Here is a 230,686-nt window from a genome sequence, read left to right on the forward strand (position 1 = left end):
CTATTTGGATATAAGCCTGTACTTCTGTATTGAAATATTCTTCATCCCACATCGACATTTCATAAATATGCCAGGTTCCACTAAATTTCATAATTGTTTATGACCTAATTGAACAGTCAGGACTTTATTTTTGTATCCTATATATTACCGTATTTTACATTTAAAATATTCAATCTTAATAGATAGATTATTTTTATAACTAGAATAATATCATCAAACTGATCATTATATTTAGTCTAAATTTTCTCAAAATGTTCAACAGTGGGAAATGGTTCATAAAAATGATGGAGAAGTCTCTTCCATTCTTGATACTCAACAGAACCTCTAAATCCCACAGTATGAGCTTCTAAAGTTTCCCATTTAACAAGTAATAAATATTTGCCCTTGACTTCTATACACTTATGAAGTTCATGGGATAAATATCCATTCATTGATGAAATAATAGCGGCAGCTTTTTTAAAAGTAGATTCAAAATCAGATTCCATTCCCGATTTAACATTAAGCATCACAGCTTCAAGAATCATAAAATTATCAGTTAATAATTAAATATATTGTTTAAGGATATATACTATTGCAGCACAAAACTCTTCATTTTGACCATTTCCATCAGATTGACTAAAGCGTTGAAGTAGGATTTCTCTCTCATCATCTGTCAAATCTTCTAAACCTTCTAAAATTGCTTCTATTGCGCCAGCACGCATTTTTTTAAGCTTATCAATATTGAGGTCAAGTTTATTAATAGTTGTTTGAGCAGCAAGTGCTTTATCTGGGTTTTCTGTTGATAAAATTTGTCCATCTTCTGTATATCTAAAAAACTCACCACAGTTAATATCTAATGGTGAAACCATTAACTTTTTATCATACCATTTATCTTTTTTCTTACCACAATGTAAAGGTTTTTTGGGTACAGTATCTTTTTGGCATGATGCAAGTAAATTTGTGTAATCTAGAGATAATTGACCATAATCTCTTCTGGGCTGTAAATGTTCAATATGACTATTATCAATATTAATTAGCCTTCCACAATAACAGCAAATACAACCTTGTTCTTGTAACAAGGAATTATGAACATCCGTTTTTTGAGGTTTACTAAAATTATTCCAGCTTGGTTTCCACTCATCATTTTCCAACTCTTTCCAAGAAGTAAAGCTTTCTGGTTCCTCACTTTTATTGATATATTTCACCGTTTCAAAATCTCTTTTCTTTTAATAGATACACGCGCTTTTACTAGTTCTGGCTCACTTTCTCCCATCATATCAGCAATCTGTTGAGATAATTGTTTAGCACCATCTAAATTTCCTTCTTCAATTAATTGAAATAAATGATGTAGACTATCTTGAAATTCTTGTGGACGTTTAGGAACACCCATCAAATCTTCTAAAATTTGATTACTATCTCTACCATAAGAACTTTCAGGACGCACAGCAATAACACCATTATCTGTTTTTTTTAAAATGTAGATTCCTTCAGGTTTTACTTCACTAATTACCTGGGGTGAATGGGTAGTAACAATAAATTGACAATTTGGAAATGTTCTTGTTAAAGCCGGAATAATTTCTCTTTGCCATTTTGGGTGTAAATGCAATTCAATTTCATCAATTAAAACGACACCAAAACCTTGAAGTGGATCTTCTAAACTTGGATTAGCAATTGCTAAACGTCTGGCTAAATCTCCCACCATTGCTAATAAGCATTTTTCACCATCAGATAGTTGATTAATAATTAGTTCTTCATCATTTTTTTGTAAAGTCATTCTTAGAGTTGGAGAACGACGCACACGCAAGTTAGAAAAACTCGGTATTAATGAAGATATAGCTTGTCTTACTGCCTCTAATTGTTGATCTCGGTAAGCAGTATTATCTTCTAGCCGTAATTCATTCTCTAAATCCTCTTGTTTTCTAAACCATTCAAAGAAAATTCTAAAGTCACTTCCTTCTCCCATAAGTGCATTTTCATATGCATCTATTTGTTCAAATGAATGCTTTGTGCGAATCTTTAAAGGAATATCCAGTACTGCACGATTAGTAGAATAATAAACTACAATAGGTAGATTATATTCATCAGATGACGATAATTTATTTTTTATATTTTCACTAATCTTGATTAATGCAGATAGATTGCTACTTGTATCTTTAATACGTCCTTTTTTTACTTTTGTTAAAGACCACGTAACTTCTTCAGACTCAAAAGCAATGATTATTTGATTATGAGTTTCATTTTTTCCATTTTGAACTTCTTCTTCTTTAAATAACCTTCCAGAAGATGTAGAATGTTGAATCGCACTGGTAAAACGCGATAAAAGAATTGCAGTACAATCAAGAATACTCGATTTACCTACACCATTGACACCAATAAATACAGTTGTTTTTTTTTCATCAAAATCCAAAGTCAAATCGCCAATACCGCGAAAAGATTGCATTTTAAGCTGCTTAACTCTCATAATTTCAACCCAATTAATTTACTAAACACTTCTCAATCATTCCCCTTTCCAAACTCCTCTTACTCTCTGAGTCTCTGCGCCTCTGCGTGAAAAAAATAACTTCTCATAGCGCAGTAAACACACAGAAAAACCCTCTGTGTCCCTCTGTCTTGAAAAGTTTCCTACGCCGGGAAACCCGGCTTCGAGGAACTTTTCGCTGCGCTAACCTCCGCGTACCTCTGCGTTTAAACACTCCTCAACTTAATCACACCCTGATCAAAAATACGATTATCAGTACCAATACCACTCACCTCAATTCTATCTGCATACACATCATGAGTTGCAAAACTCAAATTACTAGTCGAATATTCAGTCCACTCAGAACGACCAACAGGACGATTACCCGCACCAGCACCACAAGTTAAATAACTCGTCCCATGAATAGAACGAGTACGTTCATAATTGTGTTCATGACCATTGATATAAAGTTGAACATTGTATTTTTGAAATAAAGGAGTAAAAGTTTTAATAAACTTTGAATTACTCCCATACTGACCAGATGAATAAATCGGATGATGACCAAAAACAACTTTCCAGTCAGCTTTACTTAAACTTAATTCTTTCTCTAACCAAACTAGCTGATTTTTCCAATCAGCATTACCATTAGTATCTAAAGCAAAAAACTGAATTTTATCTTGACCAAATGTATAATAACGTCCCTTCATATTAAAGCCAGCATATTTGACTTGAGGAACACCATTATCAGTACGGATATCGTGATTACCTAAACAAGCATGAAACTTCACACCTTTTTGAAGCAAAGGTTGATAAGGACGCTCAAAAACTGCGGTTATTTTCTCAATTTCGCCGTTGTTATAAATGTTATCACCAGCTAAAACTACTACATTATATGGATTTTTCTGGTGATAAAAATTCATTGCTTTCGCTACAGAATACTGACCTTTAGCACCAGTTCCTGTATCAGCTACAGATACAAAACGCAATAACAAGTCTTTTTTAGCTGGGTTAGCGGCTATTACTGGTTCTAAAAGTGAATTTTCAGCATTTTGACCAAATAATTTCCAACCTAGAAATCCTGTACTAATAGCACTAAGACTACCTAAAAATAAAAATTGACGACGTTTGAGTTGCATAAATCACTAAATTCAATAAATGGCACAATAGACACAAATAGTCAGAATCCATTTTCTGTATCTTTGATTCTTTAATCTGGGTGAAAGTTCCATGTCACAAGATAACCAACCAAAACCAAGAGGTGAGCGAGAAATTCAACCTTCTCAAAAACCTTATCAGAAAAACCAGCCAATTTGGAAGGTGACAATTATCCAATTTCTGAGGGGAACAATTGGGATTTTAGAAAACACATTAGTGAAACTGGAGACAGAACAGCCTTCTCGTACTGAGATAAAGCCTAATATCTTACAACGGGTTTTGTCGAGTTGGGATGGATTTTTAAGAACATTCCGCTTGTTTTTACCATCAAATGTTTCTAACAATGTATCAGATACAGTTCTGACGGGAATTTTTGCGGTAATAACTGTGGTGATAGTTTTGACAACTTCTGTAACTATTTTTAGTTCTAAACCTGCTGAAATAGCAACACTTCCTCCGGTTGAGGAAGTTCCCACACCCACGTCAACTGTAATTGAACCAGAACCGTCACCAACTCCAACACAGAAACCTGAAATAATTCCAGAACCAATACAAGAAGCTGAACCGAAACCGACACCAGTTATAGAACCTGAACCGCAACCAACTAAAGAACCTGAACCGACACCAACACCAGTTATAGAATTAACACCTGAACAAGCTTTAATTGTGGCTATTGAAAATCAATTAGCAGAAATTAGTATTCCTATAAAAAGTACTCAATCTGAACTAGTTTCTTCTAAACTGATAAAGTCTATTCAAGCTAATTTCCGTACGAGTGATTTGACTATCAAAATTAGTGATGATTGGTATACATTAGAAGCATCTCAACAGAATCAATTAGCAGCGGATATCTTCCAACGCTCTCAAGAACTAGATTTCAGTCATTTAGAAATTATTGATTCGCAAGATAGGCTAGTAGCGCGTAGTCCAGTTGTTGGTAATGAAATGGTGATTTTTAAACGCCAAAATTTGATATCTTCGGAATCAAAATTATCGGATAAACTTTAAACTTTGTTGGGTTTTACTATGTTACTTTGCGGAATTTGGGATATAAACCTAATAAGTTTGAGTTAAGCAACAGCGCAACCTAACAAGCTCTACAAAATGTTGGGTTTCCTTGCGTCAACCCAACCTACAAGATGTTTACTATAATGCTGATTTGTAGGCTTTCACTAATAAATCAATTCCAGTAATTGCACCACCAACTACCACAGCATTAGCACCTAAATCTAATGCTTTTTTTGCCATTTCTGGTGAAGAAATACCACCTTCACAAATTATAAAAGTATCTAGATTTTCTACTATCTGTGTGAGTAATTCCCAACCAGGAGGTGCAAAAGTTTTTGTTTCCGCAGTGTAACCAAAAAGAGTAGTTCCTACTATATCAGCACCAGCATCAACAGCTAATTTGGCTGCTGCAAATGTATCTACATCTGCCATAACTGGTTTACCTAATTCTTGATGAATACGTTTAATAATATCAATTAATTTTTCATCATCGGGACGATTTCTAGTAGTTGCATCTATCGCAATAATATCTGCACCTGCTTCCGCGACAGCAACAGCATGATGAAACTGTGGTGTGATGTAAACATCTGAACCAGTTATTATTTGTTTCCAAAGTCCAATAATTGGTACTTGTACTTTTTCTCTCACAGATTTGATATGATTTGGCGTATCAATTCTCACGCCAATAGCACCATTATTAACTGCGGCTTGCGCCATTGCGGCTATGATATAGGCATCATGTAATGGTGAATCTGTAGGTGCTTGACAGGAAACAATTAAGCTTTTATTGAGGGTTGCAATTAAATTATTCATTAGTTATTTGATATTAAGTTTGGATAATTTTACTCATTACCAATTACCAAGCCAAATAGTAGAAGAACCCCACCCCCAACCCCCTCCCCGCAAGCGAGGAGGGGGCTATGATTATGATATACCTCACTCAATGTTATTGGTAAACAATTTGATAAGTATACAAATGTATATGGTATTAATTGGCATTTGTATGGGCTGGTATCCAGACAGTGAAAATTGAACCCATACCTACAGTAGATTCTACTTCAATTCGACCACGATGGAGTTCTACAATTTGTTTAGTTAGAGCTAAACCAACGCCAGTACCTTCGTAGTGACGACGATAGGGTGTATCAAGTTGTTGAAATTTCTCAAATAGTAGTGGTAATTTTTCTTCTGGGATGCCGATACCAGTATCTTCTACTTGAAAGACGGCTGTATTTTCTTCTACCCACAGACGCAAGGTGACGCTACCGCCTTCTGGGGTGAATTTGATGGCATTAGTTAATAGATTCCAGAGAATTTGTTCTATTCTACTAGAATCGGCTGTAAAGCGATCGCACGCAGGGTTTATTTGCAAGTCTAATTTCAGATTAATTTTTTCGCTATTAGCCTTTTCCTGAAGGGATTCTAGGGTATTTTGCGCTGTCTTCACTAAAGAAAATTCAGCAATATTTAATACTGTTTTACCCGCCTCAATTTGTGATAAATCGAGGATGTCTTTAATCATTTCTAATAAATGTTCACCACTATCATGGATGGTTTGTAAATAATTCCGTTGTCGTTGGCTCAATTCACCCAAAGGCCAGCGCAACAGTGTAGAAGACATCCCAATCACATAGGTTAAAGGCGTAAGTAGTTCATGGCTGATTGTAGCCAGGAATTCGCTTCTGAGGCGACTTGCAGCTTCAGCGGCTAGTAATGCCTCCCGTAGTGCCATTGTGCGTTCAATCACACGTTGTTCCAGTGTTTGCTTTTCTTTGGTGAGACATCGCATTAACTCTGTTTGATGAATTGCGATCGCTAATTGTTCTGCAATTGATGTTAGCAATTTTTTTTCGCTTTGAGTCCACTCATGGGGACTATGACATTGATGAGCAATCAACAGTCCCCAAAGTTTATCTTCAAACATAATCGGAGCTACAAATTTCGCCCTGATTTGACTTTTCTTTAAAAATTTCAACAAACACTCTTCTAGAACGTAAGTCTTTTCTACATCATCAACGGCTAAGGTAAATCCTTGGCGATACTTTTCCCAACATTGAGAATTTGGCTTTATACAACTTTCTTCCTGATAATTCAATAATGAAGAAATAGTATTTTCTCCCAGGGCTTCATGAACAACAGAACCCTGATAATATTGACTACTTTCTTGTAAAGATTGAGAGCCAAGTGAATCTTGAACATTGAATAATGTTTGTTGATTCTTAACTTTAGTAGGTTCAAATTTATAAATTACTAATCTATCTAATTCCAGAAATTCGCGTACTTGTTTAATTACCGTTGTCATAATTACTTGTAAATCCAGGCTTTTACGAATTTGCGTTGTTACCTGATTTAACAGCCGTTCCTGGGCAATTTGTTTTGTGAGAGCATCTTCCACCGCCTGACAAATATAATGTTGAGTAGCATTTGCTGGTGCTGTTACTTCTACTTTTTGCTGCTCAACAAGATAGTCTAATAACAATAGCGTGAATTTACTTTGAAGCGTAGCATTATTAGGGACAATTATTTGCTGATAAACTTCGAGTTTTTGATATGTATAAGAATCACACTCCAGCAAATTTCTTAATTTCGAGACAAATGAGGCGATGACTTCGGAATTAAATGTCAAACTAGCATTTAGTATTAAGTTAACTCTTGGTTTTTCTGCTCCTATACTTCCCAGATCCCTATCCTCTATGTTCCCCACCAACAGCGCACTAAATCCCTCAGAAACCAGCAGCGTAAACCGTTGTTCTTGCCATTCCACTGGTATGCAAATTCGTACCAGCACAGCTTCTGTTAGTATCAAAGCAGTGCTTTCTACAGATTGAACCATCTGCTGCAATAATTCCCCAAGCCGATTAAATAAACTCAAAGGCAAGGTGCGAGAAAAGCTCAAATCGGGAGAACTAAGCATTTTCAAAAATCTAGTGAGATGGGCTAATGGGTAATGGGCAAGGGTAATTTAAAATCCTGTTCCCTAGTTTTTCTGATTATTTACTAACCAACATTTTAAAGCGGTAAAACAGGATTATGCATCGTATAAGTGCCACATCAGGTGGATGGAATCAGTCAGAAGGTTTAATTTTTCTAGAACAAACTCCGGCTCCTTTAGTGTTGATTACTGCGGCTGATACCGACATTCAAACCCTAGCCGCAGCAGTGACAAAATTACCTGCACAATTTCCAGCCTTTAGAGTCGCCAGCCTCTTGCAATTACAGCAACAAATAAGTATAGATACTTATGGTGAACAAGTATTAGAACTTGCTCAAGTAATTGTTTTGCGTCTATTAGGAGGGCGTTCCTATTGGGCTTATGGCTTAGAAGTGGTGCAGGAAATTGCACAACGTCAAGGTACAACTTTAATTGTAATGCCAGGAGACGACGCTCTTGATCCCGATTTACTTTCTCACTCTACCGTTTCCTTGGATATTGTTAACCAAATATGGCAGTATTTTAAAGAAGGTGGTGTAGAAAACTTCGTTAATGCCCTCCAATTTATCGCTGATACGTCTCTTTCTACAGCGTTTAATCCCCCACCACCGCAGTCTGTTCCTCGTGTGGGAGTGTATGAGTGGGGAGGTAGGGGAGCAGGGGAGCAGGCTTGCCCTGAGCGTAGTCGAAGGGGAGCAGGGGAGAATAATTACCAATTACCCGTTACGAATTACGAATTACGAATTACGTTAGCGCAGCGGGGCGTAGCCCATTACGAATTACCCAAAGTTGGTATTTTGTTCTATCGCGCTCATTATTTGGCGGGAAATACTCAGGTTATTGATGCTTTATGTGCGGCTTTGGTAAAGAAAAATTTACAACCTGTACCAGTTTTTGTTTCTTCTTTACGTGAACCTGGTGTTAGTGAACAGTTGAGTGAGTTCTTTCAGCCAAAAGATTCTGAACATATTGACCTGTTACTGAATACTACCAGTTTTTCTCTAGCGCGATTGGAAACAGAAACGCCGCAAATTGAACTTTGGGAAAAATTAGATGTACCAGTTTTACAGGTAATTCTTTGTGCTAGTTCAGTTGAACAGTGGGAGTCACAGTTACAAGGTTTGACTCCTCGTGATATGGCTATGAATGTGGCGTTACCAGAGGTTGACGGAAGAATTATTAGTCGGGCTGTTTCTTTTAAAACTCTGCAAACTCGCAATAATGATTTAGAAACAGATGTGGTAGTTTATGAACCAAAGAGCGATCGCATTGATTTTGTCGCTCAACTAGCTGCAAATTGGGTCAAACTCCGCACTAAAACGCTCCAAGAACGCCGTATAGCTTTAATTTTGGCAAATTACCCCAACACAAATGGTCGCCTTGCTAATGGCGTAGGACTGGACACTCCCGCCAGTTGTGTGGAAATTCTCAAAGCTTTACAGTTAGCTGGTTATAAAGTTGAAAATATTCCCGATACTGGAGATGAATTAATTCAACTTCTGACATCTGGCGTTACTAATGATCCAGAAGGAAAAGACTGGAAACCAGTACAGCAAAGTCTTTCAGCAAAAGAATATCAAGAGTATTTTGCAACTTTACCCGAATCTGTACAACAAGAAATGATTGAGCGTTGGGGAGAACCAATTCTCGATTCAATCCAAAATCCAAAATCCAAAATCCAAAATTGGGCAATTCCCGGTATTCAATTTGGTAACGTTTTCGTAGGTATTCAACCTTCACGGGGTTATGATATTGACCCTAGTTTAAATTATCATGCACCGGATTTAGAACCAACTCACGCTTATTTAGCATTTTATTATTGGGTGCGGGAAAAAAATTCCAGTTGTTTTGGGGCTGATGCGATCGCTCATGTGGGAAAACATGGCAACTTAGAATGGCTACCTGGTAAAAGTATCGCCTTATCTAATACTTGTTATCCTGAAGTTGCTTTTGGGGCTATGCCTCACCTGTACCCCTTTATTGTCAATGATCCTGGTGAAGGTTCACAAGCCAAACGACGCGCCCAAGCGGTAATTATTGATCACCTCACACCGCCGATGACTCGTGCTGAACTATATGGCCCCTTGCAACAGGTAGAAAATTTAATAGATGAATATTACGAAGCCGAAAGTTTAGATCCTACCCGTTTACCAACAATACGCGATCGCATTCAAGAACTAGTCATCAAAGAAAATCTCTACAAAGACTTAGGAATTACCGACGAAAAAGACATCATCAACTTTGAAACCCTAATCTTAAATTCCCTAGATGGCTACTTGTGTGAACTCAAAGAAGCTCAAATCCGCGACGGACTCCACATTTTCGGTCAATGTCCCCAAGGTACACAACTACGAGACTTAATTATAGCGATCGCCCGTCTCCCCAACCGCCATTCCATCGGCATCACCCGCGCCATAGCCCAAGAATGGGGCTTAGACATAGACCCCCTCACCGACCACTTCAGCACGCCCTTTACCCCACCCACAACCCACTTTGCGCCTTTGCGCCTTTGCGTGAGACTTAATTCTTCCCATATCATCGGCGATGTAGTAGAACTCCTAGAAGAAGAAGCCGCCTTTCTAGTTGAAGAAATTATTGCAGTTGAGGAGTCAGGAGAAGGAAGAAAGAATAAAATTACCAATTACCAATTACCAATTACCCAAACCCTTGACTGGATAAAATTCAAACTCCTCCCCGCACTGCAAAAAACCAACGAAGAAATCACCAACTTCTTACGCGGACTAGATGGAAAATACATTCCCAGTGCAGCTTCCGGCGCACCCACACGCGGCCGCCCAGAAGTTCTCCCCACAGGTAAAAACTTTTACGCCGTTGACATTCGTGCCATACCCACAGAAACCGCTTGGGATATCGGCAGAAAAGCCGCTGAAACCCTAATTGAAACCTACACCCAAGAACATGGTGAATATCCTAAAACCCTTGGTCTATCATTATGGGGAACTGCCACCATGCGGACTGGAGGTGATGATATGGCTGAAGCGTTAGCTTTACTCGGTGTTCAACCTGTTTGGGATGGTGCAGCTAGGAGAGTAGTAGATTTTGAAATCTTACCCTTATCAATTTTGGGTCGCCCTCGTGTTGATGTCACCTTAAGGATTTCGGGATTTTTCCGCGATGCTTTCCCTAATTTAATAGATTTATTTTCCCAAGCAGTTGCCGCAGTCGCTAAATTAGATGAACCAGGAGCAGAAAACCCCCTAGCCGTTGCAGTTCGTGAAGATACTGACTTATGGACTACAGAAGGTTTAAGTTTAGAAGCAGCACAAGAGCGATCGCTCTACCGTGTCTTTGGATCTAAACCAGGTGCTTACGGTGCAGGACTTCAAGGCTTAATCGCATCCCAAAACTGGCAAGATGATCAAGATTTAGCCCGCGCTTACATGAATTGGAGTTCTTACGCTTATTCTTCTAGTCAGTTTACAGAAGACAATTCTTCTCCCTTGCTCCCTGCACCCTGCTCCCCTGCCTCTTCTCCCGCAGCTTTTGAGCAACGCTTGAAACAAATGCAAATTGTGCTGCACAATCAAGATAACCGTGAACACGATTTACTCGATTCCGATGATTATTATCAATTTCAGGGTGGTTTAACAGCAGCGGTGCGTTCTCTTCAGGGTAAAAATCCCGAAACCTATTTTGGTGATAATTCTATTCCCAGCCAGCCAAAAGTCCGCCAACTCAAAACAGAAATTGCGCGAGTCTATCGTTCTCGTGTCGTTAATCCCAAATGGATTGCAGGAGTAATGCGTCACGGTTACAAAGGTGCATTTGAAATGGCCGCGACAGTAGACTTTTTATTCGCCTACGATGCGACAGCCCAATGTGTCGAAGATTATATGTATCAGGGTATTGTGCAGGCATACTTAGAAGATCCTATTGTCTGTGAATTCATTCAAGACAAGAACCCGTGGGCGTTGCGTGATATTTCTGAAAGATTACTAGAAGCCCATCAGCGCGGTTTATGGCAGGATGCAAATATACAGACTTTAGATAATTTACGAAATTTAGTACATCAAGCGGAAGCAGCTATCGAAGAAAAATAACTGGTGTAGGAAACATATATTATGGAAAATCTTGCGTATTTACACTTGGCTTTTGCCTACGAAAATAGCGAATCTATTGAACTAGTTCCTTTTGTATTCAACAAAGCCGCCGCACCAGACTGGAAAAGGCTTTCTGGTAAGGCTTGGAAGTATATGCTTCCCCTAATGTTAATGCTGTCTATCCTCAGTTCTGTCAGTAGCGTCTTCGCATTACAAAAAGGTGATCAAGATGCTTCTGTGAGGAATCTCAAACAACAGTTGACAACAGCAGATTTTCATCAAACTAAAATCACACAAATATATGCAGTTCCCACAGAAAATACTGACTGGCAGTTTCAAAATGCTGCTAATGTCACAGTCGATGACATCATTGAAATTGACACTTCACAAAACATAGAAAGTAGTAAAAAATCACCTGCAAGTAACTCTGTCACTACTGCAACGGCAACAACTACCAAAATCCCTATCATTTATTCGGTAACTCATAAACGCCAAAATCCTCATTTACTCACCAAGGGAGATGAAGGTGAAGATGTCAGAATTTTGCAAGAACGCTTGCGAATCGCTGGCTTTTATTATGGGAATGCTACTGGCATATTTGGGCCAATTACCGAAGAAGGTGTAAAAAGATTTCAACAGGCTTATAAATTAAAGGTTGACGGTGTTGTTGGTGCAGCCACACTTGCCAAATTACCACCCACTGATACAGCTAGTGAAGCAACTTCCAAGAAAACAGTTGATCATCAACTCAGTTTAGGCGATCGCGGTGAAGCTGTCAGAATTCTCCAAGAACATCTAATCAAAGCTGGATATTTGCAGGGTCCCCCCAATGGCTACTATGGTTCATATACAGCAGATGCTATCAATCGCTTTCAGAAAGCTCATCGTCTCGATATGAACAGCATTGCTGACACCACTACCCGAATGAAGTTACATAGCTTGGCAAAAACTTCACCCAAGAGTGATTTTAGTATCTTAGAAATCCAAATGCGACTCCAGGAAAAAGGTTTCTATAAAGGTCAACTCAACGGCATGATGGCAGATGACACCAAAAAAGCAATCAAACGAGCGCAGGAATTTTACGGTATTAGTTTTCGGGATATCAAAAGCGGAGGCTTTTAAACCATCCGCTGAGATTTTGTAGCCAGATTCCCTCACCAATTGATACCATTCGCTCACAGTAAATTATTGTAGGGTGAATTTGAGTATCTTACCTTGTATCCTACCCAGGTGTTAAAGCGGCATGAGCGCCCTTTGGCACTTGGGACAGACAGCATGAATTGTCAGTTGACAGTCAAGGAGGTGAAAACCTTCTTTTTGGGCTGTTTTAGCGCCAATTTTCAAAATTGATTCGTTTTTGAACTCAATCGTGGTGTTGCACTTCACACAAATAAGGTGATGGTGGTGATGGGGATAAGGTTGGTTAAGTTCATAATGTTTATGTCCTTCACCCAATTCTAGTTCCCGCAAAATGCCCATTCTCGCCATCAACTTCAAAGTCCGATAGATAGTTGATAGACTGATGCCTTCACCGTCGGTTTCTAACCGATGATAAAGATCCTCAGCGCTTAAATGTTCACCTTGCGGAAGTTCTTGAAAAATGTGTAGAATTATTTCGCGCTGGGGAGTTAAACGCCAGCCTCGGTCGTTTAGTTCTGCCTTGAGTGAACCAGTTGTGTAGACAGTCATACTAAATTTTCTCAACAAAGCCCGTTAATTGAGAATATAACAAATTTTTGCCCTGATTTGCAACAACCATATCTTATTGAGAATCATTAGTAATTGGGTATTGGGCATTGGTAATTGGTAATTGGGAAAAATCATCTTCCCCTGCTCCCTGCTCCCGTTCGGCTACGCTCACGGCAAGCCTGCTCCCTGCTCCCTGTTCCCTTTACTAAGTTAAAGACTCCAAATAGTCCCGGATCAGATTACGGCGCTTGGGTTGACGTAGTTTTTGCAAAGCTTTAGATTCAATTTGTCGTACTCGTTCCCGTGATAAGTCAAGAGCGCGGCCAATTTCGGCTAATGAGTAAGCATGACCATCTGATAAACCAAACCGCATTAGAATCACATCACGCTCACGGCTAGTTAAATCGTCGAGAAGGTTATGCAAATCTTTTTGTAAAGATTCTCGCATTAACATTTCTTCTGGGGTGACGCTATCAGTTTCTAGCAATTCCCCTAATTCTGTATCTTTATCCTTACCTACCTTGGTTTCCAAAGAAACAGAACGAGGTACTCTTAACAACACTTCCCTGACTTGGGTAGGTGTCATATCTAATTCAATTGCTAGGTCTTCTAGGGTGGGAGTGCGACCTTTTTCTTGGGCAATTTTACGTTGTGCCTTTTTAATTTTGTTGAGTTTTTCTGTAATATGAACAGGGAGGCGAATTGTGCGACTCGAAGTTGCGATCGCTCTGGTAATTCCCTGACGAATCCACCAATACGCATAAGTACTAAAACGATAACCCTTAGTGGGGTCAAATTTCTCCACGGCTCGCTCTAAGCCGAGAGTTCCTTCTTGGACTAAATCTAACAATTCCAAACCACGATTTTGATACTTTTTAGCCACAGAAACCACTAAGCGAAGATTCGCTTTAATCATGTGTTCTTTAGCTTGTAGTCCTTGTGACTGAATTTTCTCCAGTTCTACCACTGTCAATTCGGCAATTTCCGCCCAGCGACGTTTACCTTCTGACAAAGTAGGCTTGAGATTCGATAATTCAATACCCGCAGTAGTAGCCCATCTTTCCAACGACGGACGATGTCCTAATTCAGAGGATAAACGCTCTTGAACTTCGATTAATCGCTGATAGGGTACAATCACCTCGTCACCTTGCTTGGCGGCGTTAGCCAGTACTATTCGCAACCGCAAATATCGCTGTACTTTTTGAGCTTCGGAAACTTCTTCATCTCTTCCTAACAACCGCACCCGACCAATTTCTTGCAGGTATAGACGTACCAAGTCTGTACTGCGTCGGTTGTTGTTAGCAGCTAAATTATGAGGATCAACCGCAGCTATTTCCAAATCTTGCAAATCGTCTAGGGACAAATCGCTGTCATTAACGTTTAGATCAGAGTCTAACTTTGGGCTAGATTTTTGGGAATCGTAGGCTGCATCTGTATAAAAAGATGTTGCTGGCATAAAGTCTTAATTACTCCAGGTAAAAATAAATTACGGTCAGCTAAAATTACGGTCAGCTAATCAACTGTTGCTATTGTTCCCGTAATTCACGATGAACTAACAAAATTGAGATTTATAGTACAATTCTTTGCAAAAGGTTGTACTAGTGCAAAAAAGCAGAAGGCGGAAGGCAGAAGATAGTAAGGAATAAAGCCAGTTTTATCAGCTTTTTAACCTTTTTTAACTGGATAGTTATTTTCGCCAGGCCGCACTAGTTAATATGGCAGTTTTTAGGAACATTAACCGTTATTTTTATAACAGGGTATAAAGATATTCCTAGTAATTTTGCTGTTTATAAACTACATAGTTATATTTACATGACTATGGTGGTAATTTCCTGACGATTTAATAATTTTTTTAGTGATTATTTGGTAATTAGTTGCTGTGAATTACGAAATAATGCTGATAGCACCGTGTGGCCTAAGCCATAACTTATTGGTTATACTCTGGCTTGATGTCCCTTAACATTAGTTCATCTAGTGCCTGTTGAGGTGTAACCTCAGTTTCCAGTAACCGATAAACTTGCTCAGTAATAGGGATAGTAATATGTTGTTGCTGGGATATTTGCATCAAAACTCGACAAGTGTTCACTCCTTCAGCCGTTCCTGGTAAATTGGTAAGAATTTCTGTCAGCGTTTTACCATTAGCCAACTGATAACCCACTTGGTAATTGCGACTTAAGGGGCTGTTGCAGGTTGCTAACAAATCCCCTAGACCTGCTAAACCGTAAAATGTTTCCGTCTTTGCACCCAAGACTTTACCAATGCGAACCATTTCTGTCAAGCCACGAGTGACTAAAGCAGCTTTGGCATTAGTTCCTAGATGTAAACCATCACAGACACCGGCAGCGATCGCTATTACGTTTTTGAGTGTACCACCCAATTCCACGCCCACTGGGTCAGGGTTAGTATAAACACGAAAACGACTAGAAGAAAATACCAGCTGCACCATTTCAGCAGCAGCAGTATTTTTGCTGGCTACTACCGTTGCAGCTGGTAATTCTTGTTCAATTTCTTTTGATAAATTAGGCCCCGATAAAACAACTACTGCATGATCAGGAAATTCTGATTGCCAAATTTGCGACGGTGTAAGAGTGGTTTGCGGGTCTAAACCTTTTGTCGCTGTGACAAAAATTGTCTGTGGAGATAAAGGGCAAGACTTTACTACAGAGGCTACATCTCTCACCCCTTTCATGGAAATAGCAGACAGGACTATATCAGCACCTTGTAAAACCGCTGCCAATGTTTGCGAACCCTGACGCGACCACAAACGCACCTGATGACCGTTTACCCGCACCAAATTTGCTAAGGCTGTACCCCAAGCACCAGCACCCAGAATAACAACAGATTTTGAATTTTCGATTTTGAAATTAGTCATTGGAAAGAAGAAGGAGTTCAGGAGTAAGGGTGTATTGTAATACACCCTTACAGGAGTATGGCTTCCCCATCACCCTATCGTGGATAGAGTTTCATTAACTCCCTAACTTGCTCCGCATGATATGAACTTCTTGTCAATGGTGAAGAAACAATTTGTAAAAAACCTATTTTTTCTCCATAAGCTTTCCAAGCTGCAAATTGTTCTGGAGGGATAAAATCAGCTACTTGCAAGTGTTTTTGACTGGGTTGGAGGTATTGCCCAATTGTCAAAATATCACAATCCACGGCTCGTAAATCTTGCATAACGTGGCGAACTTCAGCATCAGTTTCACCTAAGCCCACCATAATCCCCGATTTGGTGTATGTGCTGGGAGAAATTTGGCGAGAGCGTTGTAATAATTCCATAGTCCGCTCATAATTACCCTGGGGACGTACTCGACGATACAAGCGTGATATCGTTTCTGTATTATGGTTTAGAACCTCTGGCGCAGCTTGAAGAATGATTTCCAGAGCATTCCAATTACCACATAAATCAGGAATCAGCACCTCAATTGTCGTGTTAGGCGATACGGCACGAACTGCGTTAATACACTGAATAAACTGAGATGCACCACCATCTGGTAAATCATCTCGATTCACAGAAGTGATCACAACATGATTAAGTTGCATTCGTCGGACAGCTTCTGCTAGTCGCGTAGGTTCGGTCGGATCTAGAGGTTGAGGTTTTTTTTCAAAATCAATATCACAATAAGGACAAGCCCTAGTACAAGCTGGACCCATAATTAAAAATGTGGCAGTACCAGCATTGAAACACTCGCCAATATTGGGACAGGACGCTTCTTCACAAACAGTATTGAGCGATAAATCCCGCAAAATTTCTTTAACGTTACCGACGCGCTCCCACTGAGGCGCTTTTACCCGCAACCAGTCTGGTTTTACAGTCACAATCCACTTTTACCACTGAAGTTATACAAATATAATGGTAGCAAGCAAAGTCCAGGGTTGGAAAGGAACTGGAGATGAGGTAATCAGTGGAAAAATTCGGGAATTTGCTCTAACCCTTCGCACTATGTCTAATTGTTATGGGTTAATTTCTGCTTAAGTAATAAAGCAATGTTAAAGTTCAGTTTATTTGCTCCGGAAAGATGAATTATCTCTCTGTCAACTGGATTGCCAAGAACTTCGGCAAGGTGCCACTAAAAACTTTGTTGATTGTGCCATTTATGCTGCAAATCGTGGGAGTTGTTGGACTGGTAGGTTATTTGTCCTACCGCAGCGGAAAGGTGGCAGTAGAAAACTTGGCAGATAAGTTGATGGATCAAACAGCGAACCGGATTAGCGATCGCCTCGATACCTCCCTGCACACTCAACAACAAGCAGTGGCAGTCAATCACCGCAATACCCAGTTTTTTGCCTCTGCTACTACGTTGTCAGATATCAGTAAGTTTTTGAGCCAACTGAAATTCTCACATTCGGGACAAACTTTTATCCTGGAGCGTTCTGGCAATTTGGTTGCCACATCCACCCTAGAAATCCCCTTTATCAAGCACGACAAAAAACAACCGATACAGTTACCTGCTACCCAGAGTCAGGATGCCCGGACAAAGGCAGTTGCGGCACAACTACAGCAGCAATATGGTGATCTAAAGCAAATTCGAGCTAGTCAACATCTTAAAGTAGCGTTTAGAGGAGAGACGCTGTTTGCTCATATTGATCCTTACGGAGATGAATACGGTCTCGATTGGTTGGTGGTGACAGTCATTCCTGCGTCTGACTTTATGGGAGAAATTCAGGCAAATACCAATTCCACGATTCTGTTATGTGGGTTGACATTATTTATCGTCACCGGCATGGGAATACTTACAGCAGGTTGGATTACTCGACCAATTATTCAGCTAAGTCGAGCTAGTCAAGCTTTAGCAGACGGAAAATGGCAGGAACCTTTACCGGAAAATGAAGTAATAGCAGAGTTGCAGATTTTGGCAAAATCCTTTAATCGCATGGGTGAGCAACTCCAAAAAGCTATTCAAAAATCAGAAGAAAAATTTGCAAAAGTACTTTGTGCTAGCCCTGACCCCATTACTATTATCAATCTTAGAGATGGAAGTTATCTGGCTGTAAATGACCAATTTCTTACCCTCACAGGCTATACCAATGAGGAAGTAATCGGTCATACAATAGATGAATTAAATTTGATAGTTCATTCCCAACAAGCACAAGAAATTTACCATCAGTTACAAACTCAGCAGACAATTCACAATTATGAAATGGAGTGGCGCAGCAAATCAGGAGAAATCAAAACTGGATTGCTCTCTTCAGAGTTGATCGAGCTAGAGGATGATATATTTGTGCTTTCAGTTTTTAAAGACATTAGCAATGTCTACAATGAGCTTCGTTTACGCCAAAAAGCTGAAGCAGAGTTACGCGAAAGCAATCACTTTATCCAACAAGTTACGGATTATTCACCGCAAATTCTCTATATTTTGAACCCAATCTCTTGGGCTAATCTATATGTCAATCGTCAGTCCATAGAGATTTTAGGATACACACCTGAAGAGTTTTTGCAAGGGGGTTCTCAGTTTTTCTTAGACATCTTGCATCCTGAAGATTTGCCTTTGCTGTCTCGAAATATGGCTCACTGGAAAATTGCTCGCGATGGTGAAATTTTAACTACTGAATATCGGATGCGGCATAAAAATGGTTCTTGGTGTTGGTTGCGATCGCGCGATGTGGTTTTTGCTAGAGATGAAAATAATCAAGTGATCAAAATCCTAGGTACTGCCCAAGATATCAGCGAAAGAAAACAAGTCGAAGCTGCCCTAGAACAAGCCCACAATCAGATTACCTTTCATATTGAAAATACTCCCTTAGCAACTATTATCTGGAATGATCAATTTCAAGTTAAAGAGTGGTCAAAACAAGCTGAAGAAATTTTTGGCTGGAGTGCAGCAGAAGTATTGAATAAAAATATGCTCGATTGGCAGTTTATTTTTGAGGAAGATTTAGATCAAGTAAAATCTGAAGCAGAAAGATTAGTAAGTAAAGAAAGTAGTATTTGTAATAATCGCAATTATCGAAAAGACGGTTCTGTAATTCACTGTCAATGGTTTAACTCAACTCTTCTAGACGAATTTGGTAATCTGATTTCTATTCTATCTTTCGTCCAAGATGTGAGCGATCGCGTTCAAGCTGAATTAGAACTCCAACAAGCAAAAGAAGCCGCAGAAGCTGCGAACCATGCTAAAAGCGCTTTTCTGGCAAATATGAGCCACGAACTCCGCACTCCCCTCAACGCTATTCTGGGATTCGCTCAACTCATGAATTGGGACTCTACCCTACTCCCAGAACATCAAGAACAGGTAAAACTCATTTATAGCAGTGGAGAGCATTTACTTAGGCTGATCAATGAAGTTCTTGAACTATCCAAAATTGAAGCTGGAATCATGACTTTGGATAAACAAGAGATTGATTTATTTGAACTGCTTAACTCATTAAACAGTATGTTTAGTCAGCAAGTAAGAAATAAGAAATTGCAGTTGCACCAGGAAATTTTACCAGAAGTTCCTCAATACATCATTGTTGATCCTCAAAAGTTGCAACAGATATTGATTAATTTGATTGGTAACGCCATTAAGTTTACTCAAAAAGGCAGCATTTATCTATCTGTTTCCTTAGCAAATCAGCCAACAAAATTCAGTCATGAATTTAATAACCTCTCCTACATACAATTCCAGGTTATTGATACCGGAGTCGGTATCGCTCCCCAAGATTTAGATATAATTTTTGATGCCTTTACCCAAGCACCAGCAGGTCAACAGAGCCTTCAGGAAGGAACAGGACTCGGACTCACCATTAGTCGTCGGTTAGTGCAGTTAATGGGTGGGGAAATTATGCTCAACAGTACGTTAGGAAAGGGCAGCACATTTCAGTTCACAATTCCAGTTGTGGTAATTACGGGAACCCATATAAAACCTAAAAAACCGACTCAAAGAGTTACAGGACTAGCAACCAACCAACCTAATTATCGGATTTTAGTCGTGGATGACCAGGCTTTAAATCGGCTATTTCTGGTAAAACTGCTCGGTAAACTGAAATTGGAGGTGCGAGAAGCCGTAAATGGAGAAGAAGCTATTTCCCTATGGCAACAATGGCAACCCCACCTCATCTACATGGATATTCGGATGCCAGGATTGGATGGGTATGAAGTGACGAAACAAATTCGAGCTATTGAGCAACCAGATCAATCTACTATCATTATTGCCCTTACGGCTCAAGCCTCTAACGATGATAGCGAAGAGCGAAGCCATCGCCATCTTGCCCTGGAGGCAGGCTGTAATGACTATATCAGTAAACCCTTTCGAGCCGAAACCTTGTTTAGTAAAATGGCTGAACATCTGGATATATGCTACACCTACGAAAATCCAGAGCCACCCCCATTAGTCCTCAAGCAAGCGTTAACGGCTGAAGATTTAGCGGTTATGCCTCAAGCTTGGGTAGTTGAACTCCGTCAAGCTTCGGTATCTTGTGAACAAACAGCAGTGGAGCAGTTGATTCAGCAAATTCCCCCTGAATACTCATCTCTGGCTCTCAGTTTAGAGCAACTCACCCAAAACTTTGCCTTTGAGCAGATTATGAAACTAGCACAAACCTATCTTTGTGGACAGAACCCATAAGCAGAGATAGGTTTTGTATTAGACAAGAGCGTGAAAATGATTGTAGAGACATTCCAGTGGAACTTCTTTACAAGGGTTTCAAGCCACGCACATTTAATTACCGTAGATGTCTATTGTAGGGAGTAAGACATTTTTATTATTTAAGGGTTTTTGTGATATGATGGCATGATAATTGGAATTTTTATGACGGGATGTGGCGCAGCTTGGTAGCGCACTTCGTTCGGGACGAAGGGGCCGCTGGTTCGAATCCAGTCATCCCGATTTGTACATTCGCACAATATATGTCGCAGTTCGCAAATTAGTGTCGTTCTTCGCAGATTAATGTCGCGGGTGCTGTTTTTTGGAGTCAATTTAATGATGCTGGGTTTTCGCAAATTAATGTCGTTATTTTGATGAAATGGAGTTGATTCCACTGCACTTCTAAGTATACTAAAAAATCTTAGAATAATCCCGAACGAAGTGCGCCTTTCAACCCTCCCATTGAAAAATATATCTTTAAATATCAACAAAAAAAGCTGCTCTTTAGCTTTAAACTACCCCTAGTCGGGATGGTAGTTGAAACTCAATTGTTCATTCGTTGGACAATTGATTTCACCTGTCGCTTTCAACCCACCCCTAGTCGGGATGGTAGTTGAAACCCCTGATAAAATAAATCATCAATAGCCGCGACTGTAATCTTTCAACCCACCCCTAGTCGGGATGGTAGTTGAAACAGCAGCTCATATCTTGCACCTGGTTAAGGGAGACAGTATTAACCGAAAATGAGAGAATAAAAATAACATCCAGACTTGGATAAATAAATTAAAATACTGAGACAATAAATAACATATAGTCTACATAAAATAACTGCTAACATACACAAAACTAGCAGTAATTAAATCTGCACAAAGATAATTTAAATTGATTAGTAAAAATGCGAAAAAGGGTGTATTAAACAACATAAATAGCAAGAACTATGGAAGCAACTCTTGCCCGTGTCCATTCCTTAATGTGCACAATCCTAGCATTCATGCCTACCCACTATCAACGAGATAGCTTAGAAGCAATGCTAGGATTATTTCTAGAAGCTCAAGGAAAACCTTTACCACATTACAGTAAAACTAAATCAGAAAGTGCTTTAAGCCGATTTCTAAATCACTATAACTGGTCTACTCGTCAAATAATTCGTCATCTGCGTCGAACAGTAATTGAACTAATTTTGAGTGAATGCAGACGGGGACGTAAACCATTCTTACAAGTAATCATTGATCTAACTACCTTAGAAAAAACAGGTAAATTTAAGGCTTTTAACCACTTAATTACTATTTACAATCATAAACGAGGCTTACATCTAGTTGTCTTGTATTTAGTTGTTGGACAATGGCGTATTCCTTGGAATTTCCGGGTGTGGAGAGGTTCATGTTCAACAACTCCAGCTCAATTAGCTTTAAAAATGGTATGTCGTTTACCGAAACAACTTACCAGGCAATTTCATCTGAAAATCCTGGCTGACTCGGCTTTTGGTACTAAGGAGTTTATTCATGGTATTCGTCAACTTAAATATCACGCTATTCTCGGAATTGCTTGTAATCGTAAATTGGTTGATGGTCGCTCAGTTAAGGATTTATGTCATCGTGGACAACAGTTAAAACTTGTTGGTTTAGATTTTCCTGTTACTATTTCTTGGTATTATTTCAAAACTGATAAAGGTGTGTTTATCAAGAGATATGTTATTTCTACAATACCACTCAAGGCTGCAACTATCTCTTGGTGGGGTAAGCGAAGATGGCAAATAGAAGGATGGTTTAAAACTGCTAAACATCGCTTTGGTTTAGACAAATTTGGACAATGTACTCTCTTGGGTATTTATCGTTGGTTAATCTTATCTGTGACTGCCTATTTATTAGCACATTGGACTTATTTAGCTGAATATTATCCTCATACTCTTGATTGGGGTCAAGCTGCTTTTCTTGCTCTGTCCACTTTTTTTCCTATTTTATTATTGTCTTTATTATTACTTGATATTGAACGCCTTCGTCCTCTAGCATTTAGTCACGGAATTGACATTACTATTTCCAGGTGCAAGATATGAGTTACCAAGTGTTTTGAGTAATTCAGCAGGTATTCTACCTTTTTCTAGCCAAGTTTCAAATTCTGGGTGTTTTCCTATCTGTAGCAATATTTCATTGATGAATGGTGTATTTTTTTCAGTCATCAATTCCCATAGTTGACAGAGGCTGTCTTCTTCAGCAACCAAGCGACATTGAATTGTGATAACGCTCATGGTGTCTTTGATTTTGTGGATTTGAGAAACGTGACATGATTGTTGATTATTTTTTTACTTGTCCTAATTATAGCGCAATAGCGCAAATGTTTTTTTTCTCAAAGACTGTGCAAAAATAAAAGCCGCAAGCTTGGGCTTCAAATTAGGATGGCAGAAGAAACTAGAGAGGTTAGGGGAAGAGTCCCTAAAGATATAAAAATCTCCTTTGAAATTGCCTGTGCGCGTCTGGAAGTGACGCAAACTGCGGCTTTGGAGGAGGCGATTAGAGATTGGTTGCAAAAAAAAGATTCGCCTGGTGGTAAGTCACAGGGGAGTTAAAGGGCTATAGCCCAAATAGCTCGGTTACTTGAAAAATATGAAGTTTTGAAGTTTTTGATCCCTGTTTTCTCGGTTAATATTTTGTACTCTGATTTATGAGACTCATGGTCTCATGAATAACAAGACCATAAATTTCCTCACGTACTTGCGAAATTCAACTTTCAGCAAATATGCCTTCAAATAAGTAACCGCAGCAATGGAAAAATCAGAATCTAAAATCGAGCAGCAAAAAAACTTTCATTATTCTGTAGCTCAAACAGATACTCATACATATATTGAAGGGATTCCTGCACCTGATGAGTTAGTAAAAATACTTGACCGTATCCTGGACGGTAGCGGAAATGAAAACGATATTAATTTACTACGGCAATGTTTAAAGACAGTTAATTGTCAAAATCAGGTGCAGTTAGCAAATTACATTGTTAACCTTGCAGAAGGAAATGGAGTTCATATTGGCGATCGCATAACCTACCAAGGTATAGACGAAGAAACAAAGATAATTCTCCGCCAGTTACAACAATTTCTCCAGAAAAGCCAAGTTTCGATTTCATCTAATTTTTCTCCTAAAACCCCAACAGAAAAGTTTTTAGTCAACACTAATTCACATAAGCAAGTTAGCCGACTACCCCCAGAGCTTAATATTTTCGAGTTTGAAGTGGTAACTGTAGATTTTCAAGGAAGAGAAACAAAGCGTGACCGCAAACAGGCTGAGTATTTTCTAGAAGATTTAGGAAATGGTGTTGTACTGGAAATGGTTTCTATTCAAGGTGGGAATTTTCCAATGGGTGCATCACGAGAGGAAGAAGGATCACAAGAAGATGAACGTCCTCAACATTTAGTTAATATAAAATCCTTCTTTATGGGTAGATATCCCATTACTCAAGCGCAGTGGAAGGCTATTGCAAACCTACCAAAAATAAATCGCCACCTCAACCCTGACCCATCCTATTTTCAGGGAGATAATTTACCTGTAGATTGCATTTCTTGGTACGAAGCACAAGAATTTTGCGCTCGAATATCAAAACAAACAGGAAGAATTTACCGTTTACCTAGTGAAGCCGTATGGGAATATGCTTGTCGTGGTAATATGACATATCCATTTTATTTTGGTTCAAAAATTACGAGAAGTTTAGCAAATTTCAGTGAAGAACAAAAAACTAATGTAGTTCATCGGAGTCAAACTACTGAAGTTGCTACTTTCCCTCCTAATAGCTTTGGATTATACGATATGCACGGCAATATTTGGGAATGGTGTGCTGATTATCAACATGGGGACTATCAAGATGCACCATCAGATGGCAGTGTATGGGAAATAGATGGGAATCCAGAATATAGAATGCTTCGAGGTGGTTCTTGGGATTATAATTGTAGTTATTGCCGTTCAGCCTCTCGCTATTTTGAAAATCCCAGCACCCGCAATAGATCATTTGGTTTTCGAGTAGTCTGTTGTAACTGAAATCACTTAGCTAAACTTGTAAATATTGTTTTACGTTTAATTTGAGTTCGGAAATTAAAACCGATTCTAAAATTTTTACGCTAGTTTCTTGGCGAATCTGAGCTTTTGTCTTACCACGATTATTGATACAGTAATCTCTATAAGGGTGAGAGAGCCAATTCCAACTACCAATAACAGCGAATTGAGAGTCACAAATTAGAATTCTCTGATTTGTACCTTTACTCTCTCTGAATTCTTCTTTTCCTAAAGGATATAGTTTTAAACCTGGATATTGAGGAATTAATTTTCTCAAATGATTTTCAGCTTTAATGTCAATATCATCACTTCCATCAGCACTCATATAACCATAAATGATTTCTATTTTCACCCCTTTTTGTAAAGCCGAAACTATATACTTAGCAAACTGTTCTGGTTCTGAGTTCTTATTTGACCCACGAATCCAAGGTGTAACAATTATTATTTCTTCTTGAACTTCATCAATAGCTGTTTTTAAAATCTCTAAATGTTCACAATCAAGAATGAGGGTAGCTCCAGGCTGCTGTTTAGGGATTTCACTTGTGGATTTGTACTCATAAATTTCACCATTTTCCCGAATATGTTCAACAAGTTGACGGGTATAACCTTGGGCTTTTTCTAACCTATAAAGATTGCCAACTAAAATAAACAGTTCTTCTGCTCTAGATACAGCAACATTGAGAAGATTGGGTTTAGAGTTAAGCCAATCACAGCTTGAATTATCTTGTAGTCTGCATACTTTTGTAGATAGAATTATTACTCGCTTTTGAGAACCCTGAAATTTGTGAATTGTCCCAATTGCATTTGCTTTTAAGCCAGAAAATTCGGGTTGTTTTAGCAGCCTCTTGCTTAATTCTTGAGCATGAATGCTGAATGGTGAAATAACACCTATATCTTCTAATGAATAACCTTGACCAATTAGATGTTTGATTACTTCCGTAACTACAGCTACCTCTTCTGTATTGAAATTTCCCTGTATACTTCCTTCGACATGGTATGCAATTAGATTGGTTTCTAATAAAGGTGATACAGGTGCTGTCTTTACTTCTAACCCATATCCTACGATACGATCGCAAAATTGAATAATATTAGGCTGACAACGGTAATGCTCAACTAGCCGAATTCCTTGACCTACTTCGCCATCTTCTCCACTTGCTCCCGCTGCTCGATGATAGGTAGTAGCTCGGTCTGTTTCTTCAGGACTGTAAAGATGATAATCAAGTTCAGATAACCTTTTTTCAGTAAAAGCTGCCTGACGGTATTGTTCGCGTCTTTGATTAGTTAAATTGATAATAGGTTCAATCTGAAGTGGATCTCCCACAATAATAGCTTTGCGACACCTGAACAACAAAGGAAATGTTTGATGCTGTGGGATCATTCCAGCTTCATCTACAATAATTCTATCAACGCAGTCAATAACGCACGGTAGCATATTTCTTACTGACAGCAACGTGGTAGTAATAACTGGAAATATTAAACTTACAGCTTTTATAGTTTTTTCTAATTTCTCTAAATTCTGGGAAAAGTTTCGGCGGATTCTATAATCGCCAGTTATAAAATTTGAATAGGCAATTAAAGCCTTTTTCACATTTTCTTTATTTCGTAATGCCTCCTGCTTGAGCAACTGCCGTGACAATTCAAATAATCGCTTATGTTCTTCATGATTATCAATATGAAAGTAATCATAAAAATCTTGTAATGGATTGTTCAATCTGCTCTCCAATACTGTTACTTCTGCGGTCATCGCATTATACTCATTAGTATAAGTGTGAATCTTATCAGTAACTTCTATTAATATATTTTGTACGTTTTGCAATTCCTTAACTTTTTCAAGTCTGGTCTTAATAAAATTTAATTCTTGAATCAAGATACTCCTATTATTGGGGTTTTTAATAGAAAAGGGAGTATCAATGGTTTGTAAAATGTATTCTTCACATCTAGCAGTAATTTTTAACAAAATTTGTTTTTCTGTACTGCGAGTTAGCCAAAGTATTAATTTTTTCCACCAAGGTAAACTACTTTCAGGCAGCTTTGATTTGGCATTCTCAAAAATTAGCTGAATTTTTCTATAGACTTCTGTTGGAAGTTGTTCATACAAGTCTAAGTCCTTAGCCTTTCTCTCAGACTGAATTTTCGTAATTTTCAAACTTTCTATTTCTAATTCAAGCTGTTGAATCTTCTTCTTTAACTGGGGTTGTCGTTCCTCGTCCACATCACGTTGATGACGTAAGTTTAAATAGTTATTTTCTTGAACTTTTAAACTTGATGCTATTATGTTAATTTCTTCAGCCAGGAAATTATAGATATTTTCGTCGAAGCTTTGTTTATCTAGTAATTCGGTAATAGCAATTTGGAGAGTGTTTTTAGCTGCTCCTGGAGCTTTAATATTGGTTGTACTTCCTCCTTTTAGATAAAAAAACTGTTCTTCTAAAGGGTTTTCTTTCAAATACTCATCTAGTTTTTCAATAACATTTTCAACAGCTTTATTTACAGTGCTGCTAACAACTGTCAGGTTATTTATGTCTTCCCCAGTTTCCACCAATTTGAGCGCACGTTTAACAACTTGCTGGGCTATAACATGAAGAATGAGAGTAGTTTTCCCAGAACCAGGAGGACCTTGGACTGCTGTTATTAATTCAGTTTGGGCGTGTTTTATTGCTTTTAATTGCGAATTAGTTGGTGGATAAATTGGGAAAGCTCCCATGTATGTTATCTTGTGGGCTGGAAGTTGGGGCTTTCCAAATAAATATTCATAGGCTGGATGCTTTGATTTCAACCAATTTTTACGACTAGACTGAATGTTTTTTAAATCAGGTTTGAGATTGCGATGAAAGGTACTTACCTTAAACTTGAATAAATAAGACTTGCGTTCAATTTTATATGGAGACGACTGTAGTTTATTCATCCAGTCTTCATAGGTGTCAAATTCAACTCCAAAGGTACTTCTGAGAAACTGTGCGAACCCATCTTGAGTATTTAACTGCTGTCTCTGTTCATCATCAAGGTTTAGAAATCTCGCTAAGTTTTCTCCAGCCTCTACTAATTCCAATTCTTCAAGATTCCATCCTTGCTCTTGATATTCTCCTTTCAGGATAGATGTCACATCTAAGCTAAACAAAGGATAATATTCAGATGCCCCTTGGTTGACTTTCGAGAGTTGAGGAAAAGATAAAACCCAAATAGTTTCTTCTTGACCAGTTTCTTCACTGACCTTCCGTTTTATGTCAGAAAAAGTAGCTTTGTTAATTTTTACATAATTACCATCTAGCTCTACACCACTCAACACTGCCTCTTTACCTGGAACTGTGGCATTGTTAAAATCTACTAAAGCAATGAACTCTAACCATGCGTCAAGAATAGCATCTATCTTACTAGCTTCCTTCAAAACTACCTCCAAGTCAGTTTACTGGATTTAATTGTTATGTGTTTCATCACTCGACATTAAAACCAAGGTAATTTACTAACAAAGAGGTAGTCATTATTCATCCTTAGTTTCACCAAAAAAATTAACTGTTGTGAATTACATCACCAATATGAATACCTTCCGCTTTTACAATGTTAGTAATATATTTACCGTGTTGATGTATCACATCGGCAATTTTGTAAATAGTCTGTGTCGCTTCAGGCTTCACTTCTTCCCATCCTTTATCAGGTAAACCCTTACCACCTCGAAGCTTGGCAATCACAAAATCTCCTCCTGTCATATCATTTTGAGGAACTTGTTCCACTTTATACAAATCACGCACAGTTTCAGGTACTGCTTGTCCAAGATAATTCATGATATTAGAAACCCGCACTTCTGTATCACCTGGTTTGTTACCAGCACCTTGTAAAGCTTCAAGAAAGTGATAAGTGTATATGCTATTTCTTTGATCTTGTTTTATCCAAGATTTTTGCTCGCCTTCAGAAGAAGTGAAAACCAATCTGCCTTTTCCTTGTTTCAACTCATTAATAAAGCCTTTAGATGGAGCAACTCGGATAAAATCTTCAAATTCTTCATCAAATTTTTTGTCTAGTATCAAGTCAGCATCTTTAGAAGTTGCCATTCCTGCTGCATGACAACTATCAATAACAACTAACAAACGTTCAGATTGAATTTGGCGTAATGCTTCTGTAAAATCCGCTGCTGATAATGCTGAACCTGAAATTTTAGTAGGTTTAATGTCATGCTGCAATAAATAATATCGTTTTGTATTTTTGTCTACCCAGCCATGTCCTGAATAATAAACGAATATAGTAGCATCAGGGTCAGATTCTGCTTTTTCTTTTAACCAATTTAATCCATCCAAAATACCAGCTTTGGTTGCATCCTTGTTATTGAGTATCCGAATATGATCCTTGTCATCAGGATAAGCACACAATTCAGGATCAATTAATGCAGCGTAAATTGCCTGGGTATCTTTGACAGTTACAGGCAACGATAATTTACTATAAGCAGATTCTCCAACGCCAATTAGTAAGGCGTAACCGTGAATAAATTTCTCTGTCATGTCAATTTCTTCCTATGAAATAAAAAAATTAATTGCAAAGTAAATTGGTTATTCCTCATACCGACTGATGCGGAAGATTACATAGTTATAAGGTAGTTTAGAACTGTCTGCCTTATGTACGATCGCACCTATTTCCGGTTTGTAAATCCATTTGTTCCAGTCAATTACTGTTTCATCTGCAACTTGCACAGCAATATAATTACCCTCAGCTAAACGACAACCCATTGCTGAATCTTCAAAATCTAGTCCCAGGTAAAATTTCTGTACAGCAACGTTTTCATGACGTTGAGCTAGTAATTTGACAACTCCCAAGGTTATTTCTGTAAAAGGTGCGATCGCAGGTTGGGTAGTAGTTAAAAGTTTGATTTTCAAAACTATTTGACAGGAATGTATTCATTTGTTGATCGCTCAACTAAAAATTTAAAAGCCATCAGTAATTCTATGGGAGAATTTCTTGTTGAAGAAAAAATAAGTTTATCAGGGTTACAATTATTAATAATTTTGATTGTGTTTCTAGGGCTGCTAATATTACTCATTATTAATTTAAAGTAAGTTGTAAATCTCTAAATTTAGCTGTTCTGCTCAACCTGAAAAAACGAGAGTCTGACAAAATTGTACCTATTTACAATCTTCATTAATATTTACGATTCCAAAATATTAAAACTATGATAGATGACGAATTAAAACTGATTATTAACAAAATCACGGAAGGGACACACTCTGAAGAAGATTTATCAAAATTACTTCAGATATTGAAAAATACTGATAATCGCCACATTGCATTGCAGCTAGGCAAGAATGGAGTTTAAATTAATAACATGAATGATTGGAAAATTTTTCAAGGTAATAGTGAACCACACGATAATATTAATCAACTTCCATATCCTCCAGAATGGCGTAAATTCATCGGTGCAGATGATTCGGTATTACAAGAAATTGAGCAACGCTGGCAGAAATTCTGTGAGGAGTCAGAGCCAAATATTAGAGATGAGGAACGGGGTAAAAGTTTCCGTATCCACACTGATAAAAATAATGACAGAAATACTGTTATTAATATGGTCAATGCAGCCCTGTATTTAAGACGACCTTTGTTAGTAACAGGAAAACCGGGAACAGGTAAAACATCTTTGGCTTATGCTGTGGCTTATGAACTAAAACTGGGTGCTGTATTACCTTGGTATATTACTGCTCGTTCAACCTTACAGGAAGGATTATATCGTTATGATGCGATCGCTCGTCTCCAAGATGTGCAGATGGGTTATAAAAGTAAAGATATTGGTCGCTACATTCAACTAGGTCCACTAGGTACAGCCCTTCTTCCTTCCCGTCGTCCTCGTGTTTTGCTGATTGACGAAATAGACAAAAGCGATATTAATTTACCCAATGATTTACTCAATTTATTTGAAGAGGGAGAATTTGAAATCCCAGAATTAGCGCGAATTTCCAAAGAAGTGAATCAGGTAGAAATTCGTACCTATGATGGGATAGATGTTCCTATAAAAGCAGGTCGATTGCGCTGTCAAAATTTCCCTTTTATTTTATTAACTAACAATGGTGAGCGAGATTTTCCCCCAGCATTTTTGAGGCGTTGTCTCAGATTAAATATGCCTTATGAACCTGATGCAACTGCCTTGAAAGAAATTGTGAAGGCACATTTAGGCAGCGATATAATCACAAAAGACGAGGAAAAAATTAATGAATTAATTGCCAAATTTAGAACATTGCGAGAAGGTGGAGATATAGCAACAGATCAATTGCTGAATGCCATTTATATAGTCACTCGTGAATTTAAACCAGAAGCAGCAGAAGAGAAAGACTTAATTGATATTTTGCTGAAATACTTAACCAGTGCGGAGGACAGATGATTGACCAGTTAATTACTGCATTGAGTAAAGAAGTAGAAATGTCAGCCGCAGAAATTGCTGATACGATTTGGCTGGCACTTCAAATGCAGGAATTTCCATCTGAGTCAGTCTCCTCTAGTTTTCCCCTGCAAACGGAAGACGAGAGAGAAAATAAAAAGCCGGAAAATCAGCTAAATCAGCAAACATTGCCAAAAACTTCAGACTTGGAAGAAACACCAAATAAATCACCAGAAGAACCAAAAGCGGGCATTTATCCCCGAAATGAGCAACAAAGTTTGAAATCATCAAATTTATCCTTTAAAGTCCCTGATGCTCCTTCCTTGCGTGAGCCTTTAACCTTAGCACGAGCGTTAAAGCCCTTAATGCGTCGTATTCCCTCTGGAAGAGAATTGGTATTAGATGAAGCCGCTACTATCCAACGAATTGCGGTTGAAAGACTGTGGATACCCGTACTCAAACCCACGGTAGAACCTTGGTTAGATTTGGAATTAGTCGTTGATGAAGCCATCTCCATGCAAATCTGGAGACATACCATTAAGGAATTAGAACGACTGCTGAAAAACTATGGAATTTTCCGAGATGTACGGGTCTGGGGACTAATTACGGATGACAATGAACAGGTACAGATTCGTCGGGGTATCGGTGCAGCAGCTAAAAATCAAACTCCCCGTAGTCCCAAGGAATTAATTGACCCTACTGGTCGGCGTTTGGTGTTGGTAGTCAGTGATTGTGTGTCATCTCTGTGGCGCAATGGAGAACTTACGCCTGTATTAGAACTCTGGGCAAAACAAGGGTCAATGGCCATTGTCCAGATGCTTCCTAAGTGGTTGTGGAAAAGAACTGCTTTAGGTAGAGCCTCAGAAGTGCGGTTGCGGGGGTTGACTCCTGGGATGTTTAACCAGAAATTAATTGCTAAAGAAGTGTCATTGTGGGATGAACTGGAGGAAGAAACGGGGGTTAAAGTCCCTGTATTTACCTTAGAACCGGATAAAGTTGCTACTTGGGCGCAAATGTTATCAGGTAAGGGCAATATTTGGACCTTGGGATATGTGTTTAAGTTAGATCCTCCTGTTAAAAAGGAAAGAGAGTTATTTAATCTTAATCATAGTGAATTGAATGCAGAACAGCGTGTCCAGGCATTTCGAGTAACGGCTTCACCGATGGCACGAAAATTAGCAGGATTATTAGCTTCTGCACCTGTAATTAGTCTGCCAATTGTGCGATTAATTCGAGAATCACTATTAAAAGATTCTCAACAAGTTCATGTGGCTGAGGTGTTTTTAGGGGGATTATTAAAGCCATTATCTGAGATAAATGCAGATACTAATCCTGATTATGTTCAGTATGAATTTATGGACGGGGTGCGGGAGTTATTAGTTGATTCTGTTCCTTCTGAGTATGTTTTGAATGTGGTGGATGAGGTATCGAAATATGTGGCTAAGAAAGTAGGGTTATCGCTTGAAGATTTTGCTGCTGTCTTGAGGAATCCGCAAGAAGTTAGAGATAGTGGGATTGTTGAGGAAGTTGGATGTTTTGCAACGGTTACTGCTCAGGTTTTGAGGGGTTTGGGTGGTGAATATGTAAAGCTTGCTAAGGAATTGGAGTTAGATTATTTTGAAATTAATAAAAATTCGTATCCAACAATTCCATTAATCAGTGATACTTTTAATCATGGTTATGCGTTACTAATTGGTATTGGTGAATCTGCTTATAGTAAATTGTCTTTGCCTGTAACTGTCAAAGATACCCAGGCAATTTACGCTGCACTAATTGACCCTGAACTGTGTGCCTATCCTGATGACCAAGAGCATATTCGGGTACTAAATAACAAAGATGCAACTAAAGCAGGTATTTTAGATGGATTAAATTGGTTAAAAGAAAAAGCCGAATCTGACCCTAGTGCTACTGTATTTATTTATTATTCAGGACATGGCTGGGTAGATAAAAACACAAACAGATATTATTTATTGCAGCATGACATTAAACCCACTAAAATTGCAAATTCGGCATTATCAGCAGAAGATTTTACCGAAGCAATACGGCAAATTCAATCAGAACGTTTATTAGTTGTAATTGATAGTTGTCACGCAGCAGGAATGGCAACTTATAAAGATGCTGATTTGGAACTTGATAAAGAACTGGATGAAGAGTTTGATGATTTTCTCCGAGTTGCACCATCCAAAGATTTGATTGATGAATTGAAAAAGGGGGGTGTTGCTGATTTTGGGTATGATTTGTATTTAGTTGCGATCGCTAAACTATTAAATGAACAGTATTTCAGATTATTAGATTTTTATTTTCATACCTTGATTTAGCAAGGCCAAAAGGGGAAAAGTAGAGTAGTTTTTACTTCCTCTGAAGGTGAGCAAAAATCTTGGGTAAAAGATGAAAGAATTAGTATGTACACTTATCATTTTCTTGAAGCTTTACAAGGTGCAGGAAACAAACCAGGTGATACAGAAGTTAGAGTTTCTAATATCATGAATCACCTTGGTAAAGCAGTATCTGAAACTGCGCGTGAGTTATATAAAGTGGAGCAAGTTCCTCAAAACGATATGACTGGAGGAGATTTTGTGATCGCCAAACTTCGAGGTGGTAAAGGTTTACCCGATACAGGATGGGAAGAAGTGAAGCCTGAAGCGACACAGACTATTTACAAAATTCGTCAAATAATAGAGTACGGGACGGAAAATATTGTCAATGTCCAAAAAATTGATAACGTTCATATTGGTGATGTAATTCACAAAAGTTAAATTCTGATTTGAAACTAAGGATGAATTAATACTACCTCTTTGTTAGTAAATTACCTTAGCTTTAATTTTAACGGGACTTACGCAAAATATCTCTCAAACCCTCTTTCCTTCGTGTTCTTTGTGTCCTTCGTGGTTTGTTCTTTCGTAACTTGTGCGTAAGTCCTAGAAGCTAATTAATTGCGATCGCCATCTCAACCTAAATACAAATTTACTGCTTGAATCATCATCAAAATGACAATTAAGAAAAATCTAGGAGTTTATAGAAATTTTTGTCTAAAATAGAACTAAAAAATTTTGAAATCAATGACAGACCCCAGCAACATTAATGATCTTATTCAACGCATTCTCAACGGAAATCAAACTGATGAGGACGTTAAAGCTTTGCGTCAGTGGTTAAATAGGGGTGGAATTCAAAATCTACAAGTAGGTAAGAACATTGTTAATATTGGACAGGGACAAGCTATTCATATTGGCGATCGCACTTACCAAGGACTTGATGCACAAGCGATTCGAGAAGTTACTCGTGCTGTAATTCAGGGTTCTAACACCACAGAGATCCGAGAAATCGTTCGCTCTATCCTCAAAGAAGAGTTTCAGAACTTGGCACAAAGGGAAAATCCTCAAAGTAGTTCGCGCAAAACCATTTTAGTGGTAGCCTCCAGCCCCACCAATGAAGCGAGATTGCGCTTAGATAAAGAGGTGCGAGAAATTGAAGAGGGTTTGCGAAGGTCGCAGCATAGAGAAAAATTTATTTTGCAGCAACGTGGGGCGGTTCGTCCTGATGATTTACGTCGTGCCATGTTGGATTTTAATCCCCAGATTGTTCACTTTTCTGGACATGGTTCTGGTGAAGATGGATTAGTTTTAGAAAATGATTTAGGAGAAGCACAACTTGTTTCAACTGAGGCTTTAGCAAATTTATTCAAACGATTTGCCAAGCGAGGACTTGAATGTGTTGTTCTCAATGCTTGCTACTCGGAAATTCAAGCAGATGAGATAGTTAAACATATTGATTATGTGGTTGGTATGAATAGTAATATAGGAGACGATGCCGCGATTAAGTTTGCAGTTGGTTTTTATGATGAACTAGCGGCTGGTTATTCTTATGAAGATGCTTATCACGGTGGTTGTGATGCGATCGCTCTGCAAGGAATCCCAGAGGAAAATACCCCAGTATTCAAAAATCTAAAAAAAAAGTCCAATTAACGGCAACAAATCCAGTTGATGAACTGGTACAACAAGTGCGATCGCTTATTCATGATCATATCCAGCGACTACATAGCACCATGCCATTATGGGGAGTAGATCACTGGGTTCCTTTAGGTGATTTGTTTGTGGATGTGAACATCCTAGAGGAACTCAGCAGTAATCGGAAGTCAGAACTCGATGACCTGTGGCAAGACTTCAGTAAGAATCCAAGTTATCGCAGTTTAGATCGCATTGGCTTGGGTGGAGAACGGGAAAGGATTTCAGGACTAGAAGTGCTGGAAAAAAATACGAATTTAATGGTAGTGGGTAAACCAGGTTCAGGGAAGACCACTTATTTGCAGCGAGTAGTTACGGAATGCAACGCTGGCAATTTACAAACGCACCGAATTCCAGCTTTGATTAAACTGCGAGAATTTGTAGATGATGGACGTAAATTTGCCTATTCACTGGAGGCATATTTTGAGCAGTGCTGGCAGTTATCAAATGCAGAAATTAATTTGATTTTCAATCAAGGTCGGGTATTGCTGTTGCTAGACGGGTTAGATGAAGTCACAGGAGAAGACGGTAAGAACATCACCAAGCAAATTAAGCAGTTTGCTCGTTCTTATTCACAGGTACAGGTAATTGTCACCTGTCGGACGCAAAGCCAAGAATCACGGTTTGATCGGTTTGACTATGTAGAAATAGCAGATTTTAATGAAGCCCAGCTGCGATCGTTTGCCGAGCATTGGTTTAAGGCTGTCATGAAGGATGAGTCAGCAGGATTAAAACGGTCAAATGAGTTTCTGAGTCAGCTTTTTCTTGATGCGAATAAGCCAATTCGGGATTTAGCAATTACACCGATTTTGCTGAGTTTGACCTGTGCTGTATTTCACCAAACAGGCAAGTTTTACTCAAAGCGTTCCAAACTTTATGAGGAAGGATTAGAGCTACTGTTAGAGCGGTGGGACAAGTCACGGGAGATTGAGAGAGATGAGATTTATCGAGATTTATCACTGGAACGAAAGCTAGAATTACTTAGTTATCTAGCAGTGAAAAAGTTTGAGCAGCCACAGTATGTATTGTTTGAGCAGACGGAAATTGAGGGTTCCATTGCAGAGTTTTTGGGAGTTGGGCTGCGGGATAGTCGAACAGTGTTGAGAGCGATCGCATCTCAGCATGGGTTGTTGATTGAGAGGGCTGATAAAGTTTGGTCATTTTCACATCTCACCTTCCATGAATATTTTGTTGCAATGAAGATTATCACTGTTCAGAAGTTTTTAGTTAAGGAACTGCAAGCCCTGATTAACCACATCACTAAAAAACATTGGCGTGAAGTCTTTTTAATGGCTACCGAAATGTCACCCAATGCTGATGACTTGTTATTAGGGATGAAACAAGCAATAGATTCTTTATTGGCAAGAGATACCAATTTTCAAATATTTTTGCACTGGCTAAAAGAAAAATCTAACACTGTGAAAACCCAATACAAGCCTTATGCTGTTAGAGCATTTTATATATATTTAATCGGACGAACCAGCAACATTATTCCCCTGACTGGTAATGAACTCTATTGTAAGCTAGATCCTAATCTTCATGGTGATCTCTCCCTTTTTCGTGAGATTGCTATTTTCCTTGCTAAAACTCACAACAGCCCTCTATTTAAATTTTTATCTAATGCTTTTGTCTGGGCAAGAATTTATGATTTATTTGAGGCACTTCATCTCTCTCTCTTTTCTGCTTACGAAATGGCTCTTGATCTAGCTTTATCTCTTATGCTTTCTATCACCCTAGATAAGAATAATGATAATGATATTAAACTTCTTGGCGACTTGTCTTTATCCGTCACCCTTGCTCTACTCTTAACACAAGAGCTAGGAAATGAACAATTATACCAAAAATTACAAATTCTTAGGACTAAACTACCTGATCCTCAAAATGACTGTTATGCTTTTCAATCTTGGCAACAAATGGATCGAGGTATTTGGCGACAAGAGTTAATAGATAATGTCATTAAAAATGATGACTTAGCTTATAATTGGCAATTTTCACAAAATGAAATAGATTTATTATCCCAATATGTTTTTTGCAATCAAGTTCTGGTAGACTGTTTAAATAATGATGTTATGACAGATGAACTAAGTATTGAAATTAAGGATACATTATTACTACCCATCGCCGAAATCGAAAAACGCAAACGTGAAACGGCATAATAGAGAGATCATCTCATAATTTGTATTGAATTTTAGGCTACATCATCAGAGAGAAATTTAGGAATTTGATTGTAAACTTCTGAATTTTCTGCAAATGCCTGACGTAAATCATATTGTGTTTGTAAATTTAACCAAAACTGGGCAGTGTTGCCAAAATAGTAAGATAGACGCAAAGCTGTATCTGCTGTAATACTGCGCTTTCCAGATAAAATTTCGCTAATTCGTGTCTGAGATACACCTATATCTTTGCTTAATCTATAAGGTGTGATATTCAACGGTTCTAAGAATTCTAGTTGCAGGATTTCGCCTGGATGAATGTTTGGCAAATGGTTGTTATTCATCATGATTTTTATACTTAGTGGTAATCGACTATTTCAACTTCTGAAGCATTGTTTTCATCTGTTCAAACAAAGCAAATCTACCATCGCTTACAATTTAACCATGAGCATATTATCCTAAATTTTTTATAACCTTTAACATGACAGAACTCAACCCAGATATAACCGGAATTATCACAATCACATTGCAACCCCAAAGCAATGGACAGTATATTTGTCAGTTATCACCATCCCTGAGTGATTCTCCTAGAGAAAATATACAATGCTATGGTCAAACAAAAGAACACGCGATCGCGATCGCCTTAGAACAACTAGCCGATGAGTATCGTCGAATAGCGGAAGAACAACAAAATATAGATTGGCTGACAGTGGAGCGATCGGACTCTGGAGAACCAATTACCAAACATTATCATGTAATTCTGCACTACGAACGTATTGCTGAGGAAGAGTCGAAATTTGAAACAATACACAATACAATTATGGGCAATACGGTGGTGGAGAATGCTAAAATCACCGTGATTGAGATTGATCCAGAGATACCAATTGATCCATTAACGCGAGCTTGGGATTGATTATCTTAAACCCTATCATTGAGAGATGTAGTTTTCAGATGTCTTTACCCGAATTTCTCACAAGACTGGAAAAATAAGGGTCATAAACTGCCAAAATGTATATTGTCAAAGGATTCTAGCAGTTTGAAGCATGACCCCCAATAAAAACGATTGTATACCGGAACAGTTCATATTTGAACAAGAGAATTCATGTCCAGTTGTAGTAAATTTCAAGGGTGAGCCTGTAACATCTGATGCCGGGTTAACATTAATTGCTGAACTGGACAGAAAAAGAGAAATAACATCGCGGCTGGCAAGATGTTTCAAAGATTACCGACAGCCAAATAAAATTTTACATCCAGTTCATAGCTTAATTGCACAAAGAATATATGGCTTAATCATGGGCTATGAAGATATAAATGACCATGAAAATCTACGTCACGATCCGATATTTGCGCTCTGTGTGGGAAAAGTGGTGAATTCGTCACAAGAATCAATGACATTGGCGGGAAAAAGTACTTTAAATCGTCTGGAACATTGCCCAGAAAATGTATCTACAAGGTGGGATAGTCAATATCATCGTATTGAACATGATGCGTCAGCCATAGAAACACTCTTGGTTGAGCTATTTCTAGAATCTTATCAAAAACCACCAAGACAGATAATTTTGGATTTAGATGTTACTGATGATTTGGTACATGGTAATCAAGAAGAAACATTCTTCAATCCTTATTATAGAGGATATTGTTATGCTCCACTTTACATTTTCTGTGGTAAACATTTACTCGCAGCAAAACTTCGTGCATCTAATGTAGAACCAGCAGAAGGGGGAATAGAAGAATTACAACGAGTTATAAAAATAATCCGCTCACGATGGCAGAACGTAAAAATTATTATTCGAGGAGATAGCGCTTATTCCAGAGAAGAGATTATGGCATGGTGTGAATCTCAAACTGGAATTGACTATGTATTTGGACTCGCACCGAATAATCGTCTAATCCAGCTATCTCAATCAATAAAGTATCGTGCATCCCAAGAATTCGCGGCAAAGATTCAACCCATAGTCAAGTTTTTTGAAACCTTGTTTCCCTCATCACCAGATTTAAAAACCGACGCAGCAGCATTGGTTGATAACTCAATTTGGTATTGTTCTCTTGACTATCAAACTCTAGATAGTTGGAGTCGTAATCGTCGTGTTGTTGCCAAAGTTGAGTATAGCTATGAAGAAGTCGATACTCGCTTTGTAGTGACTTCACTCCCGATTAATAAAATTCCTCCTGGACGACTTTATACTCAAAAATATTGCCCACGAGGCAACATGGAGAATTGCTTAAAAGAACAAAAATTAGGGCTAAAAAGTGATAGAACTAGTACCCATACATTTGCCGGAAATCAATTACGTTTGTGGTTAGCATCTATTGCTTATGTCTTGATGAATGCTCTGCGAGAGCAATGTTTAGCAAAAACAGAACTGAAAAATGCAACTGTTGAGACTATCCGTACACAGTTACTGAAGCTAGGAGCTGTTATTACTATTAGTAAACGACGGGTTTTAATCGCAATTAGTAATGCTTGTCCTTATCAGGAGCTTTTTGCCACGGTTTATCAGTGTTTATCTCGAATACCAAGTCAATCGTTAATTATGACATCATATAATTCGTAATTCATCGCTATTTCTAATTTTTAATAAGTGATTTTTTTGGGGTTATTTTACTTGATTTAACTCATGAATTAGTATGTCAATTTTTATTATTAACAGTTTTCGGCTTCAGTATTAATCACTTCTAATGTATTTGATATATCCTTATATACTTCGGTTTTTACTTTGAGATACTTATCTCTGGAGGTATTTTGATAATGTATCAATTAAATTGTCGTCAATTTGGTTAACCTAAGCGTTTTTATCTCACTTGTGAGAAATCCGGGTTTAGTTGTTTGGAACTAAATTGCGATCGCATAGAGATATCCGTAGGAATCGCAAAGCACTCTGTAATAATTGCCTTATTCCCACAATCTAATCACGCTTTTGCCGTTTAGCCATCTTTGCAAAAGGTAGAGAACAATGAGGACATTGACCTTTAACCCAATCTGCGGGAATAGGGAAAGGAGTTTCACAGTTAGTACATTTTATTAATAAACGTAAATTATGGCGATCGCACCTAATTTTATCTTTAAACTGCCACTCAACCCGATGACAAGGAGATTCTGCATAACAAGCCCCGCATAACCGAATTGGTCTAGGTTTCATCGTCATTCCCTGAGATGGGAGCATTTCCATTAATCTATCCACATTAACTCCCACCACAGAGGACAAAGCCTCCAACTCTTGTGGAGTAGGAAATGGATTGAAATAAAGCTTCTCCCAACGTGAAATTATTGCACCAAGACCAGCAATTTTTCCCAACGAGTATCCTGACGGTAGGCTGTTAGCCTTAAACCGTCGCAAATGCCCCAAATAATGACTAATACTCTCCCCCTCATAAGGTTCAACATAGCCTAACTTTGGGCGAATTTCATCATCTTCATTAATTCCTATTTCTGTTTTCGAGAGGAATATATTTTGTGCCATAACAACTAGCAATTTTTTCTAAAATACTTTCATCAACTCGGTGAAATCCATTTTTAAGAGAATGTAAAACAGCCTTAGTTAATATCTTTATTAAAATTCCCATTCGCGCATTTGTACTAACTGCTAAAATCTCAAAAATATTGCCTTCAGCTAAATTAGACGCTTCTGGAAGAGATAAAACATCCAATTCAATTGTAGTTAATGTTTTTTTGAAATCATCATATTCCAACCGTTCAAATTCATATAGTGTAGGAAAATTAGTCAATAAATCACAATCTTGTAAAAGTTCATCTAACTCCTTAACTCCAGCTAAAACAATAGGAACATTACACTCTTCAAAAAGTTGTTTCAAGTCTAGCAATGCTTCTTTTTGAAGATGTTCTGCATTATCTATAATCACCAATTCTAATCCAAATAGTTCCAGACTAGCCGCTAATCTTGGACGTAAATCCTGCCTTTTACCTGTTGGTGCAGCATGGTTAATATCCTTTAGAATTTCTGAAAATAGCCGCTTAGAACTCAATGAAGACCAAGCCTTTACATAGGAAACTCGTTTTTTATCCTCATCTCTATAGTGAAGGGCGGCTCTGCTTTTTCCTACATTCCTTGGTCCAATGATTCGACCACATTGTTTGAGAATACGCAATTCATCTAACCATCTGAAACATTCCGAAGCCCGATCAGTTGTGATAAAACAAGCTCTAAAAATCTCTTCAATATCAATAGTTTTAGCAATTTGAGCTTTGATGTCTAACCTTGGGGCTAGGACTTCAACAATAGATTGAGTTGCAAGTTGAGGTTGCGCCATAATTTACCAAATCTTGTTCAAATTTTTTTGACGGTTAGAGAAAACTAACTTATGTCTCTCTTCTTCTTGAGGGTTAGGTGAAGTTGATAGATTTTCTTGTGGTTGCTGTTCTATCTTTTCAAGCTTGATTTCTTCCCTGGAAATTCTCTCTGGTAAAACTTCCTTATTTTCTTGTTTCTTCAAAGATTTGGAAGTCCTACTTTTGCGTAGTTCAATAACATTGGAATTTTTCTTGGATGCAGAACGGAGACGCTTTTGTTCTGAGTTTCTTTTTGCTTTTTTATCCTCTTTACGCTCTTCTACAAGTTCCTTGCGTTTACCCAATGCTAATAAAGCATCATAGTTAAAATGCTCCTTACGAGCGTTACTTCGCTCTTTATTCAGGGCTTTCAATTCCTCTATACTCAAATCATGGGTATCCATATTAACGGCATGAGCATAACCCAAAAATTCCTCTGCATTATCATCAGTTTCACCACTGTAGATATATAAACTCAGAATATGATCTGGATCATATCTCAGCGTTACATATTCACCTTTATGTGCTTTGAGAAATTCTCCCCGATAAATCAGGTTTTCAAATTGAATAGATCCATGAGCTTGAACAACTCGTTGGGCTTCTTTCATCAAACAAATATCTAATTCTCGCTCATCCAAAGGTTCAGGTAGTTTTCCTCCCATACCCTTAAACCAGCGTTCAAATCTCGTATCACGAGGCTCTTTAGGATAAGGCTCGTGATTATAGATATCACAAAAGAAACTAGCGAGAATTTTATCCAAATCGTGAATAGTTAAACAGGCTTCTTTCTCAGCATTTTCGGGGCGTTCTTGAACGTTTGCCCCTGTATAACCGGGTAAATCTTTGAGAACTTGAGTATTAATAGTTTTGAAAATTCGTTCAACAATACCGCCTTCCGGTGGGCGATCTCTCAATTCACACTGAAATCCTAATTTCTTACCAATAGCCTTGAGGTGTTTTGAGCGAAAATCTTTACCACCATCAGTAAAAAAATATTGATAGGGGTGTCCACATACATCCCAAGACTTATTAAGTTGATAATCTTCAGGGTAGTTTTTAGGTAAAATAGCGTGTCTTAAAGCTAAAGCCACCTCTGTAGAACCGGGTTGTTTAATCCATAAGCGAAAACCAACAACACAGCTTGAAAAAGTATCCACAATAGTAGTTAGCCAAGGACGATCAGACAGTAAATTGCCATGATTATCAACTATGCGAACATCTAATTTAGTATGGTCACACTGAATAATTTGGTTACTAAAATCAGCCCTCAGTAGTTCGCCATTTCGTGTTACTACTGTCATCCAAGATCCCGAACCCGGATTTCTAACTCTTGTTTTCCGTTTATGTTGCTCAATTAAAGGATCTAAAATTCTATAGACAGTGGCTTGATGAGGATATTCTCCTAGCTTCAGTCCAAGATCCACAATTGCGTGTCGCTTCACTTCACGAACTATGGATGCTGGTGATATTGGATGTTTTTCTTTCAGACTCTTTTCATAGATTGTTGTGATGAAGTTTTGCCAATATTCGCTAACTCGATATTTTCCCTTATCGGCTCGTTCTATTCCTGCTGTCTCTCTTAACTTGTCTTCATCGTATTGCTTGAGAAGACGTTCCACCTGGCGAGTAGAAACATCAAGGGTATTTGCAACTGCCTGTTTTCTCTGAGACTTAATAGTGCGGTTGGGAGATTCAGCAAGCCACTGGATTAGATTAAATGTCAGTTTATGTCTATCCGACGTTGCCAGAATAATTTGGGATGGATCTACCACAAAATTACTCTTGTCAAGCAAAATAGCATCTGGAACTTGCGTCGAGTCTTCAGTGAATTCAAATTCTTCATCTGCCATAGAGTGAAACCCACTCATGAATAATTAAGGTACTAATGTACCATGAATTACTCAAAAATGCGACATCTAATTTGCAAAATACCAAAATCTTAACAAACGACATTTAATTTGCGAACCAGGTTTTGCGACATACAATATGCGAATTAGGTAACTTAGTCTTTTGTAGGGGTAAATAGCTTATGATGCTTATAGAATAAAGGTTTTAGTCCTTAAAAGCAGTTGCGACATGACTTGCGAACTGCGACATTTAATTTGCGAACGTACACCGATTTTGCATTAGCAAGTGAATGTTGCTAACTTCAAAGATTTTCAGCGTTTTCATTATGAAACTCTAACCTCCATATACCTGAGGCCAAGTTGTCCACAAAAAAATTATTACTGCACCAACGGCTAATAAACCTTGAAGCAAATTACCTACCAACGTTCCTACAGTGATTCCGATACCAGCTTTAACTGCCTTTCCTAAATCTTTTTGATAAAGATATTCACCGACAATTGCACCTAAAAGTGGACCGATTAACATTCCCAAGAGTGGTCCACCAAATGGTAAAGCTGGCAATAAGCCAAAGAATCCTAAAAACAAACCCACAAACGCACCAATTTGTCCCCATTTACTAGCACCGGCTTGTTTAGCACCCAAGTAGCCAGCTAGGAAATCAACTCCCATGCTCAGAAGCAGAACAACAACTGTAACAATCAGGGGAATTTTAATCGCTGCAAAGGAACTACTGACAATTCCCCAAATAATAATTGCAATTAAAATTAAGCTGCTTCCTGGAATGGCTGGAACTACGGAACCAATTACACCCACGAGCATGATAGCTATTAATAACCAGTAAATAATTTGCATAATTAATTGCTAATAATTCAGGAGTCAGATAAATATTACCCATTACCCATAGTCACCGCTAATTTATCAGCGATTCCCGCAATCCATGTTTCATCTTGTTTGGTGTAACTACGAGGAGCATTTGCTCCTAAAATTAGAACACCTTCTTTACCTATAGGTTGACAAATTACACCTTGTGTATTTTCTGGTAAATAATCAAATTCTATTTTGCCTGGATACACATATAAAGCAACCAGATAAATTGGCTTTTGTGTTTCCAATACTCGTTTTAAGATTGTTCCGGGGATGACTTCAGATTTAGGAGCCAGAATACCGCGACGTAACAAAACTTGGCCTTGATAGTAAACTATGAGCGATCGCGTCACTGTATTAGTCAATAATAAACGGGATGCCCAAGCTAGTTCTGTTTTCACGGTTTCTGGTAAATCTGGCGCTAAGAAAAAACCTTCTTCCCCAATTAGTTCTACTGTATCAGGCGATCGCGGCTGTACCTGCTGCCAAATTAAACCTGTTAAAATTAACACCGCGCTCAAAATCACTCCCAACACATCCCCTCGTGCTTGAGAATTTGTCAGTTCCGGCGTTAACAACCGATTAATCAACAAAAGTACAGCACCTAAACCCCCAACTACCAAGGGTAAACGCCGCAAAACTCGATTTGGATCAGATTTTGTCATTAGTCATTAGTCAGTGGTAATTGGGAAAGAATATTTATTTATCTTTCCCCCCTGCTCCCTGCTCCCTGCTCCCTGCTCCCTGCTTCTTACTCCTCTCCCGCTTCCAGTATGCGTTGAAAAAGATAACCAGTGCCTCTGGCTGTGAGAATCAGTTCTGGGTTACTAGGATCATCTTCTAATTTTGCCCGTAAACGGGAGATATGCACATCTACCACGCGAGTATCTACGTGGCGTTCTGGCGTGTATCCCCAAACTTCTTGTAAAATTTCTGAACGGGAAAAAGCTTCTCCAGAGCGACTTACTAACAACTCTAGTAAGCTGAATTCCATACCTGTTAAGCGAATACGCTCATCCCCTTTGTAAACTTGGCGCTTATTCGTATCAATTTTGATATTCCCGACATGAATCACCCCAGAACTAGGAATACCAGTTGCACCGGTTTTATCTACTCTTCGTAATACTGAGCGAATGCGAGCTTCTAATTCTTTGGGGGAGAATGGTTTAACTACATAGTCATCAGCACCTAATTCTAGTCCGGTGATGCGATCAGCTACATCCCCTAAGGCTGTTAACATGATAATGGGAACATCGGACTCTTTACGTAATTCTTGACAAACACCATAGCCATCTAGCTTAGGCATCATTACGTCCAAAACTACCAAGTCTGGTTCAGTTTTGCGAAATATGTCTAGGGCTTCTTCTCCGTCGCCAGCAGTTACTACATCGTAGCCAATCATGGAAAGGCGTGTTTCCAAAATCCGGCGAATGCTGGCTTCGTCGTCTACTACCAGGATTTTTTCTTTATGACTTTCCAAGTTTCCCTAAGCTCCCTAACTAAAATTTTACATGATGAATTTTAATACCATAATATTAAGATATCATTCCATCAACTGATTAGAAAAAACCTGTAAATACTACTCTGATTAGATTTCTGTTTTTTCTAAAACTTAAGAAAGAATTAAGATTCTTTAAGAAAAATTAAGCATGGCAAAGCCAAAAACTATATTCATTTGCAGTAATTGTGCAGCAGAGTTCTCCCAATGGTTTGGAAAGTGTTCAAATTGTGACACTTATGATTCTTTGATAGAACAGAATCCCAGCCCTTTTGGAGTGGATGTACCTAGTCGGGGGGGAGTTGGTAATTGGCACGCTGCTCAAACTCACAATAAATCTAGTACTAAATTAACTAAACCGGCTAAAGCAAGAGCTTCTCTGACATTTGATCAAATTAGCGATCGCCAAATTGCTCGTTGGGAATCTGGTTATGGTGAACTAGATCGGGTACTTGGTGGTGGAGTTGTTCCTGGTTCAATGGTGCTAATTGGCGGTGATCCAGGAATTGGTAAATCTACTTTACTCTTACAAGTATCCAATCAATTGGCGCAAAAATACCGCATTCTCTACGTCACTGGGGAAGAATCAGGACAACAGGTAAAGTTACGCGCCTCTCGTTTGGGAATGTCAAAACCCTTAACTGTGATTACTGAGGAGAAAGCAAGCGAGGATTCAGACGAAAAAGTAACTAACGATTTACAAGAAATTACTGAATTAGAAATCGATCCCGACAGTATCGGTGCAGATTTATATGTTTTACCAGAAACAGATTTAGAAGAAATATTACGAGAAATAGATTCCCTCAAACCAAATGTGGCAGTGATTGATAGTATACAAACTGTCTTTTTTCCGGCTTTGACATCTGCACCCGGTTCAGTCGCCCAAGTTCGTGAATGTACAGCAGCCTTAATGAAGGTGGCAAAACACGAAGATGTCACCATGTTAATTGTCGGCCACGTCACCAAAGAAGGTGCGATCGCAGGTCCGAAAGTTTTAGAACATTTAGTTGATACAGTATTGTATTTTGAGGGCGATCGCTTTGCCTCTCACCGATTATTAAGAACAGTAAAAAACCGTTTCGGAGCAACGCACGAAATTGGTATATTTGAAATGGTAGCGCAAGGATTACGGGAAGTTGACAACCCCTCAGAATTGTTTTTAGGTAATCGAGATGATCCCGCACCGGGTACAGCTATTGTCGTAGCTTGCGAAGGAACAAGACCAATAGTTGTAGAATTACAAGCTTTAGTTAGTCCTACCAGTTATCCTTCACCCCGACGGGCAGGAACTGGGATAGATTATAACCGTTTAGTGCAGATTCTCGCAGTATTAGAAAAGCGAGTAGGGATACCCATGTCGAAATTAGATTCCTACGTTGCATCTGCTGGGGGTTTGAGCGTAGAAGAACCTGCTGTAGATTTAGGAATAGCGATCGCAATTGTTGCCAGTTTCCGTGACAGAATAGTTGATCCCGGTACTGTTTTAATCGGGGAAGTTGGATTAGGTGGACAAGTGAGATCAGTGTCCCAAATGGAATTGCGGTTAAAAGAAGCAGCGAAATTAGGCTTTAAAAGAGCGATCGTTCCCAAAGGAACAAAATTCCCCGATTTAAATATCGAGATTTTACCAGTATCCAAGGTAATAGATGCAATTATCGCCGCCATTCCCCATCAAGAACTGACAGAAGGAGATTTAGAACCTGACGAGGAAGACGAGGATGATTGAAAAAGAGGCAAGGGAGCAGGGAGCAGGGGGGACAGTACCCTGCGGGAAGCTGGCGCAACAGATGGGGATTCGACACTTCGACAAAGCTTAGTGACCACCCCACCTGGACGAGAACCACTTTGTAGAAGTGGGGAACTCAGACCCTTCGCTCCGCTTCACGGCAGGAGGAAGGGGTTCATTTCTCCCTGCCTCTTCGTTGATAAACTGATTTGTGAAAAAGTTGTTTAGTAACAGGATTTAGTAAGGGTTTAGCAGTGCTAAACCTACAGGATTCAGGAGAATTTATGAATAAATCATCGTGTTTCATAATTTTGTTTAATCCAGTTTTGGTATGTGCCTGTACATACAGAGTCTACCCAATCAGAGTTATTGAGATACCACTGAACTGTTTTTAATAGACCACTATCGAAATTTTCTTTTGGTTGCCAGCCTAAATCTCTGCTGATTTTACTACAATCAATTGCATAGCGACGATCATGCCCAGGTCGGTCTTTAATAAAGGTAATTAGAGAAGAATATTTAAAATTATCTTTAGGTGCTAATTCATCAAGAATCGCACAAATTTTTTCCACAACTACTAAATTAGTTCGTTCATTTATGCCCCCAATATTGTATGTTTCACCAATATTTCCCTCTCTCAAAACAAGATCAATAGCCTCACAGTGATCACTTACATATAGCCAATCTCTGATATTTTGTCCATCACCATATATAGGTAAATCTTTACCATTTAAAGCATTGAGAATGGTCAAAGGAATCAGTTTTTCAGGAAATTGTAAAGGCCCATAATTATTCGAGCAATTGGTTGTTAAAGTAGGTAAACCGTATGTGTGATAGTAGGAACGAACGAAATGGTCAGCACCCGCCTTAGAAGCTGCATAGGGGCTATTAGGCGCATAGGGTGTATCTTCTCTGAAGGCTGGACTTGTTAGGTTTAATGAACCATATACTTCATCAGTTGATATATGCAAAAAGCGGAAGTTATCTTGTTTTAATGATGTTAATTTTTGCCAATAAACTTTGCTTGATTCTAATAATTGAAATGTGCCTAATACATTAGTTTGAATAAAATTTTGAGGGCTAAGAATTGAACGATCAACATGGGTTTCAGCAGCAAAATTGATTACTGCATCTGGCTGGTATTGATTTAGCAAATAACTTACTAACTCAAAGTTATTAATGTCTCCTTGAACAAAAAAATAGTTGGGATCATCTTGCACATCTGCTAAATTTTGTAAATTACTTGCATAGGTCAGTTTATCTAAATTAATGATATTAGCCCTTTTTTCTTTTCTAGCTTGGAGAACAAAGTTAGCTCCAATAAAGCCCACTCCACCTGTTACTAATAAAGTAGGTATATCATCTTTTTTGAAGTTTGACATATAACCTATTTCGTCCTATTTATTTTTTAAATTAAGTAGAATTTTGGTGATTTCAACAATTTGAATTAGTTAAGCACATAGTTTCATCGGAATTAAACAGTCCCAATTTATCCCATTTTTTGATTATTTAGGAAGATGGCTTTTTAAACCTAATCTTTGAGCAAGTTTTCTCAGTGTATCTTTAGGAAACCAAATTTGGTAGATAATCCTACGGTTTATCAATGGGTAGTTTGCCAAAGGGATATTGAACTTGATTTAATCTCAAGAAATAGCTATCAGGAAAGTTTCTAAAATAATCTTCTGTAATTTCACTAATATGTGGATGAAGATATTCATCACAATTAATAGAGAGAAAATATTTTCCTGACGTATTAAGTAAAGCTGTCACTCTTTGAATGAGTTCTCCTCTAAGAGGACTTGCAATTTGACGCAGGCGAGAATCATTAATATTGATGAAAGGGACGTGAGGTGGATAAACTAAAATAATCTCTGTGCTACCTTGAATTTTCAAGAGTTCTTGTAACCATAATTCTTGTACACCTTCTCTCATGGGAATAATGATAGAAAGCTGAGGATTAGTCATAGAGTGGTAATAGTCATATTTAAACAAATTTGCAAAAGCCTATAATCAATAGTGATGTAAAGCGGTGCGGATAAATTTCAGATGACCCTAATCATCACTTCCAGCAGCCTAACCACTTGTTACACTGCAACTTTCCATTCCCTTTAACAGGGAGAGGCTTAGAACTTATTTTTTTCAATGAAAAGTAAGGTTCCTAAAGCATTTTGAGTATATCTAGAAAAAAGTAAAAATTATAGTAGGGCGAACGGCCGTTCGCCCCTAAGCATCTACTTCATTTACCTGAAAAATACTGTAAATGAATTACAAATCTAGGGTGTTGGTGTAGCTGTAGGTGAGGGCTTTGTTGTTGGTGTTGGTTTGGTTGTGGGTTTAGCTGTAGGTGATGGCTTTGTTGTTGGTGTTGGTTTGGTTGTGGGTGTAGCTGTAGGTGAGGGCTTTGTTGTTGGCGTTGGTTTGGTTGTGGGTGTAGCTGTAGGTGAGGGCTTTGTTGTTGGTGTTGGTTTGGTTGTGGGTTTAGCTGTAGGTGATGGCTTTGTTGTTGGTTGGCTAATTATTTTCTTGGCCTCTTCATTCAACTTCTGACGGAGTACCAAATCAGCAATTCCAGTTTCCTGAAGTTGATTTTTTTTCTGATACTCCTTCACTAATTCTTCCATGCGGGGACTGTAGAATTGATCACGAGGCAAGGCAGGATTTGGCTTGAGTACAGCATTCAAATTTCCTTGCAGAATTTGTACAATGTTGGCAGCAAAAGCTTGAGTTTTTGGTCCGACTTTACCATCAACATTTAACTTGTAGCCCTTTTGAAACTCAGTAATTGCTTTTTTAGTTTCTTCATCAGTTAGTGGACTGTTTGTCACTTTGACGTTATAGCCTAAGCCCCGCAAAACAGCACGGAATTCCTCTGGCTTATAATTACGCTGACGGACTGCAAAAGCAGTATCTGAGATTACTGCACTAACTGTCACTACACAGACCAAAGCGATGGTCGTCCCTGATTTGCCTAAATCACACCACATTATTAAAACTCCTTTGGATAAATAGAAATGCTAACAGATGCATCTTAAGTTTCTTTAAGTTATTTTTTGCTAATTATTCATTAATTTTGATTAATTTGGAATCCTCACGATTATTAACTAATATAAATAAGTTGAGCCTTGATATCTATACAATGGTCTGGTTTTTATTAGCAGTAGTCATTACCAGTCCATACCTTACACCAAGAGCAAGAAATATCAAACTTTCGGTATATTCCATAACTAGTAATGATTAAAATAAAATCCCGCAAGCAACACAACCTATGGTTTGAAAGGTTAATGGCCATTACTGCCACTGTTAACCTAGGGTTAGTTTTGTTTGATTTAAGTTATGTACCTTGGCGGGATTTCTACTTCCGAAGAGTTCCTCAGATCACCCAGATATATGATCCAATTAAAGGTATTGAAACTCATCGAGACACGAAAAAATATCTGGAAACAGTAGCTGCATTAGAAGAACAGGTTAGTCAAACAGGGTTAAACTCACCTGTGGTAATCGCCAAGCTAGAGGAAATTAACCGTCTCAGCAGTGAGATGATTGATAGTAACCCTTTTGCGGGTGCGGGTAAGAGTGGATCTTTGGAAAAAATTAAAAACCGGATGCGGGAACACATTGGCCAAGAATCTGCAAAACGTGCCTTTGCTACTTTTTGGAGTCCGGGGTATTTGTCTAAAAATGGTTGGATTCAAGAAATTAGTTTTTTCAATCAGCAAATTCGCCCTTCAATGGCTACTAATTATTACCGCAAAATCGGGGATAATGGGGAATTTTTGGATAATTTTTGGTTAATTGATTTACCGTTTGTAGTGATATTTGGCTTGGAATTGCTAGGACGTACTTTTTATATCAAACGTCAAAATCGGCATTTAAGCCTGTTAGAAGCGATTTTGTGGCGTTGGTACGATCTATTTTTACTAATTCCCGTTTGGCGTTGGTTGCGAGTTTTACCAGTAATAATTCGTCTAGATCAAGCACAGTTAATTGATCTACATTTAGTGAGGCGACAAATTCATCAAGGGATAGTAGCCAATTTTGCCGAAGAAATCACAGAAATAGTGGTAGTGCGAGTCATAAATCAAGTTCAGGGTTCAATTCAGCGAGGCGATCTTACTCGGTGGCTATTGCAGCCGGAAAAAGAGCGTGCCTACATAGATATTAATAATATAAATGAAGTGGAAGCGATCGCTGGACTGTTATTAAAAACCGTTGTTAATCAAGTACTACCCAAAATCCAGCCAGAAATTAATGCAATTTTGAGCCACAATATCGAAACCGCTTTCCAGCAAATACCAGTTTATCGTCATCTACAAATGCTTCCAGGTGTGGGACAAGCACAAAACCAAGTCAGTGAACAATTAGTCAACCAAATTACCACTAACCTATATAGTGCATTGGTTAGTGCCATTCAAGATCCAGTAGCAGCAAAACTTACTAACGAATTAATCGAAAAGTTCAGCACGGTTTTAGGTTCCCAAATCCAGGAAAAGCACGTAATTACAGAAATTCAAAGTTTACTCAACGACTTTCTCGAAGAAGTCAAAATTAACTACGTCCAACGTTTATCCCAAGAGGATATTGACCAAATTATTGAGCAAACCAGGCAGATGAGAAATAAAGCATCTGTTCAGACAGTAGTACATAAAGGCGTTCTCCCAGAAATCCGCGATAGGTAAAGGAGATGGGGAGAATAACTAATTCCCTATTCCCTGTCAACTTACTAATGACTAATGACTAATGACTAACGAAAAAAATACGCTACACTCATGTTAGGGGCGAACCAACGACGGTTCGTCACAAGACTTCTTGGAAGATATCCCTATCGCAGGAAGTGGGTAAATGCCCACTTTTTTTATTGAATTCTCGCATGACTCATCCCTTAGTCCCACAAATTATTGAATTAGCCACACCAGTAGCAGAAGAACTGGGATTGGAAGTTGTTGGTATAGTTTTTCACACCAACCAGCGGCCACCAGTTTTGCGGGTGGACATCCGTAATCTCCAACAGGACACTGGCCTGAATGATTGTGAACGGATGAGCCGTGCTTTAGAAGCCTCCTTAGATGCGGCAGAGATAATTCCAGATGCTTATGTATTGGAAGTATCCAGTCCTGGTATTTCGCGACAAATAGTGACCGACAGGGAATTTATTTCTTTTAAGGGATTTCCTGTAACTATCTCCACTTCTCCACCCTACGACGGACAGCAAGAATGGATTGGTCACTTGATTCGCCGGGATGAAACAACAGTTTACCTAAATCAGAAAGGTCGTGTAGTTGAAATTCCCCGTTCTCTAGTTACCAGGGTGCAGCTGGATGAGCGCCACTAATCGATTTTAGATTTTAGATTTTAGATTTTAGATTTTAGATTAGGGGTTTTAGATTTTTATCTAAAATCCAAACTTTAAAATCCAAAATTTTACTGGATGCTGACATAAAATTTAAGGAGATTGCTTATGTCAATGGTTACTTTACCTGGATTAAAAGAGTTAATTGAAAGTATCAGCCGCGAGCGAAATTTACCTCGTTTAGCAGTTCAATCATCTATTAGAGAAGCACTACTTAAAGGTTACGAACGTTATCGTCGCGCCCAAAATTTAGAGCGTAGACAATTTGATGAAGAATATTTTGATAATTTTGAAGTAGAACTTGATATTGAAGGAGAAGGATTTCGCGTTCTTTCTACAAAAACTATTGTTGATGAAGTTAGTAACACCGACCATCAAATTTCCTTAGAAGAAGTACAACAAGTAGCACCTGAAGCCCAATCAGGGGACTCAGTAGTACTAGATGTTACCCCAGATCAAGGGGAATTTGGTCGCATGGCGGCAATGCAAACCAAGCAAGTACTAGCACAAAAACTGCGGGATCAACAACGGCAGATGGTGCAAGAAGAGTTCCAAGATTTAGAAGGAACTGTTCTGCAAGCTAGAGTTTTAAGGTTTGAGCGTCAATCTGTAATTTTGGCAGTTAGCAGTGGTTTTGGTCAACCAGAAGTAGAAGCTGAATTACCAAAACGGGAACAGTTACCTAATGATAATTATCGGGCTAATGCCACCTTTAAGGTATATCTCAAAAAAGTATCTCAAGGTCAGCAAAGAGGCCCTCAATTGCTCGTTTCTCGTGCTGATGCGGGATTGGTAGTTTATTTATTCGCCAACGAAGTCCCAGAAATTGAAGATGAAGTGGTGCGAATTGTAGCTGTAGCACGAGAAGCCAATCCCCCTTCCCGTTACGTAGGTCCCCGGACTAAAATAGCAGTAGATACCCTAGATCGCGATGTAGACCCAGTTGGGGCTTGTATTGGAGCTAGAGGATCTCGAATTCAAGTGGTAGTTAATGAGTTAAGAGGTGAGAAAATAGATGTAATTCGCTGGTCTCCAGACCCTGCAACCTACATCGCTAACGCCTTAAGTCCAGCACGGGTAGATGAAGTACGCCTGATGGACCCGGAAACTCGGCAAACCCACGTTCTCGTAGCTGAAGATCAACTAAGTTTGGCTATTGGGAAAGAAGGACAAAATGTCCGATTAGCCGCCCGATTAACCGGTTGGAAAATAGACATTAAAGATAAAGCTAAATATGACTATGCCGCAGAGGATGCTAAATTTGTGGCTGTAAGAGCAAAATATCAACCGGAGGATGATGAAAATGACATGGAGGAACTAGAAGATGAAAATCAAGAAGAATTAGAATTAGAGCATGATAATTTTGACGCTGAAGAAGATTAATCCTCAACTGCGGTTGAGAACTGTCTACTAACTGTCAAATGTCAAACATATTACTGGAAAACATTCGACAAGTGTCAAAATGGACAAGCAAGAATTAATTTTAGGGGATTATAAACTGCTGAACTGACTGATGAAACCGAACTATCGGCGTTGTATTAGTTGTCGCCGCATAGGACTCAAAGAAGAGTTTTGGCGGATTGTCCGCGTCTTTCCATCTGGAAAGGTACAATTAGATCAGGGCATGGGGCGTTCTGCCTATATTTGTCCACAAACTAGCTGCCTACAAGTAGCTCAGAAAAAAAATAGATTAGGGCGATCGCTACATGGAACAGTGCCTGAAGCAGTTTATCAGGAACTGGATCAGCGTCTAGCCCAAAGCAATACCCAAAAAAATCACATTTAATTGGAACAACTTAAAGACGGTAATCTCTAGAGCAATTGTGATGAAAGCCAAACAATTGGCACTCTCATCACTCCCTCTGGTATCGTTGGGGTTAGTGCCAAAATAGTAAATGGGTGTAAACAGCAAGCCGCTCTCCTTTCATAGAGAGAGATGACTAAGCAATACTCCCAACAAGTTTTACTCGATTGTGTTGTGGAAGACTCAGAATCAGCAAAACAAAAAACTCAAGTATGGCAACCTGGTAGCGCTTTAGCGCAGTTCGGCTTCAAGGCTGTCCATAAAAATTTTTTAAATCAAAAATTTTTGTGGAAGTCAGTCAACCATCATTCCAGATGGGGATGCCAGAATTAAACCGAAACATCTCTCTTTCCTAATTGGAGGCACCGGCAACATCACCAAGGGCAACCTAAAAAACAGTGATCAAAGGATGGAGATGTCACAAACCAGGCAACCATCCGCTAAAACTGTAAATTAAAGGGGAAAGAGTGGATGAACAACGGCAAAGTTAGAATCTACGAATTATCAAAGGAATTGAATTTGGATAACAAAGAGCTATTAGCAATTTGCGACCAGCTCAACATCGCGGTCAAAAGTCATAGCAGCACAATCTCAGAATCTGAAGCTGAACAAATTCGTATGGCTGCGGAAAAACTCGCAGCTACGAGTGTCTCGCCCAAAAAGGAATTAGGTACAAATAACCATAAACCAAATTCACCTCAAACTGGCGGACGTAACCGACCTGCAGCAGCAGCCCACAAACAGCAAATTTTGGAAATTCGCAAACCCAAAATATTGAGAAACACTACCTCCAACGCCCCAGAGGCGTCAATTGATACTAATAACCAAGTCGCTTTGTCTGATAGCATGAGTGACGTTCGCGATAGCGCACAGGAGGCATCAGCCATAGCTAATTCTCCTTCACCTCCACGGCCTTTCGCTACACCAGTCTCGCCCATGAAGCCGACGGCACCAACTCGACCTGTACCCCGGAATCAATCGGAGACCCCGCAGAAACCTAATATTGCGGAACCGGATCAGACAACTAATAATGCAAATCCAGTAGGGGAAAAACCTGAAAAAGTGGTTTCCCCAAGAGCAAAACCAGAAAAAGCTCAAAAACCGCAGTTAGTTGCTCCGCCCTCAAGACCTCTAGAGGAAACTGATGAGCCTGCTACTGAGCAGCTAGTTCCGGCAATAAAACCGGTTCTCAAACGAGAACGACCAACGCGGGGTGAAGACGAACGCGACCAGGCCAAGCCAAGAGTCAGCAAACCAAGCACAGATCAGAAGGCACGTTCAACTCCATCACCGCTCAAACCTGAACACAGAGCGAGTAGACCATCTACGCCTGGAATATCAACGGATGTACAACGTCCAAGACCAGCGCGTCCTGGTGAATCGCCAGCTACACCAACTGCGACTCCACCAAGGCATATGGTAGGAGCAGGGGCGAAAAAAGAGGGATTAGATGATAATACCCCGATCGCACCTGATCTCCTGGATTTGAAACGCCCCACACCTCCTCGTCTAGCCAAGGGTGGAAAAAAATGGCAAGAAGAGGAGATAATTGACGAAATTAAAGAGAAGGCTAAGATTGGCCCCAAAGGCAAACGAGTCAAACCCATCCTAGATGATGATTTTGAAGAAGATGACTTGCTGGATGAAGAGGGTCTGGAAATTCCAGCTACCGTCCAGGTAAGTCTTTCCATCGCTCGTCCTCCTAAGCCCAAATCGACTCGACCTGCACAGCAACCAACATTAGTCGCTGCTGCCCCAACTACTAGAAATAAGAGGTCTGGTTCTTCTTACCGTGACAACAATCGTCGTCAACAAGAAGCAGAGGTCAAACAGGAACGTCCAGAAAAACTAATTGTCACAGGCCCACTGACAGTCCAAGAGTTGGCTGAAGGCTTGGCTGTTGCCGATACAGAGATTGTGAAAATCCTGTTTATGAAAGGCATGGCGGTAAGTATCACCCAAAATCTGGATATTCCGACCATTACCCTGGTAGCTAAAGAGCTAGAAGTAGAAGTCGAAATCACTGAACCAGAAGCAGAAGCCCGGAAAGTCACGGAAATGATTGACGTGACCGACTTGGAACACCTGATTCGTCGTCCGCCAGTTGTGACGATTATGGGTCACGTAGACCACGGTAAAACCACTCTACTCGACTCGATTCGCAAAACTAAGGTGGCTGCTGGTGAAGCTGGCGGTATTACCCAGCATATCGGCGCTTACCACGTGGATATAGAACATGATGGCAAAAAGCAACAAATTGTCTTCCTAGATACTCCTGGTCACGAAGCTTTTACAGCTATGCGGGCAAGGGGAGCGCGGGTAACAGACATTGCTATTTTGGTAGTAGCTGCCGATGATGGTGTCCGTCCCCAAACCATAGAAGCTATTAGCCATGCTCAAGCAGCAGGTGTACCAATCGTTGTTGCCATTAACAAGATTGATAAAGAAGGCGCACAGCCAGAACGGGTTAAACAAGAATTAACCAATTATGGACTGACGGCAGAAGATTGGGGTGGTGAAACAATCATGGTTCCTGTCAGCGCTATTAAGGGCGAGAACCTAGATACGTTACTAGAAATGATCTTGCTAGTAGCTGAGGTAGGAGAACTATCTGCTAACCCAAATCGTGTTGCTAAGGGAACAGTAATTGAAGCTCATTTGGATAAAGCTAAGGGTGCAGTTGCTACCCTGCTGATTCAAAACGGTACTCTCCATGTCGGAGATATGCTGGTAGCTGGTTCTGCCTTTGGTAAAGTTCGGGCAATGGTTGATGACAGAGGCAAACGAGTAGATGTTGCTAGTCCTTCCTGCGCTGTTGAGGTACTGGGTTTAAGTGATGTACCCGCAGCCGGTGATGACTTCGAGGTGTTCGAGAACGAAAAAGTAGCACGAACTCTAGCAAGCGATCGCGCCGACAAACAACGTCTATCCCGTCTATTACAAGGACGTGTAACCCTCACAACCCTTTCTGCTCAAGCCCAAGAAGGCGAGTTGAAAGAACTCAACTTGATCCTCAAAGGAGATGTTCAAGGTTCAGTAGAAGCCATTATCGGATCTCTCAAGCAAATTCCCCAAAACGAAGTCCAAATTCGGATGCTGTTGGCTACTGCTGGAGAAATTACAGAAACAGATATCGACTTGGCTGCTGCTAGTAACGCTGTCATCATTGGTTTTAATACCACTTTTGCCAGTGGTGCAAGACAAGCTGCTGATGAAGCAGGTGTAGACGTGCGGGAATACAACATCATCTACAAACTTCTGGAAGATATCCAAGGGGCCCTTGAAGGTCTTCTCGAACCAGAGTTGGTGGAAGAATCCTTGGGACAAGCAGAAGTACGTGCCGTTATCCTCATCGGTCGTGGTGCAGTTGCAGGTTGTTATGTTCAATCTGGTAAGGTCGTTCGTAATTCCAAGCTGCGAGTACGTCGTGGTAATAAAGTGATCTACGAAGGCGTTCTTGACTCCCTCAAACGGATTAAAGAAGATGCCCGTGAGGTTAACTCTGGTTATGAATGCGGTATCAACGTTGATAAATTCCATGACTGGGCTGAAGGTGACATCATTGAAGCCTATCAAATGGTAACCAAACGCCGTACCCTCACCCTCACTAAGTAATGTTGAGTAGGGAGTGCTGAGTTAATTTATGAATGTTGAGTTGGCGTAGCTTTTAGTTCAACATTCAAACCTGAAACCTCAGCACTCTTAACTTTTAAAAAACAAAACAGGAGGCAAGGGGAGCGCAGCCAGAGGCAGAAGGCAGAAAGCAAAAGGAAAAAAGATTTTGTTTCATTTGTTGCTAGTGCTAACTGCCACTAGTTGGAGTCTCATTACTTAAAAAAATCTCTTTTTAATTAAAAACAACTTGTTTTTACACAAAAATTTGGGTGTAGTGTCAGTTTTAGTGACCAATAACACAGAACTTATTGCTACATAAACATTATCTTTAGAAAAGATTTAAGTAAAATTTCAGAATTTGAGGGGTATGGGTGAATCACATCTTGACCCATTTCACAGATTTTAGATTTGACTTCGTTCATCTCTTGCCCCTTGTGGGCAAAACAGATCATCAATCCGCAATCGTTCGACTGACTTGTACCGATCCTTGTCGTTCTCTTTGAGACTCTAAGCATTCGCGTAGCGTCCCGCAGGGAAGTAGCGCTGACGAAGAAGTCTAAAATCTAAAATCGTCTAACTCTGGAAGTTAAAAATGAGGAATGAGGAACTATGGCTCAAATTTCAGCTTCTAGCACCGGCCAATTCTCTCGTGATGCTAAATTTTGGCACAACCTTAAGAATGCAATTTCTACTAGTTCCGGTTTCCAGCGCTGGCAACTAGAATGTACTGCTCAATTACAAGGTCTACGCCTAGAACAGCAAGTCCAAAGGTATTTACGAGAAACCTTAGAAACTTTAGCTTATTAAAAAAACAGTAAATCTTTGGAAACCTGTTGACAACTAGCGGAGGGCATGGGAAAAATTTTCCAGAGCTTTAACCGCAAATCTCATGACAAAATTTCACAAAAGCAAAAAAATTACCTTTTTTATTCTAATACGGTTCAATTAACCCCCCTCAGGCTAAACACTGTGGTTAAGGTTAACTGAACCGTATTGTTTTTTAATAATAATTTTCACTGAACAAGTGTTGATGATCGAGTATAGTTTCGCATGGGTTTTACAGTTAAACCCTGTGACCTTAGACTATGTTCAAAGTCCCGTCATCAAGTACATCAGAAAAATTAAAATGAAATATAGGGGTTTTCATATCTCTACTTTAACCTTAGGAACCAGCCTAACAGCTTTGTTAGTTATTACTGGCGCTTCTATGCTACTGCCCAGTACGGTCAACGCTAGTTCCAGACCAACTTTAACTGCTCAAATTCCAGCCAGTGCAACAGTGATTTACGTTAATCCTGTTACTGGTAATGATCGTAATAGTTTTGGTACTACCCCAGAAGCACCATACAAAACAATTACCTTCGCTATTTCACGGGCCCAATCAAATACAGTTATTCAACTAGCGCCTGGTAGCTATACCAAAGATACTGGAGAAACTTTCCCCTTGTTGCTCAAACCAGGAGTAATACTTCTGGGTAATGAAGCTATCAAAGGTCAAGGAACAGCAATTATAGGTGGTGGTTATTACACCAGTCGCACCTTTGCTAGACAAGACATTACAATCTTGGCTGAGAATAACACCACTATTACAGGTGTCACTGTTACTAACCCCAATCAACGAGGTACTGGGATATGGGTAGAGTCAAGTAATCCCATTATCAAAAATAGTACTTTTACAAACAGTGCCAGAGATGGTGTTTTCATTACAGGTACAGGAAATCCCAAAATTGAAAACAACGTCTTTGTAAAAAATCAAGGCAATGGGGTTTCAGTAACTAAATCTGCTCAAGGGGAGATTCGCAATAACTTATTTCAGGATACTGGTTTTGGTTTGGCTATTGGTGGTGCTGCCACAACTCTAGTAGCAGGTAACAACATCGTTGGTAACAACGACGGTATGTTTATCTCAGAATCGGCTCAACCTGTACTCCGTAACAATGTCATTCAGAATAATAAACGGGATGGTATTGTCGCAACTATTGATGCTCTTCCCAACCTCGGTACTAATGACAACCCTGGTGGTAATCTCATCCGTGATAACGCCCGTTATGATTTGAATAATTCGACGAAGGTTAACAGGATTGTTGCTATTGGTAATGATATCGATCAAAAGCGCATTTTCGGCGCAGTCGATTTTGTGGCTGCAACCGTTAACCAACCTGGTGGGCCTGTAGTTTTTCAGGATGTGCCTACAGGTTATTGGGCCAAAACCTATATTGAAGCTTTAGCTGCCCAAAATATTATTGCAGGTTTCCCCGATGGTACTTTTAAGCCCAATGAGCCTGTCACTCGCGCTCAATTTGCTACCATTATCACCAAAGCTTTAACACCCCCAGCTAAACGTACAGCTATTCAGTTTAGGGATGTGAACAGCAATTTTTGGGCTTATGGAGCAATTCAATCGGCTTACCAGAGTCAATTTGTGGCTGGGTATCCTGATGGTACGTTTAAACCACAGCAACAAATTCCCAGAGTACAGGCATTAGTTGCTCTAGCAAATGGTTTGAATTTGACTGCCAATAATAACAATATTCTCAGTTTTTACACTGATGCGGCTCAAATTCCCAATTATGCGATCGCACCTGTTGCGGCTGCAACTGTACGACAATTAGTGATTAATTATCCTATGGTGCAACAACTTGATCCTAATCGTGAGGCAACTAGAGCAGAAATTGCAGCTTTTGTTTATCAGTCACTTGTGACTATTGGCAGGGCGCAACCAATTCCCTCTCCCTATTTGGTGACAGCACAGTAAGCTGAGTTGGGAAACTGAAAGCGCCAGACTATGAATAAAATTTTCATCTGGCGCTTGATGTTTTTTGATTTTTAGCTCTTAGGGACTTCCAAGAAATAAATTATTCGGATTAACGAACCGCAGAGGCGCAGAGGACAAAGAGGAATAAGGGTTTGAGAGATTTTTACGTTAGGTGGTTGAGTATTTTTTTATTTGGAAGTCCCTTAAAGACGTTTTTGCCGACTTTGTTCCCATTTCCAAAGAAATATCATCAAGGCGACTATTCCCACTTGAAGCGCGAAATTGGGCAAGGTGCTGTCAATATTCTTGCCAGCAAGCAGTTGAAAAAAGAAGGTGAATGCGCCGATAAAACCAGAAGCACCAACACCTATATAGATAAATTGCCGCAAACCACGATAGGGGGCTGCTATTTCGGCTTTCAGGTGGGCATATTGTTTAGAGTTAAGACGATTTTGGGAATTTGGATCTATCATAGGTAAATAATGCTATAATGTTAAGCTGTGTATGCCGATGTGGCTCAGGGGTAGAGCAACTGATTCGTAATCAGTAGGTCGTGGGTTCAAATCCCATCATCGGCTTTAGTTATTTAATATTCTTGCAAAAAGAGCGAACTGACAAGTCAGCGCTTGCGCGATGCCTGCGGCGAGCGTAGCTATCGCTTTCTCTTATAAAATATGACCGCTTCCCTTGATAAAGGTAAAGCTGTGATTCCCGTGTGGTTAGATGTTATTTATCAGCAGTTAACTAGTGAATTGGCTGATTAAAACTGAAGTAGCATGATATTGTCTGTTACGAGTATCGTTTGCTTTTAATGAAAGTGCGATCGCTCTCAATAAGATTTTATGAACTATATTTAAATATTATTGCAGGAGTGAATAATACTCCTGTACTCTTGAAGATTATCAATCAATATCATGACAATGTAATGGTTGAAATGTAAAATTATACTTTAATGCAGCGTAAACAACGGAATGTCACAGTCTGGACTACTTGAATTAGCACATGAAAAGCTTCACTGGCCAACTCCACAAGAAATTTTGGAGCCATCTGGTGCTGGACCAAGTGTTTATGCACGAATCGCTAGGGAAAAATTAGGTAGAACTATCCGCAAACTTTCAGATGGTCATGGTGTGCAAATAGGCGTGCTGGCTGCAAATCCTCAAGGGGATTCAACAGAAACACCTATTGCTTTAGTGTGCGATTTTCCAGGAGAAGTATCAGAGGAAACATTAAAGAAAACTTATAGACTTGCTTGGAGTTTTTCGCGTACACCGTCACTCATTACAACAGAACCTAACCGATTAAGAATTTGGACGTGCTATGAAAAACCTCCAAAAGAAGATGATATTATAAAGCCTGTAGTTAATGTTTCTAAACAGGAAATTGAGTCATTTAATCAGTTATCTCTTTCAGGTCAAGCTGCTGAAACTTTGCGGTTACACTGGGCTGATTTAGTATCAGGTCAATTTTTTCAAGAACATAGCCAGCGATTTCAACGAAAAAAAGCCGCTGACCAGATGCTATTGAAAAATCTGAAAAGCGTTCGGAAAAGACTTCAGAAAAATGAACTTGATGATGACACAATTCATGATTTATTAGCAAGAATTATTTTTATTCAATTCCTTTTTGACCGTCAAGATTCTGAAGGTAATCCTGGCTTAAATACAACTTTACTGGATTATTTATATAGAACTGGTGAATTATCGGCTAAATACTTTCGTTTAGCTGACATATTAAGAAATCATAGAGATAGTTATAAATTTTTTCGTTGGCTTAATAGCAAGTTCAATGGTGATTTATTCCCAGGTAAGGGAGCTACCGAAGAAGAACGTGAAGCTGAATGGCAAACAGAAGAACAAAAAGTTAAACAACCTCATCTAAATATACTTGCTGATTTTGTCAGTGGTCATGTAGACATTGAAACTGGACAATTAAGTCTATGGCCATACTACCATTTTGACGTTATACCTTTAGAGTTTATTAGCAGTATATATGAGGAGTTTGTTAGTAAAGAATCTGGCACAGGAGTTCATTACACACCAGAACATATAGTTGACTTTGTACTAGATGGTGTTTTACCTTGGGATAGTCAAGAATGGGATATCAAGATTCTTGATCCTGCTTGTGGTTCAGGAATTTTCCTGGTTAAAGCATTCCAACGTTTAATTCATAGATGGGAACAAGCTCATCCAAGAACAATTAAGCCAAGTGATTTAAAATATTTACTAGAAAATAATTTATTTGGTGTTGATGTAGATGCTCAAGCAGTAAGAGTAGCATCTTTTAGTCTTTATTTAACCATGCTTGATAAAGTTGAACCTCAATATTATTGGGAGAATGAGTTTCGCTTTCCTATATTACGTGAACGTCAATTAATTGCTGCTGATTTTTTTCAAGAAGATAAAGAAGGTTTTCGTTCTGTTGAAGATGCTGGTAAATATGATTTAGTTGTTGGTAATGCACCATGGGGTAAAAATTCCGTAAAGAAATCTTTATACATAGATTCTTGGAAGAATAGACCTGAAAATCGGAATAGATGGAATACTTCTTATGGTAATATTGCTCTTTTCTTTCTACCAAAAGCTGTTACTTTAACTAAATTGGGTGGACAAATAGCAATGATGCAACCTGCAATGGCTTTGATTTTTAATCAAAGTAGACCTGCTAGGAGATTCCGTAACACTCTCTTTTCAGATTTCAAAATAGAAGAAATAGTTAATTTGTCTGCATTACGTTTTGGACTTTTTAAAGATGCTATTTCTCCAACTTGTATCATTACTATGTCCGCAATACCCCCTGACGGTGAGCCTTTGACGTACATTTGTCCCAAGCCCGTTATGACAAATGAGGATGACTATCATATAGTAATTGAGCCAGATTATATTAATACAATTTACCCACAAGAGGCAATAACAGATCCATTAGTTTGGACAGCTTTAATGTGGGGAGGAAGACGCGATCTAAATCTTGTTAGGAGATTAAGTAGATTTAATAATCTTACACAATTAGAGAATAATAATATTGCTATTAGTAGTCAGGGAATAATTAGAGGTACTAAGAAAGAAAGGTATAAAGAACTTTTAGATAGAAGAGTTTTAGAAACTACGAATTTTCCAAAAGGTACACTTATTCATCTTAAAAAAGAAGACCTTCCCATTAATCAAGATATTTATGCAGAAAGAGCAAGAGTAGAAAAAATAGGTGCTTTTAATTTACCACAATTGATAATCAAACAAAGCTGGTTAGCATCACAGAAACGCTTTCGAGCAGCCTTAACTGAAGCAGATAGCACTGATGAAGGAATTATTTGCTCTGGAAGCTATTTAAGTGTACATATACCACAAGAATTTGCTTCGATTTTGGAAGTTGCTTGTTTAACTTATAACAGTAAATTAGCTGTTTATTATCTTCTACTTTCAAGTGCTTCATTTGCCGCATACCGACCTAAAGTTAATGTGGAAGATTTACGACAAGTACCACTTCCAAAACCACAGAAAGGATTGCTTCAAGATATTAAAACTATTAATGATGTAGATTTATATATAAGTGAAGTATTTGATTTAAAAAATAGTGAGTCAGTGCTAATTCAGGATATTGTTGATTATACTCTACAAGACTTTAAAGGAGATATTGCTTCCCCCGGACGAAAAAGAACTCACCGTAGAAATAATAGCCAATCTAACAATAATAATGAACCTGAACTTACCGCATATTGTGAGTATTTTTTGCGAGTTCTTAAAGCAGGATTTGGACAAGATAAACAAGTTTTTGCCACCATATTTCAGGAACAAACTAAGACTCTTCTTCCTATTCGCTTAGTGGCTATTTATCTTAATAAGCCTGATTCTGAAGGTGTTCATATTAAACCTATTGACTCCCCTGATTTAATGGAACGCTTGGAAAACTTAAATAAGTTGTATCTGGAAAGAGGAAGTATAGAAAATGGTGGCATCTTTTATCAGCGTGTTGCCAGAATCTATGATTCTGTGCAAATGAATGGGATAAAAATTCCTACTATTTATTTAATCAAACCTGACAAAATTCGTTATTGGACTCGCTCTATGGCTTTAAGAGATGCTGATGAAGTAGCCGCAGATATTATGACGTGGCAGACAACATTTGATACAGAATCAGAGGTTATAGAGGAGTCATATAGTGGTTAGAAGAGGAAATATTCTTAAAAAGAGGTATCCAAATACAGGTGACTTTGTAGAATTGGCAAAAGCATGGAATCCTGATGCTATATCAATTTTGATAAAACTCGTTTGGGAAGGCTATGATTTGCTGGTTTCTGAGTTTTTATCACAAATTAATTTTGATGGAAATGAGGAGCAGTTAGAAAGAAGTATTACTCAAGCTCTTGTAGTGAAGATTCATCAGGTTAAGACTGGGGACGAGCCTTTTTTAGTTCTACAAGAAGTGTATGAATTTGAAACCAGCAAATCAGCACAAGCTCAACCTCCACAGTATGACATTGCATTTATTCTTATAGCTAATGACAGAATTATTTGGCCTTTAGAAGCTAAGATTTTGAAATCAGATGTAGATATAACTGAATATGTAAAAGAAATAAATAAAAATTTTATGACTTGTAGATATGCTCCGTTCTCTAGTGAGGGAGGAATGCTGGGTTATCTTTTTTCTGGTGATTTAAACAAAGCTTTTAGCAATATTCAAACCAAAGTACCATGCACATTGAATGAGCATCCAGATTTTCCAACTCGTGATAATAAAACCTCAGATCACCAGCGAATAGTTCCTTCAGGAAAGTCATATCCGGTGAACTTTAGATGTCACCATTTACTATTCAAAATAATACCTACAGATACTAATGCTACAGATACTAATAATATATCTTCGATTGAATAAATTTAAAGCTTACTCAAATACCCTTCTGATGTTTTACCATTTCCCCAAACGGTAAAAAATACCTTTGACACCACCCATCAACCCACAAAGCCAGAATTTTAAACCTAGTCCCACAATTAGGACACTCAGACAGTAAACATAAATTATGATACTGACACCCCTGCATTACCTTCAACCGCAGCAGGAGGTAATATCTGCTCTAATCTATCAGCATCAACCCCCAGAACCTTAGCCACAGCCTCCAACTGCTGCCGAGATGGTGGGGGGTTAAACCGAAATTTCTCCCAACGTGCGATCGCCGTAAGCCCCAACCTAAGCGATCGCACTGCCCGCCGCAGGCATTGCACCCCCCAATCACCCCAGCCCTTTCAAATTACCAACAAAGTTGACAAGTTCTCTTGCAATTCAGGTATTTTCCCATGCAAGACCGTAACTTTTTGCAGGAATTGGGGTAAATCCTTGCGTTGTATTACAGAGATAGTAAGAAAACCCCAGTACCGCTATAATTTATCTCTATCAGATACCCATAACTTCTACCAACCAGAGATTCACCAATGCAGACTCTATTTAGCCTTGACAAAGTAGCTAAAAATTTAGAACAACACGAAAACTCAAAACGGATTAAAAAATTAGTCTTTTGTGCTTGTAAAAATGTTTGGGAGAATGATCAAGATACCTTAGATCAGTTTAAATTACAAGAATTAATTGAAGAATTATGCAGTTTGAACCCCACCATAGAGCATTGGAATTATACTTTATCTGAAGTTGTCAAAACCCTGAATAAAAAATCTGAATATACTCTTGTCGCTAGTGTAATTTTAAATGAAATAGAAAAAATATATATAGTACCAGAAGAAGTCACAGGAATAGTATTAAAACAACCTAATCAAAATGAAATATCATCCAAAAACTTCCCAGAAAAATCTCCCGGCAAGGCAATTAAATCTCAATATAACCAATTTGATTTACGGCAAAATCTTATGAAATATACTAACCCGCTTAGGGCTAAAATAGTTTTATTTTCTGCACTTTATAATAAATTCACTTTCAAGGAAGAAGACTGGTTAAAATTGAAGACTAAAGAGCTTGATGTTTTGTTGCGAAAATTATTTGATTCTTGTGCAACTATCAAAGAGCTTGAATCTAAACTAAATAATACTATTATACATCTAGGCAACTCAGATGAAAATACTCAAGCATCCAGTGCAATCATCCGCGCTATGCAAGATTTTTATGGCGATATTGTATCTACACAACAAGAAAAAGCGTTGAATAACTATTCAATTCCAGAAGTTAAAACTATAGTCAATACCAATTATCAACCTACGGTAATTGATGAATATGAATATGATGAAAACGAGGATAAAGATGAATATGAAGAAGATAATAACACTTGTCAAATTGTCATGTCACCTCTAACAAATACACCCGATCAAAAACAATAATAGCAATTTTCGACTATTTTTAATCTTGTAAAAATTGAAAACCTGTAATAACTGAAACTGAAAAATATGAATGCTAATGAATTTCTTAAGCAATATGCAAATGGAGAAACAAAATTTATCGAGGCTGACTTAAATGGGGTCAATTTATTTGGAGCAGACTTAATTGGTATACGTTTAAGTCGGGCAGATTTATGTAATACCATCCTAATTTTTAGCTATCTCAATAGGGCAATTCTAGATAGGGCAAATCTCATTTGTGCAAAACTAAGTGGTGCGAACCTAAATCAGGCGAGTTTAATCAGTGCTAACTTACATGATGCGGATTTGCATGGTGCAAGTTTACAGGGTGCTGATTTGCGTAATGCGAATTTAACTTTAGCGGATATGCGAGATGTTAACTTGATGGATGCAGATCTGCGTGGTGCTGATTTAAGTGGTGCTAACCTAAAAGGTGCTTGTTTGCGTGGTGCGAACCTGCGAGAAGAAAAAAGAACCTACAGCGCTATTCTCCGAGGTGCTAACCTCAGTAAGGCTGATCTGCGGGGAACCAATTTAACTGGTGCAGACTTAGCTAAAGTTGATCTTAGTGGTGCTAACTTGAGTGAGGCCATGCTGCGTCATGCCGATTTGAGTGATGCTAACTTGAGTGAAGCTATTTTGAATCAAACAGGTTTGAGTGATACTAACCTGGAGCGTGCTAATTTGAAAGGTGCCAACATGATCAATGCCAGATTGGAACGGTCAAATCTGAATGAAGCCGAACTTACAGGTGTTAATTTGTATGGTGCAATTATGCCAGATGCTAAATTAACTAGAGCCAAGTTGAGTCGAGCAAATTTGAGTTTTGCCAGATTGAGTAGAGTTGATTTAAGTCGGGCTAACCTGCGTGAGGCTAACCTAACGGAAACTGACTTGGTTGATGCCTATCTTGCTAAAACAGACTTGACGGGTGCTAATTTAAGTCAGGCAAATCTGATCAGAGCAGAAATTAGCAGTACAAATCTGACCGGTGCAGATTTAACTGGCGCAGTAATGCCTGATGGTACAATTAATTACTAAATATTGAATTCTGTGCAAAACGCAATTTTAAGGTTGATGACTACTTGCATAAAGCCAGCAGATATTTAATCAACAGATTGATTGAATTAGATATAGGTACTTTGGTAATTGGAAAAAATGAAGGTTGGAAACAAGAACTAAATATAGGTTCTAAAAATAACCAAAATTTTACTCAAATACCACATACCAGATTTATTGAACAGTTGACCTATAAAGCAAAATTAGAGGGTATTTCTGTAATTCTTCAAGAAGAAAGCTATACATCTAAATCTAGTTTTTTAGATCAAGATGTACTCCCCATATAAAAAAAGGGGGAAATCATTCTTTTAGCGGTAACAGAATTAAACGTGGTTTTTATAAATCTGCTCAAGGTATTTTAGTTAATGCAAATGTAAATGGATCGTTAAGTATTCTCAGAAAAGCAATCCCTAATGCTTTTGCAGATGAGATAAAGGGGATTTTAGTTTCCCCAGTAAAGGTAAAACTTTCAAAGTAAAAGATATTTGTCTATATTTCTATATTTTTTAGAACTATGCAAATTACATTTCAGAAAAAATTAATAATATGATCCAAATCCCAACTTTTAATTCTGTTGCAGAACAGCGGCTATATCTTCAGCAGCGCCTAGCTGCTGCATTCCGCTTATTTTCTCGGTTTGGGTTTGATGAGGGTGTTGCTGGTCATATTACCGCACGCGACCCCGAAAATCCTCAAAATTTTTGGGTTAACCCCTTTGGAATGCACTTTGGTTTAATTCGAGTGAGCGACCTCATTTTAGTTAATCATCAAGGTGAGGTAATTTACGGTAGTAGTCCAGTAAATCGGGCAGCTTTTGCTATTCATTCCCAAGTTCATGCAGCCCGTCCCGATGTCATTGCAGCGGCTCATGCCCATTCTATCTACGGTAAAAGCTGGTCAAGTCTTGGCCGTCTGCTTGACCCCATTACCCAAGATGCTTGCGCTTTTTATCAAGACCATAGCCTGTTTGACGACTACACAGGTGTTGTTCTCGACCCTAAAGAAGGTCAACGTATTGCTCAAACTCTAGGTCAAAATAAAGCTCTCATTCTCAAAAATCATGGACTACTAACAGTTGGTCACACAGTTGATGAGGCTGCTTGGTGGTTCATCACAATGGAGCGTTCTTGCCAAGCCCAATTATTAGCGGAAGCGGCTGGGAAACCTAGCCTTATCAAACCAGAGTATGCTAGTTTGACCCAGAGCCAGGTTGGTTCCCATGAATTGGGTTGGTTTAGCTTTCAATCGTTGTATGAGATGATTGTCCGACAAGAACCCGATTTATTGAACGCATCGCGGCAGTCCCTACCTTCAACGTACCCGTAAGGTAGGGATTAGAGCGGGGTATTGTAGCAAAGCGGAAATAACCAATCTTTATTTATTTAATTGGCTAATCTTTATTTGGTAGCGATTTTATGTAATCTTGAATGACCTCAGACATAGAAACTCCTAAATATTTAGCATATTTTTCTATTTTTTCTTTTTCTTGTTTAGTGAGTCTTACTATAACTTTTTCGGTTCTAGCCATGTATTTTTCTCAAATATGTGTTATCCTAATTGTACATACATAAAGAATAACAGGCAAGGAGGATGATTAGGCTGTGGCTATGAGGAGAATGACTTTTCGGCTATACCCAAATCAAAAAATAGAATCTTTATTGCGGTATCATCGAAAGTTACACAAAGACTTGTACAATGCCGCAGTTAGTAACAGATTTACTCAATATCAAAAATTCAACCATCAAGTTGATTATTTTGAACAACAAAATTCTTTACCTGAATTTAAAAAGGTTTGGGTAGAGTATAAGGAACTTCCTAGCCATGCTTTACAAGCAACTTTAAAACGGGTTGATTTTGCCTTTGAGCGTTGGTTCAAAGGGCTGGGTAAACGTCCTAGATTTAAATCAATTAGGCATTATTCAGGTTGGACTTATCCAGACCCAGCAGGTTTTAAAGTAGAATCTAATGGCGAAAATGGTTATCTGAATCTTTCTAAAATTGGCAGGATTCAGATGCGTGGTCGAGCGCATTTTTGGGGTAATTCCACTACTTGTACTATCGTTTTCCGTAATGGTAAATGGTACGCATCTATAACAGTTAATGTTGTGGAGCAAGTCTTAAAACCAGAGATTTTACCTATTGGTGCAGTGGGGGTTGACTTAGGTTGTAAATCAGCATTATCAATTACCGATGGAGAGAATCATTATCAAATTGATGCCCCTAAGTTTTTGAGGAATACTGAACACAAAATCAAAAAAGTTTCTCAGGAGAAAAGACGCAAACGCTCACCAAATCGAAACAAAAAACTTAAAGCTTCTAGGCGATTTAAAAAAGCCCAAGCTAAGGTTAGTAAATTAACTCAAAAAGTTGCCAACCAACGCCAAAATTGGGTACATCAAGTTGCGACAGAAATAGTCAGCAGTAATAGCTTCGTTGTAACTGAAAAACTAGAAGTTAAGAACATGACCAGTAAAGCAAATAAAGGTAAGCGCAAAAAGCAAAAAGCTGGGCTAAATAAATCAATTCTTGATGTGGGGTTTGGAATGTTGAGAAGCGCCATTAAATATAAAGTAGAACAAATTGGTGGTGTTTTTGTAGAAGTTCCTACCCGTCAAGTAAAACCAAGCCAAACCTGTCCTAAATGCGGACATCAACAAAAGAAAACGCTCGATGTGAGAGTTCACGAGTGTTCTATTTGTGGATATGTTCAGGATAGAGATATTGCTGCTGCGGAAGTTATGCTTTATTGGGCAAAAGGTATTCTACCGGGGTTAGGAACTAACCTCGTAGACGCTGATCTTTCTAGCTCTACCACGTCCACCAGTAAGCGTAAGCAAACTGGAAGTATGCGGCAACTGGGGGAAAAGAAGCGTCAAAAATCTCAAAATAACTTTGCTAATAACGAGTTAGAGGATGTAGAAACCTCTAACTCAGGCGAAGCCAGTTAGAGGTAGTTCATTTAAGCGCCTTTTGTTTGCGCTTCATAACTCCTGTCGCACCTAAAGCCCCCAGTACCAACATTCCCAAAGTTGCTGAAGGTTCAGGAATCTCTTTCAGTGATGCTTGCGCTCCTCTTGCTACTATGCTGTGCATATAGGTTGTAGGATGCAATTTATCCCAAAATAAATACTCGTCTGGGTTGTTACAAAGTGTCTGAGCATCACTGTTAAAACAAGCGTCAGTCACATTTTGTAAACCAAATTCTCCTGGTAATGCGATGCCTGCGGCGAGCGAAGCTATCGCACTATTTACTAAAGAATTAACATCAAAAAGAGTGATATTCAGGCTTGGTTGCTGCTGATTCAACCCGTTGAGAGCCTGGCTTAAAGTCGAATTATGCAATCCAGTCAAAAAGTTGAGTTGACCAGAATAAGGACCCCCATTAGTGGCAGGAACATCACCCAAATTAGGTAAATTAGCCACTAAGAAATTTTTAGCACCAATAGACGCAAGTGAAGTAATAGCACTCGCCAAATTGTTGACTATTTGAACAAAATTTGTGTTTCCTTCACCAAGATAATCATTAGCACCTGCCGATATTATGTACAAGGCATTGTGATCAGCTTGCGAATTAGTTCCCATAAAAGCCTGAATTTGTTGTGTCAAGCCTGGGAAATTTAAGGGATTCTCAATAACCGGGGTTAACGGATCATTAAACAGGGTGTTAATAGTACTAGTCGTAGCGCCACCAAATGCATAGTTAGTTTCTGTTAAACCTAGATTCCCTGCCAGGTATTCTACCCAGACTGGCCCATTAGAAAAACGCCCTTGAAAGTAGGGAAACTGGGGTATTCCAAATCCTATAGCTGCTTCGGTGACTTTGAATGCATTGCCATTATCAACAGTACTGTCTCCAAAAGCAATAATTTGACTAAAAGTTGCTGCCGAAGCTTTCAGTGGCAACATGAAAGAGAAAAGAACAAACCCGGCCGCTACAACTTGTTTTTTCATGCTTATTAGATTGTTGGTATTTTTTGCGAATTTTGCACATCAATAAACCTGTAGGGATTAGTAAACCTACGGTTATTTATGGAGTTGTTAAAAAACTCGTGCAACAAAGTGAAAAAATTATGATGCTTGCAATCTAAGGGAATACCAAAAAATAAATTACCCAAAAATCGTAGGGTGGTTATGGCTACGCCACGCAGGCTATAGGACGTTAGTCCGTAACCCACCATAAATTTAGGGTATAATGGTGGGTTACACTGCGCTAACCCACCCTACAAATTGGGGATTTTTTTATTTGGAAGTCCCTAAGTATTTTTACAAAATTTTAGATCTGTTTTTTCTGCCAGCTTGACTCAGCGCAAACTGCTGTAAGTTAATTTACGTAAGTATATTTAGTTTATGTCAAGATATAGGATCTTATTTCAATAAAAACCCTGAGATTTACTCTAACTTTATAATTAATGGCGTATTATAAAGGACTTATGAAGTTATAGATGTTAAAAATCCTTAGTCCAAATCTTGTGTTCGGCAATAGGAAGTTGTAGCTACAAGGCTAAAAACACCGATTCTGGTTTTTAATTCTTTAATTTCAAAGCTTCAGTTGCTGTCATTCCCTCGCTCTGAATACCGAAATACCACAAAGCTGCACCAGCTTCAGCACGAGTGACGGCTTTCTTAGGTTGAAACAGCGTCGTATAGCCAAACACTCGCCGAATATTTGATTGTTCAGCATTTTGGAAGTCTGCCAAAACAGCTTTTAATGCTTTAGGCTCAATTTTTTCTGTATCTTGGAAACCCCAGGTTTGCTTGACTGCTTCTAAATTGGCAGCAGGTAAAGCTTGGCGAGTATCTAAAGGTATTTTCCACAATAGTAATTGTTCTCGTGTTAGAGGTGCATCAGGACGAAATAAAACTGCTGTAGCATCTCCAGATAAAGAACTGGGGATTAAACCAGCTTCTGCTAAACCTTGAATTGCCGGAAAATCAGGATCTTTAGCTAAAACATCTCTAAAGGCGGGTTGATTGCTTTCTGATGCCAAACGCACCTTTTTTGCTGGATTATTACCATACATGGCATTATTAGCAGCCACTAACCAACGAGCATATTCTCTGCGGGTGATGATTTTATTGGGTTCAAAAAGCTTAGTTTGAGTTGTAGAGTTGCTTTTAGTTGTGTTTGGTTCTATGGACAATACACCCAAGGTTGCTAAATCTTGAATGTGTTGTCGCCATTCTGGTGGGACTTTATTTAAATCGGTGAATTCTTGAGATTCAGATTGGCTTGTTGGCGATTTGACTACATTTGTAGTTGGGGGAACTGTAGTGGGTGAAACAGGTCCAATAAACGTTGACTCATTTGACTGGGGAACTTCGCTAGAATTGGTATTTGGTTGAGTTTGAGTAGTTGTATTATTAGTTACGTATTCAATTAGTAATTCAGTTGCTGTTTGGGGTTGATTGGGTGCAGCGTTGGTAACTGATTTTGGTTTAATTGTTACGTTCAATAATAAATTATTCCGTTTTACCTCAAAAGCGCCTTCGACATCATCTTTTGGCTGTTGCAAAATTTGCCAGTTGTTCCCTTGGAACTGACTACTGTAAAAGCTGGCAATTAAATTGCTGGGGTCAGAACTTTGCCAACGAGTACTTATTTTATTTTCTGATTTATTTTCTGAACTACTCCCAGGTTTAACTTCTTCAAGTTTGGCATTGGGATATATAGGAATATCTTTGGGAAAGTCAGCAGGTAACTGAACTGTGGATGCGGTTGCTACTTCCTTACTCTTAGTTTCGCCAAAAACCGCAGGATTACTTTGCAGCCTGGGGTCTGCCGCCAAAGACTGCTCCAAATTTTTAGCGGCTGGGCCGTTAGTGCAGGCTGTTAAGGAACAAAGTAAAACAGCCAAACCGAGAAAGATAACTGGACGTTTATAGAGCAGCACAGGAAATTACAAATCGAGTTTCCGTTTCTAGCCTAGCATTTTCAACGAAACTGGTAATTAATTGGTAATTAGGAAAAACTCTTCTCCCCCTGTAACCTTTCACCTGTCACCTATTCACATAATTCTCTAAATCTTCAATTTCCGGTGTGGGTAGCTGTTTGAGAACTCGCCAGAGAATGGTGTAACTGCCATCAGGGCGGCGGCGCACGGCGCGGAAGGCGAGAATAGTATCACTACTAGGTATTTGTCCTATTTGCTGGGTAATGCGGCTATTTTGGGGTGAAATTGGTTGACGACTTAAGATAATTTCTGGAAGTTGGAATTGGAGCGATCGCACTAAATAAGTATGATTTAATTTGGCTGTAGCACCAGCTAAAAAGATTTCCTGCTTCTGCCAGTTCTGATCTTTACCTGTTAAAAACCTCCGTCTGTCTATTTGTAAGGCTTCCAACTGCTTCGGAGGCTGGTAATTAAGCAAAAATTCTCCCGTAGAGGCAGAAACAGCTTGTAGTTTTTCATCCAATTTTGCTAATGGCACATCACCCACATCTATGATGAAGCCATAATCTATTCCTTGATGGACTAATTGGAAGTTATCACCCATCATCTTCAGTGCTAAACTAGGATCAAAATCTCCCTGAACCTCACCCACCGAGGGAAAAGGATAACGCTCACTAACACTGGCTTGCAATCTATTCTGGAGAAGATTCAGCGGACGACGGTAAGCTGAATCAGGTAAAACTCGGAAAATTCCCGTGTTAGGCAGTTTCAAAAACTGAGCGTAGGTTTGTCTTTCTTGGGAATCAATGTCGTAAGCAAAACGGTCAAGTGTCGCAACATCTTCCTGAGGATTTATAAATTTAATATTTGCGGGAAATGCTTTTTGGACTGCTGTCAAGATTTGATTAGCAGTTTTAAGAGTACTAACAGCTTCCTCTGGTACAGCAATAGCAGGTTGCATGGGCGCTACATAGTTAGCTAGTGCTGTTTTTGCAGTACTGCCAACTATAGGTAATGGGGATGAAGTTAAATTTGGTTCCCTACTAGCAAAAGGTGTGGCTGGTTTGCCAAGATCAGGACGCTGCACTGGTGCAATGGTAAGTACAGGATCGGACTGTCGCTCTCCAGAAACTAAGGGTAGGGGTTTAACTAAAGCTAACTCACCTCGTCGGGATAATAACCGATCTATAACTGGGTACAACTTCAACAATTCTTGGTTAGAAGCGTACAAAGAGCAGTAAATTTGTGATTGGGACTCAGTTAACTGGACAGGTAAAGAAGACTGTGGGGAAAATTCTCCTCGTGAGTTACACAATGTTTTCGGACTTGGGTATTGACGTGTGAGAAAACTTTCTACAGCATAGGTACGAACAGTTAATTGTCCCCGCACGGATCTCATTTTATTGGGGTCTGGATCAATAAATGCTTGCTCAAGACGAGCAACTAAATAAATTTGCTGCTGTACTAGTTGCACTGCTGTAGTATAAAATTTTTCAGTAGCTTCTTCTGAAGCCAGATTTTGACTCAGGTCAAATTCCGCTTTATATTCCATAGCTAAGGTGAAGCTGGGAGTAGAAACTAGTGAAAAAGGAAGCAAAAGTCCCAAAAAGATTTTACTCATGTCGAAAATGTAGATCAGATAGGAGTATGAAAAATCTAAAATAGATATTAAATTGGAAGAAAACAACGACCATCGACAACCGTCAATCTAGTTTACTTTCTGTAAAGCGTCGCCAGGTTGTTACCAGTGCTGAAACACGATTACATGCAAGTTTCCCAGGATCAGCCTATCTATTCTGAGGCTCCACTCCAGCTGTTGCTGTTTGTCGATGGGCGACCGAAGTCCCGACAACAGGTACAGCGAATACGCGCCTATTTAAAAGAACTAGAAGCTGAGTATAGTTTTGAACTTCAAATCATTGATGTCGGGCAACAACCCTATTTGGCGGAACACTTCAAATTGGTAGCTACGCCCGCCTTAATCAAAATTCACCCTGAACCCCAGCAGAGTCTAGCTGGCAGCAATATCATAGCCGAATTGAAAAACTGGTGGCCCCGCTGGCAATCTGCTGTAGACGCATTTTTAAAGTTACAGGAAGACCTACATGAATGTATGGATGAGAATGTGCGGGTGATTTCACCTAAATCTACAATCCGTTCTGTGGCTGTTTCTGCTGAGTTAATCAAGCTTTCAGATGAAATTTTTCACTTGAAGCAAGAAAAAGAAAAGCTGCAAGAACAGCTACAGTTTAAAGACCGAGTGATGGCGATGTTGGCACATGACCTCCGCAATCCTTTAACGGCGGCTGCTATAGCTATAGAAACTCTTCAATCTAACTACAATGCTGATAAAGGAGAATTCCAGCGTCTAAAACCGGGCATGATTGTTCATTTATTAAAACAAGCCCGCAGTCAAACGCGAATAATTGATCGGATGATAGCTGATTTGTTAGAAGTTGGCCGTGGTAATGATACGGAATTCCCGATTATACCGCAAAAGCTGGAATTGGGTAAACTCAGTTTAGATGTTTTGGAGGAATTGCGCGATCGCTATATTGCCAAATCTCAAAAAGTAGAAACAGATATCCCCTGCGATTTACCTCGTGTATATGCAGATCCAGAACGTATCCGCCAAGTGCTGGTTAACCTTTTGGATAATGCCATTAAATACACACCAGAAGGCGGGATCATTAGTGTCGCTGGACTGCACCGCACCACTCAAAAAATCCAATTTAGTATTGGTGATACTGGCCCTGGTATTCCCCTCGAAAACCGCGATCGCATTTTTGAAAATCATTTCCGTCTGCAACGTGATGAAGGAACAGATGGTTATGGAATTGGTCTTTCTTTATGCCAACGAATTATCCAAGCGCACTATGGTCAAATTTGGGTAGATTCATCCGCCAATGGTGGTGCATGGTTCCACTTTACTTTACCAGTTTATCCGTCTTAGACATTGGTAATTAAAGCTTTGACAACTGATGATGAACTTGTAAGAATTCAGGATTCAGGAGTCAGCCCTTCGGCTTCGCTCAGGGCAAGGAGTCAGGAGGTAGAATTATTGAGACAGGACTTACGCAAAACAGAACGGAAGTAGAGGTAAGACCCTTAAGGGAAGCAAACTAAATGCTTACATGAACTTTAATAAGCAATTTAATAAATGCCAAATCCATTAATGTATCAACAGGATAACTTTGTTGTTCTGGAAACAAACCAACCAGAACAATTTTTCACGACATCAGAGTTATTAGAAAAGTTGGCAAATACTTTGCAGCAACTTCCATTTGATGACTTACCTCCTGATGTGCAGAAATTTAAACTGGTATCAGAACAAGCACAATACTTAATAGATACCAGTTGTGAGTTAGATATTGGCCCTGGAAAATATTTACAGTGGTATGCAGTGCGACTAGAAAAGTAAATATTTGGTAATTCGTAATTCGTAATTCGTAATTAAGAATAGGTTGAGTAATTAATGATTCTTCTCTGGTTACCAATTACCAATTACCAATTACCCATTACCAGCAATTATTGTGGAGTGGTAATTAACTCCAGTTCAATTTTATCTTCACTAGGTTGTGTAATTTTCACATCAACATTAGGAGCGAAATATTTGGTCATTTTTTCGTGTTTTTCTTGCCAAATATCCAGCGGAATTAGGGGTGAATCAAATTCTAAAATAATACAATAAGCCCCATTAACTTCTGTTTCTCGCAAACCAGTAACTATTGGTCGTTCTTCGTTACTGGGACTCAGACCCAGGTAAGTAAGCGCCCTGTCAAAATGACCTTCTTGACCATAGCAAAATCGTGTGATGTCAGTACGAACTCTGTTTTGAGTCACAGTTGCTTGCTGTTTTCTTAGCTCCAACACTGACGGTGTGGTGGTTTGACTAAAAGGTATGGGCTTGAGTTCATTGGCTTTGAGTGCTAGACCTCCCAGGAAGAGAGGAAAGCCATAGAAAAATCCTACGAGATTAAGAGAGGCATTATCAGCAGCGTAGGCGACAAAGCCGACTATGATTAATATGCTACCCACGGTTAAACCGAGTGTTCCCAAAGAAATGTTGCCTAGCATGATTTGAGGTTAGTATAATTGCGTGAAATCTTAGTTCCATCATCATAAAACCTTGCGGTAGTTTGGCAACACGATTAAAAATACTTTAGGAATATAAGCTGATGCTTTCAGCCTGTTTTGCGTTAAGTTAAAAACTGAGAATACTTATTAAGACTGGAAGAAAACAATGGATTTGCAAACAGTTAAAGAACGAATTGCTGTAGTACAGAATAAACGTGACTACCTGCTGAGTCTACTGGAACAACCCAATCTAGGAACTTTGAGAGTTGATGTAAATCAGGCTTTAGAAGAATTGGATGATTTGATTGATGAATTTCGACGCACTATTCCAGAAGCAGGAACTAATTAAGCTGGACTAGAGTTAAATTAATAAGTCGGTAAACCGTAAATTCACGGTTAAACCGACACCCATAAATTTGACCATAATTGTTTCTGAACCAGAATTTAGATAATTCAGCCTCTAACTGAATTTTGGATAGCACGCTCGCCTAGCTGTCTAACCAAAGCGATGAGTTGAGTTGTCGGTGCATCTTTGTTGCAAACTTCATCGAAGTTAGGCATCGCCTTTGCCTGCTGCAAATGTGCATCGTCAATCGAAGAGTAAGCCAGAATTTGAGTATTAGGAGATATGGATTTAATATAACTAGATGCTCGCCAACCATCCATAACTGGCATATGTAAATCTAGCACAATTACATCAGGTTGAGAAATTTTGACCATTTCTATAGCTTCTTGACCATTACTAGCTAAACCTACTACCAGCATATTTTCTTGGCAAGAAAAAGCTAATTTTAGGCTTAAACGAGTCAATTCATGATCATCAACCAATAAGACACGCAAGACAGAAGACTCACAGGACAACATTAACATTCCCGGCCACAGACAACTACATACAAGAATTCTTATAGTTTATGAGAACTAGTGCCTGTCTTTACTCTATCTTATGGTGGAATAAATGGGGTTTATATATGAAGTAATGATGAAGTAATGATTAGAGTTTTTAGAAAAAATAAATTTTTCTTAAAAACTCCTAAATTAGTACACCTTTTAAGGTATATTTAAACGTCTTTTTTAAGACATTAGATTTTTAAGTCATGCCTACAGAGCGTAATGCCATAGACATGAGATTTTTTTGTGAATTAGTTTCTGTGCAATCATCACCGGGAAGTCTTTGGATATAACTACCATCAGGTTGTAATTCCCAAGCTTGACGGTTATCTGCTAACATAATTCCCAATATTTCTTGCAAATCTTTAGCAATATCTTGATCTCTAATTGGAGTAATTACTTCTACCCGGCGGTCTAGATTGCGGCGCATCCAGTCAGCACTACCAATATATATTTCTTCTTGGCTATTGTTGTAGAAGTAGAAAATTCGAGAATGTTCTAAAAATCTGCCGATAATGCTGATGACGCGAATATTATCGCTGATGTCTTTAAGTCCTGGACGCAAACAGCAAATACCCCTGATAATTAAGTCAATTTGGACTCCAGCGCGGGAGGCTTCGTATAAAGTCGCGATGATTTTGGGATCGACGAGGGCATTCATTTTGGCGACAATGCGGCCAGAAAATCCATTTTGGACATTTTCGATTTCTCGCTGAATGAGTTCGAGAAAGCGATCGCGCATATTCACTGGTGCAACTAATATTTCTCGATAAGATTTTTGGAGAGAATAGCCAGTCAAGAAGTTAAACACATCTGTTAAATCAGCACCCAATTCTTCACGACAACTAAACAACCCTAAATCTGTATATAGTCGTGCTGTTTTCGGGTTATAATTTCCAGTCCCAATATGCACATAACGACGCATCCGGTCTTTTTCGCGCCGCACCACCATGACAATTTTGCTATGGGTTTTTAGACCTACCAAACCATAAACAACGTGGACACCAACTCTTTCTAAACGCCTAGCCCAGTAAATATTATTTTCTTCATCAAATCTGGCTTTTAATTCCACCAACACAGAAACTTGTTTACCATTTTCCGCAGCAGCAATTAAAGCGTTAACTATGGGTGAATCTCCAGAAGTGCGATAAAGTGTCATTTTGATAGCTAACACATTCGGGTCATGGGCTGCATGGGTAATAAAGCGTTCCACTGTCCCAGAAAAAGATTGATAGGGATGATGCACTAGCAAATCTTTTTCTCGAATAATGGCAAAGAAGTCTTTGCCTTCTTCTAGTTCCAATAAATCTGGATTGACACTTGGTTCTCTAAGACGTTGTAAGCGGGAAGGGACGACTGATTGTCGCGGAGGTTCTTTGAGTTCTGGTAATGGTAAAGCCATAAAATACATTAAATCTCGCAGTCCCAACAACCCATCTACTTCATAAATATCGCTGTCGGTTAATTCCAAATCTTGCAATAACCGATAACGTACTGATTCTGGAGTTTGAGATTTAATTTCTAAGCGGACTGGAGTTCCACCCATGCGGCGTTTGCGGAGTTCCTGTTCAATGGCTAATAACAGGTCATCGGCTTCGTCTTCTTCTAGTTCTAGGTCAGCATCACGAGTAATGCGGAAAGGGTGATATTCCTGAATATTCATCCCTGGGAACAAATCTTGGAGATTATGAGCGATCGCTTGTTCTAAAGGTACACCTGTCCAGTGAAGAGGTTTTCCGGGATTTTGAGTTGCTAAATCTGCTGGTAAAGGTAAAAATCGCGGTAAAACTTTAGGGACTTTGACTCGCGCAAAAAATTCTTCTTCCGTATCTGGGTTTTTCACCACCACAGCCAAATTTAAGCTGAGATTGGAAATATAGGGAAAGGGATGACTAGGATCAACAGCTAGAGGAGTCAGAACGGGAAAAATTTGTTCTTTAAAGTAATTATCTAGATAAATACGCTGTTTTTGATTTAATTCTATGTAATCGAGGATGTAAATCCCCTGATTTACCAACAGGGGTTGTAAAACCTGCTCAAACTGCTCATTTTGTTTTTTGATTTGGGGACTGAGTTTTGAGCGAATATCATCTAGTTGTTGTTGTGGTGTGCGACCATCAGGAGTTAATAAGTTTACCTTAGCTTCTACCTGTTGCTTTAGTGCTGCAACTCGCACCATAAAAAATTCATCTAAATTAGAACTAAAAATAGCTAAAAATTTGAGGCGTTCTAGTAGTGGTGTGCGCTCATCACAAGCCTCATGCAACACTCTACTATTAAACTCCAACCAGCTTAACTCGCGGTTTATATAGTATTGTGATTCATTCAGATTAATGGTAGGGTTATTTTTTTTTGGTTTTGGCATGATTACTTAGGAGTGAGTAACTGTCGCGCAGTTAACGGGAGAAGTCTTAATCAATATAGTCAGTTTTGGTTAAGTGAAATTTAACAACATCATCCAATTTTGGATTTTGGATTTTAAATTTTGGATTGGCTCCACAGATCAATCCGGGGGCTTGTACCATCAAGGAATTATTGGTCAAAATAATGTTTCAAGCTACTCGTCGCCGTCTTGCCCTTTGGTACACTGCTGTTACTGCTATTTTACTACTCTTATTTGCAACTGGTGTGTATTTATATGTTCGCAGTACGCTAGTTGAACGAGTTGATGATACTTTGAATCATGTAGTAGAAGTAGTAGAGCGATCGCTCGTCATTGAACCAGTTAACTTCCAAACTAATCAAATTCGCGTCAATATAGAAGCCAGTTTTCGCAACAATGCTGATAACGCAGAAGATGATCACATTGACCTAGAATGGTTTAGCCCCACGGGAAAATTACTTTGGTCAACATTCTCCGAACCTTTAGATATTCCCATTCATAACAATTCTGCTGGGGAAACTGTGCGCGTAGTCGGAATGGGACGATGGGGTGATAGTGATCCTCACTCAGAACTCAGTAAGGACTCAGCACTTTTATTAAGACAAGTCACACAAAGAGTAGAAATGGGAAGACAGGTATTAGGATACCTACGCGTCAGTCATCCCTGGTTTGAAGTTACTAAACCCAGTCGTCAGTTGATATTTGATTTAGCTTTGGGTACTGGGTTAATGGTAATTTCTGTAGCAGCTAGTGGTTGGTTTCTTTCTGGTAAAGCAATGGAACCAGTAGGGGAATCTTACCAACGTCTAAAACAATTTACTGCTGATGCTTCCCATGAACTGAGAAGTCCTATAGCTTTAATTCAAACTAATGTCCAAGTTGCTCTTGCTGATTTAGAGTTAGCAGAGATAAAAGCGAATAATGTTGTACAGTATCGACAACAATTAAAAATTGTAGAACGCCTAACCCAGCGTTTAGGTAAATTAGTCAATGATTTACTGTTTCTCGCACGACAGGATAGTGGTATTAGCACAGAGGTTTTTTCATCCTGTCCTCTTGATGCTTTATTAATAGAAATTGTGGAAGAACAGCAACTTTTAGCTACAGAAAAAGAAATTGCGCTGATTCTCAACTTAATTGATCCGCCATCAGAACTCAATCCCGAATTGCTAGAAAATTGGTTTACTTTAACGGGGAATTGGGATCAATTAGTGCGTTTATGTACAAATTTGATTAGCAATGCTTTGCAATATACCCCGATTAAAGGAGAAGTGAAAATCGAATTAGCGAGATTAGAGGGAATAAATCGGGTTTCAGGAATGCGTTACACCAGTTCCCAGTTACAAATAAAAGTTAGTGATACCGGAGTTGGGATTCCTCCAGAGGCACTACCACGCTTATTTGACCGATTTTATCGAGTTGATCCAGCGCGTACTCATCAGACACCAAAGATAGCTAATACTACAGGTTCAGGATTAGGATTAGCGATCGCACAAACTATTGTCGAACGTCATCAAGGTCAAATTCAAGTCGATAGTATTGTTGGTCAAGGTACTACTTTCACCGTTACTTTACCAATCACTGTAGGGGTGTAAGTATCGCAATACATTATTCCAACCATTCGGGGCCTTTGAAGAACTCCCCATCCGTCCAAAAGGTTTTACAGACCAAAGCACCTTGTCCGGGACTACTGAAATTTTGGGCTGCTCTAAAGTCGGTTGCAATCAAAATAGCATCATCCATTTCTACCTCATACAAGTCAGCCCCAGTGAAATCGGTGCCACTTAAAATAGCTCCGCTCAGGTCTGCATTTCTGAAGTTAGTTCCTATACAATCAGCACCACTCAAGTCAGCACCACTCAAGTTAGCACCTTCGATATTAGCAGCATACAGATTTACACACAGCAGTCTGGCTCCACTCAAGTTGCTATGACTCAAATTGGAGCCACTCAAATTAACACCTATCAATTCGGCTTCGCTCAAATCAATTTCTCGCAAATCTTCTCCATCCAGCATCGAGGAGCCAAATATAATTCCAGCAAAATTTCTTTCCCCACTAGCATATCTTTTGAGCAACTCTCTGCTATCGAGTCTTTCTCTTCTATCTTCCATAATCTAATTCAATTACTTTTAAATTTATAACGCTTTCTTTACCGCTTTTTTGCCGCAGCAATTAAACATCAATATACCCAAACAGCAACCACTTTAACTTTTTTGTCGCCCCCTCAAGTGAAAGACATACCTCATTGCTCTAGCAACCGCCTGATTTGGATTAAGGCTTCTTCTCCTGGAATGGTCTGCACAGAACCATTGCGAACTTGATCTCGTCGTTTTTTAGCTTCAGTTATCCAAATTGCCTGGATGGTTGAATCCGTATCTGATTCTAGGCTTTCGACTAGCTTTTCTGCCAGGAGCGCCCTAGACACACTAGGTAGAGCTAAAAGTTCTTCTGTTATTTGCTCAATTGATCGCATAGATCCTCGCAGAATAGTAAGTCCTCTTTGCATTTTAGCAAAATCTAATTTACGGAACTGGATAGTAGTGCGTGAATTCACAATGTTTCTGGATCAAGTTCTTGGGTTTTATCGGCGTGATATTCAGCCATTGCTGTAGCAGCAAGTTTAGCAAGAGTATCTGGAGAACGTGAGAATGCTTCATCCCAGCGTAGATCGTCTTCAAGTTCTTCCAGAATCATCGCAGCGATCTGCTTGCAGCAGCGCTTCGCTATCGCATCTTGCTCATTTGTAGACAAGGTTTTCAATTTAGCGATCGCACGTTCAAGTAACTCAGTCATAGCTACTACACTCTTACAGTAAAAATGTCATTTTATCCATTATCGCTTCTTGCAGGCAAGTTAAGTTCAGTCTGAAGGCATCGCACAAGCTATTGTCGAACGTCATCAAGGTCAAATTCAAGTCGATAGTATTGTTGGTGAAGGTACTACCTTTATCATCACCTTACCAATAACTCTTCAGAACTAATTAGGACTTACGCACGAGTTACGGAATATCGAAGGAATATCGAACCGCAGAGGACGCAGAGGACACGGAGAAATAAGAGTTTGAGGGTTTTTTGCGTAAGTCCTATTAATGCTTAATGCAATATTTGTTTCTTCTGATAGATGAAGACAAATATACTAGATGATTAATTTACAAATAGTTGAAACTAAAAAAGCGAGTATTCATCTATTAGCGGTCAGCAGTAATTTTAACCATTAATTTAGATAACAGGACTATTAAGGATTAATTTATAGGCAAGTTTGCCCTATGGAAATTGTCTGCATTGCATTATAGATGTTTAAATTTGAATTGGAGCAAAGCAAATCATGCCAATTACTATCAGCAAAAATATTACCTATACCTTACTCAAGAAAATTAATGAAACTGGGCAGGGAATGCATGAAGTTCACTTTAATCAAACTGATTTTCCCCATCATCAAATCACAATAGCCGAATTTTTGGGACATTTAGATTACTTAAATCAAAAACATTATATCAATGCCGAATTTACAGGCAATGCTTATGCAACCCAAGAAGATGTTCCTGATGTAATTCATCCCCAGGAATTTGACTTGCGAATTGCCAATACTCTCGGCGCACCAGATGGCCCTTTACCACATTTGATTACCTTTAAAAAAGCAGAAATGACGGAAAAAGGACAGAAACTGTTAGAGAAACTGGAAGCTAATCCTCCGCAAGACTCAGCAGAAAAACCATCAGTGGCTATTGCTGATAAAAACTTGCCGTTTTTAGAAAAAGTCATGGCAAAAAGTGGCTTACCAGATATTTTTGATGCCAGAGATATAACTGAAGTTGTCTTTCGGGTAATGCGCGATTTAATGACAACAGAAGCCGCTGACAGAGTGGAAGCAGAACTGCATGAACCAGCAGAAGTCACTACAGATAAATCCCTGCAATTAGAAATTGCCGATTTATGGCATGATACCAATCCAATTGTGGCCTTTTTGAGTCGAGTCCGTCCACCTTGGCAAGGGCCTGGCATTTTTAAGATTGATAGCGATCGCTTTTTATTTCGAGTTGAAAATGAAGGTGGAATGCCAGGAACTGTAGACAGAGAGGAAGTAGTTAAAGCCGTTTTTTCAGCTACTAAAGACGAATTATCACCAGAACGAATTCAAGAAATTTCTACCTGGCTACCTGATAAAATTCGCCAACTCTGGGAAGAAGTATAAGAAAGCGACTGGGAAGATTGGTAAATCAAATCATCCTCACTTCCTCTGTCACCGTCCTCCAATATTTTAATAGGAGACAAATATGAATATTTACAAGTATTCTCAATTAATTGGGACTTTTTGTGGTGGATTACTGATTTATTTACCGATCATTCCACAAGTAGTTATGGCACAACAAACTACTTCTCAAGTTAACCCATGTCCCAGGATTTTCTACGAAGAACCACATAACAATCGGGTATTAGTTCCCCAAGGGTGTCCTCCCAATGCTTTAACACTCAGACTCATGGAACAAGGATTAATCCCTGTTACTCCATTACCAAATCAAAGAAACTTAGGTGTTGGTGGTGAATCACCCCCAGCACCAGAACAAAGACAAGAACCCAGTGCGAGAATTGCGCTGGTGAATGATAAGGCAAATATCGTGTTGATTAATGATACAGGAGCAAACGTTACTTATCAAGTGATTGGTGATACAGCACCACGTATATTAGCAGGTAAATCAAGGACGAATTTAAGAGGTTTAAGCACACCAATAACGGTGACATTTCAACGAGAAGACAGAGGACTGCTAATGGTGACTCCTAAACCTGCTCAGGAAAAAGGAACCTTAGAGGTGACATTGAAAGAAACAACTGATGTCAACCAAGATAAAAGCGCAATGAGAATTCAAGCTAATGGTGAAGTTTTCTTGAATTAGTTTAGTAGAAAGAGTGCGATCGCATTTATATTGTTTTCTTGTTCCCCATTTTCTGTTAACAGTTCCCTCTTTCCACCAATGAATTTAATTTTGTCTAACTACTTCAGCATTCAGCCGTCAGCTAATGGCTACAAAAATCAGCTAAACTTATTAACTCAACTGGATTAATATTTCGAGTAGCAGAATTAATCATAGACCATTAGAACAGTAGCACCTCTGAAAGAGAATCTTTCTTGAACATCTGAGGGCATATTTTTTAACCGAATTTTACGAAAACCCAGATACGTATAAAATCCTGTGATATGAAAAGCACTTTCTATATAGATTGGCTTTTGGGAATTTTGGATTAGCGTTCTTACCAATGTAGAGCCAATGCCTTTTCTTCCCCACTTTGGATGTACTTGAATCGCCTCAAAAATTGAGTAATTTTTGTATGGACGTAAAATCGCATAAACAATAAAACACCCTTTTTGCTCAACTATCCAACAGAATTTTAACCAATCACTGCGGTGGGTTAACACAAATCTTAGACAAACGCTTAAAATGCTGAAATAGCCTATTCCTATCCAAAGCCAAGGGATATATGAATGAAATCCAATAAAAAATAAAATCAAGACATAAAACAACCCACCAGGGATTATAGCCAGAACAATTCCCTGCCCAACTTTAGAAAGAATTAACGCCATTTTAACAGAAACCCAGGACGGTAGACGACGAGGGTTATTAGGCATCATATTAAGTGATAAGAGATCGATATCTGTTAGTTGAAGTGGGCGAATAATACAACCTGAAGGTAGCTCAGATAAGGGATGAGTCATTTTTACTATATTCTTGGGTTATAGCAACGATTAAAAATCACCTAGGCTAGTACAAATATAGACTTCCCAAACATCCTCTTAATAATCATCAAATTAATCCTGTTAACCCTTAAATCTTGTTTTCATTAATCACGAAGAAAATTAACGTTTTGGCAAATTATTAAAACTATCAAGCAATTTCGCTTCTTGTTTTACATCTTCTAATTTCCGCGCTAATGAAATTGCCTGTTGGTAAAAATTACGGGCTTTAGAATAATTCCCTAACTTTTCATTAATTTGCCCAGAAGATGTTAAATACTTCAATTCTTCGGCGGGATTTTGTAGGAATTTAACAACCTCAAACCGTTGTTCTAGTAAATCTAAAGCCCGTTCATAGCGACCAACAGCAGAATGAGCCGTAACTAAACCATCAATTGCTCGTAATTGGTTAGGACGATTAAAATTGATTTTAGCTAACCGCATTGCTGCCCCATAAGTACCTATGGTATTTTGATAGTCTCCGGCTTTGAGGTAGGCATCACCTAAGTTATTGAGAGTATTTATTTCACCAATAACATTACCAGTTTGACGGCGGAATATTAAAGCAGTTTCAGCTAATTTAATCGCTTGGTTATAATCACCCAATCTTGTATATACCAGACTCAAATTACTAAGAGAAAGTCCTTGTCCTGCTATATTTTCCAAATTGCGAGACATTACCAGCGCATCTTGAATAGTTTCTCCTGCGGCTTTTGGTTCACCTTTTTGCAGCAAGAGTGTACCAAGATTATTGAGGGCAAAAATCTGATTTTCAAAGTCTTGATTATCACGAGCGATCCCTACCCGACGACGAAGAGCATCTTCTGCATCTTTGAGATTACCTAATTGAATATAGGCACTGGCCAGTAAATCATAAGTTAAACCCTGTGCTTTCATCTCACCAAGAGAGCGATAAATCTCCAGTGCTTTTAATCCTGATTCAATCGTTTTAGCAATAGATCCTGATGTATATTGCTGCTGACCTAAACGCAGTAATCTATCAGCTTCTTCTCTTTGTGGTCTAATATTTAATTGTCTGCCAATAGGATGATTTAAAGGATTATGGATTTGTTTGGTAATATCAATAGCATTTGCAGCCGTGGGACTGAAAAAACAAGCAGATATTACAAGATAAAAAATACCAACTTTGAATTTTTCAACATCTAAATTTAAAATTATCTGCTCTGGAAATAAATGACCCTGTTTCATAATGCTTACCGGTGAAATTATAGTAGAAGGTCTAAGAAAAAGGTTTAATTTTTAATACTAGAAGAGCTACTGTCGCATTTATACCTAAATTAGAATTGGCTGACATCTTCGCCTAAGTAAATAGCGCGGATATCAGGAGGTAATTTGTCTTCTAGTATACGATAACCTTCTTCCAGAAAATTGGCTACTTCAATGGGAGAAAAATTTTCTCCTTCAGCTTGAAGATAGGCTGCGATTCTAGTTTCACTCCAGTGGAAAGTTTGCGCCATCAAAACAATCAAACGTATTACTGGTGGTATTTGGTCTAATGCTTGTGCTACATAGCACCATAATGGTGGAGAGGTGTCTTTGAGTGAATAATGAATAGCCTCCGTTGGGGGTAGTTTAATTTCATTAATGCAGACAGCGGTGATGTTGATTAACCAGTTTTGCAGGGTTAAGGTTTCCTGGCCTGTTTGCTGGCTAGTTAAATCGAGTCCACCGAGTTCATAATAGATATGTCGCCAGGTGAGAGCAAAGAGATAATCAGCTTGAACAGGCGATCGCGCCGAATGTTGAATCAAGGTGTAGACTATAGGACTATAGCGGCAAAAAATCACCGTAAAGTACTTGCCATAATCTGGATAACGCTGAAACAGACTCAGCAATTCTTGGTCACTGTGATGAAACAGCGACTTCACCAGGGGATGATTAGCTTCGGGAAAGTGAGGAATTTGCACAAGCCTTTAAATAGTAGTGGTTAAAATATACAGGTTAATGGGTAATGGTTAATTGGGAATGGGTGATTGTTAATGGGTAAACTTCTTCCTCTTCCCTGTTCTCGGTTCCCTGTCACCGACATCAGAGTATGAGATAAACTAAAAAAGAGGACTTATTGTTAGTCTTAATCGACATTACTAAAAGCGGCTCCCTCATATAATATTCGTTTGTTCATGGTTATAGCAGCTAGTTTGATACCATTCTTGGTTAGTCATTTTACTGTAGGCTCTTTTTTACCTTCTTTGCCCTTGGATAGCCTCTTCTCTACCCAAGGGATTATGATCATGTTGCTGGCGGCCTATGCTGGCGCAATGTGGATGTTCCTGACCAGCGCCCCCAAGGTACATACTGTGATGGTATCGGACTTGGAAATTGCCCGACAGTTGTATGAAGGGTTACTAGATTTGCCAGCAGCAGAAGTACCTTTGCACTATTACTACAACTACGAACAAACCATTGGTGCAACAGGGATAGACCCGCTTTATATGTCCGCGAGTCCCAGTTGGTCAAATAAAATGATGAATAATGCCAATGATGGGTTGTGGTATCAATTAAAGAAAAATACCCAACTACACATCATTACTGGTGCAAGTTTGGGACTTAAAAATCAGCAACGTCACGTTTGTTTTGACCGTGACTGCTTGGAATTGATATTAATGCGTGTGGAAACACGGGGTTTAAAGTTTAAGATTCGCAACCAAAAGCCTTTAAATTTTTTGGTGAAAGATTACGAAGGGCGCGTAATTGAATTGGCTGAAGTCGCAGCGTAGGGGCGGGGTCTCCCCGCCCTCATAATTCATTTATCATAAGGGTGTGTTGGGGTTTTCCTGATATACCCTTAATAATTTAATTGTCATTGGGAGCGAAGCCATTATCTATTTAAACATCAAAACTTTGACCAAGTAGCTCTGGGTAAACGGGAATAAACGGTGCTTTTTCTTTGCTGAATCGAACCGCTAACTTTCTAGCTAAAAGAAATATCTCCTGGTCATATATATTTATTTCAGGAATCTGAATCAGCTTTGCTAAAGTTTCTGATGTCCCAATCTCTGATAATGTTGATAATGCAATATTTTTAACTTCCCAGTGTTCGTGGTTTATTCCTGAGATAATAACTTCTTCCAATTCCCGCCAATCCAAAGTATTTACTATTATCTCTTGCTTATAATCTAAAGCTAAAGTTACAAATTCTATAGGTTCAAGTTCGGCACATTTTTTCAAAAAATTAGAGAAAATTGGATCAAAGCCTTCAAAAATTCTAAGTTTTATTAAAGCCCTAGCTGCATTTTCTTTAACTTGTTCATCTTCATCAGTTTTGACAACAGAGATTAGTGGTTCAACAGCGTTAATATCTCCTATATCTCCTAAAGCTTGTGCAACTGCGCTTCTCAGTCTTGGATCATTATCATTAAGAACAGCAATCAAGGGTATAACTGCATCAGCTTCACCCATCTTACCTAAATCTTCTGCTGCTCCATATCTAACGTAGAATTCTGCATGATTGAGTTCTAAAATTATGTTTTTAACTGCCTGAGATATAGATGTTCCATAAAGCTTTGCTACTTCTTGCTTAAATGAGTTCTGTATCCAATTCTTCTCATCATCACTATGTTGTTTAAAACAAGAGTTTAATTCTTCATATTTTTGTGGATTCTCAATAGCAAATAAAGCCTAGTTTGCTCTATTCCTAACCGAAAAGTCTTTATTATTGGAAACTGAGTTTAATATCTCAATTACTTGAGGAGTTCCAATTTCAGCCAAAACATCTAAAATAGTATGTTCAAAGTTACTCTTTTCATTATTAAAAGCTTCGTTAAGAGCTTGTTGTAACTTTTTCAATATTTGTGAATCTGTTTTACAGATAGCAACCATAACCGATCTAATAAATCCAATGCGTGGGTAGCGACACCAAAGCTGATAAATTCTATTTATTATCTCTCTAACCAATTTGTGATTACTTTCTTTACCCTCAATCACACACCGTCCAGCTAGTAGTAGAAGGGTATTAAAAATATCATCTTTTTCGTTTTTAATTGTTTGCAATAACTCTACAGGATTTTCCATCAATCCTGCCATTAAGCTTAATGTTTCATGCCATTCATAATCCCAAAAATGTGCTTTTGCTAATTTAACCCCATCTGCTGAACCTTCCAAACAACAAGCTGTTAAATACTCTTGAAAAGTCCGATGTAAAAACAGATATTGGTCGCCATTTTCATGCAGCTTTTGTAAAATTCCGTCCTGTTCAGATAATTCTGTTATTAAACGAGTGCTAGTAATATTTTGAAAATCACTAGGAATATCATCTTTTCTCAAATAGCTATCAATAGATTTGCGAAGTTCACGCATTGTAAAAATTTCTTGATTATTACAGCTAAATTGATAAGCTAGTTCTTCTAACAATTCTATTTTGACATCTATCCACCCATCCTCTACTTCTGGGTTATGTGTTTTTCTCCATTTAGTAAGCATACATTTTACAGCTTGCTCATATACCTCACAGCGTCGCGCTGGTAGATTTATTCCTTTTTCTTGATACAAGCTGCAAATTAAAGATAATAACAAAGGATTTTGTACTAAACCATGAATTTGGGGTTTATTTTGCAATTCTCGAATTAAAGCAGCCGCAGAAATAGAATTATCATTTATATATTCAGCCGCAATTTCAAACCAAGTTTCAATATATTGATTTATCTGTGTTTCATTAAAAGGAACAATCTCCACATCTTCAGCATTATCTAAAAATCCCTTACTATAATCAACAATGCGAGATGTACAGATAATAGGACAGTTATAATTACGAAGGAAACTATTTAAGTTTTCTGATAACTTATTTCTAGACTCTTTCGGTACTTCATCCCGTGCATCTAATAGCAAAAGACATTTACCAATTTTTAATTTATCTGCTACAAAATCCTTAATATCAGGAAAATGTTTTTCATACTTTAACTCAAGCAATTTTAAAATAGCATCACTGACTTTTGCTATCGGCTCTTTAGTAGCGTCTGCTATTTCTGAAAGTCTGAGAAAGATAGGAACAACTAAATCTTCCAGTGCTTGACTATTATCTTCCAAATTTTTCAGTGCTGCTTGGGCTGTTAAATAAGCCTCTCTTTTTAATAATGTACTTTTCCCCATCCCCGGATCTGCCAACACCATTAAACGTTGATGCTGTTTTTTTGCTTCTGGCCAATCTACTTGAGTTCGTTTTAATTCTTCCAAACGATTGAGAGAGTAAGCACGTTTCATTTCTGCTTCTGACTCAGCGTAACTCCAAGTAGTTTCTATAGTGTGAGTGTATTTTCTTTCTAGCGTTACCTGAATAGGAATGTATTGGTCTTTGAGAATAATTGGTTGGGTTGTGTGAAATAGTTTGAGTTCGATGTGCTGAAAATCAGTGATTATCTGGTTGAGGAAATTACAAACAGCTTCTTTTTGTACCTGTTGATCAGGAATTACTTGATTTTGTGTCTTCTTCCATTCAGTAAACTTAGTTTCCCATAACCATTGGTAAGCTATTTTCCAAATACCTTTTTGTCCTGGTTCTATATTATCTGCTAATAAACAACCTTCAGTTTTTAAACAGGCATTAATTTTTTCTAAATTATTTGAAAATGTTACCTCCTTATTAGCAGGATCTCGATTCCATTGAATACTTCTTGAAAGCACATTATTAGCTTTGCCTTGATTATCTGGATGAAACCGACTGAGGAATACAGCATAGGTATCACCTGTAAAACTATACTGTGTGCTTATTGCTTTTAAAAACTGGTCTTCTGGGGTAGTAGCGGCTGAAGGATTCATTTAAAAAGGCGTTTTCTATTTAATTCTATTTATCTCTATTTGTAAGCAATTTTATCTCTATTTGGCAACCCCTAAAGTCAACTTATGAAAAACAAATGACTTTAGGTACTAATTATGAAATCTCAATTACAACTACAAATTGCTATTCAATATCCAGAAATTATTGCTTTAAACTGGTTAAATGCAAAGACAAAGAAAACATCAGAACTAGCAGCCCAACCAAAAGATAATAAAGCAAGACTTCAAATCATTGAAAATGCTGTGATCACTTTTGCCAAGTTGGTTTCTCCAGCAGATGCAATTTGGTCTGTACCCACCCTCAAGTTATGCTTTATGGTGTTGAAATTCCTTCAAGAATCGCAAAATCGGTAAGTGCGTGGGCAGGCTAAATGCCTGCTACGTCATTATTTAAGGTAGACATAGTTTCCTCGTCATCATCTCCCCAAGTTTCTAACCAATCACCATCAACATCATCACAATACAAATAGGCTGCATCTAGCCCATGTTTCATGATATCAATTTCTAATTGACGGGCTGCTTCTAAATGTTGTAAAAATTTTTCTAATCTTTGTTGACGGTCAGTTAATTTTTGGTTAACCATAATTACTGATGTTAGTAAATAACAATTTCTACAAATAATCTTGCTGTTATTATTGCCAGTTGCACTGAATGCACGAACTCCTACAACTGGCACAATTTATCATTTCCAATTACTAACTTTATTTATGACCATCAAGTAACGCATGATGAGAAAATATCCCCTTCAATTTCAAATTAGTAAATTCAATAACAGAATTGATTAATTCCTGTTGTTCTGAGTTTAAATCTAGTGACTCTAAGGCTTGATTAAGGTTACTACCAATATGTAATTCATGGGCAAGTTGTGTCCGTTGCGAAGAATCTAAAACTGCAAGAATCTCTTTATTTCTTCGTTGACGTACAGCTTGGAGTTTTTGGCGTTCTTGGGGAGTCAAATCATCTACAGAAAATGCAATAATGTCGCTCGTATCTTCACCGAATGAGGTAAATATTACTTGAGGGGAAGTAAAAAAATTATTTGCTGATGCCACAGTAATCTCAGGTGATAAGAAATTACAAGCAACCACAAGCAATAACACAAACAACCGTTTTGTCAATTTAATCATCATGTTGAGATAAACCTAAATCAGATTCAAGGCTGGGGTATAGTCAAACCCTTATCATTTTCCTACTTATTAGGTAATACCATTTTTCTAAAAAATTGATACATATCATTTCTTTCAGCCCTTCTATTTCAGGGCTTTGGGTGGCTCTTATATGTTTCAAAGTTAAAGTAAATAGGTATAAACCAATCAGTGGCTGAACAAATTTTACCAGTGACCAATGGCCAGCCCTCAGACTGTCTCTATATTGGAGGTGTGGTGAACGAGATAATGTTTTCTCTATGACTAAACAAAGGAATTGATAATAAAGAAAAATATATAAGACACATTAATATTATGTTCTTTTATATTTCCCGACTCAACGCTATCATCAAGGTCATTAGTCCAGAGGAGATAGTCATGAGTGAACAGATTTTGGAAACAGCAGCAGTTACTACAGTTACCCAAAATGGCGAAATTGATTTGGAGGCAGCTTTTCGGGAATCTCACGTCCAAGACATCCTGGATAAGTTAGACCAGGAGTTAGTCGGCTTAAAGTCCGTCAAAAACAAAATCAAGGAAATGGCAGCTTTGTTGCTGGTTGACCGTATCCGTAAAAGTCTGGGTTTAACTGCCGGTGCGCCTAGTTTACACATGACTTTTTTAGGCAACCCAGGCATGGGTAAAACTACTGTAGCAATGCGGATGGCGGAAATTCTTTATCGCCTAGAATATATCCGTAAAGAAAATGTGATGTTGGTAACGAGAGATGATTTGGTTGGGCAAGGTATTGGACAAACTGCACCGAAAACTAGAGAAGTTTTAAACAATGCAATGGGCGGAGTTTTATTAGTTGACGAAGCTTATACTTTATACCGCCCAGATCATCCAGGTGATTTTGGTTTAGAAGCAATTGAAATTCTCATGCAGGTAATGGAAAACCAGCGTGATGATTTAGTTGTGATTCTCGCTGGTTATAAAGAGCAAATGGAGAGATTTTTTCACAGTAATCCTGGGATGAACTCTCGCATTGGGTTACATATTGAGTTTAATGATTATAGTGTCGATAATTTGTTAATTATTGCCCAATCTATCCTGAAAACACAGCATTATTCTTTCAGTCCTGAAGCAGAACAAGCCTTCCGTGAGTATTTAATTAAACGGAAGACTATGCCTCATTTTGCAAATGCTCGCAGTGTCCGCAATGCTATAGATAGAGCGCGGTTACGTCAAGCCAATCGTTTATTGAGTAGTGGTAAAAAATTAAATAAGCAAGATTTAATCACTATCGAAGCGATAGATATTCTTGCTAGTCGAGTATTTAGAGAAGGGGTTCCTGATTGCGAACCAGAAAGTTGATTAAGAATCAGATCCCCGACTTCTTGAAGAAATTGGGGATCTTAGGGTTTACTCTTATCTTTTCATTCGGTCAATTTCTTTTTGCAGTTCTTCAATTTGTTTCCGCAGTTTTTCAGCTTCATTTTCGGGGGTTTCAACTTTGACGTTGACTGCTCCGGTAGCAGGTGTTTGTTGATAGTTACCACGCTTGATTTCTTGATATTCTGCTGATACTGCCCAAGACCGTAAATAATGCAGGCGTTCAACTGGGAAAGGGTGAGTCAGCATCGTTCCTTGAGCGCCATTGTACATCAGAAATTTATATACTTGATTCAGCCCGTCATCATCTAGCGCCTGATATTTTTCAGACTGCGCGATAAATTCTTGTAAACTACATTCGTTGGCATATTTGTTACTACCTCCAGAGATTTTCATCATTGAAGACATGACTGTATTTAAGTCATCTGTTACTAGTAAAGCTGCGCGATCTGCGGTTAGTTCGGCTTTGCGTCGCCATTCAAAAAAGGCATAAATCAAGGCTTGACTGACGAAATTTCCTAAACCGAAGGTTAATTCACCAATGACGGAAGCGGCACTCATTGCCCACATGGCCATTTGAATTAAAATGGTATGACCACATTTAATATGCCCCAGTTCATGGGCTAACACTGCCCGAATCTCGGCTTCATTCAGTAAGTCTAGTATGCCTGTGTTGACTACTATGTAAGGATTTTCTTGTCCGAGAGCATGGCTATTAGCTTGGGGATTTTGTGAAATAAACAGTGCCGGTTCGGGGTAAATGTCCAAGTCCCGTACACATTCCCGAAATATCTGGTAAATAGTGGAATATTGGCGCGGTCCGACTTGGATGGCGTTACCCATTAGATAGACTAACTGAGGGCGTTCATAAATAAATTCTACAAATTTACGAGCGATTAAATCAAATCCCGGTAAGCTTCGTAAGGCTTGCTCTGCTTGGCTATCCAGTGGATGTCTGAAGGCTTCGCTGGAAATTCCTTTGTAAGTTGGCATAATTTAGGGGATAGGGGACAGGCAGGGAAGATTGGTAGGCAGGGGGCTGGGGGCAGGGAGCAGGGGAAAATTTTTCCCAATTACTCATTACCAATTACCCATTACCAATCACCACTGACTAATGACAACATAATAGAAATGAGGCAGTTCGGAAAAAGTCACTTGTTATGGGATGAAAAGCGTGTGATTGAGGCAGAAGTTCATATATCACTACATAACTTCCTGCGATCGCAGGCAGGGTTCCCTTCCTGGCCCCATCACTTAACGATGGCACGGTTGGTGGCACGCGCTTTGCGTTTGGGACGTAGTGCCTTAATTCAAGTAGGGGCAGTTTGTGGTTATCAAGGGCGATATCGCACTAGTTTTATCGCTTCTGCCTTGATGTGGCCTGGCCCTGTAATTATTGTGGCCCCGGAAACTGTGCAGCAACGTTTGCTGAAAATAGAAATTCCCCGGTTACAGCAATGGTTATCAGCTAATAAACCGATTAGAACAGGTGATGCTTGGCCTGGTTTTGATTTCCAAGGTTTGTTATTGACTTCACCTGAAGCTTGGTTAAAAGCGCAGTTGACCAGCACTAATCAATTTCCCCCCAATATTCCCACAATTATTGATGGAGTTGACGATTTAGAAGATTGGGTGCGTGATCAGCTAACTCACAATATTCAATCCCATGATTGGGATCAACTGATGCTGGCTTGTCCCCACCATGTGGAAGTAATTCGGGAAGCGAGGGTACAACTGACACATGAACTATTTCAGCATCCAGAAAATCCCTATGAATGTTATCTAATTTCCCAGCCTGAAAGGGAAATTTTACAAGGTCTATTTTTGGCCTTAGATAAAAAAGATAGTCTCCCAGATGTTTGGAAAATTTTCTGGCAGCAATTCCAAAACCTTGAGGATAATCCTTCCTATCCTGCTCTCTTTTGGTCTACTATTAACCGTCGTCAAGGGTTATTTTCTTTACACTATGCACCAATTGAATTAGACAAAACCCTGGCTCCAATTTGGCAACGCCAACCTGTGGTATTAGTTGGTAGCGCCTTAGAACCAGATACTGAGGCTCCCCTATTCCGTCAGCGTTTGGGGTTGGATGATGTAACTTGTTTGAAGTTTTCTGCTGATAGTCAAGGGGATGCAATTCAACTTTATGTACCCTATAAGTTGCCTCTACCGAATACACCGGAATTTCAAGCAGCTTTTATTCATAAAGTCCGCACTCTGGTTTGTTTGAGTGCTACTGCACCAGGGATGATGGTGGTGTTAGTGGGTGATGTGCCACTCAAAGCAAGAGTGGGAGCAATTTTGGCTTCGGAGTTTGGTTCACGGGTGCAAGTGGAAAAAACTTGTTTGGATGAAAATGGGATTTTGGTGACAGGTTGGGAATATTGGCGATCGCATCAAGGTGTTTTACCAGCACCCCGATTGTTGGTAATTGCTACTTTACCTTTACCATCTTTAGAAAATCCTTTGGTGGCTGGCAGGGTAGCTCATTACAAGCGATCGCACCAAGATTGGTTTCGGTTATACTTATTGCCCACTGCTTTGAATGAATTGCAAAGAGCGATCGCACCCGTGCGCGAAAATCAAGGTATCGTGGCTTTACTAGATAGTCGTGTCGTTAACCGCAGTTACGGATCTCAAGTCCTCACCGCCCTCAGCCCTCTAGCACGCTTGAACTATCTTGATCCCAGCTTGTTTTCTGCACCTGATCAGGAAAATTCTGCTTAGGGGGAAATAAATTTTTCACATCAGATTTAGGATTGCTATATCATCAATTTATGTTGAGATGTAAAACCTCATCTCTCCACAAAAGCCATGATTCCTGCGAACATATACTAAGAATCTAAGTTGAATTTAGAATTACTATTATGGGTGAAGCAAAACGTCGTAAAACCACACTGGGAGAAGAATACGGTCAAGATACTCGCATTCTACCGTGGGTTCCCATCACTAAATCTCAAGCAGAACAATTTGTAAATTTGACTACTCGCGGTGCGTGGATAGGCATTTTTCTGATGGTTGCAGCCTGGATCACCATCCGGTTTATCGGCCCCGCTTTTGGTTGGTGGCAAGTAGTTTTTTGATATAGTCCTCATCAGTTCAGAGAAATGGGAAAATGGATAGATTCCTTGGCAATTTCCCTCGTCTCTGAACTCTGAATATCTATAACTCTTGCCAGAGTCACCAAATTGTATGAGCTAATACAATTAATCTAAATAGGCTTTTCTGATCTTAAGACATTCGGTAGATTGGATATGTTTACCACCGTAAAGCCTACACTGAAGTTTCTGTTAAGATTTTCAACAAACCAGTGAGCGCGATCGCTCTAGAGAGAGATGATAATCAGGGTCTTGACTCTACTGTTTCTGACTCAAAATTAAAATGCATCTATCCCATCCAGGGTTTTTTGCATAACCTTCAACAGATCCAAACTATTGCCTAAATGGCGACAACAGTGTTCTAAATTTAGCTATCGTCAGTGTGAAGTCTGTAGATTTTACGTTTTCCGGATTGATAAATCAGCATCAAACCCAGAGTTTTTTACCTCAATCCTGTAGTCAATCCTCTGTCTCAAATCTCCAAATCTCTGATTTAAAAGGTAAATTCAACATATCTCTAAGAAGCAACCCAAGCATAACTTACACTTATCACAGCCATAAATCTGGATAAGACCCATAATAAATTCATTAAAATAGAGAAGACAAGAACAAAGACGAAAAGTGGCGATAGAGTAAATAAATACCCCTAATTCGGCTATATACTGTCTACAGAAGTGTAATTTACGACTTTTAGCTAGTTGACTAGCACCAGATTTGAGTTAGGCTAAAAGCTGATTTATGGAAACACAAAGTCAAGTTGACCTAAACATCTAAAGACAATGTTAATTTTAGTAGTCCTATCGGAGATATATATCTTGCAAATTGAATAGTTTGATACGACATCCACAATCGTTATCTACTACCCTAAGCAAGATAGCCAATTACAGAATGAACTTTCTTTTGGGAATTGTAATGAATAGTTTACAATACCAAAGAATGGGAAAATCTAAAGAAAATATAAAAGTGACACAAATTACAGTGGTGTCTGGAGGAAAAAAGTGTTTTTGAGACTGGCACATCAACATAGACAATTTGTCCAAGACTTGGTAATGAACCTGCAAGCCTTGGCAATAGTACTAGAACGGAGCGGCTATCCTGCTTCCTGCTATACTTGTGGCGACCAAATGAACAGCGCGTCGTTTATGGTTAGCTTAGGAGACAACCACCTAATTCGCTTTCTAGTATCAGATTACGGAATTACTTGGACTGAAATGCGAGATGACCGCGAATTAATGAAATTAGAAGGTGCTGAAGCAATTAGCCAATTACAGGAATTAGCTAATCTTATCAAGCAATCTATCCCAACTTCTACAGGTCATAAAACCCTTGCTAAGAAGTGCTAAGTTGCCCAAGATGATCCTAAATATGGCCTTGCTTTTCGGTAACTGGGAAAACGGTAATAGCGAGTTGGTTTTTTTTGAACGCCTATTACCTATTCACCATTACCGTCAATAGACCTTATTTTTACAGTTTTATCAAGTATTTTTCAGCATCTGTTAAAATCTGATGGGTAAGACTTCAAACCTTTACTCAAAAGATTTCTAAGATGACCGAAGAAAAACCAAACCAACCACAACTACCACCAACTAGCGCCATTGACAGGCTGACGAAAGCTGAATTTGATAACTGGTTTGAATATCCTGTCAGAGTACAACCTCACCACACCGATTACGCAGGCATAGTTTGGCATGGTAATTACTTAACATGGATGGAAGAAGCGCGAGTAGAATGTTTGCGCTCCATAGGTATCGAATTTGCTGATTTAGTAGCTCTGGGTTGTGACTTGCCAGTTGTAGAATTGTCAATTCGCTATCATCAATCACTTCAATTAGGTATGATGGCGCTGTTAAAAACCCGTATGGCTGAAGTAACTGGTGTTCGCATGAACTGGGATTATAGAATTGTTTCAACTGATGAGCAACAATTATATGTTACTGCCCAGGTGACGCTAGTTGCATTAGATCGTCAAAAAGGTAAGATTATGCGTCAGCTACCTCCCGCATTCAAAAATGCTTTAGCTAAAATTTCCACATCCTATAAGTAAAGTAATCAATTAAAAATTAAAAATCCATTCTTCTAAACAGGTATTAGAGGATGTTTGAGAATTCTCTGAAAGATATAATTTGTCATTCTCACCAGAACCCTTCACTTTGTTCAAGGGTAAACTGCGTGGAGGGAAGAATCTCTAATTTTCGTCAAGTTATAAAATGCTTCATTATGCGAAGGTATAATTTGTCATTCTGACCGGAACACAGTGGAGGGAAGAATCTCTTTCATCAAGTTATAAAATGCTTCATGCGGGAAGCAAGCCACAACATGACATTTTATACTTTTTAACATCCTCTCAATTACGTACAGAAGTTTGGGAAATATTTTGCATAAAATCAGATATTTTAGACAAAATATCTTGGGGTGTAATTCCAAAACCAAAGTATAATAAAACCACTATCGCTGCAAACGTAACAGCAGTTTTGATAGTGGTTTTTACTAATTTCCAAAGTATAACAAATATTATCCAAGCAACTAATAAAGTAATGATCATAATATTACATCCTTGAAAACCAATACTGCTAAATTAAGCTATTTATTATAGTCGAAAATGTTTAAATAATGTAGTTGATTCATGAAAATTTCATTAAAATTTTATTTTAAGTTAAACACAAAAATCAAACTTTTTGAAAATTATGAAAATTATTTCACTGAGACTCAAGAATAATTTTTTAGGTTGGGATTTTGATGAAGTTGATTTTTCATCAAATTTAACTCTTTTAGTAGGTGTTTCTGGTGCAGGTAAAACCCAAATCCTGCGTGCCATACTTGATTTGAAAAGTATTGTAAATGGAGAAGCAATAAATGGTTTGGAATGGAAAATAAAATTTTCTACTGTCAATGGTACTGACTTTATATGGGAAGGTAGTTTTGATACTATTGAAGCTGATGAAATAAGTTTTGATGATAAAAATGAAAAAGAAAAATCTTCATTATTATATGAAAAATTGACTTCAGAAAACGATATTCTAATTGAACGGACTCAAAAAGAAATTAAGTTCAGCAATCAGCCAATGCCTAAACTTTCTTCACATCAATCAATGATATATATATTGAAAGAAGACAAAGTTATAGAAAAAGTATTTAAGGCTTTAAATAAAATAGAGTATCGAGATAATACAATAACTGAGGAAAATATTCCAAAGCTTACAATTTTTGATTTGCAGACTCTCAAAAATAAATATAACACCTCAAAAAATATAATAAATAGTAATGAGAATCTAAGAACTAAATTGTATCTAATTTATGAAAATGAGTTAGACATATTCTATAAAATTCAATCAAGATTTATTGACGTTTTTCAACAAATAGAATGTATAAAAATTGAGCCATTTGAAGAAGACTTCTTCAAAAGCTTTGCAGAATTTGTCCGTGTTCCCTTGATTTTATCTATCAAAGAGAAATATGTACCAAAATGGATTAGAGAAGATAGAATATCTTCGGGTATGTTAAAGACACTTATTCATATTAGTGAAATATATCTATCAAATCCAGATTCTGTAATATTAATTGATGAATTTGAAAATAGTTTAGGAATCAATTGTATTGATATATTGACTGATGATTTGATTCATCAAAATAAAACATTACAATTTATTGCTACTAGTCATCACCCTTATATTATCAATAATATTCCCTATGAATATTGGAAAATAGTTACTCGGAAAGGTGGACACATTAGCATTCGGAATGCGTCAGATTATCATTTAGGTAAATCTAAACAAGAAGCATTTCTTCAATTAACCAAAATTCTCGAAAAACAATCGTAATCGTAATATGAATTTCTATTTTGTATTTGAAGGGAAAACAGAAGCGATTGTTTATAAAAAGTGGTTATCTGTACTTCTTCCACATTTAACAGAAGTGGATAGTTTTGATGCTGTCAGTCAGAATAACTATTATTATGAAAGTGATATGGGTGTTCCTGATTGTTATCGAGTTGCTGCTAATGCTATTCAAGAAATTAACGAAGTCACAAAATATGATTACTTGGTACTATTCACAGACGCAGATAGGTTGACAACTTCTGAGAAAAAAGCAGAAGCATTGGATAAAATTAAACTCAATTTACAAAATAAACCTTTTCAAACTTTACCCGAAAATTGTAAACTAGAAATTATTATCCAAAAAGTTTGTATTGAAACTTGGTTTTTAGGAAATAGAAATTTCTTTGTCAGAAATCCACAAAATAATGAACTTTTGAAGCAATACATCAAATATTTTGATGTCAGTCAAAGTAATCCCGAAAATTTATCTAGTGAGTTTGAACAAGACGAAGAAAATACAAAGGAAATTTTTGGATATAAAACCAAAGCTTTATTTCACGAAGGTTATCTGAGAGAAATTTTTAAAGAACGTAATTTATCCTATAATAAATCTAGACCAAAAGAAGTACAAGAAAAATTCTACCTTGACCAATTATTAGCCAGAATTCAAGCAAATTTAGATCACTTGCATAGTTTTCAAGAATTTATAGAGTTTTGTGCAAAAATAGATGTCCAAGAAAATAAATAAAACATAATCCTACACCTCACTCAATCAGATTAATGTAGGACTATTTTAATTTTTAGTGCAGAGAAATTATCTGGGGCTGAATTGCTAACTTTTCAGACGCATTGATAACTTCTTGTCTAGCCCACTTATCGGCTGCTAAAATATCATCTAAAGAGGGATTTTGTTTGTTATCATGTTGATGGCGATCGCACACCCATTCGATACACTTAGGAATATCCAAAAAATGAATTTTCTCTTCTAAAAATAGTGCCACAACTTGCTCATTAGCCGCATTTAATACCGCAGGCATAGAACCACCAGCCCTGCCAGCAGCATAAGCCAACCGCATACAAGGATACTTTTGATGATCGGGTTCACGGAAAGTTAAATCACCAGATTTCACTAAATTCAATCTTTCCCAATTCGTGTAAATTCGCTCAGGCCAAGATAAAGCATAAAGCAGAGGTAAACGCATATCTGGCCAACCGAGTTGAGCTAAAACCGAAGTATCCTGTAACTCAATCAAAGAGTGAATAATACTTTGAGGATGAATGACAATTTCGATGTTGTCATAATCTACTCCAAATAAATAATGAGCCTCAATTACCTCCAAACCTTTATTCATCAAAGTGGCCGAGTCTACAGTGATTTTTCTCCCCATAGACCAGTTAGGATGTTTAAGAGCATCAGCAACTTTTACCTCTGCTAACTTTTCCACAGGCCAGTCTCGGAAAGCACCACCGGAAGCAGTAAGTAATATCTTTCTTAAACCATCTTTAGGAACACCTTGCAGACATTGAAAAATAGCAGAATGCTCAGAATCGGCTGGTAATAGTTTCACACCATGTTTTTCTACTAAAGGTAAAACCACAGGAGCGCCAGCAATGAGTGTTTCTTTGTTCGCTAGGGCAATATCCTTACCCGCTTCAATAGCCGCAATTGTCGGTAATAACCCAGCACAACCAACAATACCAGTAACAACCGTTTGGGCATCACCATAGCGGGCAACTTCTATCACTCCCGCTTCACCAGCAAGTAAAATAGGTTGGGGGTTGAGGTCTTTAATTGCTTCCTTAAGTGCGGGTAATTTTTCAACGGCGGAAATTGCAGCGATTTGGGGGCGAAATTGGCGAATTTGTGCTGCGAATAAGTCCACATTTCGCCCAGCAGCCAGTCCAACTATGCGAAACTTATCTGGGTGTTCAGAGACGATATCTAAGGTTTGAGTACCAATGGAGCCTGTAGAACCGAGGAGAGTAATAGCTTTCACAATTTTTTAAGAATTAACAGATAATTTTAAATATAAATTGCTTAGGCTACTAATTGCCCGATTTTTTCAGAACATAATTGATATCACGATCTATAATCTGGCTACAAGAACCTGGCCGCTTATAAACACAAGTTCCTTGCCAACATTTTTGCAAAGTATAGTTTTTATATTGAGATGGTATAGAAATATTGGCAACAATGTAATTAAAACCAGGTTTTAGCTTTTCAAAATCTGCTGCTTTATCAACTGGATATATAGGAACATCTCGATGAAAATAGGTATACCCTCCTGATAAAGCCCAATGAATACCCCAAAGACCAAGACCACACACAGTATTTTCTGTACTTAAACTTTGTAAGGCTAGTAAATTATTAGTTGTAACAGACAAGTGTGTATTTTCTAAATTAGTACCAAAAGTAGAAAAGTTCAAAGGACTATAAATATTAAATCGGCTGATGAGAGTTATAGAAATAGAAGTCCAAAGCGCAAGACAGAGTAATATTGCGATTAATGTTTTTTTATGTGAAACCCATCGGCGTGACAAATTTAAAACTAATTCCCCTGTACCCATTCCTGCTAATATCATTACCATTGGTAATACTGGATAAATAAAGCGATATTCTTTATGAGCTAACAAACTATGAGACAAGATAATAATTAATACTAACCAACCCAAAATAGGAATATGGCGTAAACCTATAAGAGCAAGAATAATAATAGGTAGGGATAACCAAGACCAACTTTTAATTAAGAAAATAAAATATTCATACCAAGGAGAAACTCCATAAAGTTTACTTCTACCTTCGACGATATTTACCCAAATATTTAACCAAAAAGATTGAAAAGGATAAGACCAAGTCAAAGCATCTACAGTTCCAAAAATTAGTATGGGAGCAATGATACCTAACATCATTGGCAACCATTTTTCTCTCCAATCTTTTCTACAAATGTAGACTACAGCAAATACTATGGCTGGAATAAAATGAATTCTTAATGCTAGAGATATTCCTAATAAACATCCAGATAAAAATAGGCTATTTCTAGTTGGAGGTATTTGTTTTTGAACTCCTAAATAAACGCCAGGCAATAGGAAATGAGTAGCTACAACTTCCGTAAAAGCTTTAGGTGAAAAGTAGATAAGTTCAAACCAGATAGTACAAATAGCAGCACAAATAAAAGCTGTATTTGTTCCTCCTATTTTTTTTCCCCATAAATATGCCACTAAGATATTACTCAGCGAAAGTAGAGACAAAAAGATATTAATTCCTATTAGATATCCAGTAGAACCTTTTCCCATCCACGCAGTCAAACGCATAATAACTGCTAAAATTCCTGGTAATACCCATGAACGAATACCATCTCTAAATTCCCAGGTGACAATACCATTACCGAAAGCTAATCTGTGTGCAGGTTCTAGGGATTGGAAAATTTCATCTGCCCAAAATATATTGGGGAATTTTAAAGCCATGCCAACGCGCAGAGTTAATGCGATAATAATTAGGATACTTAATAATAGGTAATCTAGTGTAAATCGGCAATTCATTTGTTATTCTAACTGGATTATATTAATAATAATCTGACGAGATTTAACTATTGTTTTTCGGTTCAGATTCTACAACCTCAAATTTTACTTTATTATATAAATCCTGTAAATAAATTTCAAAAGGTACAGTTACAAGAGATATATTTTCATCTTCTTCATCGTACTCGCACAAATTCCATCTTTTCTTTCCAGTTTTAGAAAATTGTTCTACATAAATGCGGTTTTGATCAATTAATAAATATTCTTGGAAACTGGGAATTGTTCTGTAAGCTGCAAATTTATCTTCTCTATCGTCACCTTTGGTAGATTTAGATAAAACTTCAATAATTACCTGGGGATTTGTAATTGTATCTGTCCGATTATTGAAAAATTCTGGTTCATCTGCAATAATCATCACATCTGGATAGGTGTATATGAGTCTTTGAGGTATCCACAACCGCATATCACTGTTAAAAACCTCATATTTCTCTTGTTGTCTAAATGCAAAATTCAGCGCAGCGTAAAAATTACCTGTAATGCGGTTATGATTTATTGATGCACCAGCCATTGGAATAATTTGTCCTTCAATATATTCACTTTTGTGGTCAGCAGTTGCTTCTAATTCCAGATATTTATCTGGGGTGTAATATTGCTTTTCTGTTATTTGCATATTTTTGATTAGAAAGCTATGTATGTTAATTTAACATATAAGTGAAAATTATTATTTAAAGGGGTTACATCTTAAGTTTCTCATATTTATAGACTATTACATTTAGTGATGTAGCCAAAATAGGGTATAATTACATAAATTTGTAAATATTATCATAACCGCATTCAAAAATAGTGAAAATTGAAAACAAATTAATTAAACACATTCCTATTGCTTGGATGATTGGTATAAGTGCTTTAGTTTTATTTTCTGCTAGTAGTTTACGGCATTTCATGTTTCAATCAACGGCTCTTGATTTAGCCGTGTTTGATCAATGGGTTTACTTAGTAAGTCAAAATTTACCACCTATTTCATCTTTCTTTGGCTTTCATATTGTAGGTGATCACGCAGCTTTCATTCTCTATTTCATCGCCCTACTATACAAAATTTATCCTGACATACATTGGTTATTTGCAGTTCAAGCAATTGCACTAGCATTAGGAGCTTTGCCGATATATTTATTAAGCTTGAAAATAGGTTTATCTATTGCTTATGCCAGAGCAATTGCTATTTCTTACTTACTGTATCCTGCTTTATTTAATATAAATTTATATACTGATTTTCGCCCTGAAGCTATTGCAGTTCCTTCATTATTATGGGCAATGTCGGCAGGAATTTCAAGCAAAACTTCTCAATTGATTTTAGCTGTCGCTTTAGCTTTAATGTGCAAAGATACTTTAAGTTTAACAGTCATCGCTTTAGGATTATGGTTTTGGTTTATTCAGAAGCAACGTGATTATGGAATAGGGTGTATGGTAGCTGGCGCTGTTTGGTACTTGCTAACAATAGGTTATCTTGTTCCTATGCTGAGAGGTGGCCAAGCTGGTGGAGTTGTATTTTTCAATTCTCTGGGTCATTCTCCTTCAGAAATCATACTAAATATTTTTACTAATCCTAGTTTAATTATCAATAAATTTTTTTTACCAGATACATTATTTTATTATTTCCTGCTTGTATTACCAGTAATATTAGGTTTGCACTGGCGGCAAGTAATGATGATAGTTCCAGCGTTACCAATGCTGTTACTGAATATTATTTCTGATTATTCTGCACAGCGAGACTTAATTCATCATTACTCTTTACCAATTTTTCCGTTTATCATTGTTTGGCTACTTTATTCAATCCGGCAATATCAGAACGAACAAAAAAGACGTTGGCTTAAACCAAGTGTTTTAATGATTTGGGCTATAGCTTCATTTTTGGTATTGGGTAAGTATGATTTTTTCGTAACCCGGTATTTAACCAATCTTCCTAATTTTCACTCTCTACAAACAGCAGTAAGTTTAGTTAAAACGCAAGGAAGTCTTTTAACAACACCAAAAATAGCTCCTCATTTGAGCCATCGTCCAATTATTAAACTAACTGACAAACTAAGCAACATAAATTGGGAAAGTTCACAAAACAAGAGTATATATTTTGAATATGTACTTCTTTATTTAATGGATATAAACACAAAAAATAGTCCTGAATTAACTAACTTAGTCAACCAATTTATAAACAACCCAGAATTTAAATTGGAATATCACAACAAGGATGTTTATTTATTTACCAAAAATTAACAACTTCAAATACTAAATTTTCAATTTTTTTAATAAAAATATGATAAAAAATTGACGTATTTTTATGTTATTTACGCATGATAATTTATCATTCATGAACCCCTACAGACTTCCATTGTCAATCAGTGAAATCAATATAAAGCCATTAGCTTTACCTATAATTTTACTCTGATTTAAATTCATTTTCTCTAAAGTCTCATTATCCATCAACAAATAAAATTTATTAGCCCACATCTCCTGTAACACTGAAACGGGAGCAGAAATAACCTTACAGTCACAATAAAAATCTAAACTAGGACGACTATAAGCAAAAGAAGTATAAATAGTTGTTCCCACTGGAATATTCTGACGAATTAATGCAGCTACTGGTTTAACTGGGAACGCTTCGTTTAACTCCCAAATCCATGAATGGGAACTCATTAAGAGCAATAAAACTAAATACATTCCCGAAAATAAAACCGGGATAAAATTACGATTTTGCTTAATAACTAACCATGCAGCAATTCCCATACTGATTGCTAAAATAATACTCATAATAATTAATGTCGGTTGTGGGTCAGCAAAAATAAAATAAACACAACCTCCCAAACCAGCAACAGTTAGAAAAGTAAAAAATCCTCCTAGAAATTTGACATTAAACTTCCCTTCCTGCCAAATTTCGCTCAAATTAATACCAATGGCTAAAGCTAAAAATGGATATATAGGCATTACATACCAGGGCAGTTTTGTACTCATGACTGAAATCGTCCCAAAGTAAATCACTGTGCTAATAATAATCAAGCAACCCCAAGCCGTATAGCGTTTTTTCCAAGCTAAATATAACCCACCCGGCAAAAACAACACCCAGGGAAAACCATATTTAAGTATTTCTATTAAATAGAACCAAACAGTCCCACTATGACCTTCTACAGATTCCACTAGTCGCGCGAAAGTTTGTGATTGAAAATTTATTTGTAAAAAATTCTCACCATAATGTCGCCATTGGGCAATATACCAAGCAATAGGTAAAGCATTACCAAATAAGATTCCTATCCATAAATATAAACTCTTCAATAAATAAAACTGTTTATTTGCAAGGATAAATAAACCTGCAATTCCCCCCAATAGCAAAACTATCATGCCTTTGGTAAGAGTAATTAATCCTAAACTTAAGCCAATTCCTAAAGCATAAATTCGCTGCTGGCGTGATTTTAAAATACAAAATAATAACAATAAAAAAAATGTTACAATCGCACCGTCCAACATTGCTAATCTGCCATGACGCACTACAGGTAACATGGTCATATAAACTAAAGCAGTAAATAATGCTGGTAAACTTTGGTTAAAAACTAAATTTCCTACTGAGTAAAGTAAAGGCACACCCAACGCAGTTAATACCGCACTTGGTAAGCGAGTTGTCCATTCATTTACACCTCCTAAAGAATAAGAAACAGCAATTAACCAGTGTATTAAAGGCGGTTTATTATGATATGGTTCACCTCCTAAAGTTGGATAAAGCCAAACCATTTTATCCGCTGGGTTACGCCAAATTTCACGGGCAACTTGGGCTATAGTACCTTCATCCCAATCTCTTAAAGGTGAGTTTCCTAAAAATATTAGCCACAGGCATAAAGATGTAAATAATAAACCTAACAACCAGCGGTTATTCCTCATATTTAAAAATTGATTAATGGTAAAAATTTCATGATATTAGTGACGGTTTTTAATGTTTTTAATTCAGGTATATCTGGTTTAATTTTTTCCGCTATAGCTAATGGTTTTTCAGCTAATCTTGGTTGAAAGCTATATAAATGAACAACTGCTAAATAAGTCCATATGTAAGGATTTTGAGCATCATATTTAGTTAATTCTGTTAAATTCTGGATTAATTCTGGTGCTTTACGCTGTAAAAGTTGTGATAAAGCTAGAGTGTAACGCCAATTAAGATTATTTGGTTGATTTTGCAGGTAATAATTAGCTATAAATTCAGTTTGTTTTAAATAATCGTGGGTGGGATCATATTGATTAAAATTATCTATCTGTTTAAATATATTTTCTAATTTACCATTTTGTAATTCTGGTGCTAATTGTGAGAGGCGAGAAACTAAATCTAAAGGTGGAGATTTTTCGATGTTTCCTTTATCTATCACCGTTACCGTTACATCTTGAATATTTAAAGGAGTGATTTGGCTATTTCTTCTATCTAAATAGAAAGCAGAAAGTTGATATTTGCCTACAGGTAGTGTTTCGGGTATAAATGTAGATAAATTCTCAATTACTCGAAAATTTCCTTGGGGATGACATTTCAAACCACAGTATAAATGTCCTAAACCGATGGCATGATCATGATACCATGACCCTTGCAGATTTTGCCATTTTAAAAGTAACAAACCATTTTGTAATTTATCCCATTTACCTGTAATTTGATAAGTGACAGGGTTATTTTTTTCTTTAATAAATTGATCGGAAATTTTAACTTGTTCTAGAGTAACTGGTTCAGGAATAGAATTTAACTTTTCAATGACTACAACCGGATTTTTACGATGATATAATCGTAATTTATCGTTATTTGGTAATTCCCAATCAGCCTGTAATTTTAAATCAGGAGAAGATTCGACTAAAGATGTTAATTTGCGTTTAACTTCTCCTTTTTCATCTGCCGGATATGGTTCATTTTCTCTGGTAATATACCAAGAAAAATACTGTAAATCTTGGTTGACATCAGCTAATTTGGTAGTTAATTTTCTCCCATGTACACGAAAGTCTGCCAATTTACCAAAATAATCTAAGGTAAACTCGTTTATTTGCGATGATGAAACCGGAATTATTCCTAAAGTTGAGCGTAAATAAGGAGTTGTTTGGTTAATTTCATTTATCAGTTGAGAAAGGGGATATTTTTTAGCATCATCATTGGGTAAATGCTTTCCTCCCCATACTTGTATTAGGGGTAAAGGAAACAAGTTATTCAGTAAAAATATGACACTGAATCCTAAAGTTACTAACCTCAATTTATCAAACCTGCTATTTTCTATCAGATGGAAAAAGTGAGCTAAAATTAAACTAATAACAGGAAAACAAGGGAGAATAAATCTAATATCTTTATTTGTACCCAGGGAACAAAGTATATAACTGCTGACTAGGAAAATTAATAACCAATTTAAACCAGAATTTCCTAAACTATTTTTAATCGCATTTTGAGAAAATTTACTTTTAATCAGATAAACTAATAAAATCCCTAGACTCACACACAATATTGGTAAACCGACAGTTTCGGGTACAAGTTGGGGATAAAATAACCATCCAGCAAGAGTGTTAGCAGCAGGATCACCTTCCCTTCTTCCCACACTGTTAGCGTGTAAAGCAGAAGTGATAATTGTTAACCAATTTACACTATACCAATAACTACAAATTAACCAAGCAAAAATTAGAGATAAAGCTGATTGAAATAGTTTAATAAACTTGCGATTTTTAATGAAGATAATTAATGTCCATATACCAGGGATGAAGATAAAAAGAAATCCTGTGGGTTTTGCTAACATGATTAACCCTATGCCTAATCCCAAGCTAATAGTTAGTAACCATGAGATAAAACCAGTATAACTATCTTTCCAAATGGTTAAAATGGTAAATGTGAAGATGACAACTGCTGTTAAACCATAATCTAATAAGTAATCTGTTCTCACAATTCCCAAAATCGGAAACAGCACACAAAAGATGCTGGCTGTGATTCCAATTTTGTGATTGTTAAATAAATATTTCCCTAGATGATATACTGACAGCATAATTATAGCTGTATATAATAAGTTCACTAAACTAGATTGGTCGTATCCCTTGCCAAAGAGAAACAAAAAGGGTACTGTGCAAATATATACAAATGGAGCGCGATAACTAGGAGTTAATTTCCATAGCGATAACCACCAATCACCTGAGAAAAGATTAAAATTTTCAAAAAGACGATAATGACTTAATGCTCCTGTTAAATGTGCGCTTTGATCGTGGGCAGGAATAGAATCATCTAAGAAAAACCAATATCTATCTATAACTAATGCTAACAACCAAATGATGAATAGGATTAAATAATATTTTTTTAATTTAGAGTCATGGAAATAATTCATATTTATAAAAACGATAAATTTGCCGAATTTGAATTATTTGCTGAAAATAATTTCTGCTTCAATATAGTTGAATGGAATAGAATCAAGGGCGGGGAAACCCCGCCCCTACAGCATTTGTGATTTAACACTGTATCTCACTGAGCTAAAAACCGATATAACGAAGTGTTTACTTGATATCTTTGTTGTGAATTCGAGATTAACAAGTTTATACCAAATAATCAATAACTGTGAATCAACCTGTCTATTCTTTAATTATCCCCATTTACAACGAAGAAGAAAATATCACAGAAATGTATAACCGTCTAATTAATGTCATGGCACAGTTAGATGATGAAGCTGAACTGATTTTAATTGATGACGGTAGCCGCGATCGCTCTTTGAGTATGATCCGCGAACTTCACCACCATAATAGTCGAGTGCGTTACCTGAGTCTAGCTAGGAATTTTGGTCATCAAATTGCCGTCACAGCAGGCTTAAACTTTGTCCAGGGTAAAAGCATCATTGTCATGGATGCTGACTTGCAAGATCCACCAGAGTTAATCGTCACGATGATTGATAAATGGCATGAAGGATACCAAGTAGTTTATGCCCAGCGCATATCACGTCAAAAAGAAAGCTGGCTAAAACGCTTAATGGCGTATCTTTTTTATCGCATTCTCAAGCGCTTGGCTAAAGTTGACATCCCTGTAGATACAGGCGACTTTTGTTTAATGGATAGACAGGTAGTAGATATCCTCAATGCGATGCCAGAACGTAACCGCTATATTCGTGGCTTACGCGCTTGGGTAGGTTTCCGACAAACATCCGTACTTTTTGAAAGAAGTCCTCGTTATGCTGGAGATGTAAAATATACTTTTGGTAAGTCTTTATCCTTGGCAGTTGATGGTATTATCTCATTTTCCATAGTTCCCCTGAGACTTGCTACTTATTTAGGGCTTTTATCTGCTGCTATTGCGTTAATTATGATATTTCTCGTGCTTTATTGGCGGATATTTGCACCAGTATCTCCCTTGATAGGCTACACATTAATTACAATTGCCATGTTTTTCTTAGGGTCAGTTCAGTTAATTTGTATTGGCATTTTAGGTGAATATATTGGTCGAATTTATGAAGAAGTTAAAGGTCGTCCTCTTTATACACTGAAAGAAACCGGAGGTTTTACAAAAACTTGATCTGCTTATACAGCACTTCCCGATATTCTGAGGTACAAGAACCCCAACCCCCTCCTCCTTTGGATGATGCCTCCGGCACGCTACGCGGTAAGCGAAGCCATGCCCGAAGGGCTTTACACCAGTCGCCTACGGTGGGAAACCCGCCTAGCGCTGGTTCACCGCAAGCGATGAGGGGGCTAAGATGTGTCTCATATAATTTGAAACCGCTGTAGATTCGGACTTCTCTCAGCAATCACTGATCTTGTTGTTTATCTAAAAAATTAGAATTAAGAGATTTAGGTAAAATTTGTGTCTTTACAAGAATTTAGTTTATTACTAGTATCAGTTATCATCAGCGTTGCTGGGCAATTTTTCTTAAAAATGGGAGCAATCAAATTAGGTAAAGTTCAGCTTGGGAACATTTTTAGTCTTATTGTCAACATGATCACCATACCAGAACTTTTATTAGGACTAGCCTGTTATGGTATTGGTGCGATCGCCTACATTTTACTACTAACAAGAGTAAATCTTAGTGTTGCTGCTCCTGCGGTATCAGTTGGTTATATATTTTCGGTATTACTGGGTTACTTTATTTTAAAAGAACCTATACCTTTCATCCGTCTTGTGGGATTAAGTTTCATAGTCACAGGAGTAATATTAGTAGTGTGGAGAAAATAATACAGCGACTGTTACTAATAAAATCCTCTTAGTGCATAGGCTTTTCCATTCTTGGGAATATCCAGAATCTTAACTTATCGAAAAAGTTGGGGATTTACATCCTGAAAGTTTTATGTTTCATGATTTTTACCCACTGAGAAGTATTTTGACTGACACTCGGAATAATTCTTTCTTAATTTTTTATTAAGAAAATCCTTTTCTCTGCATTGTTGAAGAGTATCTATGTTAACAACTAACTCAACCTCGATTATGGGAAACTAGCATCAGTTCTTTTTTGTTTATCTATTTCTTAGCTTCTCAAAACAACACAATGCCGTAAGAAATTGAATTTTTTCTTTCAATGGAAGGCAGGAACTTAAGCTGTAAAATATACATATGCAGTAATGTTACTGATGGTTTGTGCCGTTATTTAGTGGTGGATAATTTATTTCTAAAGTCTGGATTATATGGAATAATTATTGATTCATGATCCGACGATGTTGACAAAATTACAAAATTCACAGATTCCTTACACAAGAGGGTAACTGAATGGTCAATGATAAGGTTTGAGGCAAGTATAATTTATTTTTTTAACTTCGGAATTTCTGTAACTTCGTAGCACAATCTTCATGTCTGTCAGTAATAACCTGATGATTAAGCATTCAGCTTGTAGCTTCAAGTTATCAGCAAGAGAAAAAATCATGGCAATTATGGGCATTCTCACTGTTAATTACTGGTTGTTTTAATGTAAGTCTCCCAGATCCAAAACGCCGAAAATCTGTTTTTAGCTGACTGCTAAGTGCTAATAGCTAAATGCTTACCTTGATTATCTAATATCTAGACAAAATGTGTTATAACCTACCGTCAGAAGTATGACTGATGGTTCAACCTTTGAAGGAGCTATGCGGTGGAAAACAATAAGTCATTTTTTTGGACGCAGGGTATATTAATTGCGTTGGTTGGTTTAGCTGGTACGTTGGGTATTGGTTTTATGATGCTTGTTAAGCCTAATACATCTGAGGCTCAAAGTAGCCAAGATACTAGTATTAATTATATCAATGCTAAAGTAGGAACTCAAGAGCGTATTGAAGAATTTAAGGAGACAATGCTCTCCAGTTGGCAGCAAGAAGCGCAAGCAAAAGGGATTACTACCGATGTACCATTACGGTTTCAAGGGGAAACTATTAAGGAAGTTAAGCTCTCTCCAGAGCAAAAAGTTATTGCCTTAACGTTTGATGATGGGCCTTGGCCTAATAGTACAACCCAAGTACTGGATATTCTGAAGAAGAATAAGATTAAAGGAACATTTTTTGTTGTTGGGCAAAATGTCAAGAATTATCCCGACTTAACCAAGCGGGTAGTTACCGATGGTCACACTATTGCTAATCATACCTGGCATCATTGGTATCACCACATGAACCCGCAGATGGCAGCCTATGAAGTTGCTAATACTACAGATATTATTTATAAAACTACAGGTGTAAAAACTAGTTTGTTTCGTCCACCTGGAGGCAATATGAAAAATGGGGTAGTAGCTTACGCTAGAAGCAATAAGTATGCAACTATTATGTGGTCTACAGATTCAATAGACTATTCTCGTCCTGGTGTACCAAGGTTGATTAACAATGTATTCAGGGGAGCAAAACCTGGTGGGATTGTGTTAATGCATGATGGTGGTGGCGATCGCACTCACACTGTCAAAGCTTTACCAGAAATTATCAGTAGATTCCGCAAGCAAGGTTATGACTTTGTTACCATTCCAGAACTTTTAGAAATGCAAGATAAAAATCTAGAGTTAATGGCTAAGAAGAAGTAATTAGTAATTAGTAACCCATTGAAGGGCGGGATTTTCCCGCCCCTACGATTAAACAGAACTTAGCTGTTTTTGTTCTGAAGTGGCTTCAGGATTGGCTTCAGGACTGTCAGATTCAGAAGGTGGAACTAACTGCCAGAACTTGGGTAAAAATTCTGCCCAGTTTTGTAAAATTAGCTGTGCTTTGGGTGAGTTAGTGCGATCGCTATGAGCTTTAATCAATTCATAAAGTTGTTTCGCACCAGTTTCTGTAACTACGCGCTGAGTTTTAACAATAGCCTTGTTAACTAACTCAGGGAAAGCATCATCTTCATCTAAGAAGTATCCCAGTCCCCCGGTCATCCCCGCACCTACGTTACGGCCGACTTTACCCAGAACTACAATCACACCACCAGTCATATACTCGCAGCAGTGATCTCCAGCCCCTTCAATGACTGCTGTACCTTTAGAATTACGCACAGCGAAACGTTCTCCGGCTAAACCGTTGGCAAATAATACGCCACCAGTCGCACCATAGAGACAGGTATTGCCAACAATCACGTTTTGTGATGAGTCATAACTTGCCTCTGCTGGGGGTTTAATGATAATTTCCCCACCGTGCATCCCTTTACCAACATAGTCGTTAGCTTCCCCTGTTAAAGTCAGAGTTAAGCCAGGCAGGTTAAACGCACCAAAGCTTTGCCCGACACTACCTTGAAAATTGAGGTTAATTTGCCCTTCAAAGCCGCTATCACCATACTGGGATGCGATCGCTCCTGCTAATCTTGAACCCACCGTTCTATCGGTGTTAACAACGTTAAAAGTCTTACTGATTATCGATTGATTGCTAATTGCGGCTTGAATATCCCCATCAGCTAAAATCTGGTCATCTAAAACAGATCCATTGCTGTGGACTTTTTCATGCTCTAACCAGCTACGGTTTTGTTTTGCATCTGGTAGCTTAGTTAAGCAGTCTAGGTTCAGGGCTTGAGTTTTATTCAATTTCACATCAGAACGGACAGTGAACAAATCCGCCCTACCAGTCAATTCTGTCAAGGAACGATAACCCAGTTTAGCTAATAGACTGCGTACTTCTTCAGCGACAAAATAGAAGAAATTAACCACGTTTTCGGGGATACCTGTAAAGCGTTGGCGTAATTCTTCTTTTTGAGTAGCCACACCTTTGGGACAGGTATTTAAATGACATACCCGCGCCATAATACAACCTTCAGCAATCATGGCGATGGAACCGAAACCGAACTCTTCAGCGCCCATTAAAGCCCCAACTAGGACATCCCAGCCACTCTTGAGACCACCATCAACTCTTAAGGTGACGCGATCGCGCAATCCATTTTCCATCAACACCCGATGTACTTCACTTAGACCGAGTTCCCACGGGCTACCAGCGTGTTTAATGGAACTTAAAGGAGATGCGCCAGTACCACCATCATGACCGGAAATTTGGATAATATCGGCGTTGGCTTTGGCTACACCAGCCGCAATTGTACCAATCCCAATTTCAGCCACCAATTTTACTGAAACCTGTGCTTTCGGGTTAATTTGATGCAGGTCAAAAATCAACTGTGCTAGGTCTTCAATGGAGTAGATGTCATGGTGTGGGGGTGGGGAAATCAAAGTTACACCAGGTTTAGAACGGCGTAACATGGCGATATAGGGACTGACTTTTGGACCCGGTAACTGTCCACCTTCACCTGGTTTTGCACCTTGGGCAATTTTGATTTCAATTTGTTTGGCGCTGGCTAGGTATCCTGGAGTGACACCAAAACGACCGGAAGCGACTTGTTTGATGGCGCTAGAAGCTGTGTCACCATTTCTCAAACCATTCAAATGGGGGAGAGTGGGTGAATGTCCCGTTGCGTCAACATCATTTAATACTTTGTAACGAACGGGATCTTCCCCACCTTCACCAGAGTTAGATTTACCACCAATGCGATTCATAGCGATCGCTAAAGTTTCATGAGCTTCCCGTGATAAAGCACCTAAAGACATTCCTCCAGTACAGAAGCGTTGAGCAATCTCACTGACTGATTCAACTTCTTCGATGGGGATAGATGTGCGATCGCTTGTAAAATCTAATAAATCCCTCAAAGCCGTTGCTGGTCTACTTTGCAAATGCTGTTTATAAACTTCGTAATGGTCATAATTCTTCCCATCTACAGCCTTATGCAGCGCCTTCACCAGTTCCGGGCTATTGCTATGATATTCACCACCGGGACGATACTGGACAAATCCCAAGTTTTCCAACTTCTTGGCTGACAGTTCTGGGAAACCCTTGCTGTGGAAAGAAAGCACCTCTTGAGCTAGTTCTTTACAACTCAGCCCACCAATACGGGAAGTTGTCCCTCGGAAACCTAAAGCTAACAAATCTCCACCAATACCAATAGCTTCAAATATTTGTGCTGCTTGATAGCTAGAAAGCAGAGAAATTCCCATTTTTGAGAGAATTTTCAACAAACCTGATTCTACAGCTTGGCGATAATTTGCGATCGCCTGTTCCAGAGTCAGATTATTAATTTTCCCCCTTTGCATAAACTGTTGCGTTTTCGGGTCAGACCACCAATCACGCACAGTATCCAAAGCCATATACGGGCAAACCGCACCAGCCCCGTATCCCAATAGACAAGCAAAATGATGGGTACTCCAACATTGGGCCGTATGAACAACCAAAGATGTTTTCATCCGCACACCTTCGCGGATTAAATAATGGTGAACCGCACCCACAGCCAATAAAGGCGGAATATAGGTATATTCTGCACTTATCCCCTTTTTTTCACCCTGATTAAGAGTTGGGTGAATCTTATCACTCAATATCAAAATCTTCGCACCAGCCCGCACTGATTCCGCCGCTTGTTTTTGTAAAGCTTCCACAGCAGCTTTTAAACTATCTGGCCCAGCAGCAATGGAGAACAAAGTTGACAACTCAGCAGTCGCAAAACCGGACAGCTTAATTGCTTCTAACTCACTTTCCGTCAGCACAGGTGATTCTAGCTTCAGTCTGCGGGCGTGTTCTGGTTGAGGATCTAATAAATTACCTCTTTCACCCAATTCCACAGTCAAGGACATCACCAGCTTTTCCCGTAATGGGTCAATAGGTGGGTTTGTCACCTGAGCAAAACGCTGTTTGAAATAGTCATACAGCAAATGGGGTTTTTCTGATAGCACCGCTAAAGGAATATCATCCCCCATGCAGAAAGTCGGTTCTGCACCAGTATTAGCCATAGGCTGAATCACCATTTCTACATCTTCTGTCGTGTAGCCAAAAGCAATTTGCTGTTGCAGTAAAGTTTGTTTATCCAGTTTGTCAGCAGTTAGATGTCCATTGTCAGTTGGATGATGACCGTTACCATTGCCATTATGTACGGGCGGGGTTTCCCCGCCCTGACTAACTAACTGTTTTAGTTCCTGACGGTGTTGTTGCAACCAATCGCCATAGGGATGTAAGTTAGCAATACGCTGTTTAATTTCCCAGTTCTTCAAAATCTCATTGCTGCTTAAATCCACAGCAATCATTTGTCCTGGTCCCAATCTGCCTTTTTCCAAAATGTCAGCTTCTGGAAATTCGATCACACCTGCTTCGGAAGCAACCACAATATAGTCATCTTTAGTAATCACATAGCGAGCAGGTCTTAAACCATTGCGGTCTAAAGTTGCACCAACTCTTTTCCCATCACTAAATACCAAAAGTGCGGGGCCGTCCCAGGCTTCTTGCAAACCGCTGTAATATTCGTAGAAATCAACAATTTCCGGATAATTCTGTAAGGAAGGTTGATTTTTGTAAGCCTCTGGAACCATCATCATTAAGGCTTCCAAGGGGCTGCGGCCAGAACGGACGAGCAACTCCAGCACGTTGTCAAGTGTAGCTGAATCGCTGCTGTCAATATTTACCAGTGGCTTAAATTCATCTTCTCGACCATTCCACACTGGATGATTTAAGGTGGCTTCTCGTGCCATCATCCAGTTAATGTTACCCAACAGTGTATTGATTTCGCCATTGTGACCCAATAGCCGCATTGGTTGCGCCAAAGGCCATTTCGGCATCGTGTTGGTACTAAATCGGCGATGATAAACAGCAAAAGCGATTTTAAAAGCTGGATTTTTTAAATCTTCGTAAAACTCTCCCAATACCGCCGAACGCACCATCCCTTTGTAGACAATTGTGCGGCTAGATAAGGAGCAGACATAAAATTCTTCTGAGATATTTTTGGCAGCTTTGAAAATGCGACGGCGGGTAATATACAGTTCCCGTTCTAATTCATCACCGCTTTTATCAGCCGAAGCTAAAAAAACTTGTTCTATTTGGGGTTGATTCTCTTTTGCTTGCAACCCTAAGACATCTGAATGCACAGGGACTACTCGCCAGCCCAGTACAGTGAATTTTTCTTCAGCCGCTACTTGCTCAAATACAGCTTTTGCTTGTTGGGCTGCTTTCTGGTCTTGGGGTAAGAATATCATTCCTACCGCCATTTTGCCAGTGTTGGCAACATCAATTCCTTCTTGTTGAAACAATTCCCAAGGAATCGCTGTCAAGATGCCTGCACCATCACCAGAATCTTGGTCAGCACTACAACCACCTCTATGTTCTAAGCAGGTAAGAGCAGTTAGAGCTTTTACCAAAATTTCATGGCTGGAACTATTTTGGCGATGAGCAATAAAACCTACACCACAAGCATCTCTTTCTTCTACTAACCACTTTTGCCCTTGGTAGGTATCTTTAATTTCCATTTCCGACGATGTGATTTTTTGACCCTGATTTAACTGTTGATGATTCATACTCTATTCCTGAAATGTTGAGTTACAGATTTTGCCACTGTTGCTACTGCTGGGAAAAAAATTTCTAAGATTGAGCGTTGGAGAAATAAATAGTCACGAAAATTTAGGGAAAAAAAATTTTAACTTCGAGTTAACTTTTTAGCTCACTCGTGTTAAAATCACGACGTTATTTTTTTATTTGCTTATGCACTGCTGGAAAAACTAACTTTGTGCGAATAATCTGGTTTCCCTGACATTACTTGTATTTAATGTGGTAAAGCTAAGTATTTTTTCAATCCTTTTTCGACCAGATAAAGGATAACTGTCAGATATCACCTATCTCGGCATACCTGAGATCAAATTTCAACTGAACAGTCTAATGTCCTGAAAGCCGCAATTATCCTGATGCAGCACCAAAGTCAGCGTATTACACTATATGCCCATTTGACAATTCCTAAAATATCTTCTGTTGTCGTCTATATTTTTGCTGCTTATTTATTGCCATCTGTCTTGCTATCAACTAGACCTCACTTAAAGTCGCAACAGTGGCAGCTATCGGTGAGCAGGGAATTTTTTCATCTAGATTTAAATATCAAGACTACTATTATAGCTTGTTTAAGGATGGTGTCCTTAAGAACATTGTGCGTTGGTAATTTTGGCGTGAAATTTGCTTGCCAGTTTTTACAAGATATAAAAATCCAACCTACATAATATCATGTTTGTTGAAAAGCAAAAACATATTTTTTTAATATTTCCTCATACTAGCTTAAGCTGGTAACGTTCAAAAGTACTTAGATCAGGATGGTCAAAATGCCGAATCGTTGCCAACAATCACAGATGAATACCCTTGTCCTCATTAGCAATAGCAAGTTTTTCCGCTGCTCTGTGTCCTCCATTCTTTTGACAGCGCTGTGCTTAACTGCTGGTGCGACTAAAGCTCAAGAGTCGGCTGCAAATACTCAATCTTTGCCAAGCTCTATTTCCCAATTGCCAACACCTGCTTCATCACAAGTGATACCATCTGGTAATCAAATTACTCTCAATGGTCGTACAGTACAAGGAGCCTGGTTACAGCAACGAGGAAGTGATGGTACGGTGACAACTCATCTTAGTGATGGGACGCTGAGACAATTGATGGGGGTAGATTTATTAAGTAGCAGCAATCCTAATCAACAACCAGTGGAGTGGTTTTCGTCGGGTATACCAGCACTTAACACCAAGTTGTTGGGAGGATATCGCTATTTAGATATTTCGAGTTTTGCTCAAACAGCGGGCTGGCAAATGCAAGCCAATGGTAATATTTTGGTAATTTCTACCCCGCCAGCCCAAGTCAACAATATTCGTCAGGGTAAACAAACTTGGGGTGACAGACTTGTTGTTGATTTAGATCGTCCAACTCCGTGGAAAGTTGCACAAGGCCAACCTATAAAAAGACCTGTTAATCCCAACGCGCCAACTAACAAACCGACTACACCACTGAATAGGGAATGGATAGTTACCCTGGATAGTAAGGCTGATAACGGCTTAATTCAACGTTATGCACCCCAACCGACAACACCACCAGACCAGTTAAAACAGTTACCGACTTCTGAACCACTGATTCAAAAAGTGGAGATGGTTAGTAACCAAACAAATATTCATCTTAGCGTTCCCTTTGGATTATCTCCTCGAATTAGTGCGATCGCTAACCCCAATCGTTTAGTGATTGATATTCGACCTGATGCTTTGGTAGCAAGGGATATTACCTGGGCTAAGGGATTACGCTGGCAACAAAGGTTTATTAATTTAGGTACAGAAAGCTTTCCTGTGGTTTGGTTAGAAGTTAATCCCCGTGAAGTGGGTATCACACTAAAACCAATATGGGCAAGTTCTGATATCTTAGCGGGTACTGCTCCTTTGATTCAAACTGCACAACGTTATTTAGCTGTAGCAGGTATTAATGGGGGTTATTTTAACCGCAATAATAAATTTCCTTTGGGGGCAATTCGTCAGAATAATCAGTGGATATCAGGGCCAATTTTAAACCGAGGAGCGATCGCTTGGAATGATTCAGGACAATTTTATTTTGGTCGTCTCACTTTAAATGAAACTTTAATCAGTGCCAATAACAAGCCTTTACCAATTCTTTTTCTTAACAGCGGCTACGTACAAAGCGGCATAGCCCGTTACACCTCAGCATGGGGAGCTAGTTATACACCCATCATTGATAATGAAATTCTTCTAGTCGTCCAAAATAACCAAATTACCAATCAGTTATCTGGTGGAAAAGCTGGTACAACTAATATTCCTATTCCCCAAAACGGCTACATACTAACTCTACGCGGCACTGCTACCAGTAACGCATCTCAATTACCTATTGGCACAAAAGTCAGTCTTAACAGCACCACTACACCCAATGAGTTTAGCAATTACCCCTACATAATCGGTGCAGGCCCATTATTATTACAAAATCGGCAAATTGTTCTTGATGCCAAAGCCGAAAAATTCAGCGCCGCCTTCATCGCCGAAAAAGCTATTCGTAGCGGTATTTGTACCACCACAACAGGTAATCTGCTCATTACTGCCGTACATACTCGCGCTGGCGGACATGGACCCACCTTAGCCGAACACGCCCAATTAATGCAAGTTATGGGCTGTGTGAATGCCCTCAATTTGGACGGTGGTAGTTCTACAAGTTTATACCTGGGAGGGCAACTACTAGACCGTTCCCCCAATACAGCAGCCCGTGTCCATAACGGTATCGGTATTTTTTTGAACCCACAGCCATAAACCTACTCAAAACTAAATAGGACTCACACAAAAAACCGCTGAAACTCTTATTTCTCAGTGTCCTCTGCGTCCTCTGTGGTTCGTTTTTCCTAACTTGTCCGTAACTTCTGCTAAAAATGTAAAACTATCAAAAATAGGTTCTAATTTCGCATCTTAAATTTTCCCCAAACGCTGATTCCGCAATACTTTTTTAAAGCTGCGAACAAGCTGGGTTTTTTATTGATGAAGAATTAGTGTAGACCCAAGACTTTCACTGGGAATAGGTTACGCCATAACATCTGATTTTGCTATGGTTATCAAAGTGAAATTAATTTGCTAATTCTCGCACTGGCAATATCAGCCACAATTCTCTCCTCAATTATTAAGAATCATAAAATTTTGTATGTCCCAAAATGAGGTAACTATGGCTCAATTGACAGAAACCACACCAACTAACACTCTACCCTTTAGCGCCGCACTTAATTCTAGAAGTATTGCTGCAAGTGAACTACGTCCTTGGGGTTCTTTTACAGTTTTAGAAGAAGGGCGCGGATATAAAATTAAACGCATTGAAGTTAAACCTGGACATCGCCTCAGTCTACAAATGCACCACCACCGCAGCGAACATTGGATTGTTGTCTCAGGTACAGCTAAGGTAGTTTGTGGTGAGAAAGAAATTTTACTGAGTAATAATCAGTCAACCTATGTACCTCAATGCACCGTTCATCGTTTAGAGAATCCTGGAGTGATTCCCTTAATTTTGATTGAAGTGCAGAATGGTGAATACTTGGGCGAAGATGATATTATTCGTTACCAAGATGACTATGCTCGCAGTGAAAGATAGAGATGGAGACTGGGGCGTTGGGGGAGTATTTTTCTGTCGGCCTTCTGCCCCTGGACTTGATAGTGCAGCGTAGCGTATAACTCCTACGTCCTTACGCAAGCTATAGCCATACTCCTGTAATATTGAATATGGAGTTTCGGATCGCTATAAAAATTCCATGATTCAATTGAGTCTAGCCGCCGTTAATGAGATCCAGCGATTAAAATCCAAACAACAGCCAAACATATTTTTTCGCTTACAAATCAAGCCTGGTGGCTGTTCTGGCTTGTTTTATGATATTGCTTTTGATGAAGTAGTCAAGGTAGAAGATCAGGTTTTCGACTTGGATCATATTCAAGTCATCATAGATAATGAAACCCTCAATTACATCAAAGGTTTGAAATTAGATTATTCGGAGGATCTTATGGGTGGGGGTTTTCGGTTCCACAACCCATTAGCAATCTCTACCTGTAGCTGTGGTAATTCTTTCTCTATTATTCAGTAAGCGATTAGGAATGCACAACTGAATAACTAACAAAATAATAATTGACATAAAAACACAAAAAACGCTATAATCAGGATTTGTTAAAATAGAACATAAGCAGCTTTACGCGCTGTAACTCATGCCAACAATACAGCAGCTAATACGCACAGAACGCGAACAAGCGCGTCAGAAAACCAAGTCCCCTGCTCTGAAACAATGCCCTCAACGCCGAGGAGTTTGTACCAGAGTATACACAACTACACCTAAAAAACCTAACTCAGCTCTCCGCAAAGTAGCAAGAGTCAGACTAACTTCTGGATTTGAAGTCACAGCTTACATTCCAGGCATTGGTCATAACTTGCAAGAACACTCTGTTGTGATGATTCGTGGTGGTCGGGTGAAGGACTTACCGGGCGTGAGATACCACATTATTCGTGGCACGTTAGATACAGCCGGAGTTAAAGACCGCAAGCAAGGACGTTCCAAATATGGAACTAAGCGCCCTAAAGAAGCTAAAAAATAGGAACTAGGCGATTAATCGCATCAACAACGATTAATCGTCTCACCTCAAGCCCCATAAAACACAAAATATAGCGGTGTCTTCTTGTTTAAGAAATCAAGCTGTAACTTGCACTAAGCGAGCAAGTGTAAGGGTTTTAAAGCCGAATACTTTAATGCGATCGCAGCACTTTAATGTAAATATTAAAGTTAATCATGTAGTCGCCTTGTGTGTCTGGTAGAGGGTTAGGACAAATTAGTTTAGCCTTGTTGTGACTAAAGCTAAAACTCAAGGAAATTTGAGCGGCTACTTACACATCTTTTAGGCTCCTATGTTCTGATAGCATATAATTTCGTTGCCAAATTCCGAATTTAAGGATGAAGTATGTCTCGTCGTGGTGTTAGTCAAAGGCGCCCAGTTCCGTCTGACTCAGTGTACAACAGTCGCCTTGTGAGCATGATTATCAGGCGGATCATGCGTCATGGCAAGAAGTCACTTGCCGCCAGAATTGTGTATGATGCCTTAAAAACTATTGAAGAACGCACTGGTGCTGGTGCTTTGGAAACATTTGAAAGAGCAGTGCGAAACGCAACGCCTTTAGTAGAAGTAAAAGCTCGACGAGTAGGTGGAGCGACTTATCAAGTCCCAATGGAAGTGCGTTCAGATCGAGGTACTACCCTGGCATTGCGTTGGTTAGTGCAGTTTTCTAGGTCTAGACCTGGACGTACTATGGCCAGTAGACTAGCAAATGAGTTAATGGACGCTGCTAACGAAACAGGAAGCTCCATTCGCAAGCGGGAAGAAACGCACCGGATGGCTGAAGCGAATAAAGCATTTGCACATTATCGCTACTAATTTAGAGAAACGATATATCGCCTCAAAGCGGTATATCTTCAAATTTCTCGAACAGACGGTTTTCCGTAAAAGTATAGAATCTTAACAAAGAGTAATATACAAGATATCATGAGGCGAAAACTATAGGAGGTAATTGTGGCACGTACACACCCGCTAGAGAAAGTACGCAATATAGGTATTGCGGCGCATATAGATGCGGGCAAAACAACGACAACAGAGAGAATATTATTTTACTCTGGGATAATTCATAAAATTGGTGAAGTTCACGAAGGAACTGCCGTAACAGACTGGATGGAGCAGGAGCGGGAGCGGGGAATTACCATCACTGCCGCTGCTATCAGTACCAGCTGGAAAGATCATCAAATTAACATTATCGATACTCCTGGCCACGTTGACTTCACAATTGAAGTGGAACGTTCCATGCGCGTGTTAGATGGTGTAATCGCCGTCTTTTGTTCCGTCGGTGGTGTCCAACCACAATCTGAGACAGTATGGCGGCAAGCAGATCGCTATAGCGTGCCTCGGATCGCTTTTATTAACAAAATGGATCGCACGGGTGCGAACTTCTATAGAGTTCATGAGCAAATGCGCGATCGCTTGCGGGCAAATGCGATCGCCATTCAGCTACCCATCGGTAGTGAAAATGACTTTAAGGGCATCATTGACTTGGTACGGATGTGTGCTTACATATACAACAATGACCAAGGAACTGATATTGAAGAAGCAGCAATTCCAGCAGAATTGCTAGAACAAGCGAACGAATACCGCACCAAGCTAGTTGAAGCAGTATCAGAAACCGATGATGCTCTGATGAATAAGTACTTCGAGGGCGAAGAACTGACAGAAGCAGAAATCCGTTTAGCCCTACGTAAAGGCACAACTGCGGGAACTATTGTGCCAGTACTTTGCGGTTCAGCCTTCAAAAACAAAGGCGTGCAGTTGATGTTAGATGCAGTTGTAGATTACCTACCTGCACCAACAGAAGTGCCACCAATTCAAGGCTTATTACCCAATGGTGAGACTGTCGAGCGTCGGGCAGATGACAACGAACCCCTAGCCGCCCTGGCATTCAAAATCATGGCTGACCCCTACGGTCGCCTTACCTTCGTTCGTGTTTATTCTGGTGTGTTGAAAAAGGGTAGCTACGTCCTCAATGCCAGCAAAGACAAGAAAGAACGGATTTCCCGCCTAGTGCTGATGAAGGCGGATGACCGACAAGACGTGGAAGAACTGCGAGCAGGTGATTTAGGCGCAGCATTAGGATTAAAAGACACCTTAACAGGTGACACTTTATGCGATGAAGGATCACCAGTCATTCTGGAATCCCTATTCATTCCTGAGCCTGTAATCTCGGTAGCGGTTGAACCCAAAACCAAAAACGACATGGACAAATTGTCCAAGGCGTTGCAATCGCTATCAGAAGAAGATCCGACCTTCCGTGTCCGCGTTGATCCAGAAACCAACCAAACCGTAATTGCGGGGATGGGTGAACTGCACCTAGAAATTTTGGTAGACCGGATGTTACGGGAATTTAAAGTGGAAGCGAATGTGGGTGCGCCACAGGTAGCTTACCGTGAAACAATTCGTAAAGCCGTTAACAAAATTGAAGGGAAATTCATCCGTCAAAGTGGTGGTAAAGGACAGTACGGTCACGTTGTCATCAATTTGGAGCCAGGAGAACCAGGCACAGGTTTTGAATTCGTCTCCAAGATTGTTGGTGGTACCGTACCCAAAGAGTACGTTAGCCCAGCAGAACAGGGAATGAAAGAATGTTGTGAATCCGGTGTTGTCGCTGGATATCCACTCATTGATGTCAAAGCTACTTTGATAGATGGTTCCTACCACGATGTAGACTCTTCGGAAATGGCTTTTAAAATTGCCGGCTCAATGGCGATGAAAGAGGCGGTATCGAAAGCTTCTCCAGTACTGTTAGAGCCTATGATGAAAGTTGAAGTGGAAGTTCCCGAAGACTTTATCGGGAACGTGATTGGCGACCTCATCGCCCGTCGGGGGCAGATTGAAAGCCAAAGCACTGAACAAGGACTCGCTAAGGTGACATCCAAAGTTCCACTAGCGACTATGTTTGGCTACGCCACAGATATCCGGTCTAAGACCCAAGGCCGGGGTATCTTTACAATGGAGTTCAGCCACTATGAAGAGGTGCCTCGCAGCGTGGCTGAAACTATCATTGCAAAAAGCAAAGGGAACGCTTAATTAAAAAAGGAAACGAGCATTCATGGCACGCGCAAAGTTTGAAAGGAATAAACCCCACGTTAATATCGGTACTGTTGGCCACGTTGACCACGGCAAAACTACCTTAACAGCAGCTATTACAATGACCTTGGCAGCTATGGGTCAGGCTGTAGGTAAGGGATATGATCAAATTGATAATGCACCCGAAGAAAAAGCACGGGGTATTACCATCAATACCGCTCACGTTGAGTATGAAACTGGCGATCGCCACTATGCTCACGTAGACTGTCCTGGACACGCGGATTATGTGAAAAACATGATCACTGGCGCAGCCCAAATGGATGGTGGGATCTTAGTGGTTTCTGCGGCAGATGGCCCTATGCCCCAAACTCGTGAACACATCCTCCTCGCCAAGCAGGTAGGTGTACCCAGTCTAGTTGTCTTCTTAAACAAAGAAGATATGGTAGACGATGCGGAATTGTTAGAGTTGGTAGAACTGGAAGTTAGAGAACTTCTATCTAGTTATGATTTCCCCGGTGATGACATCCCCATTGTCACAGGCTCTGGTCTCAAAGCTCTCGAAGTAATGACCAAGAATCCTAAGACACAACGCGGAGAAGATCCCTGGGTAGATAAAATCTACAACCTGATGGATGCGGTAGATTCCTACATCCCCACTCCTGAGCGGGCTGTTGACCTACCCTTCCTCATGGCTGTGGAAGACGTGTTCTCAATCACAGGTCGTGGTACTGTGGCTACCGGTCGGATTGAACGGGGTGTTGTCAAAGTTGGCGATAACGTTGAATTAGTAGGTATTAGAGATACTCGCGCCACCACCGTAACTGGGATCGAGATGTTCAAGAAGAGTCTTGATCAAGGTATGGCTGGAGATAACGCAGGTGTTTTACTCCGGGGTATTCAAAAGGCTGATATTGAACGGGGTATGGTAATTGCCAAGCCAGGTTCAATTAAACCTCACACTCAATTTGAAGGTGAAGTTTATGTCCTCACAGAAAAAGAAGGTGGGCGGAAAACACCATTCTTTGCTGGTTATCGTCCTCAATTCTATGTGCGGACAACTGATGTAACAGGTACCATCAAAAGCTACACCTCTGATGAGGGCAAAGAAGTAGAAATGGTAATGCCAGGCGATCGCATCAAGATGACTGTGGAACTAATCAACCCGATTGCGATTGAGCAAGGTATGCGCTTCGCTATTCGTGAAGGTGGTCGCACTATTGGTGCTGGTGTCGTTTCTAAAATCCTCAAATAGTACATTCTTGCTTTCGTAACACAGGAGCAGAGATGCTAAAGTTCGTCTCTGCTCTTTTCTATTCCTTCTATATAAGGATTGGCTATTGGGAATAATCTAGTCCTCAGTAACCAGTTTTTAGTCACTTAATTAATCAGAACCTGGAAAACTCAAGATGGCAACTTTACAGCAGCAAAAGATTAGAATTCGCTTACAGGCTTTTGACCGACGTTTATTGGATACATCTTGCGAGAAGATTGTAGACACTGCTAACCGTACTAACGCTACAGCTATAGGTCCGATTCCTTTACCAACCAAACGTAGGATATATTGCGTACTGAGATCGCCTCACGTCGATAAGGATTCCCGCGAACATTTTGAAACCCGCACCCATCGTCGCATTATTGACATTTATCAACCTTCTTCTAAAACTATTGATGCGCTGATGAAGTTGGATTTACCATCTGGTGTAGATATCGAAGTAAAACTGTAACTAGTCATTGGTCATTAGCACTAGGAAAAATGACCAATCACAAATGTTTAGAGACTCAATTAGTATTATTGATAACTTAGCCCTGAAGAAATTTGTCTCAGGGCTTTTTATTTAGCTGTAAAACAAATGATAAAATATAAAAAAAGCACGGGAAAAATAGGGGAAAATAAATTTTTTAAGATGAAATTTATACTTAACTAACAATGACATCCTCTTCTAAAATTGCAGTTCGTGAATTACCTCTGTTCCCGTTACCTGAAGTGGTTCTATTTCCTACTAGACCATTACCCCTACATATCTTTGAATTTCGCTACAGAATCATGATGAACACGATTTTGGAGAGCGATCGCAGGTTTGGAGTCTTGATGGTCGATCCAGTCAAAGGCACAATAGCTAATGTAGGTTGCTGCGCGGAAATTATTCATTACCAACGAATGCCTGATGACCGCATGGAAATGTTAACTTTGGGACAGCAACGGTTTCGTGTTTTAGAGTATGTACGTGAAAAGCCCTATCGTGTGGGTTTAGTAGAGTGGATTGAAGACTATCCACCATCTAAGGATTTACGACCTTTAGCTACTGAGGTAGAACAGCTACTGGTCGATGTTGTTCGTCTTTCTGCCAAGTTAACCGAAAAAGATATTGAATTGCCAGAAGATTTGCCTGATTTACCAACAGAGCTATCTTACTGGGTAGCAAGTAACCTTTATGGTGTAGCTCCAGAGCAGCAAGCATTGCTAGAAATACAGGATACTGTGGCTCGCTTAGAACGAGAAGCAGAAATTTTGACTTCTACTCGTAATCATCTAGCAGCACGTTCTGTGCTAAAAGATACGTTTAATAATTCATAATTGACAGATTTGGGTGGGTATCCCTGCCCTCACAAGGGTAGGTTTTTTGATCTGTGAAGGCAGGACTGGGAAGACAAGGAGGGAACGTAGACAAGGAAGATTTTATACGCACAATAGTCTTTTAACGGAGTATTTCTGTACGGTTTTCCTCCCTTGTCACCTTGTCACCCAAGTCTTGCCCTCACGAGAATGTAAAATACATACCCTTGTGAGATCCCTGCCCACCCCACAAAACTTAGACTTAATTTTGAGTCATACAGTTTCAGTGTTAATGGCTAATTGGTAAGACATTATAGCTGCCAAAAATCTTTAGAATTTCTGTATAATTATTTAATTCAGCCAAAGCGGCTTGCATTGATGCTGTATCAGAATTTGCTTCTATATCAATGAAAAATAAGTATTCTCCTAAAGAGCGTTTCGTGGGACGAGACTCAATTCGACTGAGATTGATATCTAGTTGAGCAAATACTTGCAAAGCTTTAACTAGAGCGCCTGGTATATTAGCAGGTACGCTGAAAGCTAGGGAAGTATGACTGGTAGAAAATGTCTGGTAATCAGCATCGCTTTCAGCCTGACTTACCACCCAAAAGCGGGTACAGTTTTCTGGATAGTCGTTAATACCACTGGCTAAAATGGGCAGGTTGTAAAGTTGTGCTGCTCTACTAGATGATATTGTTGCAGTTGTGATCTCCTGTTTGATTCGCTCTAGTGCCTCGGTGGTGGAGTTAGTAGGAATCAAATTTACATTTGGTAGGCACTGCGCTAACCATCTTTGACATTGCGCTAAAGCTTGGGGATGAGAATAAACAGTTTGAATACTCTCTAAGCTAGTTGCACAGGAAATTAAAGTATGGGAGATAGGCAGAATTAAAGCCAATTTAATTTTTAAACTGTCCAATTGCCACAGTTGATCTAATGTCATACTCACACTACCTTCAATGGAATTTTCCACAGGGACAACAGCTAACTGGGATGCTCCCGTAGCAACGGCTTGTAGTGATTGGGCAATAGTTGCATAAGGGGATAAGTTGGCTTCAATTCCCTGATTTTTTTGCAGCCAGTTGAGATAAAAAAAAGCGGCTTGTTCGGAATAAGTTCCAGGAGGCCCCAAATGTGCGATCATCGCTAAATTCATACTTTTAGCCTTTAGTTACAAATTTGATTGATAATTAAACAAGGTTATAGTTTTTTCTAAACAAATTAAGTTTATTAAAAAATATTAAAATTAGAAAACAATGCTTTAATTTGCTTATGGCTACTAAGTTTACTGCCTCCCAATCGGTCGAAATTGCTGTCCCCAAGCAGCCTATTCCTATTCAGCATTACTTGCGTCAGCCTCAACGTCTTGTCAAGAGTTTGGCTGACAACACCCGGATTCAACAGATTTCCGAGGAAGTATTTCGCTTAAAAATGCGTCCTTTAGCTTTTATGTCATTGAGTATTCAACCCACTGTAGACATGAGAGTTTGGGCTGATTCCCAAGGAACGATTTATTTGCGATCGCTCGGTTGTGAAATCCTGGGTTTTGAGTATGTTAACCAACGCTTTGCACTCAATTTAAAAGGTTATTTATCACCTTACCAGCTAAGTGGTGAGACTCGTCTGCAAGGAAAAGCTGACCTAGAAGTACTAGTGGATATTCCTCAACCATTTTCTCTAACTCCAAAGCCGATTTTAGAGACTACAGGTAATGGATTACTCAAAAGTGTATTGTTGACAATTAAGCAAAGATTATTACACCATCTTCTAACTGATTATCGTAATTGGGTAATATCACAAACAGAAATAATTAAAATTAGCGGTGATAATCCTGAGCTATCAATCCTGAACTTCGATTAACTTTCTATTCACTCAATACTCAATACTCAATACTCGGTACTCGGTACTCGGTACTCATTACTTAAGTTGGCAAGGACGGAAAGATAGACGATGTAGGGGTGATGGACCGTATTGTTGCAGAGCCAGCAAATGTCGCTGGCTCCCATAACCTTTGTTATGCTCTAAGTCATACATGGGATACTTAGATGCTAAACGTAGCACCAAATCATCACGCCAAACCTTGGCCATGATACTTGCAGCCGCAATGTTAAGCGATCGCTCATCTCCCTTAACGATAGTTTGTTGTGGTATCAATAAATCCTTTACCAACTGATTGCCATCAACCAAGCAAATTGTAGGCTGTACTTTTAGCTTCAGTACAGCCCGTTTCATTGCTAACAGCGTTGCTTGCAAAATATTTAGCTTGTCAATTTCTGCTGTGGAAGCATAACCAATTTTCCAGTCTAAAGCCAGCACACCAATTTGCTGCGCCAGCTGCGTTCTTCGGGAAGCAGACAACTTTTTGCTGTCTTTAATTTTAGCTGCCATTAGTTTTGGCAAAGCGTCTGCGGGTAACACCACTGTTGCCGCTACTACAGGCCCAAATAACGCACCTCGTCCCACTTCATCTACACCTGCAACCAACCCATGAGCATCTAAGTAGGTGGACAACTCCAGCCAACTTAATTTGTCTAAGGGTGCGGTTGAGTCAACAGATGGAGATGTTGGCGCAGATGTTGGCTCTGTGTCTAACATAAAAGCCGTTAACTTTCCTCCAGGCTAGAAATACCTCCATCTACTGCTGAAGAACGACGGCGACGACGGCGATTGGAAATGGAAGCGTTATTTATTTCTTCCTCTTCTGTGAAAGACTCAAATCCCGTTTCTTTATAATCTTCCAGCGGTGGTTCAATTGTTGGTTTAGGAAAATATGGTTCTTCTAGCTCAATTTTTGGTGTAGGCATTTTGACTTTAGTAACTTCAGAATTTGTTCTTTCAGAAAAGGTTGATTCTGATGTTGATTCAGTCGATTCAGTTGTTGGTATTGGTGTTTGTCCAGGTTGAATAATGTTAAAAATCACAGATTTGGGATTCCTAACCTCTTGCTCTAACTTCACACCAGGAGAAATTCCCATCAAAGCAAACATATCTTGTTCCTGGAGGGTCATTTCTACAGAAACAATCTGTGGAGGTTCTACCACAGGTTTAACTGGATCTATTTTAACTTTGGTGCGTTCTGTTCTCTCATTCCAGCCAGATTTGCCAAGAGTGGGTGTTCGCAGTCCATCTCGTGCATCTTTAAGAGGAGCTTCGCTAACGCGTCGTGTCTCGGATAGAAGAGATGGCATTTCTGGTGTGTGGGTTAGTTCACCGTCAGTATCCAAGTCTAAATCCGCCTCATTCACAAAAGCCAATGGAGTTCCTAACCGGGATTCATCTTTGCCGTTAATCCCATTCATCCCAATTCGACTACGACGGGTGCGGGTACGACGTTTATTATCACCCATTTCTTGATAACTGGGGTGGTTGATCAGATGGGTAGGACTCAATTCAGAGTCACCTTCAAATCCTTCCCCAAATCCATCATAGCTTTCCCGTGGTTCTTGTATCCGGGCAGATGGCATACGTGGTTCTCTTTGAGGCAGGGGTGCAAATCGGTCTTGTATGTCTGCTGCTGGGATTGGTAATCGGTTTTCTATTTCTCCTGGTAAGCGGAGGGTATGTCCTAAACCGCCACAGGTGGGACAAGTTTCTCCAAACAATTCATAAATATTTTGACCTTGGCGTTTGCGGGTTAGTTCTACTAAACCTAGTTCGGTCAATTGGGCAATCTGCGGACGGGCTTTATCAGCTTTGAGGGCTTTGTTAAAGTGTTCTAAGACTTGTAGTTGATCGCGCCGTGATTCCATATCAATGAAGTCAACAACGATGACACCTGCAATATTCCGCAACCGTAACTGACGAGCAATTTCTGTTGCTGCTTCGCAGTTTGTCCACAAAACGGTTTCTCTAGCTGTTGCTGATCGCGTGAAGGAACCTGAGTTAACATCTATTACTGTTAATGCCTCTGTTGGCTCAATAATGATATAGCCTCCAGAAGGTAAGTCTACTCTAGGTTTGAGTGCTTCACGAATAGCGGCACTGATGCGGAAGTATTCTAAGATGGGAGAGCGATCGCGATGGTGATCAATTAGCACACCTTGTGGTGTTTGACCTCCACTCCAGTTTTGTAAATATTGCTTGACTCGTCGCAATCCAGTACTGGAATCAACGACAATTCTATTCACATCAGCGCCATACATATCCCGCAATACGCGCTGGATAAAGTCATCATCTCGATTCAATAATGCTGGTGGACGGGTAGATTGCGCTTCTTGCTGGATTACTTCCCATTGCCTTTGCAGCAATTCTAAGTCTTCAATAATTGCTTCTTCTGGCTTACCTTCGGCTTCTGTTCGTACCAGTACACCCATACCCGCAGGTTTGATTAAAATTGCCAGGGCGCGTAGGCGGTTGCGCTCACTTTCACTCTTAATTCGCCGAGATAAATTTACACCTCTACCATAGGGCATTAGCACTACGTAACGTCCAGGTAGGGTAATGTTACCTGTGAGCCTTGGGCCTTTTGTTCCCGTTGGCTCTTTCATCACTTGCACTAAGACTTTTTGCTGTGGTGTGAGCAGTTCGGTAATAGCTGCGGCACTACGCTTAAGTTTCAATGGACCTAAATCGGTGACGTGAATAAAACCGTTGCGTTCTGGATCACCAATATTTACAAAAGCTGCGTCTATCCCTGGTAACACATTTTCTACTACGCCTAAGTAGATATCGCCAATTTGGTGATGACCAGTGGCAACAACAAGTTCTTGGATTTGATCTTCAGAAAATACGGCAGCAATTTGATGCTGCTCTGCGATAATAATTTGTTTTGGCATTCAAGTTCCTCAAAAATTAGCAGCACCAAGGGTGGGGATGAGAAGGAAGCTCTCTGTTATACCTCTAGCCCCTACTGGCAGCCTTACAAGGTGCTACTGGTAATAAAAATTCCTTTCTTTGAAAGAGCTTCCCATAATTGGAAGCTATTAAAAACGTAATTGCGTTTACACGCCTGATTATTCCAGAACGAGTGCATATGTTTTAAGTAATTAAATCAACCGTCCGTGGTTGATTTCTGATGCTATACCTTTACCATCTAGGGTATTAGTATTCAGCAGGTGTTGAAAAAAGCATAGTGTTTAGAGATCAGGCACAGAGCTATTGTTCGTAACTGATTCACTTTCTTAGCTATAGAGAGTGTTCTTTAATATGCCTTAGTTTGTCTGGGATACAATCCTAGAATTTGCACTCTACTAATATCTTGGCTTTCGCTCCCTGGATATCAGGGTAATGAACCAGGTCATTCAATAATGCAGCGCCAGAAAATTTCTCTTCACTTCATTTTAACGCAACCTTGGTGACATACTCCACGCATTATTCCCTTTCAGGCAAGTGTGGGCATCTGTGCGACTCTTTTTTGAAGACATTAACTGAGCTTTAAGACCGTGTGTCTCACAGTTCTTTAGATTGATCAAAGTAAGTGCTATTTAATTTCAAACCAGCATTTACGGCTTTGTTTGAAGTTATTTCTAGTATACGCTGATTTGTTCGTTTCCTCCATGCCCTCTATCTCTCGCCTACGGCATTTGGTTTAGAGGGCTGTCGTCACCTCACTTGTATACCCTACGGTAAGAAAACTACATCTCATCACCTGCTTTGCGGGTGGGTGAGAGGCTTCTACTTGTTAGCTAAATTTCAATTCCTAATGATTATGCTCATTCTGAATAACTACTAGCAAGTTACCCTTGAGGAATTATATTGCTAAAACTAGCCGATTACGGTGGATATGCAGGAGGTGAAATTCTGCACTAGCCACTATTTCTAGTATAGTCAAGATTTGTTCAGGACGCAATATCACACCGTCAGGACGACAGCTACCCAAATAACGCAAGACGGCTTTTGACTCAGATTTCGAGTTGTGGGCTGATACTAACTCTATCTCAAATAAGCGATCGCGCAGATTTATAATTTGGTGTTTGCCTGATTTAGTTGTATGGTCTGACAAAATCTCGTCTTTGGCTTGAATAGCAGAAATCCAGTCTTGCCATTGTGTTGATGTTACTTTCCCAATAGTAGACACAGTGAGCAAATACTCTGCTGCTTCCATCACTTGGTTAGCTGCTGGAGATTTCAAATCTATCTCTTCCACATTATATATGGGTATGTCTGTGGGCAGTTGCGTCAGCAGTTGTTCACGAAAACTTTCCACATTCATTGGTTGAGTTAATTCAAAATCCACAATTTCACCGCTACTGGTAGCACCCAATGCTAAGGCGCTTGTCAGGGAAATGCGGGGGCCTGGATGAAACCCACCGGTAAAAGACACTGGTAAACCGGCTCTTCGCATCACTCTATCAAACAGACGCATTAAGTCAAGATGACTTACTAAAGCCATATCACCTTGTTTACCAAACCAAACCCGCAGACGTTGTGCTTTGGTGGTATTTGGGACAAACTCGCCCACAAATGCCGGAATTTCTGGAGGTTTGATAACGATATTATGACCGAAATCAGTGCCGCAGACACCACAATGAGAACAACCTTCAAAAGAACAATCGGGAACAATTGCCGCTTCTAGAGCGCGTTGTAAGTCTTCTTGGAGCCACTTTTTATCAATCCCTGTATCAATATGATCCCAAGGTAAAGGAGTATCGAGTACCGGGTGAAGAGTACCGAGTGAAGAGTGCTGAGTGCTGAGTTTTGAGTCCTGAGTGAGGATTTTTTCCCCTGCTTCCCCGTTCCCTACAGCAAAGAGATTCCATTCGCCATTTTCAACTAGGCGGTATTTCCAGTCTAGTCCAGCTTCAGCAATCGCATTTTCCCAAGCTTTAAAAGCCTGTTCTACGTTTTCATACCAAGAATCCATCCCTGCACCCAATTCCCAAGCCCGACGCAATACTTTTGCTAAAGAGCGATCGCCCCGACCTATAAAGTCTTCCATTGCTGAAAGGCGGAAATCAGTGAAATTCACCTTTACTCCCCGCATTCGTCGGAATTCTTGTCGCAGTAAACTTTGCTTGCGCTTAAACTCAGAGGTAGAAACCGAGTGCCATTGAAATGGTGTGTGTGGCTTGGGCGTAAAATTAGAAATCGTCAAATTAAAATTAATTGATCTTCTGCCTTTAGCCCAACATTCTTGCTGTAACCATCTTACCGTTTCGGCAATACCCAAAACATCAGTATCTGTTTCGCCGGGTAAACCAATCATAAAATACAACTTGATTTTATCCCAGCCTTTGTCCCAAGCTGTTTTTATTCCTCGCAATAATTCTTCATTTGTCAAGCCCTTATTCACGATGTCCCGCATCCGTTGGGTTCCGGCTTCAGGCGCAAAAGTCAAGCTGCCTTGTCGCGTACCTCCAAGAATATTAGCAATATTCTCATCAAATCTGTCTACTCTCTGACTGGGTAAAGTCAGGGAAATATTTTCATTTTTTAATCTATTTTTGATTTCCATCCCCACAGCAGGGAGGGCTAAATAATCAGAACAACTGAGGGAAAGCAGGGAAAACTCATTGTAACCTGTCGCCCGCATTCCTGCTTCAATTGCTTCTACAACCTGATCCGGTTCTACATCTCGTGCAGGACGAGTCAACATTCCTGGTTGACAAAAGCGACAGCCACGAGTACAACCGCGCCGAATTTCTATTGTCAAGCGATCATGTACTGTTTCGACGTAGGGAACTAACCCAATAGAATAAGCAGGAATCGGCGTTGCTACTCTGCGGAGAATGCGTTTTGGTACATCTGGACGCAGGGGATATACCGCACCACCTTCTCCCATTTCATAAAACCGAGGCACATACACCCCAGGAATTTGCGCCAAGTCTAGCAAGAGTTCTTCTCGACTCAAAAGAGCTTTTTTCCCTTCTGCTAATACCAAGCCAATTTCTGGTAACAGTTCTTCACCATCCCCCAAAGCAATAAAATCAAAGAAATCAGCGTAAGGTTCCGGGTTAGATGTTGCAGTTTGTCCACCAGCGAAAATCAAAGGAAATGGGGAGGAATCTTTATCTTTCTCTTGCCCCCTGCTCCCTGCCCCCTGCTCCCTGCCTCCTACCTCCTCCCTCTCTCTCCATGTCAGAGGAATTCCTGCTAAGTCCAACATTTCCAGGATGTTGGTTGCACCTAATTCATAACTGAGACTAAAGCCTAAAACGTCGAATTCTGTCAGCCAGCGTTTGGACTCTACCGCAAACAAGGGTGTCTGGGTGGTGCGGAGTTTTGCTGCTAAATCTGGCCCTGGTAAATAAGCGCGATCGCACAACTGATTTGGTTGGGCATTCAAAATATTATAAAGAATGATATGTCCCAAATTAGATGCACCAACCTCATATACTTCTGGGTAAGTTAACACCCAGCGTATAGTTGCCGTATCCCAAGGCTTGTGTACTGCTAAACGCTCGTTACCGAGGTAACGGGCAGGTTTTAAAATATCCGGTGTTATTAATTGCTCAACTAAAACAGCCACTTTGCTATCTTCTAGCTACCTTAAATTACAGCTAACCACCTTTAACTTAGCATTGATTCGGTCTTTCAACGTAATTTATCATGGTGAATGAGAACTGTTTCACTGTCACCTATGTTTTTCAGAACTTAGGTTTATTTGAACATAAACTGTTTTAGCTAAATTGACTATATGCCTGAAGTTTCTTTGCTGAATCTTTATTGGTTGACTCTTTTTGTTTAAAGATTGTCATATTTATACTATAAATTGTATTGATATATACATTTTTTTTGTTTGAGTTAAAAAACAATCAACATAGACAGCCAAAAGACAGATTAACCATCTGTAGCTATGATGATAGACCTTACTATAGCTATAAATTACAGGATTTAAGCAAAAATACCCCCAAATGTTCTCCCAAATTTTGATCTTCACTAATAGCAAAAGGCAGGGTAAAAAAACTGTGTATCTCCAACTTTCTCGTGATCTAGATCACTCAATTCTGGATGTTTGGATCACTTTTTATACCGAGGTTTATCTTAGATAATAGATAACAATTACAGTTGGTTTATTCTTTATGAGCACACAATACGCAATTCGTCAATTAGTAGAGAGAGCGTTGCACATAAAAAAATTAACGCCAGAAATAGAAAATGAGATCAACTCAGAACTGACGCAACTGGGTTACATATCCGACGTTGATTATGAAGCCCTAGAATTATTAATGGCAGAGATGGATGCAGGTCGAGTTCAGTTAGTCCCCCAGTGGGGATAATCACTCTTGATAAATTCACAATTCTTTACCATTCTGGGAGGCTTGCCAAAGTTGGTGAATAAACTGATTGAGTTGCTGTTGAGCAACTGTATTAACGTCGGCTTTTGCTTCCTTGGGTAAAAGTTGACTCAATAGACCAATGACTTCTGTATCCAGTGCCGCCTGAAATAACTTGATAGGCCACAATAAGTCAGATGCATCTCGCAAATCGGTGATTAGTGGTGTTTCGTGGCTAAAGTTAGCCAAAAGCAAAGGACGCACCCAGCACAAATCACGAGAAATTACAACTTGAACGACTTCAGCATAAAGATTTCTGTCACTATAATTTAAAGAAACAATCTGTCCCGGTTGAAAGTTAGGGCTAATATCCATTTTCTTAATTTTAAAAGTAATACTAGTGTAGTATTATGATAATGCTTGAAGTTGTATAGTCTTCAGCGCCAGCAACAGCCAGACAGCAAAAATTTTTTGCCTGGAATTGAAACAGAAATGTTATAAGATTAAGTAAACAACTGTTAAGCAGAAGCTCAACAGAAACCGTATTGTAGTAAATCAAGTATAAAAGAGCAAAGAGTAGTGTCAGTCGAAACCATTGAGAAGCGTTCCACATCCCGCAAGCTCGCGCCTCAGTATCGCGTTTTGCTCCATAACGACGACTACAACTCTATGGAGTATGTGGTTCAAGTACTAATGACAACTGTGCCGAGTATTACCCAGCCTCAAGCTGTGAGCATCATGATGGAAGCTCATAGTAATGGGTTAGCTTTAGTTATTACTTGCGCTCAGGAACCCGCAGAGTTCTATTGCGAAACATTAAAAAGTCATGGATTGAGTAGCACCATTGAACCTGATGAATAGTAATTGGTCATGAGTCATTGGTCATTAGCAGTATAGTGTTGACTGAATGATATTTGACTAATCCATGATGAAAATTAATCTAGACCAACTAGCCCAGTACCCCGTCCTTGCCAGACTGGGTTGTTTCATTCTGGCTTTGTTGTTATTATGGCTACCTTTAGCAGCACCGATATATTTATTCGTGGAAGATACTAATTTAGAAAGTATCTTGACAATGGTGCTACTTTATGTGCAGTTTATTTTTTTGGTCAAGCTATGGGGACAACGAGTCTATCAACAGCCTCAGATATTAACTCATTATGGTTTAGAGTTTTCACGCCAAAACGGCGTAAATTTTGTTCAAGGCTTGGCTATTGGATTAATTAATATTTTGATTGTATTTGGTGTACAGGGTTTGTTAGGTTGGTTGGTATGGCAACAACCCAAAGTTTTTTTATTGAAAATAGTTTTAGAAGGTTTACTAGTTGGGTTCGGTGTTGGTTTTGCAGAGGAATTATTATTTCGCGGTTGGTTATTGGATGAGCTAAAAAGAGACTATAGTTTAAGTTTAGCAACTTGGATAGATGCTATTTTATTTGCTGTCGCCCATTTTATTAAACCCTTAGAAGCTATTATTCATACTTTGCCACAATTTCCCGCTTTGGTATTATTAGGATTAACGCAAGTATGGGCAAAAAGTTGGTGTCGAGGCCGTTTGGGTTTACCTATTGGTTTACATAGTGGTTTAGTTTGGGGTTATTACATTATTAATGTAGGAGAATTAACAAAACATTCAGGGGTAGTTCCTGACTGGGTGACAGGTGTGAATAATAATCCTTTACAGGGAGTAATGGGGGTGTTATTTATGGGTGGAATGGCTTGGTGGATGCGAGGGAGAAGTACTAAATTTCATGATGATTAGATATCTTGTTATTTTACTGTTATTAATATTTTCTGTTTCTTGCACATCTCCAGCTTTGGCTAATGTCTGTCGGCATTATAATGGACATGAAATTTGCATTCTTAGTATTAAACGCAGTGCAAAAAAATATTGGGAATATCGGGCTGCTGTAAGTGTAGACGGTGTAAAAACACCTGTTGAAATTTACAATTGTCATGCTAAGTTTAAGGTTAATAAAGATAAGACTCTTACTCAATTTAAAGAGAATAGTCCTGGTGAGATGATTTGTAGTTTTTTTCAGAAGTAATCATGGAAAAATTTGAACAAACATAATATATCCCCGCAAACCCCCTTAAAAAAGGGTAGCGAAGATAAGTTACAAATATCATTCTTTTAGTGAAATGGTATCATCAGATTTTTCTATTTATTGGGTGTCGTAAAAACACGCCAAATAATAAATACAGTAATCCCTATATATGAGAATACAGTCAGCCATTCTTGCCAACGTGATATATCATTCATAAGCAAAAAGAAGGATCAAGAAACCGCTTCCAGAATTGTACCTACCAAACAAGCCCGATCTAAATTAACTCCGTTCAAATTTGCAGCTTCTAACTCTGCACAAAGTAAGTTAGCCCCTGTTAAATTCGCTCCTGCCAGGTTTGCACCCCGCAAGTCTGCTTCTTCGAGATTGGCTTCACTTAATAATGCCCCTTGTAAATCAGCCCGGCTTAAATCTGCACCTTTAAGATTTGCCCCTGTGAGGTTTGCACCGCGTAATTCAGCACTTCGTAAGTCAACACCTTGTAAGTTCACACTCATTAAATTAGCACCACTTAAGAAAGCACCAGCCAAAGTAACATCGCTGAGTGTTGCACCCATCAAGTTAGCACCCCGCAAATTGCTACCCCGCATATCAGCACTGCTTAAGTCTGCTTGCATCAAATTTGCTCCCATGAGGTTAGCCCGCAAGTCAGTTTCTTGGAGGTTAGCGCCCATCAAATTCGCACCTTCAAAATGTGCGCCTTCGAGTTTAGAACTAGTAAAGTTAGTACCAACTAGGGTTGCACCGGCTAAGTTGACGCGGCTTAAATCTATTTGGGATAGTTCCTCGTCTTCTAAATCTACTCCTGGGAGTTGTTTGATTTTTCCTAATCTAATGGCTTCAATATTCATTTGCTGTAATTACTAATCTCCTCACTACTTTTGCTATGGCTGTCCCATCGTGAATCAAGTAACCACATACCACTACTGACTTTAGCTATCATTAGGGGTAAGTCAAGTCCCTGTTGTAAACCCATGACTAATAAAGTTAGGGTATCTACAAGTTTAGGGTCGAAGCGGGTAGATTGTTGCAGTCTGCACTCATCTAAAGCTTGAGCAAATATATCTTCTCCGCTTTTATCTGAGTATTTTTGCTGATTGACTCGCGACTGAAAATCTGATGCTAATGCTAAAATTCTCGATTCTAGGGGGATTTCATCTCCAACTAAACCGGCTGGTTCTCCTGTTCCGTTCCACCACTCAGTTTGGTGAGTGATAATTTGGGCAACTGCTCGCAATCGTGGCATTGTCCGTAATACTTGTACTCCTGGGATTAGGGGACAGGTTAGGGGACAACTGGGAGCATTTTCTTGGTAGCTGGTGGATGTGCTGCGAACGAGGATGCTTTCAGCATTTTGTAGTGGATCTATGCGGTGTAATAACCCTGCTAGGCGCAATCTCTTAATTTGCCATGCTGGTAAATCTAACAACTGACCGATTGTTTCCGAAAGTGCCACGACTTCTGCTGCGGCTTTGGGGTTGCTGATATTCGCTAAATCCATTAATTGCGCCATCCGCAAAAATGCCTGGATTTCGTTAGAAACCAAGTTGCGATCTAGGGCTTTTTGTTGCAGGGCTGCGGGGAGGGTTAATTTTTCTTGTCCTGCTTGTAGGTAATCGACGACGCGGGAAACAACTGCACTTAGGTCTTTTGGTGGGGTGATAGAAGCTTGAATCGCTTGTTTATGGGTGCTGAGTTTGGTTGCTAATTCTGGGTTGTATTTTTGAATGTGAGCGATCGCTATTTCTGCTGTTTCACTGACTAACTCTGGTTCAAATGTCCACAAACCATAAAATTTACGTTCTAAATCTGATCCTGGTAAACCACCGATTCCATAATCAGCATCAGATAATTCTTGACAAATTACCATTGCTGTGTATTCAGGTGATAAAATAATCAAATGCCATTCCTGCTCTACAGGATCACCTGCGGCTATAGCTACTAAATCAACATTGGGTAACTGACTCGTAGGATGTTCTGCAAAACCCGCATCAGCAGAAGCCATAATCGCAATTTCACGGCTGCGCTTGGCAATATCTGCGTATCTATTAGCTTCCTGCAAATACCATTTACCTTGTTGAAACGCTGTTATTACTAAAGGCGCACCATCATCAGTTAAAATATGGTCTTCCAGCGCATGACACAGCGAGACGAGGGTATTCTTGTAGTACACACCAAAATGAATTGGCCTGTTACTATGACGATGAGCTACTTCTAATTTTTGGAGAATTGAACCTTCTAGCATGAATTTTGGTGAAGATAATCGCAGATGATGGGAGGGGGACAAGTGAAAATTCAATCATTTCCCGTACTCCCTTGTTTTCTATGATACGCCTGCCAGATGTTTCTCTTTAGTTTCAATTGGCGCTGAAAGTGCTGTTTCTAACTCAGCACACCCTAGTTTTTCTTCTAAGATATTCATAACTTCACGTCCGAAGTCGTTGGGGTTGCGTCGCCAAGCTTGTAAACAGACTTCTCCGAAAAATGAACCTAGTGGTTCAGGGTTCCACAGAAGTTTTTTAGCTGTCCAGGGCATCAAACTCATTGGATCATACCCTGGTTTGAGGATACCTTCTTTAAAGGCATATTCTTCTAAATGGGTATGAGGTTGTAGTCCAATAAAGAAAATGGCAGGCTCTACTTTATCAGCACCGAAAATCCGTTCCAGTTCCCGGTGATAAGCGATCGTTTGGCGAATGGTTTCATGACGTTCGTCAATGACATTAAAAGAGTAATTGACGGAAACCAAGTCATTGAAACCAGCGGCTTTTAAATCACGACAGTTTTGCAAGACAGTCCGCAGATTATACCCCATCCGCATTTTTCGCACCAACTCTTGAGAACCGCTAGTAATACCGATTTCAAAGTAGTTCATCCCTGTTTTTGCCATCAAGTCACACAACTCTGGAGTTAAGTTGTCTGCTCTGATGTATGCTGCCCAGTTTATATCTGTCATCCCAGAATCGACAATCTTTTGTAATAGTTCTATAGCATCGTCGATATATTTGCGTGCAGGGATAAATTGAGCATCAGTAAACCAGAAGTTGCGAATGCCGCGATTATATAATTGGCGCATCTCGGCCACAACTTCATCGGCAGGGTTAATGCGTACCTGTTTGCCTTCAACAACAGTGTAAACGCAGTAACAGCAGTTATGAGGACAACCACGCTTGGTTTGTACACCGACATAGAAATCTCGATCTTGCAGGTAATAATTAAATTCCGGCCAGATATTTTCTATGTAGTCATAGTTACAAGCTGTTTTTTCTAAGGGTGTGGGTTGTTCGTGGATCAGACGTTCTCGTGGTTGATTTTCTCCCACTACATAGCAACGTTCATCTCGAAACTCTTGGCCACCTAAGAATTTGGTCAGCAAGGTTTCTCCTTCACCGACAGAGATGATTGTTCCTTGCGGTAAGCTTTTGCCCAACTGTTGATAAAATACGCTGACTGCACCACCACCTAAAACTACACGTGCTTGAGAGTGATATTTTTGGGCGCGAGCTAAACCACGTTTAACTAAACCTAAGTTGCGCCACAACTCTACATAATAGGCAATGAAAATGCGTAAACCGCCTAATGCCCCACGTAATTTGGTGAGCGGGTTTTTGGCATAGTAAAATTCAAAGGCGTTTTGCAGTGGGTTTCCACCGCGTCCACCTACTGGAGCATATATTTGAATATCGCGCCAAGAAAAGACTAGGAGTGTGGGTTTAAATTCATCAATACAGGTATCTAGGGCAGTAGCATAATCTAAAGGTGGTACTGTGCCTAAATCAAAAATCCGCTGTTCGATGTTGGGAAACAGCTTGTGGACGTGATCAGAAAGATAAACAACCCCAATGGGAAAGATGGGGTTACAGGGAAGGCGAACGTAAAGAATGCGGTTTTCCGTCATAATGTTTTAACTTCCATCTTGCCGATTTTTTAGGTGAAACCTATAGAAACATCTGTTTTAAACTGTTTTTTTAGTTTACTGAAATTACCAAGATTTTGCTTGACATTTGAGCAAATTATTGATATTGAAAAACTTGATGTTAGTAAAAGTGCAAAAAGCTAAAACTACTGTGCATAAAATTATGTGAAATTATACAGAGAGATAGACTTTATGAGGAAAAATTTCATATAGCTTTACCATAACATTGACTCTATTCATTAAGCGATGTTTTTCCTCTGTAATTCTGGAGATAGATGATAAGGGAACAGGGAGAAGGGGTTAGGGAGTAAGGAGTAGCCTGGAAAGTCTGGGGATGATAAATTTGAAAAAATGAGATATGGTCAGGAAATTTCTATAAATAAAGACATAACTTTAGATAGAAATAATGCAGAAAATTCCAGTTGGTAGTCGGAGTTACAGCAACTGGGGATCGGGCGATGTTAGTTTTGCCTATGTAATGTAGAATTGTGGCGTAAAAGCTCCTCAGCAGTTATGGCTCAAATATTAGATCCTCTACCACCGGAGCAATCGGGGAAGTTTCTCTGCTGCTACGTCAATGCCACAAGTAAAATGCAGGTGGCTCGCATCTCCAATATTCCTAACTGGTACTTTGAAAGGGTTGTGTTTCCTGGACAACGGCTAGTTTTTGAAGCCCCGAAAGAAGCTCAGATGGAGATTCATACGGGAATGATGGCAAGTTCAATTTTATCGGATACAATACCGTGCGATCGCCTAGCCATCAGTGAACCTACTAGCAATGGATGTGATGATACAGATTCTTTAGAAGAAAAAAAACCGATAAATACCACTTCGATGGGTTCTTCCATAAATACAAAAGTTGGAGATACTACAAAGCCCTTACAAATCTTAGGATTAGCATCGGTTGATTGAAAAAAATTTTTCTCAATTTTTAGGGTTGCTGAGTTCAGCAGCCTTTTTTATTGATGCTTATTGCTTACAATCGGAATAGCTGTAATACCGTTTCACTTTAAATCTAATACCAATAGGCCGCAGAGGGAAAGAATTACAACCCAATGATTTGTATCAGGATTTTCGTGAAATGGATGTCTACACCGAGAACAGCAACTAGAAGAAACCTTATTTTTGCTATTACTATATATTCGATGTTGATTATTTTCAACGCTTGGCACTCACGTATTTTTCCGTAGATGAGCGTAGAAAAGAGAGTGAAGCGATCGCAGTTGCCGAACTTATTCACACTGCTATTCAAGTATTAAGCATTCCCCCCAGTTTCTGAGTTAAGTGATTCAGTCACAGTTAACCTTGGTTTTTGTCCTCTTGATACCTACTTCCGAACTATCATCAAGCAGATTGATGAATCGAGACGATTAGGCTCTTTACCGTACCAAACAACAAGAGCGTAATCAACCTATAATTTTCTCCGAATATGTCGCATGATTGTATTAGGGCTTACGCACGAGTGACGGAATATCAAACTGCGGAAAACGCAGAGAACACGGAGGAATCAGATTTTGGGAAAGTTTTTGCGTAAATTCTATGTATTTTACAGTCAAACCCGAACATAGTGTCCCTTGATTTTAAGAGACCTGAAACAGGAACATCTCTATATTCATTGAATAAATGTGAGCAATTATGAGCTTTTTGGCTGTTGTTAAATAGCCATTGGAATATGAATAATACTGCCGCTAACTGGTTCACTAAAATATTTACCAAAGTACCGCTCAGAACCTTGTTGATTGTGCCGTTTGTTGTGCAAACCGTAGGAGTGGTGACACTGGTAGGTTATTTGTCTTACCGGAGTGGAGAGGGGGCTGTAGAGAAGTTGGCAAATCAATTAATGACGGAAGTGAGCGATCGCATTGATCAACATCTAGATAGTTATTTGGGCAAAGCCCAGGAAATCAACCACACCAATGTAGATGCCTTTGAGTCGGGAATCTTAGACTTGAATGATTTTAACGCTTTAGGCAAATATTTTTATCGTCAGGTGCGATCGTTCAATTTTGCATACATTAATTTCGGCAGTAAAGAGGGAGGATTTATTGGTGCTGGTTATGGACTGGATAATAATTTGGGAATTGGAGAAATTTCTATATCTGATCTCAGCAAAATCCGCTCCTACTCAGTAGATGATCAGGGTAATCGGCTCAAGTTAGTGGCTACGATTAAAAACCCGCAAACGAATAATGCTGCCTGGTACTTAGATGCTGTCAAAGCTGGTAAGCCGATCTGGAGTTCCATTTATACTTGGGGAGATTTACCTGATCATATCAGCATTTCCGCCAGCACTCCCGTTTATAACGCGCAGAAAAATTTGCTAGGTGTACTCGGTATTGATTTGGAACTCTCACAAATCAGTCGATTTCTGAAAACGCTGAATGCAAGGAGATCCGGTTATATTTTTATCATTGAGCAATCAGGGTTAATTGTTGCCAGTTCGGAAGATCAATCCCCAGTTACCATCATGAATAGTAAAGCTACACGACTAAAAGCCTTGAATAGCCGTGAACCTGTCATCCGTGACGTGACGCGAGATTTAATACAACGATTTGGCGGTTTACAAGACATTTCTCAGCCACAAATTCTCCGTCTTGCTCTAGAACAAAAAGCCTTTGTCAAAGTTAGACCCTACCGCGATTCCTATGGCTTAAATTGGCTTGTGGTGACAGTGATTCCCGAAAGGGAATTTATGACAGAAATTCATGCTAATGCCCGCAGAACTATTCTACTTTGTGGCTTGGCGCTGATGGTTGCTATTGTCATGGGTAGCCTCACCGCATACTGGATTTCTCAACCTATTTTGCGATTAGGTCAAGCTATGGCCAAGGGAGAATGGCAAAATTCTTTATCTGAAGATATAGCCATAGCAGAATTGAAGGTTTTAGCAACATCATTTAACCAGATGTTTGCTCAAGTCAAACAAGCCTTTCAGGAATCGGAAACCAAATTTTCGACTATTTTTCATACCACTCCTAACCCCGTTTGGATTTTCACCTTAGGGGAAGGAATATGTGTGAATGTTAATGAAAATTTTTGCCAGTTTTGGGGAGATACTCAAGAAAACATCGTCGGTAAAACCTGTGTAGAATTAGGAATTTGGGTAAATCTGGAAGATTCGTATCACTTCCGACAAACTCTAATGAATGAAGGAAGTCTCCTAAATTTTCAAACAGAGATTCGCACTTATTCAAACCAAATTAAGACCGTTCTGATGTCAGCTAGGGTGGAATCATTAGATGGGCAAGATTGCATCATTGGCGTAATGAAAGATGTCAGCGATCTCTACAAGGAGTTGCGTTTACGCAAACAAGCTGAACAAACCTTATTAGAAAGCGAACACCGATTTAGGAGCTTGTTTGAAAACTCCCCCATTGCTTATCAGTCCCTCGACGCACAGGGATGTTTTATTGATCTCAACTCGCAATTATGTGACTTATTGGGATACACCCAAACAGAACTCATTGGTAGGAGTTTTGGCGAATTTTGGTCACTGAAGACACAACCCTATTTCTCAGAAGCATTTGCATATCTCACAAGTAATAAAAAGGCAAATGCAGAATTGTACCTAAAAAGAAGGGATGGTGGCGAGATAGTCGTTCTGCTCGAAGCTCGTGTTCAATGCGAACCAGACGGTCAATTTGTGAAAACACATTGCGTTTTATACGACATCACTGAACGCAAGTACATGGAGGACGCATTACAGTATAGCCAGAATTTATTAGCAACATTAGCGTCTAACATCCCTGGAACAATGTACACCCTTGTTCAGCATTCTGATAAATCTTTTACTTTTGAATACATCAGCTTGGGTTGTCGATATCTATTAGAATTAGAACCAGAAGAAATTTTAGAAACCCCTGGTCTTTATTTTGCACAAATTCATCCTGATGACCGGGATGGATATGAGGCTACTGCTGCTCTTAGTGCCAAAAATTTAGAGCCATTTTTTTATGAGTGGCGAATAATTACACCTTCCGGCAAACTGAAGTGGGTACAAGCAAATTCTCGTTATGAATTGCGACAGAATGGAGATACTGCGTGGCATGGCGTTTTGCTTAATATCACTAAGCGTAAACAAACTGAAGAAGCTTTGCAGAAGAGTGAAGCCATGTTGTCAGAAGCCCAGCAGGTTGCCCACATTGGCAATTGGGAGTATGAAGTAACCACGGGTAAAATTACTTGGTCTACTGAACTATTCCAGATTTTGGGACGTGACCGGACACTGGGTGAACCTACCTATGAAGAAAATCTGCGGCTTTACCATCCCGAAGATGCTGAACAGCTACACCAGGCGGTTGAAAGGTCGCTCTTGACAGGAGAATCCTATCAATTAGAACTGAGAGTTGTGAATGTAGATGGCTCTTTTCGGTATACCGAAGGTAGAGGCAAGGCTGAAATTAATGCTCAAGGACAAGTTGTTCGGCTGTTTGGCACAACTCAAGATATTACTGAGCGCAAACAAGCAGAAGATAAACTGAAGGAGAGCCAGCATTTTATTGAAAAGATTACACAGCTAACGCCAAATCTACTTTATATTTATGACCACATTGAACAGCGTAATGTTTACATGAATCGTTCTGTTGCAGAAACATTGGGCTATTCAGCCGCAGCAGTTCAGGAAATGGGAGCTAAGTTGTTTTCCATCATTTGTCATCCAGACGATCTAAATCTGGTCTATCAGCTCATGCAACAAACTTATAGTCTGCAAGATCATGAGTTTGTGGAAATAGAGTATCGCGTTCGGGATATTCAAGGTCAATGGCATTGGCTTTATAGTCGAGATATGGTGTTTTCTAGAACTGAAGATGGTAGGGTAAAGCAAACTTTAGGCACATCCCAAGATATTACTGCTCGCAAACAAGTAGAATTAGCTTTACTTGAAAGCGAAAAGAAATTAAAAGAGATTTCTGCATCTTCTCCAGGAGTAATTTATATTGCGGTTAGGCGGTTGGACGGTTCTTGGTACTATGAATATATGAGTCATGCTTTTGAGGACATTCATGAAGTTACTGTTGAGCAGGTACTGGAAAATCCCAACCTCTGTTTTGAGCAGTTTCATCCTGATGATAGCGATCGCTATCAGGAAGCAGTGGCTCACAGTCTGGAAACTATGTCTCCTTTTAACTATGAGTGGCGCATTATCACCCCTTCAGGAAAACTCAAGTGGATAAAAGCAAGGTCTAGACCAGAACTGCGGGAAAATGGAGAGATTGCATTTTATGGTGTTGTCTTAGATGTGAGCGAAAGGGCGCGGCTTGAAGCCGAACGCAAAAAAGCAGAATTAGCCTTACGAGAAGCAGAATATAATCTCCGATTGGCAAATCAAGAACTCGAAAAACAGGCCAATATTGATGGGTTAACGCAAATTGCTAATCGTCGCTGTTTTGACCATCGCTTAGAGGCAGAATGGCTACGACTATACCGAGAACAGCAACCTATTTCTCTACTATTATTTGATGTTGATTATTTTAAACGCTATAACGATTCCTACGGTCATCAAATGGGGGATGAATGCCTGATTCAAATCGCTCAAGCGGTTCAACAGGTGGTGCGTTGTCCAACGGATTTAGTGGCTCGCTACGGTGGGGAAGAATTTGTGGTTATTTTACCTAATACTGACATTGAAGGAGCGATCGCGATCGCTCGACGCATTCATTCTGTAATTAAAGATTTAGCAATTCCTCACCAAGCTTCGGAAGTGAGCGATACAGTTACAATTAGCCAGGGCATTACTACCCAGATACCGACCTCTGGCACATTATCAACAAACTTGGTCGAACAAGCAGATCAAGCACTCTACCGCGCCAAGCAACTGGGGCGTAATCAGTCTATAATTTTCTCTCTCTAAAGGAAAACTTTCCTTTACTCAACTTTTATTATGAATCTACCTTCTTTTCTCTGGTTATGGAAAATAGCCGCATGGTCTATGGGGCTGTCACTATTGGCATATTTATTTTTAGCAATTACTGGTATTTGGATGTTTAGAGTGAGAAAAACAGGACAATCTCCTTTCGACATCCCAGTGATAGATGGAAATAGCAGTATCAGATTACTACACTACATCATTGGCATCACAATGGTTAGTCTAGTGCTGCTACTTCTCGCCGTTGGTATTGTCGGCACCTTAGGTCATTTTGGCTCTTTGGGACACTCATCACACTTGATCGCTGGATTAATCGTCGTAGGATTGGTGTTAATATCAGCTTTTAGTGCCACCCAAATTAGCACAAGAAAGCCTTGGGCTAGACCTTTACATATTGGTTTAAATATCTTGTTATTTATAGGTTTTGCTTGGGTTTCTTTAACTGGTTGGACTGTAGTCCAAAAATATTTACCGAAAAATTGGGTCTAAAGCCCCGTCCTTCTAGGACGGCTTTTCTTCCTGCAACCGATCAATCCAGTCTTCAATCATTTGAGTCATAGTTTTTCGCTTCTGTTTGGCGACCTTTCTCAGTTTTTCAAGTCTTTGAGGGTCAACCCGTACACTCAGTCTTTCTTTCATGCTGCTATCCATCGGCTACCCATTTATGGTATCATGGGCGATATGAAAACACTGAAGTTTAAGCTCTATCAACACAAGCGGAATAGACACCTCAAGCGCACAATTAATGCTGCTGGGGTGATTTATAACCATTGCATTGCCCTCCATCGACGCTACTACCGGATGTATGGCAAGTATTTGAGTTGTGCAAAACTTCAGTCACACATTGCCAAATTGAGAAAGCGTAATTCATTTTGGCAGCAGGTAGGATCACAGGCAGTGCAAGATATTTGTCAACGGATTGACAAAGCCTATCAATTGTTTTTCAAGCACAACAAGAAAGGAGTAAGACCACCAGGATTCAAGAAGGTTAAAAAGTACAAATCCTTCACCCTTAAGCAAGCAGGGTATAAGTTTTTGAGTGGTAACAGGGTAAAAATTGGTAGTAAAGTTTATCAATTTTGGAAGTCTAGAGAGATTGAGGGAACAGTCAAAACCCTAACTATTAAACGCACGACCTTGGGTGAATTGTTTATGGTCGTGGTTGTTGATGATGGTAGCCCAGAAGTTGAAGTTAAGACGGGTAGAATCGCGGGCTTTGACTTTGGGCTGAAAACATTTCTCACTTGTTTCTCCTCCGGAGATGCTACGCGAACAGACGGTACTAAGATTGAGTCTCCCCAGTTTTTCAAACAGTCCCTAAATGCCATCACCAAAGCGGCTAGGCAACACTCTAAAAAGCTAAAAGGCTCATCCAACAGGGAACGAGCAAGAAAGAATTTAGTACGCAAGTATGAGGATATCTCTAATCGTCGGCGTGACTGGTTCTGGAAGTTAGCCCATGAGTTAACAGACAAGTTTGATGTACTGTGTTTTGAGACTTTAAACCTCAAGGGAATGCAGCGACTTTGGGGTAGAAAAATATCGGACTTGGCGTTTGGTGAGTTTCTACAAATCTTAGAATGGGTTGCCAAAAAGAAAAATAACCTGGTTGTTTTCATCGACCAGTGGTATCCCAGTAGTAAAACTTGCTCTAGTTGTAGGCACGTTTTAGAAAACTTGGATTTATCAGTCAGAGAGTGGCGTTGTCCGTCATGTCAATCAGTTAACGGGAGAGACGAAAACGCAGCACGTAATATTCAAATGGTTGGGGCATCATCCATTAGGTTAGGCGATGTCAGACAGGCTATGCCTGCAATTGCTGTTTGAGCCTAGAATCCCCATGCCTTTAGGCTGGGGAGTATGTCAACATAGTTGGGTAATTGGTAATTGTTTAGAATAAGAAAGAAAAAAGCATGAAAATCTAGCCGTGACAGCAAACTTAACCGATAACTCAACTTCTGTTTTTCGTCTGTCTCCCTTGATTAGAATCACTCTGTTGAGTCTATACCTGGCACTCACAGTCCCCTTACCTTTTTTAGCTCAAGCGACAGCCGCACCCACACCACCAGCATTATTGTGGGTAGGAATTATCATCGGTTTTGTAGGACTATATGCGGTCTTAACTGAAAGAGTGATAGTAGACGATCAGGAAATCCAAGTAACTTATCCCATTTGGGTTCCCCGCTTCTTTCGCAAAGGTTGGTCTTTACCTTGGTCAGATATTAAAAGTTTAAAACCCCGCACGACTGGTCAAGGGGGTATAATTTATTATTTTCTCAGCCAAGACGGAAAAGCTTATCTGCTCCCAATGCGTGTGGCTGGATTTGCCCGTTTAGTCAAAATCGTACAAACTAAAACAGGCATTGATACTAAAGATGTTCGTCCTCTAGCACAACCTTGGATGTATCTCATTTTATTTGCTTGTACTCTGCTGCTGTTATTGGTAGATGTTTGGACTATCAATACAGCAATTCTTGGTAATTCGTAATTCGTAATTCGTAATTCGTAATTTTCTCCCCTGCCTCTCTGCTCCCCTGCTCCCTGCCCCCTATTCCCCTTGGATAATTTGACTGCAAAAACCGTACTCAGACTAGAGCAAGTTAATTTGTCTGCGAGGCTGAAAAGTCAGACTCAGAGTAATTTACCGGGATATCCCATTTTACAGGATATTTCATTCGAGGTCTTTTCAGGCGATCGCATTGCTATTGTCGGTACTGCTGGTGCTGGCAAAACTTCCTTATTGCGTCTTCTCAACCGTCTCACTGAACCCACTAGCGGTAAAATTCATCTTGAAAATCAGGAATATCGGCAAATTCCAATTATTCAGCTACGTCAACAGGTAACACTTGTACAGCAAGAAATTAAGTTGTTGGGGATGACAGTTAGGGAAGCCTTGGCTTATCCTTTAGTTTTGCGTGGTTTGTCTAAGCAGAAAATTCAGGAACGAGTCGGTTATTGGCAAGAACAACTGCAAATTCCTGAAGAATGGTTAGGACGCACTGAAGTACAACTTTCAGCCGGACAGAGACAATTAGTAGCGATCGCTCGTGCCTTAGTCATCCAACCTAAAATCTTACTCCTAGACGAGCCTACCAGCGCCTTAGATACAGGCAAAGCTTCCCTTTTGATGAACATCCTCACCCAACTAACTCAAACCCCTACAACTTCAATTTTGATGGTAAATCACCAGCTTGACCTAGCCCAAGAATTTTGCACCCGTTTATTACATCTCCAGCAAGGTCAACTGTTGGCAAATCAATCAACCTCTGAGCTAGACTGGGAGAACTTAAAAGCCCGTTTAATACAAGCAGAAAATCAAGCATCTGAGGAGTGGTAATTCGTAATTCGTAATTCGTAATTCGTAATTCGTAATTCGTAATTATTTCCCCATGTTCCTAGTCCCCAGTCCCCAGTCATCATTAAGAGATTTGAGTCGCAAGTGTTGAACGTGGATTGCTGAATCTCTCTTTCGCTAACTTTGTTTGTGATTGCGGAACATTAGCATTCAAAGTTTCCATGTTAAATCGGTATCCCACATTGCGGATAGTTTGGATTAAGCTGGGTTGTCTCGGATCAAGTTCCACCTTTTTCCGCAGTGACAAAACATGAGTATCAATGGTACGCGGATTATCAATAGCGTCAGGCCAAGCACGACGCAGTAACTCCGACCTACTCAAAGGTACTCCTCCCGCTTGAGCCAAAACATACAGCAAACTGAATTCCTGGGGTGTTAAGTCAATAAACTCCCCTTGAAAACGGACTCGGCGCTGAACCAAATCTATTTGCAAAGTGCCATAATCCAAGTAAGCTGGTGCAGTGGGTGTGCGGTTACGGCGAATCAGCGCCTCTACTCTAGCCAAAAACTCTTGCATTCCAAAAGGTTTGCTCAAGTAATCATCTGCTCCTGCCTTTAAGCCGGCGACAATATCAGCTTCATTGTTGCGGGCAGATAGCATTAAAATTAGAGGCTGTTGCTGACGATTCAACCAACGACAAAATTCGATACCGTCACCATCTGGCAAATCCGCATCTAGAATGACTAGCGTCGGTTGATGGCTTAGAAACACTTCCCTTGCTTGATAAATGCTGGCGGCTTGATGTACTCGGTATTCCAGTTGTTGCAAGTGCCAACCAAGCAACGACCTCAGATGGGGATTCCCCTCAACGATTTCAATACAAACCGAACCCACAGTGGCAAGACCCCTTAGCGTCGATGACTCTCAAATTAACAATCTCAAGCCCAAGGTTTTGTAGCCTTTGTTACTTCAACTGATATAATCTTCACATTCATCCACACAAAACCTTGCAATAAATTTAATTTTCCCTTTGTCTACCGCCAAATTAGCAATATTCTGAATTTTTATGTGAAACTTATCAAAATTTTTTGATGATAAGTTTGAAAAACTATTTTTAGGCTAGGCAAAAGCTATCTGAAATGTCTATCAACCTTAGGGTACAGATTATACTTTGTACTGATTATGAACTTTAATTACAAGCATAAATCAAGCTATTAACAGCCAAAACCATAAAAATAAGTTACCAACTAATCATATTTTAGCTTTTTTGGCATAGGATGTAATTAAGTTTTTAGCAAATGAGGGGTCAGACCCAACGTTAAAATCTTAACTTTGGGTTAATACTTAAGGAGGAAGTCATACTTCATTTTCGAGCGTGAATCATTTACAATTCTCATTCCCACGAGATTAATACAGCAGTTATGCTCCAAGACACACAAACCATCCGCTATTACCAAAGACTTACCGACGCCTTCGTCGAGTTATGGAATCGCGGTTATCGTATGGATGATATGCGGATGTATTTGGATGGGTATCTAGCCGCACTAAGACAGGGTAACGCCATTGATGCCTACTTGATTCATCGCTTAGAGGAGGAAGCAAGCCGCTACCTGTACGATGCTTCAAACTTTGCCATGACCCAACCAGAGCCAGAACGACAACATGGATACTACTGAACAACGGTAGACTGAATCGGTAACAATCCTGTATTGCCGCAGATGATCATAGCATATTTTTTGTATTGGTCAACTGTATCCAGAGGTATGGAATTTTGTAAATACTGTAATTTATAAAGAACATCCCCTCAGTTTCATAACATAGAGGGGATTTTTGATGGTTTTCAGGTTGAGGACTAAGTTATCACATGAGATATACCCTAACCCACCAAAAAGCCCCTAAAAATGGAGATATTCCTCATTTTTAAGGGCAGTAAAACTGAATGAATTGAAAAATATTAGGAAGCTAATGCAACTTCCACCATTTGCTGTAATTCACCTTTTTGATACATTTCAATCAAAATATCAGAACCGCCAATAAATTCACCATTAATATATACTTGGGGAATTGTTGGCCAGTTGGAATATTCTTTAATACCTTGACGAATATCTTGGTCTGAAAGAACATCAATTGTCTCAAAAGGAACGCCTAATGTATTAAGAATCTGCACCACATTGTTGGAAAAACCACATTGAGGCATTAACTTATTTCCCTTCATGAAAACCATAATCTTGTTTTCTTGTAACAAGTTATCAATTCTCTCTTTAAGTTCTGGGGTCATGGTTTTTTGTTTCCTTTGTTGTTGCGGTTCACAAATCAAAAATCAATGGCGTTTAGCCGTCAGCTATTAGCTGAATGATTAACTAAAATCAGTCTATTAGTAGTTAAGCTTGAGGAGTAGATGTCTTGAGAGCCAAGGCATGAATCGCTTCGGTTGACATAGCTTGCTGCAATGCACCATAAACTAACTGGTGTTGTTGCACCAGTCCCTTACCTGCAAACTGCGATGAAACTACTGTCACCTGATAGTGGTCTCCACCACCAGTCAAGTCCTGCACCTCAACCTGGGCATCTGGCAGTCCTGCCTTGATCATTGCCTCAACCTGCTGCGGAGTAATCATCGCCATTCCTGAAAAAACTTACTTCTCTATTATGAACAGATATGGAGCAAATGCCTGTACCAACTTGAATGTTGCCAAGATTGGGGATTGGTCATAGTAAACGCAGCAGGGTGCAAGGGGGGAAAACTTTCTCCTCTACACCCCGCACCCCGCACCCCTGCCTCTTCTGCTCCCTGCTTCATGAAATTATTTTGTGCCTTGTCTGGGGTAAGCTGTATCAACAAAACCTAATTCAAACAACTGTTGATAAGCTTTTTTACCTAGTTCCCGTGTGGGGTTTTGACTCTTAATAATTTGAACTAACAAAGGTACTGCTAATTCTGGCTGATTTAAAGCCCGATGTACCAAGGCCAAACGATAGGTAGCATCATCTCGCAGTTGGGCGCTTTCTAAGGCTTTCTTGCGCTGGGAATCGGATACTCTAATATCTATGCCCGAAAAGCTGGAGTTGAGATCCTGATAAAAATTAGATAGCTGATTAAAAACTTGACGTGCTTCCTGAAGTTTTTTAGCAGCAACGTCATATTTTTGAGCAGAAACGGCATCATCTGACTCTTTGAGAAGTCGCTGGCCTCCCTCTATACTCAACACACTGTTACTTTGACTGGTTGGACGGAGGGTGTTAGATTCGTTGGCATCAATAGGTTGTGCTTGATTATTGGTGCTGGGTAACTGTATTACCTGAGCTTGCACAGGTGATAGTAGACTCAGGAAGGTGATGAATGATAAAGAAGTGAAGGGAATTAAGAAAGCAGCAGCAAGGTTCATGGGATTAATTTAGTGTAACAAGTCTATAAAAAATTTATGGAAACTTCGGGTATCTTAACTCTGATTGTGTCTCAGATACAGGAAAACTATAGAACAAGTTTCTCTGATTTAGACTAGAAATTGGTTGAAGAGAGTTCCCTGCCCCCTGTATATTCACGAAAATATTCTCTATGAGCGATACCTACGGTAGGCTACCCCAACGCATCAGTTCTTCTGATTCTCAACCCACAGGTGTACCCGCCAGTAGTCTGGGTGCGGTTTTACAACGCGGTGGTGAAGAGTTGATTTTAGAAAAAGTTCTATATCGCTTCACCATTCGTCCAACTGCGGACTTTCTGCCTGAGCAATTATCTCAGTTTTCTTGGGGTGTTTGGCGGCACACTATTCCTAGAGCCAAACTAGAATTATTCTCTGTTGAACCCGGTCAGTTAGAGGTGGCCATGTCTCAAGCACGGGCTGACGAAAATGTTGCTTTTGCTAGTCATGTTTATAAATTTAAAGATAATCCAGGCACTTACGTTTATCTAAGTGACCAAATTACAATTCAATTTGCTACTTGGGTAGACTTTGCCAAGATTAATACTATAGCCAATACTTTCAGCTTAATTGAATATCAACAAGTATTAGGACTACCTAACACGTTTGTATTTCTCATTAGCAAACAAGCAACAGAAAATCCGATCAAGATTACTAACCAGTTGCAAGCACTCCCAGAAGTTTTAGCAGCGGAACCGAATATTTTCATTCAGCAGGAACCAAATTACAAACCCAATGATTCTCTCTATTCCCAACAGTGGTATCTCAACCACAATAGTGGTAATCAGTTGGGTGTGGGTTCTCATATTTCTGTGGAACAAGCTTGGGATATTACGCGTGGTGTGCGCTCTATAGTTGTGGCGGTGGTGGATGATTCTTTTGATTTGAATCACCCAGATTTTCAAGGTATGGGTAAAGTTGTTGCTCCTAAAGATTTGAAAGAAAATGACTTTATACCTTTACCAGAGGATCAGGAAACTAGTCACGGTACTGCTTGTGCGGGACTAGCTGTGGCAGAAGAAAATGGTATGGGAATTGTGGGGGTTGCTCCTGGTTGTGCATTAATGCCAATTCGCACGACTGGGTTTTTGGATGATGAATCAATTGAGGATATATTTAATTGGGCAATTGATCAGGGTGCGAGTGTAATTTCTTGTAGCTGGGGAGCTTCTGCTGTTTATTTCCCTTTGTCTTTGCGCCAAAAGGCGGCTATCACACGCGCTGCGACTAAGGGACGTAATGGCAAAGGATGTGTAATTATATTTGCGGCAGGTAATGCTAATCGCCCAATTAGTGGGACTGTAAATGAGCAGAATTGGCCGAAAAATATATTAGCAGGTAAGACGAATTGGTTGAGTGGTTTTGCTATTCATCCAGATGTAATTGCTGTGTCGGCTTCTACGAGTTTGAATAAAAAAGCTGCTTATAGTAATTGGGGGACTAATATTTCTGTATGTGCGCCTAGTAATAATGCGCCACCGGGAATGTGGTTTCAGGAAACGGGTTTTGTCTATACACAACCGACAATCACTTCTTCTCTTTCGGGGTTAGGAATTTTCACAACCGACCAATTGGGAAGCGCTGGCTATAACCAAGGTAACTTTACCAATAACTTTGGTGGTACTTCTAGTGCGACTCCGGTAGTGGCTGGGGTTGCAGCGTTAATTTTGTCAGCTAACGCTGATTTGACGGCTCAACAAGTCCACCGCATTTTGCAAGAAACTACTGATAAAATTGTTGACCCTGAAGCTGACCCGCAACTGGGTTTACGTGGTGGTACTTATGATAGTAATGGTCATTGTCTATGGTTTGGTTATGGGAAGGTGAATGCTGCTAAGGCTGTACGGGTGGCACAGCAGTTGCGTACAGTGGTATTGAGTCCCAGTAAAGAAGTCCGAGTTGAGAATAAAAGTCAAGTTTGGATTCCTGATGATGATAAACAGGGAGTTAGGAGTGCGATCGCTGTGCTCGCCGAAGGCATCGCTCTGAATGATAATGTAACTGTTGCAGATATTCAGGTGACTGTAAATATCACCCACGATTTTTTAGGTGATTTGGAAGTTTATTTAATTGCACCCAATAATCAGCAAGTTTTGTTGCAAAGTCGGACTCTGGGCAGACAGACTCTGTTAGAAAGGACTTATAGTGTGCGATCGCATCCCGTCCTTAAACAATTACTCTCTCTCCCAGCTAAGGGAAATTGGCAATTACAAGTTATTGATTATTCACCTCAAGATGTAGGCATACTCAATGGCTGGAAATTAGTTATAGGATATGGGGGATAATAAACATTTTTTTTCACGCAGAGTCACAGAGAAAAAGAGTTTTTAAAAATGATAGCAAAATTCAAACTATCACTTCCTCATTGTTGACTAGAAATATGACACCCCGGATGATTTAAACCTGAGTTTTGCGGTGTAACTGTTTGTGCTTCTGCTGTGAGAATTACCTTACCATCAGCAGTAATTATCCATCCTTGCGCTTCCTGAATTAAAGGAGGTTTGATATTTTTGTGTTCATTATTCATAACAACTGGTGTTATCTCTTGCTTGGTTATTTCCTGACTAGAAACTACATCTACTAAATCTACTAACGGTGTTGTCCCTGTCAATAAATCACTAGGATTAGATGGTAATCCACCCCGTCCGACAATGGTAAATTTATTCTGTTGACCTGCTATTTTTGCATCACCTTTACACCCTTGAGCTAACTGACTAGTAGGATCTATTAAACTGCTTGGTAATGTAACTAAACCTTTGGATGGATCAACATCTAAACGATTAATTGTCACTTGACCACTTAATCCAAATTGAGAGGATGCTGTAATATCACTTTTTGGAGTTAATTGAGGACGATATTCTAGTCCAAAGATGGCGTTAGTTGTAATATTGATTTGACCACCATTACCTTGAAAAGCATTAGCGGTAATATCGCTATTTTCATTTGGAAAAGCCACAATAAAGGGAGCATTGATATTGATATTTCCGCCATCTCCTCCTGCACCATTTGTACCCGCAGTTGCTGTGATGCGGCTGTTATTTCGCAATAATAATAAATCTTGAATATTGAGATTTATTTCTCCACCTTGGTTACTGGCCGTTTCGGCTGTGATAAAGGCTTGATTATCTAAACTTAGAGTCCCTGCTTGCAGAGAAATATTTCCACCTTTCCCACTTCCTTGACTATTTACTCCTATTCCTGCACCGTTTTTGATGATAAACGTTTCCGGGTCAATATTAACACTACCACCATCACCAGTTGAACCAGGTTCTGTATTGGCAAATAATCCAGTTTTTTCACCATCTAAAGTAATATTATCTTTTACTTTCATGATGATATTTCCAGCTTTAGCACTACCAGAAGTTGTGGTAATCAATTGTCCACCATTAACGGCTGAAAATGTATTGGTATTAACTATAACACTGCCACCATTACCGCTACTTGCGGTTTTAGCTGATAATAGTGCATTATTCGCTATTTGAAGGTTGTTGGTATTGATTGAAATATCTCCGGCTACACCACTGCCTTCTGTACGCGCAAATAAGCCACTATTGGCAGAGTTATTAATCACGCTGGCCGCAATACTAGGACTTTCAAGGGAAACCTGTAGATTGTAAGTGCCAGTGGGACTGTTAAGAAAGGTAACTGTAGCTGCTGACCCAAGCGCAAGACTATACTGATTGCCGGGGAATTTGATCACCTTAAGAAAGTAAGTACCAGATTGAGTAAAAATGTACTTGAGATAGGGATCTAAGTTATAACTATTACTTCCACCTGCTCCCAAGGCATCAGAATTACTATTGTTTTCTGCTAATACTCTACCTTGACTATCCAATAGCTGAAGAAATGTTTTTACTGGTTCTGGAGAATCACCGAGTTTTATGCCGTTATCAATATCGAAAATTCCTCGTGTCCCGGCTGTAACTTGAAAGGAGTAAATATTAGCTTCATCTACTGCTGCAAATTGCCCAGAAATTGATACGTAGGGAATTTTGCTAGACAACTCTACATCAGGATTAATATCATTAAAACTATCCAAAGAGAATGAGTTATCTTCAAGTGCTTGGGCAGTGTTGATAGAGTTATTGGGATTGACTTGATTTAAGATAGAAAGGTGACGAATAGGAACATTATCTCTGATGGGAAGAGGAGGGGAAACTCGCTGGTCAAAATTGGGGTCAATGTCTGTAATTAATACTCCATCATTAGCATTAACTATGATCTTACCTGCGTTGCCACTATTAAAGGTATTGGTTAGTAATTGCCCTCCATCTCTCAATTCAAGAGTTTTGGCATTAACAGTAATATCACCACCATTGAAAATACTGGCAGTTTGGGCATTCAATACTGCGCCTTTTTCTACTAGTAAAGTTCCTGCGGTTTTGACTTCAATATTACCACCTTGTCCTTGACTATTAGCTTCTGATGAAGTGAAAACTCCACTCAAAAAACCATCATTACCAATCCCAGAAATATTAATTCCATTCTTGACATGAAGTTGAATATTGCCAGAATTACCCTGACCTTTTGTTAATGCTTGTAGTTGGGAACCCTCAGTCAAAGAAAGGGTTGAGGAGTCAATGCTAACGTTACCACCATTACCAATAGCACGGTTGCTAACTATTGTGCTGATATTACTTTGATTAGATAGGGATATTAAACCTCCTGCTTTCACCTGAACATTACCACCGTCGCCAATTCCAGCACTAATACTGAAAATATTACTGTTGTTAAGAGATATAGCATCTTTGCCAATCAGAAAAACGTTACCTGCTTGCCCTTGTCCGAAGCTGGCGGTATCAATGAAGGAGAGGTTTGTGAGATTGATTGTTCCGGCTTCAATTCTAATTTCACCGCCGTTACCAACCGCTCCTGGGTCTAAAGAGGTAAACAACCGACTTTGCTCAAGAAATACTGTATTTTCAGCTTTGATTGTGATCTTACCAGCATTACCAATCCCTGCGGATGTGGTAGTTAATTCAGTTTTGGTTAAATTAACTGAAGGGGCAGAAATGAAAATATTACCACCATTACCATTGCCTTTAGCGTTGCTATTGATGGTGAAATTTTCTAAGGAGAAGTCTTGAGTTTGACTGATGATGCTAATCTCACTACCAGTTTTACCCGAAGCATTAATATTTCTTAAATTAATCTCTTTGTTAGCGTTTAGTGTAATTGCCCCGCCATTTTCTACAGTTCCACCATTAGAAAATGAGTAGGAGTTGAGATCATATACAGAGATGCTACCACCAGAATTGAGTGCGATGGCTCCGCCCGCCGCAGGCATCGCTCCACCATTCTCTACATTGCTAGATGAAACAGAGGATGAGTAGGAGTTTAGGGATTGTGTGGAGATGTCACCACCAGCCGTTAGAGAAATTATCCCACCATTACCTATATTGCCAGCACCCAATAAACTAGATAAAAATGAGGAGGAGTTTAGGGATTGTGTAAAAATATTTCCGTTAGCTTGGAGAGTTATCGTGCCGCCATTACTTGCCTTTCCAGAACTAGACAATGATTGAGAATTTAGGGATTGTGCAGAGATATTTCCTCCAGCATTCACGGAAATTACCCCTCCATTACCTGCGTTGCCAAAATCAGAAAATGAGCCAGAATTTACGGATTCTGTAGAGATGTCACCTCCAGCAATTAAAGAAATTAATCCACTATTTCCGGCACTCCCATACTCAGCAGAATCGGCACGGGAATTTAGGGATTGTGTAAAGATATCACCATCAGCTATGAGAGAAATTGAGCCGCTATAATTTAGACCATCAGAATCAGACTTTAGGCTGGAATCTAGGGATTCTGTAGAGATATTGCCAGAAGATGTAATGGTAATATTTCCGCTATTTCCAGTATTACCACCGAAAGTTGAAAATGCTCTAGAATTTAGGGATTGAGTAGAAATATTTCCAGAAGATGTAATGGTAATATTTCCACTATTTCCTGTATTGCCGAAAGTTGAAGATGCGCTAGAATTTTGGGATTGTGTAAAGAGATTTCCAGAAGATGTAAGGTTAATATTCCCACCATTTCCAGTATTTTCATTTGAAGATGCGCTAGAATTTAGGGATTGAGTAGAGATATTTCCAGAAGATATGAGGGTAATATTCCCTCCATTTCCGACATTGCCATTAGAAGAATTTGATGAAGAATCTAGATAGTCTGTAGAGATATTGCCAAAAGATGTGAGGGTAATATCCCCACCATTTCCGACATTGCCCAACGCTGAATATGCTCTAGAATTAAGGGATTGTGTGGTAATACTTCCTCCAGCCAACAAAGATATAGTACCTCCATCCCTTGCCGCATTCACTCTATTTCCATCAAACACGGCAGAAGCATTGAGGGATTGGGCTGCGATATTGTCAATCGCAGTTAGTGTAATATTTCCACCACCTATATATGAGCTAGTATCAATATTGCCAATGGTTAAATTCACTCCTTTTATTTCCAGATTTCGACCAGGAACAGGAAATAGAAATAGCCCCAAAAATTTATTAGTTTTAATGGTATCTGCTTGATCAATCATGGTAAAGTCACCAACCCCATCTTGATCCGCATCTGCAATAAATGTAACGCTGGCTAAACCTCCATTCAAATTTAATTGATTGTCAGTCAAATCTTGAATAAAAATATTATTATTTGCTTCTAAAATTAGATTATTATTTCCTGATAAACCCTCTAGAGTTGTTTTATAAATTGTCTGCGTATCACTCGCAGTATCTGTTACTGATGTGCCACTCCCATCAGCAATAATAATATCAGTTGGGTCAATTAATAATGTGCCTGTTAAACCATTGATGGCGCTAGTATCAACATTCCCTCGAAAAATTAAATTATCTTTTCCTGATACTTCCACAAATCCCCCATTCCCAGAAAATTGACCTCCTTTAGCGGTAATATCTCCATAAAATCCTGTTAATCTATCTGCCCAAACAATGACATTTCCACCATTACCATTATTCAGAGAATCAGCTTTAATCTTGACTCCCTCTCCGATATAGGTATTTAAAGCATTGGAGATTTTGCCTTTACCTTGAAAATTACCACCGATAAAAACATTGCCTGCATTTGTTGGCGATGAAACATTAATCAAGGCATTATCAACTAAATTAATATCTTTTCCTAAAATTTGAATTGTTCCTCCTGTACTAGTTAATTCACCACTAATATTAACTTTTACTCCTAATAGTGTGAGGGTTTTACTATCGCCAATTTGTAAATTACCTTCATTTCTAATTTCTGCTTGTTGATTTTTTAAAGCATTAACAAATAATGCCCCTGGTTGAATGGTTAATAAATTACTGCTTTGGGGATGAGTCGCGCTAAATAAACCATTTTCTCCTAACTTGATGCTATTAGCAGTTGTAGCAGTAAATGAACCACGAATATCTAAACTAGCATTTTTACCAAAAAGTATTCCATTGGGGTTGATTAAAAATAAATTTGCGGTTCCTTCTACTCCTAATTTTCCGAAAATATTGGAAACATTAGCACCAGTGACACGAGTTAATATATTTTCAATTCCTGTAGGGTTAGCAAAATAAACACTCTTACCTATATCAACATTAAATTCTTGAAAACTGTGAAATAAATTTGCACCTCTAGTAGCACCACCATTGATGAGGTCTTTGAATTCGTTAACTTTGTTAACAATTGAATTTTCTTGGCCTAATGTGCTATCGGGTGTGAGTTGAGCAAAAACCCTCTGATTTGAACAAGTGAGCATTCCTGTTATGGTCAGAAGACAGGAGGCAGAAGTCAGAAGCCAGAAGGGAAGATAGTGATTGTCTTCACGCTGCGCTAGTCCCAACTGATCAGTGCGTTTTTGCAATTTATATTTCATGTGCTGTATCAGTAAACCAAATTTTATAAATGATTATACTTAAATAAATATACGGTGTTAATTTGTAAATAAGTATTAAGGTATATAAATTAGTTTTGCTGGCTTTTTTAACCTCCAGAGTAGTTTGTAGAAAATGCTGAAATTAATATGCGATAAAAAATCTGCCCAGCACGGTGTTGGGGAGATTTTGTGATTTATTGAATATATTTAAAATTAGGAATTGGGAATTTCTGCAAATGTATGAGAAGTAATTTCTGATTCTTGATGGTTTAGTTGTTGTAACTTATTTGTTAAATCTGCTGTGAGACGTTTAGCATTTCGTTTGACACAACCATTGATGTAATCTACAACTTGAATGGGTTCACCAATATTAATGTTCACATCTGTACCCCAATTAGGATAAGGTTGGCTATAATTGATGCTAATGGGGATAATTTTTACTTCTAAGCCTGGGTGAGTAGATGCCGCAGTTAAAGCTAAACGAGAAATTCCTGGCTTTAAGGTGTGAACTTTGCCATCACGATAAATTCCACCTTCGGGATAGATAACTAACATTTCTCCCTGTGCAATTAATTCTACGGCATGACGCAGAGTTGCGATCGCTGGACGTTGGGTATCGACAGGAAAACCTCCCATGCGGCGGACAAACCAGCCTTGTATTCCTTGACACTCACTACTTGTCACCATAAACCGCAAATCTCGACCGGTGACACAACGACCAGCAGCGTAGGGTAATAGGATTGAATCCCAACGGGAACGGTGGGTAGGGGCAAGAATTACTGGAGAATTTGCGGGGATATTTTCTTGTCCAGTGATGTTAATGTTACCAAAAAACAAGGGTAAAACAAAGTTACGTCCCAAAAAATACGCCAGAGGAGTTAACCAAGGCGAAATCCTTGAGGTACTAGAAGCCACTTGAGGATTTACGGGTTGATTTGTTAATTGAGATTGAGAGGTAGTAGAAGCAGAGTAAAGTTCCATGATGACGGTGGCTGCTAGTTAGCGGGTAAAATGTGATGCAAATTTGATTATGTCCACCGTAGATTTTCTTGAGTAACTTGTGGATTGTGATCTGGACAGTTTTACCTCTGTCCGTTAATTTTGGGTTTGTCGCTTAGTAGCAAACCAAGTCTGCAATTGCTGACGACAAGCTGATTCTAGAATGCCTCCAACTACTTGTAGACGGTGATTAGAAGCTGGGCTATCAGGTATGTTGATAACAGTACGAATTGCGCCAGTTTTGGTATCGTCTACTCCATAGACAAGTGTTGCCAAACGTGCATGAGCGATCGCACCAGCACACATGGGACACGGTTCTAGAGTTACATAAAGAGTGCATTGAAGCAAGCGCCAACTTTGCAAGTTTTTTGCAGCTGCGCGAATAGCAATAATTTCTGCGTGTGCTGTGGGGTCTTGGTCGCGTTCTTTCCTATTTTCTCCTTCGGCAATTAATTTGCCATCTGGGTCAATAATTACCGCACCGACGGGAACTTCACCTGAATCAGCTGCCACCTGTGCCAATTTTAGGGCGTGATTCATCCATTTTTGATGTTTTAGATATTCTGGATGTTCAGGAAACATGAATTTATATCACGCAGAGGCGCAGAGTCTCAGAGAGTATGTCAAGTAGCGGCTTGAATTAGCAATGGATCAAGTTGACCTTTAGTGTCCATTGCATAAAGGTCATCACAACCGCCTATGTGTTGATTATTGATAAAGATTTGGGGGACGCTGCGGCGACCGTTGGCGCGTTCTGCCATGTTTGCTCTTGCTGTTTCGTCACCGTCAATTTTGTATTCTGTGAATTTAACGCCTTTCCACCATAGCAGCAGCTTGGCGCGGATGCAGTAAGGACAGGTTTGCCAAGTGTAGATTTCCACATTGGCTTGAACACGTTCTGGATGGCGACCAAGGAGGGAATTGAGGAAGTCGAGCATATTCTGAATCTTAGAAATATTTGTTAATTACCTCTAGCCTAGAACATTCTCGCAGAAATACAAAATTACGGATATTGTCTTTCATCTTGGACACATTCGAGATTAATAGCAGTAAAACTTAACTTTTTTCTATATGTATCCGCACTTTGGTAGACTTGAAAACTGAAATAGCCGATAAAACGACGCTAAAACAAGCAATTGAAAGGGTAGACTTTGTGGAAAATACACTTGGGCTAGAGATTATTGAAGTAGTAGAGCAAGCAGCGATCGCTTCCTCGAAGTGGATGGGTAAGGGCGAAAAGAACATTGCTGACCAAGTAGCAGTGGAAGCCATGCGCGAACGGATGAACAAAATTCATATGCGCGGACGCATTGTTATCGGTGAAGGCGAACGTGACGAAGCTCCCATGCTCTACATTGGGGAAGAAGTTGGTATCTGTACTCAACCAGATGCTAAAAACTTCTGTAACCCTGATGAACTAGTTGAAATTGACATTGCTGTTGACCCTTGCGAAGGTACTAACCTCGTTGCTTATGGTCAAAATGGCTCAATGGCGGTTTTGGCAATTTCCGAAAAAGGCGGTTTATTTGCTGCTCCTGACTTCTACATGAAGAAACTCGCTGCACCACCAGCAGCTAAAGGTAAAGTTGATATCAACAAATCTGCTACAGAAAACCTGAAAATCCTTTCTGAGTGCTTAAACCGTGCTGTTGAAGAATTGGTGGTAGTAGTGATGGATCGTCCCCGTCACAAAGACCTAATTCAAGAAATTCGCACCGCTGGAGCAAGAGTTAGACTCATCAGCGATGGTGACGTTTCTGCCGCTATCTGTTGCGCTTTTTCTGGTACTAATATTCATGCCTTAATGGGTATCGGTGCTGCACCCGAAGGTGTAATTTCTGCTGCTGCTTTACGTTGCTTGGGTGGACACTTCCAAGGACAATTGATTTATGATCCAGCTGTAGTCCAAACAGGTTTGATTGGTGAAAGCAGAGAAGGTAATCTTGCCCGTTTAAACGAAATGGGTATTACTGATGGAGACAAGGTTTATAACGCTGACGAATTAGCTTCTGGTGAAACCGTGCTATTCGCTGGTTGCGGTATCACTCCTGGAACTCTCATGGATGGTGTGCGCTTCTTCCACGGTGGTATTAGAACCCAAAGCTTGGTTATTTCTAGCCAATCCAAAACTGCTCGGTTTGTGGATACAGTTCACTTGGTTGACGAACCCCAGGTTATTCAACTTCGTTAGAAACTGGTGATAGGTGATAGGTGATTGGTGATTGGGGAAGAGAAAAAACTATTACCCATTACCAATTACCCATTACCAATTACCCATTGCCAATTACCCATTACCAATTACCAATTTTAAAAAATGAATATTGCAGTGGTGGGGTTAAGCCATAAAACAGCCCCTGTAGAAGTTAGAGAAAAGCTGAGTATTCCCGAACCTCAAACCGAAAGTGCGATCGCTCATCTTCTCAGCTATCCTCATATTGATGAAGTCGCCATCCTTAGCACCTGTAATCGCCTAGAAATTTACATTGTTAGCAGTGAAATCACCCAAGGTCTTCAGGAAGTTACTCAGTTTCTTTCCGAGCATAGCAAGTTACCTGTTGTGTCTCTGCGACAACACCTGTTTATGTTGCTGCATAACGACGCTGTAATGCATATAATGCGGGTATCCGCTGGTTTAGATAGTCTCGTCCTTGGTGAAGGTCAAATTCTGGCTCAGGTGAAAAATACTCACAAACTGGGACAGCAATACAATGGTATAAAAACAATTTTAAATCGCCTATTTAAACAAGCGTTAACAGCTGGTAAGCGGGTTCGCACTGAAACTAGCATCGGCACTGGTGCAGTCTCTATTAGTTCGGCGGCTGTGGAGTTAGCCCAGATGAAATTAGAAAATTTATCTCCCTACCGTGTAGCAATTTTGGGTGCTGGTAAAATGTCCCGGTTGCTCGTTCAACACCTAATTTCTAAAGGTGCAACCCAAATCAGTATTGTCAATCGTTCCCGTGAACGAGCTGAAGAATTAGCGAAGTTGTTTCCAGAACAACCAATCCAAATCCATCTGCTTCCGGAAATGATGACGGTAATTGCCGAAAGTAATATTGTATTTACAAGTACTTCAGCAACAGAACCAATTCTCGACCGCGCTAAGTTGGAAATGGTTTTAGAACCAAACCACTCGCTGATGTTATTTGATATCTCTGTACCTCGTAACGTTGATGCAGATGTGAATGACTTGGCAAATGTGCAAGCCTTTAATGTGGACGATTTAAAGGCGGTTGTAGCGCAAAATTACGAAAGCCGTCGGAAAATGGCACAGGAAGCCGAAAAACTTTTAGATGAAGAAGTAGAAGCTTTTGATGTGTGGTGGCGTAGTTTGGAAACTGTATCCACAATTAGTTCTCTGCGGAATAAAGTTGAAACTATCCGCGAACAAGAACTAGAAAAGGCTTTATCTCGCTTGGGTTCAGAATTTGGAGAAAAACACCAAGAAGTGATTGAGGCTTTAACAAGAGGTATTGTTAATAAAATATTACATGACCCAATGGTGCAGTTGCGAGCGCAACAAGATGTTGAAGCTAGGCGAAACTGTATGCAGACTCTGCAAATGTTATTTAACCTAGACGCAGGGAAGCAGTTTAGCTGAAATCAAGAGGAGGCAGGAGGCAGGGTGCAGGGGGCAGGGTGCAGGGAGAAGTTTACCCATTACCAATCACCAATTACCCATTACCAATTCCCCTGTCCCCTTACATTTTGAACTGTTCTAGCTGCTTGGTTTGTTCTTCGAGTCTCACGGCCAAGCGATCGCATACTAAATCACATAATTGGAATAAAATTGGATCAGCTATTTCATAAATTACGCTGACCCCTTCCGGTGTTCTTTTGACAATCCCAGCTTGAGTCAAAATCTTTAGATGCTTTGACACGTTTGCCTGTCCTAGTCCAGTTTCAGTAATAATCTCGGTTACACTCTTCTCTCCAGTTTTCAAACAACATAACACCTGTAACCGACTGACTTCAGACAGGACTTTGAAATAATCTGCAACTTGACTCAGGGCTTTTGGAAATATCTCTGACATAAAAGACTAAAAATATTTGATGATTATCTACTTATCATCCTACTATATGGTAATATAATAGATAAGTAAAACAAGAGGACGATTACAGAAATGTTATTCCGCCAACTTTTTGACAACGAATCTAGCACATATACTTACCTAATCGCTGACGAGACAACAGCAGCAGCGATTCTAGTAGATCCAGTTTTAGAACAGGTAGAACGGGATTTACAACTAATTCAGGAATTAGGTTTGACGTTGCGATACTGCTTAGAAACTCATATTCATGCAGATCATATTACTGGTACTGGTAAATTACGTCAATTAACTGGATGTTTGGGAATTGTTCCAGAAAACGCACCTGTTACCTGTGCTGATAGACAGATTAGGGATCAAGAAATTATACAACTAGATGGAATAACCATTCAAGCGATCGCAACACCAGGACATACAGAAAGTCATGCAGCTTATTTAGTGAATGGAGAAAGATTATTAACCGGAGATTCCTTATTAATTCGCGGTTGCGGAAGAACGGATTTTCAAAGCGGAAATGCAGGAACTTTATTTGATGTCATCACCCAAAAATTATTTACACTTCCCGATGAAACCTTAGTTTATCCAGGACATGATTACAAAGGTTTTACAGTTTCAACTATTAGGGAAGAAAAGAAATATAACCCCCGATTTCAAGGACATAGCCGAGATAGTTTTATTCACTTTATGTCCAATTTAAACTTACCAAGTCCGCAAAAAATAATGGCAGCAGTACCAGCGAATAAACATTGTGGTAATGCCGTTTTAGTTAACAATTAAATTTAGCAATTACATCAAAGTTAAAACAATGACAACATCCATCAATACTAAATTGCAACTAGTTGATGCTGCTACTGTTCAAAAATTGATTGAACAACAAAAAATCCAACTAATAGATGTACGCGAACCTTCAGAATATACATCAGAACATATTTCCAACGCTCAACTTTTACCACTTTCTAAATTTCAGCCAGAACAAGTATCTTTAACTCAAGGTAAAGAAATTGTAATTTACTGTTTATCAGGAAATCGCTCAAATCAAGCAGCAAAAAAACTTCTCAATGCTGGATTTACAGAATTTAAGCAATTAGATGGAGGAATTACAGCTTGGAAACAGTCAGGATATCCAACTCAAATCAATAAAAATGCTCCCATTAGTTTAATGCGTCAAATGCAAATTGTCGCTGGAACCTTAGTATTTACGGGAACGGTATTAGGTGCATTTGTTTCTCCTTGGTTTTTAATTTTAACTGGTTTTGTAGGAGCAGGTTTAGTATTTGCCGGAGTAACGAATACCTGTGCAATGGGAATGCTATTAGCAAAATTACCTTACAACCAGCAGGGATAGAATCTAAAGAGACGTTTTATCAAGCTAGGACTTACGAATTGACAAAACCTATCAATCTTGTAGGGTGCGTCAGACCCGATAATTGAGCATCTAACAGACTTTCTATATCTGACGCACCGCACTAATATGCGATTCCCAAAGCCTGAAACTAGGTAATTTCTATGTGAAATTTGTACAGTACGTAAGTCCTAAAAGCGTCTCTACATTTAAAAAAAAGAGTTCAATTACGAATTACGAATTACGAATTACGAATTATGTGGATATGGATATTAGGACATCTTTTAGCATCTGGTATTGGTATTAGTTTAGGATTAATAGGTGGGGGTGGTTCTGTATTAGCATTACCAATTTTAGTTTATGTAATGGGAGTACCAACTAAATCTGCCATTGCTATGACTTTAGTAATTGTCGGAATAGTGAGTTTAATTGGTATTATTCCCCACTGGAAAAAGGGAAATATCAATTATAAAAAAGCATATATATTTGGTTCTGCTACCATGCTAGGTGCTTTTATTGGTGCAAAAATTGCAGCTTTGCCATTTATTACCGATAGCTTACAAATGTTGCTATTTGCAATTATGATGTTGTTGGCAGCGGGTTTAATGATTCAGAGAAGTTCCCAAAAGGCTGCTAATAAATCTCCAGAAGAACCTGATTTAGAACTTTATCCCCCACCAATTTGTAAATACTGCTGGTTATGGTTATTAACTGAAGGATTAGGAGTAGGAATTTTAACAGGATTAGTAGGAGTTGGGGGAGGTTTTGCGATTGTTCCGGCTTTAGTGATTTTAGGTAAAACGCCGATGAAAGAAGCGATTGGGACTTCTTTATTAATTCTAGTTGCTAATTCTGTAGCTGGATTTTTAGGGTATTTGGGACAAGTTGAATTAGATTGGCAATTAATAGGAACGTTTATTGTTGCTGCCAGTTTAGGCAGCTTTTTAGGTGCTTATTTATCTCAGTTTATTGATGGTAAAAAGTTGCAAAAGTATTTTGGTTATTTTTTAATAGCTGTAGCTACTTTTGTTTTGTTTCAAAATCAAAGTGCATTTCAGAGAAAGAAATCGACAGTGAATTGGCAACATGGAAGTTATAAAGTAGGAATAATAGAAAGTAAAAATATTAAATTATAGAAACTTGCATTTCCGTCTTTACGTGAAGGATATTTTGAAATGTTGGGTTTCCTAACGTCAACCCAACCTACACCCTATACAAATATAAAACAATTAAGCTGCTTTTAATGACTTTCCTAAAGTTTCTGGTTCTGGTAAAGGTTGTCCATCTTCTAAATAAGATGAAATCAGCATTTCTAACACTTCTTGAGCATTTTTTAAAGCCTCCTCATAAGTGTCTCCATGAGTATGACAGAACTCTCCCCATTCAGGAAGACTTACTACAAAACATTTATCTTCTTCTGACCATTGAATAATTATCGTATAATGATTATTCATTCTGTTCTTCCTGTTGAGCTTTTTTGATTTCTTCTATTCTTTTAATTGCATTGTTAACGTCTTTCTCTTGGTACTCTTTAGCATCTTTTCCATCGTTACCTGATATAGTGACTCTCCCAGATAACAAGGGATGATACCAGTTAGTGTGACTACCTTTTCCAGTGCGACAAGTAAACCCTGATTGGAGTAATAAACTTTTCAGTTCTCTAATTTTCTTGGGCATATCTAATATAACTTTATTGTCCCAAATACGCTTCTAAAACCTTGGTATCTTTTTGAATTTCTGCGGGAGTACCGACAGCTAAATTTTGCCCTTCTGCTAATACCCACACGCGATCGCACAAAGACATAATTACATCCATATTATGCTCAATAATTAAAAACGTTAGACCGTCTTCACGGTTCCAGGTGAGAATGCGATCGCAAATATCGTCAATTAATCGCGGATTCACCCCCGCCGCAGGCTCATCTAATAAGATTAACTTAGGATTAGTCATCAATGCCCGTCCCATTTCCAGGAGTTTGCGCTGTCCCCCAGACAAACCACCAGCGTAATCATCGGCTTTTTTTTCTAACCCCACAGACTCTAACAAAAACATCGCTTGTTCTTTTAGCTGCTTTTCTTCTTTAGCGACAATATGCGGTTGAAATTGAGTTTGCCAAAAATTCTCACCCGTTTGTTTTTGCGCTGCTAACAGCATATTTTCTAATACCGACAACCGCGAAAGAGTCCGCGCTACTTGAAACGTGCGGATTAGTCCTTGCTGGGCAATTTGGTATGGTTGCAAATTGTGAATGGGTTCACCATCAAAAATCACTCTTCCCTTATCAGGATGGATGAAATTGGAGAGTAAATTAAATAAAGTAGTTTTACCAGCGCCATTGGGGCCTATTAACCCTGTAATGCTGCCTTTTGTAACTTCGATATTGGCATCTTTGACAGCTTGAATACCACCAAAACTTTTACAAAGTCCACTAGCTGCTAAGAGGGGAAGTCGGTTATTTACCATAATCAATTCATTCTCAATTTTTTTGTTTTTCCTCAACCAATTACCAATTACTTACCAAGAGTAAGTTCTTCCTTTTTCCCTAAGATACCTTGAGGCCGCCAAATCATCAGTACCATAAGAATTAGACCGATGAACATAACCCGAAAAGCACCGATACGTTCTACATCTAAAGGGACGATTTTTGGTAAAAATTCCCGTGTCAGGGCATCGTAAGCAAAATAAATCACTGCGCCTAAGATTGTGCCAATATTATTCCCAGAACCACCTAAAATCACCATAATCCAAGCATCAAAGGTGAGTTGGGGTTGAAAATTATCAGGATAAATAGCGCTAAGTTGCCAAGCGAAGAAAGCACCAGCAATACCTGCGATCGCACCGCCTAGCATTAATGATTGTAATTTATACCAAAAAACGTTTTTACCTAAGGCTTTGGGAATTTCTTCATCTTCGCGGATAGCTTTGAGAATTCTACCCCAGGGCGATCGCACTAAAAATTCTAAACGCCAAAATACAAACGCCAATACCGACAACGCTAACAACATCAAACCCGCTTTGGGGTTGTAGTCATATAGTCCAATTACACCAGAAACGTAAATCGCTAATGTCAACAGTCCTAATATCGTACCCACTCCCAAACGCGAAGCAAATTCTTGTTTACTGCTATTATTTTTAGCTACATCATTAGTCCGCGATATTCTGGCAGATTTTACCCAACGCCACAACGAAAAGAAAGTCACAATTGCCAAGAAAGTCAGCACACCAATCATGAGTAATCGCAAAAATAAATTTGGCGTTGCATCCAATGGTATAGTATAAGTTTGCACACCAAAAGCCCCAGATACCCAGGCATCACCCACCGGTAACTCCTGGTTATTTACCACCAAACGAATCAACTCCCCCGTGCCAATAGTGACAATAGACAAATAATCAGCCCGTAACCGCAAAGTTGCAAAACCAATTACCAAACCCAACAAAGCGGCAACAATCGCCCCTGCTATAGCTGAAAATAGTAGAGGGACACCCTTTAAACTTAACAAAACGGTGGTATATGCTCCCAAGGTCATAAAAGCGATATGACCAAAGTTAATTAACCCCGTAAAGCCCCACTGTAAATTCAATCCTAGTGCAAACAGTGCAAAGGTAGCCGTGGAAATAGCCAGAAAAATCAGATATTCAATCATAATTGGTCATTGGTGGTTGGTTGTTGGTCGTTATTTCGCCCCACCTCCCCATTCCCCGATGCAGGTGGAATAGATTGTAGTGTACCTTGGGTATTGTCAAGATTAACTTGAAATATTGCTATTTTCGTTAGGGTGTATTTGAGCAATTTAAGATTATGAACTTACTACGGATTAGAATGCATCACCTCATTGAGCAATTAGCAGATGAAGATCTGCAAAATTCATGGGAGTTTCTCCAAGCCTTGCATTTTGATTGTTATATGCTTAAATCTATAGAACAGGTTAAGCCATCGCAGCATCCGTGGGACATACTAACCCATGATGAGGCCATACGACTATTGATGTTCCTCTAAGTCAATTTTGATGAAAGAGTAAACCGAAAACCCTTGTAGAGACTTTCCATGGATAGGGATTCTCGTCTCTACACTCCTTAACTTCCCTGAAAGGGTATTCTGACTCCTGACTTCTGTATTCTGTTTGATAAAAGTTAGCAAACAAAAATTTGGTGAGCAAGTGAATCTGGAAGTGCGCTATGCTAGGTCTTTTTTAATAGACCTCAAAAGTTTAGAACCTGTAGCTTATGTACGGGTGTATGATTTTGTCTTTGTTGAGTGTGCTGCCCAAAAATGGCAATTGCATGGACTCCCAGAATTGAGAAAGCTTGATGATGATGGGGTTTTTTATCGCTTCACTATAGATAATTATCTTATAGGCATAGAAATTAGGGGTGAAATAGTCAAATTTTTGCGTGTCATTCCTATGCCAGATGTGTAGGGAAGAATTCAGGAGTCAGGAGTCAGGAGTCAGGAGTCAGGAGTCAGAAGTTCAGGAGTTCAGGAGTTCAGGAGTAAAACCCTTTTATAGCGAAATCTTTATCATTTTATTAATTAAAAATTAACAGGCTATCCAAAGTTATACGAATTACGAATTACGAATTACGAATTATTTTTATTTTCTTAGTATACTAAAAACGGATCAAAAGTGTCATTCTGAACGTTTGCTTACAGCACGTTACACGAACGCGGAGCGTCTCTGAAAGAGATAGTGAAGAATCTCCGAGATACTAGAGCCTACGGCTCCTGTTAGGGATACGCTGCACTACGTTACTCTCAGTATGACATAAGTCCATATTTCACCCGTTTGCAGTACAACTTATGCAAGCTTAAAAAGCTATCTGATTTTAGTGGGAATTTGAATTATAAACTGCGTCCCCTTTCCTTCTGTAGAAAAGCATTCTAGCAAGCCATTGTGTTTTTCTGTGATGATTTGATAGCTAATCGAAAGTCCTAGTCCAGTTCCTTTACCCACAGATTTAGTTGTGTAAAAAGGGTCAAAGATACGGTGTTTGAGCGATTCTGGTATTCCCATTCCGTTATCAGCAATAATAATTTTAATTTGATTCTGACTAGTCATTTCTGTAGAAATTGTAATCCAATTGGGATTGTCTACAACTTGTTGATCATGGCAATTACTATTTTTGTGGTCTATGGCATCAATAGCATTACTAATGATATTCATAAACACCTGATTCAGTTGCCCCGCATAGCATTCTACTAAAGGTAAATTACCATAGTTTTTGATCAGTTGAATTTTTGAACGTTCTGACGTAGCTTTCATTCGATTATGTAGAATGGTAATGGTACTATCAATTCCTTCATGCAGATTTACATTCTTGACTTCGGATTCATCTAAGCGTGAGAAGTTGCGTAGAGAAAGAACAATTTCCCGAATCCGTTTAGTACCTATTAGCATAGATTGGAGAACTTTTGTAATATCTCCAGTCAAAAATTCTAGATCAATTTCTTCGATTTCTTTCTGAATTTCTAGTGATGGTTCGGGATAGTTTTGCTGATATAGATTTAGCAGACGTAATAAATCTTGGGTATATTCTTCAATATGACTGAGATTACCGTGAATAAAGTTAACGGGATTGTTAATTTCGTGAGCTACACCTGCTACCATTTGCCCCAAACTAGACATTTTTTCACTCTGAATCATTTGGAGTTGGGTTTGTTGTAGTTCTATTAAAGCTTGCTCTAGTTGATGTGTTTTCTGTTTTAATGCTGCATCTGCTTGTTTGCGGTCAGTGATATCCCGCGAGATACCTACAGTTTGAGTTACAGATCCTTCGGTATCAAAAATTGCGTTTTTGATGGTGCTGAAAGTATGAACTGCTCCATCATAGCGAGTAATTTTCTCTTCTATAATGAGGGTTTCGCCTGTGTTGAAAACATAAGCATCATCTTTAATATATTGCTGTGTGTAATCGGGATTATTAAATGGAGCATCTATAATTGCCTGGAGTTGGTCTAGGGTCATGCCGTAGTAATCACGAAAGGCTTTGTTAGCATAAATAATGCGTGATTCTGCACCTTTACAAAGGACAAAATCTGGCATGGAATCGAGGATTTGTTGATAGAGTTTTTTTGTTTCTAGTAATTCTTTTTCTGCGTGCTTACGGTCTGTTATTTCCAGGTTAGTGCCAATAATCCGATAAATTTTACCTTGGGCATTTTTCAAAGGAGACAGTGTTGTCAAAAACCATTGTATTTCTTGGCCAAAGTGGACTGATTCTTCGTAGGAGATGGAAGTTTTTGCTTTGATACACCGCCGATAGTTCTGTTCAAAGCCGATACTAGCGACTTCTCCGAATGCTTCAACTAGAGTTTTTCCCTGGATTTGTTCGGTGGTCAGTCCGATCATTTGTTCAATTAATGGATTGAAAGCAACGATGCGAAATTCATCAGTTTCTGTGACATCTACGACAAAAATCCCCAGTTGTACTGTTGCATAAATGGTTTGCAGAAAGTCTTCTCGTTGACGCAACTGTTCTTCTACCTGTTTGCGTTCTGTGACGTTGCGGCAAACAATGACACCCCCTTTGATTTCGCCATTGTCATCTTTGATGGGTCTACCACTAATATTTGTCCAGATTCCCTCCGGTGCTTGCTGGTGTCGGCTAAACACTTCAACGTTGTCAAAAATTTCGCCTTTTAAGCTGCGTACTAGGGGAATTTCTGCTGTTGGAAATGGGGTAATCTGATCTGGGAGAAAGAGTCCATAATGCTGTGACCATTCCTCTGGTTGGGTATCTGTAGCACCGCTACCATACATTTGTGCAGCCGCCGAGTTAAAGATGAGAAATTTTCCGTTTGTATCGGTGACGACAACTCCATCGCTCATACTATTGAGAATGAGTTGTAGAAGATTGGTTTTTTCTGGGAGTTCTGTTTCAACAAGTTGATTTTCGCTTTTTTTATCTGTGTCTTGATATTCGCTGGCTGGGTTTTGATTTGACTCAGACTTTCGTAAATGTGCTAACTCCCGTTCTAATTGAGCGACTCGTTGCTGTAAGGTGCTTATTTCTTGCTTGAGGGTATTAACTTCATTTGTGGGCATTTCAGGAGTTTGAGAAAACTGAGTCATATCAAATCCAATAGCGTTTGCATGATTGAACAATCACTTTAGACACTGAGACAAATAATAGAAATTATAAGTCAGACATAAATAATGACGGTAAAATTCCAGTGATACTGAAAAACACAGTCTTTCCCTTGCCGATTGTAAACTGTATAAGACAAAGCAGGGATCGCCAGAACCATACATTAAACTGGAGTTTGACAACAATATATTTGAGATTTCCCTCTTATGGATGCTAAGGCACTTTGGCAACGATACCAAGATTGGTTATATTTCCACGAGGGATTAGGACTGTATCTAGATATTAGCCGGATGCGGTTCGATGATGCCTTTGTGAAATCGTTGCAGCCGAAGTTTGACAAAGCGTTTGCTGATATGGCAGCACTGGAAAAAGGTGCGATCGCAAATCCAGATGAAAACCGCATGGTAGGACATTACTGGTTGCGGAATCCAGATTTAGCACCGACACCAGAACTGACACAAGAAATAGTCCAAACCTTAGAACAAATCGAAGCGTTTGCAGATCAGGTACACACTGGTGCGATTCATCCCCCCAAGGAAAGCCGCTTCACAGATATTATTTCCATCGGTATTGGTGGTTCAGCTTTGGGTCCCCAATTTGTAGCTGAAGCCCTTTCCCCTGATTTTCCACCACTAAAAATTCACTTTATCGACAATTCCGATCCCACCGGAATCGATCGCACACTCACCCAACTCAAAGATCGCCTTGCCAGCACTCTGGTATTGGTAATTTCCAAATCTGGGGGAACTCCTGAACCCCGCAACGGCATGATTGAGGTGAAAAAAGCCTATACTGCCCAAAATTTAGATTTTTCTAAATATGCGATCGCTATTACCGGCGTAGATAGCAACCTAGATAAAGTCGCAAAATCAGAAAATTGGTTAGCCCGATTTACCATGTATGACTGGGTAGGTGGACGTACCTCAGAAATGTCCGCTGTAGGGCTAGTACCTGCGGCATTACAGGGCATTGATGTCCGTGCAATGCTAGATGGTGCCAAAGAAATGGATGATGCCACCCGCGTCCCTAGTCTTAAGAATAACCCAGCCGCTTTATTAGCGATCGCTTGGTATTTCTCTGGAAATGGCAAAGGTGAAAAAGATATGGTTGTCCTTCCTTACAAAGACAGCTTGTTGCTATTTAGCCGCTATTTGCAACAACTGGTAATGGAATCTTTGGGTAAGGAAAAAGACTTAGACGGAAAAACCGTTTATCAAGGTATCGCCGTTTATGGTAACAAAGGTTCAACCGACCAACACGCCTATGTACAGCAATTGCGGGAAGGTGTACCTAATTTCTTTGCAACCTTGATTGAAGTTTTAGAAGATCGTCAAGGAAAATCTACAGAAGTTGATCCTGGTGTCACTTCTGGTGATTATCTCTCTGGCTTCTTATTAGGAACACGTCAAGCACTGTATGAGAATAACCGCGATTCTATTACAGTCAGCATTCATCAAGTTAATGCTCGCACAGTTGGCGCGTTAATTGCATTGTATGAACGGGCTGTAGGTTTATATGCCAGTTTAGTTAATGTCAACGCTTATCACCAACCAGGAGTAGAAGCTGGTAAAAAAGCTGCCGCTGTCATTCTCGATTTACAAAAACGAGTTTTGGAAGTTTTGGCAAAAGAGAAGAAAGCACTTTCTATTACTGAAGTTGCTGATAAAGCCGGCGTTGCTAACGAAGTTGAAGCAATTTACAAAATTCTCCGTCATTTACACGCTAATAATCGCGGTGTAGTGTTAACTGGTGATTTAGCTAAACCAGGAAGTTTAACTGTTTCTCTCGGTTAAATAAAGCCATCTGTTTTTAATTGATTCAGATCCTCGATTTCTTCAAGAAGTCGGGGATTTTGTTTTTGTATATACTCAAAACGGCTATAAATTTGACTTTTTGATATCAAAGCCTCTCCCCGTGCACGGGGAGAGGTTTGGAGAGGGGTTCCATATTTAGTTGAACGATGAACTGTTCTTGTATAATTTTGATATTGAGATGATTATTTGTTATTATTGATATAGTTGTAAAAAGCAAGGTTACAAATATGTTAACGTCAGAACCACCAAGAAGAAGAGGAAGAATTTTTCCTGAATTGACTTTATCCCCAGAAGAATTAGCTAGACGTAAAGCAGAAGATGAAGTATTCTACCAACGTTGCTGGGCAATTTTTGAGCGTTTGCGTCCTGAGTTGATCAAAGAACATTATGGTTGGTATATTGCTATAGAGCCAGAGAGTGGTGATTATTTCGTTGATCAGAATAAGGAAGTTGCTAGTAAACAAGCACGGGATAAACACCCTAATGTGATACATTTTTTATTTGGCATCAATGAAACTGGAGTAACTGGCAGAATATGATACAGGGTTATTTTGGTGATGGGGGACGGTTATATTTTGAAGTTGAATTAATTACTGCTGATGCTTTAAATCTGCCTGTGGATGCTTTATTTGATACGGGCTTCACAGGCTTTATGGCTATTAACAAACAAGATTTAGACGGGTTAAATTGGTCATTTATATCCAAGGAAAAGTTACGCACTGCACAGGGAGAATCACGATTTGATCTTTATTCAGGTAAGGTAATATTGAATAATCAAGAGTATGAAATTCCTGTTTATGCTGGGGATGAATTGACGGAGATTTTATTGGGTTCTCAGTGGTTGGAGTTTTTGCCTTTGGTGGTGAATTTTCAAGCTGATGTTTTGACTTTGGGATGACTAACTTTATTATTAGTAACAGGATTCCTATATTATGAATATTCAAATTCAACCAGAATTAGAGCAAATTATTGAAGCGCAAATTGCTACAGGTAGATATGCAAATCCTGAAGAGGTTATTAGTAAAGCTTTGAAGTTGCTTTTGGAGTGGGAAAAAGGTTATCAGCTTTGGGTTGAAGAAACACGAGAAAAGGTTGATGTTGCTATTGAACAATTAGACAGAGGGGAAGGTATTGATGGGGAAGTTGTAATTGAACAATTGCGAGATAAATTGAGTAAAGAGAGAAGAGTTATTTTTAATTGATTTTTATTGAATTCTTTCCCTCACAATTCTAATCCCTTCCCAAGCTAGTATTCTTCCTTCTTGTCGTTCATCTTGAAGCACTAACCACAAATAAGGCTCAAACAAGTTATTCCTCTTATTCATATATTTACTGCTGATATCTTCACATTCTTGACGTTTTAAAGAAAGTGATTTGAGGACTTTATTATCTTTAGCTACGATTTTATAAACAACGGATAACAGATGATATATAAAAACAAAGGATATTAACGGGAAGTACAAAATTAGGAAATCACTAGCTTTACCACACTCAATTTTGTGGTAGATGTCGTGGTAGAGGTCGCGGTAGAGGTCGCTGTAGATGTCGCGGTTAAGGTCACGGTTAAGGTCACGGTTGAGGACGCGGTTGAGGTCGCGATATATGTCGCGGTAGATGTCGCGGTTGAGGTCGCGGTAGAGGTCGCTGTAGATGTCGCGGTAGATGTCGCAGTTGAGGTCGCGCTTGAGGACACGGTTGAAGTCACTGTTGAGGTCGCTGTTCAGGTCCCTGTTGAGGTCGCGCTTGAGGACACGGTTGAAGTCACTGTTGAGGTCGCTGTTCAGGTCGCTGTAGATGTCGCGTTTGAGGACACGGTAGAGGTCACTGTTGAGGTCGCTGTTCAGTACGCGGTTGAGGTAGCTGTTCAGTACGCTGTTGAGATCGCTGTTGAGGATTATAACTTCACTTAATTTTCGCTGCCAAATTTTCTTTTGTTGGTAATCTATACCTGTAACGATTAATGGTTCTCCATCCGTACACCAACATCCTACTTGTTGTTGACTAATTGGATGCTCCTGACATTCTTTGAAAGTGGGTAATCTGTAATTAAATCCGGCAAATCCTAAGAGTAAACTATTCTCGCTCAACCATTTACAAAACTCCTCTGCATCACTAGCTCTAACCCCAGTAATCGGCTTTTTGGCATCTCCAGAGGGAAATTTGTAAGTTTTCCAATAATCTGGTTGGCGATATTCACCCTTTTGTAACTTCTCGTCAATAAAAAGCTGATATTCGGCACAGGTAATATAGCTCATGTCAATTGCTACATTTTCATCAATTCGCAATAGATTATTTAGTCGTCGAGATAGTAATACATTCGCCGCAAATACATATCGTTCTGTCTGACTTTCTAAATATGCCTCCAATTGATGTTCTAATTCTTGTTTAATGTTTAAATCAATACTTAATCCCTCTTGGAGACAATCATAGGCTAATGCCATAACTTCAATAGATGGATAAGGCGTAGTTAAAATTGCACCAATCAGATTGCTGGTATTACTTTGAGCAGCATAAAGACGGATAGTTTCAGCCCACCAAGAATTATTAATATTCTCTATCAAAATGTTTTCCTGATGAGATTCTTTAAGCTGAACGGCTGCTAAATATTCCTGAAAACTCAGATGAGCAAATTCATAAACATCTATCTCTTTTTCCACTAACAATGCACTAACATCCCGAATTTCCCTAATAAATACTGCCGGATTTGCTCCAACTCCAGCTACAGTTATTAATTTATCTTCTATTAATGAGATTACTTGAGATAACCTGAACTCACGAGTATTATTCTGCATTAATTTTAATGCCAGAATTTGTAAAATAGATTGCTTTTGGCTGGCTGTTAATACATTAGGAATATTCTTAGCTCTTTGTCGTCTTTCTAATAAAACCTGACAAATCTCTTTGTAGAGTTCAACTCTTTTTCCAGGTAATGCGTTACCTCGGCGATGAACTGTAGCAATCATTGTTAATAGCAAAGGATTAACTCCCATTACTGCTAAAGGAGAACTATTTCTAATCCGTTTAATTAAATCATTAGCTTGGTTTTTAGCCTCTTCCTGCACACCTAAATCTTTTTGTCCAGCACGGCTCATTATCTCTGTCTGTAAATACCAGTTATGAATAAACTCTTGCATTTTCTTGAGATTGAAAGGTTGTACCTCTAGGACTGTTATCTCTTGTTGTAACTTTGCTGTTTTATAACCAAATGGTCGAGATGTGAGAATAAAAATAGTGTCTGGGTATGCTTTCATTTGCTCATCTACCCATTTGCTGACTTGCTTACGTTCTTTTTCATCAGCTACTTCGTCCAGTCCATCTAGCATGACTAAACATTTGTTTTTATTTAATTTTTCAGCAAACCAATTAGTAGGGGGATTCAGTGGTTGTATTTTTCGCTCATTCTTTACTTGCTTAGTAATTAACTCTGCTAGTGGTGGTTGGTTCTCAATTATTTGCCGATGCACATCTCTAATATATAACAAAACAGGAATTAACTTTGGAGCTTTTGGATGTAGTTTTCGTTCCTGCTGATTTGCATAAGTTAGAGTTAAATGTCTCAAAAGAGTAGTTTTACCTGAACCTGGAGCGCCTAGAACCGCTATACGAGGAAATAAGGCTTTTTTATGATTATCTTTATCTTTAGAAACTAAAAAATCCCAAATTTGCATTTCCCTTATGTCATGAGATTGTGTTTCAATATTTTGAATAATTGCTGACTTTACATTTGCGAATTCTTTATTAGAAACTTTGAGCGGTACAAATACTTGATTTAATTTCAGAATACGGTCTTTATCTAGCCCTTGTGTCTGATAATCTCGACAAATATAAATTAAACTCTGGTAATATTCGCGTTGAAACGATGAAGTTAATCGCCACCATAATTTAACGATGCTTGCCTCTAGTTGATTTACAATATATTCTGCAAACTTATCTTCATGTTGCTCTAATCTTTCTTCAATTTTGTCTAAAATTTTGTTAATAATATTTTTAACAAACTTGCCACCAATAGCCATAAATAACATGGACATAGTTATGAAAACTGCTATTACAGCTTCTGTCCATTGGCCATTTTTCAGAAAATTAACCGTTGCTGCTATCCCAATACCAGAACTAGGATAACCTATATAAGTCAAGAGCTTTTGAACTCTTTTCTGTCTAGTTTCTCGTCGTTCAACACTAGCTTGCTTTGATTCTGGTGCAGACTCTTTTGGCTTTTCCAAAGCAGATTCTTTTGGACTTTCTACGTTAAAGTCTTTTTGTGCTTCTTGAGCAGATTCCTGTTCTGAAGTATTTTCAGGCATGGTAACTTCAATATATACAAATTGGCGAGGTGTGAGTATAAGTAGTTGAAGATCCTTTTTTGGAAATTGCGTTAGCGAAGCTGGCCGTAGGCATCGCACTCTGTGCTTCCAAATCCTCTAAAATACCCTGATAGTCGGTCATTTTTTGACCCTTAGACACTATCCGCTTGCTTAATTTACCCCTAGCCACTTTCTGCTGATTTGCTCCCAAATCCCACAGTGCAAGCAGCAAGCGTGTTTGAGCGTAACTTGCCTGTAAATCCTTTGTCTTTGGACTCATGATGGTGTGTGTTAAATAACTAAGATTATTATAATAATGATTATATTTTTTATTGCGTCAAAGTAAAAATATTGTTTATTTTCTAGATATTGCTCACAAATAGCTCAATTTATCAACCTAAAAATCAACCGAGAATTTACGTAATTCATAAATTAACCCATCACATAATACAGAAAAAAATGTGATATTAGTTATTTAATATAGCGCTATGCATTTGAATGAAATACACCATAGCCCCCTCATCGCTTGCGGGGAGGGGGTTGGGGGTGGGGTTCTTGTATTTCACTCAACAGAGAACCGCTAAGTACCTGGACAGAATTAATTACACAATGTCATTGCGAATGGAACGAAGTGGAATGACGCAATCGCAGGGGCTGGGATTGCTGATGCCTCCGGCACGCTACGCGAACGCTTCGCTCGCAATGACTGTAAATATTTTTGTCCAATTACTTATATCAGGTTTTTATTTTTTAGGTTATTTCTCAATCGTGTTTAATTTCATAATTACTAATGAATAGTTCTTTGCCCTTAGCAGCACCACTTTGTTTATAATTATTCATCCCATACTGTAATTCCCATTCGTAAATATTTGCCCATTGAAAATTATCTCGAATTGGTGGTGAATCGTCGTAAGTAATCAACCACCTGTGAGGACATGATTTTAAATCATCAGCAAATCTTTCATGATTAAATCCAGTATGTAAACTTCCTTTTTTTCCATATAATTTAGAGTTTTCAGCTTTGAAATATGGAGGATCTAAAAATATGAAAACATCTTTTACTTCTGCATTTAATAGTTGACTATAATCTAAATTAGTGATTTTTATATCTGCTGTTAAAATATCTGCTAATTTCTCTAAACGATCTATAGATGAATCAGTAAACCTGGTATAAAAAGCTTCCATAGAAAAACCACCTGATTCTACAGTTCCTGAAAAGGTAATTCTATTAAGAACAAAAAAGCGTACTGCTCTTTCTAAATTTGATAAACTATCAACATCTACAGTAGTTAAATCTAAAAACAATAATTTTCCATCTTGATATTTTTCTTTGACATAACGAATTTCTGCAACTAATTTAGATAAATCAGATTGAGCTAAATGCCAAAAAAGAAATAATTCTTTGTTTAAATCATTAATCCAAATCTTTAATTGAGGATATTTTTGTTTTAGGTAAATAAAAACAGAACCACCTCCAACAAAAGGTTCTCTAAATTCTGAAAAGCTTTCTGGTAAATATTCAGATATTTGCTTAATTGCTCTTGATTTACCACCAGGATAACGGAGAGGACTTTTAATCATCACGAAATAGTATTATATAATTTTTGGATTTTGATAAATTCTGTAAAATGTATAACTTCAACAGTTAATGTAAAATCTTTTTAAGTAGCTCCTAAAATATTATATATTTTTCATGGCATATTTACAGTAAAATTAGCCCATTAAAAAATTTACCTGCATTAGCTTATGACTCGTTCAACACCTTATCAGCCTTTGTTGTTGCGACTTCTACATGGTGTCAGTGGAATTTTAGTAATTGCGGCAATAATTAGCGGATTCTTAGTTTACAACACCTTCGACAAACGATTTGGTAAAATTCCCATTCCCAAAATTGACCCAATACAGGATATTCATGGAACTGTAGGGTTATTTTTTTTAATTTTATTACCAGCTTTCGCACTCTATAGTTTTCATGCTGGACAAAAACGCCTGATACAACCAGACTCGATCCAAAAACTCACTCAAGTTGGTAAACCAATTTGGTGGGTAAGTCTGCAACGGATTGTCAATACTCTAATGCTAATCGCTTCTGTTTTAGCGGTGACATCTGGCAGAATGATGAAAGAAGAATGGCTACCAATAGGTGAACTTGATCATATTTGGTATTCTTTTCACCTCATAGCTTGGGTGATTATGGTTTGCTGTTTAGCAATTCATATTTTGATGTCTACTAAGGTTGGTGGTGCGCCATTATTACTGTCAATGATGTCATGGAAATTCCGCCCAGAAGAAAGTCCTAAAAATTGGTATAGTCGTTTCCGTATTTGGTTGGGTAATTTTCCCAATAATTTTCATGTTGAAAATAATTTATCTCTGAGAATTATTGAAGCGATTGTGTTGATTGGCATCATAGCTGCATTTGTATCGCCATTATTTTTTTCTGGTGGTGAATCATAAATTTAAACATCAAGTAGATGCAAATCTCATTTTTGGCATCTCACTAAAACAACAAATTTAGACATTTTTCTAAATAAATTTTTATCCCTAAAGTGACACAAGTAAGGACACCTATAGCGAGATATCTGGAGTTTGAAGATTTATCAAAATAGGATGACATAAGTTGTGACTTTGACAAGGATAAAAATATGAAGCGTTTAGCATCAGTAACTCTATTAGCATTTTTGGGAACGGCTGCTGTAGTTGCAATACCCAAACACTCTCAGGCTATGAAGACACCAGAGAATCTATTTGCTACAACACCCTCCCCTAGACCTACGACACCCTCTCCTCGATCTACGACACCCCCTCCTAGACCTACGACACCCCCTCCTAGACCTACTCCTACACCTTCCCCTTAGTAGATTGTTCACATTTAGTAGGCAAAAATAAATGAACTACCCCATCTTATTTCGTTGTAGCTTGCTTCTGCGGAGCAGTAGATGGGGTTTCTACATCCCCTTAAGTTATTTATTTAGCGTAAAGATCGAAATAGAACTCGTCCTGGATTTTCTTCTTGATTGATTCGCGTGTATAACCGCAGACAAGTTAAAACTTCTCCTGGTGTACCTCCACAATCTAGTTGTAGATCATCTTTAGAATAAGCACAAACATCTGCATACAGCCCTGATAATTGCTTAATTCGCACGTCATATCCTGCTTTGATGGCTTTATTAGCAACCTTTTTGAGGATACGCCGTGATTCTTGTTGTAGCTTTCCCCACCATGAATAACGCTCGGCTGGGGGGACAAATACTAAGGAATGTATAGCTTCATCCATGTCAATCCAAGCACGTAGATTGTGGATTAAATCAGTATTTTCCCCAGTTTTTTGGATACGTTGCAAGCGATCGCTCAATGCCTCAATATATAAATGGTGATGTTCTGGCTTTTCATGTAAAGAAACAACATCAAAACTAAACACACTCTTTAAGGCATGATGCAAGTCAGGTTCTATCTCAATTAACTTCATATATAGCAGTACAAACCCTGCTAGTAAATGCAAATCTTCAGATTTATATATCTGGGCAATTTCTGACTTTAAAAATACTTTTTTTGACAAACATAAACCTCTAGCTTTCACAGCACCATTCAACCCTGGATAGATTATTTCATCACGAATAAAAGGTAAATGGTGAAGATTGACATAATCTTCAGAAGCACCTAATTTTTGAGCAATTTCTAAAGCCCGATGTCGCCAAGTAGTAGCTAAATCTTCTGGAACTCGCAATAAATAGCGGTGCATTTCATTCCATAAATCAGCATCATTTTGACTTTGTAGGGGAGAATTTCCTAGATAAAAATTCAGTTCTAAATCAGAATTAAAAACCTCACGTAAGTAAATTAATTTGAATTCACCACTCACCTCAATCTCCGCAACAGGTGCAGGTTCTAAAAGGTCGTGAAGTTCTTGCAATATTTGCTCACATACCTGATTTCCTGGGTCTTGGGGGTATTCTGTTTGCGCTTGATTTAAAGCTGCTTCTAGTCCGTACAAACTAAACCTTAATACTTGGGCTAATTGTGAATTTTCTGTTGCTAATAGTTGATATAAATGCTGCATGATGGCATTAAGAGAGAGGGTAAAACGCAGAGGTTAGCGCAGAGGTACACAGAGTAAATTCTTCTTTGCATCTCTGCGCCTCTGCGTGAGATTATTTAATGTATTCCGCAAAAAGGATCGCGTTCTTTATCAACTTCGTTGGGTTGTAATTCTAGTTCTGCACTATAAACACATCCTGCTTGTTGGAGACATTCTTGATTGTGTGATGTCCAATAAGGTACTTCACCGGCGTGCATTCTTAATATACCTTGATTGTCAAGTGTCACATGATATTGACAGGGGTAGTCTGTGGTGATATCTGGCTTGCTAAGTGAACCAATGCGTATCCATTTTTTGCTGTTGGTTTCACTATCTGTTTGATAAATATAGAAGGTGTGTTGTCCACTTTGAGGGAAGGGAGGTAAAGGATTACTAATTACGCCACTTCCTAGTTCATTTACACCATCTTGCAAATAGTGAAATGTTTGCAGAGATTTACTGTCATTTCCATCAACTGCAAATACTAAATGATAAGCATCTGGTTGATCAACTGTTGCTGATTCTAAAACGTTAATGGCAATATCACCATCATTTAAGTCTTGATAGGGATGTTCAATGGCGATATTCCATTTCAATTTACCATCAGTAAATAGGTCTGATGATTCTGAATCATCTGATATTGCTGACTTGATGTCAATACCATTAACATCTATTAAATAATGGGGACTACCTTGACAGAGTAAAACACTAAATTGTAGGGTTTGGTCTATTTCAAATTGAACTTTAATTTTTTTGAGAAACTCTGGTTCTACCATTGCTAATTTCTCCATTAAAGTTTTACCATCAAAGCTACCCCACAGGCGTAAATCTCCATCTTCATAGTCTTGTCGATAGATAATATTTGTTAATTGTATGCCTTGCCAATGGGTACGAACTTTAGCGATACTTTCCCAAGCTGAAAGTTGATAAAGTTCTTGTCCAGCATTGAATATGGGTAAGAGTTCGTTACTTTGGGTTTTGCGTCTGAAGTTGCAAGGTAGATAATAAAATAGGTTTTTGACATCTATTTCTAGCTGGTTTGCACCTTTTCGCAACAGACTTTTAGATTCTTCAGGATCAAATCTTAATCGACGCAGTTTTTCTGCATAGCAAGCACCGGCAGATGTAGCGAGTTTGGTAAATTCTAAAACGAAGGTAATTCTTTCTGGATTCCACACAAAATAGGGAGATTTGCTAAATTCTAGGTAAATTTGTTGTTGTACTAAATCGAGATTGCAAGTTTTACCAGAGAGAATTAACCAATCTACTTTTTGATTAGTTTGAGCATTTAAGCGACTTTCCATCAGTCCTTTAGCAATACCAATGGCTTCTTTAATTGCCGAAATTGCAGTGCGTTCAAATTGCTGACTGTCTAGGGTGAGAGAAATAGCATCAGGAATGATAATTTGGAATTTAACTGCACTTTGGGCTAGTAATTCACTAATTTGTTGTTCGGAAAGGGTGAAGGTTAATAAAGAACCGTCTCCTGGTGATTTTTGCCCCAATTTCAATTTAGCTGCTTCGGCATGATCCCAAAGGGTGTAAAATGTTTGTAGGCGTTGGGGTGCTTGTTGCCAACGAGTAGGTAATACTTTTTCGGCTGTATCTAAGGCATCTTTGAAAGCAACATCACCTTCGGGGTTTTCTTTATCTAGACATTTCAATAAACTACCACTTTTAAATTTTCCATCTTCTAAAAAGCGTTCATTTAATTCTGAGTTAATTAAATCTTCTAATTTGTCGCTTTCGATGTCACCTGTGGTTATAGCTGTGAGCAGAAAATCGGCAATTGCTACTTTTAAAAGCCGGAATATTCTCAGTGTAATTAACTCACCACCTAGCTGTAAATGACCAGAAGAACCTAATAATTTAGGGGTGAGTTTATAGTAACGTCCACCTAAACCTCTATCTTCATTATCAGCAAAAAATGGGGTTTTATCCTCTAACGTCAGTTCAATTAAAGCTAAGTCGGTAGTTCCACCACCAATATCTAAAACTAAAACATTTTGTGACCATTTATTTCTGTCTTGGCGACAACGAGTTTTAAAAGATTCAATTCCTAAATTGAGATTTCCACCAAATTCTCGCCATAAAAAGAATATAGCTACAGATACCGCTTCATCATAAGCAGTTTGGACATCATCAATTCCCAATTCTTGAACTAGTGCTTTCACTTCTTTACGCACTACTGGAGGTGCTACTGTGGGATAGGTGACAACTGCTGTTAATAAATCACCTTCAGAAAATCTCCTTTTAGACCGTTGACGATAATCTTCAGTTAAGTCAATTAAATGCGCCCAAGCTGCTTGAATTAATTGGTTAACTTGGATGTTTTGTTCTTCACCATTTAAGATCACTGGGAAAGTTCGATTTTGACCAAAGTACCGTTTGGGTGAGTGGTGAAATCGACTAATAATGTCTTTGACGGAACTAATTGTACCTTGGGCTATGGCTTTTTTTCTATTGTCCCTTGCTTCCCTACCCATTTGCAATTTCAAGGGTTCTATTTGTGATATTTCCATTTCGCTGGGAATTTCTGTATCTCTTCTATCTATATCTAAGATTACAGGAATTAAATTTTGTGATTCTAAAGTTGGGACGCGGAAAACTTCGTGATATATCTGATAAAGTTTTTTGCTAACAGCACGGCGGAATCTATCACTATTTCCTAAACATAATTCAATTTGGCGAATGGATTCTAAAAAGAGTTCCTTATTATCACTTTCAAAAATTTCGCTTAACTGTTCTGGTTCAATTTCTAAGTTTTTGCTAATATTAGCAATAAATTTTTCCCATTCACTCGCACCGATATCAGGTAAAGCAGAAGCAGCGGGAGAATTTAACCATTCTGCTAAACGTTGGCGTAGTCTTAATTCTTGTTCTCTGGGTAAAATTTCGGCAATTGGTACTTCTATAGGGTCAAAAAGTGTAACTGTGGAGTTAGAAGTACCAAAGTCTAAAGCGAACCAACCGGGAAATCTTTTTTGTGATTTCTCATTGAGTTTTTCACTTAATTGTTGACTCAGTTTATTTAAATATGTGTCTAATTCAAAAGGGTTCATGGGTTTATCTGTTACTGTTGTTTCAAAATCTGGAGAAAACCAAAGGTCACAGGAAGCACTAATATTTTTGCGTATAGATAATATTGGGTTTCCTGTAGCATCAGAATCGAAATATTCAACAATAACCTGTAAGGTACAGTTTACTGTTTGGTTTAAAGGTTTCTCTAACACATAAGAACATTGACCTAGTTGACATAAGTTAGAGATTTTTTGTGGTGTGGCAGAATCAAAGTGTTTGTAGGTGTTTTGGATTTCTGCTGCTAGTTCTGTGGGACTTCCTCTAACGGTACAGGTAATGCGAGAAATATGCGGAATATTGCTGTTGGTAGCGACAATTTGAATGGCAGGTAAATCCAAATTTTGATTTTCTTTGACTCGCAGTTGAAAACGAGGTGGAAGGCTAATTTCCACAGGCATAATTAATGGGTGATTGGTGATTGATACTTCTTTTTCAGCAGAAGAATATGGATTAAATGAACCGCGAAGGCGCGTTCGCGCAGCGTTGCGAAGCAAAGGACGCGAAGGGAAGAGGGAAGAGGGAAGAGGGAAGAAGAAGAAGGAAGAAGGAGATAGGTGATTGATGATTAATCGGTTGTCATAAAGTTTTACAGATATTCATAGGCAACATTTTCATTAATTGTGGCAATATCAGCGAGAATCTGTAACCAGGTGGGAATTGCTAACTCTGGAGGTGAGTCTCCGGCGGCTATATATCTGAGGAGTTCTTCTTTTTTAGATAGGTTTTGTAAACTAGGAATAATTTGGTCTAAAATGCCATCTAATTCGGAATTAACTTGTTGGTTAACTTCGCTGACATACTGAACAAGATGAAGGCTGGCGCTGGCGGTGATTTCATCTCGCAGACGCAAGACAAAAAGTTGATGATTAGCAGAACGAGATGGGTTTTGGTTTTTCTCTGGAGACCAATCAAATATTTGTCCAATGTTGTGTTTTTCATCTCGTCGCGCCAAGGGAAATATATTTTCTGGAGATATGGCTTTATCTTGGTTACTGATTTCTACGATAATAGCTTCTTTCCATTGATTGGGATCACATCCTAAGAGGAGTTTATAAAATAAATCGGCTGCTTCTAATCCAAATTTTTCTTCAATTATTTGTTCCATTTCTGGGTTGATAATTGATTGTAATTTTTCTCTTTCTAGGACTAATTGATGAGCTAGTTTATTTAACAGGTCTACCACTGCTTGACGGATTCTTTCGCGGGCAAAATTTTCTAGTTCTTTAACTGTTTTTTCAAATTCTGGATAAAAGTCATCACTCTTGGTAGGTAAGGAATTATTAACTCTATTTCCTCGGTCAAATAATTTTCCGGCTGCACCTTTAGATTCTGCTAAGGCAATTGTGCCATGATGAGCTTTATTAAATAATAAAGTCCATTGACTCCAATTCAAGATTCTAAAAGTTAGTTCGTCTTTGATCACATCACTAACAACAACTCCCCGCCGATCTTTGAGTGGTTCTTTTCCTAAATCTTTTTGAAAGCTTCTGTAGGTTTTATCTAAGCTTTCAATTCCTAAACGCAATTCAATTAAAGCGGGACTATCTGCTGTGGGGATGCCTTGTTCGTGTATTTCGGCGATGATATCTTTGAGTTGTTCTTGTTGCTGACGGACAACATCAGCAGCCCTGCGAGTATCTTCATATAATTGCTTTAAACCATGAGTGGTTACATGATTTTGAATCAATTCTCGCAGTTTACTAATACCTCCATCTTGAGCAAAATAACTTAATTGTCTACCTAGTGAATTGCGAGGTTCTGTTGTTAATAACCGTTCGCTTAATTTACCCCATTTTTGTTGTAGTCGTTTAGAACGATCTAAGTAGTCGGGATAATCTAAATTAGCGAGAAATTCTTCTGAACCTGCTTTAACTGTGGTTGAACGTTTTGCTAATTCAGCTAAACCTAATAGTGGTGATAATAAAACGATGCGGTCTTTTTGGCTGGTAAAAGCATCTGCACCATCAATAATGGTTTGTAAAACTTTCAGTTTTTGGAATACTATATCTGTGTGTAAAGGTTGAGAATTGGGGTGATCTTCGATTAAAAAATCGAGTATTCTTTCGCCACCTTCACTGTCTAATGGTAATTGGTCGAAGCGGCCGACACCGACGAGAATTAAGTCTTTTAAGTCTTGTCCTGGTCGTTGCTGCTGCATCATGGTAAAAATTTTGTTGGCGCGATCGCTTCCCGGTGATTTACCATTGAGCAATACCAGGATTGTCTGTACTTGCGCCAATTCTCGCAGAGATAAAAAGGTATCCCTAGCCCCAGAGTTGGCTGCACCCAAACCGGGAAAATCTAACAGTATAAACTCTTCAGCCCCACTGACATCCCAAATTTCCCGCGATATTTTCACTTCAATATCAACACGCCGAATTAAGGGAAAGCTATTTTGCAATAGTTGGGTTTGTAGTCTTTGGGGCGCACTGGGTAAGCGAACGTGTGCCGGCGGTATATCCTCAAATTTGAGAGTTTGGATAGCCATTGGCATTTCTGTGAGTTGTAACCCTTCATGGGCTGTTGCTGCATCAATGTGATAATGGCTACCACACAAAGCCTCACCATAAGCTTGATAAGCCCGCAAAAATAATACTAATTCCCGCAATAGATAGCGTAATTCTAAATTATTTGAACTTTTCCAAGCTTCTTCACACCAACTAGAAATATCTTTTCCTGTCTTGATTTTAGATACTTGTAACGGTGGGAGTCCGGCTGCTGTAGCGCGTCGGTTTGCCTCACTTAACATGAAGTGTAAGCACTCATTCACTCCTTCATTAGACAAATATTCTACAGTATATTCACTAACTTGAGTTGTGTTAAAACCATCCTGAGGCTTAATATGAATAGCAGTGACGTTTCCAGTTGTCGGGTTTTCGCTGACTGGTAAAGCATCTGCATAACCGATTAAACTACCCAGCAGCAAACTTTTACCGCTACTGAATTCACCCATTACGCCGATTTTTACTGGTGAAGCGGCCAGTTCTACAGTCTTCTGTGCAGCCTCTCGCAAGCCCATGAGACAATCATCGAGGCTAGTAGGAATCCAATCTTCTTGTTGGGAAGGGCGTTGGGGTACAGAGTCGATTTTACGGAGGATAAATTCACCGTACTCTTTAAACCTGGCCAGTTTGTCTGGTTCCATAGAGTAGTTTCTGCCTGAGTTCATTTTCTGTGAGCGTTATAACACAAAAAATGCCAATAACTACTCTTGATGCAACAAAGGAGACTGGGGATTGAGGATTGGGGATAAATATTTTTCCCTCTGCTGTCTGGGAAATACTCAATTTTTCTTCACACCGTTTAAAATTAGAGCGATCGCACTTTCTGTATGTTCCCCTACCATCTCTGGACTGAGACGATCTATATCTGGTGTCAAATGTTTCCAGTTTTCCTGCACGGTAAAGTAGAAAATACACACACTAATAATGTGAGTCAATGTTAAAAATGGATCTACAGGCCGGAAACACTCTTCCTTAATTCCTCGTTCTAAAACTTGCAGCAGTGGTGCGTATAAACTCCCAGGATTAACCTGCTTAAAATACAAACCTTGATTTTGACTCGCTTCTTGAAACCACAGCATTTGACGATGGGGATAAGCGGCTTCGTAAGAGATCGCACTGCGGATAATTTGTTCTAATGCTACTTCTGGGTGTAAATGGTCAAGGTTCATTTGACCAACCATTGATTCTAGCTCATTAATCGGACGCTGCAAAACCGCTTTATACAAACCTTCTTTATTCTCAAAGTAATAATGAATCATCGCTGTTGTAATTTTCGCACGATTTGCGATCGCACTCAACCTCGCCCCCTTTAACCCATCCCTAGCAAACTCCATCTCCGCTGCATCCAGAATTTGCTGCTGTGTCACCTCCGCATCACGCACCGATTTAGCACCTCCCTGATTCCTGACAAACTTAACCACAGTATCTCTAGACAAACTTTGCTTGTTCAGTCTAACAAGAGTTGACAGCAATCTCACTCACTCGTTAAACTAATTAAAAAATTAGTTAATTAAATAAGAGGCTTTTTATGACCATGTTACAAGGCGCACCTTGGTTATTAGCTCATCGCTCCATGCTTAAGCCAAATCAGCCTTTTAAAGTCTCCCTTTATGGGAAAGATTACGTAATTTGGCAAGATAAAACAGGTAAATTTAGCTGTCTACCTAACGCCTGTCCCCATTTAGGTGCAATGCTTTCCGAAGGTTGGTGTGTGATAAAAGCAGATGGTAGTAGCACTTTAGTTTGTCCATTTCATGCTTTAGAATTTGATAGCCACGGTTGTACAGTTTTACCCAATAGCAATAAACAAACAAAGCCCCTACTCCAACCATTAGAGTTAATTATTCAAGGTGATTTTATTTGGACTTATGGTGGGTATGAACCAAAAATTACTATCCCCACAATTTTAAAAGATTTTGCTGATGAATATGAATTTATCGGACATACAAAAAACTTCAGCGTCAAAACAGAACTGCTGACTATGCTATTAAATATGCATGACTATGATCACCAAAATGGTACACATCGACCATTATTTGAAATCGAAAAAGTAGAATTTAAAGAATTTCTTGACAATGGATATCACTCCCATGCTTACTTTGATTTAATCAGAAAGCAAACTAAATTTCATGATTTACTCAAAAATCCCGGACTGATAGCTATTCCTAACATAATTAATGCCCATTTAGAAAATTTCTTTCCCTGTTGTCTAGTCGTACATGGTGAAAGTCCTGTGGCTAGTGTGAAACAAATTCATTTTTTCATTCCCGAATCAGAAACACATACGCGCACTTATGTTTTAGTTTACGGTAAATCTAAAAATCTCTTTGCCAATTTAATTAAGAAAAATTTTGTCCGTCTAGCAGAAGTAATTGTTGAGCAAGATGTTGATATTTTGGGTAAGCTATATCCTAATGTTCCTCAGCATATAAGATTAAATAACGAAGTTGGGATGGATTGGGTAAAACGGAATTTTGAAAACTTTTCTCTCGCAGAGACGCAGAGTCTCAGAGAGTAAGAGTTGTTGCTCAATTTGCATATATTTTACCTAATTTTAATCTTTTGTTTCTTAAAAGTTAACTTTTTGGCTGTTCACTTGTATTACAATCACTCTTTGCTGCAACATTGGAAACCCCCAACTGACCTTGGATATAAAGGAATTGGGGGATTCTTTATGCTAAAATTTAGCTGCAATATATAGAGGAATGCTACCATACACCCCCAGAAGCCAAGCTGTATCTCCTATTCTCGCGTTATCCACCTGAGTCATTTGATTGACATAGGTATACCGCAATGGCCTGGTGATCCAGTTGTAAAATTTACCACTGTTGCCGAATTGCAAGATGATGGCTATTATTTGCGGCGTTTTTCTTTAGGGGAACATAGTGCTACTCATATCAATGCCCCTAGTAGTTTTCACGGTAATGGTATGGGCGTTGACGAATATTCTGCCCAGTCGTTGGTAGTACCTGCGGTGGTGATAGATATTTGTAAGCAAGCAGCGGTAAATCCTGACTATCTCCTAACTATTGCAGATATCCTGACTTGGGAAGCAGAATTTGGGACTATTGGTGCTGATAATATCGTGCTACTTTATACAGGTTGGCAAGTTAAATGGCTGGATAAGAATGCGTTTTTGAATCAAGATGCAGAAGGGAATATGCACTTTCCAGGGTTTGGAAGTGATGCAACGGAGTTTTTAATTACTGAAAGGCAAATTGCTGGAGTCGGAATTGATACACATGGTGTAGATTCGGGGCAAGATACTAATTTTACTATTAATCGTCTGGTCTTAGCAAAATCACGTATTGTTTTAGAAAATCTCACGAATTTAGATCAACTGCCACCTCAAGGGACTACTTTGATAATTGGTGTTTTAAGATTGCGGGGTGGTTCTGGTTCACCGGCTGCGGTAATGGCGTTATTTTGAGTGCTGTGTGGTAGAGATGTTTACGAAAACGCCTTTACAGAGTTTTGATTACTTCCTTTCTACCAGAAGAATATAGATTAAATGAACCGCGTTCGCGAAGCGTTCCGTAAGGAAAGACGCGTTCGCGGTAGCGTTGCGAAGCAAAGAACGCGAAGAAAGAAAAAGAAGAAGATAGGTATACTGCAAACGGTTCATAGGTTAACCAAACATGGAACCCCTCTCCAGAGACGCGTTCGCGAAGCGTCTCGAAGAGTACCTCTCCCCGTAAACGAGGAGAGGCTTAATATTTAGTTTTTTCGTCAGGAAAAAGTACAGTTCCTAACTGTTTAGAGTATGTTTTTTAAACAGCAAAGTAGTCAGTTGATGTTAATTCTCCGGTAGGTAGAGTGCTGTTCAGCCCTGTTAATTCAATCAAGAGGTCACTTTTGGGATTGAAAGCAGCGATGTCGTTGTTAACAGCCAGGTAGGTGCGGCGAGTGAAAGTTGTAGCACCGAAGCTGAAAAATACTGCTTGATTAGCAGTTAATGGTTGCAGACCAGCAACAGTAGTATTAGCATCTTTGTAGACAGAATTTATGGCACTATTCAAGTTAGCAGCACTGATCACACCAGCATTGAAGGTATGAGTGGGTAGATTATTAAGGATAAAGCGATCGCCCTCTTGCGGGTTAAAATCAAGAATCAGGTCGCTATTTGCCAAAAGTGAATCACTAAAAGCAGGATAGAAAAAGAAGTCTGCATCATTCCCACCAAGGAGAATATCTCCACCATTACCACCAGTTATGCGATCGCTTCCATTGAGTCCTAAAATAATATCATTTCCATTGAGTCCTGCGATCGTATCATCATCTTTCCAACCGATGAGAATGTCAGCACGCTTAGAACCAGTAATAGTTAAACCTGAAGGTGTTTCCTCAATATCGTTAATGGTAACAGTCAATTCCTGCTCATAACTCAAGTTACTTTGGTCAGTAGTCCGCACGCGAATGTTGTAACTAGACTGAGACTCAAAATCTGGAGAAACATTCAGCAAAAGTTGGTTGTCGCTAATCGCAAACGCACCATTATCAGCACTTCCATCTCCAGTTACCAAGCTATAAGTATGAGTATCACTCCAATTTGGATCAGTTGTACTCAAAACACCAACTAATGTACCAACAGCAACATTTTCACTAACGCTATTTTCACTTAGATTGATATTGGTTGGATTTTGAGCAGTATAGAGATTAAACCCGACAATAACCGGATCATGATCAGAGGAACGGAAAGCATCAGCATTATATAAACTGGTTTGTTGTCCTACTGACTTAAATTCAGTGTTGTAGTCCAAAACATTTGGTTCATCAGCGTTAATATGCCATTTTTCCGCCCCTGTCACCTGTGCTGCTAAACTGCTATTAGCTAAAGCATGATCTAAAGAACCCCACTGACCATCAAAAACGTAAGAGTAAGTTGTGCTGGGAAGTAGATTATTGTATCCTGCATTTGCCAAAGTTGTAATTGGATCTTCCTGAGCATAGGCATTGAGATCGCCTAAAATTAGGTAATCAGAGTCTAAAGTTCCTGTGGGATTTGTCGCTAACCATGCAGCTAAATCTTCAGATGCACGAGTACGAGTACCATTGGATAAACCTTGTCCGTCTCCTGCGTCAGCATCACCTACGCCACCTGAACTCGAACCTTTAGATTTAAAATGATTGACAACTGCTGTAAATTGTTCACCAGTGGAGTTTTGAGAGAAAGTCTGCGCTAGGGGTTTGCGGTTATTATTATCAAATGCACCTTGACCGAATCCATTAGCTACTGTCACAGCTGAACCAATGGGAGTAACGCTACCAGGTTTATAAATCATTCCTACAGCAATTTCATCGGTTCCTAGTTGGGAAATTCCCGGATTAATGAAAGCATAAGTTCCCGCACCAGCAACGTCATTTAGTCCATTGATTAAATCTTGAATCGCACTATTAGTACCATAACCATCATTTTCTATTTCCATGAGTCCGATAACATCTGTACCGGAATTAATAATGGCTTGGATAATTTTGTCTCTTTGACGTGTGAATTCTGCGGAAGTATCTGCACCCCGTGAAGTAGGGAAACCACCACCAGTACCATTCCCGTTGAAGAAGTTGAGAACGTTGAAACTAGCAACTTTGAGAGTACCACCGACATCTGGTGCCGTTTCTGGACGAGAATTAGCTGGTGTAAAGTTGACACCTGTGGAAGTTTGAATGCGATAACCTTCAAAGCGTTGATCTAAAACTCCAGTGATGCTAGATACTGTATCACCACCACGCAAGGTGTTAGTAGCACTGAGAGGATTACCACCACGACCGAATAAGATGGGATCAGGGTTTTGAGTACCGCGTCCATCATCGAGGATAATTCGACGGTTAGCAATCTCCTCTAGATAAGCAGCATATCCACTGACACTAGGAGCATTAAATTGAGTATATTGTTCAAGTCTGCCATCAGTACCAGCTTGGTTACTAGCACCTGTTGCGGAGAGAAGAACTTGACCAAAGCGTCCTAGTTGAAAATGTTCGGTGACAGTTAAATCCCCAGTTCCAGCACTAACATTAACTAGCATTCCTTCATAATGTTCTAAGTCTGCGACGCTGGTAACAGGTAACTGAATATTGGTAACTGTGGGTAAGTTGTCAGCACCTAAATTAACAACGTTTGTCAGACTAGAAAGTTGAGTTAAGCTGCTACTAATACCGCTGCTGGTGCTGGTGAATTCTCCTACTGTTCCAGTAATGCGGACTTTATCGCCAACGTTACCAGAAAATAAGCCTGTTGGGTCGAAAACAAAGATAGCTTCTGAAGTTGTGGAATCGTTATCAGCATCAGCATCTTCTTCTTGAACATAAAAGCCGTTGAGTTGAGAAGCACCAAGGAAAGCACTAACAACAATACCTTCTATGGTTTGAGTTCCACTAAAAGCAGAATTGAATGTTGCACCATTACCTTGAATATCATGGATTTTGATAATGGTGGGAGGTGCAATGTCATCGTCAGTCACTGTTATATTAGCGGTGACATTGCTAAAGCCAATTGCATTTGCTGCAATTACAACGTTTTGAGAACCATCGATTAAAGCATCATCTACAGCATTTATGGCAAAGGTAGCAAATGTTTGTCCAGCTGCAATTGTAACTGTAGTAGGAACAGTTGCTTCTGTGATGTCGTTGCTAGTCAATGTGACATTTAATGCATTAGTTGTGTCACCTGTGCGAGTGACTGTAGCTGTGGCTGCATTAATACCTGCACCTTCTGAGAAATTGTTAGGAGTAACTGTTAAACTGAGAGTTGGTGTAGATTGTCCACCTCCTCCGATTGTGTGGCTACCTAATCCATCAAAGGTATTTTGAGCAAAACCTTCCCATTGTCCAGAAGGATCGAAAGCATCATTGGGGTTGGTGTCTCCAGCAGTAACAGTTGATTTACGACGGATTGTATTATCTGCGGTGCTGGTTAGTCCACTTCCCCATTCAGTACCGGGGTCAAAACCAATTTGTCCGATCGCATCAATGATAATATTACCTTTCTTGAGAGCGATCGCATCATCACCATTGAAAAAGCTGCTAGTAGATTGTTGATCTGTAACTGCTAGAATAGCGGCAACAGCATCATTATCAGCCACAACAAATACATCGCCATTGGCAACTGTCCCTGTTAAGTTAATGGTTGTTCCTGGAGTTGTGCTGCCGTTAAAATAAAACTCAAGTTTATAACCGCTTGCTGCTAAATCAATCGCTGTCCCTGTACCATTGAAAATTTCAATCGCCTTGTTGTTACTGCTGCCTTCGATGTATTCTGAAATAAACAAATCGGTTGGTAATGCAGTAGCCGATACATTAATATCATCAATCCCTATCCATTCATCGTTTCCAGCTGCATTTGTAGTAATAATCCGCACCTGCACTTGAGATTGGTTTTCTGCTGCTGTGGGTAATGTAGCATTGACTGTAGTTACCAGAGTTGCTAAACTCGGTCCCGTGCTGGCATCAGCAACAAAAGCCGCAGGAATGTTAATGAAATCACCTGAAGTACCAACACGATATTGCAAAGCAACTGCTTGAATTGCATCATCTGTAGATCCATCAATGTCCCGCAATTTGTATGATAAATTGATGTTTGTTACACCCAAGGTGTTAAGATGAATCAATAGAAAGGGAGCATCCGCAGTACCTGAACCTTGAAGGGCAACTACTGGATTAGAAATTTCAAACTCAGCAACTCCACTAGTAGTAAATGTGTTTGGATTAGTTTGGTTAGCATTCACATCTACAGTTGTTTCATCACCAACAACAGTTTGTGGATCTACACTAGTTGCAGTTGTTAAACTATCTCCACGATAGCCAATAATACTAGGAATACTACTCCAATCATCACTGGTGCTAATTAGGGCTATATCTGTCCAATCTTGTGTTAATGAACCTGCGGAAAGTTCATGATATTGATTACCCATTTTTTTAAATCTCCAAATGTTTAATTCTTTGGTTGGTCAGTGTTATATTTATTAACAGCAAAAAACTGACTACAAAAAATGAGTTTTGCAGTTGGTAGATGTGATCTTCGCTCTGTAACAGTATTTGTGGAATTGCTAAAAACAACTGTATTACTATTGGTCAGCGGTAAATTTTTGTAACAATACCTAATTTATCTCAGCAAGTTTAAGGCAAAACTATTAAATAGTTAAGGTAATGGTTAATGTCATTTAAAAATATTCTCGAAAAAGAATATGGATTAAATGAACCGCAAAGGCGCGAAGGACGCGAAGGAAGAAAGAAGAAGGAAGAAGATAGAAGATAGTTAATTTATTGGGACAGAACTCTATGCCTTAAACTAAGTCTCTTGTAGGGTGCGTCAGACTCGATAATTTGACACAATTAACAGATTTTCTACTTCTGACGCACCTTATTCAATATGCTGTCCCAAAAGCCGACAATAATTAATTACCGTTGATTCCTATTATGTCCAATTTGTATATAACAGTATTCACTTGAATGAAATACATCATAGCCCCCTTCTCGCTTGCGGGGAGGGGGTTGGGGGTGGGGTTCTTATATCTCGCACTCAACCGAGAACCGCCATAGCACGTAAATTATAGTAATTTCAAATCTGGATGTCTTAAAAATGATAACTCCAATAATCTGCCAAAATTATATTAACGGTGAATGGTTACATGAATCTACTTTAGAAAGTCGCAATCCTGCTAATAAAAACGAAGTCGTTGCTACTTTTCCCCGTTCGGGAATTGAAGCTGTCAATGCAGCTGTAACCGCAGCCCGTGAAGCTTATCACAGTTGGCGTAAGGTTCCCGCACCCGCAAGGGCAGAATACATTTTTCGTGTTGGGGAAATATTACTCCAACATAAAGAAGAATTAGCCCAGTTAATGAGTCGAGAAATGGGCAAACCCTTGACAGAAGCTAGGGGAGATGTCCAAGAAGGTATTGATTGCGCTTTTTATAGTGCAGGGGAAGGAAGAAGATTATTTGGGCAAACGACACCTTCAGAAATGCCTAATAAATTCGCCATGACGGTGAGAATGCCTATCGGAGTTTGTGCTTTAATTACTCCTTGGAATTTCCCGGTTGCTATTCCTTGTTGGAAAGCAATGCCGGCTTTAGTTTGTGGGAATACTGTGATTTTGAAACCTGCGGAAGATACACCAGCTTGTGCAACGAAATTAATAGAAATTTTTGCCGAAGCAGGTTTACCACCAGGGGTAGTTAATTTAGTACATGGTGTAGGAGAAGAAGCAGGAAAGGCTTTAGTTGAACATCCAAATATTGATTTAGTTTCTTTTACAGGTTCTTCGGAAACTGGTGCTTTTGTCGGTGCAACTTGTGGACGCACTCATAAACGTGTGTGTTTAGAAATGGGTGGTAAAAATGCCCAAGTGGTAATGGAAGATGCAGATTTAGAATTAGCACTTGACGGCGCAGTTTGGGGGGCTTTTGGAACAACTGGACAACGGTGTACGGCTACAAGTCGTTTGATTCTGCACAGGGATATCAAAGAGAAATTTACGAATATGTTATTAGAACGTACCAGTAAATTACGTTTGGGTGCTGGTATTGATGCTGATACAGATATTGGTCCGATAATTAATGACAAGCAACTGCAACGGGTTAATCAATATATAGATATTGCCCGTGGGGAAGGTGCAAAGGTTTTAATTGGTGGAGAAATTGCTAAAGAGGGAGATTTGGAACATGGTTATTTCTTTAAACCGACGATTTTAGATGATGTTACGTCTGATATGCGGGTAGCGAGGGAAGAGATATTTGGGCCTGTGGTAGTTTTAATAGAGGTTAGCAGCTTTGAGGATGCGATCGCAATTCTCAACGACACTAATTATGGTCTTTCTTCTTCAGTCTACACCCGCGACATTAATCGAGCATTTACAGCCATGCGCGATATTGAAGCAGGTATCACTTACATTAATGGCCCCACCATTGGCGCAGAGGTACATTTACCTTTTGGTGGAGTCAAACAAACCGGCAACGGACACCGAGAAGCAGGAACCACAGCTTTGGATATATTTACTGAATGGAAGAGTGTCTATGTTGACTTTTCTGGAAGTTTGCAACGCGCCCAAATAGATAACCGTAATTCGTAATTGGTAAGAGCAATTATCAAATATACTAGTAGTTTGTCAAAGACATTTTGACGGATTCAAGACTTAGCCAATTGGCTTGCTTTGTAGGGTGTGGTTCGGCAAGCTCACCAACCACGTCAGACTCGATAATTTACCAACAATCAACAGACATTTGACATCTGATGCACCTGACGACTGAACCCGTCATTTTTGAGTTGACAGACTACTAGCTTTAGTATGTGTAGTTATCCGAACTTAAAATTATCTACAAAAATGATTTACAAAAAAATTTCTATTAGCTTGATGCTTCTATTTATTAGTGTCCAAATTGGTGTTAACCAGCAAATAGCTCAAGCACAAACTCAAACCACACCAGTAACTAATACAAAATACACCTGTCCCTATCAATTAAAATCATCTATAGATGCTGTTGTCAATCGTCCTCAATTTAGTCGAATGCGCTGGGGAATTTTAGTCAAACCCCTGGTATCCACAAAAACTCTTTACAGTTTAGATGCCAATAAATATTTTATTCCCGCTTCTAATACCAAGTTATTTACCACTGCTGCTGCATTGCAAAAATTGGGCGCAGATTTTCGGATTCGTACCTCTATTTATCAAGACAACGATGGTGTTTTACGCGTTGTTGGTAGAGGAGATCCCAGCTTCAAAGATACTCAATTAACAATATTAGCAAAACAACTATACCAAAAAGGTATTCGTGAAGTTAATCAATTAATTGCTGATGATAGTTATTTTCAAGGTGAACTTGTTCATCCTAGTTGGCAATGGGAAGATGTACAGGCTTATTATGGCGCACCAGTCAACAGTTTAATTTTGAATGAAAATGCTTCTATATTAACATTATCACCTCAAAACATTGGGCAACCTCTAAAAATTAATTGGGCTGAACCTGTAGAAGGATATTGGTGGAAAATTGAAAATAATTCTGTCACTACTCAACAAAATGAACCAGGTTTTATTGAAGTTACCCGTGATTTGAAAGGACAAACATTACGGATTAATGGACGGTTGGCTGTCAATTCAAAACCTGATATCACAGCTTTGGCTGTTTTTAATCCCATTGATAATTTTTTAAGGCATTTCCGTCAGAGTTTAGCATTAGAAGGAATTGCTGTTAAACAGACATCTTCTAGCAGTAATTTTAGTAAAAATGAACAAGAAATAGCCGGCATTGAATCTCCACCTTTATCTGAATTATTAGTAGAAACAAATGTAAATAGTAATAATTTATATGCTGAATCTCTACTCAGGACTTTAGCGAGTAAACAAACATTATCAAAAAATCAAACTACTTCTAATGTAGGATTGCAAGTTTTAAAGACTACTTTAACTGATTTGGGAATTGAACCCACAAGTTACATTTTAGTAGATGGTTCTGGATTATCTCGCAAAAACTTAATTAGTCCAGAAGCCTTGGTAAAACTTTTACAAATTATGGGTAAATCTTCCCAAGCAGAAGTGTTTCGCGCTTCTTTACCAGTTGCAGGTATGAGTGGGACTTTAAAAAATCGCCTTCAGAATACATCTGCTGAGAGAATTGTCCAAGCAAAAACAGGCACGATGATGGGTGTAGTTTCCCTTGCAGGATATATAAATGTTCCTAATTATGAGCCTTTGGTTTTTAGTATGATGGTAAATCAATCTGAACAACCTGCAAGTGTGGTTAGACAAGCAATGGATGAAATTGTAGTGTTATTAGCGCAATTAAAGCGATGTTAATCCTAAGTTAGATGTTTTATAGGAATCCTTACTAACTTTTCTAGTTGATTAGCAACATCTACCCGATGGCATCTATGCCAATCTTTTTCAGCACATAGCAATAAAACAGTACCTTTACTAGCAATTTCTGCGACTTCTGCTAATGATTTATTAGCCTCTTCTTTGTCGGGTGGAATCCAATTTGCATTTCCAGATGTATTACCCAGGTGGATTTTAGAAACGTAGTAAATATCTTTAAATATACAAAGTTTTTCAATCTGATCACCGTACCATTTACGACTCCAAGCACGAGGAGTAAATCTGACATCAACAACGCATGAAACTTGAAATTTATCAAGGTATTCTATGAATTCTTCATAGTTCTTCCGATTGCCATAACCGAAAGTAAGAATATAATTATTTAATACTTTTTCTACAAGCGCCATTTTTTATTTTCTCTTATTAGAATAAATTCATTTGCTCAAATTTAAGTTTTGGTGGATAAAATATACCAATAATCATAAAACTGTCTGGATATCTTTGTTGATTTCCTACTATAAAGTATAAATCTTTTTTGTTCATAAATTCATCTTCTAATTTTTGTCTAACTTTTTCTAACGCTTCTTGCTCTCGCTCCTGTTGAATCGATTTTGTAGAGGCATTTCGTGAATTTCTATACAATTGCTGAATTTCCCAATCAATTATGGACAAATTATGGTTACTATCATCATAAGAAACAAAGTTGTAATAGAACTTATAAGGTATTTTTTCAAGATCAACTGGCTTTTTAAATAAGTTAAGTTGGTTTTGAACAGCCTGTTGTTTTTTACTCCACTCACGAGTGTCATCCTTGTAATAGTATTTTTTAATACTTTTAGGTTTAATAATACCAAGGGACTTTCCCTGTTTTTTAATGTCCTCAATAGACTGAAACTCTAAATTATCTAGTAAAACAAGCGATTTTCTCTCTTCCCAGTTATTACTAGTATCAATTTTTCCAAGGATTGTAATAGATTCATCATTTATCCGAAAGCTTTCTTCTCTATTATCCTTTGGGTTTTTCTCTATTTCAGCACTAATAATAGACCATCTTGGATAATGTTTGTCAATTTCCAAAGATCGAAAGCGTATAGGATAAATACGAATCCACTGTAGCGGTTTGTCATTATCATCTAATAAAACTCCTGCTGTACATACTACTTCTTCATACTTCATACTAATTGATGGGTAGGTTTTAGTAGCAATTAAAATTTTTCTTCTTTCCATTGATATCTCACTTTATTCGTGATGTACGTAGTATTAATAGTTGCATAAGTTACGCACAAGCAACGAAAAAACAAACCACAGAGGACGCAGAGGACAAGGAGAAATAAGAGTTTGAGAGTTTTTTGCGTAAGCCTTATATCTTAACACTTTCAAGGCATTTGGTAATCAAGTATACAATATATCCTGTTTTTTTAGAGAAAAACCTCTTCGCGCTCTGCGTGAAACCAAAAAATGTGGTTCATTTAACCGAAAATCGCTGTCCTGGGATTTTTCTATACCCTTTTAACTGTAAGGCTTTGAGGTTAAAGTCGCCAAGATATTTAGTATCATTTTTTCCAAAAATACAAAAAACAGGGAACAGGTATAGAAGTAGGCGAGTCAGAAATATAGTGTATCTCTTGAGTGTAAGTAATACCATTTTAAATTTTAGACATTCAAATTCCAAAAACCTTATTAAATAAGCTTTTTAGGCCTTTATCTGTCTAATTATATTTAAAAACGGTATTCAAACGCACAATAAATCCAGTACTAACAGCAACTATTTGGGGGCTTAAATGAGTAATTTCACTGAAACAGAAGTCTTTAGCTTGATTGGAAGCATCCAAGGATCAGGTGCTGAAATTGTTGCCCATGATCAAGAAAGTCAGCGCCTTTTTGTGACTACAGGTGGATCTATCGAAATTTTCGATATGTCCATTCCTAGCCTGTTACAGAAGGTAGGGGAAATTGATATTACCGATTTAGGAGCTAACGTTAACAGTGTTGCTGTTAAAAATGGCCTTGTTGCCGTAGCCATAGAAGCCAATATCAAAACCGATCCTGGTACTGTGGCTTTCTACGATGTAAAAGGGAACTTCCTTAACTCCGTGGAAGTAGGCGCACTCCCTGATATGTTAGTCTTTGCGCCCGATAGCACTAACTCCGCAGCCCTATCTACATTTACCTTTGCTGTTGAAGACTTTACCGGCAATGATGGTCGAGTTCTTATTACTCTGAAGCAAGTGGGGGCTGATGTTGAACTCACTGCTACAGTTGATGATACAGTAAATCCTGGTGATATTGCGGGGATATTTTTCCACCTCGAAGATGAAACTCTCATCTCTAACCTGAATATTTCAGGATCAGATATCAAAGATATTGAAACAGGCTCAGATAGTGTTATCAATGTGAACGGCATTAATCTGAATGGCCGTCCCAGTATTAATCTTGGCCCCTATGATGTGGGTATTCAGATTGGTGAAAAAGGTGGTCAGGACTTTGTAAGTTCTACCACTCTGACCATCTCCAACGTTACTCTAGATCAGTTTGCGGGACAAAGCTTTGGAGTTCGTTTACAGAGTGTTGGAGCTAGTGGTAGTGGTAGCAGTAAACTTCAGGGTATTGCTGATATCTCTCAATCTACCCTGTTGGTAGCTAATGAAGGGGAAGCTGACAATGGTATCAATCCAGAAGGATCAGTCAGCATTATTAATATCTTTGGTCAAAATGCTGCTAGTGTCAGTGTTACTAACTTAGACTTTAATGCCTTCGATAGCCAAGCTGATGATTTACGGACAGATGGAATTCGGTTATTTCCTGATGTAGTTGCTAATCCCGGTACTGATGAAATCAGTGTTTCTCAGGATTTAGAACCAGAATATATTGCAGTTACACCCGATGGTACTAAAGCTTGGGTGACGTTACAAGAAAATAATGCGATCGCTGTTATTGATTTAGCTACATCTACAATTGAAAAGCTAATTCCTTTGGGACGTAAGGATCACAGTCTGACTGGTAATGGTTTGGATGCCAGTGATGATGGTGTGATCAATATCCAAAACTGGCCGGTGGAAGGACTATACCTGCCAGATGCCATCACTTCCTTTGAGTCCAATGGTCAAACATACTTCATCACTGCAAATGAAGGTGATGCTAGAGATGAAGAGATTCGTGTCGGCCAAACGGAAGTTCAACTGATCAACTTAGGGGGAGCTACCGCAGGCACATTTGCCCTCACTTTTGACAATGCAGGAACTCTAGAGACTACTACAGACCTGGACTTTGATGCTACAGCCGCAGATATTGAAGCAGCTCTAGAAGCGTTAACTGGCATTGATCATGTAGAAGTTGAAGCAGTAAGTGGTGGGTTTGAGATTGGCTTTATAGGTAATCTGAGCAATACCGATGTAGAACTATTAGCGATCGCTGATAATACCCTCATTGGAGGCACAACCGCCACTGTTGAAGTCCTGGAAACAGCCTATATTCTTGATGAAACAGTCTTCACCAAGGCTCTGGAATTAAAGCACGAAGAAAGCCTCGGTCGTCTGACAGTTTCTAAAATTGATGGAGACACAGATGGAGATGGAGACTATGACGAGATTGTTGCCTATGGTGGTCGTTCCTTCACCATTTGGGATCATGAAGGCCATTTAGTATTTGATAGTGGTGATCAGATTGAGCAAATCACAGCCCAATTCACTGAAACATTATTTAATGCTGATGAAGCAAATGCAGATGAGTTTGACACCCGATCTGACAACAAAGGGGCTGAACCAGAAGGTGTCACCATTGGTGAAGTTGATGGCAAAACCTATGCATTCATTGGTTTAGAAAGAAGTGCCGGTGGCGTAGTGATCTACGATATTAGCGACCCCACTCAACCTGATTTTGTCCAGTATCTACAGAATGCACCAGATGATATTTCACCAGAAGGACTTTCCTTTATATCCGGTGCAGACAGCCCCACAGGTCAACCTCTATTAGCGATCGCTAATGAAGTCAGCAACACTATTAGCCTCTTTAGCGTTGGATCTCCAGGAGTAACACCAGTAATTGAAGATTCTGAATTTACCATTATCGAACATATCACCACTGGTACTATTGTCAGCCAGATATTTGTCATAGATTCCGATGATGATGACGATGATGACGATGACAATGACGATGACGACAACGATACTGACGATAATGTAAAATTTGTCATCATTAATGGTAATCGGGACTTTGATGGAGATGGCAAGAAAGCATTTGCTATCAATAACAGTGGTGAAATATATATCGAAGATAGTAAAGAAGTGGATTTTGAATTTAATTCCATTTTCAATCTTCAGGTTGCCGCAGTAAACTCTTTTGGGTTAAGCAGTGTCGCTAATGTCACGGTTAACCTAGAAGACACAGATATTGATTTTAGCCAAGGTAGTCAAAATCAAAACGGTATTTTCTTATTTCAAGAAAGTACAACCCTCGAATTTTCCATCACCGAAGTCAACACCAGCTTTACCAACCAGATATTATGCTACGTCATTGATGATGAAGATGGCGGTATTTTTGATGATGATGGCATCAAGATTCTACCCGGTGATACTAACTACCTCCAAACCATTATTTCTGAGCAACGCTTTGAATTCGGTTACACCAGCATTATCAGTTCCGTTTTTGCCAGCGATAATCCTTCTGGCTTACCCAGTGGTTTTTCCTTTGCAGAACAAACCCGAAGCATCGAAATTTCTGGTGGTAGTCGTTTGGGCTTCTTACTTGTTGCTGATGGTACTGTGGAAGAATTACGGGCTGGCAAAAATCGTTCAGTCTTCTTCTCTAACAGCAATGGCATTTCTGCCGAAGAGTTTCAGAAAGATAGCTTTAGCCTCAAGTTTAAAGACAAGGATGATGATGACATTTTCGATGCTGTAAAACTCAAGGTTAAATCATTACCTCCCGGTCAGGCGAAAAAGGGTATAAAACTACAACGTCAATCTGGTTTATCAGTTCTAGATTTATCAACTGAAACTACTTCCTTAGACGTTAAAATTACCGTAAACAGTGAAGCAGCATTTAGCAACTTTGTGGGCTTCTACATTACTAATGAGTTTGGTGATGTATTAGATCAAAATGGTAATGCTATTGCCTTACTTGGGGATGAAAATTATGCCCAAGCCGTAATTCAGCAGAGACTAGATATTTCCATCACTCAGTCAATCAGCGTGTTTAATACCACTCTGCAAGGCGGTTTTATCTTAGCACCGTTTCTCATTGCTGATGCTAATCCAGATACTATTACTGACTACAGCAGAGTATTTACATCCTTCCTGGGTTCTAACTCAGATGGTTCAGACCACGTGCGTTTACTAGGTGACAATACCTTTGGCATTGAAGATCAGTTCGGTGGTGGCGATTTTGACTATGATGACTTGATTGTCAAATGTGAGTTTGTCTAATAGAACTTAGATTTACTCTAGGGGTAATTCATGAATTACCCCTAATTAATCCCAAATTTGATTCCATCACAACAAACCCCGATAACGAATAAAAATTAAAAGTACCGCCCAAGATCCTAACGCTACCTTAACAGCAACTAGGATATTTAATATAGGAAGAATCCCACCACTAAATAGCGTTCCTAACTCCCCATGTGGTAACTCTATTCCCGACAAAGTGATCACCGCTAAAACAATGAAAACCAAAACTGAAACCTTCTCCCAAATAGCAGCGTGCCAACGTTGGTAAATATCCTGCATCCATTGGTATGATGAAGTGATTGCTATTAATCCAATTGCTGTTCCACCGGCGACACCAGCAGCAAAACCACCCCCAGGACTCAAATGTCCTCTAATTGCTAATTCAATACCAACTAACGCCGCAATTGTCGCCCCCAGACGAGCTAAAATGATGGATGGTTGATCTTTGAATTGATAAATTGTGCAGGATGGATTTTCATTAGCAAGTAAAAAATTAGAGCCGAGAATGGCTATTGTAAATACAATCACTTCAAAAATAGTATCATATAGCCGATTTCTGAAAATAATCCCTGATACTGCATTGGGAACACCACTTTCTTTAACCACAGTTTCCACAATGGAAATATCAGTTAAGTTTGCTTCTGCATCAGGTATAATTAACATTTTTAGAAACAAAGCTATTCCTGCTAAAATGTAAACCCATTTCATAAATGTTTTTCCTCTGAATCTAAAACATTGACATAGTTTAAAATTGTGTTTGGTGATGAAAGTTCGCTTTCTATGATGTTATAGATGCGTTGTACTCGGATGTCAGTTTGGTAGGTTTCCTGAATTTGGTTATTTCCTAGCAATGGCACACAAGTAGCATGAACTTCTTTTTCCATTAAAGCCTTTTGCAAACATTGATTATTGCTGTAAGGTACGACTTCCAAACGCATATAATGTTTGCTGAAAATGCTACGAAGGTTGTTTATAAGTTCTTGAAAATTGCTATCTTGATTTTTTTCTATTGACTGTTTTTCAATCACACCCAGACGCATAACTAAGGATGAACGTACCGCCACAGCATAAAGAGTAATAGATAACATTGTCCCCATTAATGCTTCTGTTAAAGCCACATCTGCCGCACCTAAAACTGCGTCTACCATTGCAGCTACTGCACCTAATACTCCACGAATAACTAAGGCATGATAGGGGTTAACTTGAGTTACTAACATCCCCGCAGTTAAGGGTAACAAGGCAATAATTAAATAGAGATAGGTATCATTCATTTTTCGCCTCTTCCGTGGAACAGTATGCTAATACATAACCCAACATGGTATTCCAAATTGCTAAGGAAATAATGCCAAGAATAAGTAGTGGCCATTCACTGGGGATTTTGAGTAATAGTCCGATGATAATAATCATTGAACCCAGGGTATCAGCGACAGAAAGACCATGTAATTTGAATAATACTGATCTGTCGCTAACTAGATGAGAAGTTCCCCAAAACCAAAAAACTATGCCTATGCCAATACAGGTATAACTAATAATGTTGATCATGCTTCACTCAATCTCCTCAAAATATGTGCTAATAACATTAATCCAGCGTTTCCTACACTCAAAATAATCGCTGCGACTACACCAATCATCCAATCGTCTCGCCAAACAGATATCACAAGAATCATGATTGCAACTTTGCTGGAAATACTGCCAAAGGCTAACATTTTCTGCCAGGTATCATCACTTTTCCAGGCTTCATAAATGGGAATGAGTAAAGCTAAAATCATTGCCATTAAAACTATTTCTAAGTTCATAAATGTTTTTTACTCGGTTTAATTTGATGGACTTCATACCAGCCTTCTTCGTGGTATTTCAAAACGATTGTTTTAGGTGTAAAGGTAATTAGGAATATATCTAGAAAAATCAGAAGTGGCGAACGCTTTGGTTTCACTTTTTCCATAATAATTTCTTCTTGATTATGGGGACGCAATATAATTTTAAATGCCTCCATGAAAGCCACTGGAATGGTAATAAGGATTTGACGGATTACCTTGATCCATGCTTTAAATTTTTCTGGTGATGTGTAACCACGCGGTAAAATCAGGGAAATAATTACACCGATGATAATATTTGTTAAACTCACATCAGAGGTGAGTAAAAACCAAATTGATAATCTTAATATCAGATGTCCAATCATGCTAATGCCATCCAAAATAGCAATATTAAAGTTAGACTCATTACTCCAATTAAATGCTCAAATTTCTCGAATACACGGGGGAGATATATTGCTAACCGTTTGCAAATGAAATGATATGCTAACCAACCAACGGCGATAATTGCAATTGCTTTGGTAATATCGGCAATGTTATAAGCTTGGAAATATACGATATTTGATACAAATAAACTAGTGATTAAAAGGATTATTGCTGTCCGAAAACCGGGTTTAGCTTTCTGTGCTGCGTCTTGTTTATGGGGTAGAAAAATGAATTTGGCAAAGGCTATTGCTGTTCCGACTGCGGCAATATTCATGGCTATAAATTGCCAAGATTCTATATTTTTTAGGGTTAACACCTTGGCTGCAAAACCAGATAACAAAGGAAAACCAGAAATTGACAAGCTCGCTATAACTAGGACAATCCAAATGTTAGTATTAATGGGTTGATTTTGCAGTTCCTTAAAATTGCGGCTGGGTAAAGAACCCGTAGTCAGAAATAAAGATGATTTTACCAGTCCATGAGTTAGGGCATAAAAGCCTCCTACTTCAGGTGCGGCAAGAATCCAACCTAACTGGGAAATAGTGCTAAATGCTAACAGACGCTTGGTATCTTTTTCAAAGATGGCATAGAATACACCCATCAAAGCCGTAGCAACACCCAAAATCCTGATGATGGTATCAATTTCTTCGGAAATGGCAGCGCAACGCAATAAGGGTAAAACACTGGCTTTAACGACAATACCTGAAAGCAATGCGGAAACTGGTGTTTCTGATTCTGAATGAGTTAAAGGTAGCCATAATCCTGAAACAAAAATCCCAGCTTTGATTAATAGTCCTAGAAAAATTAATGCTAGTGCTTCTGGTGGTGAACCCTTTAAACCTGCAAAACTAAAGGAATGATGTGTTTGATAAACCAGCACCGCACCCACCAGATAAAATAACATGGCTGTGTTGCTGACAAAGAGATAGCGTAAACCTACCCAAATGGAGCGATCGCTCCGGGGATATGCAATCAATAAAAAAGCAGCAATACCGCTGACTTCTAAAGCCACATATAAACTAATGAAATCTGCACAGATAAAGGCAGCATTCAAGCTCCCATGCACAATAATCATCTGGGCATAGAAAAAAGCCGTTTTATCACTACCCCAACAGTAGAGGACTACAGCCGCCGTTACCAGAGCATTAGTTAAGATAAAATAGGCACTTAACTGGTCAGCGACTAAAGTGATCCCAAAACTATCCAGTAAATTCAGATTTAGAGGTGATGGTTCTAGAAATAGCTGCACTGCATAAGCCGCAGATGCGATCACACCCCACAGTGTCAGATGTCGGTTAAGTTTGGGGACTAGAAAAATAATGAACCCTAGAAAAAATGGAATCGCAACCCAAGCAATGGTAATAGTATTCATGGCGTATTATTGTTCTCAATCTCGTTGCTTTCCAACGTCGGATTATCCCGTGCCAACTTCATGACACCAACTAGCATCAAAGCCTGAATCGAAAAACCGATGACGATCGCTGTTAAAATCACTGCTTGGGGAACAGGATCAGCGTAAGCAACTTTTTTTACCTCAGAAATAATGGGAGTAAACAATCCCTCTCGTGATGCAATTAGCACATAAAAAGCAATCACCCCCGTACTCATCACATCCATTGAGACAATCTTCATCACCAGGTTTTTTTTCAGAATGATACCGAAAAATCCGCACAGTATTGTTGCCAGTACGCACGCTTCTAACACGGTAATTACCTATTTAATAAGGGATAAGGGATATATCCCCACTCAAGGGGGGATTTGGATATTAGGTCGTTTTTCAGTTGTCTAGAGTGTTAAATTATTAATAGCACGAATTCTTAGTGCTATTACACGATAAGCACTAAATTATTCAAATAGTAATCATAGTTACACCAAATGATTTATGTTTTCTTTAATAGCGCCAACCACAACTAGAGACGAGAAACCCGTGAACTTGGATTTATCTACTTCTTTACAATTAATTGGGCGTTCCCTAGAATTTCAGCGCATTGTAGAAATACTGACCCAGGATGGTGACTTGCTGATTACCGGAGTACCTGGAAGTGGAAGACGGACTCTAGTCAGGATTGCAGCGCAAGAAGTGAGCGCCGTTGTTTTGGATATAGACTGTATCCGTGCTACAGATGGGGAAAGATTTCTGCACTTACTAGCAGAAGCGATCAACCAAAACTGGGAAGCAAAAAAAATCGAAAAATGGGTTAACCAGAGTGCAAGTGAGTTTTTTATTTTTAATCCTGAAAGTAAACTGAAATTATTACATTCCCTAAATCAAAAACAGCTATGGCAAGCATTTATAATCTTGCTTGAACTATTGCAAATCATGGCTAATGATTTAGATCAGAGAGTAGTTTTAATTTTGCAAAGTTTCCCGCATATTCGCTCTTGGGATCGTCATAGTTTATGGGAATCAACATTTAGACAAGAAGTTAAAGCCCATCCTCATGTTAGTTACGTTTTACTGGCGACAATTGGCGAGACAAGCAATCATGCAGATGAGCATAGCTATCCGCTAGAAACAATCCAATTAGCTCCTTTAGCCAAAGATGTTTTAGCATTGTGGGCAAGAGAAATTTTACATACAGAAAATCTTAAATTTGATCCTCATTCCAAAGCATTACAAATATTCTTAGATGCAGTCCAGGGAAACGTCGGTGATGCGATGACATTAATTCGCCGATTATTAACTTTGCAACATCATCAAGGGTTAATTACTGAACAAGAAGTACAGCAAGTCATTGAAGGAATACTCAAAGATTTATCTATGACTTATGAATCTTTATTAATGTTACTGCCTGCAAGTCAGATACATCTTTTAGAATGTTTAGCGATTGATCCTACAGACAAACCGCAAAGTAAAGAATATATCCAAAAACATGGACTTTCTAGAGGTGGTAGTCTCCAAGGTGGTTTAACTGGGTTACAAAATAAAGGTTTAATTTATAATGCTGAACAGGGTTATCGGTTAGCTTTGCCTTTATTGGCTTTATGGTTAAGACAAAGATTGAATTAATCAATAAAAATGTTTAAATGTACTTTTGAGCGTTGTTTACATTGGTGTTTAGTACTTGGGTTCAGTTGTTGGTTATTAACTGGCTGTAGTGTCAATTCTGTTGATGGGAAAACTTTGCGAGTAGCGACTGAACCCGCCTTTCCTCCTTTTGAGTTGCAGGGAAAAAGTGGTGAGTTAGAAGGTTTTTCCATTGATTTAATGAAAGCGGTTGCGAATGCGGCTAATTTTCAGGTAGATTTTCAGAGTTTACCGTTTGATGGCATCATCCCCGCACTGCAAGCAAAAACCATAGATGCAGCAATTAGTTCAATTACCATCACCCCAGAGAGGGCAAAGACTGTAGCTTTTTCCCGTCCTTATTTTAAAGCTGGATTAGCGATCGCAACTCGCACAGATAATCAAGATATTACTAGTTTTGACAGTCTCCAAAATAAAAAAATCGCCGTCCAAATTGGGACAACAGGCGCAGAAAAAGCTAAAAGTGTCATTGGGGCGCAAGTTAGAAGTTTTGATTCTGCACCTCTAGCACTGCAAGAACTACTCAATGGCAATGTTGATGCAGTTATTAATGACGCACCCGTAACGTTATACGCCATTAATACAAATAATTTGCAAGGAATCAAAGTCATACAACAATTGCTAACAGAAGAATTTTATGGAATTGCTACCGCTCAAAATTCCCCTTATTTATCTTTGATTAATCAAGGTTTAACGAAGATATTAGAAAACGGAACTTATCAACAAATTTACCAAAAATGGTTTAAATCTACACCTCCAATCTTACCAGAAAAATCACTATTTGCAAATCAAAATACAGATAGATTAAATTCTCTCAGTTTAATATTGCAATCTTTACCCACCTTATTAATTGGTGTGTTAGTAACATTGCAATTAGCATTAATATCAATCATATTTGGTTTAATTTGTGGTTCATTAATTGGTATTTTTCGTCTTTCTGCAATTAAACCTGTACATTGGTTAGCGAGGGCTTATGTAGATTTTTTTCGAGGCACTCCCTTACTCGTGCAGATATTTATGATTTACTTTGGTTTACCGGCATTTTTTCAAGAATTAGGTTTTACCTTTTCATTAAATCGCCTTTTAGCTGGAGTAATTGCTTTAAGTTTAAATAGTTCTGCCTACATTGCTGAAATTGTCCGGGCTGGGATTCAATCAATCGAGATTGGGCAAGCAGAAGCAGCCAGTTCACTGGGTTTAAATTCTTTACAAACAATGCGCCATGTTATTTTTCCCCAAGCTTTCCGGCGGATGATTCCACCTTTAGGTAATGAATTTATTAGTTTATTAAAAGATACTAGTTTAGTTGCGGTAATTGGTTTTGAAGAATTGTTCCGTAAAGGACAGCTAATAGTGGCAGGAAATTATCGTGCCTTTGAAATTTATGCTGCCGTAGCTGTGATTTACTTATGTTTAACACTGATTTCTTCTCAAGCCATTAGTCAGCTAGAAAAACAGATGAATCCGGTTAATTCAAAATCAAAAAATTAAATGTCTTCAGTTATTAGCAATTCTAAAGATTCAAAAACATGAACATTTCTATTCGATTATTAGAAAAACATGAATTACCTGTAGCTGATCACATATTTAGGTTGGCTTTTGGTACTTTTGTGGGACTACCTAAACCTACAGATTTTGCTAATGATAAAACTTACATAACTCATCGTTGGATAACTAATCCCCAAGGGGCTTTTGCGGCTGAAATTGATGGCAAATTAATCGGTACTAACTTGGTGACTAATTGGGGAAGTTTTGCGTCTTTTGGTCCATTAAGTGTTCATCCTGATTTTTGGAACCAAGGAATAGCACAACGTCTCATTGAACCCGCAATTTCCTGTTTTACCCAATGGAACACTCAATTAGCAGGAATACATACCTTTGCACAAAGTCCTAAACATCATGCACTGTATCAAAAATTTGGTTTTCGGTTACGGTGTCTGACAACAATTTTAAGTAAGTCAGTAAAAACAGCTTTACCGTTACCTCAAAATAGCAGATACTCCCAAATGAGTGAAACTGAAAGTGCCGAAAGCCTGAAAGCCAGTTATCAACTCACTAATTCTATCTATCCTGGCTTAGATTTATCCCAGCAAATTCAAACAGTCCAGACTCAAAATATTGGTGATACAGTTTTTTTATGGGATGATACAGGCTTGGCAGGATTTGCAGTTTGTCACATTGGTGCTGATACAGAAGCTGGTAGTAATAATTGCTTTGTTAAATTTGGTGCTGTGCGTTTAGGAAATAACGCAGAAAACCGTTTTGATCAGTTATTAGACTTATGTGAAAGTTTAACTTTAGCGGCAGGAATGTCCCGCTTAGTTGCAGGGGTAAATACCAGTAGAGAAGTCGCTTATTTGCAAATGCTATCTCGTGGTTTTCATAGTGAAATAATTGGCGTTGCTATGCACAGACCAAATGACCCAGGATACAACCGTGCAGATGTTTTTATTTTAGATGATTGGCGTTAGTAAAAGCTCAGAAAATTCCAATTTATTCACTTACTTGAATATCTGGCGAGGAGATGATAGATTTATCAGCTTGCAATTTTACCCAAACAAAGAAAGGAATTGCTAGGAGTTGAGTTAGTGAAGAAAAAACAACTAAAATAGTAATTGAATGATCATATAAAATTCCCATTAAAGCACTACCCAAAAACCAAGATAAACCATAGCCTGTGCTAAAAATACCGTAAGCTGTAGCCCGTTTATTTTTAGGAACCATTCCAGCTATAGCCGCTTTGAGAATTGATTCTTGCGCTCCCATACCAATCCCCCAAAATGCCATTCCTAAAAGAGCAAGACGAGCATCTCCAAGAAATACCAATGGTGCAAACAAAGATGAAATCAAAGCTGCAACTATCAGAATAGAAATACCAATCCGGTCAAAGAAATATCCAAATACCAGTGCTGCGATCGCATCTACACCCATTGCTAGAGCATAATATAGAGGAATTGTTTGCCCAGAAGCAATTTCTCCTTTTTGAAAATGAAAAGCAATGAGGGGAAAATCTGCATAACCAGCCGCAATAATTGCTACAGCACCCAGATAAATCCAAAATATACGCGGCAATTTTTCTTGTTCGGTTGCCACGGTTTCTACTTCAAAATCGCTAGGATTTGGATATAGAAATTGTAGAACTAACAATATAATTAATCCCAATGCCGCTGGAACAATTAACACTGTAAAGGCATGGCGATATTCTCCCTGGAAATAAACCATTGCTGCTACAGCCAAAGGCCCCATTACTGCACCAGTTTGATCCATTGCTTCGTGTAAACCAAAGCCAAAACCGCTGCCAATTTGACTGACACCATGAGAAAGTAGGGCATCTCTTGGGGGAGTACGCACTGCTTTACCAGTGCGTTCAGCCATCATCAAACCTGCGGCTACTTCCCATCTTCCTGCTAAGGCTAAAAATGGCACAACTGCGGTATTCAAAATGTAACCTAAAGTTGTAATTCCCCAGTATTTACCTGTTTTGTCACTAAGATAACCAATAACTAAGCGGAAGCCATGACCAATTAGTTCCCCAAAGCCAGCTACTAGACCCACTACTGTGCCGTTAGCTCCCAAAACCTCTAAATAAGCCCCTGTAATACTACGCGCTCCTTCATAAGTTGCATCTGCACAGAGGCTAACAAAACCAAGCAAGATCACAAACTTCAAAGCAGCAGCTTTCTGTAGCATATTCCATAGCTGTTAATTATTACTTCAATAATTGAAACACAGAATCGCAAAAAAATCGTCAAATTTGATCTTTCTCTGGTACGAATTACAAATTATTAATCATCCTCGTACTCTGCCCAAGAATTAGGTGTTTCTGATACTGCTACCTTGAGTTTTACATCCGCTGGTAATCGCTTTTTAGTTTCATCATAAATATATTTAGCAATCATTTCAGCAGTTGTCTCATATTCAGGTGGTAAAACTTCATTGAGAACACAATGATCTAGTCCTCCTTGGGTTACATCTTTTTTAGCCCAACGTAAGCTTCTAAAATCGGCAACCATGACTGGGTGAGGACAGTATTCTGAAGAATGTAACTGTGATGATTTGGCTTCAATTTTCACTTTATAAGTATGACCATGCATTCTTCCACAAGGGCCTTTATAGTCTTTGATGTAGTGGGCGCTATCAAATGTGAATTCTGTTAATAATTTCCATTTAGGCATCTTAATATCACCTTTAGTAGTCGTGCAAGTTGAAGAAGGAGTTAGGAGTCACGGAGTCAGTAGCCTCACTCCTGTATTCTGTTTGATAAATTATCTAGTTAGTCAAAGTAAGTCTTAGAGGGTGTTTGAAAAGTATAAAGTGTCATGCTGAACGAAGCGCCAGCGTAGTGTAGTGCTAACGCACGGCTAACGCCAACGCGGAGCGTGCCGGAGGCTTCAGCATCTCATAATTTAACGCCAAATCAGGATTCTTCACTCCACTTCGTTCCATTCAGAATGACGAATTATACCTTTCATAGACTTTTCAAACATCCTCTTAATAGGGAACAGTTAATAATAATAGAGTGCAGCGATTTAATTTGTGTTCAAAAATAGCTAAATGTTTCTGTATAGGTAGTTATCACCAATTTTCAAATAATAATAGTTGAGAACGAAAAATAGAGGGAAAGCTTAACCTAAATTTGTACCGATTTTAACTCAATCTTTGCTCATGCTATATGCCTTAGTAAGAAGATTGTGAGCAGCAAAGAACAAAACCCAGTATATCTATTGATTTGTAGATGTATAGTTTACTTTACCTCCTTAGCAGCAACCAAATGGTAACTGCGATTAAGAAATGTAAAGCAGCTTGGGTGTTGTAATTGATAAACGATTGATTATGACATGACCTAGCCTCGCATAAGTTTTGATTTCTTTGCTCTGTGCAGTTTTTCTATCAAACTTAAGGAGTTCAAATGCTTGAGGCTATCGCTGTTGCTTGGTTGTTACTGTTTTTAGGCGATTTTCTTTCAACTTTTTTATACCACATACCTGAGCATATTTTTGGTAGCCTCCACCTGACAACACACCACTCTTGGAAAAAGAGTTTCCGACACTATGCTATTTTAACATTCAATTTTCAGGTGCTTTTAGATGGTGTATTAGGCGCTTTTCCATATCTACTTGTAGCACTATTCCTGTGGTCTTTATCTCCGGTTGGCGTTATTTGTGGTTTACTGTTTGGCCAGTTTCATGTGTGGTGGAGACATATTACCGCTTTAGGTTGGCACACTCCTAAAGCTGTGACTTTCCTCTGTCAGTTGTTATTTATTACTACTCCTGAACAGCACTGGTTACACCATCAAAAAACTAATTTGGGTTTCGGAGATATTTTCACGTTCTTTGACCAACCTGCTAAGATTTGGATGCGCTGGTTGCGTTTGCTGAGACTTCATCTGCGTGATTATTTAGGTACTCATGTTTCTAGTTGATTTGTACAAGCATAGCTCCTTCATGATGCTTAGTAAAAAAGAATAAAGTTAGTTAGACGCGTATTTTTGCAATAATTGGCAAAGTGCGCGTTTATGCTAGGAATCAAGTTTATTAATTTTAATCAAGAAAGACGGGAAAGGGCTGTCTTGCTGGAGGGAAATTGCTCTCTGAGTAGGTTATACCCTTCTGATTTACGCCTTCTGCCTGGGAGTCTCCTTCCAGGTTATGCGATCGCAGTTTAAATAAAAATAGTCAGTGTTATATATTATTACTATCTTAAAAAAACTTAGTACTTTCACTTAATATAAATAGTACTAGTTCGTATACTATATTATAACAAGCTCATAAATATGTTATATTAACCATAAGTAATATTTTATACTTTTTGTGTTGTTATAACTAGAATAGCTTGGGTAGAAAATTGTCACCCCCATATCTTAGCTGTGATCAATTGAGATTAGTGCAGAACATAATAACGATCTTCAGTTAGTCTGAAATGAGAAATTTGGTGTAATATGTTCTGAATTAACTGTAATAACTTGTCTTGTGAATCACATAAAAGAAATTTGCAAAAATCAGATTATATTTTTATTAGCAAGATAGTTTTTTTACAGTGTATGATTTACCACTAAATTTAGTCATGAGAGGCAAATAACAAAAAATACATCTGAACCGTTTCATCTTTATAAAATTAGGTCATGATGAGCAAGGTTATTAATTTCATTACCAAAACCCATAATAGCATGATCATTTTTTCTTGGGGATTAGTTTTTGTTGCCGATATTTAGTCCAGAAACTAAAAAAATAATGGATTACATTTTTGAAATTACAGGATCTGAAAGTGAAAACTTACTAGTATCCATATTTCCCATGACAAATCAACAAATATGAGAATTTAAGGAATAGCTATGGCAGAAAATGAACGGGAGAAAATTCGACACTTACTGGTTGTGAGTGATCCAGAAGGACAGCGAACTATCCCCCTGCTAGAGACTACTTACTCTCTAGGTCGGGATATCAGAAATGCCATTGTTCTGAGATCTAGATCGGTATCGAGACAACACGCAATTCTATTGCGTGTCACTATTCCTAACACAGAAAAATATGGATTTCGGATTATTGATGGTAACTTCAATGGCAAAAGAAGTACTAACGGCTTAATTATTAATGGCATTAAATGTTTTTCTCATAACCTCCAACATGGAGACATCATTGCCTTTGGTAATCCCCAAGCCCAAGCTCAATATTATGCCATTTCTAACCTATCAGAGGAAGAATTTAAACAATCTTGTAAAGCGCCTGACTTATCTGGATTTTTAGCAGGACAAGGAGATCCTGTTAATCCTTTTGACACTCTAATTGTCTATGAAGACAACGGTGAAGAATCTGGTGATTCTCTGTTAACTCGACTTGCTTCCTTTCCAGAACTCATCCCTAATCCAATTATCGAAATGGATTTAGAGGGAACAGTCACATATCTGAATCCAGCAGCAGCGCTTAAGTTTCCCAGACTGAGGGAAATTGCCAAGAAACACCCAATTTTGGCAGGACTGGTGAGTGAAGTTGAAAATCAAGAAGGTAAAAATAACTCTTTTGTCAGAGAGGTAGAAGTCAACGGAGAAATTTTTGAACAATCCGTTCACTACTTACCAGAAAGTGATTTAATTAGAACTTTTATTGTTAGAGAAATTACAGAGCAAAAGAAAGCTGAAGCAGAATTGCAACAACGCGATCGCTTGCTTCAAGCAGTGGCTGAAGCTGCTAATTATTTATTGGCAGAAATGAACTATGAAATAGCAATAGAAAAAGCACTGGCTACATTTGGGGCAGCGGCCAATGGCGATCGCATTTACCTCTTCCAAAACCATCCCCATCTCACCACAGGGGAAATGGCAATGAGTCTACAATTTGAATGGACAAAAACTGGCGTAGCACCATCCCAACACCATTGGCAAAATCAGTCTTATCAAACTTCCGGACTAAGACGATGGTACAATAATCTCTCTATAGGAAAGCCCATTAGTGGACTTACCCAAGGATTTCCCATTGCAGAACAAGAAATCCTACGCCAAGATAAAATTAAATCCCTCTTGCTTGTACCCTTGCGATTAGAAGATGATTTTTGGGGCTATCTTGGATTAGTAGACTGCACCTTAGAGCGTATTTGGTCAACTCATGAAAAATCTAGCTTATTGACTATGGCTGCCATTATCAGTGGCGCTCGTCAGCGTCAGCAAGTAGAAGCTAAAATTCGCTATCAAGCCCTACATGACCTACTCACCGGATTGCCCAATCGTTTGCAGTTTAACGGTATACTAGCTCAAACTATAGATAAAGCAGACGAAGAGCAAAAAAGTCTAGCTGTAATGTTCCTCGATCTAGATCGCTTCAAAATGATAAATGATACTTTGGGACACACACTAGGAGACGAACTATTACAAAACGTAGCTCAAAGACTCACACACTCCCTGAGACCAGGAGACACTATTGCCCGCTGGGGAGGTGACGAATTTACTATCCTGCTACCTCAAATTAGTGATAATGAACAAATAACCCAAGTAGCTTCCAAAATTTTACAAGCCATAGAAAAACCCTTTCATCTGCATGGACACGAACTGTATATAAGTTCTAGCCTCGGCATTTCACTTTTAAATGAACATAGTCCTGATGCTGAAACCTTAATCCAGCACGCAGATGTCGCCTTATATTATGCCAAAGACGAAGGCAGAAATAACTACCAATTCTACAAAGAATCCCTGAGTGCGAGAACTCCCGAACTCTTAAGTTTAGAAAAAAGTCTGCGCTATGCCCTAGAACGGGAAGAATTCATTGTGTACTACCAACCTAAGGTAAACATCATCACCAGAAAAATTACTGGGATGGAAGCTTTATTGCGTTGGAATCACCCTGAAATGGGAATAGTCGCACCCAATATATTCATTCCCATAGCTGAAGCAAGCGGATTAATTATCCCCATCGGTGAATGGGTATTACGGAAAGCTTGTACTCAAAATAAAGCTTGGCAAGATGCTGGCTTCTTACCCATGACTATTGCAGTTAATCTTTCTCCCAAGCAGTTCCGTCAACCCAATCTAGTGGAAACAGTAGCTGAAATTTTAGCAGCAACAGGACTTGAATCGCAATTTTTAGAATTAGAAATCACAGAAACAACGGCGATTGAGGATCTCAACTTCACGCAAATTGTGTTAGGCAAATTACAGCAAATGGGTGTACTCCTTTCCATTGATGACTTTGGTACAGGTTATTCTTCCCTTTCCCGCTTACAGGTTTTACCACTCCACAATTTAAAAATTGATAGATCATTCATCAAAGAATTGACAAAAGATAATACAAATAACAAAGTAGCCCATATCATCACAGCGATCGTTGCCTTAGGACGTAGCTTAGGTTTAAGACTGATTGCCGAAGGAGTAGAAAAGTCTGAGGAATTAGAGTTTTTGAAGTCAATTAAGTGTGATGATGTACAAGGATTTCTATTCCATCGACCTCTTTCTGTTCAACAAGCAACAGAACTAATCGCCAGCAAATTGAATATCTCTCAGCAATCCCTACCTTCACATGGAGAATAGGGTGCAGAAGGTAAATTTTTCGAGTCAGCATTTAAACTTGACAAAATCCACACGGAGGATTACTAATGAACCGTTCCAAAATAGTTGCTATTATTACAGGTGCAATCTCTATACTACTAGCGATCGCCTATTTAATCATTGTCCAAATCCTTGACTACCGAGACATGAAACCTGCTCCTATCAGCCAATTGAACCCACCAGCAGTCATTGCAAAAAGCAATTCTTCTAATTTGTATACATAAATATAGCAATTTTGATATCAATGAAGTACAGTTTTTTATATTTAAACCTGTAGGGGCTGGGTTTCCCTGCCCTCAATTTTATTGCATCCAAAAGAGAACCGCTATCAAACAAATTCTTAATCCATATCAGATTGTCAGTTGCACTACAAAACTCTCTCAAACAGTGCGTTAGGCTGGATTTGATGCACTTCAATAAACTGCATTAAACATAGTTAATAGGTTGTATTGTTTCCAATAAACAAAATAACCTCACTATGAGAGTTCGCAATCTAAAATCCCAAATTGGTGTAAGCCTGTGTCTGATTTAGCACTATACAAATATCTGCCCCGCCTTCCTGAAGCAGCACTACAAGAATTTACAGAATGGTGTGTTTTAGAGCAATCAAAAGCCGCAGGATTAGAATTTAAACCTGATCAAACTAAGTTAAAAAACTTAGCACCAGCAGACTATTTAAAACAACTAATTGACCAATTCATGAAAGTGAAACCAGACCCCATTAGAGCCGGTCTAGTAGCAGTAATTGCAGGCAAAGAATCTGATAAACATAACTTGTTAGGTTTAGCCGCTATAGTTGATTTTGTTTCACTTTACGTTAAATATTTAATTCCTAAAGACGGTACTGATCCAGAGGACGCAGAAGGGATATTAGCTAAAGCATCACAACATCAGTATGAGCAACTCACAGAAATTGCTAAAAAACATGATGTAGTTTTATAAATAACTACCATCCAGGTAAAAAGCAAAATCAATATTTATGTAGGTTGGACTAATATTAGAAAAGCTAACATCAGTTAACTGTTGCTGAATCCAGCCTACATTTTTTTGTTCAGCAATACTTGTTATCAAGCTAGATTTTCTACTATAGCAGTATGTACTTGGATGAGATACATCATAGTCCCCTCATCGCTTGCGGGGTGGGGTTCTTGTATCTCATTCAACCGAGAAACGCTATATTACAAATTACAAATTACGAATTACGAATTACGAATTATTTTAATAGTTGCGTCATCCCCATATTTCCCTGTAAGCCACCAGTATGGATTAACAGGATACGTCCTGGTTTAAAATATCCTTGCTGGAGTAAATCTATCACCCCATAAAACATTTTTCCCGTATATACATAATCTAGAAGTATGCCGTGTTCTTTATTGAAATTTTGGCAAAACCTCATTAATTCCTCATTTACTTTTGCATAACCTCCAAAATGATAATCACACACCAATTCCCAAGATGCCAGAAAATCAACGGGTGCAGGTAAACCAGAAACAAGATAAGTTTGTAATAAACTGTTGATTTCCCCTATCAAAAAATCCCCACCTTTCAAGACAGGAAAGCCAATTACTCTCTGTTCTAAATTTAATGATAGGACAATACCAGCTAGAGTTGTCGCAGTTCCACAGGCTAAACAAATAGTATCAAATCCCGCTGCTGTTTTAAGTATTTCTGTGCAGCCACGCACACCATTAAGATTACAACCACCTTCAGGAATAATAAACACTTCCCCAAAGCGTTGCTTTAACTCTTCCTGTAGTTGATTTATGTGGCGTTGACGGTATGTTTGACGGTTTACATAAACTAGTTCCATCCCCTGTTCTACCGCAAAACTCAGAGTGGGATTTAGAGGTAAAGTTTCTTCACCACGAATTACCCCAATAGTCCGAAAGCCAAACAAATTACCTGCTGCTGCTGTAGCAAAAATATGGTTAGAATAAGCACCTCCAAAAGTGAGTAGAGTTGATAGATTTTTTGCTTTTGCTTCCAAAAGATTATATTTCAGTTTGAACCACTTGTTACCGTTAACCTGTGGGTGCATCAGATCCAGTCGTAATACGTATAACTCAACACCAACATTATCAGCTATGTGACTATTAATATGCTGTATAGGTGGAGAAAGAAAGATGAACGACATTTAAATTCAGCCTTGCTAAATTACCAATTAAGAAATAAGCTGGATATGGAAAATTGCCACACTTAATTCAACAGTATATGGCTAAAGTTTTTGACTATATCACTGAAGAACTGCAAAAATTTATTGCAGCCCAACACCTATTTTTTGTAGGTTCTGCACCTCTGAGTTCTACAGGCCATGTTAACCTTTCTCCCAAAGGTTTAGAAAGCTTTCGTATCCTTGCACCGAACCGAGTGGGTTACTTGGATGTAACAGGTAGTGGGAATGAAACCTCAGCCCATTTGCTAGAAAATGGCAGAATTACATTTATGTTTTGCGCCTTTCAAGAACCACCTTGTATTTTGCGTCTTTACGGACAAGGACAAACGATTTTACCAGATTCTCCAGCATGGAATTCCCTATATTCCCTATTTTCTCCCATCCCTGGAACTCGACAAATAATTGTTGCTGATATTGAACGTGTGCAAACTTCCTGTGGGTTTGGTGTTCCACTTTATAAATATCAAGGACAAAGAGAAACTTTAGTTAATTGGGCTGATAAAAAAGGAGAAGCAGGAATTAAAGAATATCACCAGCAGAAAAATTTTGTTAGTATTGATGGCTTATTAACTCCTTTGTCTGAAGTTCACCATTAGAAGTTAGTTGATTAGTAAATTATGATTATTCAAGTTCATTAAATAAATATAGTGTTCCTTATCTAATTTGTACAAATCCTTTTTTCTCACGCAAAGAGCATAAAAACAAGATAGATTTTTATTAATTATTTAGGACTTCCATAGTGAAATTCGTCAACAAATTTAGTTTTATATATGAGTTATTCAATTCGACTCTTAACAAAAGAAGATGAGCCTTTTCTCTGGCAAATGCTATATGAAGCAGCACAACTACACAAAGAAGGTTATTTAACCGCGCAGGATGCAATGACTCATCCTGAATTGAAAAAATATGTGCATCATTGGGGACAAAAAAACGACTTGGGTTTTGTTGCTATATCAAGTAATGAACAACCAATAGGTGCGGCTTGGTTACGGTTATTCATGGAGGAAAATAAAGGCTATGGATATATTGATGATCAAA

At 39.0% G+C, this 230,686-nt stretch carries 193 protein-coding genes and 2 tRNA genes (1 of these 195 cut by a window edge); 101 read left to right on the forward strand and 94 right to left on the reverse strand.

Annotation, left to right across the window (positions count from 1 at the left end):
- Positions 1-236: 236 nt before the first annotated feature.
- The 4 genes from ACSQ6I_RS14650 to ACSQ6I_RS14665 form a co-directional block, all read right to left on the reverse strand.
- The gene (locus ACSQ6I_RS14650) at positions 237-524 is read right to left on the reverse strand and encodes an antibiotic biosynthesis monooxygenase family protein (RefSeq protein ID WP_438891053.1); all 288 of its coding nucleotides are present in this window, start codon (positions 522-524) and stop codon (positions 237-239) included.
- An 18-nt stretch (positions 525-542) separates the two neighbouring features.
- The gene (locus ACSQ6I_RS14655) at positions 543-1,184 is read right to left on the reverse strand and encodes a retron system putative HNH endonuclease (protein ID WP_438891054.1); all 642 of its coding nucleotides are present in this window, start codon (positions 1,182-1,184) and stop codon (positions 543-545) included.
- Complete coding sequence (locus tag ACSQ6I_RS14660) at positions 1,181-2,440, reverse strand: AAA family ATPase (protein WP_438891055.1); 1,260 nt, start codon at positions 2,438-2,440, stop codon at positions 1,181-1,183. Before ACSQ6I_RS14660 ends, ACSQ6I_RS14655 begins: the two co-directional genes overlap by 4 nt.
- Before the next feature lie 224 nt (positions 2,441-2,664).
- Complete coding sequence (locus tag ACSQ6I_RS14665) at positions 2,665-3,573, reverse strand: metallophosphoesterase (RefSeq protein WP_438891056.1); 909 nt, start codon at positions 3,571-3,573, stop codon at positions 2,665-2,667.
- 91 nt (positions 3,574-3,664) lie between these two features.
- Between ACSQ6I_RS14665 and ACSQ6I_RS14670 the strand changes: the two genes are divergently transcribed.
- Positions 3,665-4,600, forward strand: coding sequence for a hypothetical protein (locus ACSQ6I_RS14670; protein WP_438891057.1), 936 nt, complete (start codon positions 3,665-3,667; stop codon positions 4,598-4,600).
- Positions 4,601-4,738: 138 nt separating this feature from the next.
- On the opposite strand, the gene ACSQ6I_RS14675 is transcribed toward ACSQ6I_RS14670, so the two are convergent.
- On the reverse strand, positions 4,739-5,413 hold the full coding sequence (locus ACSQ6I_RS14675; protein WP_438891058.1) for an N-acetylmannosamine-6-phosphate 2-epimerase: 675 nt from the start codon (positions 5,411-5,413) through the stop codon (positions 4,739-4,741).
- Between the two features lie 175 nt (positions 5,414-5,588).
- A complete protein-coding gene (locus ACSQ6I_RS14680; RefSeq protein WP_438891059.1) occupies positions 5,589-7,514 on the reverse strand; it encodes a GAF domain-containing sensor histidine kinase in 1,926 nt (641 codons plus the stop codon).
- A gap of 116 nt (positions 7,515-7,630) precedes the next feature.
- Here ACSQ6I_RS14680 and cobN point away from each other — a divergent pair, with 116 nt between their 5' ends.
- Both cobN and ACSQ6I_RS14690 read left to right on the forward strand, forming a co-directional pair.
- Positions 7,631-11,593: a cobaltochelatase subunit CobN gene (cobN, locus tag ACSQ6I_RS14685; RefSeq protein ID WP_438891060.1), complete on the forward strand. Its 3,963-nt coding sequence runs from the start codon at positions 7,631-7,633 to the stop codon at positions 11,591-11,593.
- A gap of 21 nt (positions 11,594-11,614) precedes the next feature.
- A complete protein-coding gene (locus ACSQ6I_RS14690) occupies positions 11,615-12,715 on the forward strand; it encodes a peptidoglycan-binding domain-containing protein (RefSeq protein ID WP_438891061.1) in 1,101 nt (366 codons plus the stop codon).
- 111 nt (positions 12,716-12,826) lie between these two features.
- Here ACSQ6I_RS14690 and ACSQ6I_RS14695 read toward each other — a convergent pair whose 3' ends face one another.
- From ACSQ6I_RS14695 to lipA, 4 genes are all read right to left on the reverse strand, one after another.
- Positions 12,827-13,282 (reverse strand): Fur family transcriptional regulator, encoded by a 456-nt coding sequence (locus ACSQ6I_RS14695; protein ID WP_015214948.1) that lies wholly within the window; start codon positions 13,280-13,282, stop codon positions 12,827-12,829.
- A 205-nt stretch (positions 13,283-13,487) separates the two neighbouring features.
- Positions 13,488-14,738 carry an RNA polymerase sigma factor SigC gene (gene sigC, locus ACSQ6I_RS14700; protein WP_438891062.1) on the reverse strand — a complete coding sequence of 417 codons (1,251 nt, stop codon included), beginning with the start codon at positions 14,736-14,738 and terminating at the stop codon, positions 13,488-13,490.
- Between the two features lie 471 nt (positions 14,739-15,209).
- Positions 15,210-16,154, reverse strand: a complete 945-nt coding sequence (locus tag ACSQ6I_RS14705) for an NAD(P)H-dependent glycerol-3-phosphate dehydrogenase (RefSeq protein ID WP_438891063.1) — start codon at positions 16,152-16,154, stop codon at positions 15,210-15,212.
- Between the two features lie 74 nt (positions 16,155-16,228).
- On the reverse strand, positions 16,229-17,098 hold the full coding sequence (lipA, locus tag ACSQ6I_RS14710) for a lipoyl synthase (protein WP_438891064.1): 870 nt from the start codon (positions 17,096-17,098) through the stop codon (positions 16,229-16,231).
- A 200-nt stretch (positions 17,099-17,298) separates the two neighbouring features.
- On the opposite strand from lipA, the gene ACSQ6I_RS14715 reads away from it, so the two are divergent.
- The 3 genes from ACSQ6I_RS14715 (at position 17,299) to ACSQ6I_RS14725 (ending at position 22,897) form a co-directional block, all read left to right on the forward strand.
- Entirely contained in the window at positions 17,299-20,826 is a 3,528-nt protein-coding gene (locus ACSQ6I_RS14715; RefSeq protein ID WP_438891065.1) for a PAS domain S-box protein, read from the forward strand.
- 187 nt (positions 20,827-21,013) lie between these two features.
- Positions 21,014-21,087 (forward strand) — tRNA-Pro (locus ACSQ6I_RS14720).
- A gap of 748 nt (positions 21,088-21,835) precedes the next feature.
- Positions 21,836-22,897: a transposase gene (locus tag ACSQ6I_RS14725; protein ID WP_438888595.1), complete on the forward strand. Its 1,062-nt coding sequence runs from the start codon at positions 21,836-21,838 to the stop codon at positions 22,895-22,897.
- Here ACSQ6I_RS14725 and ACSQ6I_RS14730 read toward each other — a convergent pair.
- Complete coding sequence (locus tag ACSQ6I_RS14730) at positions 22,847-23,089, reverse strand: hypothetical protein (protein ID WP_438891066.1); 243 nt, start codon at positions 23,087-23,089, stop codon at positions 22,847-22,849. The genes ACSQ6I_RS14725 and ACSQ6I_RS14730 overlap by 51 nt on opposite strands.
- Positions 23,090-23,236: 147 nt before the next feature.
- On the opposite strand from ACSQ6I_RS14730, the gene ACSQ6I_RS14735 reads away from it, so the two are divergent.
- Positions 23,237-23,407, forward strand: a complete 171-nt coding sequence (locus ACSQ6I_RS14735) for a hypothetical protein (protein WP_438891067.1) — start codon at positions 23,237-23,239, stop codon at positions 23,405-23,407.
- A 196-nt stretch (positions 23,408-23,603) separates the two neighbouring features.
- The gene (locus tag ACSQ6I_RS14740; RefSeq protein WP_438891068.1) at positions 23,604-24,863 is read left to right on the forward strand and encodes an SUMF1/EgtB/PvdO family nonheme iron enzyme; all 1,260 of its coding nucleotides are present in this window, start codon (positions 23,604-23,606) and stop codon (positions 24,861-24,863) included.
- A 10-nt stretch (positions 24,864-24,873) separates the two neighbouring features.
- Here the strand turns inward: ACSQ6I_RS14740 and ACSQ6I_RS14745 are convergent, their stop codons facing one another.
- The 3 genes from ACSQ6I_RS14745 to ACSQ6I_RS14755 all read right to left on the reverse strand — a co-directional run bounded on the left by ACSQ6I_RS14745 (position 24,874) and on the right by ACSQ6I_RS14755 (position 29,740).
- Positions 24,874-28,263: an AAA domain-containing protein gene (locus ACSQ6I_RS14745; RefSeq protein WP_438891069.1), complete on the reverse strand. Its 3,390-nt coding sequence runs from the start codon at positions 28,261-28,263 to the stop codon at positions 24,874-24,876.
- A 121-nt stretch (positions 28,264-28,384) separates the two neighbouring features.
- On the reverse strand, positions 28,385-29,368 hold the full coding sequence (locus ACSQ6I_RS14750; RefSeq protein WP_438891070.1) for a caspase family protein: 984 nt from the start codon (positions 29,366-29,368) through the stop codon (positions 28,385-28,387).
- A 48-nt stretch (positions 29,369-29,416) separates the two neighbouring features.
- Positions 29,417-29,740, reverse strand: a complete 324-nt coding sequence (locus ACSQ6I_RS14755) for a hypothetical protein (protein ID WP_438891071.1) — start codon at positions 29,738-29,740, stop codon at positions 29,417-29,419.
- 293 nt (positions 29,741-30,033) lie between these two features.
- On the opposite strand from ACSQ6I_RS14755, the gene ACSQ6I_RS14760 reads away from it, so the two are divergent.
- The 6 genes from ACSQ6I_RS14760 (at position 30,034) to ACSQ6I_RS14785 (ending at position 37,387) form a co-directional block, all read left to right on the forward strand.
- Positions 30,034-30,177, forward strand: coding sequence for a hypothetical protein (locus ACSQ6I_RS14760; RefSeq protein ID WP_438891072.1), 144 nt, complete (start codon positions 30,034-30,036; stop codon positions 30,175-30,177).
- A 9-nt stretch (positions 30,178-30,186) separates the two neighbouring features.
- The gene (locus tag ACSQ6I_RS14765) at positions 30,187-31,233 is read left to right on the forward strand and encodes an AAA family ATPase (RefSeq protein WP_438891073.1); all 1,047 of its coding nucleotides are present in this window, start codon (positions 30,187-30,189) and stop codon (positions 31,231-31,233) included.
- Positions 31,230-33,548 (forward strand): SAV_2336 N-terminal domain-related protein, encoded by a 2,319-nt coding sequence (locus ACSQ6I_RS14770; protein ID WP_438891074.1) that lies wholly within the window; start codon positions 31,230-31,232, stop codon positions 33,546-33,548. Before ACSQ6I_RS14765 ends, ACSQ6I_RS14770 begins: the two co-directional genes overlap by 4 nt.
- A gap of 84 nt (positions 33,549-33,632) precedes the next feature.
- Entirely contained in the window at positions 33,633-33,986 is a 354-nt protein-coding gene (locus ACSQ6I_RS14775) for a hypothetical protein (protein ID WP_438891075.1), read from the forward strand.
- Between the two features lie 303 nt (positions 33,987-34,289).
- The gene (locus ACSQ6I_RS14780) at positions 34,290-35,192 is read left to right on the forward strand and encodes a CHAT domain-containing protein (RefSeq protein WP_438891076.1); all 903 of its coding nucleotides are present in this window, start codon (positions 34,290-34,292) and stop codon (positions 35,190-35,192) included.
- Between the two features lie 35 nt (positions 35,193-35,227).
- Positions 35,228-37,387 carry an NACHT domain-containing protein gene (locus ACSQ6I_RS14785; RefSeq protein WP_438891077.1) on the forward strand — a complete coding sequence of 720 codons (2,160 nt, stop codon included), beginning with the start codon at positions 35,228-35,230 and terminating at the stop codon, positions 37,385-37,387.
- A 32-nt stretch (positions 37,388-37,419) separates the two neighbouring features.
- On the opposite strand, the gene ACSQ6I_RS14790 is transcribed toward ACSQ6I_RS14785, so the two are convergent.
- The gene (locus tag ACSQ6I_RS14790) at positions 37,420-37,728 is read right to left on the reverse strand and encodes a HigA family addiction module antitoxin (protein ID WP_438891228.1); all 309 of its coding nucleotides are present in this window, start codon (positions 37,726-37,728) and stop codon (positions 37,420-37,422) included.
- 137 nt (positions 37,729-37,865) lie between these two features.
- On the opposite strand from ACSQ6I_RS14790, the gene ACSQ6I_RS14795 reads away from it, so the two are divergent.
- The gene (locus tag ACSQ6I_RS14795; protein WP_438891078.1) at positions 37,866-38,297 is read left to right on the forward strand and encodes a hypothetical protein; all 432 of its coding nucleotides are present in this window, start codon (positions 37,866-37,868) and stop codon (positions 38,295-38,297) included.
- Between the two features lie 130 nt (positions 38,298-38,427).
- Entirely contained in the window at positions 38,428-39,939 is a 1,512-nt protein-coding gene (locus ACSQ6I_RS14800) for an IS1380 family transposase (protein ID WP_438891079.1), read from the forward strand.
- 351 nt (positions 39,940-40,290) lie between these two features.
- Here the strand turns inward: ACSQ6I_RS14800 and ACSQ6I_RS14805 are convergent, their stop codons facing one another.
- The 6 genes from ACSQ6I_RS14805 to rpaB form a co-directional block, all read right to left on the reverse strand.
- On the reverse strand, positions 40,291-40,845 hold the full coding sequence (locus ACSQ6I_RS14805; protein WP_438891080.1) for a hypothetical protein: 555 nt from the start codon (positions 40,843-40,845) through the stop codon (positions 40,291-40,293).
- Complete coding sequence (locus tag ACSQ6I_RS14810) at positions 40,802-41,653, reverse strand: AAA family ATPase (protein WP_438891081.1); 852 nt, start codon at positions 41,651-41,653, stop codon at positions 40,802-40,804. The genes ACSQ6I_RS14805 and ACSQ6I_RS14810 overlap by 44 nt, the downstream gene beginning before the upstream one ends.
- Positions 41,654-41,656: 3 nt before the next feature.
- Positions 41,657-43,522: a Mu transposase C-terminal domain-containing protein gene (locus ACSQ6I_RS14815; protein ID WP_438891082.1), complete on the reverse strand. Its 1,866-nt coding sequence runs from the start codon at positions 43,520-43,522 to the stop codon at positions 41,657-41,659.
- Positions 43,523-43,853: 331 nt separating this feature from the next.
- A complete protein-coding gene (locus tag ACSQ6I_RS14820; RefSeq protein WP_438891083.1) occupies positions 43,854-44,372 on the reverse strand; it encodes a DUF456 domain-containing protein in 519 nt (172 codons plus the stop codon).
- A 35-nt stretch (positions 44,373-44,407) separates the two neighbouring features.
- Positions 44,408-45,049, reverse strand: coding sequence for a cofactor assembly of complex C subunit B (locus ACSQ6I_RS14825; protein ID WP_438891084.1), 642 nt, complete (start codon positions 45,047-45,049; stop codon positions 44,408-44,410).
- 86 nt (positions 45,050-45,135) lie between these two features.
- Positions 45,136-45,864 carry a response regulator transcription factor RpaB gene (gene rpaB / locus ACSQ6I_RS14830; RefSeq protein WP_438891085.1) on the reverse strand — a complete coding sequence of 243 codons (729 nt, stop codon included), beginning with the start codon at positions 45,862-45,864 and terminating at the stop codon, positions 45,136-45,138.
- A gap of 169 nt (positions 45,865-46,033) precedes the next feature.
- On the opposite strand from rpaB, the gene radA reads away from it, so the two are divergent.
- Positions 46,034-47,608, forward strand: a complete 1,575-nt coding sequence (gene radA, locus ACSQ6I_RS14835; RefSeq protein WP_438891086.1) for a DNA repair protein RadA — start codon at positions 46,034-46,036, stop codon at positions 47,606-47,608.
- A 293-nt stretch (positions 47,609-47,901) separates the two neighbouring features.
- Here the strand turns inward: radA and rfbB are convergent, their stop codons facing one another.
- The 3 genes from rfbB to ACSQ6I_RS14850 form a co-directional block, all read right to left on the reverse strand.
- Entirely contained in the window at positions 47,902-48,990 is a 1,089-nt protein-coding gene (rfbB, locus tag ACSQ6I_RS14840) for a dTDP-glucose 4,6-dehydratase (protein ID WP_438891087.1), read from the reverse strand.
- 208 nt (positions 48,991-49,198) lie between these two features.
- Entirely contained in the window at positions 49,199-49,573 is a 375-nt protein-coding gene (locus ACSQ6I_RS14845; RefSeq protein ID WP_438891088.1) for a hypothetical protein, read from the reverse strand.
- Between the two features lie 308 nt (positions 49,574-49,881).
- Positions 49,882-50,592 (reverse strand): peptidoglycan-binding domain-containing protein, encoded by a 711-nt coding sequence (locus tag ACSQ6I_RS14850; protein ID WP_438891089.1) that lies wholly within the window; start codon positions 50,590-50,592, stop codon positions 49,882-49,884.
- A 246-nt stretch (positions 50,593-50,838) separates the two neighbouring features.
- Here ACSQ6I_RS14850 and ACSQ6I_RS14855 point away from each other — a divergent pair, with 246 nt between their 5' ends.
- From ACSQ6I_RS14855 to ACSQ6I_RS14890, 8 genes are all read left to right on the forward strand, one after another.
- Positions 50,839-52,284, forward strand: coding sequence for a hypothetical protein (locus ACSQ6I_RS14855; protein ID WP_438891090.1), 1,446 nt, complete (start codon positions 50,839-50,841; stop codon positions 52,282-52,284).
- Positions 52,285-52,475: 191 nt separating this feature from the next.
- The gene (gene rimP, locus ACSQ6I_RS14860; RefSeq protein ID WP_438891091.1) at positions 52,476-52,937 is read left to right on the forward strand and encodes a ribosome maturation factor RimP; all 462 of its coding nucleotides are present in this window, start codon (positions 52,476-52,478) and stop codon (positions 52,935-52,937) included.
- A gap of 126 nt (positions 52,938-53,063) precedes the next feature.
- Positions 53,064-54,338 carry a transcription termination factor NusA gene (gene nusA / locus ACSQ6I_RS14865; protein WP_438891092.1) on the forward strand — a complete coding sequence of 425 codons (1,275 nt, stop codon included), beginning with the start codon at positions 53,064-53,066 and terminating at the stop codon, positions 54,336-54,338.
- Between the two features lie 130 nt (positions 54,339-54,468).
- The gene (locus tag ACSQ6I_RS14870; protein WP_438891093.1) at positions 54,469-54,741 is read left to right on the forward strand and encodes a YlxR family protein; all 273 of its coding nucleotides are present in this window, start codon (positions 54,469-54,471) and stop codon (positions 54,739-54,741) included.
- Positions 54,742-54,891: 150 nt separating this feature from the next.
- The gene (locus ACSQ6I_RS14875; protein ID WP_438891094.1) at positions 54,892-55,092 is read left to right on the forward strand and encodes a hypothetical protein; all 201 of its coding nucleotides are present in this window, start codon (positions 54,892-54,894) and stop codon (positions 55,090-55,092) included.
- Between the two features lie 138 nt (positions 55,093-55,230).
- Positions 55,231-58,374, forward strand: a complete 3,144-nt coding sequence (infB, locus tag ACSQ6I_RS14880; RefSeq protein ID WP_438891095.1) for a translation initiation factor IF-2 — start codon at positions 55,231-55,233, stop codon at positions 58,372-58,374.
- Positions 58,375-58,983: 609 nt separating this feature from the next.
- On the forward strand, positions 58,984-59,181 hold the full coding sequence (locus ACSQ6I_RS14885; protein ID WP_438891096.1) for a hypothetical protein: 198 nt from the start codon (positions 58,984-58,986) through the stop codon (positions 59,179-59,181).
- Between the two features lie 319 nt (positions 59,182-59,500).
- Positions 59,501-61,129, forward strand: a complete 1,629-nt coding sequence (locus ACSQ6I_RS14890; protein ID WP_438891097.1) for a DUF1565 domain-containing protein — start codon at positions 59,501-59,503, stop codon at positions 61,127-61,129.
- A gap of 203 nt (positions 61,130-61,332) precedes the next feature.
- On the opposite strand, the gene ACSQ6I_RS14895 is transcribed toward ACSQ6I_RS14890, so the two are convergent.
- A complete protein-coding gene (locus ACSQ6I_RS14895; protein WP_015214918.1) occupies positions 61,333-61,602 on the reverse strand; it encodes a DUF3493 domain-containing protein in 270 nt (89 codons plus the stop codon).
- 33 nt (positions 61,603-61,635) lie between these two features.
- Between ACSQ6I_RS14895 and ACSQ6I_RS14900 the strand changes: the two genes are divergently transcribed.
- From ACSQ6I_RS14900 to ACSQ6I_RS14910, 3 genes are all read left to right on the forward strand, one after another.
- Positions 61,636-61,707, forward strand: a tRNA-Thr gene (locus ACSQ6I_RS14900).
- Between the two features lie 564 nt (positions 61,708-62,271).
- The gene (locus ACSQ6I_RS14905) at positions 62,272-65,292 is read left to right on the forward strand and encodes an HsdM family class I SAM-dependent methyltransferase (RefSeq protein ID WP_438891098.1); all 3,021 of its coding nucleotides are present in this window, start codon (positions 62,272-62,274) and stop codon (positions 65,290-65,292) included.
- The gene (locus ACSQ6I_RS14910; protein ID WP_438891099.1) at positions 65,285-65,998 is read left to right on the forward strand and encodes a hypothetical protein; all 714 of its coding nucleotides are present in this window, start codon (positions 65,285-65,287) and stop codon (positions 65,996-65,998) included. Before ACSQ6I_RS14905 ends, ACSQ6I_RS14910 begins: the two co-directional genes overlap by 8 nt.
- A gap of 143 nt (positions 65,999-66,141) precedes the next feature.
- On the opposite strand, the gene ACSQ6I_RS14915 is transcribed toward ACSQ6I_RS14910, so the two are convergent.
- Positions 66,142-66,345 (reverse strand): hypothetical protein, encoded by a 204-nt coding sequence (locus ACSQ6I_RS14915; RefSeq protein ID WP_438891100.1) that lies wholly within the window; start codon positions 66,343-66,345, stop codon positions 66,142-66,144.
- A 207-nt stretch (positions 66,346-66,552) separates the two neighbouring features.
- Here ACSQ6I_RS14915 and ACSQ6I_RS14920 point away from each other — a divergent pair, with 207 nt between their 5' ends.
- The 4 genes from ACSQ6I_RS14920 (at position 66,553) to ACSQ6I_RS14935 (ending at position 69,846) form a co-directional block, all read left to right on the forward strand.
- Positions 66,553-67,443 (forward strand): hypothetical protein, encoded by an 891-nt coding sequence (locus tag ACSQ6I_RS14920; RefSeq protein ID WP_438891101.1) that lies wholly within the window; start codon positions 66,553-66,555, stop codon positions 67,441-67,443.
- Positions 67,444-67,509: 66 nt separating this feature from the next.
- Entirely contained in the window at positions 67,510-68,502 is a 993-nt protein-coding gene (locus ACSQ6I_RS14925) for a pentapeptide repeat-containing protein (RefSeq protein ID WP_438891102.1), read from the forward strand.
- A 2-nt stretch (positions 68,503-68,504) separates the two neighbouring features.
- Positions 68,505-68,807: an IS200/IS605 family accessory protein TnpB-related protein gene (locus tag ACSQ6I_RS14930; protein ID WP_438891229.1), complete on the forward strand. Its 303-nt coding sequence runs from the start codon at positions 68,505-68,507 to the stop codon at positions 68,805-68,807.
- A gap of 259 nt (positions 68,808-69,066) precedes the next feature.
- A complete protein-coding gene (locus ACSQ6I_RS14935) occupies positions 69,067-69,846 on the forward strand; it encodes a class II aldolase/adducin family protein (protein ID WP_438891103.1) in 780 nt (259 codons plus the stop codon).
- Between the two features lie 64 nt (positions 69,847-69,910).
- On the opposite strand, the gene ACSQ6I_RS14940 is transcribed toward ACSQ6I_RS14935, so the two are convergent.
- Positions 69,911-70,048, reverse strand: a complete 138-nt coding sequence (locus ACSQ6I_RS14940; RefSeq protein ID WP_438891104.1) for a plasmid mobilization protein — start codon at positions 70,046-70,048, stop codon at positions 69,911-69,913.
- A gap of 88 nt (positions 70,049-70,136) precedes the next feature.
- Here ACSQ6I_RS14940 and ACSQ6I_RS14945 point away from each other — a divergent pair, with 88 nt between their 5' ends.
- Complete coding sequence (locus tag ACSQ6I_RS14945) at positions 70,137-71,468, forward strand: RNA-guided endonuclease InsQ/TnpB family protein (protein ID WP_438891105.1); 1,332 nt, start codon at positions 70,137-70,139, stop codon at positions 71,466-71,468.
- A gap of 7 nt (positions 71,469-71,475) precedes the next feature.
- On the opposite strand, the gene ACSQ6I_RS14950 is transcribed toward ACSQ6I_RS14945, so the two are convergent.
- The 3 genes from ACSQ6I_RS14950 to ACSQ6I_RS14960 form a co-directional block, all read right to left on the reverse strand.
- Positions 71,476-72,471, reverse strand: coding sequence for an SGNH/GDSL hydrolase family protein (locus ACSQ6I_RS14950; RefSeq protein WP_438891106.1), 996 nt, complete (start codon positions 72,469-72,471; stop codon positions 71,476-71,478).
- A 572-nt stretch (positions 72,472-73,043) separates the two neighbouring features.
- Positions 73,044-74,411: an S-layer homology domain-containing protein gene (locus ACSQ6I_RS14955; RefSeq protein WP_438891107.1), complete on the reverse strand. Its 1,368-nt coding sequence runs from the start codon at positions 74,409-74,411 to the stop codon at positions 73,044-73,046.
- Between the two features lie 106 nt (positions 74,412-74,517).
- Entirely contained in the window at positions 74,518-76,032 is a 1,515-nt protein-coding gene (locus ACSQ6I_RS14960; protein WP_438891108.1) for a hypothetical protein, read from the reverse strand.
- A 126-nt stretch (positions 76,033-76,158) separates the two neighbouring features.
- Between ACSQ6I_RS14960 and ACSQ6I_RS14965 the strand changes: the two genes are divergently transcribed.
- Positions 76,159-77,364 (forward strand): histidine kinase, encoded by a 1,206-nt coding sequence (locus tag ACSQ6I_RS14965; protein WP_438891109.1) that lies wholly within the window; start codon positions 76,159-76,161, stop codon positions 77,362-77,364.
- Positions 77,365-77,571: 207 nt separating this feature from the next.
- The gene (locus ACSQ6I_RS14970) at positions 77,572-77,832 is read left to right on the forward strand and encodes a chlororespiratory reduction protein 7 (RefSeq protein WP_438891110.1); all 261 of its coding nucleotides are present in this window, start codon (positions 77,572-77,574) and stop codon (positions 77,830-77,832) included.
- A gap of 107 nt (positions 77,833-77,939) precedes the next feature.
- On the opposite strand, the gene ACSQ6I_RS14975 is transcribed toward ACSQ6I_RS14970, so the two are convergent.
- Positions 77,940-78,488, reverse strand: coding sequence for a DUF2854 domain-containing protein (locus tag ACSQ6I_RS14975; protein ID WP_438891111.1), 549 nt, complete (start codon positions 78,486-78,488; stop codon positions 77,940-77,942).
- A gap of 166 nt (positions 78,489-78,654) precedes the next feature.
- Between ACSQ6I_RS14975 and ACSQ6I_RS14980 the strand changes: the two genes are divergently transcribed.
- The gene (locus tag ACSQ6I_RS14980; RefSeq protein WP_438891112.1) at positions 78,655-78,837 is read left to right on the forward strand and encodes a hypothetical protein; all 183 of its coding nucleotides are present in this window, start codon (positions 78,655-78,657) and stop codon (positions 78,835-78,837) included.
- Positions 78,838-78,941: 104 nt separating this feature from the next.
- Here ACSQ6I_RS14980 and ACSQ6I_RS14985 read toward each other — a convergent pair whose 3' ends face one another.
- Positions 78,942-79,358, reverse strand: a complete 417-nt coding sequence (locus ACSQ6I_RS14985; RefSeq protein WP_438891113.1) for a response regulator — start codon at positions 79,356-79,358, stop codon at positions 78,942-78,944.
- 217 nt (positions 79,359-79,575) lie between these two features.
- Entirely contained in the window at positions 79,576-81,741 is a 2,166-nt protein-coding gene (gene ppk1 / locus ACSQ6I_RS14990) for a polyphosphate kinase 1 (protein WP_438891114.1), read from the reverse strand.
- Positions 81,742-81,923: 182 nt separating this feature from the next.
- On the opposite strand from ppk1, the gene ACSQ6I_RS14995 reads away from it, so the two are divergent.
- A complete protein-coding gene (locus ACSQ6I_RS14995; RefSeq protein WP_438891115.1) occupies positions 81,924-83,354 on the forward strand; it encodes a sensor histidine kinase in 1,431 nt (476 codons plus the stop codon).
- Positions 83,355-83,367: 13 nt separating this feature from the next.
- Here ACSQ6I_RS14995 and ACSQ6I_RS15000 read toward each other — a convergent pair whose 3' ends face one another.
- The 3 genes from ACSQ6I_RS15000 to ACSQ6I_RS15010 form a co-directional block, all read right to left on the reverse strand.
- Positions 83,368-83,871 (reverse strand): pentapeptide repeat-containing protein, encoded by a 504-nt coding sequence (locus ACSQ6I_RS15000; protein WP_438891116.1) that lies wholly within the window; start codon positions 83,869-83,871, stop codon positions 83,368-83,370.
- A 131-nt stretch (positions 83,872-84,002) separates the two neighbouring features.
- Positions 84,003-84,233 carry an addiction module protein gene (locus ACSQ6I_RS15005; RefSeq protein WP_438891230.1) on the reverse strand — a complete coding sequence of 77 codons (231 nt, stop codon included), beginning with the start codon at positions 84,231-84,233 and terminating at the stop codon, positions 84,003-84,005.
- A 77-nt stretch (positions 84,234-84,310) separates the two neighbouring features.
- Entirely contained in the window at positions 84,311-84,553 is a 243-nt protein-coding gene (locus ACSQ6I_RS15010; protein WP_438891117.1) for a hypothetical protein, read from the reverse strand.
- A gap of 924 nt (positions 84,554-85,477) precedes the next feature.
- On the opposite strand from ACSQ6I_RS15010, the gene ACSQ6I_RS15015 reads away from it, so the two are divergent.
- Positions 85,478-85,951 carry a DUF2267 domain-containing protein gene (locus ACSQ6I_RS15015; protein ID WP_438891231.1) on the forward strand — a complete coding sequence of 158 codons (474 nt, stop codon included), beginning with the start codon at positions 85,478-85,480 and terminating at the stop codon, positions 85,949-85,951.
- A gap of 82 nt (positions 85,952-86,033) precedes the next feature.
- Positions 86,034-86,651 (forward strand): hypothetical protein, encoded by a 618-nt coding sequence (locus ACSQ6I_RS15020; protein WP_438891118.1) that lies wholly within the window; start codon positions 86,034-86,036, stop codon positions 86,649-86,651.
- Between the two features lie 185 nt (positions 86,652-86,836).
- Here ACSQ6I_RS15020 and ACSQ6I_RS15025 read toward each other — a convergent pair whose 3' ends face one another.
- The 3 genes from ACSQ6I_RS15025 to ACSQ6I_RS15035 all read right to left on the reverse strand — a co-directional run bounded on the left by ACSQ6I_RS15025 (position 86,837) and on the right by ACSQ6I_RS15035 (position 89,415).
- A complete protein-coding gene (locus ACSQ6I_RS15025; RefSeq protein ID WP_438891119.1) occupies positions 86,837-87,469 on the reverse strand; it encodes a GNAT family N-acetyltransferase in 633 nt (210 codons plus the stop codon).
- A 141-nt stretch (positions 87,470-87,610) separates the two neighbouring features.
- Positions 87,611-88,696, reverse strand: a complete 1,086-nt coding sequence (locus ACSQ6I_RS15030) for a tetratricopeptide repeat protein (RefSeq protein ID WP_438891120.1) — start codon at positions 88,694-88,696, stop codon at positions 87,611-87,613.
- Between the two features lie 89 nt (positions 88,697-88,785).
- Positions 88,786-89,415 carry a sigma-70 family RNA polymerase sigma factor gene (locus ACSQ6I_RS15035; RefSeq protein ID WP_438891121.1) on the reverse strand — a complete coding sequence of 210 codons (630 nt, stop codon included), beginning with the start codon at positions 89,413-89,415 and terminating at the stop codon, positions 88,786-88,788.
- A 213-nt stretch (positions 89,416-89,628) separates the two neighbouring features.
- Between ACSQ6I_RS15035 and ACSQ6I_RS15040 the strand changes: the two genes are divergently transcribed.
- Positions 89,629-90,225: a hypothetical protein gene (locus ACSQ6I_RS15040; protein WP_015214599.1), complete on the forward strand. Its 597-nt coding sequence runs from the start codon at positions 89,629-89,631 to the stop codon at positions 90,223-90,225.
- Between the two features lie 109 nt (positions 90,226-90,334).
- Here ACSQ6I_RS15040 and ACSQ6I_RS15045 read toward each other — a convergent pair whose 3' ends face one another.
- Positions 90,335-91,114 carry a HEAT repeat domain-containing protein gene (locus ACSQ6I_RS15045; RefSeq protein ID WP_438891232.1) on the reverse strand — a complete coding sequence of 260 codons (780 nt, stop codon included), beginning with the start codon at positions 91,112-91,114 and terminating at the stop codon, positions 90,335-90,337.
- Between the two features lie 12 nt (positions 91,115-91,126).
- Positions 91,127-93,259: an NACHT domain-containing protein gene (locus ACSQ6I_RS15050; protein ID WP_438891122.1), complete on the reverse strand. Its 2,133-nt coding sequence runs from the start codon at positions 93,257-93,259 to the stop codon at positions 91,127-91,129.
- 114 nt (positions 93,260-93,373) lie between these two features.
- Here ACSQ6I_RS15050 and ACSQ6I_RS15055 point away from each other — a divergent pair, with 114 nt between their 5' ends.
- Positions 93,374-93,631 (forward strand): hypothetical protein, encoded by a 258-nt coding sequence (locus ACSQ6I_RS15055; protein WP_127053505.1) that lies wholly within the window; start codon positions 93,374-93,376, stop codon positions 93,629-93,631.
- A gap of 13 nt (positions 93,632-93,644) precedes the next feature.
- Here the strand turns inward: ACSQ6I_RS15055 and ACSQ6I_RS15060 are convergent, their stop codons facing one another.
- Entirely contained in the window at positions 93,645-93,953 is a 309-nt protein-coding gene (locus ACSQ6I_RS15060) for a hypothetical protein (RefSeq protein ID WP_438891123.1), read from the reverse strand.
- A 25-nt stretch (positions 93,954-93,978) separates the two neighbouring features.
- Positions 93,979-94,407, reverse strand: coding sequence for a hypothetical protein (locus tag ACSQ6I_RS15065; protein WP_438891124.1), 429 nt, complete (start codon positions 94,405-94,407; stop codon positions 93,979-93,981).
- A gap of 393 nt (positions 94,408-94,800) precedes the next feature.
- On the opposite strand from ACSQ6I_RS15065, the gene ACSQ6I_RS15070 reads away from it, so the two are divergent.
- On the forward strand, positions 94,801-95,739 hold the full coding sequence (locus tag ACSQ6I_RS15070; protein ID WP_438891125.1) for an AAA family ATPase: 939 nt from the start codon (positions 94,801-94,803) through the stop codon (positions 95,737-95,739).
- 54 nt (positions 95,740-95,793) lie between these two features.
- On the opposite strand, the gene ACSQ6I_RS15075 is transcribed toward ACSQ6I_RS15070, so the two are convergent.
- The gene (locus ACSQ6I_RS15075) at positions 95,794-96,750 is read right to left on the reverse strand and encodes a M48 family metallopeptidase (RefSeq protein WP_438891126.1); all 957 of its coding nucleotides are present in this window, start codon (positions 96,748-96,750) and stop codon (positions 95,794-95,796) included.
- A 183-nt stretch (positions 96,751-96,933) separates the two neighbouring features.
- On the opposite strand from ACSQ6I_RS15075, the gene ACSQ6I_RS15080 reads away from it, so the two are divergent.
- The 4 genes from ACSQ6I_RS15080 (at position 96,934) to ACSQ6I_RS15095 (ending at position 100,899) form a co-directional block, all read left to right on the forward strand.
- Complete coding sequence (locus tag ACSQ6I_RS15080) at positions 96,934-98,484, forward strand: helicase C-terminal domain-containing protein (RefSeq protein ID WP_438891233.1); 1,551 nt, start codon at positions 96,934-96,936, stop codon at positions 98,482-98,484.
- A gap of 140 nt (positions 98,485-98,624) precedes the next feature.
- The gene (locus ACSQ6I_RS15085; protein WP_438891127.1) at positions 98,625-98,840 is read left to right on the forward strand and encodes a DUF2839 domain-containing protein; all 216 of its coding nucleotides are present in this window, start codon (positions 98,625-98,627) and stop codon (positions 98,838-98,840) included.
- 1,013 nt (positions 98,841-99,853) lie between these two features.
- Positions 99,854-100,198 carry a DUF1815 family protein gene (locus tag ACSQ6I_RS15090; RefSeq protein ID WP_438891128.1) on the forward strand — a complete coding sequence of 115 codons (345 nt, stop codon included), beginning with the start codon at positions 99,854-99,856 and terminating at the stop codon, positions 100,196-100,198.
- Between the two features lie 203 nt (positions 100,199-100,401).
- Complete coding sequence (locus ACSQ6I_RS15095) at positions 100,402-100,899, forward strand: acyl-CoA thioesterase (RefSeq protein ID WP_438891129.1); 498 nt, start codon at positions 100,402-100,404, stop codon at positions 100,897-100,899.
- Positions 100,900-101,199: 300 nt separating this feature from the next.
- Here the strand turns inward: ACSQ6I_RS15095 and ACSQ6I_RS15100 are convergent, their stop codons facing one another.
- On the reverse strand, positions 101,200-101,397 hold the full coding sequence (locus ACSQ6I_RS15100) for a hypothetical protein (RefSeq protein WP_323313011.1): 198 nt from the start codon (positions 101,395-101,397) through the stop codon (positions 101,200-101,202).
- 142 nt (positions 101,398-101,539) lie between these two features.
- Here ACSQ6I_RS15100 and ACSQ6I_RS15105 point away from each other — a divergent pair, with 142 nt between their 5' ends.
- Together ACSQ6I_RS15105 and ACSQ6I_RS15110 are read left to right on the forward strand one after the other, a co-directional pair.
- Complete coding sequence (locus tag ACSQ6I_RS15105; protein WP_438891130.1) at positions 101,540-102,673, forward strand: AAA family ATPase; 1,134 nt, start codon at positions 101,540-101,542, stop codon at positions 102,671-102,673.
- Positions 102,674-102,680: 7 nt separating this feature from the next.
- Positions 102,681-103,418 (forward strand): hypothetical protein, encoded by a 738-nt coding sequence (locus tag ACSQ6I_RS15110; RefSeq protein WP_438891131.1) that lies wholly within the window; start codon positions 102,681-102,683, stop codon positions 103,416-103,418.
- 52 nt (positions 103,419-103,470) lie between these two features.
- On the opposite strand, the gene ACSQ6I_RS15115 is transcribed toward ACSQ6I_RS15110, so the two are convergent.
- The 3 genes from ACSQ6I_RS15115 to ACSQ6I_RS15125 are packed head-to-tail and all read right to left on the reverse strand — an operon-like array spanning position 103,471 to position 106,859.
- The gene (locus ACSQ6I_RS15115) at positions 103,471-104,667 is read right to left on the reverse strand and encodes a 1-deoxy-D-xylulose-5-phosphate reductoisomerase (RefSeq protein WP_438891132.1); all 1,197 of its coding nucleotides are present in this window, start codon (positions 104,665-104,667) and stop codon (positions 103,471-103,473) included.
- A gap of 49 nt (positions 104,668-104,716) precedes the next feature.
- Positions 104,717-106,210, reverse strand: coding sequence for a mannosyltransferase (locus tag ACSQ6I_RS15120; RefSeq protein WP_438891133.1), 1,494 nt, complete (start codon positions 106,208-106,210; stop codon positions 104,717-104,719).
- 43 nt (positions 106,211-106,253) lie between these two features.
- Positions 106,254-106,859, reverse strand: a complete 606-nt coding sequence (locus ACSQ6I_RS15125; RefSeq protein WP_438891134.1) for a Uma2 family endonuclease — start codon at positions 106,857-106,859, stop codon at positions 106,254-106,256.
- 173 nt (positions 106,860-107,032) lie between these two features.
- On the opposite strand from ACSQ6I_RS15125, the gene ACSQ6I_RS15130 reads away from it, so the two are divergent.
- On the forward strand, positions 107,033-108,457 hold the full coding sequence (locus tag ACSQ6I_RS15130) for a DUF2079 domain-containing protein (protein ID WP_438891135.1): 1,425 nt from the start codon (positions 107,033-107,035) through the stop codon (positions 108,455-108,457).
- A 102-nt stretch (positions 108,458-108,559) separates the two neighbouring features.
- On the opposite strand, the gene ACSQ6I_RS15135 is transcribed toward ACSQ6I_RS15130, so the two are convergent.
- Positions 108,560-110,110, reverse strand: coding sequence for an ArnT family glycosyltransferase (locus ACSQ6I_RS15135; RefSeq protein ID WP_438891136.1), 1,551 nt, complete (start codon positions 110,108-110,110; stop codon positions 108,560-108,562).
- A 2-nt stretch (positions 110,111-110,112) separates the two neighbouring features.
- Positions 110,113-112,551: a hypothetical protein gene (locus ACSQ6I_RS15140; protein ID WP_438891137.1), complete on the reverse strand. Its 2,439-nt coding sequence runs from the start codon at positions 112,549-112,551 to the stop codon at positions 110,113-110,115.
- Positions 112,552-112,778: 227 nt separating this feature from the next.
- On the opposite strand from ACSQ6I_RS15140, the gene ACSQ6I_RS15145 reads away from it, so the two are divergent.
- The 3 genes from ACSQ6I_RS15145 to ACSQ6I_RS15155 all read left to right on the forward strand — a co-directional run bounded on the left by ACSQ6I_RS15145 (position 112,779) and on the right by ACSQ6I_RS15155 (position 116,175).
- Positions 112,779-113,723 (forward strand): glycosyltransferase family 2 protein, encoded by a 945-nt coding sequence (locus ACSQ6I_RS15145; RefSeq protein ID WP_438891138.1) that lies wholly within the window; start codon positions 112,779-112,781, stop codon positions 113,721-113,723.
- A gap of 288 nt (positions 113,724-114,011) precedes the next feature.
- A complete protein-coding gene (locus tag ACSQ6I_RS15150) occupies positions 114,012-114,380 on the forward strand; it encodes an EamA-like transporter family protein (RefSeq protein WP_438891139.1) in 369 nt (122 codons plus the stop codon).
- 886 nt (positions 114,381-115,266) lie between these two features.
- Positions 115,267-116,175 carry a polysaccharide deacetylase family protein gene (locus ACSQ6I_RS15155; RefSeq protein WP_438891140.1) on the forward strand — a complete coding sequence of 303 codons (909 nt, stop codon included), beginning with the start codon at positions 115,267-115,269 and terminating at the stop codon, positions 116,173-116,175.
- A 48-nt stretch (positions 116,176-116,223) separates the two neighbouring features.
- Here ACSQ6I_RS15155 and ACSQ6I_RS15160 read toward each other — a convergent pair whose 3' ends face one another.
- On the reverse strand, positions 116,224-120,942 hold the full coding sequence (locus ACSQ6I_RS15160; protein WP_438891141.1) for a glutamate synthase-related protein: 4,719 nt from the start codon (positions 120,940-120,942) through the stop codon (positions 116,224-116,226).
- Between the two features lie 384 nt (positions 120,943-121,326).
- Between ACSQ6I_RS15160 and ACSQ6I_RS15165 the strand changes: the two genes are divergently transcribed.
- The 10 genes from ACSQ6I_RS15165 to ACSQ6I_RS15210 all read left to right on the forward strand — a co-directional run bounded on the left by ACSQ6I_RS15165 (position 121,327) and on the right by ACSQ6I_RS15210 (position 131,119).
- Positions 121,327-121,632, forward strand: a complete 306-nt coding sequence (locus tag ACSQ6I_RS15165) for a hypothetical protein (RefSeq protein ID WP_438891142.1) — start codon at positions 121,327-121,329, stop codon at positions 121,630-121,632.
- A gap of 99 nt (positions 121,633-121,731) precedes the next feature.
- The gene (locus ACSQ6I_RS15170; protein WP_438891143.1) at positions 121,732-123,690 is read left to right on the forward strand and encodes a phosphodiester glycosidase family protein; all 1,959 of its coding nucleotides are present in this window, start codon (positions 121,732-121,734) and stop codon (positions 123,688-123,690) included.
- Between the two features lie 403 nt (positions 123,691-124,093).
- Complete coding sequence (locus tag ACSQ6I_RS15175; RefSeq protein ID WP_323313030.1) at positions 124,094-124,513, forward strand: phosphomannose isomerase type II C-terminal cupin domain; 420 nt, start codon at positions 124,094-124,096, stop codon at positions 124,511-124,513.
- 157 nt (positions 124,514-124,670) lie between these two features.
- Complete coding sequence (locus ACSQ6I_RS15180) at positions 124,671-124,997, forward strand: HesB/IscA family protein (RefSeq protein WP_438891144.1); 327 nt, start codon at positions 124,671-124,673, stop codon at positions 124,995-124,997.
- Positions 124,998-125,115: 118 nt separating this feature from the next.
- A complete protein-coding gene (rpsL, locus tag ACSQ6I_RS15185; protein WP_015214573.1) occupies positions 125,116-125,499 on the forward strand; it encodes a 30S ribosomal protein S12 in 384 nt (127 codons plus the stop codon).
- A gap of 360 nt (positions 125,500-125,859) precedes the next feature.
- A complete protein-coding gene (gene rpsG / locus ACSQ6I_RS15190) occupies positions 125,860-126,330 on the forward strand; it encodes a 30S ribosomal protein S7 (protein WP_015214572.1) in 471 nt (156 codons plus the stop codon).
- Positions 126,331-126,465: 135 nt separating this feature from the next.
- Positions 126,466-128,544, forward strand: a complete 2,079-nt coding sequence (fusA, locus tag ACSQ6I_RS15195) for an elongation factor G (protein ID WP_015214571.1) — start codon at positions 126,466-126,468, stop codon at positions 128,542-128,544.
- Between the two features lie 22 nt (positions 128,545-128,566).
- Positions 128,567-129,796 carry an elongation factor Tu gene (tuf, locus tag ACSQ6I_RS15200; RefSeq protein WP_438891145.1) on the forward strand — a complete coding sequence of 410 codons (1,230 nt, stop codon included), beginning with the start codon at positions 128,567-128,569 and terminating at the stop codon, positions 129,794-129,796.
- 154 nt (positions 129,797-129,950) lie between these two features.
- Positions 129,951-130,268 (forward strand): 30S ribosomal protein S10, encoded by a 318-nt coding sequence (gene rpsJ, locus ACSQ6I_RS15205; RefSeq protein WP_008232935.1) that lies wholly within the window; start codon positions 129,951-129,953, stop codon positions 130,266-130,268.
- A 203-nt stretch (positions 130,269-130,471) separates the two neighbouring features.
- Complete coding sequence (locus tag ACSQ6I_RS15210; RefSeq protein ID WP_438891146.1) at positions 130,472-131,119, forward strand: LON peptidase substrate-binding domain-containing protein; 648 nt, start codon at positions 130,472-130,474, stop codon at positions 131,117-131,119.
- 268 nt (positions 131,120-131,387) lie between these two features.
- On the opposite strand, the gene pheA is transcribed toward ACSQ6I_RS15210, so the two are convergent.
- Positions 131,388-132,254, reverse strand: a complete 867-nt coding sequence (pheA, locus tag ACSQ6I_RS15215) for a prephenate dehydratase (RefSeq protein WP_438891147.1) — start codon at positions 132,252-132,254, stop codon at positions 131,388-131,390.
- A 116-nt stretch (positions 132,255-132,370) separates the two neighbouring features.
- Between pheA and ACSQ6I_RS15220 the strand changes: the two genes are divergently transcribed.
- The gene (locus ACSQ6I_RS15220) at positions 132,371-132,958 is read left to right on the forward strand and encodes a DUF1997 domain-containing protein (RefSeq protein WP_438891148.1); all 588 of its coding nucleotides are present in this window, start codon (positions 132,371-132,373) and stop codon (positions 132,956-132,958) included.
- A 57-nt stretch (positions 132,959-133,015) separates the two neighbouring features.
- On the opposite strand, the gene ACSQ6I_RS15225 is transcribed toward ACSQ6I_RS15220, so the two are convergent.
- The 3 genes from ACSQ6I_RS15225 to ACSQ6I_RS15235 form a co-directional block, all read right to left on the reverse strand.
- Positions 133,016-133,693, reverse strand: a complete 678-nt coding sequence (locus tag ACSQ6I_RS15225; protein ID WP_438891149.1) for a ribonuclease HII — start codon at positions 133,691-133,693, stop codon at positions 133,016-133,018.
- Positions 133,694-133,701: 8 nt separating this feature from the next.
- The gene (locus tag ACSQ6I_RS15230) at positions 133,702-135,873 is read right to left on the reverse strand and encodes an Rne/Rng family ribonuclease (protein ID WP_438891150.1); all 2,172 of its coding nucleotides are present in this window, start codon (positions 135,871-135,873) and stop codon (positions 133,702-133,704) included.
- A 914-nt stretch (positions 135,874-136,787) separates the two neighbouring features.
- The gene (locus tag ACSQ6I_RS15235; protein WP_438891151.1) at positions 136,788-139,505 is read right to left on the reverse strand and encodes a TIGR03960 family B12-binding radical SAM protein; all 2,718 of its coding nucleotides are present in this window, start codon (positions 139,503-139,505) and stop codon (positions 136,788-136,790) included.
- 553 nt (positions 139,506-140,058) lie between these two features.
- Here ACSQ6I_RS15235 and ACSQ6I_RS15240 point away from each other — a divergent pair.
- Positions 140,059-140,256: a hypothetical protein gene (locus tag ACSQ6I_RS15240; RefSeq protein WP_323311762.1), complete on the forward strand. Its 198-nt coding sequence runs from the start codon at positions 140,059-140,061 to the stop codon at positions 140,254-140,256.
- A gap of 15 nt (positions 140,257-140,271) precedes the next feature.
- On the opposite strand, the gene ACSQ6I_RS15245 is transcribed toward ACSQ6I_RS15240, so the two are convergent.
- Positions 140,272-140,628, reverse strand: a complete 357-nt coding sequence (locus tag ACSQ6I_RS15245; RefSeq protein ID WP_438891152.1) for a hypothetical protein — start codon at positions 140,626-140,628, stop codon at positions 140,272-140,274.
- Between the two features lie 204 nt (positions 140,629-140,832).
- Here ACSQ6I_RS15245 and clpS point away from each other — a divergent pair, with 204 nt between their 5' ends.
- From clpS to ACSQ6I_RS15260, 3 genes are all read left to right on the forward strand, one after another.
- Entirely contained in the window at positions 140,833-141,114 is a 282-nt protein-coding gene (clpS, locus tag ACSQ6I_RS15250) for an ATP-dependent Clp protease adapter ClpS (protein ID WP_015214561.1), read from the forward strand.
- Between the two features lie 67 nt (positions 141,115-141,181).
- On the forward strand, positions 141,182-142,015 hold the full coding sequence (locus ACSQ6I_RS15255; protein ID WP_438891234.1) for a lysostaphin resistance A-like protein: 834 nt from the start codon (positions 141,182-141,184) through the stop codon (positions 142,013-142,015).
- Positions 142,005-142,301 (forward strand): hypothetical protein, encoded by a 297-nt coding sequence (locus ACSQ6I_RS15260; RefSeq protein WP_438891153.1) that lies wholly within the window; start codon positions 142,005-142,007, stop codon positions 142,299-142,301. The genes ACSQ6I_RS15255 and ACSQ6I_RS15260 overlap by 11 nt, the downstream gene beginning before the upstream one ends.
- Positions 142,302-142,531: 230 nt before the next feature.
- Here ACSQ6I_RS15260 and ACSQ6I_RS15265 read toward each other — a convergent pair whose 3' ends face one another.
- The 3 genes from ACSQ6I_RS15265 to ACSQ6I_RS15275 all read right to left on the reverse strand — a co-directional run bounded on the left by ACSQ6I_RS15265 (position 142,532) and on the right by ACSQ6I_RS15275 (position 146,217).
- Complete coding sequence (locus tag ACSQ6I_RS15265) at positions 142,532-143,170, reverse strand: pentapeptide repeat-containing protein (RefSeq protein ID WP_438891154.1); 639 nt, start codon at positions 143,168-143,170, stop codon at positions 142,532-142,534.
- On the reverse strand, positions 143,167-144,564 hold the full coding sequence (locus ACSQ6I_RS15270) for a DICT sensory domain-containing protein (protein ID WP_438891155.1): 1,398 nt from the start codon (positions 144,562-144,564) through the stop codon (positions 143,167-143,169). The genes ACSQ6I_RS15265 and ACSQ6I_RS15270 overlap by 4 nt, the downstream gene beginning before the upstream one ends.
- A 78-nt stretch (positions 144,565-144,642) precedes the next feature.
- Positions 144,643-146,217: a photosystem II high light acclimation radical SAM protein gene (locus ACSQ6I_RS15275; RefSeq protein ID WP_438891156.1), complete on the reverse strand. Its 1,575-nt coding sequence runs from the start codon at positions 146,215-146,217 to the stop codon at positions 144,643-144,645.
- 531 nt (positions 146,218-146,748) lie between these two features.
- Between ACSQ6I_RS15275 and ACSQ6I_RS15280 the strand changes: the two genes are divergently transcribed.
- The 6 genes from ACSQ6I_RS15280 to ACSQ6I_RS15305 all read left to right on the forward strand — a co-directional run bounded on the left by ACSQ6I_RS15280 (position 146,749) and on the right by ACSQ6I_RS15305 (position 155,438).
- Positions 146,749-147,147, forward strand: coding sequence for a DUF1830 domain-containing protein (locus tag ACSQ6I_RS15280; protein WP_438891157.1), 399 nt, complete (start codon positions 146,749-146,751; stop codon positions 147,145-147,147).
- Positions 147,148-147,907: 760 nt separating this feature from the next.
- Positions 147,908-152,086 (forward strand): PAS domain S-box protein, encoded by a 4,179-nt coding sequence (locus tag ACSQ6I_RS15285; protein ID WP_438891158.1) that lies wholly within the window; start codon positions 147,908-147,910, stop codon positions 152,084-152,086.
- Positions 152,087-152,116: 30 nt separating this feature from the next.
- On the forward strand, positions 152,117-152,590 hold the full coding sequence (locus tag ACSQ6I_RS15290) for a DUF4079 domain-containing protein (protein WP_438891159.1): 474 nt from the start codon (positions 152,117-152,119) through the stop codon (positions 152,588-152,590).
- 192 nt (positions 152,591-152,782) lie between these two features.
- Positions 152,783-153,928: an RNA-guided endonuclease InsQ/TnpB family protein gene (locus ACSQ6I_RS15295; protein ID WP_438891160.1), complete on the forward strand. Its 1,146-nt coding sequence runs from the start codon at positions 152,783-152,785 to the stop codon at positions 153,926-153,928.
- Positions 153,929-154,028: 100 nt separating this feature from the next.
- On the forward strand, positions 154,029-154,589 hold the full coding sequence (locus ACSQ6I_RS15300) for a hypothetical protein (protein ID WP_438891161.1): 561 nt from the start codon (positions 154,029-154,031) through the stop codon (positions 154,587-154,589).
- Between the two features lie 69 nt (positions 154,590-154,658).
- Entirely contained in the window at positions 154,659-155,438 is a 780-nt protein-coding gene (locus ACSQ6I_RS15305) for an ABC transporter ATP-binding protein (protein ID WP_438891162.1), read from the forward strand.
- An 82-nt stretch (positions 155,439-155,520) separates the two neighbouring features.
- Here ACSQ6I_RS15305 and ACSQ6I_RS15310 read toward each other — a convergent pair whose 3' ends face one another.
- Complete coding sequence (locus ACSQ6I_RS15310) at positions 155,521-156,291, reverse strand: response regulator transcription factor (RefSeq protein ID WP_323311900.1); 771 nt, start codon at positions 156,289-156,291, stop codon at positions 155,521-155,523.
- A 527-nt stretch (positions 156,292-156,818) separates the two neighbouring features.
- Between ACSQ6I_RS15310 and ACSQ6I_RS15315 the strand changes: the two genes are divergently transcribed.
- A complete protein-coding gene (locus ACSQ6I_RS15315) occupies positions 156,819-157,073 on the forward strand; it encodes a DUF6761 family protein (protein WP_015214551.1) in 255 nt (84 codons plus the stop codon).
- 278 nt (positions 157,074-157,351) lie between these two features.
- Here ACSQ6I_RS15315 and grxD read toward each other — a convergent pair whose 3' ends face one another.
- The 3 genes from grxD to ACSQ6I_RS15330 form a co-directional block, all read right to left on the reverse strand.
- On the reverse strand, positions 157,352-157,675 hold the full coding sequence (gene grxD, locus ACSQ6I_RS15320) for a Grx4 family monothiol glutaredoxin (protein WP_438891163.1): 324 nt from the start codon (positions 157,673-157,675) through the stop codon (positions 157,352-157,354).
- Between the two features lie 103 nt (positions 157,676-157,778).
- The gene (locus ACSQ6I_RS15325; protein WP_015214547.1) at positions 157,779-158,015 is read right to left on the reverse strand and encodes a BolA family protein; all 237 of its coding nucleotides are present in this window, start codon (positions 158,013-158,015) and stop codon (positions 157,779-157,781) included.
- A 186-nt stretch (positions 158,016-158,201) separates the two neighbouring features.
- On the reverse strand, positions 158,202-158,783 hold the full coding sequence (locus tag ACSQ6I_RS15330) for a hypothetical protein (protein ID WP_438891164.1): 582 nt from the start codon (positions 158,781-158,783) through the stop codon (positions 158,202-158,204).
- A 170-nt stretch (positions 158,784-158,953) separates the two neighbouring features.
- On the opposite strand from ACSQ6I_RS15330, the gene ACSQ6I_RS15335 reads away from it, so the two are divergent.
- Positions 158,954-161,104: a S8 family serine peptidase gene (locus tag ACSQ6I_RS15335; RefSeq protein WP_438891165.1), complete on the forward strand. Its 2,151-nt coding sequence runs from the start codon at positions 158,954-158,956 to the stop codon at positions 161,102-161,104.
- A gap of 77 nt (positions 161,105-161,181) precedes the next feature.
- Here ACSQ6I_RS15335 and ACSQ6I_RS15340 read toward each other — a convergent pair whose 3' ends face one another.
- From ACSQ6I_RS15340 to grxC, 4 genes are all read right to left on the reverse strand, one after another.
- Positions 161,182-166,674 (reverse strand): two-partner secretion domain-containing protein, encoded by a 5,493-nt coding sequence (locus ACSQ6I_RS15340; protein ID WP_438891166.1) that lies wholly within the window; start codon positions 166,672-166,674, stop codon positions 161,182-161,184.
- 213 nt (positions 166,675-166,887) lie between these two features.
- Positions 166,888-167,655, reverse strand: a complete 768-nt coding sequence (locus ACSQ6I_RS15345; RefSeq protein WP_438891167.1) for a lysophospholipid acyltransferase family protein — start codon at positions 167,653-167,655, stop codon at positions 166,888-166,890.
- 114 nt (positions 167,656-167,769) lie between these two features.
- Entirely contained in the window at positions 167,770-168,255 is a 486-nt protein-coding gene (tadA, locus tag ACSQ6I_RS15350; RefSeq protein ID WP_438891168.1) for a tRNA adenosine(34) deaminase TadA, read from the reverse strand.
- A 41-nt stretch (positions 168,256-168,296) separates the two neighbouring features.
- On the reverse strand, positions 168,297-168,611 hold the full coding sequence (gene grxC / locus ACSQ6I_RS15355) for a glutaredoxin 3 (protein ID WP_438891169.1): 315 nt from the start codon (positions 168,609-168,611) through the stop codon (positions 168,297-168,299).
- Between the two features lie 215 nt (positions 168,612-168,826).
- Between grxC and glpX the strand changes: the two genes are divergently transcribed.
- Both glpX and ACSQ6I_RS15365 read left to right on the forward strand, forming a co-directional pair.
- Positions 168,827-169,864, forward strand: a complete 1,038-nt coding sequence (gene glpX, locus ACSQ6I_RS15360; RefSeq protein ID WP_438891235.1) for a class II fructose-bisphosphatase — start codon at positions 168,827-168,829, stop codon at positions 169,862-169,864.
- Between the two features lie 123 nt (positions 169,865-169,987).
- Positions 169,988-171,274, forward strand: coding sequence for a glutamyl-tRNA reductase (locus ACSQ6I_RS15365; RefSeq protein ID WP_438891170.1), 1,287 nt, complete (start codon positions 169,988-169,990; stop codon positions 171,272-171,274).
- Positions 171,275-171,374: 100 nt separating this feature from the next.
- On the opposite strand, the gene ACSQ6I_RS15370 is transcribed toward ACSQ6I_RS15365, so the two are convergent.
- Entirely contained in the window at positions 171,375-171,707 is a 333-nt protein-coding gene (locus tag ACSQ6I_RS15370) for an ArsR/SmtB family transcription factor (RefSeq protein ID WP_438891171.1), read from the reverse strand.
- A 90-nt stretch (positions 171,708-171,797) separates the two neighbouring features.
- On the opposite strand from ACSQ6I_RS15370, the gene ACSQ6I_RS15375 reads away from it, so the two are divergent.
- From ACSQ6I_RS15375 to ACSQ6I_RS15385, 3 genes are all read left to right on the forward strand, one after another.
- A complete protein-coding gene (locus ACSQ6I_RS15375) occupies positions 171,798-172,499 on the forward strand; it encodes an MBL fold metallo-hydrolase (protein ID WP_438891172.1) in 702 nt (233 codons plus the stop codon).
- Between the two features lie 28 nt (positions 172,500-172,527).
- Positions 172,528-173,067 carry a rhodanese-like domain-containing protein gene (locus ACSQ6I_RS15380; protein ID WP_438891173.1) on the forward strand — a complete coding sequence of 180 codons (540 nt, stop codon included), beginning with the start codon at positions 172,528-172,530 and terminating at the stop codon, positions 173,065-173,067.
- A 254-nt stretch (positions 173,068-173,321) separates the two neighbouring features.
- The gene (locus ACSQ6I_RS15385) at positions 173,322-174,200 is read left to right on the forward strand and encodes a sulfite exporter TauE/SafE family protein (RefSeq protein WP_438891174.1); all 879 of its coding nucleotides are present in this window, start codon (positions 173,322-173,324) and stop codon (positions 174,198-174,200) included.
- A gap of 93 nt (positions 174,201-174,293) precedes the next feature.
- On the opposite strand, the gene ACSQ6I_RS15390 is transcribed toward ACSQ6I_RS15385, so the two are convergent.
- The 4 genes from ACSQ6I_RS15390 to ACSQ6I_RS15405 are packed head-to-tail and all read right to left on the reverse strand — an operon-like array spanning position 174,294 to position 176,709.
- Positions 174,294-174,518, reverse strand: coding sequence for a type II toxin-antitoxin system HicB family antitoxin (locus tag ACSQ6I_RS15390; RefSeq protein ID WP_438891175.1), 225 nt, complete (start codon positions 174,516-174,518; stop codon positions 174,294-174,296).
- Positions 174,511-174,741, reverse strand: coding sequence for a type II toxin-antitoxin system HicA family toxin (locus ACSQ6I_RS15395; RefSeq protein WP_190907108.1), 231 nt, complete (start codon positions 174,739-174,741; stop codon positions 174,511-174,513). Before ACSQ6I_RS15395 ends, ACSQ6I_RS15390 begins: the two co-directional genes overlap by 8 nt.
- A gap of 13 nt (positions 174,742-174,754) precedes the next feature.
- The gene (locus ACSQ6I_RS15400; protein ID WP_438891176.1) at positions 174,755-175,528 is read right to left on the reverse strand and encodes an ABC transporter ATP-binding protein; all 774 of its coding nucleotides are present in this window, start codon (positions 175,526-175,528) and stop codon (positions 174,755-174,757) included.
- A 47-nt stretch (positions 175,529-175,575) separates the two neighbouring features.
- Positions 175,576-176,709 (reverse strand): branched-chain amino acid ABC transporter permease, encoded by a 1,134-nt coding sequence (locus ACSQ6I_RS15405; protein WP_438891177.1) that lies wholly within the window; start codon positions 176,707-176,709, stop codon positions 175,576-175,578.
- 155 nt (positions 176,710-176,864) lie between these two features.
- Between ACSQ6I_RS15405 and ACSQ6I_RS15410 the strand changes: the two genes are divergently transcribed.
- Together ACSQ6I_RS15410 and ACSQ6I_RS15415 are read left to right on the forward strand one after the other, a co-directional pair.
- Positions 176,865-177,062: a hypothetical protein gene (locus ACSQ6I_RS15410; protein ID WP_438891178.1), complete on the forward strand. Its 198-nt coding sequence runs from the start codon at positions 176,865-176,867 to the stop codon at positions 177,060-177,062.
- Positions 177,063-177,222: 160 nt separating this feature from the next.
- Positions 177,223-177,483, forward strand: a complete 261-nt coding sequence (locus ACSQ6I_RS15415) for a cytotoxic translational repressor of toxin-antitoxin stability system (protein WP_438891236.1) — start codon at positions 177,223-177,225, stop codon at positions 177,481-177,483.
- 396 nt (positions 177,484-177,879) lie between these two features.
- On the opposite strand, the gene ACSQ6I_RS15420 is transcribed toward ACSQ6I_RS15415, so the two are convergent.
- On the reverse strand, positions 177,880-180,135 hold the full coding sequence (locus ACSQ6I_RS15420; RefSeq protein WP_438891179.1) for a PAS domain-containing protein: 2,256 nt from the start codon (positions 180,133-180,135) through the stop codon (positions 177,880-177,882).
- A 222-nt stretch (positions 180,136-180,357) separates the two neighbouring features.
- On the opposite strand from ACSQ6I_RS15420, the gene ACSQ6I_RS15425 reads away from it, so the two are divergent.
- From ACSQ6I_RS15425 to ACSQ6I_RS15440, 4 genes are all read left to right on the forward strand, one after another.
- Positions 180,358-181,944, forward strand: a complete 1,587-nt coding sequence (locus ACSQ6I_RS15425; protein ID WP_438891180.1) for a glucose-6-phosphate isomerase — start codon at positions 180,358-180,360, stop codon at positions 181,942-181,944.
- Between the two features lie 248 nt (positions 181,945-182,192).
- The gene (locus tag ACSQ6I_RS15430; RefSeq protein WP_438891181.1) at positions 182,193-182,504 is read left to right on the forward strand and encodes a hypothetical protein; all 312 of its coding nucleotides are present in this window, start codon (positions 182,193-182,195) and stop codon (positions 182,502-182,504) included.
- On the forward strand, positions 182,501-182,863 hold the full coding sequence (locus ACSQ6I_RS15435; RefSeq protein WP_438891182.1) for an aspartyl protease: 363 nt from the start codon (positions 182,501-182,503) through the stop codon (positions 182,861-182,863). Before ACSQ6I_RS15430 ends, ACSQ6I_RS15435 begins: the two co-directional genes overlap by 4 nt.
- Positions 182,864-182,897: 34 nt before the next feature.
- Positions 182,898-183,167 (forward strand): ribbon-helix-helix domain-containing protein, encoded by a 270-nt coding sequence (locus ACSQ6I_RS15440; RefSeq protein WP_438891183.1) that lies wholly within the window; start codon positions 182,898-182,900, stop codon positions 183,165-183,167.
- A 3-nt stretch (positions 183,168-183,170) separates the two neighbouring features.
- Here ACSQ6I_RS15440 and ACSQ6I_RS15445 read toward each other — a convergent pair whose 3' ends face one another.
- From ACSQ6I_RS15445 to ACSQ6I_RS15455, 3 genes are all read right to left on the reverse strand, one after another.
- Complete coding sequence (locus ACSQ6I_RS15445; protein ID WP_438891184.1) at positions 183,171-186,266, reverse strand: NACHT domain-containing protein; 3,096 nt, start codon at positions 186,264-186,266, stop codon at positions 183,171-183,173.
- Between the two features lie 7 nt (positions 186,267-186,273).
- The gene (locus ACSQ6I_RS15450) at positions 186,274-186,546 is read right to left on the reverse strand and encodes a hypothetical protein (protein ID WP_438891185.1); all 273 of its coding nucleotides are present in this window, start codon (positions 186,544-186,546) and stop codon (positions 186,274-186,276) included.
- 482 nt (positions 186,547-187,028) lie between these two features.
- Positions 187,029-187,847, reverse strand: a complete 819-nt coding sequence (locus tag ACSQ6I_RS15455) for a DNA adenine methylase (protein WP_438891237.1) — start codon at positions 187,845-187,847, stop codon at positions 187,029-187,031.
- Between the two features lie 165 nt (positions 187,848-188,012).
- Between ACSQ6I_RS15455 and ACSQ6I_RS15460 the strand changes: the two genes are divergently transcribed.
- Positions 188,013-188,723 carry a cytochrome b/b6 domain-containing protein gene (locus tag ACSQ6I_RS15460; protein ID WP_438891186.1) on the forward strand — a complete coding sequence of 237 codons (711 nt, stop codon included), beginning with the start codon at positions 188,013-188,015 and terminating at the stop codon, positions 188,721-188,723.
- A gap of 514 nt (positions 188,724-189,237) precedes the next feature.
- Here the strand turns inward: ACSQ6I_RS15460 and ACSQ6I_RS15465 are convergent.
- The 4 genes from ACSQ6I_RS15465 to ACSQ6I_RS15480 all read right to left on the reverse strand — a co-directional run bounded on the left by ACSQ6I_RS15465 (position 189,238) and on the right by ACSQ6I_RS15480 (position 197,365).
- Positions 189,238-190,326, reverse strand: a complete 1,089-nt coding sequence (locus tag ACSQ6I_RS15465) for a hypothetical protein (RefSeq protein WP_438891187.1) — start codon at positions 190,324-190,326, stop codon at positions 189,238-189,240.
- Between the two features lie 95 nt (positions 190,327-190,421).
- On the reverse strand, positions 190,422-193,823 hold the full coding sequence (locus tag ACSQ6I_RS15470) for a molecular chaperone (protein WP_438891238.1): 3,402 nt from the start codon (positions 193,821-193,823) through the stop codon (positions 190,422-190,424).
- 188 nt (positions 193,824-194,011) lie between these two features.
- Positions 194,012-196,570: a dynamin family protein gene (locus tag ACSQ6I_RS15475; RefSeq protein WP_438891188.1), complete on the reverse strand. Its 2,559-nt coding sequence runs from the start codon at positions 196,568-196,570 to the stop codon at positions 194,012-194,014.
- A gap of 138 nt (positions 196,571-196,708) precedes the next feature.
- A complete protein-coding gene (locus ACSQ6I_RS15480) occupies positions 196,709-197,365 on the reverse strand; it encodes a TetR/AcrR family transcriptional regulator (protein WP_438891189.1) in 657 nt (218 codons plus the stop codon).
- Between the two features lie 92 nt (positions 197,366-197,457).
- On the opposite strand from ACSQ6I_RS15480, the gene ACSQ6I_RS15485 reads away from it, so the two are divergent.
- The gene (locus tag ACSQ6I_RS15485) at positions 197,458-198,447 is read left to right on the forward strand and encodes a Rieske 2Fe-2S domain-containing protein (protein ID WP_438891190.1); all 990 of its coding nucleotides are present in this window, start codon (positions 197,458-197,460) and stop codon (positions 198,445-198,447) included.
- Positions 198,448-198,642: 195 nt separating this feature from the next.
- Positions 198,643-199,359 (forward strand): cyclase family protein, encoded by a 717-nt coding sequence (locus tag ACSQ6I_RS15490; RefSeq protein WP_438891239.1) that lies wholly within the window; start codon positions 198,643-198,645, stop codon positions 199,357-199,359.
- A 340-nt stretch (positions 199,360-199,699) separates the two neighbouring features.
- On the opposite strand, the gene ACSQ6I_RS15495 is transcribed toward ACSQ6I_RS15490, so the two are convergent.
- The gene (locus ACSQ6I_RS15495; RefSeq protein WP_438891191.1) at positions 199,700-203,833 is read right to left on the reverse strand and encodes an ExeM/NucH family extracellular endonuclease; all 4,134 of its coding nucleotides are present in this window, start codon (positions 203,831-203,833) and stop codon (positions 199,700-199,702) included.
- A gap of 668 nt (positions 203,834-204,501) precedes the next feature.
- Between ACSQ6I_RS15495 and ACSQ6I_RS15500 the strand changes: the two genes are divergently transcribed.
- Positions 204,502-205,992, forward strand: a complete 1,491-nt coding sequence (locus ACSQ6I_RS15500; RefSeq protein WP_438891192.1) for an aldehyde dehydrogenase family protein — start codon at positions 204,502-204,504, stop codon at positions 205,990-205,992.
- A 255-nt stretch (positions 205,993-206,247) separates the two neighbouring features.
- Positions 206,248-207,714 carry a D-alanyl-D-alanine carboxypeptidase/D-alanyl-D-alanine endopeptidase gene (dacB, locus tag ACSQ6I_RS15505; RefSeq protein ID WP_438891240.1) on the forward strand — a complete coding sequence of 489 codons (1,467 nt, stop codon included), beginning with the start codon at positions 206,248-206,250 and terminating at the stop codon, positions 207,712-207,714.
- Between the two features lie 2 nt (positions 207,715-207,716).
- On the opposite strand, the gene ACSQ6I_RS15510 is transcribed toward dacB, so the two are convergent.
- Together ACSQ6I_RS15510 and ACSQ6I_RS15515 are read right to left on the reverse strand one after the other, a co-directional pair.
- On the reverse strand, positions 207,717-208,139 hold the full coding sequence (locus tag ACSQ6I_RS15510) for a DUF488 family protein (protein WP_438891193.1): 423 nt from the start codon (positions 208,137-208,139) through the stop codon (positions 207,717-207,719).
- 16 nt (positions 208,140-208,155) lie between these two features.
- On the reverse strand, positions 208,156-208,959 hold the full coding sequence (locus ACSQ6I_RS15515; RefSeq protein WP_438891194.1) for a hypothetical protein: 804 nt from the start codon (positions 208,957-208,959) through the stop codon (positions 208,156-208,158).
- A gap of 554 nt (positions 208,960-209,513) precedes the next feature.
- On the opposite strand from ACSQ6I_RS15515, the gene ACSQ6I_RS15520 reads away from it, so the two are divergent.
- The gene (locus tag ACSQ6I_RS15520) at positions 209,514-213,155 is read left to right on the forward strand and encodes a choice-of-anchor I domain-containing protein (RefSeq protein ID WP_438891195.1); all 3,642 of its coding nucleotides are present in this window, start codon (positions 209,514-209,516) and stop codon (positions 213,153-213,155) included.
- Between the two features lie 66 nt (positions 213,156-213,221).
- Here the strand turns inward: ACSQ6I_RS15520 and ACSQ6I_RS15525 are convergent, their stop codons facing one another.
- The 7 genes from ACSQ6I_RS15525 to ACSQ6I_RS15555 are packed head-to-tail and all read right to left on the reverse strand — an operon-like array spanning position 213,222 to position 217,117.
- Complete coding sequence (locus ACSQ6I_RS15525; protein ID WP_438891196.1) at positions 213,222-213,884, reverse strand: Na(+)/H(+) antiporter subunit B; 663 nt, start codon at positions 213,882-213,884, stop codon at positions 213,222-213,224.
- Positions 213,881-214,447: a DUF4040 domain-containing protein gene (locus ACSQ6I_RS15530; protein WP_438891197.1), complete on the reverse strand. Its 567-nt coding sequence runs from the start codon at positions 214,445-214,447 to the stop codon at positions 213,881-213,883. The genes ACSQ6I_RS15525 and ACSQ6I_RS15530 overlap by 4 nt, the downstream gene beginning before the upstream one ends.
- The gene (locus ACSQ6I_RS15535) at positions 214,440-214,718 is read right to left on the reverse strand and encodes a monovalent cation/H(+) antiporter subunit G (RefSeq protein ID WP_438891198.1); all 279 of its coding nucleotides are present in this window, start codon (positions 214,716-214,718) and stop codon (positions 214,440-214,442) included. Before ACSQ6I_RS15535 ends, ACSQ6I_RS15530 begins: the two co-directional genes overlap by 8 nt.
- The gene (locus tag ACSQ6I_RS15540) at positions 214,715-214,972 is read right to left on the reverse strand and encodes a hypothetical protein (protein ID WP_438891199.1); all 258 of its coding nucleotides are present in this window, start codon (positions 214,970-214,972) and stop codon (positions 214,715-214,717) included. The genes ACSQ6I_RS15535 and ACSQ6I_RS15540 overlap by 4 nt, the downstream gene beginning before the upstream one ends.
- Positions 214,969-215,355, reverse strand: coding sequence for a Na+/H+ antiporter subunit E (locus tag ACSQ6I_RS15545; protein WP_438891200.1), 387 nt, complete (start codon positions 215,353-215,355; stop codon positions 214,969-214,971). Before ACSQ6I_RS15545 ends, ACSQ6I_RS15540 begins: the two co-directional genes overlap by 4 nt.
- Positions 215,352-216,785 carry a cation:proton antiporter gene (locus ACSQ6I_RS15550; RefSeq protein ID WP_438891201.1) on the reverse strand — a complete coding sequence of 478 codons (1,434 nt, stop codon included), beginning with the start codon at positions 216,783-216,785 and terminating at the stop codon, positions 215,352-215,354. Before ACSQ6I_RS15550 ends, ACSQ6I_RS15545 begins: the two co-directional genes overlap by 4 nt.
- Entirely contained in the window at positions 216,782-217,117 is a 336-nt protein-coding gene (locus ACSQ6I_RS15555) for a cation:proton antiporter subunit C (protein ID WP_438891202.1), read from the reverse strand. Before ACSQ6I_RS15555 ends, ACSQ6I_RS15550 begins: the two co-directional genes overlap by 4 nt.
- A gap of 178 nt (positions 217,118-217,295) precedes the next feature.
- On the opposite strand from ACSQ6I_RS15555, the gene ACSQ6I_RS15560 reads away from it, so the two are divergent.
- Genes ACSQ6I_RS15560 through ACSQ6I_RS15570 form a run of 3 tightly spaced genes read left to right on the forward strand, consistent with a single transcriptional unit; the run spans position 217,296 to position 220,912 of the window.
- Positions 217,296-218,423: an ATP-binding protein gene (locus tag ACSQ6I_RS15560; RefSeq protein ID WP_438891203.1), complete on the forward strand. Its 1,128-nt coding sequence runs from the start codon at positions 217,296-217,298 to the stop codon at positions 218,421-218,423.
- Between the two features lie 9 nt (positions 218,424-218,432).
- Positions 218,433-219,932 carry an ABC transporter permease subunit gene (locus tag ACSQ6I_RS15565; protein WP_438891204.1) on the forward strand — a complete coding sequence of 500 codons (1,500 nt, stop codon included), beginning with the start codon at positions 218,433-218,435 and terminating at the stop codon, positions 219,930-219,932.
- A gap of 38 nt (positions 219,933-219,970) precedes the next feature.
- On the forward strand, positions 219,971-220,912 hold the full coding sequence (locus ACSQ6I_RS15570) for a GNAT family N-acetyltransferase (RefSeq protein ID WP_438891205.1): 942 nt from the start codon (positions 219,971-219,973) through the stop codon (positions 220,910-220,912).
- Positions 220,913-220,934: 22 nt separating this feature from the next.
- Here the strand turns inward: ACSQ6I_RS15570 and ACSQ6I_RS15575 are convergent, their stop codons facing one another.
- Together ACSQ6I_RS15575 and ACSQ6I_RS15580 are read right to left on the reverse strand one after the other, a co-directional pair.
- Entirely contained in the window at positions 220,935-222,131 is a 1,197-nt protein-coding gene (locus ACSQ6I_RS15575; RefSeq protein ID WP_438891206.1) for an MFS transporter, read from the reverse strand.
- 95 nt (positions 222,132-222,226) lie between these two features.
- On the reverse strand, positions 222,227-222,616 hold the full coding sequence (locus ACSQ6I_RS15580) for a 6-pyruvoyl trahydropterin synthase family protein (RefSeq protein WP_015215049.1): 390 nt from the start codon (positions 222,614-222,616) through the stop codon (positions 222,227-222,229).
- Between the two features lie 734 nt (positions 222,617-223,350).
- Between ACSQ6I_RS15580 and ACSQ6I_RS15585 the strand changes: the two genes are divergently transcribed.
- The 4 genes from ACSQ6I_RS15585 (at position 223,351) to ACSQ6I_RS15600 (ending at position 228,417) form a co-directional block, all read left to right on the forward strand.
- On the forward strand, positions 223,351-223,866 hold the full coding sequence (locus tag ACSQ6I_RS15585) for a fatty acid hydroxylase (protein ID WP_438891207.1): 516 nt from the start codon (positions 223,351-223,353) through the stop codon (positions 223,864-223,866).
- Positions 223,867-224,775: 909 nt separating this feature from the next.
- Positions 224,776-227,457 (forward strand): EAL domain-containing protein, encoded by a 2,682-nt coding sequence (locus tag ACSQ6I_RS15590; protein ID WP_438891208.1) that lies wholly within the window; start codon positions 224,776-224,778, stop codon positions 227,455-227,457.
- A 65-nt stretch (positions 227,458-227,522) separates the two neighbouring features.
- Complete coding sequence (locus ACSQ6I_RS15595; RefSeq protein ID WP_438891209.1) at positions 227,523-227,699, forward strand: hypothetical protein; 177 nt, start codon at positions 227,523-227,525, stop codon at positions 227,697-227,699.
- Positions 227,700-227,994: 295 nt separating this feature from the next.
- The gene (locus ACSQ6I_RS15600; protein WP_438891210.1) at positions 227,995-228,417 is read left to right on the forward strand and encodes a hypothetical protein; all 423 of its coding nucleotides are present in this window, start codon (positions 227,995-227,997) and stop codon (positions 228,415-228,417) included.
- Here ACSQ6I_RS15600 and ACSQ6I_RS15605 read toward each other — a convergent pair.
- Together ACSQ6I_RS15605 and ACSQ6I_RS15610 are read right to left on the reverse strand one after the other, a co-directional pair.
- Entirely contained in the window at positions 228,412-228,546 is a 135-nt protein-coding gene (locus ACSQ6I_RS15605) for a hypothetical protein (protein WP_438891211.1), read from the reverse strand. The two genes, ACSQ6I_RS15600 and ACSQ6I_RS15605, sit on opposite strands and share 6 nt — an antisense overlap.
- A gap of 142 nt (positions 228,547-228,688) precedes the next feature.
- The gene (locus tag ACSQ6I_RS15610; RefSeq protein WP_438891212.1) at positions 228,689-229,609 is read right to left on the reverse strand and encodes a 1-aminocyclopropane-1-carboxylate deaminase/D-cysteine desulfhydrase; all 921 of its coding nucleotides are present in this window, start codon (positions 229,607-229,609) and stop codon (positions 228,689-228,691) included.
- 77 nt (positions 229,610-229,686) lie between these two features.
- Between ACSQ6I_RS15610 and ACSQ6I_RS15615 the strand changes: the two genes are divergently transcribed.
- Together ACSQ6I_RS15615 and ACSQ6I_RS15620 are read left to right on the forward strand one after the other, a co-directional pair.
- Positions 229,687-230,244, forward strand: a complete 558-nt coding sequence (locus tag ACSQ6I_RS15615; RefSeq protein ID WP_438891213.1) for a pyridoxamine 5'-phosphate oxidase family protein — start codon at positions 229,687-229,689, stop codon at positions 230,242-230,244.
- Positions 230,245-230,418: 174 nt separating this feature from the next.
- Positions 230,419-230,686, forward strand: partial view of a GNAT family N-acetyltransferase gene (locus ACSQ6I_RS15620; RefSeq protein WP_438891214.1) — the 5' portion only. 239 nt of this gene lie beyond the right edge of the window; the window shows 268 of its 507 coding nt (coding positions 1-268); its start codon is at positions 230,419-230,421; its stop codon lies off the right edge, out of view.

The sequence above is a fragment of the Anabaena sp. WFMT genome (assembly GCF_051781005.1).
Lineage (GTDB): Bacteria > Cyanobacteriota > Cyanobacteriia > Cyanobacteriales > Nostocaceae > Anabaena.

Bases quoted from the DNA above. Each gene is read 5' to 3' on its own strand.
- ACSQ6I_RS15520 (WP_438891195.1), top strand. From the start codon at position 209,514: ATGAGTAATTTCACTGAAACAGAAGTCTTTAGCTTGATTGGAAGCATC.
- ACSQ6I_RS15120 (WP_438891133.1), bottom strand. From the start codon at position 106,210: ATGAATTGCCGATTTACACTAGATTACCTATTATTAAGTATCCTAATT.
- ACSQ6I_RS15025 (WP_438891119.1), bottom strand. From the start codon at position 87,469: ATGACTCATCCCTTATCTGAGCTACCTTCAGGTTGTATTATTCGCCCA.
- ACSQ6I_RS15375 (WP_438891172.1), top strand. From the start codon at position 171,798: ATGTTATTCCGCCAACTTTTTGACAACGAATCTAGCACATATACTTAC.
- rpsJ (WP_008232935.1), top strand. From the start codon at position 129,951: ATGGCAACTTTACAGCAGCAAAAGATTAGAATTCGCTTACAGGCTTTT.
- ACSQ6I_RS15260 (WP_438891153.1), top strand. From the start codon at position 142,005: ATGATGATTAGATATCTTGTTATTTTACTGTTATTAATATTTTCTGTT.
- ACSQ6I_RS14665 (WP_438891056.1), bottom strand. From the start codon at position 3,573: ATGCAACTCAAACGTCGTCAATTTTTATTTTTAGGTAGTCTTAGTGCT.
- grxD (WP_438891163.1), bottom strand. From the start codon at position 157,675: ATGACCCCAGAACTTAAAGAGAGAATTGATAACTTGTTACAAGAAAAC.
- ACSQ6I_RS15030 (WP_438891120.1), bottom strand. From the start codon at position 88,696: ATGAAACAGGGTCATTTATTTCCAGAGCAGATAATTTTAAATTTAGAT.
- ACSQ6I_RS14795 (WP_438891078.1), top strand. From the start codon at position 37,866: ATGACAGAACTCAACCCAGATATAACCGGAATTATCACAATCACATTG.
- ACSQ6I_RS14680 (WP_438891059.1), bottom strand. From the start codon at position 7,514: ATGCTTAGTTCTCCCGATTTGAGCTTTTCTCGCACCTTGCCTTTGAGT.
- ACSQ6I_RS15345 (WP_438891167.1), bottom strand. From the start codon at position 167,655: ATGGAACTTTACTCTGCTTCTACTACCTCTCAATCTCAATTAACAAAT.
- ACSQ6I_RS15095 (WP_438891129.1), top strand. From the start codon at position 100,402: ATGACCGAAGAAAAACCAAACCAACCACAACTACCACCAACTAGCGCC.
- tadA (WP_438891168.1), bottom strand. From the start codon at position 168,255: ATGTTTCCTGAACATCCAGAATATCTAAAACATCAAAAATGGATGAAT.
- ACSQ6I_RS15385 (WP_438891174.1), top strand. From the start codon at position 173,322: ATGTGGATATGGATATTAGGACATCTTTTAGCATCTGGTATTGGTATT.
- ACSQ6I_RS15420 (WP_438891179.1), bottom strand. From the start codon at position 180,135: ATGACTCAGTTTTCTCAAACTCCTGAAATGCCCACAAATGAAGTTAAT.
- ACSQ6I_RS14815 (WP_438891082.1), bottom strand. From the start codon at position 43,522: ATGGCAGATGAAGAATTTGAATTCACTGAAGACTCGACGCAAGTTCCA.
- ACSQ6I_RS15040 (WP_015214599.1), top strand. From the start codon at position 89,629: ATGGTTATAGCAGCTAGTTTGATACCATTCTTGGTTAGTCATTTTACT.
- radA (WP_438891086.1), top strand. From the start codon at position 46,034: ATGGCAAAGCCAAAAACTATATTCATTTGCAGTAATTGTGCAGCAGAG.
- ACSQ6I_RS14670 (WP_438891057.1), top strand. From the start codon at position 3,665: ATGTCACAAGATAACCAACCAAAACCAAGAGGTGAGCGAGAAATTCAA.
- ACSQ6I_RS15410 (WP_438891178.1), top strand. From the start codon at position 176,865: ATGAACTTACTACGGATTAGAATGCATCACCTCATTGAGCAATTAGCA.
- ACSQ6I_RS15525 (WP_438891196.1), bottom strand. From the start codon at position 213,884: ATGAAATGGGTTTACATTTTAGCAGGAATAGCTTTGTTTCTAAAAATG.
- ACSQ6I_RS15560 (WP_438891203.1), top strand. From the start codon at position 217,296: ATGTTTTCTTTAATAGCGCCAACCACAACTAGAGACGAGAAACCCGTG.
- tuf (WP_438891145.1), top strand. From the start codon at position 128,567: ATGGCACGCGCAAAGTTTGAAAGGAATAAACCCCACGTTAATATCGGT.
- ACSQ6I_RS14675 (WP_438891058.1), bottom strand. From the start codon at position 5,413: ATGAATAATTTAATTGCAACCCTCAATAAAAGCTTAATTGTTTCCTGT.
- ACSQ6I_RS15285 (WP_438891158.1), top strand. From the start codon at position 147,908: ATGAATAATACTGCCGCTAACTGGTTCACTAAAATATTTACCAAAGTA.
- ACSQ6I_RS15615 (WP_438891213.1), top strand. From the start codon at position 229,687: ATGGCTAAAGTTTTTGACTATATCACTGAAGAACTGCAAAAATTTATT.
- ACSQ6I_RS14925 (WP_438891102.1), top strand. From the start codon at position 67,510: ATGAATGCTAATGAATTTCTTAAGCAATATGCAAATGGAGAAACAAAA.
- ACSQ6I_RS14765 (WP_438891073.1), top strand. From the start codon at position 30,187: ATGAATGATTGGAAAATTTTTCAAGGTAATAGTGAACCACACGATAAT.
- ACSQ6I_RS14980 (WP_438891112.1), top strand. From the start codon at position 78,655: ATGGATTTGCAAACAGTTAAAGAACGAATTGCTGTAGTACAGAATAAA.
- ACSQ6I_RS15595 (WP_438891209.1), top strand. From the start codon at position 227,523: ATGAACCGTTCCAAAATAGTTGCTATTATTACAGGTGCAATCTCTATA.
- ACSQ6I_RS15220 (WP_438891148.1), top strand. From the start codon at position 132,371: ATGGCTACTAAGTTTACTGCCTCCCAATCGGTCGAAATTGCTGTCCCC.
- ACSQ6I_RS14730 (WP_438891066.1), bottom strand. From the start codon at position 23,089: ATGAGCGTTATCACAATTCAATGTCGCTTGGTTGCTGAAGAAGACAGC.
- ACSQ6I_RS15495 (WP_438891191.1), bottom strand. From the start codon at position 203,833: ATGGGTAATCAATATCATGAACTTTCCGCAGGTTCATTAACACAAGAT.
- ACSQ6I_RS15020 (WP_438891118.1), top strand. From the start codon at position 86,034: ATGAATATTTACAAGTATTCTCAATTAATTGGGACTTTTTGTGGTGGA.
- ACSQ6I_RS14775 (WP_438891075.1), top strand. From the start codon at position 33,633: ATGTACACTTATCATTTTCTTGAAGCTTTACAAGGTGCAGGAAACAAA.
- ACSQ6I_RS14920 (WP_438891101.1), top strand. From the start codon at position 66,553: ATGCAGACTCTATTTAGCCTTGACAAAGTAGCTAAAAATTTAGAACAA.
- ACSQ6I_RS15590 (WP_438891208.1), top strand. From the start codon at position 224,776: ATGGCAGAAAATGAACGGGAGAAAATTCGACACTTACTGGTTGTGAGT.
- ACSQ6I_RS14725 (WP_438888595.1), top strand. From the start codon at position 21,836: ATGCCTACCCACTATCAACGAGATAGCTTAGAAGCAATGCTAGGATTA.
- ACSQ6I_RS15265 (WP_438891154.1), bottom strand. From the start codon at position 143,170: ATGAATATTGAAGCCATTAGATTAGGAAAAATCAAACAACTCCCAGGA.
- ACSQ6I_RS14935 (WP_438891103.1), top strand. From the start codon at position 69,067: ATGATCCAAATCCCAACTTTTAATTCTGTTGCAGAACAGCGGCTATAT.
- ACSQ6I_RS15330 (WP_438891164.1), bottom strand. From the start codon at position 158,783: ATGAACCTTGCTGCTGCTTTCTTAATTCCCTTCACTTCTTTATCATTC.
- ACSQ6I_RS14855 (WP_438891090.1), top strand. From the start codon at position 50,839: ATGATTAAAATAAAATCCCGCAAGCAACACAACCTATGGTTTGAAAGG.
- grxC (WP_438891169.1), bottom strand. From the start codon at position 168,611: ATGCTCGACTTCCTCAATTCCCTCCTTGGTCGCCATCCAGAACGTGTT.
- ACSQ6I_RS14895 (WP_015214918.1), bottom strand. From the start codon at position 61,602: ATGATAGATCCAAATTCCCAAAATCGTCTTAACTCTAAACAATATGCC.
- ACSQ6I_RS15515 (WP_438891194.1), bottom strand. From the start codon at position 208,959: ATGGAAAGAAGAAAAATTTTAATTGCTACTAAAACCTACCCATCAATT.
- ACSQ6I_RS15400 (WP_438891176.1), bottom strand. From the start codon at position 175,528: ATGGTAAATAACCGACTTCCCCTCTTAGCAGCTAGTGGACTTTGTAAA.
- infB (WP_438891095.1), top strand. From the start codon at position 55,231: ATGAACAACGGCAAAGTTAGAATCTACGAATTATCAAAGGAATTGAAT.
- ACSQ6I_RS15380 (WP_438891173.1), top strand. From the start codon at position 172,528: ATGACAACATCCATCAATACTAAATTGCAACTAGTTGATGCTGCTACT.
- ACSQ6I_RS15535 (WP_438891198.1), bottom strand. From the start codon at position 214,718: ATGATCAACATTATTAGTTATACCTGTATTGGCATAGGCATAGTTTTT.
- ACSQ6I_RS14950 (WP_438891106.1), bottom strand. From the start codon at position 72,471: ATGAAAAAACAAGTTGTAGCGGCCGGGTTTGTTCTTTTCTCTTTCATG.
- ACSQ6I_RS14975 (WP_438891111.1), bottom strand. From the start codon at position 78,488: ATGCTAGGCAACATTTCTTTGGGAACACTCGGTTTAACCGTGGGTAGC.
- ACSQ6I_RS14885 (WP_438891096.1), top strand. From the start codon at position 58,984: ATGGCTCAAATTTCAGCTTCTAGCACCGGCCAATTCTCTCGTGATGCT.
- ACSQ6I_RS15100 (WP_323313011.1), bottom strand. From the start codon at position 101,397: ATGATCATTACTTTATTAGTTGCTTGGATAATATTTGTTATACTTTGG.
- ACSQ6I_RS15160 (WP_438891141.1), bottom strand. From the start codon at position 120,942: ATGAATCATCAACAGTTAAATCAGGGTCAAAAAATCACATCGTCGGAA.
- ACSQ6I_RS14750 (WP_438891070.1), bottom strand. From the start codon at position 29,368: ATGACAGAGAAATTTATTCACGGTTACGCCTTACTAATTGGCGTTGGA.
- ACSQ6I_RS15610 (WP_438891212.1), bottom strand. From the start codon at position 229,609: ATGTCGTTCATCTTTCTTTCTCCACCTATACAGCATATTAATAGTCAC.
- ACSQ6I_RS14800 (WP_438891079.1), top strand. From the start codon at position 38,428: ATGACCCCCAATAAAAACGATTGTATACCGGAACAGTTCATATTTGAA.
- ACSQ6I_RS15405 (WP_438891177.1), bottom strand. From the start codon at position 176,709: ATGATTGAATATCTGATTTTTCTGGCTATTTCCACGGCTACCTTTGCA.
- rpsG (WP_015214572.1), top strand. From the start codon at position 125,860: ATGTCTCGTCGTGGTGTTAGTCAAAGGCGCCCAGTTCCGTCTGACTCA.
- ACSQ6I_RS14970 (WP_438891110.1), top strand. From the start codon at position 77,572: ATGCCAAATCCATTAATGTATCAACAGGATAACTTTGTTGTTCTGGAA.
- ACSQ6I_RS15110 (WP_438891131.1), top strand. From the start codon at position 102,681: ATGAATTTCTATTTTGTATTTGAAGGGAAAACAGAAGCGATTGTTTAT.
- ACSQ6I_RS14985 (WP_438891113.1), bottom strand. From the start codon at position 79,358: ATGTTAATGTTGTCCTGTGAGTCTTCTGTCTTGCGTGTCTTATTGGTT.
- ACSQ6I_RS14660 (WP_438891055.1), bottom strand. From the start codon at position 2,440: ATGAGAGTTAAGCAGCTTAAAATGCAATCTTTTCGCGGTATTGGCGAT.
- ACSQ6I_RS14735 (WP_438891067.1), top strand. From the start codon at position 23,237: ATGGCAGAAGAAACTAGAGAGGTTAGGGGAAGAGTCCCTAAAGATATA.
- rpsL (WP_015214573.1), top strand. From the start codon at position 125,116: ATGCCAACAATACAGCAGCTAATACGCACAGAACGCGAACAAGCGCGT.
- ACSQ6I_RS15510 (WP_438891193.1), bottom strand. From the start codon at position 208,139: ATGGCGCTTGTAGAAAAAGTATTAAATAATTATATTCTTACTTTCGGT.
- cobN (WP_438891060.1), top strand. From the start codon at position 7,631: ATGCATCGTATAAGTGCCACATCAGGTGGATGGAATCAGTCAGAAGGT.
- ACSQ6I_RS15465 (WP_438891187.1), bottom strand. From the start codon at position 190,326: ATGCAGCATTTATATCAACTATTAGCAACAGAAAATTCACAATTAGCC.
- ACSQ6I_RS14715 (WP_438891065.1), top strand. From the start codon at position 17,299: ATGAATTATCTCTCTGTCAACTGGATTGCCAAGAACTTCGGCAAGGTG.
- ACSQ6I_RS15050 (WP_438891122.1), bottom strand. From the start codon at position 93,259: ATGAATCCTTCAGCCGCTACTACCCCAGAAGACCAGTTTTTAAAAGCA.
- ACSQ6I_RS14705 (WP_438891063.1), bottom strand. From the start codon at position 16,154: ATGACTAATTTCAAAATCGAAAATTCAAAATCTGTTGTTATTCTGGGT.
- ACSQ6I_RS15585 (WP_438891207.1), top strand. From the start codon at position 223,351: ATGCTTGAGGCTATCGCTGTTGCTTGGTTGTTACTGTTTTTAGGCGAT.
- sigC (WP_438891062.1), bottom strand. From the start codon at position 14,738: ATGCCAGCAACATCTTTTTATACAGATGCAGCCTACGATTCCCAAAAA.
- ACSQ6I_RS14760 (WP_438891072.1), top strand. From the start codon at position 30,034: ATGATAGATGACGAATTAAAACTGATTATTAACAAAATCACGGAAGGG.
- ACSQ6I_RS15165 (WP_438891142.1), top strand. From the start codon at position 121,327: ATGCAGCACCAAAGTCAGCGTATTACACTATATGCCCATTTGACAATT.
- ACSQ6I_RS15245 (WP_438891152.1), bottom strand. From the start codon at position 140,628: ATGGATATTAGCCCTAACTTTCAACCGGGACAGATTGTTTCTTTAAAT.
- ACSQ6I_RS14825 (WP_438891084.1), bottom strand. From the start codon at position 45,049: ATGACAAAATCTGATCCAAATCGAGTTTTGCGGCGTTTACCCTTGGTA.
- ACSQ6I_RS15210 (WP_438891146.1), top strand. From the start codon at position 130,472: ATGACATCCTCTTCTAAAATTGCAGTTCGTGAATTACCTCTGTTCCCG.
- ACSQ6I_RS14890 (WP_438891097.1), top strand. From the start codon at position 59,501: ATGAAATATAGGGGTTTTCATATCTCTACTTTAACCTTAGGAACCAGC.
- ACSQ6I_RS15135 (WP_438891136.1), bottom strand. From the start codon at position 110,110: ATGAGGAATAACCGCTGGTTGTTAGGTTTATTATTTACATCTTTATGC.
- ACSQ6I_RS15280 (WP_438891157.1), top strand. From the start codon at position 146,749: ATGGCTCAAATATTAGATCCTCTACCACCGGAGCAATCGGGGAAGTTT.
- ACSQ6I_RS15105 (WP_438891130.1), top strand. From the start codon at position 101,540: ATGAAAATTATTTCACTGAGACTCAAGAATAATTTTTTAGGTTGGGAT.
- ACSQ6I_RS14995 (WP_438891115.1), top strand. From the start codon at position 81,924: ATGTTTCAAGCTACTCGTCGCCGTCTTGCCCTTTGGTACACTGCTGTT.
- ACSQ6I_RS14650 (WP_438891053.1), bottom strand. From the start codon at position 524: ATGATTCTTGAAGCTGTGATGCTTAATGTTAAATCGGGAATGGAATCT.
- ACSQ6I_RS15445 (WP_438891184.1), bottom strand. From the start codon at position 186,266: ATGCCTGAAAATACTTCAGAACAGGAATCTGCTCAAGAAGCACAAAAA.
- ACSQ6I_RS15460 (WP_438891186.1), top strand. From the start codon at position 188,013: ATGACTCGTTCAACACCTTATCAGCCTTTGTTGTTGCGACTTCTACAT.
- ACSQ6I_RS15455 (WP_438891237.1), bottom strand. From the start codon at position 187,847: ATGATTAAAAGTCCTCTCCGTTATCCTGGTGGTAAATCAAGAGCAATT.
- ACSQ6I_RS15500 (WP_438891192.1), top strand. From the start codon at position 204,502: ATGATAACTCCAATAATCTGCCAAAATTATATTAACGGTGAATGGTTA.
- ACSQ6I_RS14805 (WP_438891080.1), bottom strand. From the start codon at position 40,845: ATGGCACAAAATATATTCCTCTCGAAAACAGAAATAGGAATTAATGAA.
- ACSQ6I_RS14780 (WP_438891076.1), top strand. From the start codon at position 34,290: ATGACAGACCCCAGCAACATTAATGATCTTATTCAACGCATTCTCAAC.
- ACSQ6I_RS15530 (WP_438891197.1), bottom strand. From the start codon at position 214,447: ATGAATGATACCTATCTCTATTTAATTATTGCCTTGTTACCCTTAACT.
- ACSQ6I_RS15570 (WP_438891205.1), top strand. From the start codon at position 219,971: ATGAACATTTCTATTCGATTATTAGAAAAACATGAATTACCTGTAGCT.
- ACSQ6I_RS15085 (WP_438891127.1), top strand. From the start codon at position 98,625: ATGGGTGAAGCAAAACGTCGTAAAACCACACTGGGAGAAGAATACGGT.
- ACSQ6I_RS15125 (WP_438891134.1), bottom strand. From the start codon at position 106,859: ATGCAAATAACAGAAAAGCAATATTACACCCCAGATAAATATCTGGAA.
- ACSQ6I_RS14695 (WP_015214948.1), bottom strand. From the start codon at position 13,282: ATGACTGTCTACACAACTGGTTCACTCAAGGCAGAACTAAACGACCGA.
- ACSQ6I_RS15390 (WP_438891175.1), bottom strand. From the start codon at position 174,518: ATGAATAATCATTATACGATAATTATTCAATGGTCAGAAGAAGATAAA.
- ACSQ6I_RS15010 (WP_438891117.1), bottom strand. From the start codon at position 84,553: ATGACTGAGTTACTTGAACGTGCGATCGCTAAATTGAAAACCTTGTCT.
- ACSQ6I_RS15435 (WP_438891182.1), top strand. From the start codon at position 182,501: ATGATACAGGGTTATTTTGGTGATGGGGGACGGTTATATTTTGAAGTT.
- ACSQ6I_RS15170 (WP_438891143.1), top strand. From the start codon at position 121,732: ATGCCGAATCGTTGCCAACAATCACAGATGAATACCCTTGTCCTCATT.
- ACSQ6I_RS15325 (WP_015214547.1), bottom strand. From the start codon at position 158,015: ATGATTACTCCGCAGCAGGTTGAGGCAATGATCAAGGCAGGACTGCCA.
- ACSQ6I_RS15565 (WP_438891204.1), top strand. From the start codon at position 218,433: ATGTTTAAATGTACTTTTGAGCGTTGTTTACATTGGTGTTTAGTACTT.
- ACSQ6I_RS14740 (WP_438891068.1), top strand. From the start codon at position 23,604: ATGGAAAAATCAGAATCTAAAATCGAGCAGCAAAAAAACTTTCATTAT.
- ACSQ6I_RS15070 (WP_438891125.1), top strand. From the start codon at position 94,801: ATGAGTGAACAGATTTTGGAAACAGCAGCAGTTACTACAGTTACCCAA.
- ACSQ6I_RS15575 (WP_438891206.1), bottom strand. From the start codon at position 222,131: ATGCTACAGAAAGCTGCTGCTTTGAAGTTTGTGATCTTGCTTGGTTTT.
- ACSQ6I_RS14940 (WP_438891104.1), bottom strand. From the start codon at position 70,048: ATGGCTAGAACCGAAAAAGTTATAGTAAGACTCACTAAACAAGAAAAA.
- ACSQ6I_RS15230 (WP_438891150.1), bottom strand. From the start codon at position 135,873: ATGCCAAAACAAATTATTATCGCAGAGCAGCATCAAATTGCTGCCGTA.
- ACSQ6I_RS15225 (WP_438891149.1), bottom strand. From the start codon at position 133,693: ATGTTAGACACAGAGCCAACATCTGCGCCAACATCTCCATCTGTTGAC.
- ACSQ6I_RS15425 (WP_438891180.1), top strand. From the start codon at position 180,358: ATGGATGCTAAGGCACTTTGGCAACGATACCAAGATTGGTTATATTTC.
- ACSQ6I_RS15140 (WP_438891137.1), bottom strand. From the start codon at position 112,551: ATGAATTATTTCCATGACTCTAAATTAAAAAAATATTATTTAATCCTA.
- ACSQ6I_RS14845 (WP_438891088.1), bottom strand. From the start codon at position 49,573: ATGACTAATCCTCAGCTTTCTATCATTATTCCCATGAGAGAAGGTGTA.
- ACSQ6I_RS15065 (WP_438891124.1), bottom strand. From the start codon at position 94,407: ATGATGATTAAATTGACAAAACGGTTGTTTGTGTTATTGCTTGTGGTT.
- ACSQ6I_RS15295 (WP_438891160.1), top strand. From the start codon at position 152,783: ATGAAAACACTGAAGTTTAAGCTCTATCAACACAAGCGGAATAGACAC.
- ACSQ6I_RS15540 (WP_438891199.1), bottom strand. From the start codon at position 214,972: ATGAACTTAGAAATAGTTTTAATGGCAATGATTTTAGCTTTACTCATT.
- ACSQ6I_RS15365 (WP_438891170.1), top strand. From the start codon at position 169,988: ATGAATATTGCAGTGGTGGGGTTAAGCCATAAAACAGCCCCTGTAGAA.
- nusA (WP_438891092.1), top strand. From the start codon at position 53,064: ATGTCAATGGTTACTTTACCTGGATTAAAAGAGTTAATTGAAAGTATC.
- ACSQ6I_RS14870 (WP_438891093.1), top strand. From the start codon at position 54,469: ATGAAACCGAACTATCGGCGTTGTATTAGTTGTCGCCGCATAGGACTC.
- ACSQ6I_RS14945 (WP_438891105.1), top strand. From the start codon at position 70,137: ATGACTTTTCGGCTATACCCAAATCAAAAAATAGAATCTTTATTGCGG.
- ACSQ6I_RS15550 (WP_438891201.1), bottom strand. From the start codon at position 216,785: ATGAATACTATTACCATTGCTTGGGTTGCGATTCCATTTTTTCTAGGG.
- ACSQ6I_RS15315 (WP_015214551.1), top strand. From the start codon at position 156,819: ATGCTCCAAGACACACAAACCATCCGCTATTACCAAAGACTTACCGAC.
- ACSQ6I_RS15180 (WP_438891144.1), top strand. From the start codon at position 124,671: ATGATTCAATTGAGTCTAGCCGCCGTTAATGAGATCCAGCGATTAAAA.
- ACSQ6I_RS15440 (WP_438891183.1), top strand. From the start codon at position 182,898: ATGAATATTCAAATTCAACCAGAATTAGAGCAAATTATTGAAGCGCAA.
- ACSQ6I_RS15275 (WP_438891156.1), bottom strand. From the start codon at position 146,217: ATGACGGAAAACCGCATTCTTTACGTTCGCCTTCCCTGTAACCCCATC.
- ACSQ6I_RS15580 (WP_015215049.1), bottom strand. From the start codon at position 222,616: ATGCCTAAATGGAAATTATTAACAGAATTCACATTTGATAGCGCCCAC.
- ACSQ6I_RS15340 (WP_438891166.1), bottom strand. From the start codon at position 166,674: ATGAAATATAAATTGCAAAAACGCACTGATCAGTTGGGACTAGCGCAG.
- ACSQ6I_RS14810 (WP_438891081.1), bottom strand. From the start codon at position 41,653: ATGGCGCAACCTCAACTTGCAACTCAATCTATTGTTGAAGTCCTAGCC.
- ACSQ6I_RS14690 (WP_438891061.1), top strand. From the start codon at position 11,615: ATGGAAAATCTTGCGTATTTACACTTGGCTTTTGCCTACGAAAATAGC.
- rimP (WP_438891091.1), top strand. From the start codon at position 52,476: ATGACTCATCCCTTAGTCCCACAAATTATTGAATTAGCCACACCAGTA.
- ACSQ6I_RS14850 (WP_438891089.1), bottom strand. From the start codon at position 50,592: ATGTGGTGTGATTTAGGCAAATCAGGGACGACCATCGCTTTGGTCTGT.
- ACSQ6I_RS15055 (WP_127053505.1), top strand. From the start codon at position 93,374: ATGAAATCTCAATTACAACTACAAATTGCTATTCAATATCCAGAAATT.
- ACSQ6I_RS15290 (WP_438891159.1), top strand. From the start codon at position 152,117: ATGAATCTACCTTCTTTTCTCTGGTTATGGAAAATAGCCGCATGGTCT.
- ACSQ6I_RS15175 (WP_323313030.1), top strand. From the start codon at position 124,094: ATGGCTCAATTGACAGAAACCACACCAACTAACACTCTACCCTTTAGC.
- ACSQ6I_RS15255 (WP_438891234.1), top strand. From the start codon at position 141,182: ATGAAAATTAATCTAGACCAACTAGCCCAGTACCCCGTCCTTGCCAGA.
- ACSQ6I_RS15475 (WP_438891188.1), bottom strand. From the start codon at position 196,570: ATGGAACCAGACAAACTGGCCAGGTTTAAAGAGTACGGTGAATTTATC.
- rfbB (WP_438891087.1), bottom strand. From the start codon at position 48,990: ATGTCAAACTTCAAAAAAGATGATATACCTACTTTATTAGTAACAGGT.
- ACSQ6I_RS15270 (WP_438891155.1), bottom strand. From the start codon at position 144,564: ATGCTAGAAGGTTCAATTCTCCAAAAATTAGAAGTAGCTCATCGTCAT.
- ACSQ6I_RS15370 (WP_438891171.1), bottom strand. From the start codon at position 171,707: ATGTCAGAGATATTTCCAAAAGCCCTGAGTCAAGTTGCAGATTATTTC.
- ACSQ6I_RS14790 (WP_438891228.1), bottom strand. From the start codon at position 37,728: ATGAATAACAACCATTTGCCAAACATTCATCCAGGCGAAATCCTGCAA.
- ACSQ6I_RS15395 (WP_190907108.1), bottom strand. From the start codon at position 174,741: ATGCCCAAGAAAATTAGAGAACTGAAAAGTTTATTACTCCAATCAGGG.
- ACSQ6I_RS15545 (WP_438891200.1), bottom strand. From the start codon at position 215,355: ATGATTGGACATCTGATATTAAGATTATCAATTTGGTTTTTACTCACC.
- ACSQ6I_RS15450 (WP_438891185.1), bottom strand. From the start codon at position 186,546: ATGAGTCCAAAGACAAAGGATTTACAGGCAAGTTACGCTCAAACACGC.
- ACSQ6I_RS15335 (WP_438891165.1), top strand. From the start codon at position 158,954: ATGAGCGATACCTACGGTAGGCTACCCCAACGCATCAGTTCTTCTGAT.
- pheA (WP_438891147.1), bottom strand. From the start codon at position 132,254: ATGAATTTAGCGATGATCGCACATTTGGGGCCTCCTGGAACTTATTCC.
- ACSQ6I_RS15430 (WP_438891181.1), top strand. From the start codon at position 182,193: ATGTTAACGTCAGAACCACCAAGAAGAAGAGGAAGAATTTTTCCTGAA.
- ACSQ6I_RS14820 (WP_438891083.1), bottom strand. From the start codon at position 44,372: ATGCAAATTATTTACTGGTTATTAATAGCTATCATGCTCGTGGGTGTA.
- ACSQ6I_RS15000 (WP_438891116.1), bottom strand. From the start codon at position 83,871: ATGGAAGATAGAAGAGAAAGACTCGATAGCAGAGAGTTGCTCAAAAGA.
- ACSQ6I_RS15075 (WP_438891126.1), bottom strand. From the start codon at position 96,750: ATGCCAACTTACAAAGGAATTTCCAGCGAAGCCTTCAGACATCCACTG.
- ACSQ6I_RS15485 (WP_438891190.1), top strand. From the start codon at position 197,458: ATGACCATGTTACAAGGCGCACCTTGGTTATTAGCTCATCGCTCCATG.
- ACSQ6I_RS15005 (WP_438891230.1), bottom strand. From the start codon at position 84,233: ATGCGATCAATTGAGCAAATAACAGAAGAACTTTTAGCTCTACCTAGT.
- ACSQ6I_RS14770 (WP_438891074.1), top strand. From the start codon at position 31,230: ATGATTGACCAGTTAATTACTGCATTGAGTAAAGAAGTAGAAATGTCA.
- ACSQ6I_RS14875 (WP_438891094.1), top strand. From the start codon at position 54,892: ATGACTAAGCAATACTCCCAACAAGTTTTACTCGATTGTGTTGTGGAA.
- ACSQ6I_RS15470 (WP_438891238.1), bottom strand. From the start codon at position 193,823: ATGCCTGTGGAAATTAGCCTTCCACCTCGTTTTCAACTGCGAGTCAAA.
- ppk1 (WP_438891114.1), bottom strand. From the start codon at position 81,741: ATGCCAAAACCAAAAAAAAATAACCCTACCATTAATCTGAATGAATCA.
- ACSQ6I_RS15240 (WP_323311762.1), top strand. From the start codon at position 140,059: ATGAGCACACAATACGCAATTCGTCAATTAGTAGAGAGAGCGTTGCAC.
- ACSQ6I_RS14960 (WP_438891108.1), bottom strand. From the start codon at position 76,032: ATGAGTAAAATCTTTTTGGGACTTTTGCTTCCTTTTTCACTAGTTTCT.